We start from the raw sequence: 225080 nt of genomic DNA, 5'->3' as shown, positions 1-225080 counted from the left end.
CTCGTCACCGACCTGGAGCCCAACCTGGACACCATCATCAGGCTGCGCAGGGAGTTCTTCACGGAGCCCTACCCCGCCGACACCCTGATCCAGGTCTCCCGGCTGGCCCAGGCCGACTGGCAGATCGAGGTCGACGCGACCGCGGTGGCGCGTTCATGAGGATCCAGATCTGGTCCGACTACGTCTGCCCGTTCTGCCTGCTGGCCAAGGGGCCGATCCAGGAGGCCGTCGCCGGACGTGACGTCGAGGTCGAGTGGATGCCGTTCGAGCTGCGCCCCGAACCCGTTCCGACGCTGGAACCCGAGGGCGCCTACCTCCAGGACATCTGGAAGCGGACGATCTACCCGATGGCGGAGCGGATGGGCGTCGACATCCACCTGCCGGACGTCTCGCCCCAGCCGTACACACGACTGGCCTTCGAGGGCTACCAGTACGCCAGGGAGCACGGCGACGCCGAGTCCTACAACGACCGGCTGCTGCGGGCCTTCTTCGAGGACGGCCTCGACATCGGCGACCTGGACGTGCTCACGGACCTGGCCGCCGGGCTGGGCCTCGACGCGGCGGAGTTCCGCGCCGCCCTCCTCGACGGCCGCTACGGCGAGACGCACCAGGCCGCGCTCCGGCAGGCGCACGAACTGCGGATCCGTTCGGTCCCGACGATCATCATCGACGGCGCCCACCGGATCGAGGGCGTCCCTCAGGCCGGCGCGCTCCGCGAGGTCCTCGACAAGCTCGCGGAGCCCGTGCAGACCTCATGCGGCGTGGAGGGCTGCTGAGGGAGGGGGCGGAACGCGCACGCCTCCTCGCCGCCGTGCGCGATCCGCAACAGACCTTCGACGCATCAAGGGAGTACATCCATGACGAACCACCACACGCTGCGGCCCGTCCGGGTCGGCGGCCTCGACCTGCCCAACCGGTTCGCCGTCGCGCCGATGACCCGGGTGTCCGCCGCCCCCGACGGCACGCCGACCCAGGAGATGGCCGAATACTACGAGCGGTACGCGGAGGGCGGATTCGGGCTGGTGATCACGGAAGGCACCTATACCGACACCGTCAACAGTCAGGGTTACCTCAATCAGCCGGGCATCGTCTCCGCCACCCACGTGTCGGCCTGGCGTGAGATCACCGGCAAGGTGCGGGCCGCCGGGAGCCGTATCGTGCTCCAGCTCATGCACGCCGGCGCGCTGTCGCAGGGGAACCCGTATCGCGCCGACACGGTCGGGCCGTCCGCCGTGCGGCCGCGTGCGGAGATGTTGCCCGAGTACGGTGGGTCCGGAAGCTGGCCCACGCCCCGGGAGATGACCGGCGCCGACATCGAGGCGGCGATCGGCGGCTTCGTGGCCTCGGCCGTCCGGGCTCGGGAGGCCGGCTTCGACGGGGTCGAACTTCATGGAGCCAATGGCTACCTGCTGGACCAGTTCCTCACCGACTACACCAACCGCCGCGCCGACTCCTACGGCGGCCCGGTCGCGAACCGGATCCGGCTGACGGCCGAGGTGGTGGCCGCGATCCGGGCCGAGCTCGGCGCCGGCTTCTGCGTCGGCGTGCGGCTGTCGCAGGGCAAGGTCAACGACTTCGGCCACCGCTGGCCCGGCGGCGCGGCCGACGCCCGGATCATCTTCGCCGCGCTGGCGGCGGCGGGTGCCACGTACCTGCACATCGCCAGCGAGGGACGCGACTGGATCGAGACCGCCCGGCTGGACGGCGGCGTCACGATCACGAGTCTGGCTCGCCAGGTGAGCGGTCTTCCGGTCATCGCCAACGGCGGCATGCACGATCTCTCGCAGGCGGCCCAGGTTCTGTCCGGCGGCCATGCCGACCTGCTGTCCATCGGCCGGGGCGCGCTGGCCAACCCCGATCTTCCCCGTCGCGTGTCGCGGAGCCTGCCGCTGGAGACGTACGACCGTCGCATCCTGGAACCCATGGCGACGCTGAGCAACGCGCGACAGCGGCTCCAGGGCATGCGCCGCGTTCGTCATCCCGCCTAGGATCGCCGCTGTGCCGCCCGGTTCATCCCGCAGTGGTCAGGGCCCGGCCACCTCTTGGGCGGTCGTGGCGTTGTGGCGCTGGTAGTGGCGCGCGGCCCGGGCGCGGTTACCGCATGACGGCTTGCACCACTCCTGCCGCCCGTGGCTCTTGACGAAGTAGCGTACGCAGCGCGGCGCGTTGCAGGCCCGCAACTGCTCACGCTGCGGACCGCTCAGGAACTCGATGGCGGCCCGCGCCAGCGCTGCGATCAACTGGACGCCTGCATCGCGCTCGGTCGACAACACTTCCGTACGGGGTGTTCCGCTCGCGGGCCAGTCGAGTTGCGGGACGATCGCCTCACGGGCGGCAGCGGCGTTGAGGTGCGCCAGCGCCTGCTCGACCGGCATCAGCCGGTGGGCGTCGGCCCGGCTCGGAGGCGCCGGGCTGACCGCCTGCGCGAACAGCGCCCGCACGGCCCGGCGGAGCCCGACGATCTCGCTCCTGAGCTCCTCCCCCACCGTGAGCTCAGCTACGTCGGCGCGGCCGGCCAGCAGCTCGGCCTGCTGATGGGTCCAGCGGGTCGTGCTCTGCGCCGTCGCCAGGTCGTCGGCGACACCGCCGTCGCCGTCGTGGCGGATCGTGCTCGCCAGTTCCAGTGCCGGCCAGCGCTCCACTCCAACCTCCCGGTTGCTCACGTCCTCTTCCGTACTCTATGGTCCCTAACGCTAAATCCCATTTAACCATTAGACAGCTTGGGGATCGCACGATGACGTTGCTCCTGGCCCAGATCAGCGACCTGCACCTGGACGGCACCGACCGGGCGACCCGGCGCGCCACCCAGGTCATGGACCACCTCAGGGCGCTGCCCCGCCCGGTCGACGCCCTGCTGGTCACCGGTGACATCGCCGATCACGGCGCGGAGGCCGAGTACGAGCAGGCCGCCCAGCTCCTGGCCGCCCCCTTCCCGGTGCTCACCTGCCCCGGCAACCACGACGTCCGCCCGGCCTACCGCAAGGCGCTGCTGCGACGGCCACCCGCGCCCGGCCCCGTCAACCAGGTGCACCACGTCGCCGGCACCGCCATCCTGATGTGCGACTCCACCATTCCCGGGCGCGACGAGGGCCGGCTCGACGCCGAAACCCTCGCCTGGATGCACGCCACCCTCGACGGGCTCGCCCCGGACACGCCCGCGCTGATCGCCTTCCATCAGCCGCCCGTCGTCCTCCACCACCCGTTGCCCGATTCCGGGCGGCTGGAGGCGCCCGGCGACCTGGCCGCGCTGCTCGACGCGCATCCGCAGGTCGTCGCCGTGCTCACCGGCCACGCTCACACCGCGGCCGCTTCCACTTTCGCCGGTCGTCCCTTGATCGTCGCGCCGGCCGTCACCTGGACCCTGCGCCTGCCGTGGGAGGGCGACCGGCCCGCCGACCGCGACCAACCGCCCGGCCTCGCCTTCCACGTCCTGGACGACGACCACCGCCTCACCACCCACTTCCGCGTCGTGCTCCAGGCATGACCCACACCTACGCGGTCACCGCGTTCCTCCTGGCGATCCTGCCCGTCATCGCCACTCCAGGCGCCAGCCTGACCCTGCTCGTCCAGCACGTCACGGCCGGTGGTCACCGGCGGGCCCTCCCGATCATCCTCGGCACGGTCAGCGGCCTGTACGCCCACGCGACCCTGGCCATCGCCGGGCTGTCGGCCCTGGTCATGCACTCCAGCCAGGCCTTCACCGTCGTCAAGCTCCTCGGGGCGGCCTACCTCATCGGCCTCGGCCTGTGGACCTGGCGGTCCACCACCCTGCCCCCGCCTCCCGAGCTCACGGATCGGCCGAGACGTACCGGCTCCGTCTACACCCAGGCCCTGCTGGCGAACGTGCTCAACCCCAAGGCGGCCTCCATCTACCTGACCCTGGTCCCCCAGTTCATCCTGCCCGGCCGTCCCCTCAACGGGCAGATCCTCACCCTGGCCACCGCCCATGCCCTGCTGATGGCGGTGTGGCTGCTGACCTGGACGGTCCTGGTTCGCCGAGGGGCGCACATCCTGCACAAGGCCCGCTTCAAGCGCGCAGTCGCCAGGGTGACGGCGGTGGTGCTCGTCGTCCTCGGCGTCCGGGCCGCCACGACATAGGCGCTGTCACGGTCGGCGGCGTCAGCGCTCCCGGGGGCGCGCGGCCGGCTGCCGGCTGCCGGCCGTCAGCGCGCCCTCGGTCAGTTCGTCGGCGTGACGGAGCCGCCACTGGACCGCGCGCCGGTTGAACCAGACGCGGCCGCCGTTGCCGGCCAGTTGAGTCAGTGTGAGGGTGGGCAGTGCCAGCTGCAGACCGTACAGGGCGGTGAGCGCGATCAGCATCAACCCGCCGCCACCCACGCCACCCACGCCACCCACGCCACCCACGCCGCCCACCGACGACAGCCAGGCCAGAGCGAAGGCCAGCAGTGACGCGGTCATCAGCACGGGGATGAGGCCGGTGGACGACTCAAGAGCCGACGCGCTCAGTCGTGAGATCCCACCGGGCAGATGCTGGACGAACAGGACAACTGTCGGGCACACCGGAAGGCCTCTCCGGCTCCCACGCTCGCGGGAACCACGACCTCCAGGCTTTTGCCCTTCAGTTGACCGGTGGCCGCCGAAGCCGCCGGCGGTGTCGCTCGGACCAGGCCCACCGGACCTGCATGAAACGGGCCGGGCGGCGGAACCCCAGACACTCACCCGGCACCGTACCCTCTGGCGGGGTTCTCACAAAGTGCCGGTCCAGATGGGGGCAGGACCGCCGTCATAGTCGCGCTTCCTCTTCGCCCCCACGACCCGACCAGCCAGGACGCGCGACGCGGCGAGCAACCCCATGGACGACGGCTCGGCGCCCCACCCGACGCCCGCCCGGAACACCGAGCCCCCACCGGAACCCACGCCCGAGCCGTCGCAGCAGCCCACCCAGGCGCCCGCCCAGCCGCAGCCGCCGTCCCCGATGGAGAACCCGTTCACCTGCATCCCGTCGATGTGCTGAGCCCCGGCCATCCCGCGATGAGATTCGCGGAATCTACGGCGCCGTCACGCATTGACCTGCGGAGAAGAGCAAGGAGATCACCGGGCAGGGCACGCTGGATGCCTTCGTGCGGACCACCAAGGTGCACCCACCGGCATCCACTTCCCCCGGACGGCCGGTCTCGCAGCGCGTCGACCGACCTGACCAAGAGCCCGTGGAGCTGAGGGCTTCGTCGGCCTGGTGAGCGCGGCTCAGGATGGCGCGCTGACAGTGGCGGCCAGGCCCTGCGCCGACACCGGCACGACCCGGCACCGGCACCGGCACCGGCAAGAAACCGAATGCGCCGAACCGGCCGGGTGGTGTTGCATACCAACGTGACCGGCCGGCCCTCGCACTTCTCCATCAGCAGTCGACCGTACGCAGGTGCCGACGCAACCCCGGCCGCCCACCGGACGTACCTTGCAACGGCGTCCCGACCGGCGACGCCCGCCACTTCGGCCCCTTCGCGCTGCCGCGCCCTTCCGAGCAGGCCGACGCGCTCACGCCCATCCTCACCGCGGCCGGCCACCGGCTCTGCGGCGACGGCTCCAGCATGGCGCTGCTTCGGGGTGATCCGGACGTGAGCGCTCTCCTTGACCGGCCCCTGACGGCCCGGGACGACCATGGCCTCGGGGCCGCCATGCCCGGCCGCGCCGAGCTGGTCACGACGTAAAGGACGCTCGGCCAGGCCACGGGCCTGCCCCGCACACATCGACTCCAGCAGGGAGAGGCACCGAACACGTGAAGGACACCGAGATCCCGCGGGCGGTGGCCGCGGCCGTCGACACGGCCGCCGAGTACGGCCTGGGCGCCGACGACGCCGCTGTGCTGCACAACTCGAACCGGATCGCCGTCCGGCTGCGGCCCAGCGGCATCCTCGCCCGGGTCGCGCCCCTCGCGAACCGCCCCGACTTCGAGGTCGAGCTCACCCGGCGCCTCGCCGGGACCGGCAGCCCGGTGGGGGGGCTCGATCCGAGGGCCGAGCCGCGCGTCCATCTCCGCGACGGCTTCGCCGTCACCCTCTGGACCTACTACGAGCCCACCGCCGCACCCCAGGACCACCCGCCCGCCGCCTACGCCGACGCCTTGGCCCGGCTGCACGCCGGCCTGCGCCGCATCGACCTCGCCGCCCCGCACTTCACCGCCCCGCACTTCACCGACCGCGTCGCCGACGCCCTCAGGGTGGTCGAGGACCCCGCCGTCAGCCCGGACCTCGGCGCCGCGGAACGCGCCCTGCTGACCGACACCCTCCACGGAATCAGCCGCGCGATCCTGGACCGCGGCCCGCGGCAACAGCTCCTGCACGGCGAACCGCACCCCGGCAACCTGCTCGCCACTGCGGACGGACCGCTCTTCATCGACCTGGAGACCGCCTGCCGCGGCCCCGTCGAGTTCGACCTCGCCCATGCTCCCGAGGACGTCGCCGCGCACTACCCAGGCGCCGACTCCGGACTGCTCGCCGACTGCCGGATCCTCAGCCTCGCCCTCGCGGTCTCCTGGCGTTGGGACCGCGACGACCAGCTCCCCGACGGGCGCAGAAGGGGCCGGGAATGGCTCGCCCAGCTGCGGGCCGACCTCGACCGCCGCGGGCACGCCGCCGGTGGCGGCCACTGAGCGGCGGCTCCGCCGTCCCGCGGCCCGTTTCTGCCGTGTACTGGCGGCACCCGGCACACGGGCGTGCGGGGAGGTCGGCGGCGGAGCATCTTCGCTGCAACATGGCGTCCATGCGAAGACATCGCCCGGGTCAACTTCGGCCGGACTTCCCGCGTCGTACCTGATGTGGATCTTGCCAGGCGCCGGGGGTTGCGTGTCGCGGCCGCGGCCATCACCCTGTTGTTCACCCTCGGCGTCTTCGACCAATTGAAGACACCTGCCCTGCCGATGCCGGCACGAGCCGCCGCCTCGGTCGAGGAGATCGCCGACCGGCTGCACGAGTACCTCGACGACGACGTCACCTACGCTCCCTACGTCACCCTCCCGAGCACCCCCTTTCTGGCGTGGTGCTGGCCGGAGAGGATCGAGACTCGGATGCCGCCGGAGGGCGTGCCCGCCTACAGCGGCAGGCTGCTGCTCCCGGAACTGGACGAGCCGCTGGAGGTGCGGTTCTGGATCACCTCCCCCGAGGCCGCGATCCGCGCGGCCGCGACGGCCCGCCGTGGCACCGCCGAGTGCGGCCGCTCCGGCGATGACGTGCTCAAGGACGTGACCGGCTTCAACCAGTGGGGGTGGCGTGGCGTGCAGGCCCTGGTCACCACGGATGCCTGGACGGAGCACGGCGACCCGGGTGCCCAGGCGACGATCGTGGCCGCTCGGCGCGGGCTGCTGGCGGAGGTGACATGGGCCTGGCCGTTCGAGATGGACGGCGAGCCTGACCCGCAGGTACTGCTCCAGGGCACTGCGTCGGCCACGTCCGTGCTGGCAGCCGTCGGCGGCGCCCCTGCCAGGTCCGCACCCGCCCCCGCCACGCGGTCGGCCTCGGCCGCGATGGCGGCGGCCCTGCCTCCTGCCTCCGCATACGGCAAGGACATGGTGTCGTGGCCGGTCCCAGGGAGCGCGCCAGGCTCGCATGAGCTGGTCTGCGCGGACCCCTTTCATGAGCAGAACGCCTACGACGGAGCGCCCGCCGTTACCCGTCGCCTGATCGGCGAGGTATCAGTCCGCGAGGACGTGCTGTTCCTGCCCGATGAGCAGAGCGCCGAACAGGCACGTACCGAGCTGCTCAGATGGGATGGCTCATGCCTCTCCGACGAGGGTGACCAGTCCTACAGCATCGATCCCCGACTCGAACCCTTCACCAGTGGCCCCTGGACGGGCGAGATCAGGACCTTCGCCGTGCAGGACGCCGACCCGTCGCATCGCCCCAAGGGCACCGACCGCCACTCGATCGCCCATGTCGCCGTGGGCGTGCGCCACGGCACCACCATGGTCTACCTCCGCTGGCAGGGACCGGCAGGAACCGACCCGGCCGCTGCCCTGCGCACCGGCCACGCCGCGATCATGCACACACTCGGCCGGCTGCCCGTGGGCGGTTGAGCTTCTCGATCATGACGCTCACACCGCGTCGACGCATCGTGATCTTGTCGAGAATCGCACGATGTCCGACATGATCGTCCGTACGCCTGAACGTCACATGCTTCTTGGGGACCGGTCGGGCTGGTCTTCAGACTGCCTGGCAGGCGACCGTGGTGCTCGAACAGGGCGACGACGGCTGTCGCATCAAGTCTGCGGAAACGCGGAACCCTGACCTCAACCCTGCTCTCGCGGGAGGCCTCACTCCGGGACGCAGTGCACGCGGGAGTAGACGTTGAGCAGCCGGTCCGTGGGATTCTTGGCCCTGACCTCGTAGCTGCGGGGTTTGCCGTCGGCGTCGAACACCAGGGCCGCCTTGGACACGATGACGTCCGGCACGGCCGCCTCGTTGTACAAGTCGGTGATCTCGTAGCCGCCGCTCACCGCGATCTGCCCGCGCAGGCACTTGCCGATGTAGGACCCCGCGGTGCGCGGATGCAGCAACGCGCTCAGCGTGCCCTGGAATTGGCCGTCGAACGGGTTCGGCCCCTCAGGACCCGTGGGTCCGGCAGGGCCCGCAGGACCGGTGGGGCCCGCGGGACCCTGCTGGTTCCATGTGATGACCCGCTCCCCGGCCGCGCAAACCTCCGGACCCGGCTCGCCGGCGGGCGCCAGTTCCGTCTGCGTCGTCGGGGTGGGCGACGGGTTGGCCGTGGGCTGCGCGGTGCCGGGAACGCGCAGCGTGCCGCTTGACGTGACGCACGCTGTGATCACACCGTCGGAGGCCACCACCCCGGCGACCGCCACCCCCGAGCCTCCCACGATCAGCCCCGCCACCGCTCCGACCGCCAGCATGGTCTTCCTGCCGCTCATCGTGCCCCTTCCTGCCGTATGACGACCCCACGCCGTCGGGATGACGTCCACCGTTGTGCATGGCACTGGTATCTGGCTTGGAAGTCATTGTGATCTCCAGGGCGTCCGAGCGATCACCCGAAAGACCCCGAGCCGGTCGAGGCATGCTTCGCGGGCGAGGAACAACGGGACAGCGATCAGTGCTACGGGCTGTTCGAGCAGGTCAAGGCGGTGCACGAAGAACCGTGTCGAGTCGGCTCTTCGCCCCGAACGAGGTGGGAACGACGGCTTGCTCCGCCGGGGAGCGACTATCGGGCCCGGCGGGCGATCAGCGCCTCGATGCCGTCCAGCAGGAGGTCGAGGCCGAACCGGAAGTCGGCGTCCTCCGTCCAGCCGGTGGAGTCCCTGAGCAGGCCGGAGCGCATCATGGCCGACAGTGCCGGGTACGTCGCGGGGTCCAGGACCTCGGTGAGCACCTCGCCGTACTCGGCGGCTCCCTCGGCCCTGGCCGCGGGGGCCTTGCCGCCGGCGCCGAGCGAGTGCGTGAGTGTGGCGTCGGTGAGGGCGTAGCCGCTCAGCACCGTGGCGGCGTTGAACTTCTGGCCGTCGTCCAGCCCGGTGTCGGACAGCGCGTCCAGGGCCCGGTCGAGCCAGAGCAGCCGCCGCGGGCCCATGGGCGGGGTGCTCTGGCGCAGATCCAGCAGCCAGGGCCGGGACAGCAGGAGGTCGCGGGTGAGCCGGGTCCAGGTGGCGAGGTAGTCGCGCCAGGCCAGGTTCCCGCGTTCGGGCGGTGGGGGCACGGCGCTGTCGGCCATGACGGTCAGCAGTTCGTCCTTGTTGCCGACGTAGCGGTAGAGCGCCATCGGAGCGAGGCCCACCTGGGCGGCGACGTTGCTCATGGAGACGGCGGCCAGCCCCTCGGCGTCGGCGATCTCGATGGCGGCGGTCGTGATCGTGGCCAGGTCCAGGCGCGGTCTCGGGCCTCTGCGCGTGGTGGGTTCGCGGCCCCACATCCGCGCCACGACGGGTGGCAGCTCTGCCATCGGACATCCTCTCGCGCGGCCGGAATCTGTGTACGTCATATAGCCTCATAATCGTGTATGACGTACAGAGTAGACCGTACACCATGAGGGAGGCGTCATGGAGATCCGTACGTTCGCACCGAGCGACCGCGCCGAGCTGCGCGAGCTGTTCGAGCGCGTGGGCGAGGGCGCTCCCACGGCAGCTCTGTGGGGGCACATGGACTCGGAGGCGGCCGTCTACCTGGACCCCTACATGGAGCTGGAGCCGGACTCGCTCTTCGTCGCCGTCGCCGGGGCCGCCCTGGTGGGCTACCTGACGGGATGCCTCGACAGTGCGCGGTTCCCCGGCGAGGGCGAGCGCATGGAGCAGGCGATGCGGACCTACCGGCTGGTGTTCCGGCCCAGGCCCGCGGCCTTCTTCGCGCGCAGCCTGGCCGATCTGGCGTGGGCCGCGATCCGCGGGCAGCCCGGCGCCGGCGAGCTCGCCGACGCCAGGTGGCCCGCGCACCTGCACATCAACGTGGCGCCCGAGGCGCGAGGGACCGGCGCCGCCGACGGGCTGATGACCCGATGGCTCGACCGGCTCAGGACGGCCGGATCCCCCGGCTGCCACCTGCAGACCCTGGTCGAGAACACCCGGGCGGTGCGGTTCTTCGAGCGCATGGGATTCGCCGAGCACGGCCCGGCGCCACTGGTTCCCGGCCTCCGCCACGACGGCCGGCGGGTCCACCAACGGACGATGGTCTGGAGCGCCGACCGCGCCGCCGAGGAGGCCGGAACGCGGACGTCCGCCAAGCGCCGATGATCCCGGGCCGCACCGCCGCCCAGCCGCGGCCACGACAGGGCGCGACCGACTGGAACCACGTCGTTGCGGCCGGACGTTCGCGCTCTCGGCGAAAGGTATGGGTTCGAGGTCCCTGCCACACATCGCCGCCCCGCGCCTCGGCTCTGAATCGCGCGGCGCGCCGATGGCGTGGATGGTCAGCAGGTTGGTGGCGGCGTCGAGCGTGGTGGGTGCCCGGCTGATGGCCAAGCAGGGATCCGACCTCCTGAGCCGCTTCTAAATCCAGTGGCCGTCCCCGAGGTGGACAGCGAGAATACGATCATGACTAGAGGCACGGTGAAGTTCTTCCTGCCCGAGAAGGGGTGGGGAGCGATCTCCTCCCCCGACCTTCCGGCAGATCGTGATGCGTTTGTGCACTTCAGCGATATCTCGGCGAGCGGGTATCGCGTTCTGGAGGCAGGTGACGAGGTCGAATTCGACTGCGTCGAACGGTCACAGGACAGCTTCGATTACGTGGCCGAGAACGTCCGCGTGCTGTAGAGGAGGACAAGAGGAGACGGCCGGCGCCGGCGGCGGCCGTACCTTCATGACGACGGCGGCGTAGGCACCATTGGGCAGCAGCCGTGACCATCGACCTCGGCCCGAGCAACGTGGTGCTCCCCTTGGCGAACTGGCCTCGGACCGCCGGGACCCCCCGCCCGGGCAGCCGCCCGCCCGGCCCCCCGGATCCCGCTGTGACGGCCAGTGCTGCGGTGACGCGCGTGAGCTGCTCCTCCGGGGACGTCACGGAAGCCAGGTCTCGTGCAGGTGCAGCCACGTGGCGGCCTGGAGGACCACGGTGGACTGCCGGGTGCGATCCGGCTGGACCTCCTGGTAGGTGGCCGCCACGAGCGCGCCGTCGGAGGCGACGATCCGTACGTCGCGGATCTCGATGGTCAGCTCTGGCGCCCTGCCGTGGAGTGCCTCGACCTCGGCGAGGACCTGGTCGCGGGTGAGCGTCCGGCCGTCGGGGGTGACGAGCGTGAAGCCGGGGGCGTGGGCGTCGGCGAAGCAGGCGAACTCCTCCCGCGCGGCGGCGCCGGTCAGCCAGCGTGCGATGACCTCGTGGTGACGGACGATCTCCGCCTCGACGCCGTTCACCGGTTCGCCCAGGGCTGGGCGGCGATCCAGGTGCGCAGCGGCGTCAGCCGGAGGCCCAGCAGCTCGGCCACCGCGGGGTCGGCCGCGAACAGGTCGCGGTCGGCGGCGGCCCAGCGGTAGGTGGCGGCCACCGCGGCGGCCGTCGGCGCGCCCAGCGCCATCGTCAGGCCCGACTCGAACTCGGCCGGATCCTGAGCGGCGTAACGGGCGCCGAAGGCGGCCGCCAGCTCGTCGCCGGTCACCACGTCGGGCCCGCCGAGCCTCAGCACGGCTCCCTCCAGATCGTCACGCACGAGCGCGGCGTGCGCGGCGGCGGCCAGGTCGTCGTGCGACAGCCAGGGCACCGGCAGGTCGGCGGGCAGCGGGTAGCGCAGCACGCCCTCGGCCGCCAGCGGGCCCGTCACCCACGGCGCGGCCAGGTTGTCCAGATAGACCGGCGGGCACAGCACCACGACGGGCAGCCCGGCCGACCGCAGCGTCCGCACCGCCCACCGGCGCGTCTCGAAGGCCGCCACCTGCGTGGCGGCCTCGGGCAGCCGGTTGGCGGTGTTGAACACCAGCCGCCGCACCCCGGCCGCCAGCGCGGCGTCGCGCACATGATGGACGTGGGCGGCCACCGTGTCCGGCTCGTAGACCATGGGCAGCGTCACCGAGGCGTGCGTCACCCCGGCGAAGGCCGCCTTCACCGCCTCGGCGTCGCCGAGGTCGCCGGCGACCGGCTCCACTCCGTGCGGCACGCGGCCGCTCCTGGTCAGGCCGCGTACCGTGTGCCCCTCGGCGACGAGCCGCCGCGCGACCGCGCCGCCCTGGGCGCCTGCCGCGCCGATCACAAGAAAGGTCATGCCGGACAGGCTCCACCGAGTCGGCGATACGCTCTATAAAGCGAAATATCAGTTTGTTTAAGGATCGTCCGGTGGATGGTGACCTGCTGAGCGCTCTGCTGGCCCCGCTGCGGCTGGAGGGCGTCTTCCACAGCCGCTGGCAGGCCGGGTCCCCCTGGGGCGTCGCGGGTGAGGCCGAGGACTGCGCGCTGCTGCACTACGTGCACGAGGGCACGTGTGCCGTCGAGTTGCCCGGCGCCGAGCCCGTCCTGCTGCGCGCCGGGGACCTGGCCGTCTTCCCGCACGGCAGCGCCCACCGGCTGGGCGACCGGCCGGGGCGTCCCGCCGTGCCGCTCGCGGCTGTGCTGCCCGAGCGGCCGCAGGGCGGCGTGCGCACCGTCGAGCTGGGCGGGCCCGGCGAGCGGACCGTCCTGCTCTGCGGCGGGCTCCACTACGACCGGGCCGCCGGCTCGCCGATCTACCGGGCGCTGCCGCCCGTCCTGGTGCTCGACCGGGCCACGGTGGAAGGTCACGGGCTGCTCGGCGGCACCCTCGGACGGCTGGCCGGCGAATGGGACCTGGCCGAGCCCGGCGCGACGCTGGTCGCGCTGCGCGCCTTCGAGCTGGTCTTCGTGCTGGCGTTGCGGGCGGCGGTGGGCGAGATGGCCGAGGGCTCGCCGGTCCTGCGGGCGTTGCGTCACCCGGCGATCGGGACGGCGCTGCACGCCGTACAGACGAGGTTCGCCGAGCCCTGGACGGTCGAGTCGCTGGCCGCCCAGGCCGGGATGTCGCGCTCGGCGTTCGCGGCGACCTTCCGCGAGCTGGTCGGCGAGGCGCCGATCCGGCACCTGACCGCCCGCCGCATGCAGGAGGCCGCACGCCTGCTGAGCGAGACCACGCTCCCCCACAGCCGGATCGGCGAACGCGTCGGCTACCGCTCGACGGTCGGCTTCCACCTGGCCTTCCGCCAGCAGTACGGAACCACCCCCGGCGACTACCGCCGCCGCTGGACGCAGGACACCGCACCCGGGACAGCAGACGTGACGCGGAACCCGCCCGGGCCCCCGCCCCGGTGACGGGGATCTTCCGGGGAGTGCCGAGGTCGTCGGTCACCGTGACGTTCGTCTTCCCGGAGTTCGTGGTGGTCCCGACGTCGTACGGCTCCGCCGGAGGCGTCAGATTGACGTGCCCCGAGCCGGACGTCACACCGACCGGGCGTGCGCGGCACCACCCATGCCCTCGGAGGAAAAGGCTCGGTAACGGCGGTGCGGCCTCGTCTCGCCCGTGATGCTCAGGTCCTACGAGGGCATCGAGCCCTTCAACCGAGCACAACTACTGGCGGAGCAGCGGGCCGAGGCGCATCCGGACGACCTTGCTCCGCCGTACATCGCCCATGGCGGACCGTACCGGCTCGTCGCCCCCTACGTCACGGCGCGAGGACGCGCGCTGGCCGCTGCGGTGCTCTCGGGGGCGTACTGGTCCGAGGGGAGACAGGTCAGGTACGACATCGTGCCGGAGGTGCGACGGGTGGCGAACAGTCAAGCGGCGCTGAGCCGCGTGTTCCACGCGGATGAGCTCCAGGACGAGCCCGCCGCCCTTGCGGGATGGATCGACGAGGAGGCCAACCGGGTCGTCGTCGAGACGAACAGCTTCGACCAGGATCTGCGCCACAGACTCGCAGAGCGATACAAAGGGGTCGTCGTGGTGAAGTGGGATCCGTTCGGGCAGCGGGCGCGGCCTCCCGCCGCGCCAGTTTCGCCGGGCAGACCTGACACGGCACTACTTGGCGTCTGGTCGCAGGCCCTTCTCGATGAGGTCGATCAGGTCGTGCACGGCTGGGTCGGCGAGTTCGTCGGGGAGTCCGCGCAGGGGGCCGTCGATGAGCAGGACCGCCAGGCCGTGGACGCACGACCAGACCAGGAACTCGGCTCCTGGACGGCGTTCGGGGGACATCAGGCGATCTCCGTACGCTGGTCCTCAACCGGTACGCGGTCGGGCAGCGCCACCTCACCGCTGGACAACGGAAGCGTGCTGACCCGCTGCGCCGTGGCAGCCATCCGCTGCAGCGGCCGCAGGGACAGCCGCACCCACAGCGCGCCCGCCGTCCCCGCCGCGGCCATCACCACGGCGAACACCACCGACTCAGCCAAGATCAGCCGGTGCACCGTGGCCTCGGCTCCCTCCATCGGGAGCCCGTCGATGAGCACGTCGCCGTCCTTGCCCCGGGTCGCCATGACCCGGTAGTCGTCCAGCTCGGACAGCTCCACGGCATGGCCGCGCCCGTCCACCGGTACGGCGGCCAAGGCGGCGACGTCCTGGGCGGAGAGACTGGGCTCGGCGTCGTCCGCGCTACGGGACCGGACCACGGCCGCGTTGATCACCTGGCCGTTCACCATGCGCACGCCAAGGGTGCCGATCGACTGACCACGGCTGTCGCCGCGCTCGCGCTCCTCCTCCCGGCGGTGCTCGAGTGTGACGGCGAACCGGCCGGCCGCCATGGACAACTGCTGGTCCAGCCGGTCCACCAGGAAGCGCTCCAGCTCGATCGAGGTGCCCACGCCGATCGTGGCGCAGGCCAGCGCGAGCAGGACCAGCACTCCGGCCATCAGCCGGCCGCGGAGGGTATGCGGTCTCATGATGGCTTGAGCACTGGGCCCCTCGGTTCGTCGTGGGCACCGGCTCCCTACGGGGCCGCCGCTCTCCGAAGGTCGGCTCCGCCGGCGCCTGCATCCGCGCCGCTGCAGGCGCGCGTCGTGTCGAGCCACAGGGGCGGCAAGTCCTCGGGCCGGGTGGACGGCTCGCCGACGAGCTGGGTCAGCTGCTCGTCCGCTGGTCCTGCCGTTGATCAGCTTCGTCACGCGCACAGCGCTGGTCCTGCTCCTGGTGGTTGCCGCGTCTCCGGCCTGGCCTGCCACGCGCCCACCTCCGCTCGCCCTGCATCCGTTCGTCGCCCCTGCGCTTCGGCGTCGGGGACGCCAAGTCGCGACGGCAGGCGCGGCGAGCGGGTCGCGTCCAGCGAGCCGGTGTTCGCGGCGTGTGCCATGAGAGGCTTCCACGCCCGCCATGAATCGACTATCGTCGATTTTCGATGAATGAGAAAGAGGGGCCTCTGCCGCGCGCCGAGGCTGAGGAGTATGCGAGCTGGTTCAAGGCCCTGGCCGACGCCACTCGGATTCAGATCGTGTCGCTGCTTGCGCGGAGGCGAGCGCCGATGAGCGTGGGCGAGATCGTGGCCGCCTCCGGGGTAGGCCAGTCCACCGTCTCACACCACCTGAAGATCCTGGCCGACGTGCGGTTCGTACTGGTCGACAAGCAAGGCACGTCCAGCCTGTACCGGATCAACGAAGCCTGCGTGAGCTGTTTCCCCACCGCCGCCGACGTGGTGATGGGCAACCCCGTGCCGGCCGCACCGGTCTGCGACTGAGGAGATCCCATGGCGCACGACGAGATCGCCGACCACCACTCCGCCCTGGCCCGCAACGCGCTCAGCGGGCAGCGCATCGCCCAGCTGCGCGCCGGCGAGACGGTGCTCGACCTTGGATACGGTGACGGCATCGACGCGCTGCTGTCAGCCCGCCGGGTCGGCCCGCACGGCACGGTCTTCGGCCTCGACGCCAGCCCCGCCATGGTGGAACTGGCCCAGCGCAACGCCGAACAGGCGGGTGTCGCCAATGCGCAGTTCCTGCACGGGACGATCGAAGCGGTCCCGCTGCCCGGCCACACGGTTGACGTGGTCATCTCCAACTGCGCGATCAACCTGTCCGACGACAAGGCGGCGGTGTTGGCCGAGGCGTACCGGGTGCTGCGACCGGGGGGCCGGTTCGGGGTCAGCGACGTCGTCACCGCCCAGGCGCTCGACGAGCAGGCGCGACGGCGGGCCGAGCAGCGCATCGGCTGCGCCGCCGGATCGCTCACCGTGCAGGAGTACCGGGACCTGCTCGTCGCGGCCGGCTTCGTCGCCGTCACGATCACGATGACCGCCGACCACGGAGACGGCGTGCGTTCGGCCATCGTCCAGGCCGTCAAGCCCGCCATCGGGCCCGGCCTGGAGATCCGGCCGATGCGCGAGGGCGACGCCGCCGAGGTGCTGGCCATCTACCAGGCCGGCCTGGACACCGGCCAGGCCAGTTTCGAGACCACCGCCCCCAGCTGGGAGGGGTTCACCGCGAGCCGGTTGCCGCATCTGCGGTACGTGGCGACCGACAGCGACTCCGGCGAGGTGCTCGGCTGGGTGGCCGCATCGGCGGTCTCGTCCCGCCCGGTCTACGCCGGAGTGGTCGAGCACAGCATCTACGTCCACCCCGGCTGCCAGGCTCACGGCATCGGCCGGGCGCTGCTGGCGGCGTTCGTCGCCGCCGCCGAAGATGCCGGCGTCTGGACGATCCAGTCCGGCGTCTTCCCCGAGAATGCCGCCAGCCTGGCCCTGCACCAGGGCCTCGGTTTCCGGGTGGTCGGCGCCCGCGAGCGCATCGGCTGTCACCGCGGCCTCTGGCGGGACGTGCTGATGATCGAACGCCGCAGCACCTTGACCGGGGTCTGAGTCGCCGTTCGGAACGGCGGTTCGCGGACTGCCGTTCGGCTGGAGCCACGTCGCGCCCTTCGCCGTACGAGATCTCCCCCAAGCTCCGCCGGGTCCTCCTGGCTTTGATACATGTCAATATAGAGAGGAATCGATTTCGATAACTGTCTATACGGAGAAGACGTGGAACCTCTGGAGCTCTTGGAGTGCAGCCCGCCGCTGATGCGCGAGCCCCTGGACGCCGAGCAGGCGGCCGGGGTGGCGCGGGTGTTCAAGGCGCTGGGCGACCCCGTGCGGCTGCGCATCCTGTCGATCGTGGCCAGCCGGGCCGGCGGCGAGGTGTGCGTGTGCGACATCACCGGCGCGTTCGAGCTGTCCCAGCCGACCATCAGCCACCACCTGAAGGTGCTCAAAGAGGTCGGGCTGCTGACCTCCGAGCGGCGCGCCTCCTGGGTGTACTACCGGCTGGTGCCCGAGACGCTGGGTGAGCTGTCGGCCCTGCTCGACGTGCCCGCGACCGTCTGAGAAGCGCCGCCATGTCCTCTTCGACCGCGCCCGCGCAGGGCGTCATCGCCGGCCTGTCCACACTCGACCGGTTCCTGCCAGTCTGGATCGTCGCGGCCATGGCCGCCGGACTGCTGCTCGGACGGCTCGTCCCGGGCCTGAACACCGCGCTGGAAGCGGTGAGGATCGGCGACATCTCGCTGCCGATCGCGCTCGGACTGCTGCTGATGATGTACCCGGTGCTGGCCAAGGTCCGCTACGACCGTCTGGGCGCCGTCACCGGTGACCGCCGCCTGCTGTTCTCCTCCCTGGTGCTGAACTGGGTGCTCGGCCCGGCCGTCATGTTCGCGCTGGCCTGGATCTTCCTGCCCGACCTGCCCGAGTACCGCACGGGCCTGATCATCGTCGGGCTCGCCCGCTGCATCGCCATGGTGCTCATCTGGAACGACCTGGCCTGTGGCGACCGTGAGGCCGCCGCCGTGCTGGTGGCGCTCAACTCGGTCTTCCAGGTGGTCGCGTTCGGCGCGCTGGGCTGGTTCTACCTGCAGGTGCTGCCCGGCTGGCTCGGCCTCGCGCAGTCCGCGCTGGCGGTCTCGGCCTGGGACATCGCCCAGTACGTGCTCATCTTCCTCGGCATCCCGCTGGCCGCCGGATATCTGTCCCGCCGGCTCGGCGAACGCGCCCGCGGCCGGGACTGGTACGAAAGCCGTTTCCTGCCCCGCGTCGGCCCGCTGGCCCTGTACGGGTTGCTGTTCACCATCGTCATCCTGTTCGCCCTGCAAGGCGGCACGGTCACCGCCCAGCCCGGCGACGTCGCGCGCATCGCGGTGCCGCTGCTGGCCTACTTCGCGCTCATGTGGGGCGGGTCGTTCCTGGCTGGCAAGCTGATCGGCCTGGGCTACGAGCGCTCCACCACCCTGGCCTTCACCGCCGCGGGCAACAACTTCGAGCTGGCCATCGCGGTGGCGGTCGGCGTCTTCGGCGTCACCTCCGGCCAGGCTCTGGCCGGAGTGGTCGGCCCGCTCATCGAGGTTCCCGTCCTGGTCGCCCTGGTCTACGTGAGCCTGGCCGGCCGCCGCCTGTTCGCCAAGGAGCCCGTGCATGTCTGACCAGCCCAGCGTCCTGTTCGTCTGCGTGCACAACGCCGGACGGTCCCAGATGGCCGCCGGCTGGCTCACCCGCCTGGCAGGCGACCGCGTCGAGGTCCGCTCGGCCGGTTCCGCCCCGGCCGAGCGGGTCAATCCGGTCGCTGTCGAGGCCATGGCGGAGGTCGGCATCGACATCACCGCCGCCCGCCCCAAGGTCCTGTCCGTCGACGCGGTCCAAGCCTCCGACGTGGTCATCACGATGGGCTGCGGCGACGCCTGCCCGATCTTCCCCGGCAAGCGGTACGAGGACTGGAAGCTCGACGACCCCGCCGGACAGGGCATCGACGCCGTCCGAGCCATCCGCGACGACATCCGCCTCCGAGTGGAGAAGTTGCTCGGCGAGTTGCTGCCTGGCTGACTCTCCTGCGCTGAACGACGTCGATGGCCGCTTCTCCAGCCGAGTTCCACTTCGATCCGATCCCACGAGATGGATGTGGGCGTGGGCATGCCATGGCTCCGTCGGGGCAGGGGACCTGGGTGAGGTGTCCTCACCCAGAGCCTCAGGACGGCCGGCCTCAAGCGGAGGCGGAGCGACGGAGGTGCGGAGCATGTGGCTGAACAAGATCAGTTACACAGCGATGAGCGCCGTCATGTGCGCAAACCTCGGCTTGGGAGGAGCCGCGTCGGGTGCGGCGATCACGCCACATCAGCAGCCTGCGTGCACTGCGCCACCGCTTCAAGGGCATGTGGTGGATGTGTCCCTCGCGGAGATGGGATCAGGCACGCGGATGAGACTGACGGCCACGCCTTCGAGCGTTCCAGCCGGCAAGGTCTCGCTGCGTGCGTACAACGAGGGGGTTCTCGCCCACGAGGTCGTCGTGCTGCCGCTCCCGGCGGGGCACGCGCCGGGACGGCGGGTGACCGGTTCGGACGGGCGCGTCAGCGAGGCGGGTAGCCTCGGCGAGGCGTCTCGTACGTGCGGGCCGGGCGCCGGGAACGGCATAGCTCCCGGATCCACGAGCTGGACCACGTTGACACTGCGACCGGGCCGATACGAACTGCTGTGCAACTTCCCGGGCCACTACTCGGCCGGCATGTACGCCGAACTCGACGTCACCGGTTAGGCCATGGGCCTGATCAGATCGAGATCCGGGCGGCCAGCAGCCCCACGGTGGCGACCAGCAGCCGGGCCGCCGCCACGAGGGTGCCCGGTTCGACGCGGTCGGGGGTTTCGGCGGGGGTCTGGTAGCCGGGCATGCCCATGCCGATGCCGATCGCGGCCAGGCCGGCGGCGGCGTAGCGGCGGTTGTCGGAGGCCATCGCGCCCGCTCGCAGCGGCACGCCGGTCAGGCGGGCGGCCTGGTCCAGGGTGGCAAGCAGCGCGTGGGCGGGGCCCCCGGCCTCGACCGAGGCGGCCTGGTACAGGTGCGCGGCGCCGTCGAGGTTGATCACCAATGTGTCGGACGGCAGCGCGGGCGCGTGATGGGCCGAGCCCCATGCCCCGGCCTCCTCGGCGTCCAGGAAGACCACCGACAACTCGGCCCGGACGGTCGGGTCCGCCGCCGTCAGGACGCGGGCGGCCTCCAGGACGGCGGCCACGCCGGAGGCGTTGTCGGCGGCCGCGGGCAGCCGCAGGCCGGGGTCGTCGCCGACGCCGTCGTAGTGCGCGGCCAGCAGCACCCGCGGCCCGCTCCCCGCTCCTCCGGCGTGGGGGAAGCGGGCGTGCACGTTGCGGCCGTCCGTGGAGATCTGCCGGAGCGGCATCGACGCGGTCACCCGCACCGGCCCGGCGGCCGGCGCGTCGGCCAGGCGGGCGTGCAGGTCGGGGCGCAGGGCGATGATCGGGACGGCTCGGGTGGCCGGTCCGGCGATCATCTTGGGCATCCACCCCTCGGCGTCGGCGCCGCGCGCGGTCAGCACGCCGGCCGCGCCGTGGGCCTCGGCTCGTTCGCACGCCTGCGTCCAGTCTCCGGCCTCGGCCAGCACCCATCGGCCGCGCAGGTCGGCCTCGGAGGCGGCGGCCAGCGGCGCGGTGCGCGGGTCCGGCAACTCAGCCGAGGCGAGGTGCTCGACGAAGTCCCGCCGGTGCTCCAGGCGCAGCGCCTGGCCGCCTGCGTTCCATTCGAGCACCGGGGTGGCATACAGCTCCCGCACGTCGGTGACGGGGAAGGAGTCGAGTTCGACCTCGGCGCCCAGCTCGCGCAGCCGCTCGGCGAGCCACGCGGCGGCGGCCCTGCCTCCGGGGGTGCCCACGCGCCGCCCGGCGTGGTGGTCGCGGGCCAGCTCGTGCACCGTGGCCTGCATCCGCGCCGCCGACACCCGCTCCACGACGGCGGCCAGGCCGGGCGCCTGAGGGAGGTCCGGCATGGTGGAGGTCATCCGCAGCAGCCGGTGGCGGCTGCCTCGACAGCCGGGGCGGCGGCTGGGGCCTGACCGCAGCAACCGGCCTGAGCGGCTTGCTGGGCGGCGGCAGGAGCTCCACAGCAGCCACCGGCGGCGGGCGGCGCGAAAGCCTCTGCCAGGTCGCCGATGAAGCCGCCGCTGGTCTGGTCCGTCGTCATGGCGGTTTCCCTTCTGCGGGTGTGAGGTCGAGGCCATCAAGACTTCGACCCATGTCGAATCAGGCACGACGATCCCACGCTACTTAGATGTTCGTCAAGATAGATGGGGGTCGAAATAAAGGGCGCCTGGTAGACACATGCCCATGAACGCATCCACCGCCCAGCATCTCAACATCATGTCTCCCGCTTTCGCCGTCGAGCATCTGCCGCACGGAGGGCTGCCCGAGGACGATTGGCTGGTGCTCGTCCGCGCCCCGGAAGGGCTGACCGTGGTCCGTGAGGCCAGAGGGGTGGACGCGGCGGAGCAGTGGATCGGCTTCTACGGAGGCGCCACAGCACATGGCCTGGACATTCCCGGAATGCTGTCCGCGATCGTCAAGCCGCTGGCGGAGGCGGCGATCCCGGTGTTCGTCGCCTCGACTTTCCATGCCGACCTGGTTCTGGTCCCCAAGCCGAGGAAACAACAGGCCATCACCGTCCTTGAGGAAGCGGGGCACCAGGTGACGAGCCAGGGCGCGAGTGCCGTCGGGGATCACGCCGCCGGGGCCGCGCGGCCGTAGCGGGGGCCAGGCGAACCAGGGCGGGACGAAAGCCGATCATGAGCGCGCCCCGGTCGCGAGCCTCACGTACGGGCGCGCAGGTTCGGCGTGGAAGCCCTCAGTTGTCGCCCCTGCGCAACGGTCAGTTCACGGTCGGCCAGAACGGTCACACGGGTCGCCTCAGGCGGCGGACTCGCCGTTTCTCACGACGGGTCCGCGTCGCCCGCGTCAGGACAGTTACGTTCGCGTGCTCGTACGCTGCCCCGCCGAGGCCACCGACGCGATCGTGGCCGCCAAACCGCTCAACCCGCCGGGCTCGCGGACGTTCCGCACACAGCTGGGCGTCGGGATGAGGAACAACCGGGGCTTCGACAAGATGTACCTCTCCTACGACGCGCTCCTCGACCGGCGCCGGGTCACGCTGAAATGCGTGAAGGTCACCATGCTGGAGCACCCGCGCAGGAGAGTGATAGAGCCGGTCAGCCGATCCGACACCTTCGTCTTCGTCCGAAGGTTCGAGCCCGGCAAGTTCTGACCGGCCGCCCTGTGCAAAGCCACCGCCCGGCGCCGGGCCCTGGCCCGCACGTGTCGTGACGGCGTCCGGCGACAGCGATCATTGTGCTCGAAAGGCATCCCCGTCCCCTGCCACAGCGGCATACTCTCGCGCAGGAACCTGATCAGGACGCGTACCGTTGATCATCTCGGAGGAGGGGATCGATGGCACCTGCCGACGACCACGGCTTGCCGGACGACCTGCGTACGGAGATGCGCCAGGGCTTCCGGCGCTGGATGTCCGGCCCTGCCAAGAGCCGGCAACCGGGCCGGGTCAAGCGCTGGAGCGCGAACGCGATGCTGGGCATGCTCGCCGCCGCCACCGCCGCGCCCGTCATCGTGAGCGTGGCGACCGGTCAGGCCGTCCCGGAGCTGATCTCGTCGACGGGTGGCCTGGGCACGAACATCCTCAGCGAGCTGATCGTCCGCCTCGCCGACAGGATGCGCTCGCCCAGCAGGGAGCTGGCCGAGCGCGAACTGCTCGCCGAACTCCGCACGCTGCTGGAAGCCGACGACGAGCGTGCCGCCGCCCTGAGCCGCGAGCTGGCCAGGCTCCTGCGCGGCGTCGGCGCCACCGAGATCATCGCCGAGTCGTCCGGCTGGGCCGAGGCCGCGGAGACGCTGGACCTGCTCGGTTCGAGCTTCTCCGAGCTGGCGTTCCTGCAACTGGAGCTGAACGAGACGGTACGCAGGATCGAGGCCGCCGTACAGCAGCAGAACACGGCGCTCCAGCGGCAGGAGGACCGCCTCGACCGCGTGTCGGAGCTCGCTCGTGATGTGCACTGGCTGCGCTGGAGGACCGAGCCCGAGCCGCAGGCGGACGTCCCGCTCGCCGGGTGCCCGTACATGGGGCTTGAGCCGTACGGGGTGCTGAACCGGCCGTTCTTCTACGGGCGGGAGGAGGAGACGGAGCTGCTGCGCGAGGCGATGGCAGCCAGGGTGCGGGGGCCGGCGCTGCACCTGCTGGCGGGGGCCTCGGGCGCGGGCAAGACGTCGCTGCTGCACGCCGGGGTGCTGCCCAGCCTGTCCTCCGGCCTGCCCGGCCTGCCCGAGGCCGCGCGGTGGCCACGTACGATCATGAATCCGACCCGGGCCCCGCTCGCCCAGCTGAAGGCCCGGCTGGGCGCCGCCTTCGGCTTCGAGTGCCCCGCGCTGGAGCAGCAGCCGCACCGCGCGCACGAGGTCGTCCACGAACTCCTCGTACGGCACGCGGAAGACCGTCCGCCGGGCCGCCTGATCCTCATCGTCGACCAGTTCGAGGAGATTTTCACGCTCGTCCGTTCAGCGGGCGAGGCCGAGGCGTTCCTGGAGGTCCTGCGCGCGATCAGCGAGGAGCCGGTCGGCCCTGACGACGCTCCGGCGGCCGTGGTCGTCCTCGGGGTGCGCGCCGACTTCTGGGGACGGTGCGCCGAGCACGACCTGCTGCGCGCCGCCCAGGACAGCCGGTCGACCACGCTCGGGCCCATGAGCGATTCCGGGCGTCTGCAGGCCGTGGTCGGTCCGGCGGAGAAGGCCGGGCTGAAGGTGGAGAACGCGCTGGTCCAGGTGCTCATGGACGAGCTCAGGGCGCGGCCCAAGGACATGGGCGTGCTCCCGCTGCTCTCCCAGGCCATGCTCATGACCTGGCGCAACCGCGAGGGCGACCGCCTCACCCTGCGAGGCTACGACCGCGCGGGACGGATCGAACAGGCCGTGCGCAACGCCGCCGAGGAGGTCTACGGGGATCTGCCGCCGCACCGGCAGGAGGTGGCGCGCCGGCTCTTCCTCCGGCTGACCCAGGTGGTGCCCGACGGGCACGCCCGCAGGACGCTGTCGCTCGACCAGGTGGACGACGACGGCCGCACGGTCCTGCACGCCTTCGCCGCGATGCGCCTGGTCGTCCTCGGCGAGAAGGCCGCCGAGATCTCCCACGACGTGCTCCTGGACGCCTGGCCCCGGCTGGGCGAGTGGCTGGAGGGCGACCGGCCGGGTCGCCTGCTCGTCGCCAGGATGCAGCAGCAGGCCGAGGACTGGGAGCAGCACGGAAGACGCGCCGAGCTGCTGTACCCGGCGCGCCGGCTCAAGGAGGTCAGGCTCGTCCTGAACCGGTGGGCGGGCGACGACCGCTACCCGGCGGTCGAGCCGGTGGCCGCACGCTTCCTGGAAGCCTCCGCGGTGTCGCTGCGCCGGCGTCGGGTTCGCCGGCTCGCGTTCGGGACGGCGGCGGTGGCGACGGTGACCGTGGCGGGATTGCTGGCGGCGAACTCCGTCCAGGAGGCCGCGGCACGCGACCGGCGCGCGATGTCGGCGGCCGTCGATTTCCGGAGCCGCTCGGTGCGGCTGGACGACCCGTTCCTGGCCGGCCTGCTGTCGGCCACCTCCTTCCGGATCGCGCCCGGCGACGAGAGCCGGCAGGGCATGATCGACTTCCTGGCCACCACGGCACGCGCGGTGCTGCCGAGCGCGGACGTGGCCGATTTCAGCCCCGACGGCGCCAGACTCGCCACGATCGAGACGGGCGGCGTCATCAAGCTGCTGGACACCCGCACCCGCCGGCCGATCCTGACGATCCCGACCGGGCACACCGGCGCCGTCCATCACGTGCGATTCGGTCCCGACGGGAAGACGCTGGCCACCTGCGGGCAGGACCACACCGTACGGCTGTGGGACGCGGCGTCGGGCAGGCCGCTCGCGGCCCCGATCCAGCCGGTCGCCGACACCGGCGACCACAACGGCCGGATCTCCTCGATCGCGTTCGCCCCTGACGGCCGTACTCTCGCCGTCGCCACGACGGGCGGACGCGTCACGTTCTGGAACGGGGACCGCCCGGACGGACGGCAGATCCAGACGGGAGGGCCCGTCGACGCGATGATGTTCGGACCGGACGGCCGGACGTTGAGCGCGATGGTCGACGACAGGCTACGAGTCTGGGACAGATCCACCGGGCGGGCATCATCGGCGATCCCCGGAACGGTGACGCATGCCGATGTGTCCGGCGACCTCCTGGTCACCTCGACCGGCGACGAGGTCCGGCTCTGGAACGCCGCCACCCTCCGGCCCGCCGGCGCGCCGATCCGTACCGGCCCGATCGACGGGCTGGCCCTCAGCGACGACGGCGGCACCCTGGCCGTGATCAGCGGCAGGCGGAACATCCAGTACTGGGACCTCACCACCCGCCGCCGCGTCGGCACGACCGTCACCGGCCACACCGGCGACATCCATGCCGTGCGCTTCGCGGCGGGCGACACCCTCCTCGCCACTCTCGGCGGCGACGCGACGGCGCGGCTCTGGAACGCCAAGGCCATGACCGAGCTCGGCGCCGCCGTCCAGGCCGGTGACTCCGCCACCGTCTCCTTCACTCCTGACGGGCGGGCCCTGGCGATGGCGACGGAAGGCGGCCTGAGGCTGCGGGACCTCGCCACCGGCCGGCTCCAGGCCCTGCCGCCCGGCGCGATCGCCCTGTCCCCCGACGGCCGTACCGTCGCCACCGTGACCGGCGGGAAGCTGACGCTCAAGGACCGCGCGACCGGCCGTCCGACCGGCACGCCGCTGCCCCTGGCGGACGGACGAGTGGCGTTCAGCCCGGACTGGCGTCTGGCCGCGATCGCCGTCGAGAACGACATCCAGGTCTGGAACCTCGCCACCGGCAAACCTGTCGGCCCCGTCATGACCGGCCACGGAGCCGGCCCGCAAAGCTACGACCCGGACGACACCGTGGTGACCGGCCCCGTCGACGGCATCGCCCACATGGCGTTCACCCCCGACGGCAAGCTGCTGGCCTCGGTCGGAGTGGACCTGACCCTGCGGTTCTGGGACGTCGGCACCGGCTCGTCGAGCCGGTTCGTCGAGGACTCGACCGAGTGGGTGGAGATCGACCGGACCGGCCGCCGCGCGGTCACACTGGGGATCTCCGCCGACGAGAAGCACGCCGTCATCCGCGTGTGGGACGTGGCGACCCGGCAGCCGATCGGCGACGCCTGGCAGGCCCACGGCCTCGGCGGCGCCGGGGCCGCCGCGTTCAGCCCCGACGGACGCGTCATCGCCACCGGAGGCCGCGACGGCGAGATCCGGCTCTGGGACGTGGCCACCCGCCGCCCCCTCGGCAACCCGCTCGCCGGACCCCGAGCGGACGTCACATCACTGGCGTTCAGCCCGGACGGCGCCACGCTGGCCGGCGCGAGCGCCGACGGAACCGTACGACGGTGGGCCGTCGCGTTCCCCGAGGATCCACTGGCGGCGGTGTGCGAGGTGGCCGGACGGTCACTGACGCAGGAGGAGTGGCGTCGTAACCTGCCGACGACCACGCCCCCGGAGACCCTGGCCTGCGCGCCCTGAAGGGCGCGAGCACGCCCCCCGCCGGGCCTGCGAGGTCAGCCCCGGCATACGGCGTAGGCCCGGATGATCGTCTGGGTCAGGGCGCCGCGCATCTTCCGGACGATCTCCCAGTTGCTGGGCGAGCAGCCGCTGGTCGCCGACGTGCGGGCCGCGTTGTTCCGGGCGCTGCCCATGATCCAGGGGGTCGCGGTCGCGTACACGGGAACCTGGGAACGCTTCGAGATCATCGTGAGCGCGCAGGACTACCAGTTCTTGGGGACGTACGGCGAGAGCGTCGCCGACCGCACCTTCGACCTTCCTGGCGGCGCGACCCGCACGGTCAAGGCGGGCACTCCTCTGGTGTGGAGCGCACGGATGACGGCCAAGGTCGTCGACAAGGCCGGAGACCAGCCTTAGGAAGGCCCAGAGCAACGCGATCCACGTCCCCCGACGCGGCGAGACCTGATCACGCCGCTCGACCACGACGCGAGCCTCATGATGGGCGCGGCCACCAGGCCGCGCCCATCGTCATTCGCGTCCCAGACTCGGCGCCGCGCCTGGAACCCCCTCCGCCGACTTCAGCGCGAGGCCGCCCTGGCCGACGACAACGCCCTCCGGACATCGCAACCACGACGTGGCCGACCTCAGTGTCCTGGTTTGACGCGTACACTTGCACCTGTAAGACTGAACTAACAGGTGCAAGACAGACCCTCTCCAAGGACGACATGCCGACCAGCGAAGAGTTGCTCCGCCTGCTCGGCGCGGTCGGGCATCCACTCAGGCTGCAGATCCTCGCCGAGCTCGCCGACGGCCGAATCCACGTCAGCGAGCTGGCCCGCCGGATCAAGGTGTCACGTGCGCTGCTCTACATGCATCTGGAGCGGCTGGAGAAGGCGGGGCTGATCGAAGGGCGGCTGGAGCTGTCGGCCGACGGCAAGGCGATGAAGTACATCGAGCTGCTGCCCTTCGAGCTCACCCTGACGATCGACACCGTCCTCGCGGCTCTGCGCGCGGACGACGAGGAAGGACCCCATCAGGTGCAGGAGACCCCGCAGTGATCGACATCGGTTCCATCGTGATCCCCATCGTGGTCGTGCTGATTCTGTTCGGCGCGATCACGGCCTGCATGGCGTTCTACTTCCGGTTCGAACGGCACCGCACCGACGTGCTGACGGCCGAGATGGCTAGATATCGCGAACTGGCCGAGCAGGCCGTGCAGCGGCAGGGTGAGGTGCAGGCCAGGCTGGGCGAGCTGACGGAGAAGGTCGCGGCGATGGAGAGGATCCTGCTCAGCGTCGACTGACGAGCCTGTGACACAGGTCCGGGGGCGAGCGGCAACTCACCCCCGGACGGCGGAACCGCACGACCACGCCTTGACGGCGTGCCTTTGACGCGTACGTGCTGCCACAGAAAGGAGAGCAGCTCATGCTGCTCGAACGCAAATCATCCTGCTGGCGTGCCCTCATGTGCTCGCTGACGGTCGCCGCGCCGCTGCTGGCAGTGAGCGCCCCCGCCGCCGCGACGGCGGCTGATCCGGCACGGTCGGTACGGCAGTTCGCCGACGCCTACGTGCCCCGCCAGCTCGAGGAGCACCACATCCCGGGGGCGGCGATCGCCGTCGTGGCGGGCGGCCGTCAGGTCTTCGCCCAGGGGTACGGCGTCGCCGAGGTGGAGACCGGCCGTCCCGTGGACGCCGAGCGGACGGTCTTCGCCCCCGCGTCGGTGGCCAAGCTGATCACCGCCACCGCCGTCATGCAGCTCGTCGAACGGGGCCGGATCGACCTGAACGCCGACGTCAACCAGTACCTCACCACGTTCAAGATCGACGACGCCTACCCGGGCCGGCCGGTCACCATGGCGAACCTGCTGACCCACACCGCCGGGTTCGCCGGCGGCGACTTCGGCACCGGCGCGGCCACCGCCCGTGATGTGCACCCGCTCGGCGCTCACCTCGCCGACCACCAGCCGCCCCGGATCCGGCCGCCCGGCACCAGGGCCGTCTACTCCAACTACGGGATGGGCCTGGCCGGCTACCTGGTCGAGGTGCGCTCGGGCCTGCCCTTCCACCAGTACGTGCAGGAGAACATCTTCCGGCCGCTCGGCATGACGCACTCCAGCATGGCCCAGCCCGAGCCCGGCCCCGTCGCCCAGGCGCTGGCCCCCGGTTACCGTCTCCAGGACGGCCACCAGGTCCGGGCGGAAGGGGCCAAATACGGGCACATGCCGCCGCACGGAGCCGGCTTCCGCTCCACCGCCACCGACATGGCCGCGTTCATGCTGGCCCAGCTGACCGGCGGCGGGGGGATACTCAGGCCGGACAGCGTGCGGCTCATGCAGAGCCGCCACTTCGGCAACGCCGAGGGCACCGCCGGCATGGGGTACGGCTTCCAGGAGTACACCAGGAACGGCCGGCACCTGCTGGTGCACCGGGGCAACATTCCCGGCTACTTCGCGATCATGGCGCTGATCCCCGACCGAGGCATCGGCGTCTACGCCTCCTACAACGGCATCGGCAAGGGCGGCCCCGACTCCGCCTGGTCCCTGGTCAACGCCTTCTCCGACCGCTTCGCCCCGGCCCCCGCCCCGGCGGACGGCACGCCGGGGCCGCTGCCCGACGTCGCCCAGTACACCGGCACCTACCGTACGGCCCTGGCCGCCGACATGACCGACCTGGGCAAGCTCAGCTCGCTCACCAGCACCGTGACGGTCAGCGCGGCCGGCGACGGCCTCCTGACCACCACCGGCGCGGTCGCGCTCGGCCCCACCGAGAGCCGCCAGTGGACGCAGATCGCCCCCGCCCTGTTCCGCGAGAAGAACGGCTACCGCACCATCCAGTTCCGGCCTGACGGCCTGCTGGCCACGGAGAACCCGGCGGGGCCGCTGGAGCGCCTGACCTGGTACCAGTCCCCCACCTTTCATCTCGGCGTGCTCGGCGTGAGCCTGACCGTGCTGCTGCTGTCGGCTGTGGGCGGACCCCTCGCGCATGCCGTACGCCTCGCGCGGCGCCGCCGCAGGCCCACCGGCTCCGGCCGGTCCACCGGGTCTGCCGGGTCCGGGGATGGATCCGCAGTCGCGGGTGCTTTCGCGGTTGCCGCCGGAGGCGGGCGGACGGCGCGGCGGCGGCCGGTTCGCGGGCCACGCCTGGCCGGGCTGCCCGCGTGGATCACGGCGGTGCTCGTCACGGCCTCCGCCGGATCGCTCGTGGCGATGTTCGCCGACTTCGACGCCAACCAGGCCGAGTTCTTCCTGGGCGGCAGCCCGTTGTTCACGACCATCACCACGCTGCCCGTCCTGGCCGCGGCCGGGGCCGGGGTGACACTGGTCACCGCCGGGCTGGCCTGGGTCAAGGGCTGGTGGACCCTGGCCGGACGGGTTCACTGCACCGTCGTGGTCCTCGCCGCCCTCGCCTACCTGAGTGTGGCCGCCGCCTACAACCTGATCGGCTGAGAGCCTCCGGCGACTCCGCCGCCCGAACGGTTCGCAGGAACGCTACGGCGCGAGTGCCGCGACTACCGTTCATCCAGGCGGGCGGCACCTGCGCAAGGTCCTGCCCGAATACGGGCGCCATTTCAACCAGCATCGCCCGCATCAAGGCCGCCCCCTCCCCACCCCTCACGCGCCCCCAGCCAGGTGATCGACATGACCTCCCCGATCCACCGCCGGAGGACCGTCACAGGGCTGATCACCGAGTACCGCGGAGCAGCCTGATCGCTCCACGAACGCCCAGTTCAGCAGCGGTATTCGTGTTTGAGCACCGCACAGGCCCGCCGGGTTGGGTCAGTCGGCCGACCTGCGCTTGCGGTAGGCGCGTTGCTGGCAGGCCCGCGAGCAGTAGACGCGAGGGCGGCCCGAGGGGGCGGTTTCCAGTGGTGTGCCACACTCGGGGCATCTTTCATCACGACTTTCGTCACGCTCTCGGATCAGCACCTCGACGCCGTCCAGGAGGCGGCGCAGGCCGAAGGCGAAGGAGTCCTCAGGGGCGTCCCAGCCGCCCGTCTCCCACAGGCGCGAGAGGGCGGGAAAGCGGTCGAGGCGTTCGTACAGGGAGTCGCGGGCACCCCACCACTCCTGCTCGGACACGCCGCTGCGGCTTTCCTCGCGCCGGGTCTCGGCCACGAGCAGCGCCTCGGCGTCCACGAACCGGCCGAGCAGGCCGACCACCGCGACCACCTCGGACGGCCGCAGCGCGGTGCCGGTCAGCGCGCCGAGCATGTGGTCGTAGTGGGCGACCGCGTTCGGGCCCGGCAGGTGACGGGAGCCGCGCACCTCGGCCAGCCACGGGTGCCGCATGCGGAGCTCCCACGCCCGCCGGGCCGCCTCCTCCAGCCGCCCCCGCCAACCGCCATCGGCATCCGAGGCGGCGCCCGAAGCGGTGACGAGGGCTTCGCCCAGCACCTCGTCGCGCATCAGGTCCACGAGCTGGTCGCGGCCGGGTACGTGGCGGTAGAGGGACATGGTCGTGAAGCCCAGCCGGTCGGCGACCTTGCGCATGGACAACCCTTCCAGGCCCTCGGCGTCGGCCAGCTCGACCGCGGCCCGCACGATCCGGCCCAGGCTGAGGCCGGGCCGCGGCTCCCGCTCCGCGTCCCGCCACAACAGCTCGACCCCGTGGTCCGGGTCCCCCGCCACACCTCGCGCCATTGGCACCCCCCTCGTTTATGGTGTATTACTCCGTGTACGCCATAAACAGCAAAGGGGAAACCTGTGTTCCACTTCCATGTCGCACCCGGCGGGGACGACTCCTGGCCCGGCTCCCTCGAACGCCCCTTCGCCACCCTCGAACGCGCCCGGGAGGCCGCCAGGGAGTCCGGCGGGGAGGGCGGCGGGGAGTCCGTCGTCCATCTCAGGCGCGGCGTCCACGTGCTGGACGAGCCTCTGGAGCTCACCGAGGCCGACTCGGGCACCGTCTACCAGGCGTACGGCCACGGCACCCCCGACCAGGAGGACGTCGTGCTGAGCGGTGGCCGGACGATCACCGGCTGGCAGGTGCGCGACGGCGTCTGGCTGGCCGACGTCGGCGACCTGGAGACCCGCCAGCTCTACGTGGACGGCCGCCGCGCCGCCCGGGCCGGGATCGAGGGGCTGCCCGGTTCGTCCCCGGCCGCGACCGCCACCGGCTACGTCACCGACAGCGCCGCGCCGCTGGCCTGGACCAGCCCGCGCGACGTGGAGTTCGTCCACCGCGGCGTGTACCCGTGGACCGAGGGCCGCCTGCCCGTCGCGGACGTCGCCCAGGACGGCGACCGGACCGTGATCACCATGGCGACGCCCGCCTTCCGGTGGGCCGCCGAGCTGTACAACTCCACCTGGGAGGGCACCACCTCGGCCGGTCCCGGCCTGCCCACCAGGATCGAGAACGACCCGAGCTTCCTGCGCGAGCCGGGCACGTTCGTGCTCGACCGCTCACGGCCGGGCCACCACGTGCTGCGCTACCTGCCCCGCCCCGGCGAGGACCCGGCCCGTACGCGGGTGGTCGCCCCGGCGCTGGAGACCCTGGTGCGCGGGTCCGGCGCGCGACGGGTGACCTTCCGCGGGCTGACGTTCGCCGAGGCGACCTGGTTGCGTCCGAGCCGCCCCGAGGGCTTTGTGCACTATCACGGCAGCGGCTTCTACGAGGGCGGCGGCGTCGGCGTGGCGGAGCTGGGCGAGGGGGCGTCCGTGACGTATCCCACGGCTTCCGTGACGATTCCCGCCTGCGTCACGTTCGAGGACTGCTCGGACGTGGTGATCGAGGGGTGCCGGTTCACCAGGCTGGGGGCGTCCGGGCTGGGGGTGTCCGGCGGCGAGGGGCACGTCGTGCGCGGCTGTGACTTCGACACGCTCTCGGCGGGGGCCGTCGTGGTGACGGGCAGCCGGGGCACGGTGATCGAGGACAACCTGGTGCGCGGCGTCGGGCTCGAATATCCGGGATCGCCGGGGATCGCGGTGACGGGGGCGTCCAGGTGTGTCGTCGCGCACAACGAGGTCAGGGACGTGCCGCACTGCGGGATCACCGCCGGGCCCGGCGAGGGCACCCGGATCGTGCGCAACCGGACCATCGACACCATGCAGGTGCTGGCCGACGGCGGCGGCGTGTACGTGTCGGGGCCGCAGGGCGGTTCCCATGACGACGGGGCGCTGGTGCTGGGCAACGTCATCGAGGACACCCGCACGCCGTACAACTTCGGGCTCTACACCGACTACGGCGCCTCCTGGGTTCGGGTGGAGGAGAACGTCGTCGCGCGCGCCGACAACACGGCGGTGCTGCACGTGGGCCCGCCGCTGGAGAACGTCGTCTACCGGGGCAATTTCTGGGACGCCGACCCGCTCGGCCACGACGCCCCGCCACCCGGAGTCACGTACGAGGAGAACCGCACCATCAAGGACGAGCAGGAACTGAACGCCGCGACCACCGCCATCCGCGCCCAGGCGGGCCCGCGCCGCACCCTCTGACGAACGGAGACATGTTCCGGTAGAACCCGTGACGGCCCGCCACCGACCCCCATGACATCCCTGGGCCGGGCTCCAGGCATCAGGGGGCCGTTGGCGGCGTCGGTGAGGGTGATGCTCTGGGCGGTGCCGGCGGTGGGGGTGGGCAGGCCCGCGGCTCCGCGGGGGCGTTCGGGGAGGGGTTGTGGGAAGTCCTACTCCGGGAACAGGTCCGATGGCAGGCGTACCAGGGGAATGACGGCGGGGCAGGACTTGGGCGCCCGTCGTGTAGAACGCTTCGGATGCCATGTAGGCACGTCGTTCACCGTGAGGCAGGTGTTTCGCCCGCCTGATTTCTCTTACCAAATCGGTTAGGGCCGTCATCACCGCCCCCTGCCGGCAAGATCCGCCCCGGCACCGTCCCGCTCCATCTGGGCGGCTGTGCCAGATCTTCATCCCGCGCACGGTGCTGCCGGTCAACTACGAGGGGGCCGGCAGCACTTCCGGCAGGGCCGCGACGGCATCGAGCACGGCCTGGCGCGGGCGCCGAAACAGATCAGCAGCCTGTTCCAGCGGCTCCCCCGAAGCGCGGCGGCACAGCTCCAGATCTGACCTCATCCGGTCGAGCAGGGCGGGCTGCTCGGTTTGACCGCTGCTGTAGCCAGGCCCAGCCCACAGTTGCGCCACTTCACCGCCGGAGACGACACCGCAGCGGAAATGTCAGCCTGCTCCGCCAGGGTGCCCCGACCACGAACGCCGATCGCCATCAGGCGGGGAGGGTGTGATGAAGACCTCCACGAATGCGTCATGGCATTGGCATCCCTCCCGCCTCATCGGAATGTAGGTCGGAAAAGTGGCCTGCCCGCGACCGATGACTCGGCCAGCGACATTCAGCAGGCGCACCGACACCCTCATCCGCGAATAATCGGTCGCATCCCCAGGAAGAGCGACACCAAAGACAGGGACCTGAGAACCGCCGTCAGCGCCACGCGTCGGGGTGCCCGTGATGAACTCAGGCTCCACCCACCGCGCTCTCGTACACGGACCGCGTTCCGGACACAGCTCATACGTGTAGCCCGTTCCGGCGATCGCAGCATCTGCGAACAGCTGCACATGACTCCCAGGGCAAGGCCCACAGTTCACAACCGCGCCGCACCCCACCATCCCTGCCATCACGAGTCCGAGCAGCCCACGAAGACCTAATCGAGATGGACCAGACACTCTGCCACTACTCATCGTCATCCAGCTCCTCCGCACCCGATCACCGCATTCTCCGCCAGGCAACTGTCGGGCCGTGCGGTGCGCGACTTGAAAGCGATTGTCGATCACCAGGCGCGCTGACCCCATTCCGACATGATCGCTACTGGGACGCCAGACTGCCTGATCGTGACGGGAATGCCGACGGCCGGGAAGTCGACGGTGACCGGGCTCATCGTCGAGCGCCTGCAGTGCGCCGCCCGGCTCGACGGCGATTTCCTCAGCAGGCTGATAGTCATCGGGCGCGTGGGGGCACTTGGCGAGCCCGCCGACGAGGCAGCGCGACAAGTCGAGCTGTGCAACCGTAACCTGTGCATGCTGGCGAACACCCTTTCCGACGCCGGCTTCACGCCCGTGATCGACTGGGTGATCCCCAGCCGCGAGCAGCTGGACTTCTTCGCCTCTCTCCTCCGAGCTCGGCGATGCCGGCTGGTGGTTCGACACCGCAGCCCTTGCTCCTGAGGAGACCGCTGACCGCATCATCCGGGAAGCTCCTGATCGCGCCCTGGTGAGCTGACCTGCACACCCAGAACGCACCAGCCGCGCTGGGCGCGGCGGGCGCGCCTGACGGCCAGCGGCCGGGCCAGGGTGACTTCCCGGCCGCGCCGAGCACGAGCGAGGCCGGCGTCCCGCCGAGCCGCGCCGCCGCCGGCAGGGCCGGGACGGCGTTCATCGCGACGAGCACGGCCTGCGCCATCATGGAACCGCCGCTCCAGGAAGTCCGGCCGCCGCCGCTAGGCTCCGACGTGTTGGGATGCAGCCGGGAAGGGATCCGATCATCAGCAGTGACTTTGACTCTCCGCCGGAGGACCGGCCACGGCCGGCGCGCCGCCGCGTCACCGAAGCGGCCGTCCTGAGCGCCCACGACCAGAGCCCGGCCGAGATCGCCCAATGGACCTGTCCGCATGGGCGGCATGCCGGCCATGGCTGCGTCGCCTGCTACCACGCCTGTGCCGACGCCGATCCGGCACATCCGCAATGGGAGGTCGCGGCGTGGTTCACCACCGAGCGGCCGATCCCCATCAGGGCGTTGCAGGACGTGCACCGCCACGACCGCGGGCTCACGCTGACCCAGCCGTCGACGCCCCTGGTCTACCTTCTGAGCGCACGGGTGACAGCCGCTCTGGGCGTGGAGGCGGTGGCGGGAGTGGTGGGGTTCCTGGTGCAGAACCGGCACATCGTCGACGCGTTCACCGTGACGGAGATCCGCGCCGTCCACTCCTGAACGCCCCTTGCCGGGCGCGCGTGGTGTTCGTGAACGCCACACGGGCCAGAGCCCCCTGCGTGCTGCTCGACCCGGCACGGGCCGGCCGCGACCTGGATCGCCATGGGCCGCCTGCCACGGGCTGTGCGGCACCCGGCGTTGCGCACCGCGGACCTTGGAAGATCGCTTCCCGCGTCAGGAGTGATCGTTTCCCGAACCGGACTGGGGCGATGGGGCGCTTGGTCCGGCGGGTGGCCTCGGGGGAGGTCACTGCGGCCAGGGCAGTGCTGCTCAGGAACGCCGTCCGGGGCTTCGGCGTAGAACCCGTGGACGGCGCCCTCAAGCAGCGCGGCTGAACCCCACGGCCAGCCGGCGGACGTCCGCACGGATCGAGCGCCGCAGCAACCACCTGAGCACCGGCTCCAGCACCCGCTCGGAGCCGGTGCGCGGGGTGACGCGCACGTGGAAGGTGAAGCGGCACCGTTCCTCACCGAGCGGTTCGACGAGCCTGCCGCCCTCGGCGACGATCCCCGAGGTGGTCCGCCACGCGAACGACCGCCCCGGCTCCACGGCCACGACCTCGCCGCCGTTGCGATAGGTCTTGCCGGCGAACCGCATGACCTCGGCGGTGGTCGTCCCCACCCGCACGAGTCCCTCGGGCGACGGCGCCATCGTCTCGACGCCCTTCCGCCACCGCGGGTCCTGCGCGTAGTCGGCGACCACCGCCCACACCCGCGCGGCGGAGCAGTCGATCACACCGCCCTCTCGAAGCTCGATCATCCCGCCACGATACTGCCGCGGTTCCGCCGCGGTTCGCGGCGTTCCGGCAGGTCGGCGGGATGGCGGGGTGGCGGGATGGCGGGATGGCGGGGTGGCGCAATCCGGGGTGTCGGTAAGGCTTGGGTCATCAGGTGCACGCGTTCGCGTTCCGGCTGGTCGGAGTGCCACCGGCGGACGGCCGGAACGGGCCGGGGTTGAGCGTCAGGTGCCGGGCAGATGTTGGTCAGCTTGCGGCCGACCGCGTTGCGTCAGCGTTCCTGATGGTCAGGGGGGCGATGATGCCTGCGGCGACGAAGAGCAGCGCCAGGACGCCCCAGGTCCAACCGCCCGCCAGTTGGAGCAGGCCGGTGATCAAGATGGGACCGACAACGTAGCGACTGACCGAGCGACCCATGCCGAACGCCGCCAGGTACTCGCCTCTCTGGTCATCCGGGGCGAAGGCGTACGACAACGTCCAGGCCGCGGGGACAGCGATCAGTTCCGCCGCGGTCAGCATCACCAGCGCAGCACAGAAGAGTGCAAGAGGTGTCGACTGGGCCGCGTACCAGAACAACAGACAGGCGGCAGCAGCGAATGCCGCAGCGACGGGCTGACATCGCCGGGCAGCTCTGAGGCTTGTGATGTGGCGTGCAATGAGAGCTTGGAAGACGAGCGCGAGGACGGTGTTGATGGCGTACAGCGCCCCGAGTAAGCCGTCCGGCAATGTGGTCGCCTGGGCGAGCCACAGCGGAAAGGCGAGGTTGAGGATCGGTTGCCAAAGCTGCAGTACGCCATCCACACCGGCCAGCGAGAGCAGTCGCAGGTCGCGCAGCACGCCCAAGCCTCGCCGGACCGGGGCGGGCTCTTCGGTCCGAACCGGTTGGGGCAGGGTGGCGAAGGCCGCGGTGACCAGAAGACAGGCCGCCGCGTTGGCCAGGATGATGGTCCGGAAGAGACCGGTGCCGGCCAGCAGCCCGCCGAGTGGACCGCCGACGCTGATCGCCAGGTTGATCACCGTCCGATACGAGGCCAGCACCTTTACCCGGCTGTTCCCTTCGACGATCTCTGCTACGTACGCCTGGGTCAGCGCAGCCGCGATCTGGTCGGCGACCGTGATGATCGTGACGACTACGAGGTACCCCCACCAATCACCGACGAAGGCGTAGGCGGCGGTTCCGGCAGCGCGTAGGGCATGCACCAGCACCAGTGCCCGCCGGACACCGTAACGGTCGGCCGCCCGGCCCAGCGGTATCGCGGCGGCTATGGCCGCGGCGCCCGCGATGCTCATGCCGAGCCCGACTTGGCCTGCGGCGAGCCCCACCACGCCGGTGAAGTAGACGGCCGAGAAGGCCAGGAAGAGCCCCGCGCCAAGGAAGTCCACGAAGCTGGCGCCGAGCAGCCGCCGCACCGCTCGACGCTCGGTACGACCAGTATCTTGTGTCATAGTCGCACTATTTTGCACCCTAGGGCAGCATTGCGCCATGAACGATCCCGCCGAGGCCGTAGGCCACACCCTCGCCGCGAACCTGCGCGCTGCACGTCAAGACCGAGGCTGGCGGTTGGAAGAGCTGGCCACCCGGTCCGGCGTCAGCCGCGGCATGCTCCAGCAGATCGAGACCATGCGCACCAACCCGAGCATCGCGACGCTCGCCCGGATCAGCGCCACGCTGGGTGTTTCGATCGGCGAGTTGGTGGAGCCCCCGGAGGAGCTTGGCCGCGTTTCCCGTGCCGCCGACGCCGTGGTTCGCTCCGAAGGCCGCGCCAGGCTTCTGATCAACGACAGCCAGCCGCCTTTCACCGAGCTCTGGGAGTTCCGGCTGCCTGCCGGCGACAAGATCTCCACGCCCGCGCATCCGCCCGGCACCCGGGAACTGTTGCAGCTCCACTCGGGCAGCGTCGCGGTCACCGTCGGCGGGGCGCTCTTCCAACTCGCCGCGGGAGACGCGCTCCGCATGCGAGGCGACCGCCCGCACGCCTACAGCAGCCAAGGCCCAGAGCCGGCCCACTTCACGATGGTCGTGGTCTATGCCGGCGCCCGAGACCCTCGCTACGCGAGCCTTGTCCCCGGGTGATTCGGCGGTCTGACGTGCGGCTCCGCCCTACGGCGCTCCGATCCGTCACAACGACCTGCAAAGTACCGGCGACGATGACCGGCCTGTCAGCACTGGCCGGCCACGATACGAGGCCTCCTCCGCACCGGCCGGGTGGGCCGACGGCGTCCACCGTCGGGCCACCCGGCCGGGCCGGGGAAACGTCAGTCGGACGCGCCTCCGACCACGACGACGTGGCCGTCCTCCGCGGGCAAGTGCGCCGGGCCGCCGCTCCACTTGACCGTGTAGGTGTATTCACCGCCCGCCTGTGGGGTGTCGGTGAAGCCGAACGTCGGCTCGCCGTACACCTGGATCGACGGCAGCTGGACAGTCTCGGTGCCGTCGCGACCGGTGACGGTGCGGAAGACCTCGATCAGCACGGACGACGGGAGCCGGCTTGCGGAGGTCAGCGCGCCGCTGAACTGGAGCTCCTTGCCGGCGGGGGCCTTCTTGGGGCCGGAGAGCGTGAGCTCCGCCTGCGCCTTGGCCACCGTGATGCCAAGCGTGGCGGTGGCCTGCCCGTAGAGAGCGCTGCCCGGCCAGCTCACCTCGTACGTGCCCGTCCCGCCGAGCGGCCAGGTGTCGGTGACGGTGAAGGTTCCGTCCGCGGCGGTCGTCACTGCCGGGAGGGTCTCGACCGGACGCGTCGGAAGGCTGCGGGTCACCGTCAACCGTTGCTCACCAGGAGCCGAGCCGTTCGCCAGGGTGAGCCGGCCCGTCAGGGTGAACGGCTGGAGCGCGGTGGCCGAGGACGGCGGCGTCAGGCTGATCGAGGACTTGGCCTTGAGCACGTTGACGGTCGCCGACGCCTTGCTCAACCGGAACGCCGGGCTGCCTTGCCAGAGCACCTCGTACCCGATCGTCCCCGTGACCGAGGGCGTGTCGGTGATGGTGAAGGCGCCGTCGGCGGTGGTCGTCGTCGCCGGGAGGGTCTTGCGGGTGCCGTCCGGCAGCCGGCGGGTCACCACCAGCGGTTGCGCCCCCGGCGCCGAGCCGTCGGAGAGCGTGAGCCGGCCCGTCAGCGTGAGCGGTTCGAGCACGGTTGCCGACGACGGGGCCGTCAGGGTGAGCTCCGACATCGCAAGGGCGACGTCGGGCACTCTCCACAGATAGAGCCGGTCGGAGTCGTCCTTCACCACGCCGAAGACGTCCTTGCCGGTGTGGACGAGGGTCTTGTCGACCAGCCGCACGTCGGGGTTCGCGTAGGTGAAGGTCTTCGCACCCGTGGCCGTGTCGAAGACGCCGACGGACGTCTCGCCCCACCTCCCGCCGACCACGGAGGCGCCGTCGGGACTGAGCGCGACCGCGTTCGACTGGCCGGTGAACGTCGGTTCCACACCGTAGCTGCGGATCAGGGTCAGATCGGTCGTGTCCCAGGCGTCGTACCTGCTGGGAGTGCTGTACGTCGTGAACACCGTCGAACCGTCGGAGCTGATGGCGAGGTCGTGCAGGGCCGAGAAGCCGTGATCGTGGCCGTTGATCTCGCCCCGGAGGGTGGCGCCGGAACCGGACACGTCGTAGACGGCGAAGGAGCCGGGATACAGCCCCTGGCTGCCGACCACCAGGGTCGTCCCCGCGGCGCTCACGATGGGGACGCTGTAGGCCCCCATCACCAGTTGGGTCTGCTCCGGCTGCGGCGCCGCCACGTCGATGCTCACGACGCCGCCGGAGCCGGACTGGGCGTAACACCCGTGGCCGACGTAGAGCCGGCTGCCGGACAGTGACAGGTACCAGGGCGAGGGGCAGGCGAACGCCTTCAGGTCGATGCGCCGGGTGACGGCGAGGGAGGCGGTGTCGATCTCGGCGACCTGGTTCGCCTCGCTCAGCGCCGCATACAGCCGGGCACCGTCGGGTGCCGCGGCGAGGCCGATCACACCGGGCAGGTCGGTGATGACACCGGTGAGCGAGCCCCGCGCGTCGGCGACAACGATCCGGTCGCTGCCGGAGACGAAGACCTTGTCGTTCGCGGTGGCCACGTCGGAGGCCCAGGAGAGGTGCTCGCCGAGGTCGGTCATGAGATCGGTGGCCATGGCCGCGGGGGCCTGGGCCACGAGCGGGCCGGCCGCCAAGGCGACGGCAGCGCCGCAGGTGAGGAGCCGGTGGGTTAATCGGGACAACGTCGCGCGGGTCGACGACGAACGTTCTGACATCACAGCCCTTTTAGGTCACAAGTTCGAATGACAGTAATGATCAATCCATAGATGACCTTTGGCGTCAAGCTGGACAAGGAGTCATCTGATCACGAAACCGGGGGCGCCCTTGTCGAAGTACGTGCGGACGTCGGCGATGACCTGGCCGGCCGTGCCGGTGAGAATCACGGCGGGCCTCCGGGCGAGGCCGGCTGACGATCATGCAGGCGTTTCAACGTCGGCGGACCGAGCTTGGTGCAATTGCACCGCTGGCGGCTCCGACTTCATGTCCCTGCACGAAGCACTCCCGGGTCACGTGATGGAGGGTTGCTGGAACACTGACGTGAAAGCTCCGGAGGTCTGTGAATGGGACTCGCCGAAGACACTCGCCCCCTGGCGCCTGCGCAGATACGCAGGACGGCGACCGTCACCGTAGGGCTGCTCATGGGTGTCTGGGTGATCGACTACGTCGATCGGGTGATGATGGCCGTCGCATTGCCGTTCATCGGCGAGGACTTCGCACTCACCAAAACCGAGCAAGGCTGGCTGATCACCGCCTTTTCCCTGGTCTATCTGCTGTGCCAGATACCGGGCGGCATCCTCGCCGACCGGTTCGGCGCCCGACGCCAGCTCATGGTCTCCCTGCTGCTCTGGTCGGTCTTCACCGCCCTCACCGGCATCGCCTGGGGTCTGGCATCTCTCCTGGTCATCCGTGCCCTCTTCGGCGTCGGCCAGGGCCTGTTCCCCGGCGCGTCCTTCAAGGCCATCGCCGAACGCACCACCCCCGCCGTCCGCGCCACCGCCGCCGGTGCCATGCTCGCCTCCAACCAACTCGGTGCCGGCGTCGCCCCGCTCATCGTCGCGCCGCTCATCCTCGTCCTCGGCTGGCGTCACACCTTCTGGGTCACCGCCGCAGCCGGCGTCGCCATCGGGGTTCTGCTCTGGAAGCTGCTGCCCAAGGCGCTGCCCGCCCACCTCAACGGCTCCGACATCGTTCAGGACAAGGGGTTCGGGCTCGGCGCCGTGATGCGCTCGGCGTCGGTCTGGAAGTTCGCCGCCCTCTTCTGCGCCACCAACATGCTCGGCTACGGCTTGATCACATGGGTGCCGAGTTACCTGCTGGAGGAACGCGGAATCTCCCTCATCAACACCGGCGTCATGTCCGCCATCCCCGGCCTGGTCATGTGCGCGACCGTCTTCCTCGGCGGCTGGCTGTTCGACCGCTTCTTCCATGACAGAGCCCGGCTCTACGTCATCCCCCTGCTGCTGGTCACCGCCGTGCTCCTGGTGCTCATGCTGATGGCCGACTCCGCTGTCGGGTTCACCGTCTACCAGACCCTCGCCATGGGGGTGGCGGGCCTTTCCTCGATGGGCATCCTCGGCATGCCCGTGCGCGCCCTGCCGCCCGCCGTCATCGGATCCGGCATGGGCATCGTCAACGTCGGCGGTCAGATCGCCGGTGTCCTCGCCCCCGTCCTCATGGGTTTCCTGGTCGACAAGTTCTCTTACACCGCCGCTTTCGGCCTGCTCATCGCCACCACTGTCCTCGGCGCGCTGATCGCGTTGATCGTGCCCCAGCGCCCTGAGCAGTTCAGCCTCGCAACGAAGGAGCTCGCGTGACGACATACGATCTGGTCCTGGCCCGCGGCAGGGTCATCGACCCCGAGACCGGTCTGGATGCCGTGCGCGACGTCGGCGTCAACGGCGGGGTCATCCAGGCCGTCTCCGACCAGCCGCTCGACGGCGTCACCCGGGTCGACGCGACCGGCCTGGTCGTCAGCCCAGGCTTCATCGACCTGCACAGCCACAGCACGGACGTCGCCGGCCACCGCCTGCAGGCACTCGACGGCGTCACCACCGTCTTGGAACTCGAAGCCGGCGCCTACCCGGTCGCCGCCGCCTACCGCAGAGCCGAGAGCGAGGGCAGGCCGCTCAACTACGGCTTCGCCACCTCCTGGGCCGTGGCCCGCATGGCCGTCCTCCTCGGCCTCGACACCGACGGCGACCTGACGACCGACTTCCTCGCCAACATCGGTCGTGAGGAATGGCAGCGTGCCGCCCCGCGGCAGACCGTCGACCGCATCACCGGCATGTTGGAGCGTGACCTCGGCGACGGCGCGCTCGGCATCGGCATCCTCGTCGGCTACGCGCCTCGCATCGACCCCTCCGAGTACCTCGCCGTGGCCGCCCTCGCCGCCCGCGCCGGGCTGCCCACGTACACCCACGCCCGCGAACTTGTCGAGATGGACCCCACCACTCCCGTCGACGGCGCTGAAGAGATCGTCCGCGCCGCCGCCGAGACCGGCGCGCACATGCACTACTGCCACGTCAACAGCACCTCCATACGCCATGTCGACCGCGTGCTCGGACTGGTGGAGAAGGTCCGCGCCGAAGGCTCGCGCGTCACCACCGAGGCCTACCCCTACGGCGCGGGCATGACCGGCATCGGCGCGGCCTTCCTCGCCCCGGAACTCCTCCACCGGCGCGGACTGACCCCGCACTCCATCGGCCTGCTCGGCGCCCATGGGCGCATCCCCGACGCCGACGCCCTGCGCCGGGTCCGCGAGAGCGCACCCGGGTCGGCCGCCTTCGTCCACCTGCTCGACGAGGACGACCCCGCCCAGTTCGACTACATCCGGCGGGCCATCACCTTCACCGACGCCGCCGTCGCCACCGACGCCGTCCCCCTCCTGTGGCGCTCTGGAGCGCCTGACCCGCTCTCATGGCCGCTCCGTCCCGACGCCGTCACCCACCCTCGTACCGCCGGCACCTATGGCCGGACGCTACGCAGGCTCGTCCGTGAGGACGGCGTCCTGTCGCTGCCTGAGGCTGTGCGCCGGTGCACACTCGTCCCCGCCGACGTCGTGGGCTCAGGCGTCCCGGCGATGCGGCGCAAAGGTCGCGTTCAGCCGGGCTGCGACGCCGACCTGACCGTTTTCGCCCCCGAGACCGTCAGCGACCAGGCCGACTACACCGAGACGGTCCGGCACTCCTCCGGTTTCGTTCACGTCCTGGTTGGTGGCCAGTTCGTGGTCCGCGAGGAGCAGCTGCTGCCGACCGCCCTGCCCGGGCGCGCCGTCAGAGCCTGAGACCTGCCCAGGGCCGCTTGGTCGTCAAGGCCGACCGCCATCATGGCCGGTCAGCGGGCGGCGACCGTGGCCGACAGGGCCAGGGTGGCGGCGCCGCGGGCGTGGCCGCTGTCGTCCCAGGGGCGGACCATGATCTCCACTCCCGACAGCACGCCGCTCTCCACCGCCGGCCGGAACCCGGGCTCCAGATACGGCCACAGCACGTGGCTCTCGCCGATCACCGCCAGCGCCCGTACGGCCAGGACGTTCACCACGCCCGCGGCCGCCCTCCCGAGCGCCGCCCCCGCCTCGGCCATCAGGTCGCGCACGCCCGGCACGTCCTCGGCGGCCAGCCGGGGCAGCTCGGCCACCGGCACCGGCACCGGCGTCAGCCCGCGCTCGTACGCGCGGGCGGCCAGGGCGTAGTCGGCCGCGTAGGACTCCAGGCAGCCGCGCCGCCCGCACACGCAGGGCGGCCCCTGCGGGTCGATCGGCACGTGCCCGAACTCGCCCGCGACGCCGTCGGGCCCGCGATGGATCCGCCGCCCGAGCACGATGCCCATGCCGATGCCGCCGCCGACGGCCAGCACCAGGAAGTCGTCGTGGTCGCACCCGGCGCCGAACAGCAGCTCGGCGCTGGTGCTGGCGCGGGTGTCGTTGTCGATGAGGACGGGGACCGGCAGGCGTTCGGCCAGCAGGGGCCGCAGCGGCAGGTCCGACCAGCCCAGGTGCGGCGAGATGCGCACGATCCCCCTGGCCTGGTCGATCACGCCGGGGACGGCCAGGCCGATGCCGCGCACCCGGCCGCCGGCGGCGGGGTCGGCCAGCTCGCGGGCGCACACGGCGGCGAGCTGCCCGACGGGGTCGGCGCGGGGGTCGAAGGGCACCGTGAAGCGGCGCGCCTCGCTGCCGTTGAGCCGCATGAGCACGCCGACCACGTGCGTGTGGTGCACCCGCAGGCCGAGCGTGTAGGCGGCGTCCGGCACCAGCTCAAGGGGCACTTTCGGGCGACCACGCCCGGCCGCCTGCGGCGCCAGCTCGCGCACGTAGCCGAGCTGGATGAGGCGCCGGCTGTGCTCGGTCACGGTCGCCGCGCCGAGCCCCAGCCTGAGGGCGAGCTGGGTGCGGTCGAGCGGCCCGGACCCGAGCGTCGTCAGGATCTCCGTCCTGGCCAGGTCCTCGCGCATCCGCGGTCCTCCCTCTTGACGTGTGCTTCGGAACAAGCCTAGGGTTCCGCATCAATAATAAATTCGACCCCGAAAAATATACCCTGACGGAGGTCCCCCCATGAAGGCACTCCTGGCCGCGGGGCTCGTACTCCTCGCCGGCGTCACCGCGTGCGGCGGCGGCGGGGCGGGCACGGCGGGCGGCGCCGAACAGGACGACGGTACGGTCACCCTCGACTGGGAGATGTGGGCGGGCAGCGAGGAGGAGAAGGCCCAGCTCGACCACCTGGCCAAGATGGTCACCCAGCAGGACCCGAAGATCAGGATCAACCTGCGGACCGCGCCCTTCAACGCCTACTTCACCAAGCTGCAGACCGAGTTCGCCGCGGGCGAGCAGCCGTGCCTGGTCTCCATGCAGAGCCTGCGCCTGGGCGCCTACGCCGATCTCCTCGAACCCCTCACCGCTCCCGAAGGCTTCGCCCCCGCGGCGCTGGACGCGCTGAAGATGAACGGCCGGCAACTGGCCCTCCCCTACGACCTGGGCCCGATGCTCCTCTACTACAACAAGGACGCCTTCGCCAAGGCCGGCCTGGCCGAGCCCAAGCCCGGCTGGACCACCGCCGACTTCGAGCAGGCCGCCAGGAAGCTGACCACCGGCGGCAAGTACGGGTTCGGCATGTCCTTCTCCGACCTGCACCTGCTGTCGATGCTGCTGTCCTACAACGGCGCCAAGCCGGTCACCGACGACGTGAAGCTGCAGCTCGACAGCGAGCCCATGGTCGCGGCCACCACCTGGTACGCGGGCCTGGCCGGGAACAAGGCGGCCAGCGTGCCGGCCGGGTCGGCGGAGCTGGGCTGGGGCGAGACGCAGTTCGTCAACGGCAACGCCATGATGGCGGTCGACGGCTCCTGGAACATCGGATCCACGATCAAGAGCGCCAAGTTCCGGGTGGGCATCGCGCAGCTTCCCGCCGGGTCCGGGGGTGCGAAGACGTACGTGGCCAACTCCGGGTTCGGGGTGGCCAAGGGCTGCCCGTACAAGGAGCAGGCGGTCAAGGCGGTCTCCGTGCTCAGCGGCAAGCAGGCGCAGGCGTACCTGGCGGGCGAGGGGCGCGGCTTCCCGGCGATGACCTCCGAGCAGCCGGCGTACGAGAACTTCCTGGTCGGTAAGAACCAGGACAAGGCCGACGACGTGCGGGCGGCGGTGTCGGCGGTCAAGGAGGCGGTGGCCGGCGGCGTGCCGCTGTTCACCACCAAGAACTGGGACGACGTCACCAAGCTCATGGCCCAGCACCTGCTCCAGGTCTACACCGGCGCGAGCGGCGCCAAGGAGGCGCTCGCCACCATCCAGCAGCAGGGGGCGCGCGGGCAGTGAGGTCACGAGAGCAGTGGAGCGCGCTGGGGTTCGCCACGCCCAGCGTGCTCGGCCTCGGGTTGTTCACCCTGTTCCCGGTCGGCATGGCCGTGGTGATGAGCTTCTTCGACTGGCCGATGCTGGGCGGGAGCAGCTTCATCGGCCTGGAGAACTTCCGCTACCTGTTCGGCGAGGACCCGGCCTTCCTGTCCGCGCTGCGCAACACGTTCGTCTTCACCGGCCTGTACGTGCCGCTCAACATCGTCCTGGCGCTGGCGCTGGCGTTCTGGATCAGCAGGTCGCGGTGGCAGAACCTGTGGCGGGTGCTGTTCTTCATCCCGGCGATCACGCCGATGGTGGCCAACGCGGTCATCTGGAAGCTGCTGTTCCAGATGGTCGGCACCGAGCCGAACCTGCTGGCCGACGGGCGCACCGCACTGGTGTCGGTGGTGGCCATGAGCGTCTGGCAGGGGTTCGGGTACAACCTGATCGTCTTCTCCGCGGCGATCAACGAGATGTCGCCGTCGGTCCTGGAGGCGGCCTCGCTCGACGGGGCCACGGGGCTGCGCAAGCTGGTCAGCGTGCAGCTCCCGCTGATCTCGCCGGCGCTGTTCTTCGCCACGACGATGACGGTGATCAACTCGTTGCAGGTGTTCACGCAGCCGTACATCCTCACGGCCGGCGGGCCGGGCAACGCCACGGAGACGCTCGTCATGACCGTCTACCAGGCCGGGTTCCAGTCGCGCGAGCTCGGGCTGGCGGCGGCGGGCGCGTGGGTGCTGTTCGCGATCATCCTGCTCGTGACCGCCGCGCAGTTCCTCGGGCAGAGGCGGTGGGTGCACTATGAGAGTTAGATCCGTCGTCTCCCACGTGCTGCTGGCGGCGGTGACGCTGGCCTTCCTCTATCCGCTGATCTTCGCGGTGGCCACCGCGCTGAAGCCGGCGGGCGAGACGTTCAGCGATCCCGGGTCGCTGGTCGGCTCGCGGATCCGGTGGCAGAACTTCGGCGACGTGTTCACGTACGTGCCGTTCCAGCGCTACATCCTCAACGGCGTGCTGGTGGCGGGCGTGGGCACGCTGGTCGTGCTGGCCGCCTCCGCCCTGTCCGCCTACGCCTTCGCCTCGCTGCGCTGGCGCGGCCGGGACGGCGTCTTCCTGCTGTTCCTGGCCACGCTGATGGTGCCGCAGGAGGTGCTGGTCGTGCCCATGTTCATCCTCATGCAGAAGTTCGGCTGGGTGGACAGCTACCAGTCGCTGATCTTCCCGTGGGCCTTCACCGCGTTCGGGACGTTCCTGCTGCGGCAGTTCTTCCGCTCGGTGCCGCGCGAGATGCAGGAGGCGGCGCGCATCGACAGCGCGAGCGAGGCGCGGATCTTCCTGTCCGTCATGCTGCCGCTGGCCAGGCCCGCGCTCGGGGTGCTGGCCGTGTTCACCTTCATCAACTACTGGAACAGCTTCCTGTGGCCGCTCATCATGGTCAACGACGTGACCGAGCGCGGCACCGTGCCGCTCGGCCTGCAGTTGTTCTTCGGCCAGAACGGCAACCAGTGGCATCTGGTGATGGCCGCCTCCATCGTGTCCATCCTGCCGACGCTGTTGCTCCTCCTCGCCCTTCAGAAGCATCTGGTCAAGGGCATCGCCACCGCCGGTCTCGCCGGCCGCTGAAAGGACCATAGTGCTGTTTTTCGACCGCCGTGTAGGCCCCGATCTGGGCGCCGACTACCCGGCGAGGGACGTGCCCGACTGGTACAGGGACGCCAAGTTCGGCGTCTTCGTCCACTGGGGGCTGTACTCGGTGCCCGCGTGGGCGACCGCCCGCCTGCCCGGCGAGCACGTGCCCGTGGAGCTGGAGTTCAGCCACCACCAGTACGCCGAATGGCACGCCAACACCGTCCGCATCCCCGGCTCGCCCGCCCGCGCCTTCCACGAGCGGGAGTACGGGGTCGGCACCCCGTACGAGGACCTGGCCGACTCCTGGCGGGCGGAGGCGTTCGACCCGGCGGCCTGGATGCGGCTGATCGCGGGGTCCGGCGCGCGCTACGTCGTGCCCACGGCCAAGCACCACGACGGGTTCTGCCTGTGGGACACCGCCACCACGGCCTTCAGCAGCGCGCGCCGCGGCCCCCGCCGCGACCTGATCGCCGAGCTGGACCGCGCCGCCCGGGCGGCGGGCCTGCGGTTCGGCCTGTACTACTCCGGTGCGCTGGACTGGCACGTGTCCGACTTCCCGCCCATCCAGTCGATGACGGACCTGTTCACGCTGCGCCGCAACGACGAGGCGTTCGCGCGCTACTGCTTCGAGCAGGCCATGGAGCTGATCGACCGGCACTCCCCCGACGTGCTGTGGAACGACATCGACTGGCCCGACTCGGGCAAGGCGGCCGGGCCGCACAGCCTGCAGGCGCTGTTCGAGCACTACTACGAGCGGGTGCCCGAGGGCATCGTGAACGATCGCTGGGGCGTGCCGCACCTGGGCTCGCGCACCCGCGAGTACGTCTCCGAGCAGCAGACCTCCCCGTGGGTGTGGGAGGCCACGCGCGGGCTCGGCCAGTCGTTCGGCTTCAACCGGGCCGAGGACGAGCGCCATCTCGTCCGGCCGGACGAGCTCGTCCACCTGCTGGTCGACACCGTCGCCAAGAACGGCAACCTGCTGCTCAACATCGGGCCGCGGGCCGACGGCTCGCTGCCGGAGTCCCAGGTCGAACGGCTGCGCCACCTGGGCGCCTGGCTGGCGGCCCACGGCGAGGCGATCTACGGCACCCGGCCGTGGGTCCGGCACGCCGAGCCCGTCGGCGACCCGGTCCGCTACACCGCCGCCCCCGACGGCGCCCTCCACGTGATCGCCCTGGACCCGGCCGCGGGACGGCTGACGCTCGCCGCCGACCTGGTCGAACGGGCGCGGGCCGGAGCCACCTGGGGTGACGGCCCGGCCGCGGTGGACCGTTCCGGCGGGGTCGTCGTCCCCGAGGCGTTGCGCGGGCTGCCGGCCGCCGTCCTCAGGCTGGCGCCCGGCGTCTGAACGGGGACACGATTTGCCGCGACCGCGCCATCGGCGCGGAAGGCTGACGGGACCGGAGGTAGGGGGGCCGGCGCTCGCCGGGCGGGCCGGTCCACCGCCCCCGTCGCGTCACCGCCGCCTCCCGGCCCTGACGAGATGAGAGCCCTCATGACCGACTCCCCCGCCCACAGGCATGGGCGCGGGTGACCGCGCCGCCGCAGTTCCCGGCGCTGCCCGCCGACCTGGTCGGCATCCTCCAGCCTGCGGCCGGGACGCCGTGCCTGTCAGACTTCGAGCATCGCTGGTCCTACTTGGCTGCGCGAGTCTTCGCGATCTGCACGCCCTGGCGATCAGCGGGCTGCCGTCCGGCGGCCGCCCCGGACGGCGGCGTCTCACAGGATCTCGATGGAGGCTACCTTCGGAGGGCGATTCGGGAAGCTGATCTCGGTCCAGCGATTGATCCTCACCGAGTCGCCGTTGGCGTCGTAGTAGATCAGATCGTTGTTGCCGGTGGAGATCCGGTCGACCCACCATCCGCCGAAGTCCGTCCTGCCCCTGTTGGCGTAGCAGTCAACGCTCTGGCGTCCGCCGGAGTGTGACCAGATCTTCAGGAAGTTCTCGCCGCCCCGGCATTCGACGTGGTCGATGGCGAAGGCGGGGCCCCCGGGGACGGTGACGGCGAGTGCGGCGGCTGCGGCGAATGTGGCCAAGGTGGTCAGTGTGCGTCGCACGATTGTGGTTCCTTCCAGGGGTCCAAGGGGCAGCAAGCGCTGCTCACCCACTATGAGCGGTGAGCACTTGATTGGTTACTGTCCGTAACGAAACGATGTTGTGGCTTACGAGAGCGCGGAGGCTCGGCCGGGCGGCCCGCTGTGCTCATGGACGGCTGCCAGGTCCCGCCGGAGCCGGCGTGCCTGCGCGCGGACGGCGTCGTCGTCCGACCTCGACTCTTCGGGAAGGCACTCAACCTCCGGGCGGGCTCGCGCGTTGGGGAGGGCGAAAGGGGACCTTCACTGATGACAGATGACGACGAGGCTGCCTTCGACGACTTCCTCGCCACGAGAAGCACCTCGTTGCTGCGTACCGCGATCCTGGTGTGCGGGGCGACGCGGCACGACGCCGAGGACCTGGTCCAGCACGCGCTGGAGAAGGTCTACCGGAACTGGCCTCGGATCAGGCACGACAACCCCGAGGCGTACGCGAGGAAGGTCGTCGTGAACGCGGCGATCAGCAGGGCGCGGCGGCGCAGGGTCGTCCAGGAGATCATGTTCGCCCGGCCGCCCGAGACCGCCGCCGACTCTCCCGACCTCGACCTGCGCGACACGCTCATCAGTGAGCTGCGCAGGCTGCCGCCCAGGATGCGCGCCGTGCTCGTCCTGCGCTACTGGGAGGACCAGTCCGAGCAGGCCACCGCGGCCCTGCTCGGCTGCTCGGCCGGGACGGTCAAGAGCCAGGCCGCGCGCGGGCTCGCCAGGATCCGCCAGAACATGGATGTCGCAAGGGAAGTGACGAGATGACGATCGAGGACGACCTCGCCGACGCCATGGCGGCGCACGTAGCCGAGGTTCAGGCCGGGCCCGGACTGGGCAGTGCCGTACGCCGGGGGCACCGCGCCCGCGTGACCAGGCTCCGCGTGGCGGGGGCGGCGATCGTCACGGCGGCCGTGGCCGTGACCGTGCCGGTGTTGCTGAATCCCGGCGAACCCGCTGACAACGGCCCGAACCAGGTCGTGATGCGCGACGACGTGACCGTGCCCGACGTGACGGGCCGGCGCGCCGCCGAGGCGGCGAAGGCGCTCCACGACGCCGGGCTGAAGGTCGCGCTCGCCGGGATGCGGAGCGACAACGGCCTGGTGGGCACGCAGGAACCGGCTGCCGGCAAGGTCGTCGCGCGGGGCAGTACGGTCACGCTCCATGTCCGGTTGCCGCCCGCGCCGACGCCGCAGGCCCTGGGTGACCTCGGCGACGGGCGGAAGTTCGGCGGCATCCAGCTCACTTACCTGCCGGACGGGCTCGAATGGGGCAAATGGTCGAAGGACGACGTGGTCGGCCCCGGCAAGAGCTACACCACCAGCTTCCGGAAGCCGGGCCTCCAGCAGGGCGGCTACGCCGTCCAGGTGATCGTGGCCCACGGCGCGTCCGCGGACGTCCTGTACGACTTCCGGCCGGAACCGCGGACCGAGACGGTGGACCTCGGCGGCAGGCCCGCGCGGCTGTCCAGGGACGGCGACTCGGGGGCCGCCGGCGGCCCGGTCACGCCCTCGGTCACCTGGAAGCTCCGCAAGGACCTGGCCGTCAAGGTGCTCATCGGCCCTGACTACGCCAAGGAGATCGACGCCATGAGTGAGCTGAGGAAGATCGCGAAAGGCGTCCGCCCCGTCCGGTGACGCGCGCCGGCTCCGCGCCCGGAGCCGCGCTCGTCCGATCATGGTGTGCGCGGGACCCGAGGGGCGTCCGTGCTCTCGACCTTGCGCAGCACCACGCCGAGCAGCCGGTCGGCGGTCAGGTAGCCGGTGCGGCGGGAGTCGAGCGAGCGCCGCGGGTTGTCGCCCAGCACGACGAGGTGGCCGTCCGGGACGCGCGTTCCCGGCGCGGCGCGAAGGGCGGGCACGGTCGCGCGGGGAATGGGGTCGCCGGGGACGGCCGCGAGCCGCTTGATCATCCAGCGCGCCTGCCCGACCTCGGCCGCCTCCACGAGCCGGGCCAGGACGACGACCTGGCCGGTGCGCAGCCGTCGCGGCCCGGTCCTGCGCACCAGCACGCGCTCCCCGGGCCGGTAGGTGGGCAGCATGCTCTCCCCCTCCACGGTCACCACCACGTACGCGCGCCGCAGCCAGGCGAGCCCGAGCACGATCGCCCCGAGCCCGGCGACCAGGCCGCTGACGATCATCCGGGCACCTCCACGTCGTCCCGGTAGCCGCTGGCCTGCCGGGTGAACAGCCGGGCGTACGTGCCGTCCAGGGCCATCAGCTCGCCATGCGTGCCCAGCTCGGTGACCACGCCGTCGCCGAGCACCACGATGTCGTCGGCGTCGCGGATCGCGCCGAGCCGGTGGGAGACGACGACGCTGGTCCGTCCGGCCCGCAGGCGGGCGAGCTGCCGGTGGACCTCGTGCTCGGCCTCGGCGTCGAGGCCGGCGCTCGGCTCGTCCAGGATCATCAGGTCGGCGTCGCGCCGCAGGAAGGCCCTGGCCAGCGCCAGCCGCTGCCATTGCCCGCCGGACAGCAGCACGCCGTCCTCCTCCTCGTCCTGCTCCGGCGCGAACTCGCGGCTCAGCATCGTGTCGTAGCCGTGCGGCAGGGCGGAGAGGGCGTCGTGGACGCCGGCCTCGCGGGCGGCGCGCTCCAGGCGGTCGCGATCGCCCTCCGCGGTGAGGTCGCCCACGGCGATGTTGTCGGCCGCGGTCAGCTCGTAGGAGACGAAGTCCTGGAACACCGCCCCCATGCGGGCGCGCAACGTCCCGGGGGCCACGTCCCGGATGTCCACGCCGTCCCACAGGATCGAGCCGCGGGTCGGGTCGTAGAACCGGCACAGCAGCTTGACCAGCGTGCTCTTGCCCGCGCCGTTCCGCCCGACCAGCGCGACCGTGTGCCCGTACGGGATGAACAGGTCGACGCCGCGCAGCACCCACGGATGCTCGTCGCTGTAGCGGAACCACACGTCGCGCAGCTCGACGCCGCGGCGCAGCGCCGGCAGCGGGACGGGCCGCGCGGGCGAGGGCAGCCCCGGGCCCGAGTCCAGGATCGTGACGTGGTGGTGGAAGGTCAGCAACTGCTCGTGGGCCATCGTCCCGGCCGAGACGGTGACGTTCAGCGCCGCCTGCACGCCCGCGACGGCCGCCACGAACATCGCCACGTCGCCCACGCTCAGCCGCCCCTGGCCGGCCGCCAGGATCGCCCACACCATGCCGGCCCCGGCGACCAGCGCCGACGCGCCCGCCAGGCCCGCCTGCATGCCGAACTCGCGCCGGTCCATCGTCCGGCGGGCCCTGATGGCGGTCCACGCCTCGCCCAGCATGCGCAGCCGCAGGAACGACCCGAGGTCGAACAGCCGGATCTCCTTGGCCGCGTCGGTCGTGGACATCAGGTGGGCGTAGAACATCTCCCGGCGCTCGGCCGGCCCGATGCGCCACATCATGTCCACCCGCTGACGGGCCAGCCGCAGCTCGATCAGCAGCGCCGGGACCGCCGACAGCAGCACCAGCCCGGTGAAGGCCGGGCTGATCACCACCAGCGACCCGACGAACCCGGCGACGGTGATCACGCTGCTGGTCGTCGAGAGCGCGGTGTCCACCAGCCTGCCCGGGTTGCTGGCGCTCTGCTGGGCCATGCGCAGCCGGTTCAGGAAGGTCGGGCTCTCGAACCTGGCCAGCCCGGTGAACCCGCACACCGCGGCGAACAGCTCGGCCTTGGCCCGCACCGAAACCTGCCGGTCGACCTCGGCCCGCAGGTACTGGGCCGCCTGCGCGGCGCCGGCTGCCAGCGTCGTGACGGCCGCGACGGCCACCGCCTGCCAGAGCAGCGAGGCGACCCGCCCAGTGGCGACGCCGTCGAGCACCGCCTTGGTCAGCCACGCGAGCACGACCGGGGTGACGCCGCTCACCAGCGTGACCGTGACGTACCCCAGGACGTACAGCGGCGCGGCCCGCCACACCAGCCCGACGCCCCGCGCCGCGCAGGCGGCCAGGACGCGCGGGCCCGGCCCGTCCGTCATGCCGCCGAGCCGGCCGGCAGCTGGGCGACGCCGCGGATGCGCGCCAGGACCCCGCCTCCCGCGGCGACCTGGAAGAAGCTGGGGAAGGAGTCCACCTGGAACGCGCCGGTCACCGGGCCGCCGTCCGGCTCGACGACCACCTGGGCCACCGGCGAGAGCGTGCGGGCCAGCGGCTCGGCGTCCACGACCACGAGCACCCGCGAGCGGTCCTGCCGGGCCGCCCAGGAGGCCAGCTCGGGCAGCTCGGTCCGGCACCGGCCGCAGTCGGAGGACAGGAAGGCGACCACGGCGCCCTCGGGCAGCAGGTCGCGGGCGACGCGGTCGCCGTCGACCGTCCGCACGTCGAACGCGCCGGCCACCTCACCGGCCGCCAGTCCCTTCGCGCCGGGCCCGCCGCGCTGCTCGACGACCTCGTCCAGGGCGTCGAGCAGCTTGCCGTGCTCCTGCAGCCGCCGGGCCAACCCCAGCATCAGCACTAGGCCCGCCAGGCACAACACGCACAACAGACTCGAGACGATCAGCAGTGGGGTCACGGGTTCACCTCCGGTTCGACGTTCACGACGGGTTGCTCCCCGCCCGCTCGGCCCCGCGGCTCCCGGCGGTCTCGGGGAGCCGCGTGACGCTGCGGACGCGGGACAGGACCGTCCCGCCCGCGGCGACGCGGAAGACGGTCGGCACGGTCCGCGCCCCGAAGGCCTCGGCGACGTGCGCGTGGTCGCGCTCCACCACCACCCGCGCCACAGGGGAGAGCGCCGCGACCATCCGGGCGGGGTCCCCGGCGCGGGCGTCCACGACCGCCAGGACCCGCGACCGGTCCTGCCCGGCCGCCCAGGCGGTCAGCTCGGTCAGCTCCGCCCGGCAGCCCTCGCAGTCGGGCGACAGGAAGGCCACCACGCCGCCCTCCGGCAGCGAGTCCCGCGTGACGGGGGCCGCGTCCAGGTCCGTCGCGGAGAAGTCGCCGACCAGGTCGCCCGTGGCGGGGCCGTCGAGGTCGGGGGCGCCGGCGACGACCTCGTACAGGTGGTCGATGCGGGCGGTGTGCCTGCGCAGGCGCCGCAGCATCGCGAGCGCCAGCACCAGGTTCATCAGGAACAGAACGCCGGCGAGAGCCGGCACGGCGATTGCGTAGGACACTGTCCAACTCCCGGAGAGGGGCACGAACGAGGCGCCCGGCCGCCGGACGGCGGCCGGGCACCGGTCGGTCTCAGCACCACTGCTTGGCGCTCGAGTTGGTGATGCAGGAGCCGCAGTGCGAGGTGCCGTTCGGGTAGTAGCAGCAGTACTTCCAGTAGTCCGCCCTGCAACACTGGTAGTCGCAGTCGGTCGCCCGGGCGACGGTGTGCGGGGCGACCATCTCCAGCAGCCGATCGGCCAATTTGGTCATGGCACGCATGAAGCCTTCCTTTCGGTCGGTGGGCTGGTGGCCGCAGCATGCGTCAGCCTCCTGAACGATTTCTCAATGGTTTCTCAACGGCCTCCCATCGGCCCAGGCAGAGCGCCGGTTCTCCGGACGGCGCGGCCCTGCCGGCCGATCGGGGGTGTTGCGCCGGACGGGAATCACCTGCCAACATGCGGGCGGTAAGGGATCAGCCGAAAGAATCCGTCCCACCGGCCTCGGCGAGCCCGGCGCGGGCCGGCGACTCCACGACCGACGTGTCCCGGCCGCACTCCGGCCCGTCATCCCCATTGCCCGATTCGTGAGGTTGCGATCATGCAGTACGTCGACGTGGCGTGCCGGCTGTTGCTGCTCACCACGTTCGCGCTCGCGCTGGCGAGCAAGGTGACCAGCCGCACGGCCTGGAGAGAGTTCGTCGAGTCCGTCAGGGCGATGGGGGTCGCCCGAGGCGCGGCGGCCCGGCCGGTCGCCGTCGCGGCCGCCGTGGCGGAGGCCCTCGTGGTCGTCCTGGCCGCGATCCCGCTGCCGTGGGCGGGGACGGCGGCGTTCGTGCTGGCGGCCGGGTTGCTGGCCTGCCTCACGGTCGCCGTCGTGCGCGTCGTCCGGCGCGGGGCCGCCGTGTCGTGCCGCTGTTTCGGCGCCTCGACCACGCCCATGGGGGTGCAGCACGTGGTGCGCAACCTCGTTCTCCTCGCGGTCGCCCTGCTCGGGCTGGCCGGCGCGTCGGCTCCCCAGCCCGCCGACCTCGCGCTCGCCGCCGTCGTCGGCGTCTTCGGCGCCATCGCCGGACTGCTCATGTCCCGCTGGGACGACCTCACCGCCCTGCTGCGCGGCTGACCGGGGTCAGAGGCGCAGCATGCTCACGAACTCGCCGACGCGGGCCGGACGGACGGCCGCGGAGCGGTCCCGGAAACCGGTCGACCTGCGCGGATCAGCTTGGTTCAGAGCTGGGGACGCGTTCGTGAAGCCGACCTGCAGCTTGCGGACGTCGGCCGGTGGCAGCACACCCGCGAGCGGCCCGGCCGAAGGCCAACGGGGAACATCGGCCAGTTGCAGAAGGTGGCGGCTCAGTGGCGCAGCCGGTGCGGGCACGGGCGCGGACGAGCGGATCCTTCGCGCTGGCTGCCGTAGGGCGTTCTCATCAGGGTTGCCCGGCCCGCCATGTCGGCTGTAGGAGTTGCGCGTACTCATCCGTCGCAGGAGCAGGCGCTGGTGGCGGCGTGGGCACAGGGCCTGACGCGGGTGCTTCGCGCGCGGGCGCACGGGAAGGCGACAGCAGCGATTCACCCCCTTTCAGCCACTAGGCGGGCCGCCGGCCTATCCATATTTTGAGCGACATGAAGCAGCGTGGGCACGAGACACCCAGCACACGCCCCACGACCGAGCAACGCTGCATCGCAGCAGTGTGTCTGATCTTCGCGGCAGCAGTGACCGTCGAGGGACTGCTGATGATCGCTGGAGTGATCCACGGAATCAACGGTGCGGGTGAGGACCTCTCCACCCCTTGGAATGTGCTGATGGGGCTCTTCACCGCGGCCCTCGGAATCTTTGCCACCATCAACCTGGTGGACGACCTCCGGACCGGCAACTGGCAAGAGCCGTCCTCTTCGGGCGAGAACAACGGGGCCGACGAGGGCGACGATCCGGCAACAGACCTCGACGATGTCGACGACGGCTGGTGAACGCCCACAGCGATGAACGCCGAGCCGCCCAGCGGGCCGGCAAGCGGCGCCCGTCATACACCGGCCGCCAACACTGCCTTGGGGAACTGCTTGAGCGGCTCCACCTTCGCCGGCTGCCACCGATCCCCGGCAGTCGGCCCGAACCGACGCGGTCACGCTGTGACGTAAGGTCCGCCCTGAGCAGGCGGCGCGAGGATGGAGTGGGTTTTAGTAGGCCGGGTCAGGCCAGGATCTGGCGGAGTTCGTGGGCGAATGCGGTTGGGTGGGTGACGAAGCCTGAATGCCCACCCGGGACCATGATCGGCTTGACGCCCAGTCGTTCGGCCAGCGCCAGTGCCGCGTCGTGGGGCAGTTGCCCGCGCGACTGCCCACCGACTGCCACCACGACGTGGATCGAGGGGTCCACGACGGGCTTGTACGACATGTACGGCAGTGCCGCATGCCCGAAGAAGAACTCCAGGTTGGTCTGCATCCGGGCGAGCTTGGCCTGCATCTGCGCCATCGCTTCCGGCGACTCCGCGATTCCGCCGGGCGGGTCCGGGTCCCACTTGTCGAGACCGGCGCCGGCCGCGAAGAGCGCCATCGCCGCCTCCACCCCGCCGCTTCGGTACGCCTCGTCCACCTCGTGGCCCAGCTTCCTGCGGGGATCGTCGGCGGGGAGGAGGGAGACGGCGGGCGGTTCGTGGGTGACCACCGTACGTACCAGGTCGGGATGGCGGGCGGCGAGGGCCAGGGCGATCAGGCCGCCGCTGCTGTTGCCGAAGACGTGCGCCGGTCCGCCGCCGGCGGCTTTCAGGACCCAATGAGCGTCCTCCACCTGCGTCTCCATCGACACGTCCGGAAGCGGGCCGTCGGACCGGCTGCGGGAGATCCCGCGGCAGTCGTAGGAGACCACCGTGTAGCTGTCGGACAGCAGCGGCGTCATCCCGGTGAAGTCCCTGGCGTCGTCGGTGCCGCCGGCGATCAGCAGCAGTAACGGGCCCGAGCCCGTCACTTCGTAGTACAACTCCTTGCTCATGCCTCTTCCTCCGGTGATTCGAGGGCGGCCGCGATCGCGCGCCGCCATGGTTCGTCCCAGGTCAGCCGTCCCTGCCGCAGGTCCTCGACCACACCGCGGACCCACTCCAGTTCGGCGGTGAGCACCGCGCGGCGGTACTCCTCCTCCAGCAGGAACAGCCGCGGCACCTCACCGGAGGACTTCAGCGTCGACTCGACCTCCGCCAGGGCACCGGCCAGCGCGTGGGCGCGTGTCTCCAGCTCCTTGCGCGCTGTTTCGGGTGGGAGCCCGACCAGTATCGAAACGGCCGCGACGAACTCCGGGAACTCGCCGCCCGTGGTGCGCAGCATCTCGCGCAGCCAGCGTTCGGCGGTTTCGCGCCCCAGGTCGGTGATGGCGTAGACGGTGCGGTCCGGGTGGCTCTCGGTGCTCTCCCGCTGCAGCACCTCCACCAGGCCGAGGCGGGTCAGCCGGTCGATGGTCTGGTACAGACTCGCCCGGCGCCTGACGTTCACGACACGGTCCTTGCCGTACAGCTCGATGAGCTTCTGCATGCGGTAGACGTGCATGGGTTCCTCGGTGAGCAACCCCAGCACGATGAGTCCAAGGACGGAACGTTGCGCCATAGTCATACTCTAACTAGTCATATTATGGCTAACAGGTGACGGCGTACCGCTTGATGCTGATGGCGGCTGCCATGGTTGGCCTGCCGGATCGGCGGGTGATCGGGCTGGTTCCGGCGCAGTTCTTGCGCGCTTTGGCACTGGCATTGCGGCCGGGGGCGTCCCCGAACTCGGCGAGCACCCGGGCGCCGAGAACGACCCCACGACCGGGCTGGCTGAGGATGACCTCAGCGTCCGGCTGCCAGCCAAAATGCGCCTCGACCTCGTCTGCGAGGGTCTTGATCTCGGTGTTGAGTGTGGTGATGACCGCGACCAGGGCCCGGACCGTCGAGGCGTAGGCGGTGGCGACCAGGCCGGCCTGGCCCAGCTGCTGCGAGCGCAGCACGTTCTGGACGGCCTGGGCCGTCGTCCCCGGCGCCCGCCGCGAGCCCACCGTTGTCGGGGCTGAAGGCCAGGGAGGTTGTTCGGGCGTGCCACTCCCTGAGTCGCCTGCCGCTGGCCACGTCCCAGAGGCGCACCTCTGCCTTCGTCGCCTCGGCGAGCATGGTGCCGTCGGCGCTCACCGCGACCGACGTCGCCGCGTCGAGCGAGGAGATGACGCGCCGCGAAGCCGTCTCGGCCCGCCCGTTCCTGACGGTCCACAGCAGCAGGTCGCCGTCTTCGCGGGCGGTGGTGAGCACGCCGCCGAAGGCGATCGCGGTGATCGCACCGCCCTTGCCTGCGAGGACGGGTTCAGTGGTCTTGCCGTCGGCTGTGTTCCACAGCCGGAGGGACCCGTCCCTGGTCCCGGTGGCGAGCAGGGCGCCGTGTCCGCCGATGCGCCCGTCTCCCTTCACGGCCGCCGGTCTCAGACGGGCGCGGTGACGGAGCGCAGCCAGGCGAGCTTGTCCGCGGTGTCGGTGCAGGGCAGCGGGTTGTACAGCACCATGGTCAGGTCGGGCCTGGCGGGCAGTCTCATCTGGCTGCTCTCGAAGGTCAGCGTGCCCACGACGGGATGGTCGACCTCGTTGATCCAGATTCCTGCCGCCTGGACGTCCTGTCGTGCCCACAGCCGGGCGAACTCGGGACTGGTCGCCTCCAGTGCGCGGACCACGTCGTGGATGTCGTGATCGCGGGGCTGCTCAGCCGCCGTGGCGCGGAAGGCCGCCACCACGGTCGGCGCCAGGTCCTGCCAGGCCCGCTCCCGGCGTCGGTACCGCGGGTCGTGGAAGAAGCCCACCAGGCAGTTGCGCTCGGCCTGCGCCAGGTCCAGCGCGAGCCTGGCCGACTCGTTCCAGGCCACGTGGTTCCAGGAGGCGTCCAGCATGGTCGCCGGCTTGGGGTCCCAGGCTTCGATCAGTCGTTGCAGTCCTTCGCAGTAGGCGTGCGGGTGTCCGGCCGGAGACGGCGGATTGTGCCCGGCCAGTGTGTACAGGTGCCGCCGTTCGACCTCGTCCAGTTGCAGGACCCGCGCCACCGCGTCCAGCACCTGCGCGGAGACGTTGATGTCGCGTCCCTGCTCCAGCCACTGGTACCACCCCGGGCTCACCCCGGCCAGCACCGCGACTTCCTCACGGCGCAGCCCCGGCGTGCGCCGGCGCCCGCCCGCCGGCAGGCCGGCGGAGGCAGGGCTGACGCGGGCACGTCTGCTCACCAGGAAGTCACGCAGGTCCCGGCGACGTTCCTCTCCCGACCTCACCGCGCACCGCTTCGACTGGTGGTGCCACCACCGGTGTCACCACGCTCTCCCCGCGCGGACCGGTGATGGCCGAGCGTGGACGTCATGACGATCGACCCCTTGTCCAGGGACGCCGAGGCCGGTGCCGGAACCTCCTCCGGGGAGCACGGCGCTCGGTTCACCACGCGTGCCAAACTCATCCTTGCCATCCTGTGTGCCGCGCAATTCATTATTTCTTTGGATTTTTCGATTCTAAATGTGGCCTTGCCCGATCTCGGCAGGGAGCTCGGGATGGAACAGGCCGACCTGCAATGGGCGATCACCGCCTTCGCGCTGCCCTCGGGCGGATGCCTGTTGCTGTTCGGCCGCATGGCGGACCTGTACGGCAGGCGCAGGCTCTTCCTGGGCGGCGTCCTGCTGTTCACCGTGGCCTCCGTGGTGGCCGCCCTCGCGTGGAACCCGGGGGTGTTCGTCGCGGGGCGGGTCCTGCAGGGGCTGGGGGCCGCCGCCGTCATTCCCACCGGCATGTCGCTGCTGACGACGACCTTTGCCGAAGGGCCGCAGCGCAACCGGGCGCTCGGCGCCAGCGGGTCGGTGCTCTCGCTCGGATTCACCGTCGGCATGCTGGTCGGCGGCACCATGACCGACACGCTGGGTTGGCGTTCGACGATGGCGCTGCTGGCCGTCGCGGGCGGCGTCCTCGCCGTGGCGGCGCCCGGCCTGCTGAGCGAGAGCCGGGGCGCCCGCTCTCCCCGGCTGGATCTGCCCGGAGCCGCCACAGTCAGCGGCGGCCTGGTCTGCCTCATCTTCGCCCTGTCGGCGGCGGGAGCGGTGAGGGTGGTGGCCATGGCGGCGGCCGTGCTGTTGCTGGGCGGGTTCGTGGTCATCGAGTCGCGAGCCGCGCAGCCGCTGGTTTCGCTGACGATGTTGCGCAGGCCCACGGTCGCCTTCGGCAGCCTGGGCGGCCTGATCACCTTCTCCATGATGAGCTCGTTCATCTTCCTGCTGACTCTCTACCTGCAGGACGTCGTGGCGCTGTCACCCCTGTGGACAGGTCTGTTCTTCGGCGGCCAGGGCGTCGTCCTGGCCGTGACGGGCATGGTCTCCTCCTCGGTGATCCGGGTGCTGGGCGCGGGGCGGACGCTGGTCGCGGGGCTGGCCCTGCAGGGTGTCTGCACCGCCGCGATGACCGTGACCGAGGCTGTCTGGCCGGCCTTGGCCGTGATCTGCCTGGCCTCTGTGGGCCACATGTCGGTCGTGGTCTCCTACGGCGTCACCGTGACGTCCGGGCTGCCCGACACGGCTCAAGGCGTCGCGACCGGGCTGGTGACGAGCGCCCAGCAGATCGGCATCACCGTCGGCACCCCGATCCTCAGCGCCATCTGCATGGCGCAGGTGTCCGCCCTCCAGGCCGCCGGTCAGGCCGCGGCCCCGGCTCTGCTGAGCGGTGTCCGGCTGGCCGCCGCCGTGGACGCCGGCGTGGTGCTGGTCGTCTCGATCCTGATCGGGTACGCCCTGCTCCGCACCACCTCCCGCCGGCCGCGAAGGACGCGCGCGTGAAAGGCCGGCACCCCGCCGGTCACGCCACGCCGGTCACGCCACGCCGGTCACGCCGGGCGACCCTACGGGAGGACGCGGTCGGCGTCGGGGATCCAGTGCCGCCCGTCCGACGGGTCCGGCGGGCGCACGCGTGGGAGCCGGCCGAGCAGCGTACGGAGCAGCGGGTGCGGGTTGCGGCGGTGCCAGACCACCCACCACGGCAGGAGGGGGACCGGGTCCACGATGGGGATGCGGCGCAGCCCGCTCCCCGTCGCGCCGATGCTCCACTCCCCCAGGCCGACGGCGCTCTTCTCGCGCAGGAACTGCTGGACCAGGTGCCCCTGGCCGATGGCGGGCTCGGTGAAGCGCAAGGGGACGCCGAGACGGTCGGCGAGGCGTCTCAGGTAGGCGCGCCATTCGGCGGCGCCCGCCGGGTCGGGCATGGCGATGCCGCCCGCCCGCAGGTCGGCGGGCCGCAGCTCTCTCAGGTGCGCGAGCGCGTGATCCTCCGGGACGAACGCGGCCAGGGGCTCCAGGTGGACCAGCCGCTGGGCCAGCTCTTCCGGCCACGGCAGGTCGCGCGCCCGTCCGAAGGCCGCGTCGATCTCCTGGCGGCGCAGCGCCGGCAGCGCCACCGCGAGCCCCTGCCGCATGCTCACCTCCACGCGCAGCCGCGGGTCGCGCTCGCTCGCCTCCCTGACCATGCGCAGGGGCGTGAAGCGCTCGTCGTAGACGTCCACGCGGACGGGGCTGTCCACCACGCGGACCGCCCCCACGGCCTCGTCGAACGCCGCCACCGCCGCCACGGCCAGGGGCAGGAACCGCCTTCCGGCGGCGGTCAGTTCGATGGACCGGGTGGTCCGATCGAACAGCGGCGTGCCGAGGGCGTCCTCCAGCCTGCGGACGCGTTTCGACAACGCCTGCTGGGTGATGAACATGCGCGCGGCGGCCCTGCCGAAGTGCAGTTCTTCGGCGGTCGCGATGAAGGCGCGGATGCCGGGAACGTCTGCTTCCACGCCCAGACCCTGCATCGACAACCATCGGTTGTCAATCCGCGGTCCCATGGATGTTGGACAGTGCCATGAGCGGACCGGTTACCTGTTCCCTGACATCAGTGCTGATGAGAGGGGGTCCCGCGATGGAGGTCGTGGAGGTCGACCGGCGCCTGCACCTGCTGCGGCTGACGTTCGGGCAGGCGTACCTGTGGAACGACGACGGTGTGCTCACCCTGGTGGACACGGGCATCGCCACCTCGGCCGGGGAGATCGCCGAGGCGATCGGCCGGCTCGGGCTGCGCACCGACGCCGTACGGCGGGTCGTCCTCACCCACTACCACGAGGACCACTGCGGCAGTGCGGCGGACGTGACGGCGTGGGGCGAGGTCACGGTGATGGCCCATCGCCTGGAGGCCCCGGTGATCCGAGGGGACGCGCCCGCCCCGCCGCCGAACTTCACCGACGAGGAGCGGGCCCTGCATCGCAGTCTGGGCGCCCACCTGCTGCCGCCCGCGCCGCCGTGCCGGGTGGACCGCGAGCTTGAGGACGGCGACGTGATCGCCTTCGGGGGCGGGGCCCGCGTGATCGCCACCCCCGGGCACACCGCCGGCAGCATCGCCCTCCACCTGCCGGAGCACGGAGTCCTCTTCACGGGCGACACCGTGGCGCACGTGTCCGGGCTGGTCATGCCCGGAGTGTTCAACATGGTCCGTGACGAGATGCTCCGCTCGTTCCGGCGGCTGGCCGAACTGGACGTCCGGACGGCCTGCGTGGGCCACGGCGACCCCGTCACGGACGCCGGCGACGCCCTCCGGAAGGCAGCCGCCGACATCCCCGCCTGACCCGCCGCCGGCGCGGCGGCCATGCCCTCGGAGCCGCTACGCCGCCGGTGACCACTCAAAGTGACCACCATGGGCAGCGCAGGCTCATCGTGGACACCGACCCGCAGGCAGCGACCGCGATCTCGGCGGTCACCGTTCCCCCGTCGTGTCGGTCCAGTCGAAGCAGAGGGCTCCGGGCGGTGCGCCGCCGTCCCGCAGGCGTGCGTAGGTGGATTCCGCGTCCATGGGAGACACCCGTTCGGAGATCATTCCGGCGGTACGGAACGCGCCGGAGGCCGCGATGCCCTCGCATGACGGCAGGACCACCTCCCCCACCAGCGCGGACACCTTCCGGATCCTCGCCGGCAGCAAGCATCCCGCCGCGGCCTTCGAATTCCTGAAGTACCTGGTCGGCCCGGCCTCGCAGGAACTGCTCTCCGCGTACGGCGCGATGCCCGCCCGTACCGCCGACCAGGAGGCCTTCTTCGCCGAGCCGGCCGGGCAGTTCACCAACAAGGTCGACTGGCAGGTCGTCAAGAGGGCCCGAGCTCCAGCCGCTGCAGGTAGGTCTGGCCGTCTTCAACGGCCTGTACTCGACGAAACCGGCCTACATCCAGGCCGGGGCCATGATGACGATCGCCGTACCAGTGATCCTTTTCGGCTGTTTCCAGCGCGCATTCGTGCGCGGCATCATGAGCACCGGGGTGGAGAAATGACACCGGCCGCCGTGCTCGCCGTCTCAAGAAGAGGCGTCGCGGCTGCTTCCGCCGGTCCAGGCGCGGGAGTGTGACGCTCCGAGGCCGTCCGGCGGGATCGACCGGAGTTGCGGGATCCAGGCCGCGCCCTCGCGCAGGGCCTGGCCGAGGTCCCCTACGACGCACGTCAGGACGGGGACAGGCGCTGAACACTGGCCCTGCGTCAGCATCACCGTGGCGATGGCGGGGTCGAAGTCACGGTTGCGCGGGTCCGTGCCGGAGGGGCCTTGTTGACGCGCGTTCTCCCGGTTCACGGCGGCGCTCGCCGGCCGTCCCGGGCCGGCATCCGCCGATCGGGCTCGCCGGAGCGGGCCGGGCGGCGAGGGCTACGGGCGCTCGGGCGTCCCCAGCAGGCCGCGGTTGTACGCCTCCGCCACCGCGGACGCGCGGTCGTTGACGTCGAGTTTCGCGTAGATGTTGAGCAGGTGCGTCTTGACCGTGGCCTCGGTGATGAACAGCCGGACGGCGGCCTTGCGGTTGCTGTGGCCGGCCGCGACCAGCCGTAGCACCTCCAGTTCGCGCCGGCTCAACGGCCCGGTCGAGGGGGCCGGGGTGCGGAGCCGGCTCACCAGGCGGGCGGCCACCGACGGCGAGAGCGCGACCTCGCCGCGCGCGGCCGAGCGTACGGCACGGACGAGCTCCTCGCGCGGCGCGTCCTTGAGCAGGTAACCGGTGGCGCCCGCCTCGATCGCGGGCAGCACATGGCTGTCGGTGTCGTACGTCGTCAGCACCAGCACCCGGGCCGGCACGCCGCGCCTGGCCAGCTCGCCGATCGCGGTGACGCCGTCCATGCCCGCCATCCGCAGGTCCATCAGGATCACGTCCGGCGCGAGGGCCTCGGCCAGCCGGACCGCCTCGGCTCCGTCCGACGCCTCCCCCACCACGATGAACTCGGGATCGCGGGCGAACATGCTGCTGAGCCCGTCACGCACGACGGGGTGGTCGTCCACCACGAGCAGCCTGATGGCGTCACTCATGTGCCTGCCTCCGGCGTGTCCGCGGGCAGACAGGCCGAGATCCCGGTCCCGCCGCCCACCTCTGATTCGATTCGCAACGCGCCCGACAGCGCCTCGATCCGCTGCCGCATCGCCACCAGCCCGAAGCCCCCGTCGTGACCGGCGCGCACGTCCGGATCGAAGCCGGGGCCGTCGTCGCGGACGTCGAGCACCACCTGCCGATCCATGTAGGAGAGGGTGAGGCCGACGCGGGTGGCGGTGGACGCGTGCTTGAAGACGTTGGCCAGCGCCTCCTGCGCGACCCGTAACAGGGCGACCTCGGCCTGCGGGGGCATCGTCCGGGTCTCGCCGGTGACGGCCACCTGGACCGGAAGGCCGTGGCGTGCCGACCACTTGGCCGCGACCTCGCTGACGGCGTCGGCCAGACGGCCGGACTCCAGGGGTTCGGGGCGCAGCTCGTCCACCGAGCGCCGCGCCTCGGTGAGGCTCTCCCTGGCCAGCGCGGTCGCCGCCGCGTGGTGCCGCCGCCACGCGGCCGGGTCGTCGGCCGCCTGCTCGGCCGCCTGCAACTGCGTGACGATGCCGGTCAGGCCCTGGGCCAGGATGTCGTGGATCTCCCGCGCCATCCGGGCCCGCTCGTCCAGGACGCCGGTCTCGTGAGCCTGCTCGACCAGCCGTTCCTGGAGTGCCGCGTTCTCGGCCAGGGCCGCGGCCAGCCGGGCGTTGGCCTCCCTGCTCTCGCGCAGCGCCGTCTCCCGTGCCGCGTAGTAGCGTGCGCCGACCTCGCTGAGCCAGGCCATCAGGCACATCGGCACGACGTTGACGGCCAGCACCCCCAGATACTCCAGCAGGCCCATCCAGGTGCCGACGTCCAGGCCGGCCGACTGCGCCGTGCCCGCCACCACCGCGACGCCCGCGATGAAGTACAGCTCACGCGGCCAGCCGATGATCCGGAAGGCGTAGAAGTACAGCGCGGGCGTGTAGACGCCGAACCACGGATCGCGTACGACCATGACCAGCCCGAACAGGATCAGGCCCGCGATGAACACGCTCATCACGCCGACTCGCCCGCGCCACTGCGGGTGCAGCGTGAAGAGCACGAGCTTCCACACCGCGGCTGCCGCGCAGAGCGCGAGGTCGAGGGCGAGCGAGCCCGGCTGGTCGTGCTTGACGACGATCGTCAGGGCGGCCATGACGGCCAGCAGCACGTACGGAACCACGGTGATCATGGGAAGGAGCCGTCGCTCCCAGCCCGCCGGCGCGGCCATCCGCCAATTGTCCATCGCTCACCTGCTCCCAGAACAATCTAGCCGCCGCCGTCGAGACCCCCGCGCCGCTGGAAGCGCCGTCCGCCGCCGTCGAGACTCCCGCGCCGCTGGAAGCGCCGTCCGGCGCCCTCGGGTCGGCGCGCTCCTGCGCCGCCTCGTCGATCGACGCGCTCAGCGCCGGTCCGCCGGCCGCCGGTTGAGCTGGACGACCACGGGCAGCAGGAGCAGGCCGCAGACACCCTGCTCCAGCTTGAACCAGAGCGGGAACAGACCGGGCAACGCGATGATCACCACGATCGCGACGAGCATGATCGAGGTGACGATCCGCAGCCGCAGCAGCATCTTCCGCTCGCCCCTGGCCGCCCGTACCGCGAACAACCATGTGACCAGCGAAGCGACGGCGACGAGCGTGCCGCGGATCCACACCGAGTCGGGGACCATCGCCGCGTCGTTCCGGAACACGACCATCGTGACCAGCGTCAGCACGCTGACCAGGACGTACCCTCTGACCAGCCACACCACATTGCGCATCTCGACCGTCTCCGTCCTCGGTGCTCACCGACGGGATCCAGCCTCGCAACGCAGGCGCCCCGCGCGGATCGCCCGATCCTCCGAGTGGGCGGTGGATTCGGGTGACCCTTCAGGCGGTGGAGCCGATCAACCGATCGGTGGAGCACGCCCGCACTGAGCGTCCCGGCCCGGGCCGGGACGGCCGCCCCGGCCTGCGGCTGAGTCATTCCAGGCACGGCCGGCAGCAGCGCCGGCCGAGTCCTTCAACGCTCGTCTGAAACGCGAGACGCTGCAGGGCGCCCTGCTGGCCCGAAGCCCGCACCACCCGCCTGGCCGTGTTCGGCTGGACCACCCGCTACACCCCGGTCCGACGGCACTCCCGCCCCCCTCTCGCCGGCGGGGCAGGAGGCGGGTGGCGGTGGCCCGGTGACGCGCGGGAGATGCGACGTCAGCTGAACTGCCACCAGTTCATGTTGAACAGGTAGCCGCTTCCGCCGGTGAACTTCAGGTACAGGTCGCGGGTGCCGGTCGCGCCGCTGACCGGACAGGACACGGTGGTCCAGGTCTGCCAGCCGCCCGTGCCCGGCACGGTGCAGGTCCCGGCCGACGGGCCGTTGACGCCGTCCAGGCGGAGTTCGAGCCTGCCGCCGCCGGCCGCCGAGGCGACCCGCGCGGTGAAGGTCCTGGCGCCGGCGCCGAACGCGACGCCCTTGACCTTGATGTAGTCGCCGTTCTCGATCCAGCCGACGTTCATCCCGCCTTCGCTGGAGGGCTCGGTCTCGACCCCGGACTCCCAGGCGATCGTCTCGGCCTCCTGGCGGACGTACGGGTTGAGGGTGCCCACCTGGGGCGCCCCGGACGCGGTCATGTTGATCGTCGGGATCGTGCCGCCGGAGCCGTAGGCGAACTTCTCCACGGCCACCGAACGGGTGAAGCCGCCGCCGCCCGGCAGTGCGCCGTTGTGGTAGAAGAAGTACGAGCCGCCCTGGTAGTCGACGATGCCCGCGTGGTTGGTGAAGCTGCCGCCCTGGGTGGGCATGATCGTCCCTCGGTAGGTCCAGGGCCCGGTGGGGCCGGGGGCCGTGGAGTAGGCGATGAACTCCGAGCAGCACTTGGCCGCGAACACGAGGTAGTACAGGCCGTTCCGCTTGTAGACCCAGGGCCCCTCCTCGAACAGCGTCGGGCGGTTGGCGTCACCCGTCCTGGTACCGAATCCCGCCGTGGTGAGCGGGATCTGCGTCGCGCTTCCCGAGTACGAGGTCATGTCGGCGTTCAGCTTCACGTACCAGAGGTGCGGATTGCCCCAGTAGAGGTAGGCCTGCCCGTCGTCGTCGATGAAGACCGTCGGGTCGATCTCGCCGTTCTCGATCAGCGGCCGTCCGAGTGCGTCCCTGAACGGCCCGGTCGGACTGTCGGAGACGGCCACCCCGATGGCCATCCGGCCGGTCGCCCGGTTGGTCGTGGGCACGTACCAGTAGAACAGGCCGTTCCGGTAGATGGTCTGTCCCGCCCAGGCGTCGGACTTCGCCCAGCTGAAGGTGGTCAGGCTCAGCGGGGATCCGTGGTCGGTCCAGTTCACCATGTCGGCGGAGGACCAGACCCGCCACTCCTTCATGGTGAACCAGGTCGAGCCGTCCTCGTCATGGCCGGTGTAGAGGTACACCCGTCCGTTGTGCACCAGCGGCGCCGGGTCCGCGGTGTAGACGGTCTGGATGATCGGATTGTCCGCCCTGGCCGGGTGGGCGGGCAGGAACGCCACGAGGCCGAGCAGGACCAGCACCCCTACGATTCCGCGTCCGGCTCTTGTGGTGGCCGGCAACCGTAATGCCATTCTCACGATCGCTCCCGGATGACGGGTCAGTTACGGGTCCAGCGCTGGTTGGCGCCGCCGTTGCACGGCCAGATGGTCAGCTTGGTGCCGTTGGCGGTGGCGTTGTTCGGCACGTCCAGGCACTTGTTCGCACCGACGGCGGTGATGGTGCCGTCGGCGTTGAAGCGCCACTGCTGATTGCTCTGGCCGTTGCAGTCCCAGATGATGACGTTGGTGCCGTCGGTGGTTCCACCGTCGTACACGTCCAGGCACTTGCCGCCGTAGACGCGCAGTTCGCCGCTCGCGGTGGGCGTCCACTGCTGGTTGGCCTGGCCGTGGCAGTCCCAGATCTGCGCCTGGGAGCCGTTGGCCTGCGAGGCGCCGGCGACGTCGAGGCACCTTCCCGAGCCCACTCCCTTGATCGCGACCGCGGTGGGCGGGACGATGCCGCCTCCCGTCACGACGTACATGGCCGCCCCGTGCCCGGGGACCTGCGCGCTGATCGTCCCCGGCGAGGAGGACGTCGCGTGCGCCCACAGGTCACGCACGGAGTAGGAGGACGCCGAGCCCAGCCCCAGGGCCGCGGCGGTGGTGGAGACGGTCGCGGTCGAGGTGCCCCGGTTGAGCAGGACGACCGCGACCGAGCCGTTCTTCATCGGCTTGCGCCAGACCTCCAGGTTGCCGTTGTCGCTGATCTTGTGGCCCTGCCGGCCACCCCAGTCCTGGTTGACCGCGATGACCTCGGTGTTGATGAGGATGGTGCGCGTGTCGGCGCTCATCGTGCGCAGGTCGTTGCCGGCGATGAGGGGCGCGTTCAGCAGTGACCACAGGCTGAAGTGCGCGCGCCCCTCGGTGCCCGTCACCGAACCGACGCCGACCTCCAGCATGTCCGGGTCGTTCCAGCCCCCCGGGCCCGAGTACGACTCCAGCCCGACCTGCTGGTCCAGGATGCCCATGATGGAGCTCCAGTTGGCCGCGATGTCGCCGGTGTCACGCCAGGAGTTGCCCACCGGCGCCCCCCAGGTCCACACGTTCTCCTGACCCCAGTTGCACAGGCTGTACACGATCGGGCGGCCGGTGGCGGCCAGCGCGTCCCGCATGGCCGTGTACCGCTGCTGCCCGTTCATGCCACGGTGGTCGCCGCAGTTGTCGTATTTCAGATAGTCGATCCCCCACGACGCCCACAGGGCCGCGTCCCGCCGCTCGTAGCCCAGGCTGGCCGGGTAGCCCGCGCACGTCGTGGTGCCCGCCGAGGAGTAGATGCCGAGCTTGAGCCCCTTGGAGTGCACGTAGTCGGCCAGGGCCTTGATGCCGTTGGGGAACTTCTGCGGATCCGGCACCAGGTCTCCGCTCGCGTTCCGGCTCTTGGTGGACCAGCAGTCGTCGATGTTGACGTAGGTGTAGCCCGCCGCCGCCATGCCGCTGGAGACCATGGCGTCGGCCGTCTGGCGGATGAGTCCGTCGTTGACGTTGCAGCCGAAACTGTTCCAGTCGTTCCAGCCCATCTGCGGGGTACGGGCGAGGCCGTTCTCCAGCGCGACGGCCGGGGACGTCGCACCGCCGATCGCGACGAGGGAGCCGGCCGCCAGCAACGCGGCCGTCGTCAGGCCCAGAATTCTACGCATTTCGCTTCTCCACCTCCTGGGTGTCGTCATGAGCCGGCGCGGGCCCAGCGCTGGTTGGCGGCGCCGCTGCAGGACCAGATCTGCAGCTTGACGCCGTTGGCGGTGCTGTTGCTCGGCACGTCCAGGCACTTGTTCGCACCGACGGCGGTGATGGAGCCGTCGGCGTTGAAGCGCCACTGCTGATTGCTCTGGCCGCCGCAGTCCCAGATGATCACGCCGCTGCCGTCGGCGGTGGCGCGGTTGGCGACGTCCAGGCACTTGCCGCCGTACACGCGCAGCTCACCGGAGGCGGTGGACGTCCACTGCTGGTTGGGCTGCCCGTGGCAGTCCCAGATCTGCGCCTGGGCGCCGTTGGTCTGGGAGGCGCCCGCGACGTCGAGACACCTGCCCGACCCCGCGTTCTTGACCTGACCGCCGGGCGCCGGGCCAGGCGAGGTGCCGTCGAGCCCGAGGAAGGAGAGGGCGTGGGGGAACATGCCCGTCAACGGCAGGGAGTGGCCGTCCCCCGCGAAGCTGAGCCCCTCGACCCGCGGCTGGGCACCGGTGCCGCCGTACCGGGTGCGGGTGACGCCCGAGCGCGGGCTGTCGGTGTACGCAGGGGTCTGGCTCACCCCGTTCAGGCCGGACCACTGCTTGATCTCCTCGCCGAAGTTGGCGTAGGCCAGTGTGGTGTCGACGGTGCCGTGCCAGAGCTGCATGCGCGGGTAGGCGCCGGTGTAGCCGGGGAACATGGCGCGGGCCTGGTCGCCCCACTGCTGGGCGGTCTTGACGATCCGGCCGCCGGAGCACTCGCTGTTCCACAAGGACCCGTTGGCGGTGGCGAAGCATCCGGCCGGGACGCCGGAGAACGCCGCGGCGGCCGAGAACATGTCGGGGTACTGCGCGGCGAGTACGTTGGTCATCATCGCGCCCGAGGAGAAGCCGCTGACCACGATCTTGGCGGGGTCCACATTGTGGCGCTGCCGGGCATAGCCGACCATCGACATGATCCCGGTGGAGTCCCCGCCGCCGTCACGTCTCAGCGCGGCCGGAGTGGACACGTCGAAGCACTGGCCGCTGCGGGTGGCCTCCGGGACCACGATGATGTATCCGTACCGGTCGGCGGCGGTGACGTAGTCGTGCCCGACGCCGTTGAACACCCCGGCGGCCGAGCCGGTGCAGTAGTGCACCATGACCAGCAGCGCCGGCCTCGCCGCCACCCGATCCGGGACATAGATGTACATGTTCAGGTTGGTCGGGTTGTTGCCGAAGCCGGTCACCCGGGTCAGCGACGCGGCCGCGGCGGGGCTGACGCCCAGCAGCACGGCGGCGGCCATCAGGAGGACGGCGGCGGTCGCGAGTGCGGCACGCGATGCCCGGGTCGTCGCGGGGCCGCGGTCGGCGCGGCGGGCCAGGGGCATCACGTCCAGGTCCACTTCTGGTTGGTGCCGCCATGACAGGTGTAGAGCTGGAGCCCGGTGCCGTTGCCGGTGCCTGCGCCGACGGCGTCGAGGCACAGCCCGGACTGGACGCCGGTGACGGTGCCGTCGGAGTTGACGCGCCACTTCTGGTTGTCGCCGCCCCAGCAGGAGTAGATCTGGATCCTGGCGCCGTTTCCGGTGCCTCCGGCGTCCAGGCATCTGTCGCCGTACACCCTCAGCTCTCCGGCCGAGGTCCGCGTCCACTGCTGGTTGGTGCGGCCGTTGCAGTCCCACAGCTGTACGGCGGTGCCGTCGGCGGTGGCGGAGCCCGGGACGTCCACGCAGCGGCCGGAGGCCACTCCCCTGATCTGACCTGCGGGTGGCGGGGTCGGCGTCGTGGTGGACGAGCCGCCGTCCAGGCCGAAGAAGTGGATGGCGTACGCCGCCATCCCCGGGTGGGGCAGGTCGTGTCCGGCGCCGGTGACGGTGTACGCCTCGACCTGCCCGGAGCCGAACACCCGCCGGGTCCAGCCGGGCTGCGGGCTGTCGGTGGAGGCGGGGGTCTGGCTCAGGCCGTGCACGTCGGTCCACTGGTCGACCTCCTCCTGCAACATGGTGTACGGCAGGACGGAGTCGGCGGTGCCGTGCCAGGCCATCACGCGCGGCCGGGGCCCGGTGTAGCCGGGGTAGGCGTTCCTGGCCAGGTCGCCCCACTGCCGCGGCGTCTTGTCCCCGCATCCGGCGGGCCCGAGGCAGCCGTAGGGGACGCCCGAGAACGGCGCTCCCGCCTTGAACACGTCGGGGTAGGTGGCGAGCAGGTTGCCGGTCTCCATCGCCCCGGAGGAGAAACCGGTCGCGAACACCCGCTGCGGGTCGCCGCCGTAGCGTTGCAGCACGTAGTCGGTCATGGAGACGATCGACACCGGGTCGCTGCCGCCGCCGTGCCGCAGGGCCTCGTTCGACCAGACGTCGAAGCAGTTCGACAGGCCGTTGGCGCTCTTGTTCGCCTGCGGGTAGATGACGATGAAGCCGTACCGGTCGGCCAGCGAGGCGAACTCGGTGCCCTGGTGGAAGCCGGGAGCCCAGCCGTTGCAGCCGTGCATCGCCACCAGGACGCCCGGCCTGGCCGCCACCCTGTCGGGGACGTAGAGGTACATCCGCAGCCCGCCCGGGTTGGCCCCGAAGTTCGTCACCTCGGTCAGGACCGCGGCCGACGCCTGCGGCGCGCCCACCAGCAGCATGGACAGACCGGTGACCGCCGCCGTGATCACAGCCGCCAGAGCGGCTCCGATGCCCGCGCGCCTTGTGCTGCGCGATTCGCCTGGCTTCATGCATCCACCTCTCATATGTTAGCGCTAACAAAGCGCTCACCGGTCGAGCTCTTCCGGGCCGATGGAAGGGACGGAGGGAGCAAATACGAGCCGTAAAGGCGCTGTCAAGAGCGCCGTGGCGCGCGGCGGCCGGAGGAGGCGGCCGCCGAGCGCGCTCACCTTGACTTATCGAGGCGGGCCGGCGAGAGCGTCGCCGTGAAACTTTCATCAGCCTCCCGCGACAGCAGCTGACGAAACTCTCCGGACGCCAAGGTGCACGTTGCACCTGCGGAATCGAGACGAACGGCACGGGTGCGGGGCCGGAGGCGTCCTGGCCGGCGCTGTCAGGCGCAGTTCACGGGCGGTGACGAGGGCAGGGAGATCGGCTGCTGCCGCCGGTACGCCTCCAGGTCGACGAGGTTCCCGTTGATCGCGTTGCGTCTTTGGAGCTCCGCCCAGTACGCCGGATCGAGGAAGATCGCGGGGTTCCACAGCGGCTGCGTCAGGTCCTTCAGCTGCCCCAGGTACAGGACGGCGTCGGCCAGCTTCCCCAGCGGGAAGCCGCACAGCCGGGGCGCGTCCATGAACTGTCCCGCGTCGGCCGACTCCAGCCAGTTGCCGGAGCACGCGATCACCGTACGCCGTGGGCAGGCCGCCAGGCGGGGATGGCTGCCGGCCACGATCACGTACACGCGCCGGCCGGTCTGCTCCTCGATCAGCGGGACCGCGTGGTCGGCGTTCTGGCCCCGCTCCGGCGAGTGCGTCACGTGCCCGCTGCCGTAGCAGATCAGCGCCCGGCGGTTCCTGGCGAGCACCTCCCGCCGCACCAGGGACGCCATGTGGGTGTCACGCTGGGCGAGGAAGCCGTCCACCTGGTCCTGGGTGGTGATGCGTGACCAGTCGATGGGCGGGTCCCCGAGGAGCACCCGGATCCTCCGCGCGGCGGGCAGCGTCCAGTTGACGGCGCGGACCGTACGGAAGAACTGCTCACGGATCGGCTGGTCGCCGGTGCCCCCGGGCGACTGCGTGGTGTTCCGCCAGACCTGCCGCAACACGTGGTCCTCGACCGCCGCGCCGGCGACGAACCGGTCGATGACCGGCTGGTAGAGCGCGTTGCCGAATTCGACGACGATGTCGTCGACCACGTCCGGCAGCCGCGGGTCCGTGAGCAGCATCTGCTGCGCGTCACCGTGTTCCTGCTGCCCGTGCGACTCGCCGACGGCGACGAGCCGGTGGCGTTCGAAGGCCGACAGGACGGCCTGGGTGAGGCCCCGCGCGGACACCTCGCCCGTGCCCCTCGGGCGGGCCTTCAAGCCGGCCGTCGAGCCGGCCGTCAGCAGTCCGCCGGCTGCCGTACCGGCCCCGGTGACGGCGAGGAACCTGCGCCGGGTCAACCGCGGATCTGTCACGTCTCGTCCTTTCGAAGGGGAATCACGGACGGTTGTACGGCACGGCCGGTGTCGGCCGGGTGTCAGCCGCTGACACCCGCCCGACACCCGATCCCTGGCATCGTGTCCGGTGACGGACGCGGTGGACGGAACGGCGCCACCACCGGGGTGAGGAGGACGGTCGTGCGAGTGCTGGTCGTCGAGGACTTCGAGGTTCTGGCGCGGGCGATCGGGACCGGGTTGCGGCGCGAGGGCATGGCGGTGGACGTCGTCCTCGACGGCGACGACGCTCTGGCCCGCCTGGCCGCCACCCGGTACGACGTGGTGGTGCTGGACCGCGATCTGCCGGGCACGCCCGGCGACGAGGTGTGCCGCGAGATCGCCGCCGGTGACGCGGGGTCGCGGGTGCTGATGCTCACCGCCGCGGGCACCGTACGGGACAGGGTCGAGGGTCTGGGTCTGGGCGCGGACGACTACCTGCCCAAGCCGTTCGACTTCGCCGAACTCGTGGCCCGCGTGCGCGCGCTGGGACGCCGCTCGGCGCCCGCCGTGCCGCCGATCCTCCGGGCGGAGGACCTGATCCTGGACCCGAGCAGGCGGGTGGCCCTTCGCGGCGCGCGGCGCCTGGAGCTGACCCCGAAGGAGTTCGCCCTGCTGGAGTGCCTGCTCGCCGCCGGTGACCGGGTCGTGTCCACGGAGGAGCTGCTGGAACGGGTCTGGGACGAGGCCGCCGACCCGTTCACCACGGCCGTCAAGACGACCGTGCGCCGGTTACGGGCCAAACTCGGCGAACCACCGGTGATCGGCACCGTCCGTGAGGGCGGCTACCGCATCGGGGTCCCGCGATGAACCTGACGGTGACCGGCCGCGCTCGGCGCCACTTGCGACGGCCGTCCCTGCGCGCGCAGCTCACGACGCTGTACGCCGGACTGGTTCTGGCCGTCGTCGTCCCGATGATGCTGGTCGCCGGATTCCTGTTCGGCAGGGACCAGGTCCGCCTCCGGGCGGGGGACGCCGCTCCACCGCCCGACAGCTCCGCCCAGCAGGTGGACGCCGTGCTCACGGTCACCGGGATCGTCGTCGTGGTCCTGACCGTGCCGGCCGCGTGGTGGCTGGCCGGACGCTTCCTCCGCCCGCTGCGCGCGATGACCGTGACCGCCCGGGAGATCTCGGCCACCAACCTCAACCGTCGGCTCGGCCTGCGCGGCCCGGACGACGAGCTCACGAGGCTGGGGCGCACCCTCGACGACCTGTTCGAGCGGCTGGACTCCTCGTTCGCGGCGCAGCGCCACTTCGTGGCCAACGCCTCCCACGAGCTGCGCACCCCGCTGGCCGGTCAGCGCGCCGTGCTCCAGGTCGCGCTCGCCGACCCCGAGGCGGGTGAGGCGAGCCTGCGGGCCGCGTGTGAGGAGGCACTCGCTCTCGGAGCGCGGCAGGAACGCCTGATCGGCGCTCTCCTCACGCTGGCCGAAGGAGAGAAGGGCATCGAGCACCGGGAGCCGGTCGACCTGGCCGAGGTCACCGAGCAGGTGGTGTCGTCGCGCCGCTCGGAGGCCGCCGGGCGAACGGTCACGGTTCGTACGTCGCTGGACCCCGCGCCCGTCAGCGGTGACCCCGACCTGATCGCCAGCATGATCGGCAATCTGGTCGACAACGCGCTCCACCACAACGTTCCCGACGGACACGTCACCATCGCCACCGGCCTCACCGGCGAGGGCGCCCGCCTGACGATCGGCAACACCGGCCCGCCCATCCGGCCGCAGGACCTGCGGCGGCTCTTCCAGCCGTTCCAGCGGCTCGGCGCCCCACGCACCCACACGACCGACGGTCACGGACTGGGCCTGGCGATCGTCCGGGCCGTCGCCCAGGCGCACGGCGCACGGCTGACGGCCCTTCCACGCGCCGATGGCGGCTTGGACGTGACGATCCTGTTCGGCTGATCCCGGTTCGGGGCGGACGAGGTCCAGGCCGACCACGCCGGCCGCCGCTTGGCGGCGGGTGGGCGTTGGGAGCAGGTCCACGCTGACCCTGCACAGTGCGCCGGCGTACCGGCGGCCCCGCCAGGTCCAGGGCCTGGCACAGATCTCGCGCTCGTGGAGTTCGGCGACCGAACGATCCGCGAGACGGCGTCTTACCGGTCGGCACTGGTCGCGGCGGAAATTCTCCCGATTGCGTATTCTCGATCACGCTACGATGGCCCCATGGCATTGCTCTACCAGGCAACGCTTCGGCCTACGAAGCTTGAGCTGCTGAGCGACTGGTTGCCCGGCCGCCCCTGGTACACCGGGTCAGCCGGCGAGACGCAGCAGACGGCCTCCTTCCGGTTCGATGACCCGGCCGGCGCGGTCGGGATGGAGACGATCCTGGTACGGGCCGGTGACGGCCCGGTTCATCAGATGCCGCTCACCTACCGGGAGGCGCCGTTGCCCGGTGGCGACGCGTGGCTGCTGGGCACCGCCGAGCACTCGGTGCTGGGGACGCGCTGGGTTTATGACGCGGTCGGTGATCCTGTCTACGCTGCGGCACTGGCGAGGGCGATCATCTGCGGCACGGGCCAGGCCGAGAAACTGGTGCAGGTCGATGGCCGTTTGGTGCGTCGCGAGCCTGACATGAGCGTCCTCGGTGGCGGAGGCGAGGCAGCGGTGATGCCGGCCGTGGGAGAGATCGAGCGCGTCACCGAGGACGACCCGACGGTGATCGTGACAGACACGGTCGAGCTGGTCGTCGTCCGCCGGCTCGACGTCGGCGTCGAGCTCGCGGACGTGGTGCTACATGGCGCCTGGCCAGGTCAGGAGACGCCGGTGCCACTGGCGTCCGCGAGACTTCGCTGACGTCTACGAGACCACCGGCTCAGGTCGCGATGCGAGCTCGGCCGAGCGGACAGGCCGTCGCGTATGTGCTCGTCACGCCGCATCGTCCTGGTTCACGCTGGCACCCTGATTGAGGCTGGCGTTCTCGATGGCCGGCACCTTGCCCGATTGCTTGACGATCAGCCGGGCTCGCGGCGGGAAAGGAGCACGGGAGAACGCCTCCTGGGGCTACCGGCGCGTCCACGGTCTGGGGAATCCTCGAAGCACACGGCATCGACCCGGCCCCCGAACGGCTCGGCACGTGCTCCCGCGAAGGCGGCCACGCTGCCTCGCCGCCTTCGGGATGGCGTCGGCCGATCGAATGCCGACCTGCGCTCCATCCGCCTTCGCCATCGCAGTCACCGGACATTCGCGCCCCACAGGCAGCCGATGCCGTACGCGGGGAAGGCGGTCAGCCCTTGACGGTGAGGAGCGGGCGCAGCTCGGCCACTGGGTCCGCCACACCTCCCGCGTGCAGGCTCGACACCACGGGCCCGATGTCCTTGTACGCCCACGGAGCTTCCTGCTTGAGGTCGCGCCGCCAGGCCGCCATCACGTCCGCGCGGCGCGCCACGGTCGGATCGCGGTGGTCCAGCGGCGTGACCACGCGGAACTCCCGGAGGAACGCGTCGAGGTCGCGGTCGCCGGCCCGTGCGGTGGCGCCGCGCGGGACTCGCCGTCCGGCGCCGTGGCAGGCGCTGGCCAACGTGCGGGCGTTGCCGTGGCCCCGCAGCAGGTAGCTGGACGCCCCCATCGACCCGGGCACGATCACGGGCTCACCCCAGATCGCGTACGGGCCGCCGGTCATCTGCTCGTGACCACCCGCCGGCGTCGCGCCCTTGCGGTGGACGACGCGGTCCTCCTCCTGCCAGAACAGGTTGTGCGGCGCGTCGTAGACCAGGCGGGCCGTCATCCGACCGCATTCGGCGGCGAGCCCGGCACGCATGGTGAGGGCGAGGAAGAACCGGTTGCCCGAGGCGAAGTTGGCGGCGTTGCCGAAGGCGTCCAGGTAGCGGCGTCGGGCGGCGGCCGTGCGCTCGTTCAGCAGGAACGGCAGGATCTGGTTGCGGGGTCGCGACAACCCCGGCGGCCAGGTCTGGCGCAGCCGGTCCAGCGCCGTGGCGTTGGCCTGGTGTCCCAGCGCCAGTGAGCCGCTGTGCACCATCAGGACGACCGCGCCCGCCGTCAGGCCCCACGCGTACGCGGCGGCGGGATCGTGGACCCGTGCCACGTACTGCAGTTCGGCGAAGTGGTTGCCGCCGCCGATGCTGCCGATGAGGCTGTCGTGGCTGGCTGTCTCGGCGCCGCCCGCGCTGGTGATCCAGTCGGCGAACGCCTCGGCGGTACCGGTCGGGTGCGCCGGAGCGTGCATGCGATCCAGGCAGTCCTCGGTGTCGGTCGGCTGGTGACCTTGCCAGGGGGCGTCGCCGGTGTGCAGGAGCCCCGGGAGCCCGTCGCGCAGGAGTGCCTCGCGCTGGGCGGGAGTGAGGGCGATGCGGCGGCCGCCCTCGAAGAACAGGTGCCGCAGCCGCCGTTCCAGGGCGTCCAGGCGCGGCCGTACCTGCTCCACGGTGAGTGAGGTCACCTCCAGCCGCATGCCGCAGTTGACGTCGTTGCCGACCGCCTGCGGGAGCAGCGCGCCCTCGGTCTCGATGACCGTGCCGATCGGGATGCCCGCGCCCTTGTGGAAGTCAGGGGTGAGGACGAGGCGGACCAGGCGGGGCAGCGGACCGTCGTGGCCGGGTACGGCCTCGGCGAGGCGGTCGAGGGTGTCGGCGGTCTCCAGGACGGACAGCACTTCGTCGACGGCGGCCGGTTCGAGAGGCACACGTTCGTCGGCGCAGATGTCGACGGGGATGTCCCAAGGGTTCGGGAGGGTGAGCCACTGCTCGTCGCGGCGCAGGAGACGGCGGTCCTGACGGATGCGCATGATGGTGAAGTCCTTCGGGCTGCTGAAAAGCGATGCAAGGGGCGGGCGCGACCGAAAGCGCGCCGAAGAAGGCGACGGACCGGAGCCGCCGCCGCGGGCCTCGTGGTTCAGCAGCCGCGAGGTGAAGGCGTGCCCGACTGTAGTACGGCGCGCGCCGCCCACACCACGGATTTACGCCTCCGCCGAGGAGGCGATGCCGGCGCGCCGGCGCGCCGGCGTCGTCCACCCGCCATCAAGTCCACGAGGGAAGGCCCGGAAGACGGGAGCACGTCAACCTGAAGTGGGTCCTCTCCAACAACGCCTCTGATCGCGGAGACGTCACATCGTGTGGGTCGAAGGGATGGGTGGCAACGAGCTGGCCCGGCGCCGGCGCTGCCGCCACCGGGTCACGCGAGCTTGAGCAGCAGTTCGGTGAGCTCGGCCGGCATGGTGATCATGCAGTCGTGGCCCGTCGGCAGTTCCCACACCTGTGCGGGGCTGCCGTTGGGCTGCGTCGCCGGAACGGGCCGCCGCGTGACGCCCTCCGGCACGCCCGCGACGCAGTGGATGTGCGTCCGCGGGATCGCGTGCGTGGCGGGGTTGTCCAGCCGGACCGGCTGCTGGAGGCAGAGCGCCGGCTGGTCCGACAGCATCGCCCGCAGCCAGGCCACGTCCGCCGGGTCGGTGACCCCGAACAGGCCCAGGGGCGGCGGCAGCTCGGGCATCGGCGGGATCCGCCAGCCGGTCCCGGACTGCGCGGCGCGGTCGATGAGGGCCTGGGTGACGGGTTGCACGTCCGCCGCGCTCTCGCCGTCCTCCGGGACCATCGCGTCGAGGTAGACCAGGTGGGCGATGCGTTCCGGGACGCGGTTGGCGGCGGAGGAGATGACCAGCCCGGCGTAGCTGTGGCCGACCAGGATCACGTCGGTGAGGTCGTTCGCGGTGATCAGCTCGACGATGTCGCCGGCGTGGGTGTCCAGTCCCACCTCGGGGCCGAGCAGATGGGCCTTGTCGCCGTGGCCGGTCAGCGACGGCGCGGCCGCCTGATGCCCGGCCGAGGTCAGGAGCGGGACCACGCGCTCCCAGCATCGTCCGCTGTGCCAGGCCCCGTGTACCAGCACGTACGTTGACATGTGCGGCTCCTTGCTCATCAAAGGGGTGTTCGTTCCCGAGTGAGGTTTCCGCTCGTCCGCCGGCGCAGCCAGAGCCCTCGCGATCCTGGGGGTGAGGGGGCCAGGCACGCGCCGAGGTGCGCCATTACCGTGGGGCGCATGAGCGGCGAATCCAACCTTCTGGGCGAATACGTACGCGCCCGCCGGGAGCTCGTCACTCCTGAGCAGGCCGGCATCCCCTCCGTGGGCGTACGGCGGGTGCCGGGCCTGCGCCGGGAGGAGGTCGCGATGCTCGCCGGCATCAGCGCCGACTACTACCTGCGCCTGGAGCAGGGCCGCGACCGCAACCCGTCCGCGCAGGTGCTGGTGTCCCTCGCGCGCGTGCTGCGGCTCGACGACGACGCGACGGCCTATCTGCTGCGCCTCGGAGCGGGCGATCCCCGGCGGCGACGGCGGCGGCCCCGCAAGGAGAGCGTTCCCGCGGGCATCGCCAAGCTCGTCGCCGCGCTCGCGCTGCCCGCGTACGTGGAGGGCCGCTCCTTCGACGTCCTGGCCGCCAACGCCCCGGCGACCGCCCTGTCGCCGCGGCTCGTGGCGGGCCGCAACCGCCTGCGGGACGTGTTCCTCGACCCCGCCGAGCAGGCTCTCTACCCGGACTGGGAGAACGCCGCGCAGGGCATGGTCGCCGGCTTCCGCAAGTCCGTCGGCGCCGACATCGACGACCCCCGGTTCGTCGAACTCGTCGGCGAGCTCTCCCTCGCCAGCCCGCTGTTCAGCAGGCTCTGGGCCCGCCACGACGTGAACACGTGCGAGGGCGCGCCCAAGCGCCTCGACCATCCCCAGGTCGGTGAGCTGTGGCTGAACCGGGAGAGGCTGGGCGTGAGCGGCGCGGCGGGCCAGACGCTCATCGTCCTGCACCCGGACCCCGGCACCGGCAGCGCCGAGAAGCTGGCGCTCCTCACCTCCGTCACGCTTTCCTCGTGAATCACCCAGGGGCTCGCCGACCGGCTCGGGCGCGCCTGTCGTGACTCAGGCGGAGGGGCGCAGGCGGCGCTCGGCCGGTGGGATCAGCAGCACCTCCAGCGCGCGGGCGCAGGCCCGCGCGTGCGCGGCGAACCAGTCGATCCGCGCGTCGCTGATGACCAGCGGCGTGGAGCGCACGGCCAGCGCGTAGCGGACGTGGTTGTGCCGGTCGAGCACCGGCACCGCGACGGTGCGGACGCCGTCGCCCGACTCCCCGTCGTTGAGCGCGTACCCGGACTCGCGCACGCGGACCAGCTCCTCGCGCAGTTCGGCGTGGTCCACGATGGTGCGGCCGGTCAGCGCCGGCAGCGGGCCGAGCACCGCCAGGTCGGCGCTGCCCTCCGGGTCCCAGGCCAGCAGCACCTTGCCCAGCGCCGTGGAGTGCAGGGGGCGGCGCAGCCCGGCGCCGCTGTCGGGGTTGAGCGAGCCGCCGCTCAGGATGACCGCGTGCCGGTCGTTGCGGACGGCCAGGTCCACGGTGGCGGAGGTGACGCGGGCCAGTTCGGCCAGTTCGGGGGCGATGCGGTGCAGGCCGCGCCGGTGGAAGGAGAGCTGCCCCAGCTCCGTGATGGACGGCCCCAGCCGGTAGCGGCCGGTGCGCGCCTCCTGCTCCAGGAAGCCCGTGGCGGCCAGCGTCCTGGCCAGGCGGTGGGTGGTCGAGGTGGACAGCCCCATCCTGCGCGCCAGGTCGGACAGGCCGAGCGAGGCGTCACCGCCCCCGAAGCAGCCGAGCAGGCCGATCGCCCTGCGCACCGACTGGACGTTGTCGTCTGCTGCCATGCGGGAAACTCCGTCTTCCGAGTAGGGAGATCGGGGACCAGGTAGGAGCCGGCCCGGCCGAGAACGCTTCCCGCATCGCGGGACAATCTTTGCATTCCCTACCAATTTACAAGCAAACTCTGCCCATGACCACAGCCGCACTCGACGCCATCTGGTTCACCCGCTGTCCCGTCCCCACCGCCACAGGCATCGCGGCCGACCAGGGCTGGCTGGAGGGAGAGTTCGCCGGCGACGGGATCGAGGTCCGCTCGCTGCAGGACGACGACCCCGGCGTGCCCCGCGAGACCCACTACACCCACGCTCTGACCGGCCTGTTCCGCGAGGGCGGCAACGTGCCGGCGCTGTGGGCGCGCTCGCGCGGCGAGGCGACCAGGCTCATCGGGCTCACCTGGATCGAGGAGCGGCAGGTCGTGCTGGTGCGCGGCGGCACCGCCCTGGAAAGCCCCGAGCAGCTCAAGGGCCTGCGGCTGGCGGCGCCCCGGCATCGCATCGCCATCGACTTCTGGCGGGCCATGGCCCTGCGCGGCTTCCACGGCGCGCTCTCCCTGGCCGGGCTCGGGCTCGGTGACGCCGAACTGGTGGACGTCGAGGCCGAGCCGGGCGGCGGCCAGTGGGAGGCGGAGCTGGCCGCGCTGGCCGCCGGCCGGGTGGACGCGGTCTACGTCAAGGGCGCGCTCGCCGTCGAGGCCGCCCTGCGCCACGGCGCGGAGGTGGGCATCGACCTGGACGCCGTGCCGGACCGGCGCGCGCGGATCAACAACGGCACCCCCCGCCCGATCACCGTCCACCAGCGCCTGCTGGACGAGCATCCGCAGGTGGTCACGCGCTTCCTGGCCGTCCTGCTGCGCGCCGCGGACTGGGCCGCCGCGCACCCGTCCGAGGTGGCCAGGATCCTGGGCGCGGAGACCGGCGCCGGCGCGACCGGCGTGGCCGCGGCCTACCGCCCCGGCGCCTCGCTCCACCTCGACCTGTCCGCCGAACGCCTCGACCTGCTGGCCGAGCAGGAGCGCTTCCTGCGCGGCCACGGCTTCCTCGAATCACCCGTGGACGTCGCCGCCTGGGCCGACCACACCCCGCTCCAAGGAGTCACCCATGCGTAAGCTGCTGCTCGCCCTTCCGCTCGCCCTCCTGGCCACGGCCTGCGGCGGCCCGGACACCACCACCACCGCCGCCGGCCAGGAGCAGGTCGTCGTGCGCATCTCCGACCCCGGCAACAGCGGCTTCCTGGCCGTCGCCAAGAAGGACGGCAGCCTGGACGCGGCCCTGGCCAAGGTCAACGCCAAGGTCAAGTGGGCCGGTGACTTCTCCGTGTTCGCCCCGGCCGCCCAGGCCATCAACGCGGGCTCGCTCGACATCGCCACCGGCTCGATCACCTCCGGCGTCACCGCGCTGGCCGTCAAGCCCAGTTTCAAGATCTTCGCCACCGTCCCGCCCGACCTGGCCGGGGAGGGCATCGTGGTGAAGAAGGACTCGCCGATCAGGTCCGTGGCCGATCTGGCCGGGCGCAGCGTGGCCGTCGGGCACGGCGGCACCAGCGAGTACCTGCTGCTCAAGGCGTTGCAGACGTTCGACGTGCCGGTCGAGAAGGTCAAGCGGGTCTATCTGCCGCCGCCGCAGACCGCGCCGGTCTTCGGCTCGGGCGAGGTGGACGCCTGGTCCACCTTCTCCACCTTCCTCATCCCCGCCGTCACCGAGCTGGGCGCGCGCGTCCTGGCCGACGGCGAGGCGATCAAGTCGGACAACTACGTGATCTACGTGGCCGCCAACAAGCTGCTGCAGGAGCATCCCGAGGTGGTCAAGGCGCTGTTCGCGTTCATCAAGGAGGGCAGCGCCAAGGAGATCGCCGATCCGGCGGCGTACCTGAACGTCTTCACCCAGACCGGCCCGCAGGCCGTGCAGGGCGAGCAGAAGGAGCTCGTGGCCGGCATCCAGAAGAAGGGCAGGCCCGTCCAGGCGGTCACCGCCGCCGAAATCGCGAAATATCAAGACGTGGCGAGGTTCTTTCTCGACCAGAAGGTGCTCACCGCGCCGCTGGACGTCTCCCAGCACGTCGTGGACGTGAACACGCTCGGGAGCGCGCGGTCATGAGCGTGGCCACTCACGCGGAGGCCGGCGTCGAGGGGCTCGTCGCGCCCCAGCCGCCGCGCTCGTCCGGCCGCCACCCGGCCGTCACGCTCGCGCTGCGCGCCACCGGCCCGGTCCTGCTGCTCGCCGCCTGGTACGCGGCCACCGCCACCGGCGCCCTCACCCAGGACGTGCTCGCCGGCCCCCAGGACGTCGTCAACACCTTCGGCGAGCTGTGGGCCGACGGCCAGCTGCCCGAGGCGCTGCGCGTGTCGGTCACCAGGGCCGGGCTCGGCCTGCTGCTGGGCGCCTCCACGGGGCTGGCGCTGGGCGTCGTCTCCGGCTTCACCCGGCTCGGCGAGGAGCTCGTCGACTCCTCGATGCAAGCCCTGCGGGCCATCCCGTTCCTGGCGCTGACCTCGCTGTTCATCGTCTGGTTCGGGATCGAGGAGGCGTCCAAGATCCTGCTGATCGGGGTGGCCTGCACGTTCCCCATGTACATCAACGTCTCCAGCGGGGTGCGCAACGTGGACCGCAAGGTCGTCGAGGCGGCCCGCTCGTTCGGACTGGGCCGGCTGGCCGTCGCCCGCGAGGTCGTGCTGCCGGGCGCGCTGCCGTCGATCTTCGCCGGGCTGCGGTTGTCCACCACGCTCAGCGTGATCGCGCTCATCGCCGCCGAGGAGATCAACGTGACGGCCGGGCTCGGCTACCTCATGGCCCGGGCCACCGACTACCTGCGCACCGACATCCTCGCGCTGTGCGTGCTGCTGTACGCGGTGATCGGGCTCGCCGCCGACCTGGCCCTGCGGCTGGCCGAGCGGGTCACGATGCCCTGGCGCAGGGCGGTGACGATCCGATGAGCCTCGCCGTACGCACCCGGGGGCTGCGCAAGGTCTTCGGCGAGCGGGCCGTCCTCGACGGGGTGGACCTGGACGTGCGGCGCGGCGAGTTCCTGGCGCTGCTCGGCGCGAGCGGCACCGGCAAGACCACGCTCCTGCGCATCCTGGCCGGGCTGGACGCGGCCGGCGGCGGGAGTGTGCTGGTGCCGCCGGTGCGCACCGTCGTCTTCCAGGAGCCGCGGCTCGTCCCGTCCAAGCGCGCCCTCGCCAACGTGATCATCGGGCAGGGCCGCGCCGCCCGCGCCAAGGGCCTGGCGGCCCTGGCCGAGGTGGGGCTGAGCAGCCATGCCGACGCCTGGCCCGCGACGCTGTCCGGCGGCGAGGCCCAGCGGGTCGCGCTGGCCAGGGCCCTGGTACGCGAGCCGGAGCTGCTGCTGCTCGACGAGCCGTTCGCCGCGCTGGACGCCCTGACCCGGCTGCACATGCAGGACCTGATCGCCGAGCTGTGCGCCCGGCACCGCCCGGCCGTGGTGCTGGTCACGCATGACGTGGAGGAGGCGATCCTGCTCGCCGACCGGATCGCGGTGCTGCGCGCGGGCACGTTCGTCACGGATGTGCGGGTCGAGCTCGACCGGCCGCGCGACCGCACCGACCCCGACTTCGTCGAGCTGCGCCGCCGGCTCCTCGCCGACCTCGGCGTGGACGCCCACGCGGGAGCGTCGCCATGACGGCGCCCGGGAGCAATGCCGTGAGCAGGGCCATGACGGCGGCGGGCTGGATCGCCGAGAACGCCGCCGCGCTGACCGGGCTCGCCGACCGGATCTGGGCCTACGCCGAGCCGTCGCTGCGCGAATGGCGCTCGGCCCTGGCCACCGCCGCGCTCCTGCGCGCGCACGGCTTCACGATCGCGTGGGGCACGGCCGGCCTGCCTGCCGCGTTCGTCGCCACCCACGGCGACCGCGGGCCGGTGCTGGGCTTCAACGTCGAGTACGACGCCCTGCCCGGCCTGTCCCAGCGGGCCGGCGCGGCCCGGCACGAACCGGTCGCGTTCGAGGGCGACGAGTACGCCCCCGCCTACGGCCCCGGCCACGGCTGCGGCCACAACGCCCTGGCGGCGGCGTCGGCAGGCGCGGCCATCGCCGCCGCCACGGCACTGGGGAGCCGGGCCACGATCAAGGTGTTCGCGTCCACCGGCGAGGAGCACCTGGTCGGCAAGGCGTACGCGGTGCGCGACGGCGCCTACGACGGGCTGGACGCCTTCCTCGACTGGCACCCCGCCCCCGTCACCGGCACCGGCTGGGACGTCACCAGCGCCCTGTACTCGGCCACGTTCTCCTTCCTCGGCTCGCCCGGCCACGGCTCGAACCCGCTGGGCACCCGCAGCGGCCTGGACGGCGCGCTGCTGCTGACGGAGATGGTCGAGCGCCTGCGCGCCGGCCACGTCTCCCCCTCCGGCCGCGTCAGCTACACGATCAGCGGCGGCGGCGCCCCCAACGTCACCCCCGACCTGCAGACGGTCTGGGTCTACGTCCGCGAGTCCACGGCCGCCGCCGCCAGGACCCTCTACGACCAGGTCGTGACCTGCGCCCACGCCGCCGCCGCCGGCAGCGGGACCCGGCTGGAGCACCGCCTGGTCACCGCCATCAGGCAGGGGCTCGGCAACCGGGCGGGCGCCGAGCTGCTGCACCACACGATGAGCGAGCTGGGGCCGCCGGCGTTCACCGACGCCGACCAGGCGTTCGCGCGGCGGCTGCAGGCGGCGATCGGCCGCCCGCCCGCCGGCCTGGCCGGCGAGGTGCTGCCGCTGCGCCCGCCCGCCGGTCCCGACCTCGGCGGCCCGTCCAGCGACACCTCCGAGGTGAGCTGGACGGCGCCGCACCTCAGCCTGGTCGCGGCCGTGGTGCCGCTCGGGGTGCCCCTGCACTCGTGGGCGGCCACCGCGGCGACCGGCACCCCGATCGCCCACGCCGGGCTGCTGGCCGCCGCCCGCTACCTGGCCACGGCGGCGGTCACGCTGGTCGAGCAGCCCGAGACGCTGGCGGCGGTCGGCGCGGAGTTCGACTCCCGCGAACGGGAGCCCGCGCTCCTGCCGGCCGCCGCCGAGCCGCCGTACCACCTGCCGCCGCCCGGCTTCCTCGACGAGACGGGCCAGTCGCCGCGGCCGACCCGGACGCCGCCCGTTTCCGCTGAACCCCTAGGAAAGATCTGACATGTCCGTCCTGCTCATCTCCGGCAGCCCATCGGCCGCCTCGCGCACCGTACGCCTGCTCGACCACCTGGCCGGGCGGCTGGGCCGGCCCGCCACCGTGCTGCGCCTTCGTGACCTGCCCGCCGAGGCCCTGCTGCGCGGCGACACCGCCCGTCCCGAGCTGGCCCGCGCCACCGCGCAGGTGGCCGCGGCCGACACGATCGTCGTCGCCACCCCGATCTACAAGGCGTCCTACACCGGGCTGCTGAAGGCGTTCCTGGACGTCCTGCCGCAGGGCGCGTTCGCCGGCAAGACCGTGGTGCCGATCGCCACCGGCGGCACCCCGGCCCACCTGCTGGCCGTGGACTACGCCCTGCGCCCGGTGCTGAGCGTGCTCGGCGCGCGGCACGTCACGCGCGGCCTGTTCGTGCTGGACAGCCAGATCGAGCCGCTGGCCGGGGAGCTGCTCCCGCGCATCGACGCCCTGCTGGAAGAGGTCCCGCTGGGGGCGGCGGCATGACGGCGCACCGCACCGGCCGCTTCCACCTGGCCCTGCCCACCCGGAGCCCCGACCCCGCCCCGTTGCCGGGCTTCGTCACCGACCTGCGGCCGGCGCTCACCGACCCCGCCGGGCGGGCCGCCGTGGCCGCGGACCTGTCCGGGTGGGCGGGCGCCCTTTCGCCCTTCGACCCCGCCGGCCAGGAATCTCTCGCCGTAGCCGCCAACGCCCTGCGCCGCACCCGCCACCTGCGGGTCGTGGCCGAGTTCCACCCGGCCGTGGCCACCCCCGTCTACGCGGCCAAGCTCTCGGCGTCCCTGCAGCGTTTCTCCGCCGGACGGCTCGGCTGGCGGCTCGCGGTGGATCTGGACCCGGCCGTGGCCAGGGCGCAGGGCGACTTCCTGACCGGCGCCGCCCGGTTCGCCCGCGCCGACGAGTTCCTCACCGTGGCCAAGGGCGTCTGGGGCGGCGGCCCGTTCGACTTCGCCGGGGACTTCTACGAGGTGGTCAAGGGCGGCTTCGGCACGCCGCTGTCGTCCCCGCCCTTCCCCGAGGTGCACCTGTCAGGCGCCTCGCCCGAGGCCCTGGAGCTGTCGCGCCGCCACGCCGACGTGCACGTCTTCGCCGCCGGTGACGACCTGGCGGCCCTCATCCCCGAGCTGCCCGGCCTGCGCTACGGCGTGCACCTGCCCTCGATCGAGGCCGCCGACGAGTACGCCGCGCTCGGCGTCACCGAGTTCTTCCTCCAGACCGAGGACGTCTACCGCCTCGGCGAGCACATGAAGGAGCGGTCTGTTGACCGTTGACATCTACTGGCGCATTCACATGGAGGGCGACCAGCCCTCGCTGCGCCGCCGCGTCCGCAGCCGAGGCGGTTTCGCCCCCGGCGGCACCGCCCCCGGCACCAGGGACGGCCGGGACGACGGCTACAGCCACGCCGACTACATGGCCGAGGTCGCCAGGGCCGCCGAGGACAGCGGCTTCACCGGCGGGCTGCTGCCGAACTTCCCGCACACCGACGACCCGTGGGCGGCCGCCGCGACGCTGGCCCGCGAGACCACGTCGTACCGCTTCATGGTGGCCTTCCAGCCCGGCTTCCTGCACCCCGTCCAGGCCGCCCGGATGACGGCCACGCTGCAACGGGCCACCGGCGGCCGGATCGTCTACAACGTCATCTCCGGCGGCGGCGGCCCGGCGCAGCTGTGGTGGGGCGACAAGGTGGACCACGACGACCGCTACGCGCGCACCTCGGAGTTCCTGGACGTGCTCAAGGGCGTCTGGCAGGGCGGGCACACCCACCGGGGCCGCTTCTACCAGGTGGAGAACGCCGGACTGCCGGAGGAGCTGGCCGGGCAGCCGTTCCCCGAGATCTTCTTCTCCGGCTCCTCCCCCGCCGCCATCGACGCCGCCGGCCGGCACGCCGACTACTACCTGTCCTGGCTGGAGCCGTTCGAGGCGCTGGAGGAGAAGTTCGACGCCGTGCGCGCGCACAGTGCCACGCCGCCCCGGTTCGCCGTGCGGGTGGACCTGCTGGCCCGGGAGAGCGAGGAGGAGGCGTGGGCGGAGATCGAGGCCGGCTGGCGGGCCCGGCCGCGCGAGAGCGACGCCGGCGAGGGCGACTCCGTCGGGGTGCGACGCAGCCGCGCCTTCCTCGCCGGAGCCGGTGACGACCCCCGCGCCCTGGAGGTCGCCCCCCACGTGTGGGGCGGGTTCAGCCAACTGCGCGACGGCCCGGCCTTCGGCCTGGTCGGCGACTACCACCAGGTCGCCGACCGCCTCGACCGGCTGCTGGATCTCGGGGTGGACGCCCTCATCCTGGCCGGGATCCCCCATCTCGAAGAGGCCCACCGCGTGGGCCGTCACGTTCTGCCGCTACTGAAAGGACGCTCCTGATGACCACCAAGGTCGGCTTCTTCCCGCAGAACAACACGCTCTGGGTGGCCCGCCACCGCGACCTGCTGCCCGGCGTCGAATGGGTGGACCTGAACGCCCTCGGCCGGGACGGGCGCGTCGATCCCACCCGGGCCCTGCCGTCCGCCCACGGCGACCATCTGTTCGACGGCGGATACGACTTCATCGGCACCGGCTCCACGCCCCCGGTCACCGCCCAGGCCAAGGGGCACGACATCGTGTACGTGGCGATCTCCGGGCCGCGGGTCGAGAACGGCCGCCTGGTGGTGCGGGACGACTCCCCGATCGGCTCGGTGGCGGAGCTGAAGGGCAGGCGGGTGGCGCTCGGGCACGGCTCCTGGCAGACCACCCTGCTGCTGCTGGCGCTGGAGCGGGCCGGGCTCGGGTGGGGCGACATCGTCCCGGTGGACGCCTACGGCAACGCCGCCGAGCTGCTGGTGAACGGCGACGTGGACGCCTGGGTGGGCTCCTACCCGTACCTGACGCCGGTCGAGTCGCGCACCCGGACGCTGGTGGAGACCGAAGGTCTGTTCAGCCACCGCTCGCTCTGGTTCACCCGCCGCGACTTCGCCCAGGACCGGCCGGAGGAGCTGGCCAGGATCGTCACCGCGCTGCAGCGGGCGGACAGCTGGACGGAGGAGCACCCGCGCGAGGCCGCGGCCCTGTTCGACGGCGACCTCGACGCGTGGGAGCACGCGCTGCGCACCCGCCCGTGGGGGCTGCACCCGGTCAGCCCGGAGTTCGTCGCCGAGCAGCAGCACGCCGCCGACCTGTTCCACGCCAACGGGCTCATCGAGCGGAAGATCACGGTCGCGGACGCCGTCCTCCCCGAGATCGGCGAGCTGGTGACGCGGACCCGGTGACTCCCGTCCTCTCCGCCGCCCACGCGGCGGCGGAGAGGACGACTTCGATCACGGCGGCACGCCCGCGCGGGCCGCCCCGATCGCCAAGCCGGACGTGGACGAGAAGCGGATCGATCAGCTGCGTGCTTCGGGCGGCACGTAGGCGAAGGTGGGACCGGCGCCGCCGGGCAGCGCCATCAGGGCCTGCGCCTGGGCCCTGAGCGCGAACATGGTGCGGGTGGCGTCCGTGAGCCGCTTCGGGTCGCCGTTGAACGCCTGTTCCAGCAGGTTCAGCAGGATGCTGTAGGTGGTGTCGAACAGATCCTGCGCCGCCCGTACGGCACTGCCCGGCTCGGCGGGCCGCGGGTTGGGTGTCATCGGCAGCACGCCGTCCGGGTCGACGCCGACCTTCTCGCCGGTCGGGCCGGTCTTCGGGGTGTCGCCCCGCTGGTAGCGGCGGCCGAGCTTGAGCTCCTGAAAACGGTAGTAGTGGGCGACCTCTTTCCGCTCGGGGTGGAGGACGTCCTGGTCACCGTCCCAGACCTCGCCGCGGGCGTTGCCCTCCCCCTGCTCGACGATCTCCTTCAGCGCGCCGAGCGCGGACTCCAGATCCTCGACGGCGAACAGCGATCCGGCAGTGTGCCGGAAGTGGGCGCCGCTCACCTGCCGGGCCGGGTCTCCGCAGAACACCTCCTCCTCGCCGAGCGTTTCGCACAGATGGCGCAACCCCTGCTCGATCGCGGCGTAGAACTGCCCGATCGTCTCGTAGTCGTCGTCCTCCGGCGGCGCGCCGGACGGCGCCGGCCGTTCCAGGCGCAGGAACATCTCCAGCGCCTGCGCGCCGAACGGCACCAGCGACACCTCCAGATCGCCATGAGGCAGCTTGCGCGGATACGGCGGCAGCATCCCCGGCACGTCCAGACGCGGCGTGCCACCGACCGCGTTGAGCAGGTTCGCCGCCAGCGCCAGATGCAGCATCTCCTCCACGAAGACGCCGCTCACCACCTCCACAGCCACCGGATTGCGCTCCGGATCCAACGAGTACAGCGCCGTCAAGTACGGCGGCAGCGTCGCGTGCTCCAGCTCGATCGCCCACTGCAGATGCTCACGCAGGCTGCCGAGCGTGCCGATCCGGACCGGTCGTTCGTGGTTCATTCGTGTCATACCTCGGGTTGTCGGCATGGCGGATCGGACCGCCGGCCGATGGGCCGGCGGCCTGGTTCGATCCTGGGATCAGGCAGCGATGACGGCAGCCGGTGCCGTCACGCTGCGGATACCTCGCCGGGGTTCAGGAGGGGCGTGGCGCGCGGCGGTCCTTGCGCCGGGCCAGCTCGGCCTCTTCCACCAGCGTGAACATCGGCTTGCCCGGCTCGCACAGCATGGTGACCGTGAACCGTACCGGGACATCGTCGCGATTGTTGCCGTCCTGGTAGTGGATGACGTCGCCACCCGGCTCCCAGAACGCCTCGCCGGCGCGGATCACCCGCTCCGGCTCTCCTTCCAGTTCCATCAGCATCTCGCCCTCGAGGACGACGCCGAAGGCGGGACCCGGGTGGCGATGCGGCGGCGCGCCCGGGTCTCCGGGCGGGTACTCGATGACCACGGTCATCGCGTGCGCGCCCTCGGGGATGAACGGAGGCTGCGCCTCCTGCAGCACGGTCAGCGCCGTCTGCCACGCGGTCGATCGCGGCTTGTCCATCGCCCCGCCCTACTTCGCGTCGGACTGGCCGAGCCAGTCCTTGTAGGTGACGGTGCCGAGCTGCGCGCCGTCGGCGGGCACCAGCGACCGTTCGCCGAGCACGCTGCCGAAGTAGCGCGCCTGCGGGTCGGTGACGACCTCGCGGGTGTCGCCCCAGGCGGCCAACGCCTTGCGGAAGAACTCGTCCATCTTGTACCGGGTCGGTCCGGCGATCTCGATCCGGCCGTTCAGCGGCGTCCCCACCGCGGTCCTGCCGACCGCCTGGGCCACGTCGTCGCCCGCGATCGGCTGGAACAGCACCGGCGCGATGTGCACCTTGCCGTCGACGGTGCCCTCGTCGGCGATGCCGCGGGCGAACTCGAAGAACTGGGTGGAGTGCACCAGCGAGAACGGGACGCCGGACTTCTCGATCAGCTCCTCCTGGGCGATCTTCGCCGCGAAGTAGCCGTTCTCCGGCATCCGCTCGGTCCCCACGATCGACACCGCCACGTGATGGCCCACCCCGGCGGCCGCCTCGGCCGCCAGCAGGTTGCCGGTGGAGGTCTGGAAGAACTTCATGACGGCCTCGCGCTCGAACGAGGGCGAGTTCGACACGTCGATCACGACCTCGGCGCCCTTCAGCACCTCGGCCAGGCCCTCCCCGGTCAGCGTGTCGACGCCGGTGTTCGGCGACGCGGCCACGGCCTCGTGGCCGTGCTCGCCCAGCTTCCTCACCAGCTTCGACCCGATGAGCCCGGTCCCGCCGATCACCACGATTTTCATTGCTGGCACCCTTCTGGCTTTCCGGGCGCTGTGGTGCGCCCTTGTCGTCAGCTAAGACAAGGCAGCCCCCCTCGGTTGTGACAGGCGGCCTCGTGTTCGAGGAGAAGCGTGCTGATCCCGCCCCCTGGACCAGGGCGAGAGCACGCAGACCATGCTCGACTCGAAGAAGTACCCGGCGAGATCTGCTCGTGCACCGGTATGCCCTTCAGCGCCAACGCTGGAGTTTGTCGGGGTTCAGGATGATCCACACCGCCGTGACCTCGGCTCCGGCCACGCTCACGCTGACCACCGCCACGGCCTTGCCCGCCCGCCGCAGCACGAGCCCCGTCCTGCCGTTCACCGATCCGATGGCCGGCTCGGTTCCTGGCTGGTCGATCAGCAACGCCGTGACGACCCGCGCGACCGCGTCCGCACCGTGGGTCGGCCGTACGGCGACGCGCACCTTGCCGCCGCCATCGCTGACGACGATCGCGTCGGCGGCCAGGACCTCCCGCAGCGCCTCGGTGTCGCCCGCCTGGCAGGCCGCGGCGAACCGGCGGGCCACCCGCTCGTGCCCGGCGCGCATCTCCGGGCCGTACCCGGCCTGGTGCGAGGCCGGGTACGGCACGGGCTGGGCCCGCGTCACCCGGCCGCCGGGCACGTGGTCAGGGTCGGGGTCGGGGGCGGGGTCGGCGACGAGCTCCAGGCAGATGCTTCCCGCTGTCCGCGTCAGCCAGGCGCGCGGCACCGCGATGGCGGCGCGCTCCTCCTCGTCGAGGGCGTACCAGCGGCGATAGGTCTCCTGGACGACGTGGTCGGCCGTGGTGTCCGAGCCGAACATGGACAGAGCGATCCCGAGCAGGTGCTGCCGTTCGTCGAGCATCTCCGCCAGCGACTCGGCGCCCGCCTCGGTCATGGTCTGCCGCCTCCTTCATCGTTGGCAGATAAGACCGGACAGCCCGTTACGTTGTGACAGAGCGGCTGCGAGACCGCTCGAAGGCCTCGATCTTGGCCGGGTTGAGGATCCACAACAGGTGGTGGATCCCCTCCTTGGAGGCCTCCATGGCCAGCAGGGCGACGCCGGCGCCGTCCCGGGTGACGAGCACGCCTGGCAGCCCGTTCATCTCGACCCACGTGACGGCGGTGCCCGGCCAGAACCGCGGCGAGAACGCGGCCACGAACCTGGCCACCCGCTCGTTGCCCAGCACGGGGAACTTGGACGATCCCCTGATGCCGTCGCCGTCGGAGGAGCTGACGACGTCGGCGGCGAAGAGCTTCTCCAGGGCGCCGACATTTCCCGTCCGGGCGGCGTCGAGGAACGTCTCCAGGAGGCGCCGGTGCTGGAGCCTGTCGACGGGCTCGTGGCGGACGGCGGTCACGCGCCTGCGGGCGCGGCTCACGATCTGCCGGACGTTGACCGGGGTGAGCCGCAAGATCTCCGCTATCTGCGGATAGGGATAGTCGAAGGCCTCCCGCAGGACGTAGGCGGCGCGCTCGGTGGGATTGAGCCTCTCCAGCAGGAGCAGAAGGGCCAGCTCCAGCGCTTCGCCGCGTTCGGCGCCGACCGTGGGGTCAAGACTGGTGTCCACGGGCTCCGGCAGCCAGGGGCCGATGTAGGACTCCCGCCGCACGCGCGCCGACTGCGCCAGGTTGATGGCCAGCCGGGTGGTGACCAGCGCCAGGAAGGCCGGCGGGTTCTCGATGGTCTCGCGGTCGGTGTCCTGCCAGCGCAGCCACACCTCCTGGACGATGTCCTCGGCCTCGGCCGCGCTGCCCAGCATCCGGTAGGCGATGCCGAACAGCCGCGGGCGCAGCTCGATGAAGGCGGACGCCGCCCGATCGAGAGCGTCCGCCTGTTCCAGGGATTCCGTGTTCATGTGCCCCACATCGATTCGCCCGTCGGCCTGAACAGGGGTTCGTCAGCCTCGCGCGTGGTCCGCGGCGTCGAGGATAGTCGCTGTCACGGCGTCGGGCTGCGAGGCCGCGAGCGCGTGGGAGGCGCCGGCGACCTCGCGGGTGCCGCGCGAGTCCGCGCGCCCGCGCAGCGGGTTGGCCACGGCGACCGTGGTGAGCTCGTTGCCACGCAGGCGCCGGATGACGCGGTTCCAACTGGCCGACTCGGCGAAGGCGCCGTGGACGAGGAGAACGACTGGTTGGTTCATGGGATTGCCTCTCCGGTTGTTCACTCGTGAAAGCCGATCTCGCGATGGGTGCCGTCGCAGAGCGGTCTGTTGCCGGAGTGACCGCAACGGCACAGCGTCATCCGGTTCCTGGTCTCCAGCGGCAGGCCGTCCGATCGGGTGACGGGGATTCCACCGGTCACCCACAGCGCGCCGGCGAGGCCGTCCTCCTCCTCCAGCACCGAGACGGCGCGCGGGAGGTCGGCCTCGATCGTCTCGCCGCCGCGTTCGAGGGCATAGCTGTAGGAGCCGGAGGGGCAGTGATCGATGCGGCCCATGACGTCCGAGCGCACGTCGCTGTCGGCGGTGTCGTCGAGCATCTTGGCGATGGGCCTGGTCCGGCCGATGCAGAAGGCGGCGTGCACGCACAGCTCGCCCACCCGCCGCGCGGAGATGCCGACGCCGTCGTGCACGTGCTGCAACTCCTGGTAGGGCCGCATCGGCGCGGCCTCCGTGCCGTCGAAGCCGATCACGGCGTGAGTCCCGTCGCAGAACGGCTTGGCGCCCGAACGGCCGCAGCGGCACAGCGCGTAGGTTTCCTCGGTCTCCAGCGGCTCGCCGGTCTTCCAGGTGAGCGCGTTCTTCTGCTCGGCGGAGACGATCTTCCGCTTGCGCCGCAGGGGGACGCGACCGTACACGACGTACGGCCCGTCCCGGAGCACGACGATCCGCTGGTGGTCGCCCGCGCTCCAGCGGCGCAGCTCAGGCGGGACGTACTCGAAGGTGAGGCCGCCCCGCCGCATCAGGTCCTGCGCCTGGGCCTTGAGCGCGTACATCTCCCCGGTGGCGACGGCGAGCATCCTCGGGCTGCCGTTGAAGGCCAGCTCCAGCAGATGGAGGATCGCGCAGTAGGTCTGGTCGAACTCCTCCTGCGCGGCGCGGTCGGCAGGGCCGGGCGTCATGGGGAACACCCCGGTGAAATCCACCGAGAGCTTTTCACCGGTGGGCCCGGACTCAGGGGTGTCCCCGCGCCGGTAGCGGCGGCCGAGCTTCAGCTCCATGAAGCGGTAGTAGTGGGCGACCTCGTCCTGGTCACCGTCCCAGACCTCGCCGCGGGCGCTGCCCTCCCCCTGCTCGACGATCTCCTCAAGCGCGTCCAGCGCGGAGGCCAGATCGGTGACGGCGACGAGCCTGCCGCCGGTGTGCCGGAAGTGGGCGCCGCTCACCTGCCGGGCCGGGTCGCCGCAGAACACCTCCTCCTCGCCGAGCGTTTCGCACAGATGGCGCAACCCCTGCTCGATCGCGGCGTAGAACTGCCCGATCGTCTCGTAGTCGTCGTCCTCCGGCGGCGCGCCGGGCGGCGCCGGCCGTTCCAGGCGCAGGAACATCTCCAGCGCCTGCGCGCCGAACGGCACCAGCGACACCTCCAGATCGCCATGAGGCAGCTTGCGCGGATACGGCGGCAGCATCCCCGGCACGTCCAGACGCGGCGTGCCACCGACCGCGTTGAGCAGGTTCGCCGCCAGCGCCAGATGCAGCATCTCCTCCACGAAGACGCCGCTCACCACCTCCACAGCCACCGGATTGCGCTCCGGATCCAACGAGTACAGCGCCGTCAAGTACGGCGGCAACGTCGCGTGCTCCAGCTCGATCGCCCACTGCAGATGCTCACGCAGGCCGCCGAGCGTGCCGATCCGCGGCTCAGGCAACGTCGTCACCCGGCCGCCAGCCGTCCTCCAGCACCTCGACCGCGTCGCGCAGCCCCCGCAGAGCGATCTTCTCGCGCTCGACGTCCGTCGGGTCGTACAGCCACTCGGTGACCGGCTGCCCCACCTCCTCCTCCGGGCGGCTGGCCTCGGCGATGATCAGCTCCTCCTCGATCTCGACGTGGAGCTCGTACAGGAACTCGTTCTCACCGTTCGGGGTGCTCATGTCTCCTCCAAGCGATCTGCAGTCGGCCGGCGATCTGGCCTCAGCCCGCCGACTCCCGCGCCCATGTGGTCCGATCGCCAGCTAAGACAGGGCAGCCTCGGCATTTGTGACAAGATCCGGCTATTCGGCGAGCTTTCCCACGGTTGAGACGTCGCGCATGAGCGCCGCGATCTCGGCGGGAATCGGCGGGATGCTCTCCCGCTCCACCGATCCGGGGCCGGACCACACGAGGTTGACCTGCAATGCGGGGTCGAGTTCCGGGTAGTCGGAGCGGTTGTGGCAGCCGCGGGTCTCGCGGCGCTCGATCGCGGTTTCGATGGTCGCGCGCGCGGCGAGCGCGGCGGACTTCAGGTCGAAGGCGTGGGCCAGGTCCTGGAAGCCGGCGATGTCCGGGTGCACGCCCATCCCGCTGATGCGCGCCTCGACCGCGGCCAGTTCGGCGAGGCCCTTGCGCAGGCCGCCCTCGTCGCGTACCACTCCGGCGTGCTCCGTCATGATGTCGCGCAGCGCTCGCTGCAACGACCGCACGTTCTCCGGGCCGTCGGCGGACAGGAGCTCGTCCACTTCCTGCCGCGCCGCGGCGAGCGCCTCGGCGGAGCGGCGCTGCGCGCCGAGACCCGCGGAGTACTCCGCCGCCGCCCGGCCGACGACGCGGCCGAGGACGAGGAGCTCGATGAGGGAGTTGCCGCCCAGGCGGTTGGCGCCGTGCAGGCCGCTGGCCGCCTCCCCGATCGCGTACAGGCCGGCGACGTCCGTGCCGTGGTCCTCGGGGCGCACCCGGACGCCGCCCATCGAGTAGTGCGCGGTCGGCGCGACCTCGATCGGCTCCTTGGTGATGTCGAGCATCTGCAGTTCCAGGAGCGTCCGATAGACGCGAGGCAGCCGCGTCATGATCGTCTCGCGCGGCAGATGCGACACGTCCAGCCACACGCCGCCGTCCGGGGTGCCGCGACCTTCCTTGATCTCTGTGTACGCGGCCAGCGCGACCCGATCGCGCGTGGACAACTCCATCCGCTCCGGGTCATACCGGGACATGAACCGCTCGCCGAGCCTGTTGCGCAGGACCCCGCCCTCCCCCCGTGCCGCCTCGGAGACGAGCGTGCCCGCCGCGTTCTCCGGCGCGATGAGACCGGAGGGGTGGAACTGCACCAGCTCGGGGTCGCGGAGGCGGCAGCCGGCCAGGACGGCCAGGCGGAAGGAGTCGCCGGTGTTCTCGTCGCGCCGGGAGGAGGTGCGCCGCCAGATCCTGGTGTGGCCGCCCGCGGCCAGGATCACCGCATCGGCATGGATGACGTAGCGGCTGCCGTCGGTCAGGTCGAACCCGTACGCGCCGAAGACCGCGTTGTCGCGCACGAGAATCCGCGTGATGTACACCGTGTCGAGGACGCGGACGTCGAGCTGGGCCGCCCGGTTGATCAGCGTGCGCTGGATCTCCAGTCCGGTGTAGTCCCCCGCGTACGAGGTGCGCCGGAAGGTGTGGGCGCCGAAGAAGCGCTGGGAGATCCGCCCGTCCCGCTCGCGTGCGAACGGCATGCCGTACCGCACGAGGTCCTCGATGCCACGCGCGGCCCCCTCGGTGACGATGCGCACCGTCTCGGGGTTGGCCAGCAGGTAGCTCTCCTTGAGAGTGTCGGCCGCGTGCTGCTGCCAGGTGTCCTCGGGGTCCATCGTGGCGAGGGCCGCGTTGATGCCGCCTGCCGCGAGCGCGGTGTGTGCGTCCGCCTTCGGCCGTTTGCCGACCGCGAGGACGTCCACCCCGCGCTCGGCGAGTTCGACGGCCGCCCGCAGCCCGGCCCCTCCGGTCCCGATGACCAGGACGGACGTGGCGATTCTGTTCTCTGACGCGTACATGATGCTCCTTCAGCTACGTGCCGCCCAGATGGCGACGGCGACCAGCGCGACGCAGGCGGCCGCGATCAGCGCGACCACGGCGGCCACCCCGATCCACGGCGCCGCGAGCGGCGACGACACGACGGCGCCGACGCACCCCGCCACGGCGGCGCGGGGGACGACGGAGTCCGCGTCGACCAGCGCATGCACCGCCCGGAGCAGGATGAGATACACCCCGACCGGGACGGCGACCGCGTAGCCGATCGCCGTCGGCGATGCCAGCACCTGGCGCCCGCTCTGCTCCACCGCGACCTCGAGCCCGGCGCCGAGGGCCGCCAGCGCGGCGAAGACGCCGAAGTGGCCGTACCCCCACCAGTACGACCGGTGACGCCGCTCGCTGAGCCCCTCCCCCGCCTCGACCAGGAAGTACAGCCACCACAGGGCGAACAGCAGGACGAGACCGGATCCGGCGATGACGACGAGGGGAGCCGCTTCGAGCGCCCCTTCAACCCCTCTGCTCGCGGCCAGGACGCTCTCGCCCAGCAAAATGATCGTGAACAGGCCGTAGCGCTCGGCGATGTGCCGCGGGTGCCAGGTGGTCGCCCTGGCCCGCTCCGCCCACCACGGCACCGCCAGCTCCAGGGCGACCAGGCAGGCGAAGAACGGCAGCTGGAGCGACGCCGGCAGGAGGCCGGCGTCCAGGAGGGCGAGCCGGAGCAACCAGCCCAGCTCGACCAGACCTATGCCGGCGGCGTAGCGGAGCCCCGTACGGCGGCTCGCCGGGTCTTCGAAGGCGGCCCTGAGCCATTGGGCGACGAGCCCGATCCTCATGATGAGGTAGCCCAGGGTGATGATCCCGTAGTCGGAATGGCCGGCCGCGGCGGGCACGCCGACGGCCAGGACCAGCACCCCCGCCATCTGCACCATGGTCAGCAGCCGGTAGGGAACGTCGTCGGTGTCGTAGGACGAGGCGAACCAGGTGAAGTTCATCCACGCCCACCAGATGGCGAAGAACACCTGGAGGAACGGGACCAGCCCGGTCAGGCCATGACCTTCGGCGATGACGTGCGCGAACTGCGCCGTGACGGCCGCGACCGCGACCACGAAGGTGAGATCGAAGAGCAGCTCGAGCTGGCTCGACGCGCGATGCGGCTCGTCGACGGGCCGGGAGCTCATCCTGACCCGGATCCGGATGGTGGTCATGGTCGAGGGCACGCTCACGCTCCTGTCGCTCTTTCGGTGTCCGATTCACCGGAAAGACCGGACGGCGTCGTGATCTGTGACAGATCGCCGCACCAGCGATCGAACTCAGCGGACGATGTCGGCGGTGAGCACGTCTTCCAGCGCGGCGAGGTCGCCGGACTGGGCGGCGGCGACGAACGTCCGCACGAGGCGCCGGTGCGCGGCGGTGCTCACCTGGTGGCGTCGCTCGGTGGCGAGGTGGTTGCGCGCGCGTCGCAGGAGTTGCCGCGCGTGGTCTTCGCCGAGGTGGAGGAGCTCGGAGATCTGGCGGTAGGGGTAGTCGAAGGCCGTGCGCAGGAGATAGACGGCTCGTTCGGCGGGTGTCAGCCTCTCCAGCAGCAGCCGGATCGCCGTGTCGACCGCCTCTCGTCGTTCGGCTGCCGTCTCGGGCCCGGCGGCGAGGTCCGCCGTCTCGGGGAGCCAGGAGCCGGCGGAGGTCTCTCGGCGCCTGCGGGCGGACCGGGCGACGTTGATGGCGAGCCTCGCGGTGGTCAGCGCGAGGAACGCCGGCGGGCTGATGACGACCGACCGATCGGCACGAGCCCAACGCAGCCACGTCTCCTGCACCACGTCCTCGGCTTCGCCCACGTCCTGCAGGACGCGCAGACCGATCGTGAGAAGCCGGGGCGCGGCGCTGACGAACGCCGGATCGTCTCCGTCCCCATGGGTGATCGACCGGTCATGGGTCTGCTCCGCGTGGTCTTCGTACGACTCCAACAGGCTCATGGTCACGATGGCGGCTCCGTTCGACAGCTGGCATCCGGTGATGCCACTGCGATCACGGTCGCTGCCCGCGCTGCTCCATCGCGCCCCGGGAACACCGTGGTCGGTACCCTGGCCCGCACCGTGGCGGGCGTCGGGGCAGCGGAGGCGCCTCGGGCAGTGGGACGCTCCGCGACCACCCGGCTCACCCTGCGGCCGGTGTCACCAGCAGATTGCTGGGCTTGACGGGAGAACGGTAGGTTACGTCTCCATCTAGGATGTAGCGCCGGTTTCTCCCCATGTTCAGCGGTCATGGGGCAACGCACAGATGATCGTCGGGGGCAGTGCCATGGCAAGCGGAGGTCCCGGGTCGCGACTTCTCGGGCGGCAGCTGGAGTGCGAGACGCTGGATCAGCTCGTGGCGACGGTGCAGGACGGCCACAGCTCGGTCCTGGTTCTGCGCGGCGAGGCCGGCATCGGCAAGACGGCGCTGCTGGAGTACGCGCGAGACAGCGCGTCCGGCTGCCGGATCATCAAGGCGACCGGCGTGGAATCCGAGATGGAGCTGGCCTTCGGCGGGCTGCATCAGCTGTGCTCCCCGTTGCTGGAGCATCTGGGTCGCCTGCCGGGCCCGCAACGCGACGCGCTCGGGACGGCGTTCGGCCTGAGCGCGGGAACTCCTCCGGACCGCTTCCTGGTCGGGCTCGCGGTGCTCAGCCTGCTCGCCGACGTGGCCGAGAAAGGGCCGCTGGTCTGCCTGGTCGATGACGCGCAGTGGCTCGACCAGGTCTCCGCGCAGACCCTCGCCTTCGTCGCGCGGCGCCTGCTCGCCGAGCCGATCGGGCTGGTGTTCGCGGTGCGCGAGCACCACCTCGGACCGGAGCTGAAGGGGCTGCCCCAGCTCGACGTGGGACGGCTGAGCGACAGCGACGCCCGCGCCCTGCTGGACTCCGTGACTCCTGGACGACTCGACGAGCAGGTCCGGGACCGGATCGTCGTCGAGACACAGGGAAACCCGCTGGCCCTGCTCGAACTGCCCCGGGGGCTGGCGCCGGCGGAGCTGGCGGGTGGATTCGGGCGGCCCGACGCGCGACCGCTGGCCGGCCAGATCGAACAGGGCTTCCTGCGGCGGGTCCGGTCGTTGCCGGCCGAGACACAGCGGCTGCTGCTCATCGCGGCGGCCGAGCCGGTCGGGGACGTGACCCTGCTGACTCGCGCGGCGGAGTTGCTGGGCATCGAGGTGTCCGCCGCGTCGCCGGCCGAGGCGGCGGGGCTGATCGCCATCGGTACGCGGGTGCGTTTCCGTCATCCCCTCATGCGATCGGCGGCCTACCGCGTCGCGTCCCCGCAGGACCGGCAGGACGTCCACCGGGCGCTGGCCGACGCGACCGATCCCCGGGCGGACCCCGATCGCCGGGCGTGGCACCTCGCCAACGCGACGGCCGGCCCCGACGAGACGGTGGCCGCCGAGTTGGCGCGCTCGGCCGATCGGGCGCAGGCGCGCGGCGGAGTCGCCGCGGCGGCGGCGTTCCACGAGCGGGCAGCCGAGCTGACCCCCGACCCCGCGCGCCGCGGCGCCAGAGCCTTGGCGGCGGCACGGGCCAAGTACCAGGCCGGCGGGTACGACGCCGCGCTCGAACTGCTGGACGCAGCCGAGCTCAGCACTCTGGACGAACGCGAACGCGCCCAGGCCGACCTGCTGCGCGGTCAGATCGCGTTCGCCTCCAGGAGCGCAGGTTCCGCCTTCCCGCTGCTGCTCAGAGCCGGTGAGCGCCTGGCGCCGCTGGACGCCGGGCTGGCCCGCGAGACCTACCGCGACACGTTGAACGCGGCCATGAACGCGGGCCGGCTGCCGAGCGGCGCCCAGGTGGCGGACATCGCCGAGGCGCTGCTCGCCGCACCGCCGGGGCCGCCGCCGGAGCGCAACGACCTGCTCCTGAACGGCGTGGGCGTGGCGCTCACCGAGGGTTCCGCCGCAGGCGTGCCGATGGTGCTGCGGGCCCTGGAGTCCTTTCGCGCCGAAGGGGTCTCCAGGGAACAGGGCCTTGGCTGGCTGCCGTTCGCGTCCCGGATGGCCCATAACGTCTGGGACTTCGACAGTTGGTCGGTGCTCTCCGCGAGGCTGGTCGATCTGGCACGCGAGGCGGGCGCACTGTCGGTGCTGCCCTCAGCCCTCCACATGCTCGTGTCGAACAGGGTCCTCGCCGGTGAGTTCGCCCTGGCCGACGCGCTGGTCGCCGAGGCGGTGACGATCGGCGAGGTGACGGGCAGCCGCTACCTGGCCCAGTACGCGGCCCTGATCCTCGAACCGTGGAGAGGACGAGAGGCCGCGACCCGTCAGGTGAGCGCAGCGATCACGCGGGACCCGGCCCTTCAGGGGGAAGGCAAGGTGGTGACCGCCACCCAATGGGCGAGCGCGGTGCTCTGCAACGGCCTCGGCCGGTACGAGGAGGCGTACGTCGCCGCCGAGCGAGCCTTCGAGCACCCGCAGGAGCTCGGCGGGACGGCCATCAGGTCCACGGTCGAACTCGTCGAGGCCGCCGTCCGGAGCGGAAGGCCCGCCCGGGCGGCCGAGGTCGCCTGGCGACTCGACGAGATGGCCCGAGCCAGCGGCACCGACTGGGCCCTCGGGACCTCGGCGTGCGTACGGGCCCAGGTGAGCGACGGAGCGGACGCCGACGTTCTCTACCGCGAGGCGATCGAGCGGCTCGGCCGCACCGAGGTCCGGACGACGCTCGCCCGCACCCGGCTGCTCTACGGCGAGTGGCTGCGCCGGGAGAACCGCCGCCTCGACGCGCGCGAGCAGCTGGGCATCGCATACGAGCTGCTCGGCGACATGGGGGCCGAGGCGTTCGCGGAACGCGCCCGGCGCGAGCTCCAGGCCACCGGTGAGACGGTACGCAGGCGCACCGTCGAGGCACGCGCGACTCTCACCGCCCAGGAGGCGCAGATAGCGCGCCTGGCCGGCGACGGGCTGACGAACCCCGAGATCGGCGCTCAGCTCTTCATCAGCCCGCACACCGTCGAATGGCACCTGCGCAAGGTCTTCGCGAAGCTCGGCATCTCCTCACGCAAGCAGATCCGCACCACGCTGCTCGAAGGCGCGGCGCTCACGGCCTGAGGATCCGCGGGCCCGCCGTCGTCCGCGAGCGGGACGGTGATGTGACGAGCGTCATGTCACGGGCGGCCTCCCGCATTTTGTCTCTGTAACGACGGTCCATGAGTCACCGCCGGGCCAACGGCGTGATGGTCGTCGATTCGAGAGACGATGCGGGAGAAGAGATGTTCGTCAAGAAGAGGTTGTTCATCGCGGCCGTGTCGCTGATCGCCTCCGCCGGTGGACTGACGGCGCCGGCCTCGGCCGACGACGGCGGCGCCTCGATCAGCTCCTGGGGCTTCCCCGGTGAGGGGTCCGACTGGCAGCCGGTGACCTACGCCGGCGGGCAGATCACCAGCAGGTCCACTCCTGGAGAGGCGCGCGACGACCGCGGCAACATCCTGCACGCCTGGCGCGGCGCGGACAACGACTCCATCTGGATCTCGTTGAACAACGGGCCCGCGTACTCGCTGCCCAACGCCCAGACCTGGACGCCGCCGCGGGTGATCTGGACGGACGACGGGGGCCGCGGCAACTTCCGGATCTTCCACACCGGCACCGAGGGCCACGTCTACCAGCACCGCGTCCAGCTCAGCCCGAGCTACCAGCTACCCGCCACCCTGCCCAGCTGGACCAGGATCCCCAACGACACGCGCACCACCGACACCGAGCCCGTGGCGGCTGCCGCGCTCCCCGGCAACTCCTTCATGCTCGCCTGGAACAGCCAGTCCACCGACGACATCTGGACGATGTACTACAACGGCGACACCGGCACCTACAGCTCGCCCAGCGTGGTGCCGGGCGCGCGGAGCAAGGACGCGCCGGGGCTGGCCGCCCAGGTGGGCGCCAACGGCGACCCCGCTCCCTGGAACCAGGTCGTGCTCGCCTTCACGGGCACCGACAACTACGTGTACATGTCGCGGCAGCGGTACGGGACCGGCAACTGGACGAATCCGTTCCGGGTCTACGCGACAGGCACCCCGGGCTACACGAGGAACGGCCCGTCCGTCGCGCTCTCCCGAAGCGGCTACGGCGTCATCACCATCACCGAGGACCGTGACAACACCATCGGCAGTTACATGATCTCGCGCGACGGCGGGTGGAGCGGCTACTACGAGGAGAACAGCTTCGCGCTCTCCCCCGGCAGAACCCCGCTGGCCGTGGTGGCCGGAACCGATCTCTACTACGTCGTCAACGGTTCGGCCGGCGGCAGGAGCGGCGTTCTGTGGAAGAAGGTCTACGACTTCGCGGCGATGCCCACGCCGTCGGCCCCGCAGTGGTGAAGCCGGCGAACACGCAGCCGGACGACGTCATCGTCACCGACGCCGGCTCCCGGCGTCCGCGTCCTTCTCGGAGAGATCACGTGAGAATGGTCCGACCAGCGGCGGCCATGATGTCCGTCCTGCTGCTCTCGTTGTCGTCGCCGGGCAGCACCCCGGCGGCGTGGGGGGCGTCCGCCTCCCCGACGTCCGTGACCGCACCCGCCACGGCGGAGGACCCGCCGTGGGCCGGGCCTGGAGCGTCCGGCCCTGACCTGAGTCACGGCAACCGCACAACCCCGCCGGCCGGACTGCCGGACTGGTCCCGCGCCGGATACCGAGGCGGCCAGGAGCTGCCTGAGGGCGATGCGGATCTGACCGACGACGCCTCCTGCCGCATCTCGCCGGAAGAGCTCGCCTCCTCCTACCGGGTGACGGCGGACGACGGGACCGACGACACCGCCGGACTGCAGAAGGCGATCGACCACATCAAGGACGACTGCTCGCCGAACGCCAACTTCAACCGGCTCTCGCTCATCGAGCTACCGGCAGGCCGGATCGACATCACCCAGCAGATCTACGTGGATGCCGGATTTCTGATCGTACGGGGCAAGGGCTCCGGCGACGGCGGCACCCGGCTGGTGTTCAGGCCCGGCCTCCAGACCCGCTACGACCAGGTGATCAACGGCCGGTGGGACCAGGAGAGCATGATCACCGGCACCGCCCCCGACGTCGGCAACGGCGGCTGGATCTGGCCCGGGCGTGGCATGTTCCGCGTCCAGACCCGGGAGGTGGCGACCCGGTACAAGGACGACTGGGAGCTGGCCTCCAGCCTGCCCATGCGCAAGGACCTGTACGAGGGCAGCGTCAACCAGCACTGGGCCGCCGGCTTCAAGGTGGCCGCCGCGGCCGATGACCCGGGCTTCTCGGCACGAGCGGGAGGCACGGTCGTGCGGCTGGACGCGAAGGCCGACATGACCAGGTTCAGGCCCGGCGGCTATGTCTGGGTGGGCGCGGCCAACAGCAGGAAGTTCTACGCGCAGCAGGGCATCACCGAGCAGAGCATGATCGAGGCGCTCCACATGCGGCAGGAGATGTTCCGGCTCAGCCGCATGGACGCCACGGCCAGAACGATCACGCTGGACCGGCCGCTGAGGTGGGACCTGCCGGTGAACTCCGAATCGGACGGCTCCGAACCGCTGAACGGCGGCGGCCCGTACGCCAGCAAGGTCACGCCGCTGAAGGTGGTCGAGGGCGTCGGGTTCGAGGACTTCTCCTTCACCCAGGACATGAACGGCCTGCCGAAGATCGGCGGCCAGGAGACGTACGCGCTCACTCCCGAGCAGGCCGTGCACAACTACGGCAACCTGGCGCCCGAGTACGCCATGCACGGCATCGTGTTCAAGTGGGCGGCGAACAGCTGGGCGCGCGGGCTCAAGGCCACGATGACCGGCTCACACCCGATCGTCACCGAGGTGGCGCGCAACCTGCAGATCGAGCGCAACACCTTCGACGGCGCCTGGAACAAGGGCAAGGGCGGCAACGGCTACCTGCGTGGCAGCCGCGTGTGGGACTCGTTGTGGGCGCACAACCTCAGCCGCGACCTGCGCCACTTCACCTTCCAGTGGTCGGCGGGCGGCAACGTCGCCTTCCGCAACGACCTCGACTCCGACCTGAACCTGCACGGCGGCTGGGAGCACGACAACCTGTTCGAGCAGAACACGGTGCGAGTCCCCTACGAGCACCGCTCGGCCAGTTGCTCCGCCAACTGCGGTGGCGAGGGCGGTGAGATGGACGCGGGCACCTGGTATCCGATCTGGTGGGCGGCCGGGCCCAAGGCGGGCAAGTGGGCCGGCTCCTCCGGGCCGCAGAACGTCTTCTTCGACAACACGCTGAGCAAGCAGAGCACCGCCGGCGGGCCGTTCGAGCCGTACCGGCCGTACGGCGCCCAGGCCGGCACCGCCTTCCAGTTCGGCTCGGACGGCTCGGACCCACGCGCGTTCCTGCCCCTGAGCCAGAACGGGCAGGCGATCACGGACTGGACCGGACGGGAGACCCTGAACTACCAGGGCAACGGAGTGGCCGCCCTCGACGTGGGACACCGGCAGTCGCTGTTCCTCCGCGACACCGGCGGCGAGCTTCCCCCGCGCGACCCGAAGCTCGTCGAGATCAAGGCGGCCACCTGGAACATGGCCGGCGCGTCCTCGCCGCAACAGGGCGACAGGTACGCGACCGCGCTGCCCGCTCTGCACACCCGGGAGAGTCCTCCCAGGGAGAACGACCTCCTGGCCCTGCAGGAGACCGGCTATCCCGCCGACCGGCACTTTTGGGGCAAGGACACGATCGCGCAGACCGACTACGTCAAGAGGATGCGCGACGGCAGCACGAACGCGCCTCCCGTCGAGGAGATCTGGCTCAGCCGAACCAGTGGAGGCCGCGGCGGAGGTTACCTCTACTGGCTGAACACGAACGTCGACACCGGTTCCGGCAACCCGGAGAAGATCAATCTGGCCGTCTGGACGCGGCGAAGTGTCCGGAGGGACGAGATATTCGTCGTCCCCGGAGCGACCCGGAACGGCGTTCACGAGGGCAAGTCCCGTCCCGCGCTCGGCGTCAACTATTGCGGGGTCGTCTACTTCACCTGGCACGGGGCCGCGGCAGGCGGCACGGACAACGTCACGATGCTGCGGAACATCAGGAGTCATATGCAGACCGCCGGCCCGAACGGGCAACCGCTGCCCTGGGTGGTCCTCGGCGACTTCAATATGGAGGCTTATGGGCAGACAGGATTGTTGACCGCCCTCGGCGACGACTCCCGTCAGTTCGACGTACTGCCCTCCAGCGGACCAACCCGGCCTGTCACGGGACGCACCATCGACTACGCCGTCACCCAGAACGGCGTCACCCCGGCGCTCTACAGGGGGTACGGGTTCGGGACGCCGATGACCGACTTCGAGATGTCGGACCACCTTCCCGTCGAATACGACTTCTCCTATCTCACCGAGGACCAGCGGTGCACGACGTCCCAACCGGCGCGGCAGGCGAAGGCCGTTCCGCGAACGACGCAGAATCTCCGAAGCGCCTCCAGCACCCGCTCCCCCTACCCTTCGGGTGCGGGGACGCGGCCCGGCAGCAGCCGCCTCAAGACCAGGACGTTAGCCCGATCCGAGCAGAGCGCGCACAATTTCCGGTTCCTGGCCGCCGGTGACGACCCGGGACACTATCGCGTGCTGCACAGCTTCACGCGTACCTATCTGGGCCAGGAATCCGGACTCGCCGACGCGCCGGTGATTCTCCAGGGCTCCGACGACGGCGACTCCCAGCTGTGGCGATTGCTCGACATGGGAGACGGCACCTGGATATTGCTGAACAAGGCCACCGGCCAGGCGTTGACCGCCCTGGATCGCGCTGACGGCGAAGAACTGGTGGGTCGTGACCTCGCCGACGAATTCGATCCCGACCAGCGCTGGTTCCTCCAGGACGCCGAGAACGAGGCGCTGGACGTCGATGAGATCGTCACCGGCGCGGGATCGGCCATGACCGTACAGGACTCCGACCCGGAACCGGGCACGCCGGTGGCGCTCGAACCCGACAGCGACGATTCCGCGGAAGAATTCATGCCCGTATACGCCGACAAGACCGAGGGTTATTACTGCTACTACCTGGTCCACAAGGGACTGTATGTCAATTCAACGGCCACCAACCCCGCGGTGGGCGACGGCAACCTGCTCACGCTGAACGAATTCCGTCCCAATGACGGCGGCTACATGTTCTGCACCCCGCCGGCCGACAGGCATGCCTCGCAACTGACGGCGGTGGGCCAGTACGACGCGCGGGGCCGCTTCCTCAACCTCGGCACCGCCGGCCCGGGTCTGCTGGCGCTGAGCGCGTCCTACGGGCTCACCTGGAACTGGAAAGCCATCGCAGGCTGACCGCCGGCGGCGTTCCGCCGGCGGCCTCGTGGCTGCCGGCGGGAGCGTGATCACAACGAGCAGTCCCGCTCCCGGTGCTCGTCGAGCGCGCGGAGCACGTCGGCGCACGCCTGCGCGAAACCGGCCAGCCGCTCGGGGCCGAGCACGTCGATGAACAGGGCGTGCACCAGCTCGGTGTGCTCGGGGACGGCCTTGTCGATCGCCGCGGAGCCCTTGTCGGTGAGCCGCACGTCGGGATAGCGGCGGTCGTCGGCGTCCACCCGCTCGACCAGCCCGCGCTGCGCCATCCGGGTGAGCTGGTGGGACAGGCGGCTCTTCTCCCACTGGGTCGCGGCGGCCACCTCCGCGACGGGCATCACCCGCCGCTCCGACTCCGCGAGCCGGACCAGGACCTCGAAGTCGGCCGCGGACAGGTCGCACTCGCGCTGCAGGTGCTGCTGCAGGTGTGAGCCGAGGTGCTTGGCCATTTCGATGTACGTGCGCCACATCCGGTCGGCCTCGCCGATGTCCTGCTCCCATCCCATGACGCCCACTCTACCGGTTGCTTGACGTATCAACCTGGCACTGTATGGTGGACCGGGTTGATACATCAACCTGAACACATGAGGGGACCGTTTCCGTGAGCGAGCAGCAGATCATCGCCGTGGTGGGCGCGACCGGGGCGCAAGGAGGCGGGCTGGTCCGCGCGATCCTCGACGATCGCGGCGGGCGGTTCGCCGCGCGAGCCCTGACCCGGGACCCGGGTTCGGCGCGGGCCAGGGAGCTGGCCGCCCTGGGGGCCGAGGTCGTGGAGGCCGATCTCGACGACGCGGGCAGCCTGCGCAGGGCCTTCGACGGCGCGCACGGCGCCTTCGTGGTGACGAACTTCTGGGAGCCGCGCACGCCCGAGGAGGAGCGGGCACGGCCCGCGACCACCAAGGAGCGGGAGCAGGCCGGCAACGCCGCGCGGGCGGGCCGGGAGGCCGGCGTCCGGCATTTCGTCTGGTCCACGCTGTCCGACACCCGCGGCTACTTCCGTCCGGACGACGGGACGCCGAGCTTCGGGGGCACGTACAAGGTGCCGCACGCCGACGGCAAGGCCGAGGCCGACCGGTTCTTCGTGGAGTCGGGCGTGCCCACCACCTTCCTGCAGGCGAACGTCTACTACGAGGCTTTCCGGGACATGTTCGCGCCCCGGCGTGACGAGACGGGCGCACTGGTGCTGCCGCTCGGGTTCGGCGAAGCGGGGGTGGCCGCGCAGGCCGCGGAGGATGTCGGCAGGACCGCGCTGGGGATCTTCCGCCAGGGGAACGGGATGGCCGGCAGGCGGGTGAGCGTCGCCGGGGCCGTGCTCACCGGCGCGCAGTACGCCGCCGCGCTGAGCCACGCGCTCGGCGAGCCCGTCACGTACCAGGCGGTCAGCCCCGACATGATCCGGGCCGCGGGCTTCCCGGGCGCGGGCGAGGTCGGCAACATGCTCCAGTACCTGGTCGCGGCCGCCCCCGACATCGCCGAGCTCATCGACTTCGAGCTGCTGCGTGCACTCAATCCGCGGCTGCAGACGTTCGACGCGTGGCTGGCCACCCACCGGGACACCATCCCGCGCTGACCGGCACCCGCCCCGCCCCGCACGCGGCCGCCCCGGCTCACATGCAGGCATTCCGCCGAACCCACAGCCTTTCCATGGCGACGGTTCTCGCGGGCACGCTCCTCACGGCCGCCTCACCCGCCGGTGCCACGGCGACCAGTTCCCCGTGCGGACCGGACCCGGGCCCGAGTGGCACGCTCCCGCCATCAATCGAGCCGGCTTCGTCCCAGCCCATGCGCTCGCCGGCGGCGCGTGCCCGGCCCCGGTCGATCTCCTTGGTCATCCGATCGACCAGGTCGGCACGACGAGACGCTGCCGAGTCAGCCAGGAGTCATCGGCCGACACCTGTCGTGGTCCTTCGGACTCCGTGGTCAGTGCGCCTGGTCGGCGAGGTCGGCCAGGTCCGCGTCGGTCAGCTGCAGGGACGTGGCGGCGACGTTCTCCTCCAGGTGGGCGAGCGAGCCGGTGCCGGGGATGAGCAGGATGTTCGGCGACCGGGCCAGCAGCCAGGCCAACGCCACCTGCGGCACGGTCGCGCCGTGGCGGGCGGCGACGGCGTCCAGGCGCTCGGCCGTGAGCGGCCGGAACCCACCGACCGGGAAGAACGGCACGTACGCGATGCCCGCCTCGGCGCAGGCGTCCACCAGCGGGTCGTCCTCGCGCCTGGCCAGATTGTAGAGGTTCTGGACGCAGACGATCGGCGCGATCTTCTGGGCCTCGGCGAACTCGGCGGGTGTCACGTTCGAGACGCCGAGGTGGCGGATCAGCCCCTCCTCGCGCAGCGCGAGCAACGTCTCCAGCGGACCGGCGAGCGGCGTCCCGGCGCGGTCGAGGTCGCCCATGCGCAGATTGACGACATCGAGGCGGTCCACGCCGAGCGAGCGCAGGTTCGCCTCGACGCCGCGGCGCAGGCCGTCGGGGGTGAGGCCGGTCTTGCCCTCGGCGGGCAAGGCGAGGTCAGAGCCCTCGACCAGCGCGCCCACCTTCGTCACGATCACCAGGTCGTCCGGGTAGGGATGCAGCGCCTCCCGGATCAGCTCGTTGGCCGCCACGCCGTCGCGAGCGTAGTAGTGCGAGGTGTCGATGTGGTTCACGCCCAGGTCGACGGCCCGGCGCAGGACGGCGAGCGCGGTGTCCCTGCTGGGACGGTCGCCTTTCGGCCAGCCGGTCAGCTTCATCGCGCCGTACCCGACCCTGGCGACGCTCAGGTCGCCGCCCAACGCCCATCGTCCAGTCGTCATGATCACCCACTCTAGCGGTGATCAGTGTCCGGGGCCGGGGGCCCGCCGCAAACCTGGGCCCCGAACGAGCCCAGCACCCGGATGAAGACCATGATCCGCACATCTTTCGTGGACGTTCCAAATCGCTTCCAAATGCCTTCCAAACACCCAGGAGCAGCCTGAACACATCGCAACCGATGAAGGAGCGGAACAGATGAGCGTCGACACCCAGGACATGGAGATCGTCCACCGCGTGCTCCGCCGTGAGTCGCGGCTGCTGGTGGAGCTCGTCGCGGCCGTCGCCCCCGGTGACACCGCTCGCGCCAGGGTGATCGCCGGCCACTTCCGCGTCTACCGGCTGGGCCTGCACAACCATCACGAGGGCGAGGACGAGCTGCTGTGGCCGCCCTTGCTGTCCCGGGTGGATCTGGAGGCCGACGTCGTCCTGCGCATGCAGGCCCAGCACGAACGCGTCGCGGCCACCCTGACCAGGCTGGACGCCGCGTTCCCCGCCTGGGAGGCGACCGCGGGCGCCGACGAACGCGACACCCTGGCGGCCGCCCTCTGCGAGCACCGCGCGGTCCTGCTGGAACACCTTCATGACGAGGAGGCCACCCTCCTCCCGCTCGCCGCCAAGCACATCACCCGACAGGAGTGGGCCTCCCTGGGCGACCACCTGGTGCACAACACGCCCAAGCTCACCCTGTTCACGCTCTTCGGCGCCGTCCTGGAGGACGCGAACCCGGCCGAGCGCGCCCTCGTCCTCAGCGGGCTGCCCGCCCCGGTCCGCGTCATCTGGCACGTCATCGGCCGCCCCCGCTACGCCCGCCACATCCGCCGTGTCCGCGGCTGAACCCTGCCCGTCCGTACATACAAGGAGAACGACCATGTCGCTGAAGAAGCTCAACACCGTCCTGGCCACCGCTGTCGTCCTGTTCACCCTCTACCTCGGGTTGTCCTTCGTCCTGCCCCTCGAGCCGTCCTTCCCGGGCCTGCCGAACTGGCCTTCTGGCGACAGCGGCTTCCCCATCGTGAAGAGCAGCCGCGAGATCGCGATGGGCCTGGCCATGGGCGTCCTGCTGGTGACGGGCCACCGCCGCCCGTTGGGCTGGGTCCTGCTGATGGTGGCCATCGCCCCGTTCGGCGACATGGTCAACGTCCTGGCCCACCACGGATCCACGGCCGCCGCGCTCGGCGTCCACGGCCTGACCGCGGCGCTGATCGCGATCACGGGGTTGCTGATCCTCCGCGAGGCCGGCGCCACCCCGGCGACCACCCCGGCGACCGCCGCGCAGTCCGCCTGACGTCCGCATTTTCTGACAACTCGACAAGGGAGACGACAATGACGACCAACGATTTGCGCGGTGTCCTGAAGGGGCGCGTGCTCCTGCCCGGTGACGACGGCTTCGAACAGGCGGCCACCGCGTGGAATCTGACCGTCAGGCAGCCGGTGGCGGCCGTGGCGGAGGCCGCGGACGCCGATGACGTGGCGGCGCTCGTGCGTTACGCGCGGCGGGCGGGCATGACGGTGACCGCGCAGCCGAGCGGGCATGGCGCCTCGGGTGATGTGGACGGCCTGATCCTGTTGCGTACCGGCCTGCTGAACGACGTGGAGGTACGCCCGCGGGAGCGCGTGGTCCGGGTGGGCGCGGGCGCGAAGTGGGGGCAGGTGCTGGCGGCGGCCGGTCCACTGGGGCTGACCGGCCTGTCCGGCAGCGCGCCGGGGGTCAGCGTGACCGGTTACACCCTGGGCGGCGGCGTCGGCTGGTTCAGCCGCAAGCACGGCTTGGCCTCCGACAGCGTGCGGGCCATCGACATCGTGGACGCCGACGGCGAGCCGGGCCGGGTGACCGCCGAGTCCGACCCCGACCTGTTCTGGGCGCTGCGCGGCGGTGGCGGGGACTTCGCGGTGGTGACCGCACTCGAACTCGACCTGTATCCCGCTCCGGTCCTGTACGGCGGGCGCGTGATCTGGCCGGAGCACCGGACCCGGGAGGTGTACGACGCGTTCCTGGAGATCACCGCCGAGGCGCCGCGTGAGCTCAGTGTCTGGATCAACCGGCTCCAGCCCCCCGGCGCGCCGCCGATGGTGACGCTGGACCTGGCCTACCTGGGTGAGGCGGCGCAGGGGGCGGACCTGCTGGCACGAATCGACAAGATCGAGGGCGCGATCTCCGACAGCCGCGGCGTCGTCCCGATCGCTGAACTGGGCAGGATCGCCGCCGAGCCCACCGATCCGGTCCCGTCCATCGCTCGTGCGGAGCTGCTCACCGGCCTGAACGCGGACACGGTGGAGCTCCTGCTGGCCAAGCCGATCGAACCGCTCATCAACGTGCAGATCAGGCACCTGGGCGGGGCGCTCGCCGAGCCGGGCGGCGGGGCCGGTGCGAGCGGCGCGGTGGCTGAGCCGTACCTGCTCGGACTGGTGGGTCTCGGCCTGCCGCACGCGGCCGACGCGACGCGCGCCAAGCAGGCCGAGGTCGTGGCCGACCTGGAGGCGTACATCAGCGGCCGCAAGCCGTACACCCTGCTGTCCCCCGGTGACACGGCGGCGCAGTCCTTCTCCGGCAGCGCGCTCACGCGGCTGCGAAAGATCAAGCGGGCCCGTGACCCGCACAACGTGTTCCGCGCGAACTACCCGGTGCTCGGATAGATCGGTTCCCAGCGGCTGATGGCCCCTCCGCCCACCACGGCGGCGGGGCCGCACCACACCCGCGTGACAGATGTCGCCCTACGGCGACTGGACCGGCCCCGTCTCGTGCCCCGTTCGCAGACGGAGCTCCAGGACGTCCTCCCGGCCGAAGACCTGCCCGGTGGGAACGAACCCGGCAGAGGTGTAGAGCGCCCTGGCCGCGATGTTGTCGCCACGCACTCCCAACCGCAGCACCGGTGCGTCGAACGCGTCCCGCACATGGGCGATGACCTGTTGGAGGGCCGCTCGGCCCAGCCCCTTCCCCTGGTGATCCTTGTCGATCATCAAGCGATAGAGCCAGATCTGGCCGTCATCGGGATCGGGGCCGTACATCGCGAAGCCCACGGCGCGCTCATCGTGCATCACCGCACGGGTCACGAAGCCCGGCAAGAACCGGCTCTCCGCAATCGAGTACAGGTTCGACGCGATGAGATCAGCCTGGTCGTCAGCCACCCTCAGCTCGGCCACCGCTTCCCAGGTCTCCTGGCACAGGTCGTCAAGGTGCACACGAATCGACATGGATCCTCTCTATCGGATCATTGCGCAGACCGTCCTGCGAATATCACCGCGATCAAGCGCGGGTGACCATTGCGCGAATCGCCGCACGTCACGCACGGATGCCGGACAGACCGACCTTGGAGACGCCGGGGAGCCCTGGCAGCGCGGAGGCGCCCCGGACAGCGCCGCAGATGGCTCGCCGGAGCCTTCCGCCGTTCGGCAAGAAGTCGCCCAGCATTCGCTTTCTCCCCACGCAAGCCGTCATGCTCCTCTGCGAGCGTGACCAAGGGCCGCAGGTTCACCTGCTCCGCCCCACTTCGTGCGCAAGCTCATGGGCCACCCGAGAACGACGCACCAGGTATTCCAGATGAAAGGTATGTCCCATGTGCCGCACCCATGCACACTCCCACAGCGCACCGGAAGGAACGGCCGCGTTCGCCGACCTGTCCGTCTCAGAGACCGAACTGTCGCCCGCCGACCTCGGCAGGCGCCGCTTTCTGCTGAACAGCGGGCTGCTCGGCATCAGCAGTCTCGGCGTCACCGCTCTGGGAGGGCTGACCACGCGTCCCGCCGCCGCAACCAGCGGAGGCTCCCGCGCGCTCCACTGGCTGGCCGGCGACCATCACGTTCATACGCAGTACAGCTACGACGGCATGTACACCATTGAGCAGCAGGCTGCGGGCGCTCTCAAGCACGGCCTGGACTGGCTGGTCATCACCGACCACGGGCACGCCGCGCACGAGAAGTTCGCGGTCGAGTCCACCTATGCCGACATCGTCACCTCCCGGGCCAAGCACCCTGAGCTGCTGTTGTGGCAGGGGCTGGAATGGAACGTTCCCGGGGGCGAGCACGCCACGGTGTTCTTCGACGGTGCTCGCGATGAGATCCAACTGCTGCGCGCGTTCGAGCGGCTCTTCGACTCCAGGATCAACGGCACCGGCGCCGGCAGCCCGGCGAACGAGGCCAAGGCGCTGGAGGCGCTCGCCTGGCTGGAGACCGCGCTGCGCACGGGTTCGGCGAGTTCCGCGCTGTTCCTGATCAATCACGTGATGCGGCGCGGCAGGTACTCCCCGCGTGACCTGCGCACCTATCGCGACAAGGCGCCGAACATCGCAGTCGGCATGGAGGGCGCGCCTGGCGCCCAGAACGAGCCCAGGGCCCGCGGCGACTTCAACAACACCGCCGACGCCGACTCCTGGGCCGGCTGGCGGCCGGAACACTACCCGACGTACGGCGGCTTCGACTCCATGACCGGCATCCTGGGCGGCATGTGGGACTCGATGCTCGCCGAGGGCAAGGGCTGGTGGATCACTGCCAACTCCGACGGCCACTTCTACAACGGTGACACGACCGTCGAGCCCTCCCGACCTGCTGACTGGTACGACCAGCACGGTAGATACCCCGATCCCGTCGACGGCGGCGTCCCGCTGCGGCACGCCGACTTCTGGCCCGGTCAGTTCAGCCGCACGGTCGTGGGGGCGACCTCACGCAGCTACGGCGCGGTCATGGAGGCGATCAAGGCCGGGCGATCCTGGGTGTCGATGGGCGGCCTCATCGACGGGCTGCACGTCGACGCGCACGCCCCCGGCAACGCCCCGGCCACATTCGGCGGACGGCTGTCGGTGCGGCGCGGCGACGACGTCACCATCACCATTTCCGTCGATCTCGCCGGCCGTCCCAACGCCAATGAAGAGATCCCCCGGCTCGCCCGCCTGGATCTGATCCGCGGTGCGATCACCGGGCCGGCCGCCGACCCCGACGTCTTCACCGCACCGGACGTGAGCGTGGTCGAGTCGTTCATGCCGAAGGGCAAGGGCCGGGTCGCCCAGTTCCACTACAAGTTCCGCGACGTGCGCGAGCCGTTCTACTTCCGGCTGCGTGGCACCGACGGCAGGCGCAGCGCTCCCGGCGGGATGGAGCCGGCGGCGGACACGGGCCGCAACGAGAACCCCTGGCACGACCTCTGGTGCTACACCAATCCCACCTTCGTAGAACTGAGATAGGACGGTGCTCATCTCGGCGCCCACGGGCGGCGTACCCATGCCGGAGCGCCCGCGTCCGGAAGGGCCCGCTAACATCGGGGTCTCCCGGTCCCGCCTCGCGGATGCCCCACTGCGACGGACGCCCGGCCGACCCGCCACGGAGCCCGCGTGCCCACGATCGACCCCCGACGCCTCCTCATCCTCCGTGCCTTCGTGCTGTCCGACTCTGTCACCGCGACCGCGGCGGCGCTGCACCTGACGCCGTCCGCGGTGTCGCAGCAGCTCGCGGCGCTCGAGCGCGAGGTCGGTCACGCACTCGTCATACGCTCGGGGCGCAAGCTGGTGCTCACGCCGGCCGGGCGCATCCTCGCCGGCCACGCCGAGGAGATCAGCTCCCGGCTGAAGATCGCCGAGGCCGACCTGGCCGCGCACGCCGGCGGTGTCCTCGGGCAGCTCCGGATCGGCGCCTTCCCCACGGCGATCAGCTGGCTGGTGGCACCCGCCATCGTCGAGCTGCGCCGCCAGGCCCCGGGCGTCGACGTCACCGTCGTCGACGCGGAGGCGCACATGAGCCACCGCATGCTGATGCGCGGCGACATCGACGTGACCGTCAGCATGGAGTACGAGTCCGACCCCGAGCGCGACTCCCCCGACATCGTGAAGTTCCCGCTCTACATCGAGCGGTTCAGGGTCGTCCTCCCCCAGGCGCACCCGCTGGCCGGCGAGGAGGGCATCGGGCTCACCCAGCTCACCGAGGAGGGCTGGATCATGCCCTCCCCCGGTAATCCGTGCCGCACGATGGTGCTGCAGGCGTGCGCGGAGCTCGGCTTCCACCCGCCGATCAGCCACGTCTCGGACGACTACCGCGCCGCGCTGGCGCTGGTCGCCGCCGAGGCGGGGATCTGCCTGGTGCCGGAGTCCGCGCTCTCCGCCCGCGACGCCGAGTGGGTGACGATCCTGCCGACGCGCGGCATCGCGCCGCTGCGCAAGGTGATCATGACGACGCGGCGCGACAACCAGGGCCACCCCGTCGTACGCGCGGGGCTGGAGGCGATGCGGGCCGCTGTGTCCGAGCCGGACTCGGAGGTCTACGGCCCGCTCGCGCGGTCCGACACCTTCAGCGTCGAGTGATGGCTCCGGCCGGCGGCGCGTTCTCGCGGAGGAAGGCGTCGACGTGCCGGTGGTACTCCTCCGGCTTGTCGCGGCGCACGCAGTGGTGTGCGCCCTCGATCACGACGACGTCGAAGCCGGGCGCGACGGCCGTGAGCCGCTCGCGGGAGTGCTTGTCGACGATGACGTCGCCGGTGCCGGTGACGAGCAGCGCCGGCACGCCGGCCGGGCCGACCGTGATCTGCCGCGCGGTCGGCGTCCAGATCCGGCGCTTCTCGTGGACCCGCTGCTGCATGTAGTCGATGTCGACGGCCTTCATCGCCTCGGCGAGCGGGCGCAGCTCCTGCTCCGCCCAGTGGGGGTTGAGCTCGCGCTGCATGTCCACGAGTTCCTCGACCGACGCCGTGTCGGCGTAGTCGAAGGGGTCCTTGGTGGTTTGCTCGACGCTGAGCCACGGGTTGGGACCGGCCTCCGGCACCCACCACGGCGGGTCCTCCAGCACGACGCCGGCCACGAGGTGCGGGGCGTCGGCGGCGACGAAGGCGGCGATCCGCGCGCCCATGGAGTGCCCGACGACGAGCGTCTTGCGCCCGGTCCCGTCGAGCATGTCCTTGAGGATGTCGATCGCGTCCTGCACCATCACGTCGGTGGACGGAACGCCCTCGTGCTCGGGCAGACGGCCGGGCGACTCCCCGTGGCCCCGTGCGTCCGGCGCCACGATGTGGTAGTCGCCGCCCCAGCGGTCGACGGCGTCACCGTAGCATGCGCCGGACTCCACGGCGCCGTGGAGGATGAGGATGGCAGGCGCATCTGCTGCGTCCCGCCCATACTCTCGGACGAACAGGTCTGTTCCCACGTGTCCTCATTCACTGCTCTGTCGCGCCGGCCCCCGGCCGGCTCACGACGGGGTTGTCGTTCGGTGGATCATGGTCATGATCGTGGCACGCCTCTTCGGCGTCGCGCAACGCTCCCGCAGGTCAGGTCCGCAGCTCCGCCTCCGGTGTCGCCTCGACCAGCGCGCGCGTGCAGGGGTGCTGCGGGGAGCGGAAGATCTCGTCGGACGAGCCGGTCTCGACGATACGGCCGCGCTGCATGACGGCGACACGGTCGCTGTAGAGCCGGATCACCGCCAGGTCGTGGCTGACGTGGAGGAACGAGATCCCCTGGTCGCGCTGCAGGTCGGCCAGCAGGTTGAGGATCTGGGCACGCACTGACACGTCGAGCGCCGAGGTCGGCTCGTCCGCGATGATCAGATCCGGCTTGAGGGCGAGCGCTCGTGCCACGGCGACGCGCTGGAGCTGCCCGCCGGACGCCTCGTGCGGGTAGCGCCCCAGGTAGTCGGCGCCGAGGCCGACCGACTCCAGCAGGGCGACCAGTTCGGCGGTCGACGTCGTCTCGCCGTGCGCGCGGAAGACGTTCTCCAGCGTCTGCCGCACGGTCTGCAGCGGGTTCAGCGACGCCAGCGGGTCCTGGAAGACCATGGCGACGTTGCGCCGCAGCCGCCGCAGTCCTCGCCGGCCGAGGCGGGCGACGTCCTGCCCGTCCGTACGGACGGTGCCGGACGTCGGCACCACCAGGCCGTTGGCCATCCGCGCCAGCGTGGACTTGCCCGAGCCGGACTCGCCGACCAGGCCGAGCGCCTCGCCCCGCTCGACATGGAGCGAGACGCCGTCCACGGCGAGGAGGCCCTTGCGGCTGCGGCCGAAGCCACCGGCGATGCGGTAGCGCTTGCTGACGTCGGTCATCTCCAGGATCGGCTGGCTCACCGGGTGACCTCCTGCGGTTCGGGGAGACGATCGAGGTGGCAGGCCGCAAGGTGCACGCCGCCGCCCTCGCCGGCCGGGCGGACGGTGGGCAGCGGCACGTCCACGACACAGCGTTCGCCGACCTGGTCGGCGAAGCCGCAGCGCGGCGCGAAGGCGCAACCCGGTCCTGCGTCGCGCAGCGACGTGGGCGTGCCGGGGATGGCGCGCAGCCGCGTCCGCTCCCCACCGATGTCGAGCCGGGCGTCCAGCCGCGGCGTGGCCGCGCGGAGTCCGGCGGTGTACGGGTGGGCGGGCTGATCGAAGATGTCGCGGAGGCTGCCGTACTCCGCCTGGCGGCCGGCGTACAGCACGAGGACGTCGTCCGCCGCGCTCGCCACCACCCCGAAGTCGTGGCTGATCAGGAGCATCGCCATGCCGTACTCCTGCTGGAGCCCGCGGAGCAGGGCCAGGATCTGCGCCTGCACCGTCACGTCGAGCGCGGTGGTCGGCTCGTCGGCGATGAGCAGCGCCGGCCGGTTCACCAGGGCCATCGCGATCACCGCGCGTTGCCGCATGCCGCCCGAGAACTCGTGCGGGAAGCGGCGTACGGCGTCCGCGGGCTCGGGGATGCCCACCCGGTCGAGCATCTCGACCGCACGGGCCCGCGCAGCGCGACGGGTGACCGACGGGTCGTGCAGGCGGACCGCCTGGGCGATGTGCGCGCCGATGTCGAGGTACGGGCTGAGCGCGGACATCGAGTCCTGGAACACCATGGCCACGTCGGAGCCGCGGGCCCGGCGCAGCTCGCGCTCGTCGGCGGAGAGCATCTCCCGCCCGGCGACGACGATCCGGCCCCGGGCGCTCGCCCCGCGCGGCAGGAGCCGCATGATCGCCCGGCCGGTGATCGTCTTGCCCGACCCCGACTCGCCGACCACGGCGAGTGTGCGGCCGCCGTCCAGCCTCACGGAGAGGTCCCGCACGACATCGGCGGTGACGCCGCCGCCGGTGAACGAGACGCACAGGTCCTCGACCTGGAGTACGGGGTCAGGCACGGCGGATCCTCGGGTCGAGAAGCGGCATCAGCAGGTCGGCGATCAGATTGCCGACGATGATGAGGAAGGCGGAGAAGAGCGTCACCCCGACGACGATGCTCAGGTCGGACTCGTTCACGCCGGACAGCAGCAGGTCGCCGAGCCCGTGCAGGCTGAACACCTTCTCCGCGATCACCGAGCCGCCCAGGAGCGCGGTGACGTCGAGCGCGAACATCGCCACGACCGGCACCATCACGCCGCGGACGGCGTGCCGGTTCACCCGCCGGGTCGACGCGCCGCGCGCGGTCATCGCGACGAGGTGGTCGGCCGAGAGTTCGTTGAGCAGCTGCGTGCGGGTGACCCGGATGTAGCCGGCGGCGAGGATGAACGACAGCACCATCCACGGGCCGATCAGGTGCCAGGCCCAATCCGCCGGTGACTCCGAGAACGGCACGAAGCCGGAGTACGGCAGCGCGTTGAGCATGAAGCCGAAGACCTGGACGACGAGCAGGCCGACGAGGAAGGTCGGGACCGACAGCCCGAACATCGCGAAGCCGATCGAGAACCGGTCGACGATCCCGCCCTTGCGTATCGCCGACAACGCGCCGAGGCCGATGCCCACGACGAGGCACAGGACGGCCGCGCCCAACGCGAGCGACAACGTGACGGGCAGCCGCTCGGCGATGAGCGTCGTGACGTCGCTGCGGTTCGGGAACGAGTAGCCGAAGCAGGGCGCCTGGCAGTGCACCTGCTGGGCGCCCTCGCCGTACGTGCGGCCGGTGAACAGGCCCTTCACGAACTGGGCGTACTGCCACACCGGGCTCTGGTCGGTCTGCATGTAGGCGCCGACCTTGGCCCGGGTCTCGGGCGGACACGGCTTGCCGCACATGGCGCGGGCCGGGTCCTTCGAGGCCCCGAAGAAGAGGGCTATCGTCACGAAGGCGATCGCGAGGAGCATGAACACCGCGGTGGCCATGCGGCGGGCAATGTAGACGATCATGCGGAATCCTCCATGCGCACGTCGAGGACGTCGCGGAGCGCGTCACCGGCGAGCGTGGCGCCGAATACGATCAGGAACACCACGGCGCCCGGGAAGAGCATGTACCAGACGTCCGCGCCGCTGTAGATCCACGGCAGCGAGTCCGAAAGCAGTTTGCCGAGGTCGGGAACGTCGCCACGCAGGCCGACCCCGAGGAACGACAGTCCCGCGACCACGCTGACGTTGCCGGGCAGTGACATCGCGAACAGGACGACGACCAGGCCGAAGAGGTGCGGCAGCATCTCCCGGCGGATGATCTGCCAGGGCGCGGCACCGGTCGCCCGCGCCGCCTCGACGAAGGCGCGGGCGTTGACGGCGCCGGCCTGGGCGCCGATGATCCGGGCCGGGACGGTCCAGCCGAAGAAGGCCAGCACGAGCACGAGGACCAGGCCCCGCGGCATCTCCGGCGGCACGATCGCCATGATCGCGATGACGAACATCAGGCCCGGGAAGCCGAACATGAAGTCGATCACCCGCCCCGCGACGGCGTCGAGCCAGCCGCCGAAGTACCCGATCGCCGTACCGAGGACGGCGGCGAAGGCGATCGACAGGATGCTCGCCCCGAAGGCGATGAACAGCGACGAGCGGATGCCGTAGACGATCTGGGCGAACAGGTCGACACCCGTCACCGGGACGACACCGAGCCAGTGGTCGGCGCTGACGCCACCGAAGGCGCCCAGCGGACGGCCGCCGTCCGGGTCGAGCACGTCGGTGTGCAAGGTGTTCGGATCCTGTCCCTCCATCCACACGAGCAGCGGGGCGCAGAGCCCCGCGACGAGCGGCACCACCAGCATGACCAGGCCGGCGACGCCGGACCGCTTCCGGAGGAAGCGGCCGAGGACCGAGGTGCCCCGGCCCTCCGCCTGCTGGATCTCAGCGATCGACACCGACGACCAACTCGTTCGCGAACGGCGGGTAGGCGGGGACGAAGTAGTTCATGATCTTCGAACCGGCCAGGGCCTGCGTGCGCTGCACGAGGATCGGCACGACCGGGGCGTCCTCCATGATCTGCTTGTCGATCGCGGCCCACATCTCGGCGGCCTTGTCGAGGTCCGGCTCCGCGATCGCGGCGTCGATCGCGGAGTCCACCTTGGGGTTGGAGAACTTCGAGGCGTTTCCGCCGCCGTTGCCGATCTCGCTCGACGCGAACAGCGGCTGGATGGTGCTCATGCCGCTCGGGAAGTCCGCTCCCCAGCCGTTCGTCGTCATGTCGTAGTCGCCGTCGGCGGACGAGATGAGCTCGGACCAGGTGTTGGCATCCAGGCCCTTGAGCTCGACCTTGACGCCGACCCGCGCCAGCGAGTTCTTGATGCTCTGGGCTTCCTTCTCCTCGATCGCGCTCACGTCGGTCGGATAGGTCAGCGTGAGCTTCAGGTCGGAGACGCCGGCGGCGGCGAGCAGTTCCTTCGCCTTGTCGACGTCGCCGGTGTCACCGCCGTCGTACAGGTTGTACTCGGTGTAGCCGGGGATGCCGGGCGTCATGATGGTCGAGGCGATCTGGCCGCCGAACTTCGGGCCGCCGTACACGCTCTGCACCTCGGCCTTGTTGATCGCGTAGTTGATCGCCTGCCGCACGCGGACGTCGGACAGGCCCGGGCGCTTGACGTTCATGGCGAGGTAGCGGAAGTAGCCCGAGGGGCTGTTGGCCATGCGGCCGGAGATCGACGGGTCGGACTCGATCCGCTGGAACTGCGACGGCGAGATGAGCGCGTTGCTGATCGCGGTCCGGTCCTCGCCCTTGTCGTCGATGAGGCGCTGCACGATCGTGTCGTTGTTCAGGCCCATGTCCAGGACGATCTTGTCCGGGCCGGCGAACCGCACCTGGTCGCTGTCGGCCGTCCAGTTCGGGTTGCGGTCCAGCACCGCCTGCGCCCCCTTGCGGAAGCTCGTCACCTGGTACGGGCCGCTGGCGACCGGGTGCTCGCCGTAGGTCTCCGGCTTGGTGTCGGCGGCGGCCGGCACCGGCGCGAAGGCCGGCATGCTGACGATCCACGGCCAGTTGCCGAACGGACGCTTCAGCCGGAAGACGATCTTGTGGTCACCGGTGACCTCGATGGAGTCGAGCTCCTTGCCGTCGTACGGGCCGTCATAGTCGGTGCCGCCGACCAGCAGCGTCTTGTGGTAGCCAAGGCCACCCTGGAACATCGGCGCGAACGACCGCTCGATGCCGTACTTCACGTCCTGCGCGGTGATCGGGCTGCCGTCGGAGAACTTCAAGCCCTCCTTCAACGTGAAGGTCCACGTCTTGCCGCCGTCGTCCGTCTTTCCGGTGTCGGTGGCGAGGTCCGGCACGAGGACCGTGTCCTTGTCGGGGAGCGTCCGCCACGACGTCAGCCCGCGGTGCACCCACCGCAGCCGGCTGGTCGGCACCATCTGCGCGTTGGCGGTCTCGAAGGACTCGGTCGCGCGCCGCGAGAGGTAGTGCAGGGTCCCGCCCTTGGGCACGGACTCCAGCGGCGCCGCGTTCTTGCCCTTCGTCGGCTCGGTGGACTGCGAGGTGGACTGCGAGTTCGCGTTGCAGCCCGCCGTCACGAGGGCCAGGACGAGCGCGAGCCCTGCGGGCACCACTCTCCGGGATCGATTCGCCATAGATCGCGCTTCCTGTGAAGCGGCCCCGATCGGTCGGGTCCGCTGCTGGATCTCAGGAAGGGAGTCTGTTGGCGAGCGAGAGCACGCGTCCATCGAGGAGTTCTGCACCGGATCTTGCAGAAAATCTTAAAGATCGCGGGGATCCGCGCGCGCGGCGTCCATGATAGTCCGGCGGTCCGGGTGGCCGGAAGACCGGACCTACCCGAACCGGAGGACGGGACGACCTGCGACCGAACCGGTGGTGCCGGGCATCAGGTGCGGTCTCCGGCTCCAGGGACGATCAAGCCGGTCTCGTATGCGATGACCACGGCTTGGGCGCGGCTGGACAGCTTGAGCTTGGTCATGAGACGGCCCAGGTGGGACTTGACGGTGGCCTCGGCGATGTTCAGGCGGGTGGCGATCTGCTGGTTGGTCAGGCCCTGGCCGACCAGGTGGAGCACGGCGGTTTCCTGGCTGGTGAGCCGGGCGAGTTCCTCGGGCCGGCGCCGGTCGGGTTCGGGCGCGGAGACGAAATGGTGGACCAGGCGCCGGGTGACGCTGGGCGCCAGCAGCACCTCGCCGCGGGCGACCGTGGCGATCGCGGCCAGCATCTGGTCGGCGGGGGTGTCCTTGAGCAGAAATCCCGAGGCGCCGGCGCGCAGGGCGGCGAAGACGTGTTCGTCCAGGTCGAAGGTGGTCAGGATGAGGATCTTCGGTGCCGGGCCGGCGGCGTGGGCGAGGATGTGGCGCGTGGCGGCGACCCCGTCCAGGTCGGGCATGCGGATGTCCATCAAGATGACGTCCGGGGCGGTCGCCGCGGCCTGGGCGATGGCTTCGTGGCCGTCGGCGGCCTCGCCGACGACCGCGAGAGCGGCGTCGGTGCGCAGGAGGGCGACCAGGCCCGCGCGGACCAGGGCCTGGTCGTCGACGACCAGGACGCGGATGGTCCCGCGGCCGGTGTCGGGGCCGGTCATCGGGGTGCCCCGGGTCGTGGTGCGCTCTGCCACGGGTGGGCCGTGGCGAGAGCGGGCTCGGTGAGTGGGGAGGCGGGCGGGTGGGCCGTGGCGAGAGCGGGGTCGGTGAGTGGGGAGGCGGGCAGGTGCGCGGTCACGGTGAAGCCGCCGTCCGTACGTGGGCCGGCGGTGAGGGTGCCGCCGTAGAGGGTGGCTCGTTCGCGCATGCCGATCAGGCCGTGCCCGTCGGCGCTGTGCCCGGTGGTGGCCGAGCCGCTGTTGCCGACCTGCAGCGTGACCGCGGCGGGCTGGTAGGTCAGGGTGAGGGTCACGTCGGCGTGTGGGGCGTGTTTGAGCACGTTGGTCAATGATTCCTGGGTGATGCGGTACAGGCACCGGTCCACGCCGGGCGGCAGCGGGCGTGCCTGACCGGAGGTTTCCCGCCGGATCGACAGGCCGGACAGGCGGGAGCGTTCCAGCAGCGTGTCCAGCTGGGCCAGCCCCGGCTGCGGGGCGTAGGAGTCCTCGCCGGTGTCGGACGTGAGGCGCAGGACCGACAGCATGTTCCGGAGTTCGGCCAGCGCCTCGCGGGTGGTGGCGGCGATCGCGGTGAATGCTTCGCGTGCGGCGTCGGGCTCGGCGTCGATCAGGCGGCCGCCGGCGCCGGACTGGATCGAGACGACCGACAGGTGGTGGGCGACCACGTCGTGCAGTTCCCTGGCGATGCGCACGCGTTCTTCGGCGACCGCTCGCAGGGCTTTCTCCTCGCGTTCGATCTCCAGGTGGCGGGCGTGCTCGATGAGGTCCTGGTGGCGCAGCCGGCGGCTGCGCACCCCCTCCCCGATGGCCCAGGCCGCGCCGAGCTGAATGGCGTTCTCGACCAGGCTTTTGACGATCGCGAAGGTCAGCCCGGACCTGATGAGGTCGGGAACGAGGATGCCCGCCATCAACACCAGGGCCAGGACGCCGTCGCGGTGGCCCTCCCGGCGGTAGGCCGCGACGGTGTAGAGGCTGACCAGCACCGGCGGGGCCTGGAATCCGTTGGGGTAGCCGGCCAGGCCGCAGCCGATCAGGCCCGCCGTGATCACCGCGAGGACGGCGATGGGGTGGCGCCTGCGCAGCACCAGCGGCGCGCTGGTGAGCACCGCCAGCAGGTACGCCAGCACGACCGGGTCATGGGCGGACAAGGCGGCCTGCGTCACCGCCAGCGCGGTCGACACACCGGCCAGCAGGCTGTCGGCGACCATCACCGGCAAGCCGCGCCACCAGCGGCCCCATCGTCGCACCACGTTCATGAGACGAAGGTAGCCGCCAGCATGACCCGCTTTGTCCTCCTTTGGGAGGAGTCGTCGTTAGGGCAGCGGTTGCAGAGAAGCGGGCGGTTGGTGTGCCGGTGGCAGGGCCCGGATCGACCTTCCGCACGATGTCCAGGGGCTGCTCAGGCCCCTAGTTTTGGATACGGCCGGTGATCAGTGATCAACAGGGGGCACCCCTGAGACCGGACACCTCACTACCGGAGCGTCGAAACCCGACGCGCGCCGGATCCGCAGGAAACAACCCCCTTCACCAAGGAACGACGCATGCTCCTCAGCAAGAGTGGAACGGCTGCCGCAGTGGCACTCACGGCCGGAATCGGATTGGGCGCCGCCGGACCGGCGCAGGCGGCCACCCCCCTGGACCGCTTCCACCATCAGACGATCACCTGGCGCGCCTGCGCAACCGGACCCGGCGATCAGATGGGCGCACAAATGGACGCCGCCGGTGCTCGATGCGCCACCGTTCTGGTCCCGATGGACTACCGCAACCCACAGGGGCGGACCCTTACCATCGCGATCTCCCGGACCAAGGCCACCGATTCCTCCCGGCGCCGCGGCGTCTTGCTGCTCAACCCCGGCGGGCCGGGAGGCTCCGGCCTCCCGATGACGCTGCTGGGCAAGGAGATGCCCGAGGTCGCGGCCCGTTACGACCTGGTGGGCATGGACCCCCGATTCGTCGGCCGCAGCACACCGATCAGCTGCCGGTGGCAGACCGACACGTTCCTCCGCTCCGCGGGACCCGACCGGCGTGCCTTCGACGAGGGGGTGCGCCTGGCCGAACAGTTGGCGGCGGGCTGCGCCAAGGGCAATCTCCAGACCCTGCCGTACGCCACGACCAGGAACACCGCACGCGACATGGACGTGATCCGGGCCGCGCTCGGCGAGCAGAAGCTGTCCTACCTCGGCTATTCCTACGGCACCTACCTGGGTGCGACCTACCTGCAGATGTTCGGCTCGCGGGCCGACCGGGTGGTGCTCGACAGCGCCGTCGACCCGCGGGTGTACGGCCCGCGCATGTTCTCCCGCGCCGCCCCCGCGATGGACGCCGCGCTGCGCCGCTGGGCGTCCTGGGCCGCGTCACATGACAAGGAGTACGGGCTGGGCGGGACCCGTGACGCCGTCCTGGCGACCGTGGAGAAGATCAACCGGCATCCCGTGAAGATCGGCGCATACCGCGTCGATGCCCATGTCGTGCCGTACTGGCTGTTCGCACGCCTCTACAGCGACGGCCCGCAGTCCTATGCCGTCCTCGCCGAGGAGGCGCGGGCGCTGAACCGCGGCGGCGAGACACCGCCGCCCGCCTCGCTGAAGGAATTCCTCGACGGCCTGTTCACCGGTTCCGGAGCGGCCTCGGACCGGGCGGGCACGGCGATCCTGTGCGGTGACCGGGCCGCACCCCGCGACCCGGCGACCTACTACCGCGACATCCAGCGGCACCGCACCGCCGAACCACTGTTCGGGCCGCTCGTCCGCAACATCTCCCCGTGCGCGTTCTGGCCGGTCAAGCCGCTCGAAGCGCCCACGAGGGTCGGCAACTCCGCACCGGCGTTGATCGTCGGCGCGGCCGGCGACCCCGCGACGCCCCATCCGGGCCAGCAGGCCATGCACCGGGCGCTGACCGGCTCCCGCATGATCACCTTGAACGACGCCTTCCGCCACGGCGTCTACCTCGCGGCGGGCAACGCCTGCGTCGACACCAAGGTCACCAGCTACCTGGTCGACGGTGTCCTGCCCGGTAAGGACGTCACCTGCGGCCGCCCGGCCGTCTGACACGTTCGCGCCCCACCCCCAGCCGCCCCGGCCGGAACCGGGCCTCATCGTCCTCAACGACCTGTTCCGGCGAGCCGCGGCCCTTCCAGGAGCGGCAGGCCCGCCGCGTACCGCCGGAAGAAGCCGGCGGTCGGGGTGTTCGCGGTCGCGACGGCGTCCGGGGTGCCCTCCGCGACCACCGCGCCCCCGTCCGGACCGGCTCCCGGCCCCAGGTCGATCACCCAGTCCGCGGACGCGGCGACGGGGATGTCATGTTCGGCCACGACGACGGTGTTGCCCGAGTCGAGCAACACGTCGAACGCGTCCACCACCCGCTGGACGTCAGAGGGGTGCAGGCCCGAGACGGGTTCGTCGAGAACGACAAGACCGGCCTTGCGGCCCGCGGCGCCGCGCTGGATGGCGGAGGCCAGCTTCAGCCGCTGCGCCTCCCCGCCGGACAACTCCGTGGCGCTCTGGCCGAGCTGCAGATAGCCGAGCCCGACCTGGTTCAGGGCTCCCAGGGTTTCGGCGAGTTGCCGAGGTTCGGAGAACTGCTCCACCCGCCTCGGCGACGGTCAGCTCCAGCACCTGATCGATGGCCAGTCCCTGGTACTTGATCTCCAGGGCCTCCGGCGTGTAGCGCCGCCCCTGGCATGCGTCGCAGACCACCCACACATCCGGCAGGAAGTGCATGTCGACCAGCTTGCGGCCATAGCCGGTGCAGGGTTCGCAGCGGCCACCGCCCGCGGTGTTGAAGCTGAACCAGGACGCGTTGACCCCACGTGCGCGGGCCATGTCGGTACCGGCGAACAGCTTACGGACGACGTCGAACGCCTTGCTGTAGGTGGCCGGGTTGGATCGCGGCGTGCGCCCGAGCGGTTCTTGATCGACGACGGCGACCCATTCGAACCCCTCCAGGCCGGTCACCTGTCGCACGGTGTCGATCGTCGTCCCGTTCAAAGCGGCCTCCACGCTCGCCGCGAGCGCGCCGAGCAGGCTGCTCTTGCCGCTGCCGCTCACCCCGGTCAGGCAGGTGAGCCGGCCGGAGGGGAAACGCACCACGTCTGCGGTCACGTTGTGCGCACGCAGGCCGTGCAGCTCCACCCAGCCGGTGTCATCCCCGGCCGGACGGCGGGTCCGGCGCAGCCGTGGCCCCTCACCGGCCAGGTAGCGTCCGGTCAGTGACGTGGGGTGGGCGGCCGCGTCGGCGGGAAGCCCCGACACCAGGATCTCACCGCCGAGGCGGCCCGCGCCGGGCCCCAGGTCGATCACCCAGTCGGCCCTGGCGATCAGTTCGGGGTCGTGCTCGACCAGGAGCACGGTGTTGCCGGCCTCGCGCAGCTCCAGGGCGATGTCGAGCAGGTGCGCCTTGTCCGCCGGATGCAGCCCGGTCCCGGGCTCGTCCAGGACGAAGACGATGCCGCTCAGCTCGGTGCTGAGCTGCGCGGCGAGCCGGGTTCGCTGCAACTCGCCCCCGGACAGTGTCGCCGCGCTCCGGGACAGCTGGAGGTGGGCCAGGCCGAGGCGGTCGAGGATCCCGAGTCTGCGGCCCAGGTCCTGCAGCAGCGGCTCACCCACCTCGCGCTGCCGGGCGTCCAGGTCGCCGGCCACCCGCTCGGCCCAGCCGCGTACCTCCCGTACGTCCACCTGGAGCAGGTCGGGAAAGGTCAGCCCGCCGAGCCGCACGGACCGGGCCACCTGGTCGTACCCGCTGCCGCCGCAGGTGCCGCACGGCTGCTTGCGCATGTACGGCAGGTAGCGCTGCTTGGCGCTGGCGGTCTGGGCGTTCAGGAACACCCGCTCCACCTCGGCCAGCGCACCCCGCAGCGGCTGGCTGGAGGTGTAGGTCACCGAGACCGTCTCCTTCTTGCTGGTCATGTCGACGGTCGCCTCGACCTTCTCCTCACCTGTGCCGTACAGCACGCAGTGGCGGAACTCCTCCGGCAGCGACCGCCACGGCAGGCCGAGGTCCACGCCGCGCTTGTCGGCGAGCGCCGGCACGAACGCGTGCTCCCCCGACCGCCACCTGGCGTACCAGGGCGAGGCCCCCTCGAAGAGGGGAAGCTCCGGACGGGTGATGATGAGGTCCTCCTGCGCCTGCCAGCGCCCGCCCACGCCGTGACAGTCCGCGCAGCTGCCTTCCGGGGTGTTACGGTCGAAGTGAGCGGTCGTCAGATGCCCGTTGACGCTCTGCGCCGCCGGGTCCGCGCCGATCCCCGGAAGGCGCGAGTACAGCAGTCCCAGATGCCCGTCGATGCCGGTGATCGTCGCGACCGTGGACCGGGGGTTGCGGTTCAGGCGGCGCTGGTCGACTGCGAGCGTCGCGCCGAGTCCCAGGATGCGGTCGACCTTCGGCCGATTGCGCTGGGTGATGTACTGCCGTACGAACGGCGAAAGCCCCTCCAGGTAGCGCAGCTGGGCCTCGTTGTGCAGGGTGTCGATGGCCAGCGAGGTCTTGCCGCTGCCGCTCACCCCGGTGAAGGCGGTGAGCCACCCCTTGGGGATGCTCACCGACACGTCCCGCAGATTGTTGGTACGAGCCCCCACCACCTCGATGGCCTCTCGCCCCAAACTGGCGACGTCCCGTACGAACGCAGTCAACCTTGATCCACCCTCTCGCAACACAGCAGAACACCGGCGGACGGACTCCCGCCCATGTCGAACAAGTCGATTCCGCCACTACGCGGCCGTTTGATCAGCCCCCTCGGCGCCTGGCCGGTCCAGATTCGGCCCATGCCGCAGATCAAGCCCGGGACACCCCGGCGAGCTTGTCGATGCCTGAGTACGCGAGCAGGTACGGCCAGTCCGCCGCCGGCTCCCCGTCCTCGGGGTTGCGGATCTCCACTGTGCCGTGCGTGGACACGCCCAGATCCTCACCGCGCAGGTGTGCGGCGCCGCGGCGGGACGGGCGGCCGGGTGACGGGCCTTGGCGGCGCTGCGCGCCGTGCCGATTCGGGTGATCTGCTCCGCGGTCAGGGTGTTCGCGGTGACGATCGGGCGGAGGTGCGAGGTGGAGCGGGACAGGGAGGCTTCGAGGAGAGTCTGAAGCTCCTTGAGCTCCTTGAGCTCCTTGAGCTCCTTGGGCGTTTCGCGCATTGAGGTCCTTGTCTATCCATGAGGCCCCCGGTCCGCACCCACATCGGCGCCGACCGGTGCATTGAGGATCACCCGGAAACCCGACGCCTTGTGTCATGTTTTCATCCCTGTCCTGACCCGGGACATGGTGCTGACGGGCGGAGGTGGAGGTGGTGACCGGCGTCGGCGACCACTCGCGCTTCTGTGTGATCGCCACGGCGGTGGTGCGGGCCACCGGCCGTGCTGTCTGCCTGGCCTTCGTCGAGGCGTTGCGGGGGTTCGGGGCGCCGGGCGAGGTGCTGACCGACAACGGCTCCTGCTACCGCACCCTGCTGGAGGAACGGGCCCACGCCCGGCCCTGCGCCTCAGAGATCGAACGCCGCCAAGTCCTGCCGTACTGGCTGCACACCTGCAATCACCACCGCGGTCACTCCGCACTGGCAGATGTGCCACCAGCCGGCCGCGTACTCGACCTCACGGGACAGAACGGCTAGACGTCGTCGTCCGGGCGTAGGGCGTTCAGGACCGCAGAAGTGTCCAGGTAGAACGGGTGTATCTCGGTGATGCGATCATCCTTGATCGTCATCAGCTGCATCACCGAGGTCTCCAAGGCCCGGCCGGTGGCGCGGGCGCGCAGGATGCCGCGGTTCCAGACCACGACACTGTCGCCGTCGACCACATACTTCTGCTCCAGGAACTCCAGGGACTGCCATGCCTCGCTCATGGCGGCCATGAACTGCTCGATGCCGCTCGGTCCGTGCCAGGTCCCCCCGTAGGGCAGGGAGTCCGCCTGGTACATCACGACCTCTGGGTCCAGGCACTCGGCAAGCTCACCGAAATCGGCCTTGCCGAAGCCCCCTGCGGCGATATAGGCGACTTCCGCCCGATAGAACCTCTCCAGCACTGCCAGTGAGCTCCTGCCCTCGTCGCCCCCCGAAGCCGGACCGTCATTCGTCATTGCTTCTGCCATCATGCGCTCATCATGTCCGCCCCCGACAGGATGCATCCGGCGGAAATCGGACCTGTAGGCGGCAAGCCCGCCACCGACGACCGGCCCGCACCACTGGACGCGGCGTCCTCCCTCCGGGCGGGGACATAACGCCTGCCGATGACTACATCCGCCCAGGTCACGGCCATCTGGAGGCTTCGCGTCGCGGGACGAGCTCCAACCGCCGGGAGAGGGCGAACGCATACGGCATGATCGGCCGTGCTCCTTCGTCTGGCCGTCATCGAGCACACCAGCAGACGGATCCGCGTGCCGCTCGTCCGCGACCGTTCGAAGGAGTAACGCATGAATCCCGCGCGCATCGGCGATCTCCCGGCCCCGGCGGAACAGGTAGGCGGCCAGCGGTGTGCTGCCCCGCCCAGCGCACGCGCCGGGGCGCGCCTGGGATCAGGCGGCGAGGCCGAGGGCTTGGGCCACGGCCGAGGTGGCCGAACTGGTTTCCGTCGCGGTGTAGCCGCCGCGCAGGGAGGCGTCCTGGTCTTTCAGGCCGTTGCCGCTCAGCGTGATCACGATCCGCTGGCCCGGCGCGAGGTTGCCCCGGGCGTGCTGGTCGAGGAGGCCGGCGATCCCGGCGGCCGAGGCGGGCTCGGCGAAGACGCCGTCGCGCCTCGCGACCAGCTCGTACGCCTCGAAGATCTGCGCGTCGGTCACCGCGGCGATCAGCCCGCCGGACCGGTCGCGGGCTTCGAGCGCGCCGTCCCAGGTGGCCGGGCTGCCGATGCGGATCGCGCTCGCCGCGGTCTCGGGATCGGCGACCGGCGTGCCGTGGACGAGCGGCGCGGCCCCCGCCGCCTGGAAGCCCCACATGCGCGGCGACCGGCCGGACAGTCCCTCCTGCTCGTAGGCGCGGTAGCCGCCCCAGGTGGCGGTGATGTTGCCGCCGTTCCCGACGGGCAGGCAGTGGATGTCGGGCGCGTCGCCGAGCGCGTCCACGATCTCGTAGGCGACCGTGCGCTGCCCCGCCAGGCGCAGCTCGTTGCCGACCGAGTTGACCAGCGCGATCGGGTGGTGGGCGGCGAGTTCGCGGGCGACGCGCAGGCAGTCGTCGAACGTGCCGTCGATCTCGACGATCCGCGCGCCGTAACGGACCGCCTGCCCCAGCTTGGCGAGCGCGACCCGCCCCTTCGGCACGAGCACGGCGGCCGTCAGCCCGGCGCGCGCGGCGTAGGCGGCGGCCGAGGCGCTGGTGTTGCCGGTGGAGGCGCACACGGCAAGCTCGGCGCCGGCCTCGGCGGCCCTGCTGATCGCCACGGTCATCCCACGGTCCTTGAACGACCCCGTGGGGTTGGCGCCCTCGACCTTCAGCCAGACCTCGCAGCCGGTCACCGCGGACAGGTGCGCCGAGCGCAGCAGCGGGGTGTTGCCCTCGTTGAGCGAGACGGCGGGCGTGTCGATGGTGACCGGGAGCCAGCGCCGGTAGCCGCTGTCGATCAGTCCGTTCCAGGTACTCATACCGGCGACCGTAACATTCGTTTCATTGACTCCGCCACGTGTAACATTTGTCAGCATGGATGAGGATCCGGTGACGAGCCGGCTCAGCGCGGTCTACCCCGAGCTGCCACCGGGCGAGCGGGCCGTCGTGCGGGCGCTGCTCGACGACCACCCCTTCGCCGCGCTCGGCTCGCTGCGCGCGCTCGCCGAGCGTGCCGGGGTCAGCCCGCCGACCGCCTCCCGGCTGTTCGACCGGCTCGGGTACGCGGGATTCGCCGGGTTCCAGGCGGCCGTGCGCGACGGCGTCCGCGACCGGTCGCGCCTACGCGAGTTCGTCGCCCGTCCGCCCGGCACCCAGCGGGCCGCCGAAGACCTGCGTGCCGGGCTCGACAGCACCCTCGCCGTCGTCACCGAGCCCCTGCTCGACGCCGTCGGCGACCTGCTGGCCGGAGCCGCGTCGGTCTGGGCGCTCGGCGGGCCGCTCAGCGAGCTGGCCGCCGAATACCTGATCAGGCAGCTCGCCGGCCTGCGTCCGGGGGCGCATCGGGTGCCCGACCCGGCGTCCGCGCGTGCCCGTACGCTGCTCGACCTGGGCGGTTCTGCGGCCGTGGTCGCGTACGACTTCCAGCGCTACTCCCCCGCGACGGCCCGCTTCACCGAGGCCGCGTGCGCCCGCGGGGCGCGGCTGGCGCTGATCACCGACGCCGGGGAGTCGCCGCTCGCGGCGCGGGCGGAGGTGCTGATCAGGCTGCCGCGCGAGGCCGCCGGGCCGATCGCGCCGCTCGCGCACCAGATCGCCGTCACTGAGCTGCTGCTGGTCGCCGTGGCGGCCCGCCTCGCCCCCGCCGGACGCCTGGCCGACCTCGACGCGCTCACCGAGATGTTGTGAACCGCTACGACGCGGCCAGCAGCAGCCGCGACACCTCCCGGCCTCGCGCCTCGTGGTGGAGGAGCAGCTTGGCGATCTCGCCGCGATGCCGGTCGGAGACGGGTCGACCCAGGCGATGCCGATCCCAGGATGTCGGGTGTCCAGCAGGCGGGCCGCCATGTGCCGATTCGTTCCAGGACCAGGGCCTCCAAGAACGCCTGAAGGGGTTGCGCGAGAGATCGCACCAAGCGCGGTGGATCGACTCCAGCGCTTGCTGACAGCCCTGGAGGGTGAAGCGGCTGCGGCGGACGGCGAGGTCGTTGCGCGGCATGGTTGGTCCCCGAATCCCGCGCCGCCCGGCCGGCGCGGTCCGAAGGGTCGGCGTGACGCACAGGGTCGACACGGGTTGCCTTCACGCGAGGAGGATCGACGTTCCTCTTCCGCCTTCGGTGGCACTTGGCCGGGAAGGCCACAGGCTCGGTGTCCGCGGCACCGTGAGTCCCGCTCCAGGGTTGAGGATCTCTCATCCCTGGAGCAGTTATGGCCGAACACGCCTGCCTTTACCGAGAGGTCAACAGCAAGGACCAAGCGGAGTCTGCCACTTGTGGCGTGACAGATACCCGCCCCGGGGCGTCACCGCGAAGCGTCCAATGGAGAGGATTCGTCGCCGTTGTTGTGGGCGCGTTGAGTGATGGTGCGGTCGAGGCCGTCGAGGAGGGTGAGGAGGCCGAATTCGCGGGTGGTGGTGGTTGAGTGGATGGCCACGGTGGTAGCCAGCAGCGGGAAGCGGCTGGCGTTGAGGAGTAGCAGGTCACGCATGATGGGGGCGGCGCTGCCGTCCGTCCAGGTCTGAGTGCCTTGGGTGGCGGCCGGGTGGGTGGCGCGGATGTGGTGGGACACCATCATGACCACGTCGAGTCGTTCGCGTTCGGTCAGGGGGGTGTCGGTGAGGGCGCTGAGGGCTGTTTCGGTCCATGCGGTCTCACGTGGGCCCATGACGCGGTCGCCCACGGTGACCGACGGCAGCCAGGGGTGGCGCCGCCAGGCGGTGGACAGTCCGCGGGCGTACTCCTCCAGCTTGGCCCGCCAGCCGGCCGCCCCGCTCAGGTCTGGGGGTGTGCCGACCGCCGCCTCGATCATGATGGCCATCAGCTCTGTCTTGCCGTTGACGTAGCGGTACAGGGCCATCTTGGTGAGGCCGAGCTCGGCGGCGATGCGGTGCATGGAGACCGCCTCCAGGCCCTCGGTATCGGCGACCTTGACGGCGGTGTCGGCCAGCCGGGCGAGGTCGAAGGCGGGCCTGGGGCCTCTGTTGCGCGGCCTGCGCAGGCCCCACAACAGTTCGGCCAGTGTCCTCGGATCCTCGTTGACCGCCACGTCGCCTCCCGCTTGCCATCCGCCAAAACTGTCTCTACCGTACACAGTGTTCTGGGGACACAGTTAGTCTCCGGACCCGGGCGCAGGCCGTGGCCGAGAGGCCACGCCGTGAACCAAGGAGTGGGCCATGTCCAAGTCAGTGCTCGACATGTCGATGTCCCTCGACGGGTACATCGCCGATCCCAACGACTTCCTCGGCGGCGACGACGGCGAGCGGCTGCACAAGTGGGCTGACTCGGACCAGCATCCCGGGCCGGTCAAGCAGTTCCAGGACGAATGGAACGGAGCTGGTGCGATCCTCGCGGGACGGCGGACCGCTGAGCTCATGGACCACTGGGGCGGCTCTCACGGCGGTCTGCCGATCTTCGTCCCCAGCCACCGGCCGCCGGGCCCGGCCGCCAGGTGGGGCTATCCGCTGGTGACCTACGTGAACGACGGGATCGAAAGCGCGATGGCGCAGGCGAAGGCCGCCGCCGGGGAACGGGACGTCCAGATTCGTGGTGGCGCGTACACGGTGCAGCAGGCCCTTCAGGCCGGGGTGCTGGATGAAGTGCAGATCCACCACATCCCAGTACTCCTGGGCGCAGGGCGCCGGCTGTTCGACGTCCTGCCGTCGGAGATCGAGTTGGAGATCATTCAGGTGATCGACACCCCAGAGGCCACCCACATCCGCTACCGCGTCCGCCGCTGAGCCGATCGTTCTCCTACCGGCAGTACGCCAACGCGTCAACGAGATCGCCGCCCTCGCCGAGCAGGCCGCAGGCGAGCGCCGGCAGCAGCTCACCGACGAACTCCTCGCCCCGTGGCACGTCCTCGCCGAGGCTCTGCTCAACCGCTACGAATCCGCCATGAGCGAGCACGCTGGACGCCTCGGTAGCCCCGCCCAGGCCGAGGCCCGCCTGAGGAGCGCACTGCGGAGTCACTGACCTGGGAGAACCCGTAATCGCCGAATTCCGTTCCAATCTCTCTGCCCCCCGAAGCCTCCCTGATCGCGGGGTGAAGGAGCCGATCCTTGTATGGTGCCGTCGCCGAGCGGCAGTTTCGCGTGCTGAGGCCCCCACTCGTGTCATTCCGATGGCGCACTGTTCCTTCAGTCCGGAGGGCCGCTCTCGACGCTCCATGAGCGCAGGCGCCTCGAGGAACCCATGGGCTCGTCCGTAGTTTCAGACCGACGCCCATCCGTCAGAGCCACCGACAGGTGCGCGTCTGCATCCGCGCAAGGCTCTGACGCTGGGGGCTTCTTGCCTGCTTGCCTCTACGAGATTAGGTTCACACGGAATGGACCTGCCTCTACTGTGAATGAGGTGGGCGAGGATGTGAACGAGGCGCTTGGTGTGTTGGCGCTCCTCGGGGGTGTGCTGCTGCTTGTCCTGCTGGTGTCCGGTGACTCCGAAGCCAAGCCGGCCGATGACGCAGTCGATCCGGCCGTGAAGCGACGGCGGTGGGAAGTGCGGGTCCAGGGGGCACGCCGCCTCCTGGAGGTCTGCCTCAACAACGCCGCCCACGGGGAGAAGCACTACCAGGAGGCTGAGAGGCGCCTTGCCACTCCTGGTTCGGAGAGCCTCGCGGCCATGGAGATCGAAAAGGCCTGCATCTACAGGCACTGGCGGGCGCTGCTGCACTTGGCGGTGATCCGCGCCATGGAGATGAAGCCCAAAGAGGCGATATATGCGTTCGACAAGGCCGTCCTGATGGTGAATCCTGCGGGGATCGAGCCCGATGACTTCCGGCCCAAGATGGTAGGGATGGCTCTGGTCTGGCTGGAGGTCCGCCCGGGCCTGGCCAAGGTGTGGGAGGACTCTGTAGGCCGGAGACATCCTGGCCTGTCCGGCTCGCAGCTGCGCGCCAAAGCCGTCGAAGAGATCATCGAGACGATCCCGCCCTTGAAACCATGACGCCCTCGCAGGGCTGCCACAGGCCGGGCGGGTTCTTGCCGCTGCCCGGGGCCGCCCACTACGCCGCGTCCAAGGCCGTCCTCGAACAACTCCCCCGCAGCTGGGCGCTGGAACTGGCCGGCGACGGCATCCGCGTCAACGCCCCGGCCCCACCGAGAGCCAGGCTCTGACGCCGCCGGCCTGCCCGACACCGTCGTCAAGAACCGCGGCGTCGGCGGTGCGCTGATGGTGGTTGCGACGGGCTCAAGGGCCTTCCGCAGGCCATCGAGACCGTCTGGCCGCGAACGGTGGTCCAAACATGCGTGGTGCACTTGTTGCGCGCCTCGTTCCCGTATGCCGCCCACCAGCACTGGGACGCCGTCGCAGTGTTCCGGCCTGACAGATGGCACTTGATCATCTTGGCGTATCGCCCAATAATGATCGTTTTCCCGCGTGTTCGGAGAGCGACCATGGAGACCCCGACCGCGGGTGGCAAGGACGCGCAGCGTCGCCGTTCAGTACTGACCGGAGCCACGCTGCTCGCGCTGGGTATCGCTGCGGGCGTCGCCCTGAGCACGGCGGGTCTTGTGCCTGCGGTGCTCTGCCCCAAGCTGGCCGCGCCCACCTCCTCACCCAGCGGCTCACCCCAACCAGCGACCAGTGAGGCGCGCCTGAGCCTGCCCGCCGTTCGTGGCGCCACGGCAATCACGCTTCCTGATCAGCTTGAGGGCATGACGCTGCGTCACATGTTCGACGACACCGTCGAGGACGGCTTCGCCGTCTTCCTCCAGGGCCTGAGGAAGAGAGGCCACGCGGTCAGCAAATCCGTCAGCGGCCTCTACCTTCTCCCCCGCCCCTCGTCCGGACAGCCTCCGCTCACCTCCCCGGTAAGCCTCTTGGCAGCCGAATCCAAGGATTTGAACCCGGACGCGATCTTCAAAGAGTGGTTGATGCCGTCGTTCGGCAAGACCGCCAGGAAGTCGGAGACGCTGAACCCTTGGCCCTACGAGGGACAGACGATGTGCTGGCTCACCACGACGTACTTCTGCGCCCGAGCCGACCGGACATCATTCGGCGTGGTCTCCTTCAACGCGACGGCACTAATGACCACGCGAGCCCATGAGCACTTCGCCGCGATCCGAGCCGCCATCGAGCGACCGGTGCATCCGCAGTGAGCCAGTGAACTACAGCGATCAAAGGCAGACCGCGGTCCGAACCCCGGTCGCCTCACCATACGAACGCGTTCGCCGTACTGCGGTTGCTCTCCGTGGGCCTCGAGGAAGGACACTCCTGCGTCGCCAGATCACCGTCCTCGAACGTCGGCTCGGCGCTGACACCGACGCATCCCCCCGAAGCGCCTGCTCACCCTCGGATGACCATCCCCGCTGGTGCTTCCGAGGGCGCAGCCGTCACCACTGATCGGCGAACGTACCGGAACTCGCCAGGCAGCCGATCACCAACAGCAACCACGCAAGCACCGCGGCACAACCATCGTGCCTGCCGGCAGGCGCCTCAGCCCGAGCTCTGCATGATCACGCAGCCATGCGAAACCAGGTCTGTCCCCACATGGTCCCCGGGAGAACGCGGAATGGCCGTTCCCGATCTCTTGAGAACGGCCTTTGACCTGCGATTTCTGGCACGCCATTCGTCGGCCTGCAGGTCGCGCGGGCGTGAACAGGGCGTGTGGTCCCCAGCGGGTCCCCAGTCCCCATCCGCTCGTACGAGACAGACAGTCATCGACGCCCGCGATCACAGGCGCCGATCCCGACCCTGTTGGGAGTGATCTTGTCAAGACAAGCCGGCCTTCCCACCGGAGGGCTAGCGGATGTTCCCCGCTCCGGCGTGGCCTCCGGTGGCCGCGCCGACCGCGTTCAGGAGCTTCTGGATCTGGCACTGGGGCCCGGGTCAGGAGACCGTGTCAAGGTCGTGGACGTGCCGTCGGGGAAGCCGATGACGACCTCGCGGGCGGAGACGTCCACGGTGACCGCGTCGCGGAGGGCGGCCGGGTGCACGGCGTCGCCGGAGAGCACGACCAGCGAGACGTGCAGGCCGGGCTCGTCGGCGTGCAGGCACGGGACGGCAGAGTGCGGGCCGAACGCGTTGGACTCGACCTCGCGCTCGACGCTCGCCCGCCGCCAGCCGTACAGGGCGACGATGGCGGAGGTGAGGCCGTCCGCGCGGCGCGCCATCGCCCATCCGCGCCCGGTCGCCACGGTCGGCGGCACGTCCCCGGCCACGGCGAACCCACCTTCACGCACGCCGCCCTCACCGCTGCCCTCGCCGCCGCCCTCACCGCCGCCCTCACCGCCGCCCTCGCCGCCGCCCTCACCGCCGCCCTCGCCGCCGGCGATCTCGTGGACGCGGAGCTCCCAGGGGCCGCGGACGACCGAGGTGCTGGTGACGAGCGCGCCGCCCGCGGTCCGATGGGAGGAGGAGGCGGTGGCGTCCGCGCACGTCAGCGGCGTGATCGCGGTACGGCGCGAGGGGGTGCCGCCGGGCGCGACCAGCGCGAGGTGGTTGTCGAGATCGCGGGCCCAGGCGTGCTCGGCTGCCTCGGGGGCGGTGCGGGTGGAGTAGGCGAGCTTGGCGTAGTGCGGGTCGTCGGGCGGCGCGCCGTGGTCGCTGCCGTGGTTGAGCAGGCGGACGATCCCGTCGTGCCGGGTGCCGTGCAGGAGCAGCCCGGCGGCGGGGACGGCCGCGACGACGTCGTGCTCGTCGATGGGCAGCGGCTGCTCGCGCTCGGTCCACACCGGGTGGTCCGGCGGCAGCAGCAGCCCGAGGAACCCCTTCGACGCCCAGTACGGCGACGCGGGCCCCGAGTACGCCTGCGTCACCGGCAGGAACGGCTCGTACCAGCCGAGGGAGAGCAGCCCGTCGGGGCCCGGCACGCCGCGCTCGGCGAAGTGGCGGACCACGGAGGAGGCGAGCTTCCTGGTCTGGCCCGGCGCGAGCGGGGTGGCGCCGGTGAGCGCGCCCAGCCAGACGGGCGCGAGGGCGGCGAAACGGTAGGTGAGCGAGCGGCCGTGATGGACGGGCGCGCCGTCCGCACCGAAGAAATGCTGATATGTCGTGAGGAATTCGTGCAGGCGGCTCGTGTACACGCCGGCCCGCTCCGCGTCGCCCGACATGCGCGTCCACAGCAGCGGGTACAGGTGCAGCGCCCAGCCGCAGTAGTAGTCGAAGTTGCGCGAGCCGCCGTCGGTGTACCAGCCGTCGCCGGCGTACCAGTCCTCGATGCGTTCAAGGCCGCGGTCGATCTCCCGCTGCTCGTACGGCCCGCCCACCGACTTCAGGAACTCCTCCGTCACCGTCTGGAACAACATCCAGTTGTTGTCCCAGGTGCGCTTGCCGACGAAGCCGCCGAGCCAGTGGGCGACCCGGTCCCGTACGCCGTCGTCGAGCCGGTCCCACAGCCACGGCCGGGTCTCGTGCAGCGCGACCGCGATCGAGGCGGCCTCCACCATCTGCTGCGAGCAGTCGGTCAGCTCGGGCCACGCCTCGCCGCTGCCGGGGTCGGTGCCCGCCGCGAGGCCCCTGGCGTACCGCTCGGCGAGGTCGGGGACGTCGCCCGCCGCGCCCGCGAGGCGGAACGCGGCGAGCAGGAACGTGCGCGCGAACCCCTCCAGCCCGTCGAGCGCCACGCCCGACCAGCTCGCCCGGCCCGGAAGCCGGATCTGCGCGAAACCTGGGGAGGCGTACGGCGTCACCGCCCCGAGCAGCCGGTCGGCGAGAGCCTCCCAGTGCGCGCGGGTCCAGCCGGTGCGCGAGGAGAGCACGCGGTCGGTCGGCGGCAGCGACAGGTACGGAGGGATCAACGTTCAGCCTTTCTTGCCGACGGCGAGCACGGCGGTGTGGGACCGGCCGCGGGAGCCGGCCAGATCGACGGTGACGGAGGGCCGCTCGCCCGTCGTGACCGAGACGGTGTCGTCGGCCCTGACCAGGGCGTGCGCGGGATGGGGAAGCACGAGCGTCACCGCCGCCACGGTACGCCCCGGGTCGGAGACCGCCACGGTCGTCCGTCCCGCCGCCCGCCGGACCAGGACCGCGCAGGGAGCCGAGGCCGACACCCCGCCCGCCTCCCCCGCCGCCCAGAACGTGGCCGCGAACAGCTCGCCGCCGCCCGCCGAGCGGCCGTGCGCGCGCACCGCCTGCGCGGTCGCGGTGTTGGCCAGGATCTCGACGCGGTCGAAGTCGCGCGTCCGGTCGGGTGTGGCGCCCGGGAGCAGGACCCAGGCGTAGTCCGCGCCGGACGGGCTGATCCCGTGGTCGAGCCAGAGGGTGGTGTAGTCGCAGGTCACGGTGGCGTCCGTGCCCTGCGTGCTCGCGCCGTCGTTGATCGACCGCCAGGTGTCGGCACGGCGCTCGGTGAGCGAGCGCGGCCGGTGGCCGGAGGGGAAGACGTACCCGGCGACGCCTTCGAGGTGCGCCCAGCCGTCGCCGGTGGTGAGCGGGGCGGAGGTGCGCCGGTTCTCCACGACCGTCTCGATCACGCGGCCGTCGGCGCTGGTGATCCCGGCGCCGAGACAGACGACGGCGTCGTCGAGGCACACCCAGGTCTTGCGGGCGGTGAGCGTGGTCCCTACGGCCATCAGGTCGAGCGCGGCGACGCCGTACCCGTCCGCGGTGGCGCCGCCCGCCCAGGCGTTCTTCGGGCGGAACGTGCCGGTGCCGCCGGAGGAGACGGCCGGGTCGCGCGGGCGGGTGTCGACGGTGGTCCCGGCGAGCCGGTGGGAGTCGACCGTGGGCCAGTAGCCGTCGCTGTAGTGGCCGGCGTCGAGGTGGAGGTACGTCGCGCCGTCGCCCTGGTACCAGGCCCGGTAGTTCTCGCCGTTGCCGCACTCGTACAGGGCGATCCGCCTCGACGACAGGCTGATCGCGTACGACCAGCCGGGGCGGCGGTGCACGACGCGGTCCATGTCGGCGAACACGTGGTGGCCGCTCGGCCGGGGCGCGGCGGCGACCGCGTCGTCGGCGAGCACGGCGACGGCCCTCGCGGTGGCCGCGACGTCCGCGCCCTCCAGGAACCGGCCGCGCGCGATCCACCCCTTGGCCAGCCCGCGGAACCGCGTCGCGTACGGCTCCCCCGCGCCGGCCGCCAGGCGCAGGATCGCGTCCACGGTGTCGCGGCCCGAGTCGTGGTCCCGGTTGAACTGCCGCGACACCGCCCGCCCGCGCACACTGTCCATCATCAGTCCGTCGTGGATCCACGGCGCGTACGTGCGCTCCACCGCGTCCAGCACGACCCGCACCGCCGGGTCGTCCACCTGCCAGGCGCTCCCGCCGAGCAGGCCGAGGATCGCGCTCACCGACTGGAGCAGGACGACGCCGTACGAGCCGGTGTAGGCCACGACGTCGTGCTGGACGAACGAGCCGTCCTCGTAGTAGCCGTCGCCGGAGGTGACGTAGCCGAACAGGGTGTGCTTGCCGGCGTCGCGCCGGTCGGACAGGCCGTCGCGGGCGAGCGCGATCTTGTCCGAGCTCTCGCCGACGATGCCGCGCAGGGCCACGATGAGCGCCTTGTCCGCCCGGTTCGCGCCGGTCTCGGCGAAGTTCGTGAGGTTCGTCCGGCGGTCGGGGTTCGGGCAGAAGCGGTCCACGGCGCGGATCCAGGCTGCCCGCCGTCCCGCGTCGACGGCGTCGTGCATGAGCACGCAGGTGTCCATCAACGCGCGCGGGGCGCCGATCTCCCAGTGCCACCAGTTGCCGGTCTCGCGCTTGCCCTCGTTGTAGGCGCGCTCGTAGAGGAAGTCGAGGCCGCCGATGATCTGCGTGGCCAGGGTCTCGTCGGCGTACAGGGCCGAGCCGCGGCTCGCCCAGGCGGTGGCGAGCGCGCGCAGGCGCTGGTGGCTGGTCGCGATGTCGCCGGACACGCCGGTCAGCGGGAGGTCCGGCCACAGGTGCGTACGTCCGGGAGCCAGGTTCATCGACGTCCGGTACGCCGAGGCGGCCGCGTCCAGGCGGGCCAGCGGCGCGGCGAAGGCCGGGTCGCGGGGGTCGAGGTCGCCGCCCGTGATCAGCTCGGCCGCCTTGGCCCGGAGCCCGGCGAAGTCGGCGGGACCCGCCGGTACGTCCGCCCCCGAGGCCGCTGTGCGGCGGATGGTTCCGGCCCCGGCCGGGGTCGCGGTGAGCAGGGGCGCGGCGGCGACGGCGCCGAGGAAGGCGCGGCGGCTGGTCATCGCTCGCTCAGCCGGGTCAGGTCGGCGTCCGGCGCGGGCAGGCCGAGCGCGGCCAGTTCGGCGTACCCGCTCTCCGGGATCGGGAACGCCCACGCGCGCAGGAACCCGGAGAGGTCGCGTCCGGCGACGCGGCTGAAGTACAGGGCCATCAGCGTGAAGCGCCGCGCCGAGTCCCCCGAGGACGACGGCGGCGTCTCCTCCCTGATCAGCCGGTGCACCCTGGGGTGGAAGTCGTCGCCGAACCCGAGTTCGAGCTGCCGGAACGGCACCAGCTTCTCGAACGCCCCGAGCCCGGCGTAGTCGGCGACCGGCAGCTTGGCGAGCGCCGTCTCGTAGGCGTTGTTGGTCACCAGGTTGGACGGCATGCCGAAGTGCCGCTGCACGGCCAGGCTGTAGATGTTGACCGTGACCTCGGTGAGCTCGCCCGGCCGCCAGGCCATCTGCTGGTGCTGGTGGCCGAGCTCGTGGTAGACGCCCCAGCCGGTGGTCCGCACCTTGTCGGGCAGGAGCAGGCGGGTCGTGGCGTACGCGTCGTAGTAGGCGGTGTAGGCGTGGGTGGCGTACGCGGTGGACTTGGGGCCGTATTCGGGGCGTACGTTGACCAGGTGCCGGCCGAGCGGGGTCGGGGCGTGCAGCGGGGCGGAGCCGTCCAGGCCGGAGATCGCCGCCTCGACGTCCTCGACCTGCTCCAGCAGGGTCATGAGCTGGGCGTGGTCCTGGTCGCGCACCTGGAGGAAGGTCTCGCGCCGGACGGTCACGATCATCTGCGGCGAGACCAGCTCGACGAAGGGCGCCTGGGTGAACGCGTCCACCTGCGCCTGGAACTCGGCCTCCGTGGTGCCCTCGGGCGCGAACACGGGCGCGGCGAAGGCCGGGCGGCCCTGCCACGCCGCCCGTGTCGCCGGCGCCGGGTCGCCGCAGCCGCTGCTCGGCGCCAGCACGTACGTCGGCACCGGGACGCCCTCCGGCCCGAACCGCACGACCGCGTTCGCCCTGCGGTCACCGGTGAACGACAGATACACCATGCCGCCGCCCGCGTCGGTGACCGTGTTGACGCCCTCGGTGAGCGGGTGGGCGCGCGGGTACCGGTAGGCGGTGTCGGGGTTGGTGTCGGGGGCGCCGACGTGCAGGGTGGGCCGGGGGCCGTCGGGGGCGCGTACCTCAAGGGTGAGGGGGCGTCCGGGCGGCAGGTACAGGCCGGTCGGCACGAACTCGGTCGTACGGTAGACGGTCTGCATGCGCAGCCGTTCCGCCTCCGCCGCCGGCCGCCCCCGCAGCACCACGGCCCTGCGCGCTCCGGGCACCGCGACCCGCCGCACCTCGGCGGCCGCGACCCGGGGGGCGCCCGACAACGCCACACCCCCGGCCGCGGCCAACCCCACGACCACCCTCCTGCGAGAAAGCCCCCCATCGGGGAACGGGCCGGAAGCCCGCCCGGGGGCCGCCGGGGCAGGACGGGCGGACGTGCCATCGGGGGTCGCCGGGGCGAGGCGAGCGGGCGTCCCGTCGAGGGACGCAGCGACGGGACCGGCGCAGGCCCGGTCAAGGGGCGCCGGGGCAGGGCGAGCGGAACCCCCGTCGAAGGACGGCGAGGCGGGACGGGCGGAGGTCCCGTCAGGGGGTGTGGGGGTGGGGCGGGCAGGGGGCATGGGGGGCTCCTAGTCGGTGAGCGTCGAGGGGTCGGCGGCGGGGGCCGGGAGGCCGAGGGCGGCGACCCGGGCCAGGTACTCGGCGGTCAGCGGCGCGCCCCAGCGGGTCCAGAAGCCCGACAGGTCGGCCCCCGCGATCCGCGAGGTGTAGATCGCGAGGTTGCCCCACCGCTTGGCGGACTCGGTGTAGTCGGAGGCCGGGCGTTCCTCGCGGACCAGCTGGTGCAGGCGCGGGTGGAAGTCCTCGCCGAAGGCCAGTTCGAGCTGCCGGAACGGCACGAGCTTCTCGTACGCCCCCAGCTTCCGGAAGTCGGCCGCGGGCAGCTTGGCCAGCGCGCTCTGGTACGGCGTGAGCCCCGTCCTGGCGTCGGGCCTGGTGAGGTTGGACGGCTGCGCCAGCGTGCGCTGCGCGGCCAGCGCGTAGACGTTGACCGTCACCTCGGTCAGGTCCTCCGGCTTGTAGGCCATCTGCTGGTGCTGGTGCCCGAGCTCGTGGTAGACGCCCCAGCCCCGGGTGCGCAGCCCGTCCACGGCGATGAGCCGGTCGAGGTAGGTGCGCGGGTAGGCGGTCCAGCCATGGGTGGCGTACGCGCCGGCGCCCGTGGGCATGCGCGGGGCCTCGACGAGGTGGAAGGGCAGCGGGGAACGTTCGGCGGCGGACAGGCCGGAGATCGCGGCGTGCGAGGCGGTGATCGTCTCCAGGAGCCGGAGCAGTTCCCCGTGGTCCTGGTCGCGCCAGGCGAGCATGCCGTCGCGGGTGATCGTGACGATGGCGTGCGGCGAGACCAGCTCGGCCTGCGGTGCGGCGGTCAGCGTGTCGAGCTGGGACTGGAACTCGGCCTCGGTGCTCTCCCCCAGCGTGAACGTCGGCACGCGCACCCCGCCCGACAGGAACTTGACCCTGGCGCGCTGTCCGTCACCGGTCAGCGCCAGGTAGACGAGCCCGCCGCCGGGGTCGGTCACGGTGGTGACGCCCTCGGTGAGCCGGTAGGCGCGCGGGTTCTTGTACGCGACGTCGGCGTGGGTGTCGGGTGCGCCGACGTACAGGGTGGGCAGCACCCCGTCGGGGGCGGTCACCTCGACGGCCATCGGGGTGCCGGCGGGCAGGTGGACGCGGGTGGGGTGGAACTCGGTGGTCCTGAGCGCCTGCTGGAGCCGGAGGCGTTCGCCCTCGGCCGCGGGCCTGGCCCTGAGTGTCACGGTGTGCCGCGCCTCCTGGCCGGCCGTGCGCGCCAGGACCGGGCGCGCCAGGGCCGGGCGGGAGCCGAGCAGGGCCGCGCCCGTCACCGCTCCGGCCGCGCCGATGGAGGTGCCGAGGAAGGTTCTGCGTGTGAGGGGGGTCATGGCAGGGATTGTGTAAGCGCTTACTATGCCGGTCAAGGGCTTACTAGATCTTTCTGCGGCTTTCTATCCCTGCTCCACGCGGCAATCCGGAGCCATGATCAGTAAGCGCTTCCTACGGCAGCGGCGCGACCGAGGCCCTGACCACGATGCTCGTGCCGACCTTGGCCATCGTCTGCACGGGCGAGAGGTAGTCGTCGTCGTCCCCGACGTCGAGGCCGAGGCGTACGGCCTGGCGGCCCAGCTCCTCCAGCGGGATGCGCACGGTCGTCAGCTGCGGCCGCAGCTCCTGCGCGATCGGCACGTCGTCGTAGCCCACCACCGAGACCGCCTCCGGCACCGGCACGCCCGCGAGCTCCAGCCCCTGCATCGCGCCCGCCGCGACCGTGTCGTTGGCGCAGAACAGCGCCGTGAAGTCGAGCTTGTCGGCCAGCAGCGCGCGGATCCTGTCGTAGCCGAACCTGCGGTTGAGCTGCCCGAGGTGGATCAGCCCCTTGTCGTAGGGCAGGCCGCGGAAGGCGAGCGCGCGCCGGTGCCCGGCGAGCCGCGCGACGGTCGTGGACAGGCTCGGCGGCCCGCCCAGGAAGACGATCTTCCGGTGCCCCTGCGTGATGAGGTGGTCCGTGATCGCGAAGGCGCCGCCCTCGTTGTCGTACTCGACGACCCGGGTCGGCACGTCGTCGCCGAGCGACGGCCGGCCGCACAGCACCAGCGTGGAGCCGCTGGCGTGCAGCGCGCGGGCCCGGCGGGCGACCTGGGCGGCGTAGGCGCGGTCCTCGTAGGCGCCGCCGACCAGGATGACGGCGTCGGCCCGCTGCTCGTGCAGCAGGTCGATGAGCGCGAGCTCCTTCTCGTGGCTGCCGTGGGTGCAGCAGACCATGCACAGGCGGCCGTGCCTGGTGGCCTCGCGCTCGACGCCCCGGGCGATATAGGCGTAGAAGGGGTCGATCACGTCGTTGATGATGATCCCGACGGTCCTGTTGGTGGCTCCGGCCAGGGCGCGGGCGTGGGCGTTGGCGACGTAGCCCAGCTCGGCGATGGCCCGCTCGACCCGCTGGCGCGTGACCGCCGAGACCGGGTAGTTGCCGTTGATCACCCGGGACACGGTCGCGCTGGAGACGCCCGCGCGTTTCGCCACGTCGGCCATCGTCGCCAGGCTCGGCTCGGTCACCGGCACCTCCTCGCTGTCGATCATGCCATTCGGTCGAGCTCGCCGCGATCGATCTCGTGCAGCAGCGGCAGCCCGGCGGCGTAACGGGCGATCTCCCCGAGCGTGGACTCGGCCAGCCTGCCGAGCTCGTTGCCCTGCGCGCCCGCCAGATGGGGGGTCACGAACGCGTTGGGCAGGTCGAACAGCGGATGGCCGGCCGGGAGCGGCTCGGGGTCGCTGACGTCAAGTATCGCGTCGAGCCGGCCGCTGCGTACCTCCTTGACCAGCGCGTCGGTGTCGACCAGGCCGCCGCGGGCGGTGTTGACGACGACGGCGCCGTCGCGGAGCATCGACAGCCGCCTGGCGTCGAGCATGCGGCGGGTCTCGCGGGTCTCGGGGGCGTGCAGGCTGACCACGTGCGACCGCCTGACCAGGGTGTCGAGGTCGACGGCCGTGCCGCCGAGCTCGGCGATCCCGGCGGGGTCGGCGTACGGGTCGTAGACCAGCACGTCGGCGTCGAGGCCGCCGAGCAGCCCCATGACGCGCCGGCCGATCCTGGACAGCCCGACCAGGCCGACCGTGACGCCGCGGGTGCCGAGCCAGGGCAGGCCGGAGAAGTCGCGCCGGGTGCCGCGCTCCCGGTAGCGGCGGGCCAGGGTGAAGGCCCGCTTGGCGCCGAAGACGATGGCGGCGAAGGTGAACTCGGCGACGGGCACCGCGTTGGCGTCGGCCGCGCTGCAGACCCGGACGCCGCGTTCGAGGACGGCCGGGTCGAGGAAGGTCTTGACCGTGCCCGCCGCGTGCGCGACGAGGCGCAGGCCGGGGGCGCGATCGAGCAGCCCGGCGTCGATCTTCGGGCAGCCCCAGCCGGTCACCAGGACCTCGGCCCCGGCCAGCGCGCGCAGGGCGTCCGGCGAGCTGACCTCGTGCAGCACCTGGTCGTGGAGCTCGGTCAGCTCACCGAGGCGGCGCAGGGCCTCGTGCCCGAACACCTCCTCGCGCACCCCAGGCGCCATCGCCAGCACGGCGCGCGGTCTCGGCCGGGTGTGCGGAGGTCTCACCGGCGCCTCTTGTCTGCCCACGTCCATCTCCCGATAGTAAGCGCGTTCTACGCACTGCTGCGGCACGCTAGGGCTTCACCTGCGCAAAGGTCAAGGAGCCGAGCCAAGAACGGCACGACTTCCGGCCAGGGGCTTGACGAAGCATGAAAGCGCTTACTAGCTTCCTCGCCAACCGGAAGGACCCAGCGCATGACCGCTACCCTCGACGCCCCCCGTGCCGGGACAGCGTCGCCGTCCGGCGAGAGGCCGCGCAGGCTCTCGCTGTGGCGGCGCCTCCGGCGCGACCGGGTGATGCTCCTGCTGACGCTGCCCGGGCTGATCTATTTCCTGGTCTTCCACTACGGGCCGCTGTTCGGCTACGTGGTCGCGTTCAAGGACTACCAGCCCTACATCGGCTTCATCGACAGCGCCTGGGTGGGGCTGCGGAACTTCGCCACCGTCTTCGGCGACCCCGGCGTCTGGAACGCCCTCGGCAACACCCTCAAGATCACCCTCACCCAGCTCGTGCTCTTCTTCCCCGCACCGATCGCCCTCGCACTGCTGCTCAACAGCGTGGTCAGCGACAGGGTGCGCAGGTTCGTGCAGAGCGTGGTCTACCTGCCGCACTTCATCGGCTGGGTGATCATCGTCTCGGTGTTCCAGCAGATCCTCGGCGGCGCGGGCGCGCTGCCGAACTTCCTGCAGAGCGCCGGCCTGCCGCGCTACGACATGATGACCGACCCCGACGTCTTCCCGCTGCTGGTGACGTTGCAGGTGATCTGGAAGGACGCCGGCTGGGCGACGATCATCTTCCTCGCCGCCCTGCTCGCCATCAACCAGGACCTGTACGAGGCCGCCGCCATGGACGGCGCGGGCCGCTGGCGCCGCCTGTGGCACGTCACGCTGCCCGGCATCACGCCGATCATCATCCTGCTGCTGATACTCAACCTCGGCAGCATCCTGTCCGTCGGCTTCGAGCAGATCCTGCTCCAACGCGACAACGTCGGCCCCGAGGCGGGCGAGGTGCTGGACACGTTCGTCTACTTCAACGGCGTCAAGGACGGCCAGTGGGGGCCCGCGGCCGCGGTCGGCCTGGTCAAGACCATCGTCGGCACCGCGATGGTGCTCGGCGCGAACAAGGTGGCCCACCTGTTCGGCCACGAGGGGGTGTACCGCGGTGGCGACAAGTAGCCGGCCGGCCTGGATGGAGCGGCCCTCCACGCCCGGCCTGATCCTCAAGGGCGCGATCCTCACCGCGGTCGTCCTGCTGGTGGCCTACCCCTTCGTCGGTGTCATCGGCACCAGCCTGTCGGCCGAGTCCGACATCGCGCGGGCGGGCGGGTTCGTGCTGGTCCCGTCCACACCGAGCCTGGCGGCGTACTCGACGATCCTCAGCGGCGGGGTGGTGACGCGGGCGCTGCTGGTCAGCGTGCTGGTGACGGCCGTCGGCACGCTCGCCAGCATGCTCGCCACCATCGGCATGGCGTACGGGCTGAGCCGCCGCGAGGTGACCGGCTCGCGCTGGATCCTGATGGTCGCCCTGCTGACCATGCTCTTCAACCCGGGCCTGATCGCCAACTTCCTGCTGGTCAAGCAGGTCGGCCTGATCGACTCGTTCGGCGCGCTGATCCTGCCGAGCCTGGTGAGCGCGTTCAACCTGGTCGTGCTGCGCTCGTTCTTCATGGGGCTGCCGCGCGAGCTGCTGGAGAGCGCCCGCATCGACGGCGCGGGCGACTTCGGCATCCTCGTCAGGATCGTGCTGCCGCTGTCGAAGGCGGTGCTCGCGGTGATCTCGCTGTTCTACGCCGTCGGCTACTGGAACGCCTTCTTCAACGCCCTGCTCTACCTCGACGACTCCGACAAGTTCCCGCTCCCGCTGATCCTGCGCACGTTCGTCCTGCAGGGCCGTTCGATGGAGACCGTGACGGCCGCCGAGGCGCCGGCGCCCGTGCAGGCGGTCCAGATGGCCGTGCTCGTGGTGGCGATCGTGCCCATCCTGCTCGTCTACCCCTTCCTGCAGCGCTACTTCACCAAGGGCGTGCTCACCGGCGCCGTCAAAGGCTGACCCCCCAACCCCCCAAGGAAGATCCCATGAGAGAAAGCGTCTCGCGCCGAGGTTTCCTCCGGCTCGGCGCCGCCACGGCGGCGGGTGTCGTCGCCTCCTCCGCCCTCGCGGCCTGCGGTGGCGGGTCCGCCGCGCCCGCCGCCAAGGCGCAGGGGCTGACCATCAAGCTGCCGACGTACACGCCGCCGGCCGGCACGCTCACCCCCGACCTGCCCGGCAGCCCGACGGGCGTGCCCGAGGGCTACTTCACCTATCCGGACAAGCTGTTCAAGGCCGTCGCCAAGCCGCCGATGTCGGGCGGGACCGTGAAGATCGCGGTGCAGACGTTCCTGCCGCCGCCGCCCGGCCGCGCGGAGAACCCGGCGTGGCAGGAGGTGGAGAAGCGGCTCGGCGGGACGGCCGACGTGCAGGCGGTCTCGTCCGACGACTGGCCGACGAAGTTCAACACGATGGTCGCGGGCGGCACGTTGCCCGACATGTTCACCTACATCCAGTCGCAGGGGGTGAACAACCTGCCCGCGTTCGCGGCCAGCCAGTGCACCGACCTGACGGCGCTGCTCGGCGGGGACGCGGTCAAGGAGTACCCGAACCTGGCGGCGATCCCGCAGGTGTTCTGGAAGCAGGGCATCGTCGGCGGCAAGCTGTACGGCATCCCCATCCCGCGCAACATGGTCGGCGGGCTCGGCTTCTACCGGGCCGACATGTTCGCGAAGGCGGGCGTCACCGACCTGGCGCAGATCTCCGACATGGACCGCCTGTTCGAGCTGCTCAAGGAGGTGACCAGGCCCAAGGACAACCAGTGGGGCGTGCTCACCATGGTCGGCGGCGGGTACGGCCTGTCGATCTTCTCGCAGCTGTTCGGCGCCCCCAACGCCTGGCGGCTGGAGAACGGCAGGCTCGTCCACGCCATCGAGACCGAGGAGTACAAGGCGGCCGTCGAGTACGTCCGCAAGCTCCGCGAGGCGGGCGTCATCTACCCCGGCTCGGAGGGCTTCGACGGCCTCAAGCGCAAGAACGAGTTCAACTCCGGCCACGCCGCGATGGTCTACGACGGCCTGCCCGCCTACCTCGGGCCCACCGGCTACCTGCAGACGTCCAAGAAGATCGACCCGACGGCCGATCCGCGGCCGCTCACGCCGGTCGGCCCGAAGGCCAAGGCGTTCCTCAACAACATCGTCGTCTCGATCACCATGCTGAAGAAGAGCGACGAGCAGCGGGCCAAGGAGCTGCTGCGGGTGGCCGACTTCTTCGCCTCGCCGTTCGGCAGCGAGGAGTACACGCTGTTCACCTACGGCCTGGAGGGCACCGACCACACGCGCGATGCCAAGGGCGCGCCGGTGCTGACCGAGCAGGGCGGGCGGGACACCGCCGTGCCGTGGAAGTTCGTCGCCGCGCCGACGCAGGCGCTGTTCGACTCCTCCTCGAAGGAGGCCGTGAAGATCATGCACGACGCGATCGGCAAGATGATCGCCGTGGGCGTGGAGGACCCGACGGTCGGGTTGTACTCCCCCGCCAACGAGAACAAGTACGAGTCGCTGTACACCATGCGCACCGACCGCGTGACCTCCATCGTGGCCGGGCGGGCGCCGCTGAGTGACCTGGACAAGCTGGTCAAGGACTGGCGGGCGCAGGGCGGCGACCAGGCACGCGCCGAGTTCGAGGAAGCACTCAAGCAGTCACCGAAGGCGGGCTGACCATGAAGCGGACCGTCATCGCCCTCGTCGCGGCCGCGCTGCTCGGCACCGCCGCCGCCGTACCTCCGTCGCCGGGCTCGCCCGGGGTCGGCGACCCGCTCTTCCCGACGCTCGGCAACGGCGGCTACGACGTGCGCCACTACGACGTCTCCTTCGACTTCACCCCCGTCACCTACGACTTCTCCGGCGTCGTACGGTTCACCGCGACGGCCACCCAGGCCCTGTCGTCCTTCAACCTCGACACCGACGGGCACGTGATCGACGCCGTCACCGTCGACGGCGAGCCCGCCACCTGGGCGCTCTCCCCCGGGCAGAGCGGTCAGGAGCTGACCGTCACGCCCGCCGAGCCGCTGCGCGAGCACGTCCCGTTCGAGGCCGAGGTGCGCTTCCACGGCAACGGCAAGGCGCCGCGCGCGGGCCTGACCGGCTGGCGTTTCGGCCCCGACGGCGGGTTCGCCGCCGCCGCGCAGTCCAGCAGGGCCGACACGTTCTTCCCCGTCAACGACCACCCGTCGGACAAGGCCACCTGGACCTTCCGCGTCACCGCCCCCGAGGGGTACGCCGCCACCGCCAACGGCGAGCTGACCGGCCGCGACGGCGGCACGTGGACGTTCGAGGAGCGCGAGCCGATGGCCTCGGAGCTGATCGGCCTCGCCGTGGTCAAGGGCACGTACGTCTACGGCACCGGCCCGCACGCGCTCCCGCTGCGGCACGTCGTCCCGCAGGGCCAGGAGGCCAGGTACGCGCCGATCGCCGCCGAGACCGGGGCCCAGATCGCCTGGGCGGAGGCCAGGTTCGGCCGGTTCCCGTTCTCCACGTACGGGGTGCACATCTACCCGGGGTACGGCGACGCGCTGGAGAACCAGACGCTGTCGCTGTTCGGCACCGGGTGGTTCGACCGGCCCACGTACTCCAACACGATGGTGCACGAACTCGTCCACCAGTGGTTCGGCGACTCCGTGACCCCCGCCACATGGCAGGACGCCTGGCTGAACGAGGGCCCGGCCGTCTATTACGCGGCCGTGTGGGCGCAGGAGCACGGCGGCCAGCCGCTGGCCGACAAGATGCGCGGCGTGTACGCCAAGCTCGACGAGGTCCGCGCCAAGGACGGCCCGCCCGGCAGGCCGAAGGGCCTCGGCGGCTACAACATCTACGACGGCGGCGCCCTCGTCCTGTACGCCCTGCGCACCGAGGTCGGCGAGGAGACGTTCGACCGGATCATGCGCCGGTGGGTGCAGCGCAACAAGGACGGCAACGCCTCCACCGAGGACTTCATCACCCACGCCGCCGCCACCGCCCACCGTCCCGCCCTGGACGGATTCCTGCGCGCCTGGCTCTTCGGCACCCAGAACCCCCCGCTGGAGGGAATGTGAACACCGCGATCGCCCTCGCCCTGACCCTGGCCCTGCCCCCCGCGACCCCCGCGGCCGCCCCGGCCCCGAAGGTCTTCCACGTCGCCCCGGACGGCCGGTCCGCGGCCTGCAACCAGGTCAACCCGTGCTCCCTGGAGACCGCGCGGGACAAGGTCCGCGAGGCCCTGGCCGGCGGCATGGACCGCGACGTCGAGGTCCGCCTGGCGGGCGGCGTCTACCGGATGGCCGCGCCGCTCGTCCTGGACCGGCGCGACTCCGGCCCCGACGGGCACACGGTGACCTGGACCGCCGCCCCCGGCGCCCGTCCGGTGCTGTCGGGCGGCGTGCCGATCACCGGCTGGCGGCAGGAGGGACGCCTCCAGGTCGCGCCCGTTCCCGAGGGCCTCTCGCCCCGGCAGCTGTTCGTCGGCGGCGTACGCGCGGTCCGGGCACGCGGCGGGTCGTGCCCGGCCGCGACCTGCGACGCGACGAAGACGGGCATGACCGGCGCGGTGAAGAGCGGGGTCGCGGGCTGGGCCGACCCGGCGAACGCCGAGGCGGTCATCAAGGTCAGGTGGCGGAACTACCGCTGCAGGATCGACCGCGTGGACGGCGACGTGATCACCTTCGTCCAGCCGTGCTGGACGAACTCCGCGAGCGGCACCGGCCGCACCGGGCCCGCGTGGGACTCGACGACGGTCGACTCCTCCCGGTACTCCAAGGTGTCCTTCTTCGAGAACGCCGCCGAGCTGCTCGACGAGCCGGGCGAGTTCGTCTTCGACCGGACCGCCCGTACCGTCTCCTACCTGCCCCGGCCGGGCGAGCGACTGGACGACGTGATCGCGCCCGCCACCGAGACATTGCTGCGTATGGAGGGCGCGAGCCGGGTCAGGATCGCCGGGCTGGGCTTCGAGCACGCCGCCTACCGGCAGCCGGACACCGCCGAGGGGTACGCGGGCACGCAGGGCGGCCTCACCCTGACCGGCGCGACCGGCCCCGAGGACCACGCCGGCCGCTTCTACACCAAGCCGGCCGCGGCCGTCGTCGTGCGCGGCGGCCGGGACGTGACCGTCGCCGGCGCCGCGTTCGCGCGCCTCGGCGGCGCCGGCGTGATCCTGGAGGGCGGCACCAAGGACTCGGCCGTCACCGGCTCGGCGTTCACCGACCTGTCGTCGGGCGCGGTCTACGTCGGCGACACCGACCCCAATCCCCCGGCCGAGCTGCGCGGCGAGCGCAACACGGTGGCCCGCAACACCATCACCTGGACCGGCCGCGAGTTCACCGACGCGGTGGGCGTCTGGGCGGGCTACGAGTCCGGGCTGCGCGTGGACCACAACACGCTGGAGAAGCTGCCGTACTCGGGCGTGTCGGTCGGATGGGGCTGGAACCAGCCGGTGGCCCAGAACCCGGACATGCGCGACAACCGGATCACCGGCAACAGGATCGTGGACGCCATGATGGTCGCCGAGGACCAGCACGACGGCGGCGCGATCTACACCCAGGGCCCGCAGCCCGGCACGGTGATCTCCGGCAACTACCTCAACCGGTCGGCGTACGGCAACACCGAGCGCGACGGCAACGGCGTCTACCTCGACGAGCAGAGCTCCCACATCACGGTCGAAGGCAACGTGATCACCCGCGTCGGCTACAAGTGGATCTCCAACTGGGCCGGGTACGGCATCGACAACCTCGCGACCGGCAACTGGACCGACACCACCGCGCCGGAGCTGTCCGGCCGCGGCTCGCGGCAGGTGGACAACCACACCGCCCTGGAACGGCTGCCCGACGCGGCGCTCGCCGTCGCCGCGGCGGCGGGCGCGAGCCCCGGCCCGGTCGAGCAGCTCGAACCCGACCTGGCCAGGACGGGCAGCGCCACCCAGTCCGCCACCGAGGGCGCCGCGGCGGCCGCCGGCGCCCTCGACGGCTCCACGGTGACCGACACCAGGACGACGTCCGCGCCCGGCTCCTGGTGGCAGGTCGACCTGGGCGGCCCGCACCGGATCGGCACGGTGGAGATCTGGAACGACGCCTCCATGACCACGGCCGACGCCGAGCTGCTGGTCTCGGCCACGCCCGACTTCGCGCAGGCCACGCGGGTGCCGCTGTCGGGCCGGGCGCTGCGCCCGTCCGTGGTCGCGGTGGACGCCGAGGGCCGGTACGTGCGGATCCAGCGGACCGGCACCGGCCGGATCGGCCTGTCGGCCGTCATGGTGCACCCATGAGCTGGTTCACGCAGGCCCGGTTCGGCCTGTTCATCCACTGGGGCATCTACGCGGCGGCCGCCCGCCACGAGTGGGTGCAGTCGTACGAGAAGATGGACGACGAGCGCTACCGCCGCTACTTCGACCACTTCGACCCCGACCTCTACGACCCGGCCGCCTGGGCCGACGAGGCCGTCAACGCCGGGATGAAGTACCTGGTCGTGACGAGCAAGCACCACGACGGCTTCTGCCTGTGGGACTCCGGCCTGACCGGGTTCAAGGCCCGCCGCGACCTGCTCGCCCCCATGCTCGACGCCTTCAGGGAGCGCGGCCTGCGTACCGGCCTGTACTACTCCCTGCTCGACTGGCACCACCCCGACTTCCCCAACGACCTCTACCACCCCCGCCGGGAGGAGGACCTCGGCGAACGCGACATCACCACCTACGCCGACTACCTGCACGGCCAGGTCCGCGAGCTGCTGACCCGCTACGGCCGCATCGACACGATGTGGTTCGACTTCTCCTACGCCGGGCGCGGGTTCGGCGCCAAGGGCCCCGACGAGTGGCGTTCGGCCGAGCTGGAGCGGATGGTCCGCGAGCTGCAGCCGGGCATCCTCGTCAACAACCGGCTCGGGCTCGGCGGCGGCGACTTCACCACGCCCGAGCAGGTCATGCCGCCCGGCGGCGTGCCCGGCCACCGGCCGTGGGAGGCGTGCCAGACGCTCAACGGCAGCTGGGGATACCACCGCGACAACCAGGACTGGAAGCCGGTCGAGCTGCTGGTGAAGATGCTGGTCGACACCGTGTCCAAGGGCGGCAACATGCTGCTGAACGTCGGCCCGAACGCCCGGGGCGAGTTCGAGCCGCGCGCCCTGGAACGGCTGCGCGGGATCGGCGCGTGGATGCGCCTGCACGCCCGGTCCATCCACGGGGCGGGGCCCGCGGAGTTCGAGGCCCCGCCCGACTGCCGCTACACCCGACGCGGCGACCGGCTCTACCTGCACCTGCTGTCGTGGCCGATGCAGCACGTGCACCTGCCCGGCCTCGGCGGCCGGGTGGCCTACGCCCAGTTCCTGCACGACGCCTCGGAGGTGCCGTTCGTCGAGATCGACCCGAAGGAGCCGTTCCACCACTACCTGCGCGGCCTGCCGGAGGACACCCTGACCCTGCGGCTGCCGATCACCCGCCCCGACGTGACGATCCCGGTCGTCGAGCTGTTCCTGAGGCCCTAGTGCTGCGTTCCTCAGGGCGTAGGTGAACCGTCGGCGTAGCTGTCGTGGGGGCGGCGGTGTCCACGTGCACGCTTTCGGCTGCCGTTGCGGCGGAGAGTCCGGCGCCCGTCAGGGCTGCGGCAGCGGGATGATCTTGCGGTACTTCCCTCCGGCCGTCTGCTCCGGCGGCTCCTCGGCGCGCTCGATCGTCACGTGACCGGCCTTGTGCTCGGCGAGCAGATGGACGGCCCGGTCGTGGGCGGCCTGCCAGACGCGGTCCGCGTCGGCGCCGCCGGCGGCCCGCAGGCGTACCCGCAGGACGGTGGGCGCGGTCTGGACGAGCTGGAACTGTTCCATGCCGGGAACGGCCAGCGCGGTGCTGAAGGACATGGGCGAGATGCCGACGCGCTCGCCGGACCCGGTGGGAAAGGTGAGCAGATCGGCCGCCCGCCCCTGCACCTGGACGGCCGGGAGCGGATTGCCGCACGGGCAGGGGTCAGGACGCATCAGGACGCTGTCGCCGAGGTCGTAGCGCAGGATCGGCTGGACCCGGTTGGCGAGGTTGCTGATCAGGACGGTGTGTGAAAGCCGCCCTGGCGGCACCGGCCGGTGATCGGCGTCGACCGGCTCCAGGACGACCCAGTCACCGTTGACGTGGTACCAGCCCTCCCGGCAGCCGGCGGTGAGGAAGCCGCACTCGCCACAGGCGTAGGCGGCGCGGACCTTCGCCCCGAACGCGGCGGCCAGGCGTTCCCGGGTCTGCGGGCTCAGCGTCTCGCCGCCGGGGATGACGAGCGCCGGGCGGATGCGCAACCGGCCGGCCTCCTGTTCCCCTGCCAGCAGCGTGAGCAGCCCGACGAAACCGGCGACGCCGGCCGGATCGAACCGGTTGAGCTCGTCGACCATCTCCTCCATCGACTGGTCGGTCGGGATGACTCGCACCAACCGGCCCAGCCACGGCCGCTCCAGGGCCGCCCGTGCCGGCCCGGCGAGGGTGGCGAAGTGGCCCCTGGGGGCCGTGACGATGGCGGTGCGGCCGGCGCGGGCGAGCGTGCGCAGGACGTCGCGGGCCGACAGTCCGGCGCCAGTGCGCAACCCGGTGGCGGTGTGCACGGCCAGGCACCGATCGTCCTGCACGAACAGGCCGCGCTGCCCGCTGGTGCCGGTGGTCGTGGTGACCAGGTAACGGCCCAGGAACCGATGGCCCACCGCATCGGGATCGGCCACGAACTCCTCGACTCGCTCTCGGGTCACCTCACGGTCGGTGACCCAGTCGTCGAAGCGGGCCATCAGTGTCTTCTTGTCGGTGACCGGGAGCAGCTGCGGGTCGTCGGCCCTTTCCGGCAGGTCATGGTAGAGCTCGCGGTAGAAGGGCGAGTGAGCGCGGGCATGGGCCACCAGCTCGGCCAGGCGACCCCGCCGCCGCCGTGCGATCGCCTCCGGGCCTTCCCGTACGGCGCGCCGCATGTCGCGGGCGAGCCGCCGGACGTTTTCCTCCATGATCGTCGCTCCTGTCCGCGGTGATGCGTCAAAGGTTCGGGGTGGACGGCGGCACCGAGCGCAGACCACGCATGGCGATCTCGACGCCGTGCCGGGCGGCCTCCCACAACTCCTCCTGGGACCGGCCGAGCTGGACGCTGGCCAGGCCCGCCTGCTGGACGGCGCCCATCAGGGCCCCGATCATCGCGGCCGCGGTGATCGGGTCGAGGCCGGGGAAAGCCTTCAGCAGCTCCCCGACGACGCGCTGCTGAAGGTCGAGCAGCAGGTAGAGCCCCTTGGCCTGGAGCGCCGGCGTGGTCAGGGCCAGCCGGGTCACGCCGGACAGCTCCGCGGCCTCCTTGGCGGGGATCTTGGGCCGGCGGTGGGCGGCGTACCGCTCGACCGCCCTGGCCAGCACCTCGCCGGGGCCCTCCTCGGGGCGGCGGTCCGCGATGGCGCCGACCAGCACGTCGAAGTCCCGCTCCATGTCGACGAAGAGCACTTCGTCCTTGGTGCGGAAGTAGTTGAAGAACGTCTTGGGATCGACGTCCGCCGCCGCGGCGATCTGCGTCACGGTGGTCTGCTCATAGCCCTGGTCTTCGAACAGGGCCATGGCCGCCGACACGATGCGCTGCCGGGTCTCCCGCTTCTTCCGCTCCCGCCGCGTTTCCTGCATGCGAGCGAATATACTCGTACTAGAATTTTCCAGCAACTGGAAGTTTTTCACCGAGGGGCCGGCGCGTCGTGCTTCTTGCGTGCGCCCGGGGGATCCTCTACCTTAATTCCCACTAAACCAGTCGCTTATTGTGGAATAGAGGCGGAGACGGTGATCCGTGGGATCGGGCTGCGGGTGGCGGGGGTGGTCCTGCTGGCCGCGATCTGGTGGGCGGTCGCGGCCTCCCACCTGTGGCCCGAGGTGTTCGTCCCCAGCCCGGGGTCGGTGTGGGACCAGCTCTTCCTGACCTCCTCCGTGCACGACGGCCGGCGCGGCTACGGCGGCTACCTGCTGTCGGAGCATCTGCTGGCCAGCCTGCGCCGTATCCTGCTCGGCAGCCTGTACGGCATCGCCGGCGGCATCGCGCTGGGCCTGGTCGTCGGCCTGGTGCCCACCGTGCGCGCCCTGCTCAACCCGCTCATCACGTTCGTGCGGACGCTGCCGCCGCTGGCCTACTTCAGCCTGCTGATCATCTGGCTGGGCATCGACGAGCCGCCCAAGGTCTCGTTGTTGTTCGTGGCCGCGCTGCCACCCGTAGCGGTGGCCACCGCCGACGCGGTACGCGGGGTGCACGAGGACTACCTGTACGCGGCCAGGTCGCTGGGGGCCGGGCGGTGGCAGCTTCCGTACCGGATCGTGCTGCCCTCGGCGCTGCCCGAAGTGATCACCGGCGTCCGGGTCGCGGTCGGGGTGGCCTACACCACGGTCGTGGCCGCCGAGACCGTCAACGGAGTGCCGGGCATCGGCGGGATGATCCGCGACGCCCAGCGCTACAACCAGACCGACGTCGTCGTGCTGGGGCTGCTCGTCATCGGCGCGTCCGGCCTGCTCATCGACACCCTCCTCCAACTCACCGAGCGCCTGCTCGTGCCCTGGCGCGGCAAGGCCTGACCCCCTGCGAAGGCATCAGCCATGAAACATCGCCTCATCCCCGCGCTGGCGCTCGCACTGTGCCTGGCGGCCTGCTCCACCGGCACCGGCGCCACCCCCGCCGCCGACGGCAGCCCCAAGGAGCTGCGCATCGGCTACCAGCTCATCCCGAACGGCGACCTCATCGTCAAGGACCAGCGCTGGCTGGAGAGCGCGCTGCCGAACACGAAGATCAGCTGGATCAAGTTCGACTCGGGCGGCGACGTGAACACCGCGATGGTCGCGGGCAGCATCGACATCGGCCTGGCCGGCAGCAGCCCGGTCACCCGCGGCCTGTCCGCGCCGCTGAACATCCCGTACCAGGTGCCGTGGATCTTCGACGTCATCGGCGAGAACGAGGCGCTCGTGGCCCGCCAGGCGGGCTCGGTGACCGAGCTGAAGGGCCGGAAGATCGCGACGCCGTTCTCCTCGACCTCGCACTACAGCCTGCTGGCCGCGCTCCAGGAGGCCGGGCTGAGCGAGTCGGACGTCACCGTCGTCGACCTGGAGCCGCCGGACATCCAGGCCGCCTGGACACGCGGCGACATCGACGCCGCCTACGTCTGGACGCCCGTGCTCGGCGAGCTGCGCAAGGGTGGCAAGGTGCTGGTCACCAGCAAGGAGCTGGCCGCCAAGGGCAGGCTGACGGCCGACCTGGCCGTCGTCCGCACCCAGTTCGCCACCTCCTACCCCCAGGCGCTGCGCACCTGGCTCACGCAGCAGGACCGGGCGGTCAAGCTCGTACGCACCGACAAGCGGGCCGCGGCGGCGGCCGTCGGACGCCAGCTCAACCTGAGCCCCGACGAGGCCGCCGGGCAGATCGACGAGCTGATCCTGCTGGACGCCAAGGAGCAGGCCGGCTCCGCCTACCTGGGCACCCCGGACAAGCCGGGCGCGCTGGCCGAGAACCTGCGCAGCGCCGCCGAGTTCCTCAAGGCCCAGAACAAGCTGCCCGAGGTGCCCGCCCTGGAGGTCTTCCAGAAGGGCCTGGCCACCAAGGACCTGCGCGATGCCTTCACCAGCTGACACGCTCACCGCGGCGGCGGTGCGGCTGGAGGGCGTCTCGCTCACCTACCGGCCGCGCTCCCGCTGGTCGAAGGCGGAGCCGGTGGAGGCGCTGCGCGGGATCGGGGCCGACGTCGGCGCGGGCGAGTTCGTGACGATCGTCGGGCCCTCGGGCTGTGGGAAGAGCACGCTGCTCAGGCTCGTCGCCGGGTTCGCCGCGCCCACCTCCGGGACGGTCACCGTGTGCGGCGAGCCCGTGGCGGGGCCGGGTCCCGACCGGGGCGTGGTGTTCCAGCAGCCGCGGCTGTTCCCCTGGCTGAACGTACGGCGTAACGTCGAGTTCGGACTGCGCATGACAAGGGTGCCGAAGCGGGTCAGGACGGCCAGGGCCGACGAACTGCTCGCGCTCGTGGGGCTGGGCGAGGTGGCGGGGCGGCGTCCGTACGAGTTGTCCGGCGGCATGCAGCAGCGCGCCGCCATCGCCCGTGCGCTCGCGCCCGACCCCGCGATCCTGCTGATGGACGAGCCGTTCGCCGCGCTCGACGCGCTCACCAGGGAGCGGCTCCAGGAAGAGCTGCGACGGCTGTGGCAGGCCACGGGCAAGACCGTGCTGTTCGTCACGCACAGCGTCGACGAGGCCGTCTACCTGGGCACCCGCCTGCTGGTGATGAGCCGCGGGCCGGGCACGATCGTGCTCGACCAGCCCTCGGAGCTGCCGCGCGCGGCAGATCCGCGCACCCATCCCGACTTCCCGTCCGTACGCGAGACCGTGGCCGCAGCCGTCCGGCGGGCCGCTTCGTCCGACCCCGAGGTTTCCTGATGCGATTCCACTGGTTCCTGCCCACGACCGGTGACGGTCACGACGTACGCTCGGCCATCACCACCACCGACGCCTACCGCCCCTCCGCCCGCCCGGCCACCGTCGCGTACCTGACGCAGGTGGCCAGGGCGGCCGAGCAGGCGGGGTTCGAGGCCGCCCTCACCCCCGTCGGCGCGGGCTGCCCCGACCCGTGGATCGTGTGCGCGGCCCTGGCCCAGCACACCGAGCGGCTGCGGCTGCTGGTCGCCTTCCGCACCGGGTACGCGCTGCCCACCCTGCTCGCCCAGCAGGCCCAGTCCTTCCAGGAGATCTCCGGCGGCCGGCTGCTGCTGAACGTCGTGACCGGGGGCGACCCCGTCGAGCAGCGCGCGTACGGAGACTTCCTCGACCACGACGCCCGCTACGCCAGGACCGGCGAGTTCCTGCACGTGCTCCGCCGCGCCTGGGACGGTGCGCCGTTCGACCACCACGGCGAGCACTACCGGGTCGAGAGCGGCGGCCTGCCCGCGCCGCTCGACCCGAGGCCGCCGCTCTACTTCGGCGGCGCGTCACCGGCCGCCGAGCAGGTCGCCGCCCGCCACGCCGACGTCGCGCTCATGTGGGGCGAGCCGCCGCAGGCGGTCGCCGAGCGGGTGGCCAGGTTGCGCACGCTCAGCGCCGCGCACGGCCGCACCCTCGGGTACGGCCTGCGCGTGCACGTCATCGCCCGCGACACGAACGAAGCCGCCTGGGCCGAGGCCGACCGGCTGCTCACGGGCATGGCCCCGGGCCGCATCGCCGAGGCCCAGCGCCGCTTCGCCCGCTACGACTCCGTCGGCCAGCGCCGCATGGTGGACCTGCACGCCGGCGGCACCCGTGAGCTGGAGATCCACCCGGGGCTGTGGGCCGGGGTCGGGCTGGTGCGCGAGGGCGCCGGCACCGCCCTGGTCGGCTCGTACGACGAGGTCGCGGCGCTGTTCCACGAATACGCGGCGGCAGGGGTGGAGGAGTTCGTGCTGTCCGGGTGGCCGCATCTGGAGGAGGCGTACCGGGTCGGCGAGCACGTCCTGCCGCGCGTGCCGCGGACGGCGGCCCTTCCGGCCTGAGCCCCCATGGGAGGCTGGTCAGTCGCCGCGGCGTTCGCCGACGATCTTCGTCAGCATCGCGGTCCTGGGGCTGGGCCGTACGCTGCGTTGAATGTCGAGCAATTGGCCGACGGCTTGCACGACAGACTTCGGACCACTGCCGGATCAGCATCAGGGGTGTCCCCTCATTCCGCTTCTGAGAGGCAGCCATGATCAACGACCGCACGACTGAGCTCCAGGGCGGACCACCCACCGCGGATGGGACATCCCGTCCCCACGCAGAAAGGGCTCAGATCATGAACAGACTTCTCGCCACGCTCGCCGTGGTGGGCAGCGTCGGACTCTCCCTGTACGGAGGGTCCGCCGCAGCTTCCGCTTCCACCGTCTCCACGGCGAGCACAGCCAGTTCCCTCTCGGGGTCCTGCGCAGCCCCCTACGTCGGCTCCGACAACAGGGTGCACGTCTTCTGCACCGGCCCCGGCACCGCCGACCTGCACGTGCAGTGCGCGGGGATCTGGTGGCGGGACGCCCAGACCAACATCACCAACAGCGGCCAAGTAGAGCTCGCCCTGGGGTGCGGCTGGTCACCCATCACCAGCTACTACGCCGAAATCCACTAGGAGGGCCACGATGATCGGCAAGAAGATCATGGTGCTGATGGGCGCGGCCGGCATGCTTCTGCCGGCCGCACCGCCGGCCTTGGCAGCGCCCTCGAACACCGCCGCGACCGTGGCCGCGTCATCCAGCGCGGCGGGCCTCCTCAGCTGGCGGTACTACGGAACCTACGACAACCTGGCCACCTGCCAGGCAGCCGGAATCGTCGCCGTCTTCTGGGACGGCTACGCCGACTACCACTGCGACGGAGACGGCGACGGCAGCTACGAGCTCTGGGTGAGATAGGCGCGAGAGTCCGCGGCCCTCCCCTTCGGCAGGGCCGCGGACGTCCATGTCCTTCCGCAGGACAGTGCCGAACCGGCCTTCAGCCCGAACATGGCGGCGTGGCGTGGCACGAAAGCACGAACCGCAGGGACCGGCGTCGCCCGCAGTGGCGCTATCGCAGCATGATGGCGCCGAAGCGGGCATCCGCGGCGCTCACCCCGGTGGAAATCGCGTGCACGGACTGCGCAGAGGACGAGATCCCGGCGGCGGTGCCGGCAAGCACCGCCAGCATGCCCCTGCCACCGTTCTTGCCGGGCACGCCGACGATCAGTTCGCCCTTGCCGTCAGCCGTGACGTCGATGATGGAGACGGCCTCGCCCATGCGGTCGTCGGCCACGGAGTCCTCGGCGATCGGGTCCGCCGAAGGCGCCGTGTCGGGTGCGGCGATGCCGTCCTGAGTGAGGATCCGGGCAGCGGAGACGTCCGGGCCCGAGGCGGTCCCGGGGATCAGCGCGACGGCACCCGCGGCCGCCTTGCCCGCGATGGTCGCTCGGGGCAGGCCGATGGCGATCTCGCCGCGTCCGTCGCCGTTGATGTCGCCCACGGTGACGGTGATGTCGGTGGACCCGAGCGTGGTCAGCCAGGACAGGTTGCGGGCCGTGAACCCGGGCTGGTACATGCCGGCGCCGTAGTAGGAGCCGTACCAGACGTGCACCGTGCCGGTGCTGGGCGTCACCATGACGACGTCGCGGTAGCCGTCGCCGTTCACGTCGCCGAGGCCGAGCTGGGAGTCCTTCTTGGTGCAGACAGGCTTGGTCGCCTCGGGGGTGTCGCAGGCCGCCGTGTTGCCCATGAGCATGGGGGTGTGGGCCGGATCGCGCAGACTGTCGATGTACCACAGCTCATGGCTGGTCGATCCGTAGGTGGGGGCGAGCAGAACCATCGCCTCCATGATGTCATCGCCGTTCACGGTGCCGATCGCCGTCGACTGCAGCCGAGGGCTGCTCGGGGCGTTGAGCGGCGTCCTTTCGAAAACGCCGCCGTTGTACCAGCCGCCGAAGGAGGCGTTCCAGCCGGTCGCGAACAGTCCCACGACGTCGGGTCGCGAGTCGTTGTCGGCGTTGCCGACGGTCAGCCCCTGGAAGTACGCCGAACTGGAGCTGCCCTGCTGGGTGATGCCGGCCGGTGTCCAGGAGAAGATCTGCCGCTCGCTGAGCCCCACGGTGACCAGGTCGGTCCTGCCGTCGCCGTCGACGTCGCCGGAGGTCAGTCCTTTGCCCCAGCCTCGGCAGACACCCGCTGATTCACCCGAGCAGCCGGTCGTGGGCCGGATGAGCTGTCCGGCGTCGCTGAGGCCGTTCGGGCCGCCGTACAGGACCGCGATCATGCCGCTGTTGTTCGTGCCGAGATAGCCCGGGTACGTGGGCATGCCCACGGCGACGTCGTTGTAGCCGTCGGCGTTGAAGTCGCTCTTGACGGCGATGGCAGGCGCCGCGGCGGCGGGTGCGGCAGGTGTGGTGAGCCCTACGGTCACTGCGAGTATCGCGGCCGACCAGGCGATTTTGTTCACGCGCATGGGGTGAGGATGCCGCTTGGGACTTGTGGCCGGGTTGGGGCTGACTGGCGACGACCGCCGAGCGTATCGGACGCGCCGACCTGCCCGGACCTGGTCGCACGCAGGCACACGGGAACGGGCCTGACCTGCATGGATGGGACCAAGGGCCGGTTCATCGAGCCTGCCGGGTTTCGCAAGACCGATCCAACCCGATCACAAGACAACGCTTCTAGCTTCGTCCGCTGACGGCAACCACGAAGGAGACCGAGCAGCGTGCAGTCAAGGACGAAGATCGCGGGCATCCTCATGGCGGCACTGGCGATGACCTCCGCCGCCACTCCCGTCCGCGCGGCGACCACCTCGAACACACCACAGGACACACCGCAGAGCATTCTGACGGCGGCCGCCGACCAGATCAGGAAGGTTGTGGACGGCGGCGGGTACGCGGGCGTCGAACTCGGCGAGGAAGGGGTGATCCTTTGGTGGAAGGGCAAGGTTCCCGGCCCGATCCGGGCCGCGATCCACCGGGCCGAGAAGATCGCCCCGGTGGAGGTGCGCCCGGCCCGGTACTCGGAGAGCGAACTGAGCGCGGCCTCCGACCGGCTCTGGGCCGCCTCGGGCGCCGAGAAGGGCGGGCGCGTCCACGCCGTCCAGATGCCCTTCGACGGGAGCGGTCTCACCGCCGCCGTCGAAGAGAAAGACGTGGCCCTCGTACGGCAGGCGCTGCCGGACGTCGGGGTCCCGGTCCGTGTGGTCGTGCAGGAGCCGCTGCAGCTCACGTCCCGCTGTGACGACGACCTCCCCTGGTACGGCGGCGTGGCGATCGCCAACGCCACCTTCGGCGGCGCTGCCGGCTGCGGCGGGAGCCCCGCCCTGGGCTACAACTGCACCGGCGGCTTCCCCGTGTACATCGGCTCGACCCGCTACCTGCTGACGGCCGGGCACTGCGGCGCTCCCGGCGACGTGTTCACCGACGGCACCGGCCAGGTCATCGGCGTCGCCGAGCAGGAGAACGTCGCCCACGACCTCCTGCTCATCCGCGTCACCGGCCTCGTCAGCACGGGCAAGGGCAACGGCAGGATGTGGGACGGCACCCCCGGCGTCGGCGACTACACCAAGCCGGTGGTCGGCTGGGGATTCACCTACAAGAACCAGTCCCTGTGCATGTCCGGCGCCGCCACCGGAGCCTCGTGCGGCCGAACCGTGGACTACAAGTACAGCGAGATCTGCGGCAAGGACATCTACGGCAACCAGGAGTGCTACAGCAACCTGGTCTCGGCCAAGCAACGGATCGACAGCTCCAGACACGGTGACAGCGGAGGCCCGGTCTTCGAACTGACCGGCGGCGACGCCCAGGTCCGCGCGATGGGCACGGTCACGGGCAGCATCACCAAGGACTGGATCATCACCAAGGACCAGTGGCTGCTGTTCCAGGAGTTCGCCACCGCCGTCCGCGACTTCCCCGGACTCGAACCGGCACTCGACCTCGGCCCCGATCCCGCATGATCCCCAGTGGTTGGATGCTGGAGGCGCCCAGGGCCGGTAGAGAGGGTCCCGGACGCGCTACTGGGTGAGCACCCGGGGCGGGTGCGCGTGCCGGTGGTCGACGTCGCCGTCTGGCCGTGCTCGCGCAGGCGGGAGGCCAAGATCTCGACCCGTCCGGCCGCGCTTGTCCGTCGTAGAGGCGTGCCTCTGCTGCGTGGCGGCCGAGATCAGCCGGCGTCAGGCGACGGCCACCCACCCCGCGCAGTACGTCGCCCTCCAGTACATCTAAGGCATGGTCACCGGGAAGGCCGAGCTGGACCCGTGCGAGCCGCCGCCGGGTCGCTCTCGAACTCCTCATCCTTCAGCACAGCCTGGTCGTGTCCCCACGCATCGAGCGACAACGCCAAGTCGTCAAGATGGCGGGCGATCGTGTGCTCTCCCTCCCGGCACGAGCCACCGGTGCCGCGCTGGTCATAGCGGCGGACCAGGCGCAGGTCGTCGATGACGCCGGCGACCGGGGCGAGATGGTCGGGAACTCCTGGCCCGCCGTGCACCATGACCACGGGAAACCTCTGCGAAATCGCCGGGCCCGCGGTCCACGTACGTGGCTGTACACCGTCATCCAACCGGATCAAGGCCGCAGTCATGGAGGCGAGCGTGATGCGGTCGGGGCCCGACGAGACGATCGCTCAACAGACACTCGCCGGGTTGCAAGCGAGGAGTTGATTCTCCAGGTCAGAGCCTCTATGGCGGCTGGTGTCGCCCCTTCGGCACGATCAGCGCACACCACCACAGCCCAGGCCAGGCAGCTCGATATGCGAACGGCGCATCATTCAGTCGCTCGGTGGGTGGTGACGGGCGTGGCCGGGAATCACCTGACCTCCCGGTGCCCTGGCAAGCGGACGGGAATCCCATGGATCCGGACGGCGCGCTCCCCAGCTCGATCCGGACAAGGTCGCAAACTGCTTCGATCTGTTCAGAGCCGAGAGCCAGAGCGAAGGCCGGTCGGAGGCGCCCGGCGCCTCGAACGGAGGGGAAACGCAGGGGGGCGGGAGCCGGCCATGAGCACGTCGGTGTGTGTCCGGGGTGTGAATCGGCGGTCATAGGGGTGACCGCCGAGCGCGTGCGATGAGCCGGGCCGGGGTCGATCGGGCCAAGCTCAGGTGGCCCGGAAACGTCCGGCGGTGGTCCTGGTGCGGCGGTTCCGCATGTCTGCGATCTTACGGGCGACTTTGTCCGGGCTCTTTCGTATGCATGGAAACGGAGAGGGCCGTGGCATGAATGTCACAGAACAACGTTGGCATGTCCTGATGGCGTACCGGCCGCGACTGCTGGCCTTGGCGATACGCATGGGGGCGGGGGCGGACGCGGAGGACGTCGTCCAGGACGCGTTGCTGCGTACCGCCACCTTCGCCGGTCTGGAGGAGGAACGGGCGTGGCCCTTCCTCGCCACAGTCACGGCGCGGCTCGTGGTCGACCACCACCGCCGGACGGCTCGCGAACTGGTGTTACGCCGCCACGCGGCACTCATGCCACGTCCCCACGGCTTCGAGGACGCCGTGGCCGACGGGGACGAGGCCAGGCGCGCGGCATCCTTGATCGCACTGCTCGACCCCGAGATCCGCCATGTGGTCCGCCTGCGAATGGAAGGCGCCACCTGGGGACAGATCGGCGTCGCGCGCGGCGAATCGGCCGCCGCCGTCGAGATGCGGTATCGCCGTGCGACGGCTCCCGTGCGACGGGCCATGAACCGCCCGGCCGGAAATCGGCGATGAATTCTGTCGAGCTCGCCGTCCAGGAACGTAATACCGGTGAAAGGTTCGTTCGTTCAGGCCGATATGCGATTCTTGGGAATCGCGGAAAAGGACAGCCATGCGAAGCTTGCGAAGGCGTGTTCCGCCCGTACGGCATGCGTTTGTCGTGCTGCTGGCGGCGGCGCTCGCCTGCTTGATGTTCGCGCCCGCGGCGGGAGCGGAGAGCAGGACGTCCCAGAAGGTCTCGTCGTCTCTTACGGATCCCGACACCGAACTGGCCACCACGGAGAACGGCGAGGAACCGCTGGACTCCATCTCCAGCGAGGATTATCTCGCGAAGCTCGCCCAGAACGATGTCATCGTCTCGGCGGAGGAACGCACGCAGATCATGGCGAGTTCCTGCTGGATCTATACCGGCTACCGGGGCGGCAAGAACCGCGTCGGCCAATGGCTCTGGAAGTATTTCCAGAGAATGGACTACTGCCGCGACGGCTCCCGGATCACCAGCGCCCACTTCCACACCAGGTGGGCCGAGGTCTACATGGTGGGCTGGTCGTTCAAGGGTCACGAGTCGCTCGTGAGCAACGGCGGCCGGGGAGCGGCCCAATGGCGCAAGCGTACCCAGGGCGTCTTCTGTTTGGTCCCGTACGTCTCCTGCATACAGGAATCGCACCCCTGGGTGGACATGACCGTCTACGGTAACGGCGCGAGGTCCTTCAGCGCCGGCGGCTGACACACGAGAGCGCCGGTCCGGGAAGCCCTCGGACCGGTGCTCTGTGCCGTCGGCGGCGAACGGAAGCGTCATGATCTCCTGGCACACCGGCGGCGGCTGAGCCGAAGGTGGCGGCCGAGGCGACCGTGGCGATGCGCGGGCAGCCGAAGGTGGAAGTGCCGAAGGCGGTGATGGTCAGCAGCAGGACGGCAGGCCGGTGGGGTGGGCGCTGCTTGCCGTCCTGCGTGGGGGAGGCCAGGAGGAACGCGTTGCCGGAACGGCCAGGGTCAGGACCGGCAAAGCAGGGGGGCGGCCCCTGATGGGGGGTGGCCACTCCGGCGCCGGTAGCGCTAGGTGACTTCGGCACACACTGTATAAGCTTACTTACCGTACGTGTGCATCTCTTGCTATACCGGACACCGTGGGTCCGGATGACACCTTCGACAGCGTCCGTGCGATCGCCGACGCGATCCTGTACGAGGGGTACCTGCTGTACCCCTACCGCCGCTCCTCCGGCAAGAACCGCGTCCGGTGGCAGTTCGGCGTGCTGCTGCCGCCCGCCTGGGCACGGGCCCGGGGGCTCACCGGCGCGGGCGTGGCGGGCTCGGCCGAATCGTGGTGCCAGCAGACGGAATGCCTGCTCGAAGCGGACGGCGAGGTCACGGTCGAGCTGCGGATCCGCTTCCTGCACCAGCAGCGGCGTCAGGTGCAGCGCCGGGACGCCGACGGCGCCTGGCGGCCGGTCGACTCCCTGGGGGACGGGCCCACGCTGGAACTGAGCTTCGACGAGGCCGTGCCGCGCGAGTTCGACCTGCGTGCCGGCACGACCGAACTGCTCGCGGGCGAGCGGCGGATCACCGTCGGCGTGCCGGCGGGCGAGGAGATCCGGCCGCTGGACGGCGGCCGGATCGTCGTCAGCCGGTCGGCGATCCGGGCGTCGGCCGCCGTCTCGGCCACGCGGTGCGCGACGGCGTCCCCGCTGCTGCGCCTGCGCTGCCGCGTCGAGAACGACGACCCGGCCACCCCCGCCGACGCCGCCCGCGAGGACGCGCTGCGCGCCTCGCTCCTGAGCTGCCATACTCTGCTCGCCACGCGCGGCGGCTCGTTCGTCTCCCTGCTCGACCCGCCGGAATGGGCCGCGGCGGCGGTCCGCGACTGTGTCAACACGGGCACCTTCCCCGTGCTGGCCGGTACGCCCGGCGCGCGGGACGTCGTGCTCTCCTCCCCGATCATCCTGTACGACCACCCGCGCGTGGCCCCCGAAAGCCCCGGCGACCTGCACGACGCCACGGAGATCGACGAGATCCTGTCGCTGCGCACCCTCACGCTCACCGACGCCGAGAAGCGGGAGGCCCGCGCCACCGACGCGCGGGCCGCGGAGATCATCGACCGCGTCGACTCCATGCCGCCCGCCGCTCTGTCACGGCTGCACGGCACGGTCCGCTCCCGCCGGGCCGCGGCGGCGGTGGACGGCGTGACGGTCGCCGGGGTGGAGGTCTCGAAGGGAAGCCGGGTCAGGCTCCGGCCGCGACGGTCGGGCACCGACCCCCAGGACATGTTCCTCGACGGCAGGACCGGCCTGGTCGAGGACGTCCTCCAGGACGTGGACGACACCTGGCACCTGGCCGTCACCGTCGAGGACGACCCGGGCGCCGACCTGAACCGCTGGTACGGGCGCTACCGCTACTTCACCCTCGACGAGGTCGAGCCCCTGGAGGCGGGATGAGCACCGGTGGTTCCCGTAATGTGACCGGGGGTTCCCGTAACGTGCTCGTGGCCGGCATCGGGAACGTGTTCCTGGGCGATGACGGCTTCGGCGTCGAGGTGGTCAGGCGCCTGGACCGGGCGGAGCTGCCCGCGACGGCCGACGTCGCCGACTACGGCATCCGCGGCGTCCACCTCGCCTACGAGCTGCTGGACGGCCGCTACGACACCCTGATCCTGGTCGACGCCGTCCCGCTCGACGGCCCGCCGGGAACGCTGGCCGTCATCGAGGCCGACGACCGGCCGTCCGGGGGCGACGTGGCGATCGACGGGCACGGGCTGCATCCGGACGCCGTGCTCCGGCTGCTGAACCACCTCGGCGGCGGCGTCGAGCGGGTCGTGATCGTGGGCTGCCGGCCCGCGGTCCTGGACGAGGTGATGGAGCTGTCCGAGCCGGTGGCCGCCGCCGTGGAGGGGGCCGTCCGCCTCGTCGCGGAGCTGGCCTGGCAGGAGGCGGCGGGAAAGATCGAGAAGGAGACCACCGATGCATGAACTGGGGCTGTGCGACGCGATCGTGGAGGCCGCGCTGGGACGGGCCGGTGGACGCCGGGTGAACGCGGTGCGCGTCCTCGTCGGCGGGCACCCGGTGGATCCGCGGGTCATCGACACGGGCTTCCGCCTGGCCGCCGCGGGCACGGTCGTGCAGGACGCGACCGTCGAACTCGTCACCGTGCCGTACCTGATGCGCTGCGCGGGATGCGGCGCCGAGCAGGAGGCCCGCACCGCCACGGACCTGCTCGCCTGCCGGAGCTGCGGCGGGATGGACGTGGAGAGCATCACGGACGAGCGCGTCGTGGTGGAGTCGATCACGTTCGAACCGGTTCCCGGAACCGCCTGACAGTCCCGCCGGCACCGGCTGGAGACCAGGCCGCTGACGTGAAGGAGAGACGTGACATGGCCGACCAGAAGAGCGGATTCGACGAGATGCACATCCTGTGGATCTCCGAGGGCATGAGCTGCGACGGCGACACCGTCTCCGTGACGGCCGCGTCCCAGCCCGCCATCGAGGACGTCGTCACCGGCCTCGTGCCGGGGCTGCCGAAGGTGCACCTGCACAACAAGGTCCTGTCCCCGACGTTGGGCGGGGAGGACTTCCTGGCCCCGTTCCGGGCCGCGGCGCGCGGCGAGCTGGAGCCGTTCATCTTCGTGCTGGAGGGGTCCGTCCCCAACGAGAGGATCAACGGAGAGGGCTACTGGACGTCGTTCGGCAACGACCCGGACACGGGCGAGCCGATGACCCTCAACACCTGGATCGACCTGCTCGCCCCCAACGCCTGGGCGGTCGTCGCGATCGGGACCTGCGCCACCTACGGCGGCATCCACGCCATGGCGGGCAACCCGACCGGCTGCATGGGCCTGGCCGACTACCTGGGCTGGGACTTCCGGTCGGCCGGCGGGCTGCCCATCGTGAACGTGCCGGGCTGTCCGGTGCAGCCGGAGAACTTCATGGAGACCCTCACCTGGGTCCTGCAGCACGCGGCCGGTTCGGCGCCGCCGCCGCCGCTGGACGCGCTGCTGCGTCCCCAGTGGCTGTTCGGCAGGACCGTGCACGAGGGCTGCGACCGTGCCGCCTACTACGAGCAGGCCGACTTCGCCAAGGACTACAACTCGCCCAAGTGCCAGGTGAAGGTCGGCTGCTGGGGCCCGGTCGTCAACTGCAACGTGCCCAAACGCGGCTGGATGAACGGGGTGGGCGGCTGCCCGAACGTCGGCGGGATCTGCATCGGCTGCACGATGCCCGGCTTCCCCGACAAGTTCATGCCGTTCATGGACATGCCGCCGGGCAGCAGCCTGTCCTCGATGCTGATCAAGCCCTACGGGGCGTTCATCCGCCGCATGCGCGGCATCACCAACAACACCGCGAACGCCGAGCCGCGGTGGCGGCACAACCGTGACGCGCTGACCAGCGGCTTCGATCCGCGGTGGCGCCCGTAAGGGGCCCGCGACGCCAGAGAGGACACATCAGCACATGGCCATCTCCGAGCAGGAAGCGCCCGACCGGCGACCACCGGGAGAGCTCGTCGAGATGTCGTGGGATCCCATCACACGCATCATCGGCAACCTGGGCGTCTACACGAAGATCGACTTCGCCAACCAGCGGGTCGCCGAGTGCCACAGCACCTCCTCGCTGTTCCGCGGCTACTCGGTGTTCATGAAGGGCAAGGACCCCAGGGACGCGGGCTTCATCACCAGCCGGATCTGCGGCATCTGCGGCGACAACCACACCACCTGCTCGATGTACGCCCAGAACATGGCGTACGGCATCAAGACGCCGCCGATGGCCGAGTGGATCGTCAACCTCGGCGAAGCAGCCGAGTACATGTTCGACCACACGATCTTCCAGGACAACCTGGTCTTCGTGGACTTCTGCGAGGCGATGGTCAAGGAGACCAACCCGACGCTGCTGGCGCGGGCCAGGACCACCGAGGCGCCCGGGGCGGCGATCCACGGCAAGCGCACGATCGCCGACATCATGGAGGCGTTCAACCCGTTCGAGGGCGACATCTACAAGGAGGCGCTGCGGATCAGCCGCGTCACGCGGGAGATGTTCTGCCTGATGGAGGGCCGGCACGTCCACCCGTCGACGGTCTATCCGGGCGGGGTCGGCACGATGCCGGAGCCGACGTTGTTCACCGACTACCTCTCGCGCCTGCTCGGCGTGGTGGACTTCGTCAAGAAGGCCGTCGCGCTGAACAACGACGTGTTCGACTTCTTCTACGAGGCACTGCCCGGCTACGAGGAGGTCGGCCGCCGCCGGATCCTGCTCGGCTGCTGGGGGGCCTTCCAGGACCCGGCCGTGGTCGACTACCGCTACGAGACGATGAACGACTGGGGCAAGGCCATGTTCGTCACCCCGGGCATCGTGGTGGACGGCGAGCTGGTCACCAACAACCTCGTCGACATCAACCTCGGCATCCGCATCCTGCTCGGCAGCTCGTACTACGACGACTGGACCGCCGAGGAGCCGTTCGTCACGCACGACCCGCTCGGCAACCCGATCGACATGCGGCACCCGTGGAACCAGACGACCCTGCCCGCGCCGCAGAAACGCGACTTCGAGGGCAACTACAGCTGGGTCATGAGCCCCCGGTGGCTCGACCCGCGCACCGGCGACCATCTCGCGCTCGACACCGGCGGCGGCGCCTTCGCCCGCCTGTACGTCACCGCCCTGTCGGGCATCGTGGACACCCCGTACGTGAAGGCGACGGGCTCGTCGGTGCAGATCTCGCTGCCGAAGGGTCGCGACCTGCCGGAGACGACCCTGGAGTGGCGCATCCCGCCCTGGTCCAACGCCCTGGAACGCAACCGGGCCCGGGTGTACTTCGTGGCCTACGCCGCGGCCATGGCGGTGTACTTCGTCGAGCAGGCCATGGAGCGCATGCGCGCCGGGGACACCAAGGTGTTCACCGACTTCGCCGTGCCGGAGGAGGCCATCGGCGTCGGGTTCCACGAGGCGGTGCGCGGCGTGCTCTCCCACCACATGGTCATCCGGGACGGCAAGATCGCCAACTACCACCCATACCCGCCCACGCCCTGGAACGGCAGCCCGCGCGACAGCTTCGGCACGCCCGGCCCGTACGAGGACGCCGTCCAGGACATGCCGATCTTCGAGGAGAACGGCCCGGACGACTTCAAGGGCGTCGACATCATGCGCGCGGTGCGCAGCTTCGACCCCTGCCTGCCCTGCGGCGTGCACATGTACGTCGGCAAGGGACGCACGGTGAAGAAGCTGCACTCGCCGATGTTCGGCGCGAGCCATGGCTGAGCCGGACCGCCTGGACGACCAGGCGGTGGCCCGCCTGCTGGAGCGGCTGGAGGAGACCCTGGGGCGGCTGGAGGGCACGCCCGGCCCGACGGCGGAGACGGCGCTCGACGCCGTCGCCATCCTCGCCGAGGTCTACGGCGAGGCCCTGGCCCGGGTCATGGACCGGGCTCCGGCCGGGTCCGCCGTCGCCGCCGCCCTGGCCGACGACGAGCTGCTCGGCCACCTGCTGGTCCTGCACGACATCCATCCCGAGCCGCTCCGGCGGCGGGTCGAGCGCGCGCTCGACGGCCTGGCCGGCGCCCTGCGCGCCCAGGGGGTGGAGGCGCGGCTCGCCGACGTGACGGACGACGTCGCGCGGGTGCGGCTGACGGGCGGCTGCTCGTCCGGGTCGGAGCCCGTACGGCTGGCCGTCGAGCAGGCGGTGCGCGCCGTCGCGCCGGAGGTGGAGACGGTCGAGGTGAGCCGCGCCGCGCCGGTCGCCTTCGTCCCGGCCGACGCGCTGCTGGTCCGGCCCGGCGGCGCCGCGTGAGCACGACCGCGCACGGCCGCCTGCTCAGACGGACCGCGCGCCGCCGGGACGCGGGCGCGCGCTGCGAGCTGTGCGAGGCGCCGGTCCGGGGCGAGCACGGGCACGTCGTGGACACGCGTTCGGCGGAGGTGCTGTGCGCGTGCCGGGCGTGCGCGCTGCTGTTCGAGCCGGACGGCGACGGCCACTTCCTGCGGGTGCCCGAACGGCGGCTGCGGCTGACCGGGGTGCGGCCGGCCGACCTCGGCATCCCCGTGAGCCTGGCGTTCTTCGTCACCGCGCCCGACGGCTCGGCCACCGCGCACTACCCGAGCCCGCTGGGCGGCACCCGCAGCGACCTGGACGCCGCGGCCTGGCAGGCGATCGCCGCCCGCGCCGAGGAGCTGGGCACCATGCGGCCGATGGTCGAGGCGCTGCTCGTCAACGGCGTACGGGGGGCCGGTGAGTGCTGGCTGGTCCCGATCGACGACTGCTACCGGCTGATGGCCCTGGTACGAGGTGAATGGACCGGCATGTCAGGCGGCGATCAGGTATGGGCAAAGATCGCGCAGTATTTCGCCCAGCTCGACGACGCAGGGCATCGCCGGGGGTAGGACCCGCACCATGGCACACATCAAGGTGGGCAAGCCCGACGTCGCACCCGACGCGACGGCGCACGTCAAGGGCGTCGAGCAGGGCAACCGGCCCGGCGCGTACGAGCAGCAGGCGGGACACCACCGGGACGGCACGGCCGACGCCCGGCGCTCGACGGGGATCAGCCCCAAGAAGCACGACCCGATCCTGCCTGTCATGCCCAACCTCCCGCCAGGCTGAGAAAGAAAGAACAGACATGCGGCGACCACGTACGACGCTGCTGGCCGCGCTGGCCGGGGCGGTGCTCCTGGGGATGTTCTGGAAGGAACTCCCGGCGCTGAGGCGCTACATCAAGATCAAGCAGATGTGATCCCGGAACGATGTGTCTTGGCATCCCCGGCGAGATCGTCGAGCTGCTGCCGGACCGGGCCGACCTGGCCACCGTCGAGGTCGCCGGCGTACGCCGCGCGATCAGCGTCGGCCTGCTGGACGGTCCGGTCCGGCCCGGTGACTGGGTCCTGGTCCACGTGGGCTTCGCGATGTCCAGGATCGACGAGAGCGAGGCCGCGGCGACGCTGGCGCTGCTGAACGGCCTCGGCCCCGCCTACACCGACGAGCTCCAGGCGCTCGCGGAATCCGACATCACGTGAAAGGCGCCGGCATGCGCTTCGTCGACGAGTACCGCGACGCCCGGACGGCACGGGCCCTGGCCGCGCGGATCGCGGAGCTGTGCGAGCCCGGCCGCCGCTACACCTTCATGGAGGTGTGCGGCGGGCACACCCACACGATCTACAAGCACGGCGTCGAGGACTACCTGCCGCCGAACGTGAACCTCGTCCACGGGCCCGGCTGTCCCGTCTGCGTGATCCCCATGGGACGCGTCGACGACGCGATCGCCATCGCCGGCGAACCGGACGTGATCATGACCTCGTTCGGCGACATGATGCGGGTGCCCGGCGGCGAGGGCTCCTTCCTGGACGCCAAGGCCGCCGGCGCGGACATCCGCATGGTGTACTCCCCGCTCGACGCGCTGCGGATCGCCCGCCAGAACCCCGCCCGCCGGGTCGTCTTCATGGCGATCGGCTTCGAGACCACCGCGCCGTCCACGGCGATGACCGTGCTGCGGGCCGCGGCCGAAGGGCTCGGCAACTTCTCCGTCTTCTGCAACCACGTCATGATCATTCCTGCGATCAAGGCGATCCTGGACTCGCCGGACCTGCGGCTCGACGGCTTCATCGGGCCGGGCCACGTCTCCACCGTGATCGGCTGCCGGCCGTACGCGTTCATCGCCGAGGAGCACGGCAAGCCGCTCGTCTGCTGCGGGTTCGAGCCGCTGGACGTGCTGCAGTCGATCCACATGCTGCTGCGGCAGCTCGCCGAGGGGCGGGCCGAGGTGGAGAACCAGTACACGCGGGTGGTGCCGTGGGAGGGCAACGGCCGGGCGCTGGAGGCGATCGGGAAGGTGATGGAGCTGCGCCCGTACTTCGAGTGGCGCGGCCTCGGCTTCATCTCCCACTCCGCGCTGCGCCTGCGCGACGCCTACGCGGCCCACGACGCCGAACGGATCTTCCAGGTGCCGGGCGTACGGGTGGCCGACCCGAAGGCGTGCCAGTGCGGCGAGGTGCTCAAGGGCGTGCTCAAGCCGTGGGAGTGCAAGGTGTTCGGAACCGCGTGCACGCCGGAGACGCCGATCGGCACCTGCATGGTGTCCTCCGAGGGCGCCTGCGCCGCGTACTACAACTTCGGCCGGTTCACCCGCACGCGGGCCAAGGAGGCGACCACGGCATGACGACCGAGCGCACCGCCGGATGGGCCGAGCGGGCCGTCCGCGAGGCGGGCGGGCCCGCCGGCCCGGCGACCCGCGAGGAAGAGGTGCTGCTGCGCATCGAGCGCGCCCGGGGACGCCGGGCCCGGGTGCGGGAGGAACGCATCACGCTGGCCCACGGCGCGGGCGGGAGCGCCTCGCACACGCTGGTCGAGGCCGTGTTCGTGGACGCGTTCCGCAACCCGATCCTGGAGCCGCTCGGCGACGGCGCCGTGCTGGGGGTGGCGGGCGGGCGGCTGGCCTTCAGCACCGACTCCTTCGTGGTCTTCCCGCTGTTCTTCCCCGGCGGCGACATCGGCGACCTCGCCGTCAACGGCACGGTCAACGACCTGGCCGTCTGCGGGGCCCGGCCCCTGTACCTGTCGGCCGGCTTCATCCTGGAGGAGGGCTTCCCGGTCGCCGACCTGCGGCGGATCGCCAGCTCGATGGCCGCCGCCGCCGACAGCGCCGGCGTCCAGGTGGTCACCGGGGACACCAAGGTCGTGGAACGCGGCAAGGCGGACGGATGCTACGTCACCACCGCCGGCGTGGGCGTGCTGGAGCGGGAGACGGAGCTGACGCCGTCGGCGATCAGGCCGGGCGACGCCGTCATCGTCTCGGGGCCGATCGGCGAGCACGGCGTCACCATCATGATCTCCCGTGGGGAGCTGGACATCGAGGCCGACCTAGCCTCCGACACCGCGCCGCTCAACGGCGTCGTCGCCGCGCTGCTCGACGCCGTCCCCGGGGTGCGGGTGCTGCGGGACGCCACGCGCGGAGGGGTGGCGACGGTGCTCAACGAGCTGGCCCGCGCCTCGCGGCTCGGCATCGTGGTGGAGGAGTCGGCGGTGCCGGTCCGCCCGGTGGTGAACGGCGCCTGCGAACTGCTCGGCATCGACCCCCTGTACGTCGCCTGCGAGGGCCGGTTCGTCGCCGTGGTCGACGGCGAGCAGGCCGGAAGGGCGCTGGAGGCGCTGCGCGGCCATCCTCTCGGTGCGGAGGCGGCCGTGGTCGGCCGGGTGCGTGCCGAGCCCGCGGGGCTCGTGCTGCTCGACACGGCCTTCGGCGGCACCCGGATCGTCGACATGCTCGTCGGGGACCCGCTGCCGCGCATCTGCTGAGCCGCGGCCGACCGGCGCTTCATCCGGCGCTTCATCTGGCGAGGTTCATCCGGCGAGGTTCATCCGGCGTGGTCGAGAGCGGCGGCGACGGCGGCCTGGCCCAGGCTGAGGCCGCCGTCGTTGGGCGGCACCCGCGAGTGCAGGAGCACCCGCAGGCCCGCCTCCCGCAGCCCTGCCTCCATCCGCTCCAGCAGGACGACGTTCTGGAAGACGCCGCCGGACAGCGCCACCTCGCGCAGCCCCGTCCGTTCGCTCAGGGCCAGCACCGCCCGCAGCAGGACACGGGCCAGGCCGTTGTGGAAGCGCGCGGCCACCAGCGGCGTCGGCACGCCCGCCAGCAGGTCCTCGACCGCGCCGCGCACCAGATCGGTCCCGGACACGACCAGCTCCGGCCCGCCGGACAGCGCCGCCGGGTAGGCGGCCCGCTCGCCAGGCTCGGCGAACTGCTCCAGTTCGATCGCCGCCTGCCCCTCGAAGAGCACCCGGTCGCGCAGCCCGGCGATCGCGGCCACCGCGTCGAACAGCCGGCCCGCGCTCGACGTGAGCGGCGCGTTCGTCCCGGTGCGGGCCAGCGCCGCCACGGCCGCCCACCGGTCCCGGTGCCGCCGGACGAAGGGCAGGTCCGGCGGCGCGTCGCCGTAGATCGCGTCGAGGTAGGACACGCCCATGCGCCACGGCTGCCGTACGGCCGCCGCCCCGCCGGGCATGGGCACCGCCTCCAGGTGCCCCGCCCGCTCGAACCCCCGCAGGTCGGCGACCAGCAGCTCGCCGCCCCACAGGGTGCCGTCGGAGCCCAGGCCCAGGCCGTCCAGGGCGACGCCGATCACCGGGCCCTCCTCGCCGTTGTCGGCCAGGCAGGAGGCGATGTGGGCGTGATGGTGCTGCACGCCGACGAGCTCGACGCCGTCGAGGCCGGAGGCGTACTTGGTGGACAGGTACTCCGGGTGCAGGTCGTGGGCGACGAGCCGGGGCCGGACGCCGAACAGCCGGCTCAATTGGCCGATCCCCTCCGCGTACGAGCGCAGGGTCTCGTAGCCCTCCAGGTCGCCGATGTGCTGCGACAGGACCGCGTGGCGGCCCTTGACCAGGCAGAAGGTGTTCTTCAGCTCGCCGCCGCAGGCCAGCACGTGCCGGGACGGCGGCCGTCGCAGCGTCACGGGAGCGGGCACGTACCCGCGCGAGCGACGGACGGGCAGCTCCCGACCGCGGAACAGGCGCACCACCGAGTCGTCGGCCCGGACGTGGATGCGCCGGTCGTGGACGAGGAAGCCGTCGGCGATGCCGGACAGCCGGTCCAGGGCGTCGTCGTCCCGGTGCGCGATGGGCTCGTCCGACCGGTTTCCGCTGGTCAGGACCGCGGGCCGGCCGAGCCGTACGGCCAGGAGATGGTGCAGCGGCGTCGCGGGCAGCATCACCCCCAGCTCCCGGTTGCCCGGCGCGACCGCCTCGGCGACCGGCGCCCCGCTCCGGCGCGGCAGCAGGACGACGGGCCGCCGCGGTCCGCTCAGGACGCGCTCGGCGGCCGGGGTGAGCAGGACCAGCTCGCGCGCCGCGGCCAGGTCGGCGGCCAGCACCGCGAACGGCTTGCCCTCCCTGCGTTTGCGGGCCCGCAGCGCGGCGACCGCCTGTTCGTCCCCGGCCACGGCCGCGAGGTGGTATCCGCCCACGCCCTTGACCGCCAGGATCCTGCCCCGCGCCAGCCAGAGCGCCGCCCTCCCGACCGGGTCGCCCGGTTGGGGGCGGCCGTCCGCGTCCAGCAGCCGCAGCGACGGCCCGCACGCGGGACAGCACACCGGCTGGGCGTGGAAGCGCCGGTCGCCGGGGTCGCGGTACTCCCGCGCACAGCGGGCGCACATCGCGAAGGGGGCCATCGTGGTGTTGGGCCGGTCGTAGGGCAGGTCGGTGACGATGGTGAAGCGGGGCCCGCAGGCCGTGCAGTTGGTGAAGGCGTAGCCGTGCCGGCGCGCGCCCGGGTCGGCGATCTCGGCCGCGCAGGCGTCGCACGGCGCCGTGTCCGGCGGCACGCACACCTGGCGGGCGCCCTCGCCGCGGCTGGCCACGATCCGGAAACCCGACTCCGCGACGGGCTCGGCGTCCGCCACGGTGACGCTCTCGACCAGCGCGGACGGCGGCGCCCGCCGTTCCAGCTCCGCGACGAAGGCCCGCAGCGCCGACGGCTCACCCTGGGCCTCGATGAACACGCCGCGCGGATCGTTGCCGACGAACCCGGCCAGCTCGTGCCGTCCGGCCAGGCCACTGACGAACGGCCGGAAGCCGACGCCCTGGACCAGCCCCTCGACCCTGATCCGGATCCGGCCGGGCCCCTCAGCCGTCACCGGTCAGCGCCCGCTGCACCAGCTCCCACAGGACGTGGTAGAGGGTCACCTGGGCCTCCTGAATCCGGTGCACCGACGGGGACGGCACGACGAACAGGTGATCGGCCAGGCCGTCGGCCGCCATCCGCCCGCCGTCGCCGCCGGCCAGGCCGACGGTCAGGGCGCCGCGGCGGCGCGCCTCGGCGAAGGCGTGCAGCACGTTCGCCGAGCCGCCGCTCGTCGACAGGCCCACCACGATGTCGCCGGGCCGGGCGAAGGCGGCGACCTGGCGGGCGAAGGCCAGGTCGTAGCCGACGTCGTTGGACAGCGCGGTGACGACGGCGGCGTCGGCGGCCAGGCAGGTCGCCGCGAGCGCCCGCCCGCGCGGCGGGTGGGCGAAGAGCTGGGCCAGCGCCTGCGCGTCCGTGGCGCTGCCGCCGTTGCCGACGGCGAACAGCCTCCCGCCGGACTCGAAGGCCGCCGCCGTCCGCGCCGCGCAGCGCGCCAGCTCCTCCCCGTGCAGCCCGGCGACCGTCTCCCGCAGCGCGACGATCTCGTGCGCCTTGGCCGCGCAGGAGCGGCGCACCTCCTCCAGCAGGGCATCCGGATCGGTGGGCCGGACGTACAGGGACGGGTAGAGGGCCTCGACGCCGGCGCCTTCCGCCGTGCTCATCCGCACTCTCCTCCCACCGCGATGGCCTCACCGGCGTGCACCAGGACGACGTCACCCGGCCCGGCCTCGACCAGGGCCACGCTGATCTCCTGCGGGCCGCCGGCGGCCCCCTGCGCGATGGCCAGGCCGTCTCCGAGCAACTCGACGACGCGCATGGGCAGGGCGAGGTCGGAACAGGTCAGGCACATCCGCTCCCCCGGTTCCTCGGTCATCGGGCCTCCTCCGGCTGGTCGAGGAAGACGTGCACCAACTCCCAGAGCAGGTGGTAGACCGTCATGTGGATCTCCCGCACCACGCACGGGTCGCCGGACCGGACGCCGAGGACGTGGTGCACGGCCGGGCTGCGGCCGACGGCGCCGCCGTCCCCGCCTTCTCCGCCTTCTCCGCCCACGAGCGCGACGGTCAGCAGTCCGAGCGCGTGTGCCGCCTCCAGCCCGCGCAGCACGTCCGCGCAGCCGCCGTCCCAGGAGAACCCGAGCGCCATGTCGTGCTCGGCGGCCAGCAGGCGCACCTGCTCGGCGTAGACCTCCTCGAACCCGCTGGTCGCGGCGACGGCGGTCAGCCGGGCGGCGTCATGACTGAGGGAGAGGGCGGGCAGGGCCCTCTTGCCGACGATGACCGGATGGACGAACTCCACGGCCACGTGCTGGGCGTCCGCCGAGGCGCCGCCGTCGCCGAAGACCAGCAGCCGACCGCCCCACGCGAACCGCCGGGCCATGGCCCGGCACGCCAGGGCGATCGAGGCGGCCTCCCCGGCGAGCGCCCGTCCTGGGGCGACCCGCCGCTCGAAGGCCGGCGACACAGGCGTCATCCCACCTCTCCTTGCCACGAGGCGACGCGGGAGCGGGACGGCCCCGCGTCGTGGGACGGCGGCCGCTGTCCCTCGTCCCACAGAGTCGCGCAGGCGCGCAGGACGTCTCCCAGGTCCCGCAGCCGGATCATCGCGGCCTTCAGGTCGCTCAGGCCCGAAGCGGTGATCTCGTACTTCCGGCGCGGAGGTCCCGTACGCGAGGCGGTCCAGGAGGAGACCAGGCACTGGTCGCGTTCGAGGGCGCGCAGCAGCCGATAGACATGGCCGGGCTCCACCCCCGCCACGCCCAGCTCCCCCAGCCGGTCGATCAGGTCGTAGCCGTGGCTGGGCCGGTTCCAGATCAGGAGAAGCAGGATCGGGGACAACAATCCTCGTCTCTCGCCGCCTTCCATACGAACTCCCCCGTCAGCGGAACGCACCCTCCAAGGGGTAGTAGAACGTCCATGCCGGGCGATTCCCCGGCTCCGCACGCCGTCCTTGCCAACTTCTGGCAGAAGGCAAGCCAAGGGTTAGGTCTCGGGCGATCGGTTGCGTCCCGTACGGCGAGCGCAGCAACGAGCGGACCAACGCCGGGGGGTACCGCAGGCATGGTGCGTACCGCGACGTCGGCCCGGCGAACGTCAAGGTCGGCCGGGTGCGCGAGGGGCCCGGCGACGCCCCGGACAATCCTGCAGGCTGACCCAGGAGAATCGACGGGGAAAGCGCAGACGTCCTGTCGGTGCACCGGCGTAGGCTGCCTTCAGTGGCCGATCCGCTGGCCCGCCACTGACGCGACACGGAGGTCAGCGTTGAACGCCACGCCGATCAACCTCACCAAGGGGCAGCACCAGCTCCTGATGCGCATCCGGGACAACACGGTGATCACTGGCGACGTGAACATCTTGTGGGGCGACCTGACAAAGCGTGCGCTCTTCGCCCGGCTGGCCGAACTGGGGCTGATCCGCGACGAGCGGGACGATCTTGCGAACGGTTACCGCTGGCACATCACCGACGCGGGCCGGGCAGCGCTCGACTGATTCGCCGGAGACCTCTGCGCGTACCAGCCCATGCCCGTACCTACCGCTGTCGACTCCCTTACGGGTCTTACAGTGTGTAAGTGAGGGTGAGCATCTGGAACTCGCGTTCCATCGCCTGGCCACGGATGCCGGCCAGGCCTCCCGTTCCGGAGCCGGGGACGATGCTGCCGTGGCTGCTCTGCTCGTCCCCGTCGGCGACCCCGGCATGCTGGATGACGAACGTGCCCTGCCGACCGTCGAGTGTCCCCTCGATTCGCTCGGACGCCACGTAACCGCCGCCCGAATCCCCTTGAGCGGTCAACACCTCTGCTACACCCATACCGTCGATCACGCCCTGGTAGCGCTTGCGGATCGTGACCCGGGTCATCCTGGGCCCCTCGGAAGGCGTCTCGTACACGTCCTCGTCGAAGTCCGTGATCTCGAACCTGGCCTCGACAACGCGCTGTTCCTGCTGGTCGGTCATGGTGCTGAAGACTAGCCTGCCGTCCCGCCAAGCCCTCCAGGGCCCCTGAAGCCCTGGCCGCGCCGTAGATCTCCACGCCGGAGGTGCGCAGGCTCGACGCGGCGAGGGCGAGCTCGATGCCGGCCGACTCGCCGATCTGCACCATCCGGGTCGGCTTGCCGAACGCGAACGACCGCGGCGCCAACGCGCGCAGCAGGATCTCGCGTTCGGGTCGAGGAATGACGCTGTGCTGATGAGAGCCGTGGGCCGGGGAAGTTCCAGCGTGCCGTTGACGAACTGCTGGAGCCTGCGCGGACAGTCGAGCCATGGCCGGTGCACATGGCGGCGACCGGGCTCGCGCCTCGCCTCGCCCCGGACGTTCAGCTGAGTGACGGACTGGACGGACATGTTCGGCTCCTTCATTGTTGCCCTGCTGTGGAACCACCGCCGCAGGGATGACGGCCAGGTTGTGGCCGCCACCGGAACAGGATGAGTACGGGTTACTCATGACGGCACGCGCGCGGGCGCCGACACTCGGCCCATGCGTATCCGCCGCGTGATCGTGCCGCTCGTCTTGTTCGTCGTCGCCGCCCTGCTCGGCGCCCCCGCGGGGCACGCCGACAGCGCGGTGCACGGTGAGTGCGAGTTCCTCGGGACCTCGCCCCTGTCGCTCGCGGAGGGCGAGCGGCCCCGTGCCCGTATCACCTTCCTCAACGACAGTCAGGAGAGCGGCTGGTTCACCGCCACGGTGGAGGCCGGGTTCCACTACTGGCACGCCACGCCGTTCTACCGGCAGTTGTTATCCGCCGAGACGGGGCTGGTGCAGGGGGAGTTCGACCTGCCGCCGGCGTACGCGGAGGGCCTCGGGGACGCGAGCGGCCTGCGGATCGACATCACCTCCACGCTGTCGGGCGACACGACGATCGGCACCTGCTCCACCACCCTGAAGGTGCACACCGGCCGTGACACCGACCAGGACGGGCTGCTGGACGACTGGGAGATCAACGGCATCGACTACGACCGGGACGGCACGGTCGATCTCGCGCTGAACCAGCCCCCGTACAGCGCCGACCCGAACAAGAAGGACATCTTCGTCGAGCTGGACGCGATGTTCTGCCTGGCGTCGTACTGCCGGCGCTCCAGGGAGTTGGACCCGAACGCCATCAGCCAGGTGGTGACCGCCTTCGCCGCGCACGGCATCACCCTGCACGTCCATACCGGCGAGCGGGCCGGCGAGGCGGAGCGGATCACGTTCGACACCAAGAGCCCCGGCAGCTGGGACGACTTCGACGATGTCAAGTTCGGCGACCCCGCCATCGCCTGCGACGGGAACTTCGGCGACGTGCTCGACCGGATCTCACGCAACTGCGAGAACATCCTGGGCGCCAAGCGGCTGGCGTTCCGCTACGCCGTGTCGGTGCACGGGCTGACCGGCCTCGGCACCACATCGGGCCAGGCCGAGGCGGGCGACGACACCCAGCAGCACGTCGACCTGGCCCACCTGGCCCGCGTCGCCCTGCCGGGCGGCAACGACTTCGTCATCTCGCTCGGCGCGTGGGACAACACGCGGATCACCGCCAACGGCGGCCAGACCGCGGCGGAGGCGGGCACGTTCATGCACGAGCTCGGCCACACGCTCGGGCTGCAGCACGGCGGCCTGGACAGCGTCAACTGCAAGCCGAACTACCTGAGCGTCATGAACTACTCCTACCAGTTCCCCACGGCGTCCACCGCGTCCCGCCCCCTGGACTACCAGCCCCAGGAGCGCGCCCCCATGAACGAGGACCAGGGTCTCGACGAGGTGGGCGACGCCCTGCCGGGGGCGGGTAGCGCGACGGTCGTGTACGGGACGGTGGTGGCCGGGAGACCCGGAGTCGCGCTGACCACGCCGGCCAACAAGCCGGTCGACTGGAATGGCGACGGCACCAGGGCGACAAGCCAGTCCGGGGACGTCAACCACATCATCATGGGCCCCGACACCACGTCCTGCCCCGTCTCCCCCAAGCAGACCCTCACCTCCTGGAACGACTGGGACCACCTGAACCTCAACTTCCGCGAGAGCCCCTGGTTCGAGGACGGCGCGCACAAGGGCGTGCTCGGCCTGGGCAGCGCCGAGATCACCGCCGAGGCCGCCGCGAGTCTCAACCCGCCGATCGACCTCACCGCCGCCAAGACCGTGGACAGGCAGGACGCCTCCCCCGGCGACCGGCTCACCTACACCGTGGCCGTGGGCAACAAGGGACCCGCCACCGCCACGGCGGTGAAGATCGACGACACGATGCCCGGCGGCGACGTCGTCCACCGCACGACGTCCGACGTGCCGGCGGGCGGCTCCGCGCGGGAGACGTTCACCTACGACATCCCCTGTGCGACCACGGACGGGACGGTCCTGACGAACAAGGCGGCCGTGTCGGGGACCAATGAGCGCGGATACGCCGAGACCGGCACCCTGTCCGACAACACCGCCGAGGTGTCCACCACGGTGCACCGGTCGGTGATCGGCGTGGCGGCCACCGCGCCCGCCACCGTCAACGCCGGCGAGGCCGCCGCCTACACCCTGACCTACCGCAACACCGGCGGGGCCGCGGCCTCCGGCGCCACGCTCACCGCCACGCTGCCCGCCGGCCTCTACTACAGCGCCGCGCTCGACCAGGGCGCCGGGCCCCGCCCCGGCTCCGTGAGCAGGAACACCGACGGCACCACCACGCTGCGCTGGGCCATCGGCACGCTGCCCGCCGGCACGGGGACCGGCACGATCGCCTTCACCGCACGGCCGAGCCTGCTGCTCCTGGACGCGGCGACGGTCACCGTGCCGGTCTCGCTGAGCGCCGACGGCTCCGGCCCGTGCCCCACCAGCCCCGCCGCCGCGACGGCGGAAACGCGGATCACGACCGTCTCCCCCAGCCGCGACCCGGGGCTGGTCACGTTCTGGGCGCTGCGGCCCGACCTGCGCACCGCCGAGGCGCTCGCCCGCGTCCAGGCCACCGACGACCGCTTCGACGGCGCCGACGGCTCGGCCGCGAACGGCGCGCTCTCCCTGCGGGAGTCCACCGCCGTCCTCACCCTGCCGCTGACGCAGCCGCGCACACTGCGGGCCGAACTGCTGGCCACCACGCTCAACCTGGCCGGCCGCCGGATCAACGCCGGCACCGCCGTGGACGGCCTCACCGCGCGGGCCCTGGGGGTGCGGACGGTGGGCGAGGCCGTCGGCCACGCCCAGGCCACCCTCGCGCAGCCGCCCACGCTGGACAACCTCGTCCGCTACACGAAGGCGACCCAGGTGCTCGCCGAGATCAACTCAGGTCTGGCGAGCTAGCCATGTGCTTCCGAGGTGGCCGCCCCCGTGGCGGCTCGGTGGCGGCGGGGCGGAGCTGGGCCGCGCGGCTCCGGGACACGTCCAGCTTGCTCGTACGGTCCTGCACGTGGCGGTACATGTGCTGCACCACGGGCGGCCAGTTGATGACCTGGGCGAACGCCCGAAGGGGATGCGGTCACCACTGCCCGAGGCGCGCCGTCAAGGTGCGGCGGTGGGCGCCACCCAGCTGCTGAGAAGCCGGAGCGCCTGCGCGGTCGGGGAGCCCGGCTCGACGTTGTAGACGCACAAGGTCTGGTCGGGGTCGCCCGGAGGCTGGAAGGACTCGTAGTGGAAGTGCAGCTCGCCGACGAGGGGATGGCGATAGTGCTTGGTGCCGTGCGTGCGGCGCAGCACGCGGTGGTCGTTCCACCAGGAGCTGAACTCCGGCGAGCGCAGCGTGAGCTCGCCGACGAGGTCAGCGAGCCGGCGATCCTCGGGATGGCGGCCGGCTTCCAGGCGGAGCATGGCGACGGTTTCCGCGGCGACGCGTTCCCAGTCGCCGGTACGGATTCGGGCTTCGGGGTCGAGCAGGTAGTAGCGGGCCAGGTTGCGCTGAGGCACGGCAAGGGCCTCGAAATCGGTCAGCACCTCGCGGGCCAGGCGGTTGGCGGCCAGGACGTCCGTACGGCGGCCGAGGACGAAGGCGGGCACCTCATGGAGGGTCTGGAGCATCAGGTGGAGGCCGGGCCTGACCCGCTGGGGGCTGACGGGGGCGTGGCGGGTGGGGCGAGCCAGCAGGTCGGTGAGATGCTCGCGTTCGGCGGCGTCGAGCTGAAGGGCCCGCGCGAGCGCCTCGACGACCTCGGGCGAGGGGTGACCGGCGCGGCCCTGTTCGAGCCGGGTGTAGTACTCGGTGCTGACCCCGGCCAGCCTGGCGACCTCGCCGCGGCGCAGGCCGGACACGCGACGCGCGCGGCCGTCGGCGGGCAGCCCGGCCTGGTCCGGGGTGATCCGGGCACGGCGTGAGCGCAGGAAGTCGGCGAGTTCGCGACTGCGGTCCATGTCCTCCAGTGTGCAGGGACGAGCGAGTGGCCAGGTGCACGGAGGTGGCCCTGCCAGTACCTGCCTCGCGGTTACCTGCCCGGGCAGGGCATGTTCGGGCACCCCGGGAAGGGGGTGCGGGCTGGTGTGCTGGTGAGGGACCGCGGCGATGGGCCGCGGACGACTCGGAAGGCTTGCACCATGAACGCAGCAACCCCTCTCGCCGGCCGCGTGGCCGTCGTCACCGGAGCGTCCAGCGGGATCGGCGAGGCCTCGGCCGAGCGACTGGCCGCACTGGGCGCACGTGTGGTCGTCGTGGCGCGGCGCGCGGAACGGCTGGACGACCTCGTCGTCCGGATCGAGAAGGCCGGAGGCCAGGCCCTGGCACTGGCGGCCGACGTCACCGACGCGGCGGCGGCGCGGGCCGCCGCCGACCGGGTCGCGGCCGAGCTGGGCGGCACCGACCTGCTGTTGAACAACGCGGGCGTCATGCTGCCCGCCCCCATCGAGGAGCTGGCCGCCGACCAGTGGCAGCGCCAGATCGACCTCAACATCACGGGCCTGATGAACGTGATCGGCGCGTTCGTCCCCCAGCTCGTCGAGGCCGCGGGTACGCGCGGCGTGGCCGACCTGATCAACACCTCCTCCATCGCGGCGCAGAACATCTTCCCGAACTTCGCCGTCTACTCCGCGACCAAGGCGTACGTCACTCATCTGTCCCGGCACCTGCGGGCCGAGCTGGGAGCCAAGAACGTGCGGGTCTCGGCGATCGAGCCGGGGATCGTCGGCACCGAGCTGCAGAGTCACGTCACCGACGAGGGCGCGCGGGCGTGGCTGGAGGGCTCCAAGGAGACGATGGAGTGGCTCACGCCGCAGGATGTCGCGCAGACCGTCGGGTTCATCGCGAGCCTGCCGCCTCGGGCGAACCTCCAGCAGGTCACCATCATGCCCACCGGCCAGCCCAGCTGACCGCCACCGTGCCCCGTCCGTGCGCGCCACCGCGACGAGGACCACACCCTTCATCGCCAAGCGGCCGACTGCCGGCAAGCCGCTGGCGAAGTCGGGATGGTGCTTGTGCCGGTCGTCCTCGGACAACTCAGTCACTCGTTCGGGCGGGAAGGCGGTTCGCGTCGATGAAGCGCATTCCGAATGATCCGAGGGGCCCGTCATGGACACGGGCCGCGACGAGATCGCCTTCGGCCACGACCAGGCCCAGTTCCGCATGGGCGTGCCACCGACAGGCCGGCCGCGAGCTCCGCGTCGTCGCCCGACACGAGCGGAGCTTGCAGGCCACCGACGATGCGGGCCTGCTCCGCGGCGATGGCCGCGCCCGCGTCGAGACGGAGGGAGGACAGGCAGGCCGCCAGGTCGTTGAGGCGGCGGGCGCCCACCCGCACCGCGAACGCCTGCCACAGCATCCTGATCTCGGGGTCCAGCCCTTCCTCCACCAGTTCGGCCGTGCGCTCGGCGGCCTCGGCCAGCCCCAGCGTGCCGGGCGAGACCTCCACGTCCGTACGTCCCGCCAGCCAGGCCAGCCCGGCGGGCAGCGAACGCCGCAGCGCCTCCTCCGGCGTGACCTGCTCGCGACGGGTGAACCCGTGCCGCATCCGGAACGGCCGCTCCAGGTAGGGGATCAGCTCTCCGCGCCACGCCTCGGCGAAGGCGCCGACCGGCAGGGTGGCGTACGGGTAACCCTGCGGGTCGTGCACGAGCACGGTGTCGCCGGCCACTTCCAGCACCACCAGGTAGTGGTCGGCGCCGACCGCTTCGCCCGACCCGGGCTGGTAGGTCAGCAGGCCGAGCTCAAGCGGGCCGGCCAGCACCGGCCCGTCCTGGCAGGCCCGGCGCAGCCGGTCGAGCGCCGTCGCCGCCGTGCCGCCGTCCGCGCGCTCGCACTCCCAGCCGAGCAGGCCGATCGCGGCGTCGATCCCGATCTCGGGGTCCCAGCCGAACGCGTCGAACAGCGGTATCCGGCCGCCGATGAGCTGCATCCCGTACGGGGAGCCTGTCAGAACCTCGATCCCGGCCGGAGGCGGCGCCTCGCCGCCCAGGACCATCGCGAGGGAGTTGGCGTAGCAGTACGGCCCGGAGCCGACATAGGTGACGGACATGCTCAGGACCTTGCCGCCTGACACGGTGTCATGGTCAAGTCCATCGTCGTCTCGTCGGTGAACTGATCGCCAGTGCGGCGCCCGGGCACCGACTACCTGGACGTCCTGTGGGTGCACATCTGGGATCCCGCCACCCCGATCGAGGAGACGTTACGCGCTCTCGACGACCTGGTACGCGCGGGCAAGGTGCTCTACCTGGGTTTCTCCGACGTGCCCGCCTGGGTGATCGCGCGCGCCAACACCATCGCCGAACTGCGCGGCTGGACGCCGTTCATCGGCCTGCAGCTGTCCTACAGCCTGCTGGAACGCGATATCGAGCGCGAGCTGCTGCCCATGGCCGAAACCCTGGGCTTGTCAGTGGCCGCGTGGGCGCCGCTGGCTCGCGGTGTGCTGTCCGGAAAGCTCACCCGCACCGACGCCGCCGCCGGGTCCAGGATCAGCCGCGACGCCGTACCCGCGCCAGGACTCTCGGCCAGCTCACCGACAACCTCGCCGCCCTCGATCTGCGGTTGCCGTCGGAGGCGGTGGCCCGGCTCGACGAGGCCAGCGCCTTCCCCTCGGGTTCCCGCAGAGCTTCATCCAGATGTCGCGCGAGTTCACGATCCTGCAGGCCGTCGGCACCCACCCCGCCGTGACCGCGACCAAGTCGATGACCGGCCATATGTGCGGCGCGGCCGGAGCGATGGGCGCGGTGGCCGCGATCCTCAGCATGCGCGACGGCCTGATTCCCGCCACCCGCAACCTGGAGGCCCTCGACCCGCGGATCACCCTCGACGTCGTCGCCGGAGGACCCCGCTCCGGCCACTGGACCACGGCACTGGTCAACGCCTTCGGCTTCGGTGGCCACAACACGTCCCTGGTGTTCGCCGCCGCCTGACCGCCGTGCGGCGTGCGGTGGTCAAGGGGTGGAACCGAATACGCGGGAAGGGGACCACGACCGGATCTTGAAGGCATGAACGTGCTGCTCAGACGGCCTACGCGATCGAGGCTCGTTCGGCGTCGTGAGCCTTGAACGTGTTGTGGAGCGCGCGGCGGGAGACCAGACCGTCCGTTCCTCACCGCTCGCGGTCCGGTACGAAGGCGTCGATGTGCGGGCAGCACACTCCCGGGCCTTCGGGAATGATGGGGCATGGCAACAGAGGGATCGGAGAGTCGGGCTTGGGGCACACGGACGAGCCGTTGCGGGCGCAGTCGTCTTCACTGCGGGCCACACGGTGGTTCGCCGACACGCCGGTGCCGACCCACGAGATCGGCCGAGGCTGCTCGACCTGGCCCTGGCCGTGCTGCTGATCCACAACGACCTGCCAGATCGTCCAGCGAGGCTGTTCGACGAGATGGAATGGGCCGCCTTCCGTGATGCCTACCTTGGGCACGTGCGGTTGACGGTCCGAGAGCGGGAACTGTGGCCGACCGCTCTCACCTACATGCTGCTGGAGTGGGGAGTGTGGACGGCCGTCAACGGGGGCGAGGTCGGCGACTGGGACGATCCGCGGCAAGCGGCCTTTCTTGCCGATCTCGTCCTCCGGCGCCTGGACGCTTTTGTGGACCCCCGCGGCGGATCAGCTGGTCGGTCAGGTAGCCGAACCAGCGCTCGACCTGGTTGATCCAGGAGGAGCCGGTCGGGGTGACGTGCATGTGGAAGCGGGGATGGCGAGCCGGCCACCCCTTGATCGCCGGAGTCTTGTGGGTGCCGTAGTTGCCGCAGACCAGTGGGGGTCAGGCTGCGCCGGGCCGGCGACAGGGGCGTCGGGGCTGCTCGTCATGCGGAGGTGGCGTCGATCGTTCGCAGGAAGTCCTGGATCGCGCCGGTGAAACCCGCCGGGTCCTGGAGGTGCACGAAATGGTCGCCGTGGAGTGTCACCAGCCGGGTGTGCGGCCGCCGCTCGGCCATCTCCCGCGCCTGACCGCGGGTGATCGGGCTGTCCTCACCCACCAGCAGCAGCGCGGGGATGTCGGTCGCCAGCCAGTCGGCCCAGTGGTCCCCCCAGTTGGAGCGTTCCGACTCGATCGTGTCGTGGGGGTGGAACGGCAGGCGCCAGGTGCCGTCCGGCAGTCGCCGCAGACGGTTCGCGAACATCGGGCCCGCTGCGCCGAGCCCGGCGACGAGCTCGTCACGGGTGGCGGCCTCATAAGGACTGGGCAGCAGGAAATCCAGGCGACTCGGACCTGAGACGACGGCGCCGATCTCCTCGACGACCATGGCAAGGACCAAGGGCGGGTGACGGGCGGCGAGCTGATAGGCGTTCAGGCCGCCCAGAGAGTGCCCCAGAACCACGACCGGGCCGAGGTCCAGGTGCTCCAGCAGGGCCGCCAGATCGGCCACGTATCCCTCTCGGGAATAGTCCGCGGCTCGGTCCGACTCGCCGTGCCCTCGCTGGTCGGGCGCGATGACCCGCCAGTGCGGGCTCAGCTCGGCCGCCAGGCCGCTCCACATCATGCCCTGGTCGAGATGTCCGTGCAGGGCCAGCAGCGGCCTGCCGGGGCCACCGAAGTCGAGGTAGGACAGGTGGCGTCCGTCCAGTTCCAGTGTTGCGCGTACCGGGGTGGAAATCGTGCCGGGCATGTCGGTGCTCCGATCGTCTCGGTCTCTGACCAGGCGGTTCCGTGCCGAATGTATGCACCGTAGACTGGCGTGCCACATGGAGCCAAGCGTGCACTAGTACTCCTGGTACAACTGGGAGAGCGCGGCTGGAGCAACGGCCGGCTTGAGCTCTGTGCACTAGTGCGGCCTGCTGGAGGAAGTCCTGTGATGAGCCATGCCGACCCCTCCTCGGATCCGCCCTTCCTGCGCATCACCGCCGAGTTGCGCCGGCGCGTCGAGAGCGGTGAGCTCCGCCCTGGGGATCTGCTGCCCTCCACGCGGCAGATCGTCCGGGAGTTCGGCGTGGCCATGGCCACCGCCACCAAGGTGCTGACCGCCTTGCGACAAGCCGGTCTGGCCCGGCCGGTTCCCGGAATCGGTACGGCCGTCGACACCCCAGGCACCCGCCCGAGGACTCCGCACGATCGCAGACGTCCGGCGACGTCCTTGGACCGGGGCCGAATCGTCGGCGCCGGGTTGGCCGTCGCCGACGTCGAGGGGCTGGCCGCGCTGTCCATGCGCCGTCTCGCCGCCGATCTGGACGTCACCACCATGGCGCTCTACCGCCACGTATCCAGCAGAGAGCACCTGATCCTGCTCATGGCCGACACCGTCTTCGGCGAATTCCCGCTCCCGGAGCCCTTGCCGCCCGGATGGCGCCGCTGCCTTGAGGTGGCGGCCAGGCAGCAGTGGGCCATGTACCAGCGTCACCCGTGGCTGGCGCGGGCCGTCTCCTTCACCCGGCCCCTGCCTTCCTCCCGCGCGATGGCCCACAGCGAATGGATGATGCGCGCCCTGGACGGGCTCGGCCTGGACGCAGCCACGAGGCTGCACATCCATGTCTGCGTGGCCGCGTACGTCCGAGGGGTGGCCACGAGCCTGGAAGCCGAAGCCGAGGCAGCGGCCCACTCGGGGATCACCGACGAGCAGTGGATGGACACCCGGGGCACACCGGCCCTGATGGGGCTCTCGAAGAACCCGGCGTTCCCGAACCTGGCACTCGTCCCACCCCGCTCGCTCGACCTGGACACCCTGTTCGAGTTCGGGCTCCAGCGCCTGTTGGAGGGCATCGTGACGCTGATCGACGAGCCCGTGCGCCAAGCCGGCCGCGAGCCCTGGCGGGCGTGACGCGGACGAGAGCGTGAGTCAGGTGCTGGAGCGCCGTACACACGGCATGGGGCCGCCGCCGCCATGCAGGATGAGCCCTGGGCTCAGATCCCGGCGAGCAACAAGATCGCCGCGACGGCTACTCCGGCCTCGGTGACCAGCACGAGGGCCCGGGCGTGCATCCGGGCGACGGTTCTTCGGCCCAGCCATGCTCCGGCGAGGACGGCCGGGGCGAGGGCCGAGCCGAGTTGGAGCACGTGCACCGAGAGCAGGCTGCCCGCGCCATAGGCGACGATCTTGGTCAGCTGAACGATCAGGGACGCGGCGGCTTCAGTACCGATGTACGCGCCGCCGATGAAGCCCTTGACGATGAAGAACGGGGCCGCGACCGGTCCGGCCGCCCCGAACAGCGCCGAGGCGAGACCGCAACCGGCGCCGACGGCGGCGAACGTCTTGTCGGCCGGCACCGCTCGCGGCGGCCGGAATCGCCGCCGGAAGACGGTGGCGATGAGGAACGCACCGAGAACGCGCTTGAGCGGCTCGACCGGCACGTAGGGCAGCAGGAGCCCGCCGGTCAGCAGCGTGGGGAGGAGGGCGGTGGACGGCTCAAGAGCCGACCTGCTCTGTCGTGAGATCTCACTGGGCAGGTGCTGGACGAACAGCACGAAGGTCGGGCACACCAGGAGGCCTTTCCGGCTCCCACACTCGCGGGAACCACGACCTCGTCATGGCTGCGCTTCTCGCGGACCCGCGGCGAGAGGAAGGCGGCCACGTTCGCGTCGCTCGAATGGGCGGGACGGCCGCCCTGATCACCCTGCCCCCGCGCCTGCGTGCCCCGCTCGGCGGAATCACCCCGATGGCCCAGCGGAATCGGCGCCCTCCACCGTCACGACACGGCTATCCCTGTCCGGAGACAGTCGCGCGCAAAATTTCGGTCCACCAGTCGAGCAGACGGTCCCGGGCGGTGTCGTCCAGTCCGACGCTCCGGCGGAACTCGTCGCCGAACAGCGGCTCCGTCGCGACTGCCTGGTGCAGGGCGCACACGGTCAGCTGGATCGCCTCGCGGGACGGCGGCGTCCGCCCGCTCGCCGTGCAGTGCTGCCGCGCCTGGGCGTGCAGCCGGTCCACCACCTCATCCAGCATTCCGCTGCCGGTGTCCCGCCAGCCGGATCGGTGCAGCGCGAGCGCCAGTTCGGCGTAACCACCGGCGTACAGCGCGGCCAGCGTGCGCACCAGCTCGGCGGGATCGATCGGGGCCTCAGCCCATGTGCCCAGCACAGTGCGCAGTTCGGCCTTCAGTTTGGCCCCGCCGAATCGCAACAGCGACTCCAGCAGTCGGTCACGCGTGCCGAAGTGGTGGTTGACCGCGGCGTCGGACACACCGACCTCCGCGGCGACCGCGCGCACCTGCACGGCGGCAGGACCGCCCGCGGCGAGCAACCTGCTCGCCGCCTCCAGGATCAGCCGCTTGGCATCCTCAGGCTGACGTCGTACTCGGGTGGCCACGCAGCCACCTTACCTTGACCAGCCAAGGCAACACCCCTTACCTTGATTGCTCAAGGTAAGGGGGTGGCGCATGCAGGGACAGTTCACGATTCCGGCGATGACCGAGCTGGCGGCGGCACTGGGTGTCACGATCGACGATCCGGCCCCGCCCCGCGAGATCCACTTCTCCCGCGCGGGCTGCCGGTTGCACGGATTCGACTGGGGCGGCACAGGACCGCCGGTGCTGCTGTTGCACGGCGGCGCATTGACCGCGCACACGTGGGACTTCGTCTGCCTCGGCCTGCGCGGCGCCGCCCGGCTGATCGCGCTGGATCTGCGAGGTCACGGCGAGAGCGGCTGGTCCGGCGACTACCGCGTCGGCGCCCTTGCGGCCGACGTCGTCGCCGCGGCCGACCATCTCGGCTTCGACCGGGTCCAGCTGGTCGGCATGTCGCTGGGCGGCGTCGTCGCGGCCCACGTCGCCGATGAGCGTCCCGGGCGGGTGGAGCGGCTGGCGCTCATCGATGTCGCGCCCGGCGTGGACTTCGACAGCACCTGGCGGGTGCGGACGTTCATCAGCGGGCTCGGTCCGGTGCGGGATCTGGAGACGGTGGTGGAGGCCGCGATGCGGGTCAATCCACGCGCCCACCGGCCCAGTGTCGCCTACCGCATGAGCACGCTGTTCCGCCGGGCACCCGGCGGCGGCTGGGTGCCGAAGGGCGATCCACGGCCTCCGGACTTCCCCGCCATCCTGGCGGCCATCGACAGGCTGCCCGCCCAGCTGAGCAGGACGCCGGTACTGCTCGTGCGCGGCGGACGCAGCAGGGTGCTCCCCCAGGCCGCCGCCGAACGCCTGGTCGCGCACGTCCCGGACGGCGAGCTCGTGGTCGTGCCGGACGCCGGGCACAACGTCCAGGAGGACAATCCGGCCGCCCTGATCACCGCGTTACATGCCTTCCTGACACGCCGACCGTCACACCGCTGGATCAGCAATCACGCCCCTGACACCGGTCCCGAATCGCGAAAGGAGAACCAGCGCATGTCCGCACGAACGCTCGAGCTCACCACGATCCCTTCGGTGGAGGTCGGCATGCTCATCCGCCGCCCCGCCCGCGAGGTGTTCCAGGCCATCGTGGACCCCGCTGTCACGAGCAAGATCTGGTACACCAGAAGCAGCGGGAAGATGGTTCCCGGCGCCGAACTGACCTGGGAATGGGAAATGTACGGGGCGTCGACTCGGGCCTCGGTCGACGAGGTGGAGGAGAACCGGCGGATCCGTTTCACCTGGGGCAACTACACTCCCGACGCCCCCACCACAGTCGAGTTCCGCTTCATCCCCATGCCTGACGACACCACCTACGTCCAGGTCACCGAGAGCGGGTTCACCGGCACCGGCGACGAGCTCGTCCGCTACGTGACCGACTCCACCGGTGGCTTCACCTTCCTGATCAGCGCCCTCAAGGCGCTGCTGGAGCACGACGTCGTCCTCGGCCTCGTCGCCGACGCCCACCCAGGCGGCCTGCCGGGCTGAGAGAAGTCAGCACGCCTTCGGCGTGTGTGCCGGTGATCGCGACCGGTGGATCCGTCAGTCCCTTTTGTCCTGTCCGTTCATGTGTTCCAGGAGGCCGAGTGGATCAGCTGGTGGAGGACGATCCCCGCAGGCTGGGGCCGTACGAGCTCGTCGCCCGGCTCGGCGAGGGCGGCCAGGGCGTCGTCTATCTGGGACGCGACCCCTCCGGCCGCCAGGTGGCCGTCAAGCTGCTGCACCACCGCCCGCTGACCGATCCCGGCGCGCGCGCCGGGTTCCTGCGCGAGGTGGAGATCGCCCGGCGAGTGGCCAGGTTCTCCACCGCGCCCGTGCTCCACGCCGACCTGGCGGGCCGGCGACCCTACATCGTCAGCGAGTACGTGCCAGGCCCCTCGCTGCGCGACCTGGTCGCCACCGAGGGACCACGCCAGGGGGCCGCGCTGGAGCGACTGGCGATCAGCACCGCCGCCGCGCTGGCCGCCATCCACCGGGCCGGGGTACTCCACCGCGACTTCAAGCCGGCCAACATCCTCATGGGACCCGAGGGCCCGGTCGTGATCGACTTCGGCATCGCCCGGGCCCTGGACGCGCCGGGCAACACCTCGACAGGCCCGCTGATGGGCACGCCGTCCTATCTGGCGCCCGAGCAGATCGGCGGCAGGCAGGTGACGGCCGCGGCCGACGTCTTCGCCTGGGCCGTGACCATGGTGTTCGCCGCCTCCGGGCGGCCCGCGTTCGGCGCCGACTCCACCCCCGCCGTGATCAACCGCATCCTGAACGACCAGCCGGCCGTCTCCGGACTGGACGGCGTCCTGCTCCGGCTCGTCACCGCCGGCCTGTCGAAGGACCCGGCCGCGCGGCCGAGCGCCGACGACCTGGTCACCGGGCTGACCTCGCACGAGCTCGTACCGGCACCGGCCGCCGGGCCGTCCCCGCCGCCGGAGCATCCGGCCGGTCGGGCGCGGCGGCGCGCGCTGCCTGCGGCGGCCGCCGCCGCGACGGCGGCGCTGCTCGTCACGGGCGGCCTGCTGATCACCGCGGACGGCCCGCCCCCGCCACCCCCGGCCACGATCGGCTCGGCCGCTCCCCCACCGTCCGGCACCACCACCCCGGCCCCGGCCGCGGCCACCGCCTCGCCGCAGCAGGTCAGAAGCACCCCGCGGCGGACGTCGTCCCCGCCGGCCACGCCGCGGGCCCGGCCCAGGACCTCGGCCCCCACGACCCGACCGGCCAGGACGCGCGACGCGGCGAGCAGCTCCATCGACGACGGCTCGGCCTCCCACCCGACGCCCGCCCGGAACACCGAGCCCCCACCGGAGCCCACGCGCGAACCGTCGCAGCAGCCCACCCAGGCGCCCGCCCAGCCGCAGCCGCCGTCCCCGATGGAGAACCCGTTCACCTGCATCCCGTCGATGTGCTGAGCCCCGGCCCTCGGCAGCACGGCCACAACGGCCACGACGCCGTGACGCCGAAGACCGCGGCGAGCGCTCTCGGGTGACTTCGTGCTCACCTGTTCGCCGGACGCCGATGAACCACCGATCTGCTGAGGGAGAAAGGCGTCGCGGTCTACGTGGAGGAGGCGACAGCCGCCGTCCGCGGTACAACGCGCTCGCCGAGACAACTGCGGTCGGCGGCACCTCTTTCCACTCCACCTGCCGACAGCGCTCATCCCAGACTCACGCGCACAGCCCTTCCGAAAGCGTCCCGCAACGCCTTGTGCGCCGATCCGAGCAACATGCTCACAGGCATCGGCCCCCCGAGCACTTGAGGGCCGCTCTTACCGAGGTGAATCACACCGCCGGCTTCAATCGATCCGCTGAAGTAGTCGAGGATGGACTCCACCCGGTTGAGATCCCGATGGCAGGACTCGTCGCACAGGGCCAATAACGCCGGCAGGTACTGCCGGGCCTTATCCACATTCGACCTTATCTCCCTGGCTCTGGCCGCGTCCGCGTCGGTGAACCCACCCTGCGGGTCGAGCTCGGCCATGTATTCCTGAAACTTGGCCTCGGCCTCCTGCACGAGCGCGATGGCAGTCATGTAGAGGTCAATCTGCTGGTCCAGGCGCCGGCGGTCTCGTTCGAGGTCACGTTCATGAGTCCGAGTTCGCCCGGCACGAGCGTTGTCCTCTGCGATCCTGTCTCGCTCGATCCCCAGCTGGCGCTGCCATTGAATCGTGTCGCGTTCTCGCTGCTCATTCCACCGCAGTCTTTCGTGCTTCCACTGCAGGCGCGTGATGAGTACGGAGCCGAGCAGGGAACTGACGGACCCCACAATTACCCCGAGAAACGCCATCCAGGCAGCCGTCATGCGGGCCAGTCTAAATTGGGCTGTTCGTCGTCATGCTGTATGCGTGAATATGATGCCAAGATCCAGTGACGCCTGGGGCAAAAGTAATGGCACCGACGCCCTCCGAGTGGCGTGCCAGTTCGTGTTCGAGGAGGTCGGCATGCGCCGCGTCACCTGTGGGTGGCCGCCGAGAACACCGCCGCCGTCCGCCCCCGCGAGCGCGTGGGCTTCGTCCAGGAGGGCCGCCTTCCGGACCGAGGGAAAGTCGTACGACTACCTGATGATGGGGCTGCCGGCGAGCGAGCTCACCGGCTGAGGGCCGCCCGGAGGCAGCCTTCGGCAACTCCGCGCCCTCGGCGCGGTCCTGCTGGGACTGCTGGAGGGTGTCTGACAATTCGGCTTGCCGGAGCCAGAGCATGAGTGAGGCAATGGTGACGCCGGCCAGGTAGCTGCTGGCCAGGATGTCGAAGCGGGTGGCGATGGCGCGCCATTGCTTGAGCTTGCCGATGCAGCGTTCGAGCAAGTTGCGGTGCTTGTAGATGAGTGGGATTGCCTGGTGTCGATTGTCTCGCCGTCGTCCTCTTTTTACGGGCGCCGGCGGCGTGCTGGTGAGCACGGGCGATGGTGGAGTCGAAGCTGACGGTGAACTCGACCTGGCCGACCGATCTCGTGACCACGCAAGGCGATGGCGGTTACTCAGCGTTACTTTGCGGCTGGGGGCACGGGCCCGAGTGGGGCCCCGCCTACGCCGGGCTCGGACTCATCAACGCCGTCTCGACCCGCCGGTTCAGCGCCCTCCCTCGGTCGCAACAACCGAATGCGTCCGTATGGGCCGAGTCCCGCTGACGCCAGATGGCGCGAGCGCAAAGCAGCGCTTGACCTTGACGCCAATGTCAAGGAATAGCCTCGCTGGCTGCCGTGGAAGTTCGAACCAGCGGCAGACCGCTTGGCCGGTGATCGAGAAAGGGCACTCGTGACTCATCTGACACATGAGCAGTACTGCGATGCGGTCGAAGCCGCAGACGTGCGCCTGGTCGACCTGCCGGCGGCGGGTTCCCACATGCGGACACCGGTGCCCACGTGTCCCGGTTGGACGCTCGCCGACTTGACCAGGCATCACGGCACCACGCCCCGATGGATGGAGCACCTGGTGCGTCATCGTGCGACCGAGCGTGCCTGGTTCCTGGACACACCGCTCGACCTGCCCCAGGACATGACGCCATACCCAGCCTGGCTGCACACGCCGCCGGCAGGGTCGAGGATTCCTTGAGACTCAGCCGTATTTCGCGTGGATCGCTGAACCCGTGAGCCGGCTGGATGGCGGCGGTGAGCCGCTGGCGTTGTCGGCCACCGACACCGATGACGCATGGCTGATCACGCTCGCGGACAACTGCGTCCGGGAAAGGGCTCGCGGGGATGGCCCTGCGGCGGTGGCCGTACGCGGGTCATACGGCGATCTGCCGGTGACCCACGGCCGGCTCTCATACGGCGACACCGCGCGCTTCAACATGGCTGGGGACGGCGAGTTGCTCACTGCGTGGCTGGAGGCCACGGCGTGGTGAGATCAACGCCGGCACCGCGCCTGGCCATCAACCACTGCATCAGCCGGCACGACATCCGTAGGGAGACACCATCGTGAGTGAAGTACCGTCCGACGCCGAGCTGGCGAGCTCGCTCGAGGGTGGGTTCATCAGCAGGCACGCCGACGTCAACGGGACCCGCCTGCATTATGTGACGGGCGGGCGCGGCAGGCCCCTGATCCTGCTGGGCGGATGGCCGCAGACCTGGTGGGAGTTCCACAAGATCATGCCGCCGCTCGCCCAACAGCACCAGGTGATCGCCGTCGACCTGCGCGGCATGGGCGGCTCGGCCAAGCCCGCCTCCGGGTACGACAAGAAGACGATGGCCGCCGACATCGCCGCGCTCGTCCGCCACCTGGGCCACGAGCGGGCCGACATCGCCGGCCACGACATCGGCGGCATGGTCGCCTACGCCTTGGCCGCCAACCACCCCGCCCGCACCCGCCGCATCGCCCTGCTGGACATCGCGCACCCTGACGAGCGCTTCTTCAACCACTCCCTGCTTCCCCGTCCCGGCCGCCATCAGACAGACGGCGACATCCACGCCGGGCCGGGCCGCTTCCTGTGGTGGTTCGCCTTCAACCAGGTACCCGGCCTGCCGGAACGCCTGCTCGCCGGCCGGTCCCGCGAGCTCATCGACTGGATGTGCGACTACCTGATCGAAGATCCCGCCTCCATCAGCGACCGCGACATCTACGCCCACGCCTACTCGACCCCGGACGCCATCCGGGCGGGAAACTCCTGGTACCGGGCCTTCGCGCAGGACATCGCCGACGAGAAGACCTACGGCAAGGTCACCGCCCCGATCCTGGGCCTGGGCGGCGGGGAGAACGGTCACCTGCTCCTCCAGGCGGTGCTGCCGGGCAAGGGCACCGAGGTCGAGGTGGTGCTCGTGCCCGGCAGCGGCCACTACATCCCCGAGGAACAGCCCGAGATCGTCACCGCGCACCTGACGCGTTTCTTCGCCTGACGCCGGGCACCCGATCAGCCGCCTTGGCTCTGTGGGACAGCCAACCGGGCGAGCGGGTCGGCTGGTCGTTCACGCGGCGGCACTGGGCTCGAGGTCCTGGAAACCGGCGGTCGATTGCCCTACGAGACGGTCAAGCGAGCGCAGGCCAACGGGGCCGAACGACCCGAAGGTGCACGACAGCGAGGCCACGACGGCCGGCTCTCCCGCTGGGCCGGAAGTGACGCGGCACCTGCATGGCGCCCTTCTCTATGCGTCGCAGACGTCCGCGGCTCTGGGCAGCGCGACTGCGGGGGTCCAGCAGGGACGTCCCTTTTGTCGATGACCGGGGAACCATCCCATGCACTTCACGTCCGCCTGAGCAGGGCGCTGATCGCCTCGGCGACAGCGTCGGGTTGAGTCTCCGGCAGGAAGTGCCCACCCGGCAGCATCAAGGTGCGGACGTCCGGCGCCCAGCGGTGCCATATCGCCGAGGGGTCGAATGGCAGCACCATGTCGCCCGGGTCCTGCCAGATCGCCAAGGTGGGGGCCTTGATGCGCCGACCGACCCGCCGATCCTCGCCGTCGTGGGCAGCGTCGACGAAGGCGCTGGCACGGTAGTCCTGACAGATGGCGTGGATCGTTTCCGGATTACGCGTCGCGGCCAGGTATGCCTCACGGACCTCGGCGTCGAACGTGCCGGCCGCGGCCCAGGAATCGAGGAAGTGGCCGAAGAACGCGTCGGGGTCGGCGCCGATCATCCGCTCGGGCAGGTCGTTGAGCTGCGCGAGGAAATACAGATGGAAGCCGAAGACCCCACCCACACCTGCCAGTGACTCCCACATGTCCACGGTGGGAATGACGTCGATCACGCCGAGGTGAGCGACGGCGTCGGGGTGATCCAACGCTGCCCGGAATGCGACCAGCGCTCCACGGTCATGGCCGACCAGGCTGAAACGCTCGTGGCCGAGCTGCCGCATCAGCGCCACCACGGTCGCCGCGGTCACACGCTTGGCATAGTGCTCGTGGCCGCCTTCTGGCTTGGCGCTGGCTCCGTAGCCGGGCAGGTCGGGGCATATGACGCGGAAGCGGTGTGCCAGCGCCGGAGCGACATCTCGCCAGGTCAAATGCGTCTGCGGGAATCCGTGAAGCAACAGCAGTGGAGGTCCCTCTCCTCCGGAAGCGACATGAAGGTCAAGGCCGTCCACCTTGATCAGGTGTTCATCGAAGCCTGGGATCGTTACCGACATTTCAGCCTTTCATCTGTCAATGCGGGCTCAACCGCATCGTGAACACTTCCGCCCCGGGCGCCGGGCAAGTGATGGCGCCAGGCATGCCAGGACGCCGCACGTGACAGTTCGCCTTCGCGCCCGGCCGGCCCGCGAGCCGATCGGGGATCCTTCCGCCGGCGTCTCCATACCCCCTCCGCCCCCGCAAGCTGTCACACCACGCGGCTCGATCGGGCCGCCCAGCCCCAAGGGATGATCTTCGTGGGAGTGATCTTGATGATCTCCCGTGAGAAGTACGGCACGGGGGGCTCATGCTCGGTCAGGGCCAGCGCCGAGCCGCGGATCTCGATGCCGCGCACCACCCACGGATGCACCGAAGCCAGGTCATCGACGACGAACGACACAGCGCTACCGCGCTGGACATTCCTGAACTTCTTGGACGCCCCCAGCGCGTGCCCGCCAATGATGATCGTGCCCGAGTCGGCGTCCACAAAGAAGTTCACAGTGTTGTTCTGGACTTGACCGGTCGCGGAGACAGTGGCCAGGCGGCCGAGGCGCTGCCCGGTCAGGTAGTCGAGTTCCGCATTCGTGAAGACCACGCGACAACCATGCAACCTTGACGCTGACGTCAATCAAACCTGCCAGTGAGCGTGAGAACCGGTGGCCCCGGTCGACCTGTTGGCAGCGCGGGATCGTTGGCTGTAGCGCCGCATGCGCGAAGAGCAGCTGCCGACTTGACCGCGCCACGTCGTTCGCCATGGGTCTGCCGACCGAAAGGGTCACGCTACGCCGACCAGGCTCGCGGGAAGCCCGGCGAGGGCCCGGATCAGCGCGACGAACAGGCTGTCGTCGAGCATGCACCGGGGTCTTGACGATCTTCGTGACATGGGCCGTTTCAGTCCCAGCACATATCGATGCGCCGGGCGAAGTTTTCGTATCCGGCACGCTCGAAGGCCTGGGCCATCGGCTCGTTCCCCAGGTCGGTGTCCGCCGTGATGCGTTCGGCGCCCTGGGCGGCCAGCAGGCGAGTTCCTTCATCGAGCAGGTCGTTGACGAAGCCCTGACCACGATGCCCTTCGGCAACCCCCAGGTAGGCGATCACGAAGCCGTTCGGGCTTTGCGCCGGGACGACCATCCCTACCGGTTCGCCGTTTTGGTGGACGCCGACCCGCCACCATTCGCTCGGGCTGGGATAGCTCAGCAGTTCGTCGTGGTACTGCACGTGGGCGTAGTCCTGGATGGAGGAGCGTGCGATGTCGGCCCGGCTGTAGGCGTCGAGCGTGCCTGGAAGGATGCCGCTCAGGAGTACGATCGCTTCCTCCTCGTTCCTGATCGGACGGAAGGCGAGTCGGCCTCGGGGTGCGGGCAACGGTGTATCGGATGTCCATCGGTAGCGGAGCCTCTCGACGAACACCTTGCCGCCGGTGCGCCGCACCACCTCCATCCGGTCCCTGATCCGGCTGCCGGTCTTGGGGTCGTCCCTCCAGTCCGCCGGGACGGGTTGGAGAACGTACTCAGGTGGACGGGTGCCCGCCGGGAAGAGCTCGGCCAAGGCGGTGCGCAGGAGATGCTCGCCGATGTCGATCCGAAGCGGGTCGTCGCAAGTGTCTTCGATGTCGAGGGTTTCCATGACTTCCGGTCCAGTGCCGCTCCGAGACCACCAGCCGACCCGTGCCACCGGCCGACCGTTGCGCAGGGCCATCCACATCCAGTCGGCCTTGGAGTGTCCGTTGCGGAGATCGTCGGCAAGGCTGTCGTTGTAAGGGCCGGCCAGTGTGTTGAAGAGGTCGATCTCCTCTGGTCCGGTGATGGGGCGGAAGATCAGGCGAGAGGTCATGAAGTAAGACTCCACAGGCTTCGTCGGTGAACCGGACGCGTACTCGGAGCTGTGTAACCGGCTCAACGGAGTAGGTGTTCCGGTGAGCATGAGCCCGGTGAAGGCTGCGGGGGGTGGCGGTAGAAGATCGATCGGATCGCTCCGGTTGATCACCGTGAGGGCGGCCGTCACGGTGATCGTGTTCCGAGCGACCTGAGTCACCTGGCGACTGGAGAGCTTTGCTGCCCTCACACGTTCGCAACCAGCAGGCCGCGGTGGCATGAGAAGTGCACAAGGTGCGATCGGACGTCACCGGTAGGGCCTCGTGCGTGATCACCGGCAGGTTTGGAGGTGATGCATCGCTGGAACGTGTTCGGGCGAAGTAGGACGACTCGCCGTCAGATGGTGTACCCGCCGTCCACTGCCAGGGTGGCGCCGGTGACGTAACGGCCGCTGGGACCCGCCAGGTAGGCCACCGCGGCGGCGATGTCCGCGGCCTCGCCGTACCGGCCCAGGGCGGTGAGGGAGCGCTGGAAATCGGCAGTCTCGCCGTCGGCCGGGTTCATGTCGGTGTCGATCGGGCCAGGGTCCACGATGGTGGCGGTGATCCCGCGCGGCCCCAGCTCCCGGGCAAGTCCCTTGGTCAGCCCGGTGAGCGCGGATTTGGCCATCGCCTGCAGGACGAAGTTCGAACCGGGAACGCGGCCGTTGAAGCACGATCCGATGCTGATGATGCGCCCGCCCTCGCCCATGTGCCGGGCGGCGGCCTGTGCGGCCAGGAACACCGACCGGACGTCCACGGCAAGCACCCGATCCAGGTCCGCAGCGGACACCTCGGCCAGCGGGCCGTAGGAAAGGAAACCTGCGTTGTTCACCAAGATGTCGATGCGGCCCAGCTGTCGTACTGTCTGCTCCACCGCCTCGGCCGCGGCGTTCGGCTGGGCAAGGTCGGCCCGGACGACCGCAGCCCTGCCACCATCGGCCTCAACCTGCTGGGCGACCTCGCGCGCCTGGTCTGCTGCCTGGATGTAGGTCAACGCGATCGCCGCCCCCGCGTCGGCCAGCCGTTTGGCTATCGCCGCGCCGATTCCGCGGCTGCCGCCGGTCACCAGCGCCACTTTGCCGGTCAGGTCACTCATCGACGCCTCCATCGTAGGTATGTGTTCGTCGTGCCGGCATGGTAGAAGTTGACATCAGTGTCAGATTCAAGTCCTCGGGCGAGGTGCGGAATGCGGATCGGCGAGCTGGCCCGGCGCAGCGGGGTGAGCGAGCGTTCCCTGCGCTACTACGAGGCGCAAGGACTGCTCCGCGCCGAGCGCACCCCCGGTGGACACCGGGACTACGGCGAGTGGGCGGTCGACCGCGTCGTACGCATCCAGACGCTCTATGCCGCGGGCCTGAGCAGCAAGAAGATCGCACAACTGCTGCCCTGCATGAGAGATGCCGACGGCCGCCCGACCGAGATCGCGACCCCGAGGCTGGTCCGCGAGCTCACCGCGCAACGCGACCGCATCGACCACATGATCACCGACCTGATCCGCTCCCGCGAGGTCCTGGACGAAGTGATCGATACAGCGTCGGAGGGCTCGACCGCCGGCCCGGCTCCACTCACGCGTCGACGGTGAGCGCCGGGCCGGCTCGACCTGAACCGGCTGGAGCACGACTTCGCCGCCGGCGCGCGGTCGGCACTGGCCGTTGGTCGGGTGCCGGTCGCGGCGGATCTCCCGGCTGAGCCATTGAGCTCAAGGGTGACCGTCCCTGTCGCCTGACGGCGTTACGGCTCCATGCGTCGCCACCCCTCGTCGAGTCGAGCGGTGGTCTTGTCGTGATCAGCCCGAGGGCATCGGCGCGACCACGGGCGCGGCGTCGGGTGGACGGCCGGGAGCGTACGGTGTCTCAGCCGGCTGTGCGCCGGCTGCTGGGGGCTCTGTTGCTCAACCCTCGCGGGCGGGCCGCGACCGCAGAAGCCCGCTCATGACAGGCTTCACGGCCCGCAACCACCTGCGCACACTGACCGCGCTCAAGGGCCCAAGGTGCTCGGCCCGATCACTGAGCCGGGTCGGCCTCGTCGGCTGATCCGGCCTGCCCGTCGCAGAACACCGCCCTGAGGAGGTTGTCCAGCGCCTTCGGGAATACCGCCAGGTCGGGTGCGGTGTCCCCGTAGGTGATCGAGGCGGTCAGGGTCGTTCTCCCGTCGAGCGTGCTGAGCATCGCCGTCGCGTAGCCCGCCGTGGCGCTCCCGTTGTGGTTGAGGACGGTGCCGCAGCCCGGACCCAGGTCCTGCACGTACACCCCGAGGCCGTAGCTGCCGAAGAGGCCGGCGCTGTCGGGGTGCGGCTTGCGCATCTCGGCCAGCAGTCGGGCCGGCAGGAGCTTGCCGGTGTTGAGCGCGGAGAAGAACGTGTGGAGATCCTTGGTGGTCGAGATCATGTCACCGGCGCCGGCCAGCATGGAGGGGTTCTGGCGGGTGACGTCGACCACCTTCCACTGGCCGGCGTCCTGGTAGCGGTAGTAGCCGTGGGCGTGCGGTCCGCGAAGGTCCGTGGTGCCCGGGATCACGGTGGCTCGCAGTTTGAGCGGCCCCAGGATCCGCCGCTTCATCTCCTCGGCGATCGGGTGGCCGGTGACCTTCTCGATCAGCAGCTGGCCAGCGTGTAGTTGGTGTTGGAGTAGCTCCAGCTCGTCCCCGGTTCGAACCGCGCCGGCCTGGACAACGCGAACCGCACGAGCTCCTCCGGCTGATAGGTCTTGAACCGGTTGTCCACCCATTCCCTGCCCGCCGCGGGGATCCCCGGCTCGACCGACCCGTCCGGACGGAACTCGCCGGTGTAGGCGTACAACCCGCTGGTGTGCTGCAGCAACATCCGCACCGTGATCCGCCGGTCCAGCTCGAACGCGGGCAGGTAGTCGGCCACCGGGGCATCCAGTCCGATCTTGCCGTGGGCCACCAGTTGCAGTACCACGGTCGCGATGAAGGGCTTGGTGCTGCTGCCCAGCCGGAACCGGCCGTTCGTCGGCGGCTTCGCGCTCGCGCCCAGCTTGCGCCGCCCGACGCTGCCGACCCACTCGCCCCGCTCGTCGTTCACGCGCATCTGCACCCCGAGGAAGCCGGCATCGACGAACGCCTGGATGGCCTTCTGCAGCTCCGGGCGGTCATGTCCGGCAGCGGCCTTCCCGTCCGTGGTGGCCAGAGCCGGTGTAGCCGCCGCGGCCAGCAGCGCGGCCGCCAGCGCCGCGACCGTCACTCGCCGGAACACTTGCGGCGTCCTGGCCCTGTCGTTCTCGGCGGTACGGAGGAGTTCTCTCATGACTGGCCCCTGTTCGCGATAGTACGTGTTTCGCTCGATTCGAAAGCTATGTTGCATTCGAAATTACGTCAATCGCAAAAAAGCGTCGTTCCAGGTAGTCCACCATAAATTGGAGCAATGACACTGCGCTCGAATGCAATACGACGTTGCAATGAGTGTCGACGAAGACAACACTGGAGGCATGCCAGGACGACGATTGACCCAGCAGGACCGCGAGCGCATCGCGTCCGGGCTCGCCGACAAACTCTCCTACGGCGAGATCGCCAGGCGGCTCGACAGACCGACCTCGACGATCACGCGGGAGATCGCACGCAACGGCGGCCCCACCGGCTACCGGCCCCAGCAAGCACACCAAGCCACGATCCAGCGGGCCCGGCGCGGCTCCCCTGCACCTCCACACGCGGCCACGCCGCCGGTCGCCACGCTGGAGCAGGAGATCATCGAGATGACGGTCAGCGGGGGGATGCCAAGGACAGCCGCGCGCGTGCACCACGACCTGATGCTGTCCGAGGACGGCAGGCGCACCGCGTCCGAGCTGGCCCGCAGGTTGAAGGTCAGCCCGTCGTCCGTTTCCGTGGCCGTGAATTTCCTCCTCCAGCAGGGATTCGTCCGTCGGGAGCGCGACCCACGGCGGCGTCGCGACATCTACGTGATCGACGACGACGCCTGGTACCAGGCGGTCATGACCAGCGAGCGGCAGACACTCCAGACGGCGCGGGCCACCATGGCGGCGGCCGAAACCTACGGGCTCGACAGCTCCGTAGGGCGACGGCTGGCCAAGACGGCGGCGTACCTGGAACACGTCAGCCTGGACATCATGAAGTCAGCCGGTCGCTGGCGCGCCCTCCTGAAGTGACAGGCCCCAACCGAACCACCTGGCGAGCCGGCTGACCAGTTCCTGCCCCCACCCCGACGCTCGTGACACCACGAGCGCGGCGTGTCGCGGACGCCGTCCGCGACCTGGAGAACCTCCCCGCGGCCGAATGGTTTCGCTTGATCTCACTGGAGTCCGGATGAGAGACACCACGAAGACATACCGCTTCTCGCCGTACTACACCTGTCACGATGACGGCGTCGATCTCTGTTTCTACAGCGTCCAGCGAACCAAGGGAACCACGCTGCGCGGCCTCTGCGCCGAGATGGCGCGGGGACTGATCCAGACGTGCGACTCGACCGGTACCTTCTCACGCACCCTCCTGTCGGACACTCTGCCGGGACTTCCGCCCGACCGCTGGGACAACTTCATCGAAGAGTTGGCGCGAAGAGGGATCCTCATCCCAGCCACAGCCGCTGATCAGGACGACGCCGAGGACGATGCGACGGTCATCCTGACCGGCACGCACGGCTCCGAGCAACTGCATACCGACCTGCACTCCGTGTTGAAGGGATTCGGCCTGGCCGTGCACCCGGCCGAGATCGACGACCTGACCACGATTGCCCTCGGCGGCAGGACGCTCGTGATCTTCGCCGACGACGGCTACGACGTCGCCGCGCAAGCCGATCGGCCTTTCGCAACCGTCGGGACGACAGGATCTGAACCTGCGACCCCTTGACCCCCAGAACATGGGTGTACGCGTTTCCGCACGTCAAACGCACTCTCACGGTGAGCGCACCGTTCGCCGACCTGAGGGTTGCGCAAGTGCGAGCATGGCGTGTGGTTCCCAGCGGGTCCCCAACCCCATCCGTTGGCGCCGTGGAGACACTGATATACAACCGCGCGATGCGAAGTTCTTGGTCTTGCGGGTGCCGAATATTCATCCGTGCAGGTCATGGAGGTGACGCACTCCGTCGCGTGCCGCGCACGGCATGATGGTCGATCATGTCCATTGCGCTTGGCCTACCTCACGGTCACGACCACCTTCTCCTTCCTGGGGCTGCTCCCCCGAACCGATCGTGACAAGGAAATCGAAATCCTGGTGTCGCGGCACCAGCTGATGGTGACGCAGCGGCAGGTGACCACGCCCGCGTTCACGCCGACCGATCGGTTCCTTCTCGCTGGGCTGCTTCACCGCCTGCCGACGAAGAGACTCCGGCATCTTGGGTTGCTGGTCCGCCCGGACACCGTCCTGCGCTGGCACCGCGGTCTGCTGCGGTGCCGTCGCGCCGCGGCCGGCGCGCCTCGCGGGCGTGGTGTGGGAGATCCGCAAAGCGCGCGACATTGATCCGTCTCCCGAGCGGACCGCCGCCGCCTGGGCCGCGTTCCTGCGCAGCCAAGCAGGCGCTCTGCTGGCGTGCGACTGCTTCGAAGTCCGCCCCCTGCCCGCCGGCCGCTTGAACGTTCTGACGGTCCCAGAACCTTCTGCACGCGCTGCGCGAGTTCGAAGCCTTCTACAACTTGGGCGCATCCTGAAGGAGCATCGGCATGCGGCTTCACCTGGCCGGATGATTGATCGGCACCCGCACGGTCAGGTGTCCGGCCAGGGGGTTCGCGGGCGGACGGAAGTCGGCGATGATCAGCCGGAGCCGAGCCCGGCATCCCGCGCCCGGACAACCGCCGCCGAACGGTCGGAGACGTGCAGCTTGGCGAAGATGTTGGACACGTGGTTGCGCACGGTCTTCTCGCTCAGCACGAGCCGCCGCGCGATCGCCTGGTTGTTCAGACCGACCGCGACCAGGTCGAGGATCTCCACCTCGCGGTCGGTCAGCTCGGGCAGCGGGCGCGGGCGTGCCGCGGTCGTGGCGAGCACCGACAGCAGGCGTTCGCCCGTAGAGGCGCCGAACACCACCTGCCCGGCCGCGACCGCCCGCACCGAGCGCACGATGTCCTCGCCGGTCGACTCCTTCAGCAGGTAGCCGCGGGCCCCGGCTCGGATCGCGGCGAGCACGCTCTCGTCGTCGGTGAGCATCGTCAGCGCCAGCACGACCGTCTCCGGCCGGTCGGCGAGGATGCGGGCGGTCGCCTCCACGCCGGTGATGCCCGGCAGGTGCAGGTCCATGAGCACCACCTCCGGCGCGACCCGTCCGGCGAGGTCGACGGCGGCCTCGCCGGTGCTCGCGACGCCCACGACGTCGATCTCCGCGTCGCCGAGGAGCGCGACCAGGCCCTCGGCGAACACCGGGTGGTCCTCCACCACCATGACCTTGATCATCAGGCCGCCAGCGGGAGTCTGACGAGCAGGAGCGTGCCCGGTCCCGAGCCGGTGACCAGCTCGAACGTGCCGTTCAGCTCCTCGGACCTGCGCCGCATCGAGGCCAGGCCGAACCCGCGCCGGACGGGCGCGCCGACGCCCACGCCGTCGTCCTGCACGCGCAGCTCCAGGGTGTCGGTGGCGCGCAGCGTGACCGTGCAGCGGGAGGCCATGGCATGCCGTACGGCGTTCGTCAGCGCCTCGGCGGCGATCCGGTAAGCGGCGAGCTCGACCGGCGGCGGCAGCACGGGCAGGTCGGGCGGCACCTCCACGTCGACCGCGAGGTCGCCGGCGAAGCCCCTGCCGAGCTCGGCCAGCGCGCCGGCCAGGCCCAGGTCGTCCAGGGGCGGCGGCCGCAGGTCGTTGACGATCGTGCGGACGTCCTCGACGGTGGCGCGGATGCGCCTGGACAGCTCGTCCATCACCCCCTTGGCCTTGGCGGGGTCGGTGTCCACGAGGCGGCGGGCGCGGTCGGTCTGGAGCGCGAGCGCGGCCAGGTTGGGGCCGAGGCCGTCGTGCAGCTCGTACAGCAGCCGGTCGCGTTCCTCCTGGCGGGCGGCGAGCATACGGCCGTGCGAGCGCTCCAGGTCGGCGCCGAGGCGGTGGGCGTGCACGGCCACCGCGACGTGCGGGGCGAGCTCGCCCACCAGCTTGTGGTCCTTCGGGCGCAGCCGTTCGCCGAGCAGCAACGCGCCGACCGGCTCGCCCCGGTGCAGCAGCGGCACGCTCTCGGCGACCTCGCCCGGACGGCCCCAGGAGGCGACGACCGCGCCGGACTCCTCGACCGCGACGTAGTGGACGCGCAACACCCTGCCGACCTCCGCGGCCATCTGGTCGAGCAACTCGCCCGGCACGCCGGCGCCGGACAGGCGGGTGCCGAGCATGCGCAGCGCGCGGGCCGGGTTCTCGCGGTCGCCGTACACCAGGCGGTTGGCGGCGGCGAGGACCCGGGCGTACAGGGGATGCACGACGAACGCCACGAGCACCGCCGACACGCCCGCGCCGACGATGCCACCGAGGGTGAACGCGACCAGCGCGTACATGATCAGCAGCCCGACGCTGAGCGCGCCGAAGGCGAGCGCTCGCGACAGCAGGAGGTCCAGGTCCCACAGGCGGTGGGCGACGATCGCGACCGAGACCGCCACCGGCAGTGGCACCGCCGCCAGCACGAGCGCGCCCGCTCCCCAAGACGCGACGAGCGCCACCCCGGCCAGCGCGACCGTGATCAGCGCGGCGGCCACCACCCACTGGAGCCGCCTGCGCACCTCCTCGCCCGACGACCGGTACCGGACGGCGAGCGAGGCCACCGCGGCGGCCACGGCCCCCGCCGTGCACGCGACGACCGGCCCGTCCAGCACGTCGGGCAGGCCGCGCAGACCGGCCAGCACCCCCGCGTACCCGTCGGGGAACAGGCCAGGCACGTTCTCGTACGGCACCGGCCGCAGCATCCAGTCGAGCGTGTTGGCCCCGATCGCGACGAGCGCCGCCACCAGCGCGGGCCGCCAGCGGCGCGAGGGCAGCCGCCCGTCCGGGAAGATCAGCAGGAAGACCGTCGGCACGACGAGGTAAGCCGGCATCCACAACCAGTTGGACGCCCACATCGCCCAGTCGTCACCCGGCAGCCGCCCGCCCCCGACGCCGCCCCCGACGCCCTGGTTGATGCCGAGCAGCCCGTACGTGCCGAGCGCCAGCCCCACCGCCTGGGCCGCCCCGGTGAACACCATCACCCAGCCCACCCGGCCCGCCGGTCCGACCGGCCGCTGCGACACCACGAAGAGCCCCGGCACGCCGAACGACAGCGCCGCCACGCCGCGGAAGGCGTCGAACCGCTCGACGATCCCCGTGACGCCGAGCGCCCGCAGCCGCGGCTCGACCGCCAGCGAGCCGACCACGAGGGCGACGAGCACCCCGCCGACCAGCGAGGCTCGCCGTACCGATCTGTCCTTCATGGAGTGAATCGTGCCACCCGGTTGTCCCGCCGTCACGGGACGAGAAGTCCCCTCCGGGTCGGGACATGAGGCTCATGACGCCCGGCGGCCGCCGCGCACATCCTTGAGGCCGTTCCCTACGACCTCAGGAGAAGAACATGTCCGTCTCCACCACGACCACCACCGACCGGCCGCTGAAGGTCTCGCTGCTCGCCGGGGTCGGGCTGCTGCTCGCCCTGGACCTGGCCGGCGCGGTCATCTCGCTGTCGGCCGGCCTGAACGCCACGTTCCTGGACGCGCTCGGCTCCCAGGCGCGCCTGTCGGCGCCGATCCCGATGATGGTCGCGCAGGTCATCCTGGTCGCGGGGGCAACCAGCCGCCGCCGGGCGCTCGCCGCGCCCGCCGCCGGGCTGCTGGTCGTGGCGGGGGTGCTGGCGTTCATGTCCGGCTTCTACGACGGAGGCTACGCGGCCGACCTCACCGGCGGCCAGCGGATCTTCCAGATCGTCCTGGTGTGCGCGCATCTGGGGGTGGGCGTGCTGGCCGCGATCCGGCTGGTCGGGCTGCTGCGCCACCGTAAGCCACTTCCGTGAGCAGGAGAACGTCGATCGCCGGAGCCGGCGGCGCGAGGTAGGCCACCAGCCTGGCGTGCGCAGCGCCACGACGGCGGCCGCCATGGCGGTTCGCAGCATTGGCCGCCATGGCGGTTCGCAGCATTCTGCCGCTGAGCTTGGGACGCCGGACCGCTGCGCATCTCCGGGGCCGCCTACCGGTTGCGACACCGAGAGCTCCCATGGCTGACGCGCCCGGACCAGACGCATCCATGAGGTCCCCAAATGGAGGCCGGCCACTCCCGGTCAGCGGCAACCGCGTCCGGGTCGCCAGGATCCTCAAGAGCACGCTGACCTGAGACATGCCTGGCCGACGAGCTCGCCCCAGGCCGGGAGCGCGGGTTGACCAGTTCCTGGACGACCTTCTCAGGCTCCCGTGTCCCTACAAAAGGCGGGTGACGGAGCTCGTGGCGGGCCAGAACCCTCCGCCTGGAGACCTCTTCCGGCTCTGTCAGCCCGCGCCCGGAAACGTCGAACACCGCGCCGGCTGGAACAGCCTGCCGCCCATCTCTCCGCCTCTTCCCGGGCTGACCCGGAGCTGCGGCAGGCTGCCCCACCACTGGAAGACCAGCCCCGCGGTCCGGCCGAGCCGGTCCGCCAGCGGGCCGACGGCCATACTGCCCAGCACCCCACCGACGCCCCAGGCCCCGCGTCGGCGAGGACCGGCGCGAGGTAGTGGCAGTGATCGTCACGGCCGGTCGGCCTGCTGGGGCGAGCTGTTCTCGGCCGCCGCCAAGGGCCGGGGCGCGGCCGGGGTGGTCTGCGACGGGTACGTCCGTGACCGCGCCAAGATCCTGGACCTGGACTTCCCCGTCTTCGCCCTGGGCACGCGGCCGGTCGACTACCGCGCCAGGATGCGGGTGGCCGCCGTCCAGGAGCCGGTGACCTGCGGCGGGGTGCTGATCACGCCGGGCGACCCGGTGCCGGCCGAGGACGACGGGGTCGTGGCCGTGCCCCGGGCCCGCGATCGGCACCAACGGCCACGTCAGCATGTGAGGCGCGATCACGAACGTCTGCCCACCGAAGGACGCCTGAGCCCACCGCATCGGCCCGCCGCTCCCAAGCATGTCCCTGGCCCCAAGGCGACCCGGTCAGCCGTGATCCCGGTGGACGGCCAGCACGATCTTGGGCTTGTTGCCGGACACATCTCTGCGACAAGTAATCAAGATTTCCTGGAAGAGTCGCATGCTTGAGGGCAAACAAGAATGTGATCACTGCTCCTGACGTCTTCGAAGCTGTTTTCGAAGCCCATTACGTGGAGATCCGGCGCTACATCGGGCGCAGGCTCGACCCCGATGTGGCCGAGGATCTCGCCGCGGAGACGTTCCTCATCGCCTTCAGGCAACGCGAACACTTCGACTCGGCCATGGGTGGGGTCAGGCCGTGGCTGTACGGCATCGCGACCAACCTCATCGGCCGCCACCGGCGCGCCGAGGTGCGCAGGTACCGCGCCATGGCCAGGACGGGGCCGCCACCTGACGACGAGGGACATGACCAGCGGATCGTGGACAGGCTCAGTGCGGGCGTGACGGTTGGTCGGCTGGCCGGGGCGCTGGCGCGGCTGTCGAAGGGGGAACGCGACGTGGTGCTCCTCATCGCGTACGGCGGGTTGAGATACGACGAGGTGGCGGCGGCGCTCAGCATCGCCTCGGGGACGGTCGCGTCCCGGTTGAGCAGGGCCAGGACCAAGCTGCGTGAGGTGTTGGGATGAACGAGTTCCAGGTCATCGACTCGGTGATGCCCGATGTGCCACCCCCGTCGGCCGACCAGCTGGCTGCGGCACGGGAGCGGGTACTCGCAGCCACACAGGCACCCGCCGGGTCCGTGGTACGGGCGGGCAGGAGGTCGTGGACGGGGATGGCGCTCGTCGCGGCGGCCGTCGCGCTCATCGTCGGCGCGGTGGTGATCCTCGTACCCCGACCTGCATCGGACCCGGTCGCGGTCACCCCCATGCAGAAACTGGAAGCTGCGGCCGCCAGGCTGGCGGCGACACCGGAGGCGAAGGGCCGCTTCTGGCGACGCGACACCGAGCATGTCATGAGGACGAAGAACGCCTATGGCTACAAGGTTGAGGAACGCGCCATGGAGGTCCTCACCTTCGGCCCCAACCGCGAGGTCTACGGCTGGCACGAGCCGATCTCGTCGAAGCCGTACACGGCCGAGGGCCTGGAAGCGTGGCGACAGGACGGCTCCCCCAGGCTGTGCCCCGCGCGGGGGTGCGACAAGAACATGCCCGCATACGGCTCGGCGGACCTGGACTTGGGGCTGGAGCTCGCCGATGGGCTGAAGCCGACGCTGGCGGAGTTGCGGAGCCTCCCCAAGGAGCCGGCGGCGCTCAGGGCACGGCTGCTGGAACGCTACGACCCTCAGGTGGCCGCCGAGCGCGAGCCATGGCTGGAGGGGGCCGTCTCTCGGCTCATCAACTCGCCGGCGACGCCTGGCACCAGGGCTGCCGCCTACCTTCTCCTGGCCAAGGCGCCGGGCATCAAGGTGGTCGACGACGTTCCCGGGACGTTCGGGCTCGACGGGCTGGCCCTCCAATTCCAGTGGGGGCAGATCGTGATCGACCGCATGACTGGCCGATTGCTCGGGAGGCAACGGCTCACTCCCGAGGGCGTCGCCTGGGGCGCCGAGATCGTCAGGAAGGCGGGCTGGAGCGATGTGCGGCCCGTGCCGCCTTCCAGATGCGTCCGCTGTACGGCCCGGCTCTAGAACACGCGTACTGGATTGCGTTGCGACGGCGACCATCAGCAGGCACGTCCTCGGCCTGATGCCCAGCGCGGTTCAGCACCTGGCAGGCGGGTAACGCTGCGGTCCGTGCGCCGCGCCCCGCCCACCTCCTTGCGGGTGACCTGCTCGTCCGTGGGCAACGTTCTCACGGACGGGCAGGCGCAACGATCAGATGCCGAGCTCGGCCGAGGCCAGCTCGGTGCCCTCCAGCCGGGCCCGGATCTTGGCGAACGCCGTCTCCCGTGAGGTGGAGGTGTCGTCGGCGAACGGCGCGAACCCGCAGTCGTCACAGGTGCCCAGCCGGTCGGCGGGCAGGTGGCGGGCGGCCCTCAGGACGCGGTCGCGGACCTCCTCGGCGGTCTCGACACGCGGGTCCACCGGGTCGATCACGCCGACGAAGATCCGCGCGTCGGCGGGCAGGTGTTCGGCGGCGACCGCCAGGACCTTGTCCGGGTCGGGCTCGCTGGCCAGTTGGAGGTAGAAGTTGCCCGCCTTGAGCCGGAACAGCTGGGGCAGCAGGGCCGCATAGTCGACGTCGAGGCTGTGGGTGGAGTCCTGGTCGCCGCCGGGGCAGGTGTGCACCCCGATGCGCGCGCGTTCTGCGTCGGTGAAGCGCTCCAGGACGCTGTTGTTGAACGCGACGAAGTCGTCCAGCACCCCGCCGCTCGGGTCGAGCTTGAGCGAGAGCCGGCCTTCGGTGAAGTCGAGTTGCACCACGTGCGCCCCGGCCTCCAGGCAGCCGCGGATGTCGGCCTCGGCCTGGTCGGCCAGGTCGGCCAGGAACGCCTCGCGCGGGTAGCCGTCGATGCCCTCGGCCGGGTAGAGCAGGCTCAGCGCCGACGGCGCGATGACGGCCTGCTTGACCGGCACGCTCGCGTGGCGCTGGGCGGCGCGCAGGTAGTGCTCGGCGTGGACCTGGTAGCGGAACGGTCCGGCCGTCAGCCGGGGCAACTGCCGCTGGTGCCCGTCGGCGAAGGGGATCACCACGCCGTCCGGGACGAGTCCGTCGAGCCCGGCGAGCGGGTAGGTGGCGAAGCTGGGCTTGGCCTGCTCTCCGTCGGTGACCACCGGCGAACCCAGCTCCTGGAGACGGTGGACGGTGTCGCGGACGGCCTGTTCCTGCGCCTCGGCCAATGCGGACGCCCCCTCGGCCGGGTCGGAGGCTGCGATGGCCAGCAGGGCAGGCGGGCGGGGGATGCTGCCGATCGGCTCGGTGGGGAGTGGCATGATGACAGCGTAGATAACGAGGCGTATCTGATCAATCGCTTCCCGTGCGCGTGGTCGCCCGCTTCGCGGACCACGGGTTGAGGAACCGACGGACAGCCGTTGGCGCAGAGGATGCCGACGGCCAGGCGCAGCAGTTCAGGCTCGGGGCACTCCTCGGCGCGATCGGCCTTCGGGAAGGATCGGAGCGCCGGTGCTGACCCATGAGTAGGGATCTCCGGGACCCTACGGCGCTCTACGCGAGCATGAACAGTTCTACGACCAACACCGCGCCCACCAAGCCCTGACCCAAGGAGCCCGGCTGCGGCCCGTCCCGGCCCCGATCACAGAACCCGAGCGAATCACCGACCTGAACATACGCAGACGAGGTCGGCTTGGCGACGTCCTCTCCGAATACTCACATGCGGCTTGAACTGCACGGATGGAGTTTTCGCCAGGCGCAATGTTGGCCAGCTGCTGCTCTCGGAGACTGTCGGGGCTCACGTTGGCCGCAGCTCAATGACCTTCTCCACCTGGTCGCCTGGAGTTGGGGCTCCCGATCCCGGCCCACCTCAACACGTCCTCAACACGTCCTCAACACCGCCCGCCGCACGATGAGGATCACCAGTCGATCACACGGCAAGGGGGCAACAGGCGGTGAAGAACCAGCACGTTGGGGGCGCCAGCGGCGGGTGGCGCGGTCAGCTCGCACACGCTGCCCGCTGGACGGTGCTGAGTAGTACGAAACTTGGCGATCAGCCGCGAAGACTCGATTCACGAAAATCTGCCCACGTGAGGTGAAGGTGAAAAGGAAAAAGCAGGCCGTCATCATCGCTTTCAGTATCGTGCTCGGCGGCGGGGCATCGCTCGTCACCGCCCCCTCGGCCCTTGCCGACCCAGGAACCTGCGCTCGAGTAGGGGAAGGAAGCCCGGCCTACGAGGGGATGGTCTTCCCGGTGTACAACCGGTGCGGCCACACCATCAAGGTCAGGGTCAACGACGGGGCCGGCAGAACAAGTTCGTGTGGCAAGATCGCGCCGAAGGCGACGAAATCGTTCCTGGTATCGACCGGGAAGTTCTGGGCCTACGCCCAGAACTGCTGAAAGGGGATCGGCGTATGCTCATCACTGCGAAACGTGCTCTGCGTTTCAAGATAGTCGTCACGAGCGCTGCCATGGTCGTTTCCACCACGGCACTCACCGGTACGGCATCGGCGGATCCCGGATTCTGCGGTGTCCGCGTTTCGGGGCCCGACATGATTGTCGGCGGCTCGCAAGCTGGCTATGTCGTTCGTAACAAATGTACCGCAACGCACAAGTTCAAGGTCGTCCTGAACGGGAAGTCCAGCATCGGCTGCTGGACAGTCGCCGGAGGAGGCCGCCGAACCTACTCCTCGGCGATTTGGACGACCAACTGGGTTGTTCGCAACTGCTAATCCCAGGGAATAGTCAGGGAGTTGGAGGGCGTGGCGGTCTTGCTGCTGATGCAGCTTATGTGCTGCCGAACCGCGACCACCAGAGGGCTATTCCGGTAGGAAAATCCCGCAGTCGAGGTCTCTTGTCGTCGTCGCAAGCATCCGGTTGTTCGTCTCTGCCGAGGCAGCCGCGCCCTTGATGACAAGTAGCAGCTCCGAACTGGTACCGGCTGTAACGGTCGGCTGGTTGCGTTCCGTCACACCGTGGCGTGACGGAGGTATTTCCGCCGCCCAACTCGTTACGGTCCATGGTGCCTGTGCGGCGCCGAAACTCGTCCATGGCGTCCGACCGTCCGACAAACGGCCAGCTCAACAGCAGTGTCCGCGCTTTGGCAACACACAGGCACCACCTGGTGAATTACCCGCACAATTAGCTAGGTTGCCCTCACCTCGTCCGATTCTCACAGGGAAAGTGGCAGCCATGCGGCAACAGCACAAGACCTTCCAGGCGATCGAGGTCGGCGACGGCGGCGACGAGGTGTGGGCCGCCCACGCCCGGGCCCTGTGGCAGGACATGGAGGGCCTGCTGACCGAGGAGGGCCGGACTCCGGAGGGCGCGGATCGTGTTCGAGCGCTGTTCCGTGCGCACCTGCCGGAACTGGTCCCGGTTCTGGACCGCCTGGCCGGCCAACTCGACCGGCCCGAGGCGGAAGTCTTCCTCACCCACGCGGCACTGCGGCCGTTCTCCCAGTCCTGCACCCAGATCGGCCAGAACGGCACTCTGCTGCGCAACTATGACCTGCGGCCCGATCAGTGCGAGGGGACCATCGTCTCCTCCTGCTTCCTGCGCCCCGTGATCGGGATGCAGGACATGCTGTGGGGCTTGCTGGACGGGATGAACGACGCCGGTCTCGCGATCTCGCTCACCTGGGGCGGACGTTCTGTCTACGGACATGGCTTCGCCATTCTCATCCTCGTGCGCTACCTGCTGGAGACGTGCGACACCGTCGATGAGGCGGTCGACAGGCTGCGGTCCCTGCCGGTCGCCGTCCCCCAGAACCTCACCCTTGTCGATCCCAAGAAGGCGATGACGGTGTTCGTGGGACCGGACATGCCGCCGACGGTGGCACCGGAGGCCTGCGCCTCCAATCACCAGCACCTGCCGGTGACCGACGAGCAGGAGCGGACCATGCGGACGCAGGAGCGGCTGCGAGCCATCCGCGCCGCAGGCGCGGACGTGGCGGCGATGCTCAAGCCGCCGCTGTATCGATCCGTCGACGAGCAGGGGACGGTAACGCTCTACACCGCCCACTACCGGCCCGCCGAGGGCCTTGTGACGTACTACTGGCCCGGTGAGTCCTGGCAACAGTCCTTCGGCGACTTCACCCCCGGAACCCGCACCGTGACCTTGGGCCGGGCCAGCTGAAAAGCTTTCCGGACTCCTGCTCACGACCTGCACGAAGATCTTGCGAGAACATGATTTCACCCACCGCAGACAAGCCCTCCCTCGGCTGGCCCTGACACGTGGCAATCCCCCTGAACGGTCAGCGCCCGGGCTGCCTACGCGGGAAGCGATCATTCTCTTCCCGGGAAGCGATCTTCTCAACCCCTCTTGCGCCCCAGGCCCGCCCTGTTCGTGAACACCCCGGACGGCAGATGCCTGGCGCTGCCACTGGTCCTGACCTGTCTGTAGCAACGCCACACCTCGCATCCAGAGTTGGCCGCGCCCGCCGTACACCCGCTCGGCTTCCTCCGGGCTGGCAAACCACAGGGACTTGGGGCCGGGCCGCTCCTTGGCGAGTGCCATCGTGCACTCGGTGCGGGGCCCAGAGCACGTTCGCCGTGTTCGGGCCGACGGGGTTCGGCCTGCGCTGCCACTCCGGCAAGGACGCCTCGTAGGCGGCGTTCTCCTCTTCCATGATCATGGTCGTCCTTTCTTCAAGTACCGGTCGCGCTGCCAGAGGGTGGCGGGCCGCCACGTCACGCCGATCGCGTGGTTGCCCTCGTCGACGGGCCCCACCGGCCCAGTCGCACGCGTCGCAGGCATCGCTGATCTGCCACAGCGCGCCGCAGGGGCACCGCCACAGGTCGCCGAGGCGGCCGTCGGGCGGGCCGCGAGTGGACCACCGAGGAACTTCGCGACGACTACCGCGAGCCTGCCGGTCGCGCACCCTGGCCGGCTGGTCGGCCGGCGCCGCGCGCGTCAGCGTGTGGGCAGCCATCCCAGGTGGATGTCGGCCCGTGCTCCTGGCAGCCGCCGTCGTGATCGAACCGGCATGGGCTGCTGTCGGAGAGCTCGCGGATCAGGTCACGCAGTTCGTCGCGCTGCCGGACAGCCTCGGCGAGCGTCGAGCTGGTCCCGTTCGGCCTCGGCCCGCTGCCGGGCCTCGTGTGGGGTGAGTCGGCCGACACGCTGCACGATGAGCGCGTAGCGGTCGTACGTCCCGGCCGGGCTGATTTCCATCGACACCTTCGGCATCTCGACCGGCGTCTCGGAGTAGTTCGGGCATCGCCGAGCATGCCGATGGCGCAATGCACCCAGACAGCGGCGATATCGCGGGGCGGGATCAGGTCGAGGTTGATGCTGCCGCCCTCGACAGTGAGGCTGCGCAGCAGGGTCTGGTCGGCGAGGGCCTCCGCGTCCGCGGTGATGCGGCGCTCCAGCTCGGCGCGAAGTTCGGCGACCTCTGCGTGGGCCTGCTCGGCTGAGCTTGGGCCAACAGGGCGAAGCACAACGGCGGGGAAGCCGAGCGCTGAAGCTTCGAGCGCGAGACCGAACACGCAGCCGAGCTCTCACTCAACTTCTCCTGGCTCAGGTGATGCTCGCACAAGACCATGTCGACGAAGCGTGTGCACGGGCAAAGGAGGCGGTGGAGGACACTCGGTCATTGAGCTCGTTCGTCATCGCTCAGCAACTGGCCGATCTGCGCGGGGAGTTGCAAGTCCATAAGAAGCACGCCTCAGTGCCGGACACACTCCGAATCCTCGATGGCGCCCTTCGCGAGCGTTACTGGTTGTATCAGTGAGGCTTTTCCAAGCTGATCGGGCTGATCAGCAGGAGAGAACCTGGACGGGTTGGCATGAGAAGAGGCTCTTGGCACCTCGTAGGCCCGGGTCTGACCCCATGAAGACCAATAGGCTCCTGGTTGCCAGATGTGCCGGTTGAGCGGTCTTTTGACGGCTCGGATCATGTGTGGAGGGATCTCGGTGATGATGATCAGCCAGCTCGTGATCGCCGGACTGTTGTTACCGAACCTGTCCGTACAGGCACAGCCACCTCTCCTCCACGTGATGACGTGGAACGTCTGTGCGGGCACCAACGCCGGGTGCGCGCTCTTCCGCCGCTCGAACGCCGAGCTGGCCTGGCACGTGGCCGCGCTGGCGACCGAGGCGGACGTGGTCTTCCTTCAGGAGTTCTGCACGGGCGCCGACGCCGACCTGGAACACGAGCTCGAACGCCGTACCGGCCGGAATTGGAGCGTCCGGTCGGCGGGGCTGATGTATTCGGACGGTTCCCCGTACCAGTGCCTGCCCGACAGAAACGGCAGGCCACGCGGGGTGCTGAGCGTCACCCTGGCCGTGGCCGGAACGGACACCGGCCTCGTCGTGCACGCGCTGACCTCGCCGCCGTGGGGAGCCCGCAGGTACGCCGTCTGCACGGCCGACCGGACGTTCTGCACCGCGCACTTCTCGTCGGGATCGAGCTACGACGACAGGCAGAAGGGCAGGCCCTACCGGCACATCCAGTTGCGCGAGCTGTTCAAACTCGGCCGGGGTGTGATCGGCGGCGACCTCAACCTGGTGCCGCGCGACGCCGCCGCGGCCTACAAGGGCCGCGACGAATGCGACCCGCGCCGGCGCTGGACCTACGTGACCGGCAGGCGGAAGATTGATTACGTGTTCGCCGGCGAGGGCCGCGTACGGAGATGCTTCGTCGATTACGCCCGGAGCACGTGGTCTGATCACGTCCCGCTGCACGCCTGGGTGAAAGCAGGCTCAACGCCGCCTGCACCACGTTGAGCCGGCCCAGCACCGGGTTGTTCGTCCTGCCCTACCAGCGAAACGCGGATTTTGCGCATCCGTCTTACCGGCCAGGGACGAATTGGGATGCGCCCTGACTGAGGCCTTTCATCCGTGGGTGAGCTCGTAGTTTTGCAGGACGGCGAGGTCGCGTCCATGGATGTGGCGTATGAGTCGATCTTCGCGTGATCCTGTATCTGCAGGTTAAGCGGTCAGTGTCTGCGGGATCGGGGCCGGGGTGGATGTGTCGCCGGGGACGCATCGCAGGCGGGCTTTGGCCAGCACGTCCAATCCCGTGTAGCGGCGAGCTTCGACCCACTCGTCGGTCTGCTCGGCCAGGACGGCGCCGACCAGGCGGATGATCGCGGCCCGGTCGGGGAAGATGCCGACCACGTCGGTGCGGCGGCGGATCTCCTTGTTCAGCCGCTCCTGCGGGTT

The 225080-nt window shown here is 71.0% G+C and carries 218 protein-coding genes and 4 pseudogenes (1 of these 222 running past the window's edge); 123 read left to right on the top strand and 99 right to left on the bottom strand.

The genetic code is table 11. The features are described 5' to 3' along the window. The 3 genes from ACIBQ6_RS01110 to ACIBQ6_RS01100 all read left to right on the top strand — a co-directional run. Nucleotides 1-159, top strand: the 3' portion of a protein-coding gene (locus ACIBQ6_RS01110) for a RidA family protein (RefSeq protein ID WP_397209588.1). It extends 231 nt beyond the left edge of the window; only the last 159 of its 390 coding nucleotides appear in the window; the start codon falls outside the window, past its left edge; its stop codon occupies nt 157-159. After that, on the top strand, nt 156-776 hold the full coding sequence (locus ACIBQ6_RS01105; RefSeq protein ID WP_397209587.1) for a DsbA family protein: 621 nt from the start codon (nt 156-158) through the stop codon (nt 774-776). Before ACIBQ6_RS01110 ends, ACIBQ6_RS01105 begins: the two co-directional genes overlap by 4 nt. An 81-nt stretch (nt 777-857) precedes the next feature. After that, nucleotides 858-1988: a tRNA-dihydrouridine synthase gene (locus tag ACIBQ6_RS01100; RefSeq protein WP_397209586.1), complete on the top strand. Its 1131-nt coding sequence runs from the start codon at nt 858-860 to the stop codon at nt 1986-1988. 36 nt (nt 1989-2024) lie between these two features. Here ACIBQ6_RS01100 and ACIBQ6_RS01095 read toward each other — a convergent pair whose 3' ends face one another. Continuing rightward, nucleotides 2025-2663 carry a CGNR zinc finger domain-containing protein gene (locus ACIBQ6_RS01095; RefSeq protein ID WP_397209585.1) on the bottom strand — a complete coding sequence of 213 codons (639 nt, stop codon included), beginning with the start codon at nt 2661-2663 and terminating at the stop codon, nt 2025-2027. Between the two features lie 71 nt (nt 2664-2734). Here ACIBQ6_RS01095 and ACIBQ6_RS01090 point away from each other — a divergent pair, with 71 nt between their 5' ends. Together ACIBQ6_RS01090 and ACIBQ6_RS01085 are read left to right on the top strand one after the other, a co-directional pair. Beyond that, nucleotides 2735-3484 carry a metallophosphoesterase gene (locus ACIBQ6_RS01090; RefSeq protein WP_358298107.1) on the top strand — a complete coding sequence of 250 codons (750 nt, stop codon included), beginning with the start codon at nt 2735-2737 and terminating at the stop codon, nt 3482-3484. Continuing rightward, nucleotides 3481-4098: a LysE family translocator gene (locus tag ACIBQ6_RS01085; protein WP_397209584.1), complete on the top strand. Its 618-nt coding sequence runs from the start codon at nt 3481-3483 to the stop codon at nt 4096-4098. Before ACIBQ6_RS01090 ends, ACIBQ6_RS01085 begins: the two co-directional genes overlap by 4 nt. A gap of 21 nt (nt 4099-4119) precedes the next feature. Here the strand turns inward: ACIBQ6_RS01085 and ACIBQ6_RS01080 are convergent, their stop codons facing one another. Next, entirely contained in the window at nt 4120-4425 is a 306-nt protein-coding gene (locus tag ACIBQ6_RS01080) for a hypothetical protein (RefSeq protein ID WP_397209583.1), read from the bottom strand. 282 nt (nt 4426-4707) lie between these two features. Then, nucleotides 4708-4986: a hypothetical protein gene (locus ACIBQ6_RS01075; RefSeq protein ID WP_358298111.1), complete on the bottom strand. Its 279-nt coding sequence runs from the start codon at nt 4984-4986 to the stop codon at nt 4708-4710. Between the two features lie 748 nt (nt 4987-5734). Between ACIBQ6_RS01075 and ACIBQ6_RS01070 the strand changes: the two genes are divergently transcribed. Both ACIBQ6_RS01070 and ACIBQ6_RS01065 read left to right on the top strand, forming a co-directional pair. Beyond that, nucleotides 5735-6607 (top strand): phosphotransferase, encoded by an 873-nt coding sequence (locus ACIBQ6_RS01070; protein WP_397209582.1) that lies wholly within the window; start codon nt 5735-5737, stop codon nt 6605-6607. Nucleotides 6608-6772: 165 nt separating this feature from the next. Next, nucleotides 6773-8026 (top strand): hypothetical protein, encoded by a 1254-nt coding sequence (locus tag ACIBQ6_RS01065; protein WP_397209581.1) that lies wholly within the window; start codon nt 6773-6775, stop codon nt 8024-8026. 237 nt (nt 8027-8263) lie between these two features. Here the strand turns inward: ACIBQ6_RS01065 and ACIBQ6_RS01060 are convergent, their stop codons facing one another. Then, nucleotides 8264-8875: a hypothetical protein gene (locus ACIBQ6_RS01060; RefSeq protein WP_397209580.1), complete on the bottom strand. Its 612-nt coding sequence runs from the start codon at nt 8873-8875 to the stop codon at nt 8264-8266. A gap of 287 nt (nt 8876-9162) precedes the next feature. Continuing rightward, nucleotides 9163-9897, bottom strand: coding sequence for a TetR/AcrR family transcriptional regulator (locus ACIBQ6_RS01055; protein ID WP_397209579.1), 735 nt, complete (start codon nt 9895-9897; stop codon nt 9163-9165). A gap of 97 nt (nt 9898-9994) precedes the next feature. Here ACIBQ6_RS01055 and ACIBQ6_RS01050 point away from each other — a divergent pair, with 97 nt between their 5' ends. Continuing rightward, nucleotides 9995-10681 carry a GNAT family N-acetyltransferase gene (locus tag ACIBQ6_RS01050; protein WP_397209578.1) on the top strand — a complete coding sequence of 229 codons (687 nt, stop codon included), beginning with the start codon at nt 9995-9997 and terminating at the stop codon, nt 10679-10681. Nucleotides 10682-10981: 300 nt separating this feature from the next. Continuing rightward, a complete protein-coding gene (locus ACIBQ6_RS01045; protein ID WP_358296283.1) occupies nt 10982-11200 on the top strand; it encodes a cold shock domain-containing protein in 219 nt (72 codons plus the stop codon). A gap of 243 nt (nt 11201-11443) precedes the next feature. Here ACIBQ6_RS01045 and ACIBQ6_RS01040 read toward each other — a convergent pair whose 3' ends face one another. Together ACIBQ6_RS01040 and ACIBQ6_RS01035 are read right to left on the bottom strand one after the other, a co-directional pair. Then, complete coding sequence (locus ACIBQ6_RS01040; RefSeq protein ID WP_358296280.1) at nt 11444-11800, bottom strand: DUF4440 domain-containing protein; 357 nt, start codon at nt 11798-11800, stop codon at nt 11444-11446. Further along, nucleotides 11797-12642, bottom strand: coding sequence for an SDR family oxidoreductase (locus ACIBQ6_RS01035; RefSeq protein WP_397209577.1), 846 nt, complete (start codon nt 12640-12642; stop codon nt 11797-11799). The genes ACIBQ6_RS01040 and ACIBQ6_RS01035 overlap by 4 nt, the downstream gene beginning before the upstream one ends. Before the next feature lie 71 nt (nt 12643-12713). Here ACIBQ6_RS01035 and ACIBQ6_RS01030 point away from each other — a divergent pair, with 71 nt between their 5' ends. Then, complete coding sequence (locus ACIBQ6_RS01030) at nt 12714-13697, top strand: AraC family transcriptional regulator (RefSeq protein ID WP_397209576.1); 984 nt, start codon at nt 12714-12716, stop codon at nt 13695-13697. Between the two features lie 703 nt (nt 13698-14400). On the opposite strand, the gene ACIBQ6_RS01025 is transcribed toward ACIBQ6_RS01030, so the two are convergent. Together ACIBQ6_RS01025 and ACIBQ6_RS01020 are read right to left on the bottom strand one after the other, a co-directional pair. Then, nucleotides 14401-14574 (bottom strand): TetR-like C-terminal domain-containing protein, encoded by a 174-nt coding sequence (locus ACIBQ6_RS01025; protein WP_397209575.1) that lies wholly within the window; start codon nt 14572-14574, stop codon nt 14401-14403. Beyond that, nucleotides 14574-15257 carry a hypothetical protein gene (locus tag ACIBQ6_RS01020; RefSeq protein WP_397209574.1) on the bottom strand — a complete coding sequence of 228 codons (684 nt, stop codon included), beginning with the start codon at nt 15255-15257 and terminating at the stop codon, nt 14574-14576. The genes ACIBQ6_RS01025 and ACIBQ6_RS01020 overlap by 1 nt, the downstream gene beginning before the upstream one ends. A gap of 452 nt (nt 15258-15709) precedes the next feature. Between ACIBQ6_RS01020 and ACIBQ6_RS01015 the strand changes: the two genes are divergently transcribed. The 6 genes from ACIBQ6_RS01015 (at nt 15710) to ACIBQ6_RS00990 (ending at nt 19856) form a co-directional block, all read left to right on the top strand. Beyond that, nucleotides 15710-16045 (top strand): ArsR/SmtB family transcription factor, encoded by a 336-nt coding sequence (locus ACIBQ6_RS01015; protein ID WP_397209573.1) that lies wholly within the window; start codon nt 15710-15712, stop codon nt 16043-16045. A gap of 9 nt (nt 16046-16054) precedes the next feature. Continuing rightward, entirely contained in the window at nt 16055-17161 is a 1107-nt protein-coding gene (locus tag ACIBQ6_RS01010) for a GNAT family N-acetyltransferase (protein WP_397209572.1), read from the top strand. A 162-nt stretch (nt 17162-17323) separates the two neighbouring features. After that, the gene (locus ACIBQ6_RS01005) at nt 17324-17665 is read left to right on the top strand and encodes a helix-turn-helix transcriptional regulator (RefSeq protein ID WP_229824702.1); all 342 of its coding nucleotides are present in this window, start codon (nt 17324-17326) and stop codon (nt 17663-17665) included. Nucleotides 17666-17676: 11 nt separating this feature from the next. Beyond that, a complete protein-coding gene (gene arsB, locus ACIBQ6_RS01000; protein WP_397209571.1) occupies nt 17677-18753 on the top strand; it encodes an ACR3 family arsenite efflux transporter in 1077 nt (358 codons plus the stop codon). Then, nucleotides 18746-19150: an arsenate reductase ArsC gene (locus tag ACIBQ6_RS00995; RefSeq protein ID WP_397209570.1), complete on the top strand. Its 405-nt coding sequence runs from the start codon at nt 18746-18748 to the stop codon at nt 19148-19150. Before arsB ends, ACIBQ6_RS00995 begins: the two co-directional genes overlap by 8 nt. A gap of 370 nt (nt 19151-19520) precedes the next feature. Then, a complete protein-coding gene (locus ACIBQ6_RS00990; protein WP_358296251.1) occupies nt 19521-19856 on the top strand; it encodes a sulfocyanin-like copper-binding protein in 336 nt (111 codons plus the stop codon). 13 nt (nt 19857-19869) lie between these two features. Here ACIBQ6_RS00990 and ACIBQ6_RS00985 read toward each other — a convergent pair whose 3' ends face one another. Continuing rightward, on the bottom strand, nt 19870-21099 hold the full coding sequence (locus ACIBQ6_RS00985; protein ID WP_397209569.1) for a M28 family metallopeptidase: 1230 nt from the start codon (nt 21097-21099) through the stop codon (nt 19870-19872). A gap of 337 nt (nt 21100-21436) precedes the next feature. On the opposite strand from ACIBQ6_RS00985, the gene ACIBQ6_RS00980 reads away from it, so the two are divergent. The 7 genes from ACIBQ6_RS00980 to ACIBQ6_RS00950 all read left to right on the top strand — a co-directional run bounded on the left by ACIBQ6_RS00980 (nt 21437) and on the right by ACIBQ6_RS00950 (nt 30124). Then, nucleotides 21437-21853: an ACT domain-containing protein gene (locus tag ACIBQ6_RS00980; RefSeq protein WP_397209568.1), complete on the top strand. Its 417-nt coding sequence runs from the start codon at nt 21437-21439 to the stop codon at nt 21851-21853. 226 nt (nt 21854-22079) lie between these two features. Beyond that, nucleotides 22080-22367, top strand: coding sequence for a hypothetical protein (locus tag ACIBQ6_RS00975; RefSeq protein WP_397209567.1), 288 nt, complete (start codon nt 22080-22082; stop codon nt 22365-22367). A 182-nt stretch (nt 22368-22549) separates the two neighbouring features. Then, complete coding sequence (locus tag ACIBQ6_RS00970) at nt 22550-26698, top strand: AAA family ATPase (RefSeq protein ID WP_397209566.1); 4149 nt, start codon at nt 22550-22552, stop codon at nt 26696-26698. A 63-nt stretch (nt 26699-26761) separates the two neighbouring features. Then, on the top strand, nt 26762-27094 hold the full coding sequence (locus tag ACIBQ6_RS00965) for a hypothetical protein (protein ID WP_397209565.1): 333 nt from the start codon (nt 26762-26764) through the stop codon (nt 27092-27094). 308 nt (nt 27095-27402) lie between these two features. Continuing rightward, nucleotides 27403-27735, top strand: a complete 333-nt coding sequence (locus ACIBQ6_RS00960; protein ID WP_358296223.1) for a winged helix-turn-helix domain-containing protein — start codon at nt 27403-27405, stop codon at nt 27733-27735. Further along, nucleotides 27732-27980: a hypothetical protein gene (locus ACIBQ6_RS00955; protein ID WP_352326865.1), complete on the top strand. Its 249-nt coding sequence runs from the start codon at nt 27732-27734 to the stop codon at nt 27978-27980. Before ACIBQ6_RS00960 ends, ACIBQ6_RS00955 begins: the two co-directional genes overlap by 4 nt. 122 nt (nt 27981-28102) lie before the next feature. Further along, nucleotides 28103-30124, top strand: a complete 2022-nt coding sequence (locus ACIBQ6_RS00950; RefSeq protein WP_397209564.1) for a serine hydrolase domain-containing protein — start codon at nt 28103-28105, stop codon at nt 30122-30124. Nucleotides 30125-30454: 330 nt separating this feature from the next. Here ACIBQ6_RS00950 and ACIBQ6_RS00945 read toward each other — a convergent pair whose 3' ends face one another. Then, nucleotides 30455-31318 (bottom strand): TetR/AcrR family transcriptional regulator, encoded by an 864-nt coding sequence (locus ACIBQ6_RS00945; protein WP_397209563.1) that lies wholly within the window; start codon nt 31316-31318, stop codon nt 30455-30457. A 63-nt stretch (nt 31319-31381) separates the two neighbouring features. Between ACIBQ6_RS00945 and ACIBQ6_RS00940 the strand changes: the two genes are divergently transcribed. The 4 genes from ACIBQ6_RS00940 to ACIBQ6_RS00925 all read left to right on the top strand — a co-directional run bounded on the left by ACIBQ6_RS00940 (nt 31382) and on the right by ACIBQ6_RS00925 (nt 35902). Next, nucleotides 31382-33109, top strand: coding sequence for a right-handed parallel beta-helix repeat-containing protein (locus tag ACIBQ6_RS00940; protein WP_397209562.1), 1728 nt, complete (start codon nt 31382-31384; stop codon nt 33107-33109). A gap of 1362 nt (nt 33110-34471) precedes the next feature. Further along, nucleotides 34472-34804 carry a hypothetical protein gene (locus ACIBQ6_RS00935; RefSeq protein ID WP_397209561.1) on the top strand — a complete coding sequence of 111 codons (333 nt, stop codon included), beginning with the start codon at nt 34472-34474 and terminating at the stop codon, nt 34802-34804. A 292-nt stretch (nt 34805-35096) separates the two neighbouring features. Further along, nucleotides 35097-35567, top strand: coding sequence for a hypothetical protein (locus ACIBQ6_RS00930; RefSeq protein ID WP_397159428.1), 471 nt, complete (start codon nt 35097-35099; stop codon nt 35565-35567). Nucleotides 35568-35776: 209 nt separating this feature from the next. Further along, complete coding sequence (locus ACIBQ6_RS00925) at nt 35777-35902, top strand: hypothetical protein (RefSeq protein WP_397209560.1); 126 nt, start codon at nt 35777-35779, stop codon at nt 35900-35902. Here the strand turns inward: ACIBQ6_RS00925 and ACIBQ6_RS00920 are convergent. Then, complete coding sequence (locus tag ACIBQ6_RS00920) at nt 35886-36326, bottom strand: SRPBCC family protein (RefSeq protein ID WP_358296206.1); 441 nt, start codon at nt 36324-36326, stop codon at nt 35886-35888. The genes ACIBQ6_RS00925 and ACIBQ6_RS00920 overlap by 17 nt on opposite strands. A gap of 223 nt (nt 36327-36549) precedes the next feature. Next, nucleotides 36550-37713: an MFS transporter gene (locus tag ACIBQ6_RS00915; protein WP_397209559.1), complete on the bottom strand. Its 1164-nt coding sequence runs from the start codon at nt 37711-37713 to the stop codon at nt 36550-36552. 73 nt (nt 37714-37786) lie between these two features. Here ACIBQ6_RS00915 and ACIBQ6_RS00910 point away from each other — a divergent pair, with 73 nt between their 5' ends. Next, nucleotides 37787-38377 (top strand): XRE family transcriptional regulator, encoded by a 591-nt coding sequence (locus ACIBQ6_RS00910; protein WP_358296200.1) that lies wholly within the window; start codon nt 37787-37789, stop codon nt 38375-38377. 182 nt (nt 38378-38559) lie between these two features. On the opposite strand, the gene ACIBQ6_RS00905 is transcribed toward ACIBQ6_RS00910, so the two are convergent. Then, nucleotides 38560-40545, bottom strand: a complete 1986-nt coding sequence (locus ACIBQ6_RS00905) for a hypothetical protein (protein ID WP_397209558.1) — start codon at nt 40543-40545, stop codon at nt 38560-38562. 435 nt (nt 40546-40980) lie between these two features. Between ACIBQ6_RS00905 and ACIBQ6_RS00900 the strand changes: the two genes are divergently transcribed. Both ACIBQ6_RS00900 and ACIBQ6_RS00895 read left to right on the top strand, forming a co-directional pair. Beyond that, nucleotides 40981-42144, top strand: a complete 1164-nt coding sequence (locus tag ACIBQ6_RS00900) for an MFS transporter (RefSeq protein WP_397209556.1) — start codon at nt 40981-40983, stop codon at nt 42142-42144. Continuing rightward, on the top strand, nt 42141-43613 hold the full coding sequence (locus ACIBQ6_RS00895; RefSeq protein WP_397209555.1) for an amidohydrolase family protein: 1473 nt from the start codon (nt 42141-42143) through the stop codon (nt 43611-43613). Before ACIBQ6_RS00900 ends, ACIBQ6_RS00895 begins: the two co-directional genes overlap by 4 nt. Nucleotides 43614-43663: 50 nt before the next feature. On the opposite strand, the gene ACIBQ6_RS00890 is transcribed toward ACIBQ6_RS00895, so the two are convergent. Continuing rightward, a complete protein-coding gene (locus ACIBQ6_RS00890) occupies nt 43664-44779 on the bottom strand; it encodes an ROK family transcriptional regulator (protein WP_358296186.1) in 1116 nt (371 codons plus the stop codon). Between the two features lie 100 nt (nt 44780-44879). Between ACIBQ6_RS00890 and ACIBQ6_RS00885 the strand changes: the two genes are divergently transcribed. The 4 genes from ACIBQ6_RS00885 to ACIBQ6_RS00870 are packed head-to-tail and all read left to right on the top strand — an operon-like array spanning nt 44880 to nt 49131. Further along, nucleotides 44880-46133 (top strand): sugar ABC transporter substrate-binding protein, encoded by a 1254-nt coding sequence (locus ACIBQ6_RS00885; protein ID WP_358296183.1) that lies wholly within the window; start codon nt 44880-44882, stop codon nt 46131-46133. After that, nucleotides 46130-46966 carry a sugar ABC transporter permease gene (locus ACIBQ6_RS00880; protein ID WP_357980176.1) on the top strand — a complete coding sequence of 279 codons (837 nt, stop codon included), beginning with the start codon at nt 46130-46132 and terminating at the stop codon, nt 46964-46966. The genes ACIBQ6_RS00885 and ACIBQ6_RS00880 overlap by 4 nt, the downstream gene beginning before the upstream one ends. Beyond that, nucleotides 46956-47777, top strand: coding sequence for a carbohydrate ABC transporter permease (locus ACIBQ6_RS00875; protein ID WP_397209554.1), 822 nt, complete (start codon nt 46956-46958; stop codon nt 47775-47777). Before ACIBQ6_RS00880 ends, ACIBQ6_RS00875 begins: the two co-directional genes overlap by 11 nt. Nucleotides 47778-47787: 10 nt before the next feature. After that, nucleotides 47788-49131: an alpha-L-fucosidase gene (locus tag ACIBQ6_RS00870; protein ID WP_397209553.1), complete on the top strand. Its 1344-nt coding sequence runs from the start codon at nt 47788-47790 to the stop codon at nt 49129-49131. A gap of 371 nt (nt 49132-49502) precedes the next feature. On the opposite strand, the gene ACIBQ6_RS00865 is transcribed toward ACIBQ6_RS00870, so the two are convergent. Further along, a complete protein-coding gene (locus tag ACIBQ6_RS00865; protein ID WP_397209552.1) occupies nt 49503-49841 on the bottom strand; it encodes a beta/gamma crystallin domain-containing protein in 339 nt (112 codons plus the stop codon). Nucleotides 49842-50126: 285 nt separating this feature from the next. Here ACIBQ6_RS00865 and ACIBQ6_RS00860 point away from each other — a divergent pair, with 285 nt between their 5' ends. Then, a complete protein-coding gene (locus ACIBQ6_RS00860; protein WP_397209551.1) occupies nt 50127-50627 on the top strand; it encodes a SigE family RNA polymerase sigma factor in 501 nt (166 codons plus the stop codon). Further along, nucleotides 50624-51496, top strand: a complete 873-nt coding sequence (locus tag ACIBQ6_RS00855; protein ID WP_397209550.1) for a PASTA domain-containing protein — start codon at nt 50624-50626, stop codon at nt 51494-51496. The genes ACIBQ6_RS00860 and ACIBQ6_RS00855 overlap by 4 nt, the downstream gene beginning before the upstream one ends. Nucleotides 51497-51534: 38 nt before the next feature. On the opposite strand, the gene ACIBQ6_RS00850 is transcribed toward ACIBQ6_RS00855, so the two are convergent. The 5 genes from ACIBQ6_RS00850 to ACIBQ6_RS00830 form a co-directional block, all read right to left on the bottom strand. After that, entirely contained in the window at nt 51535-51999 is a 465-nt protein-coding gene (locus ACIBQ6_RS00850) for a S26 family signal peptidase (RefSeq protein WP_397209549.1), read from the bottom strand. Continuing rightward, nucleotides 51996-53822, bottom strand: coding sequence for an ABC transporter ATP-binding protein (locus tag ACIBQ6_RS00845; protein ID WP_397209548.1), 1827 nt, complete (start codon nt 53820-53822; stop codon nt 51996-51998). Before ACIBQ6_RS00845 ends, ACIBQ6_RS00850 begins: the two co-directional genes overlap by 4 nt. Further along, nucleotides 53819-54355 carry a TlpA family protein disulfide reductase gene (locus tag ACIBQ6_RS00840; RefSeq protein WP_397209547.1) on the bottom strand — a complete coding sequence of 179 codons (537 nt, stop codon included), beginning with the start codon at nt 54353-54355 and terminating at the stop codon, nt 53819-53821. The genes ACIBQ6_RS00845 and ACIBQ6_RS00840 overlap by 4 nt, the downstream gene beginning before the upstream one ends. A 22-nt stretch (nt 54356-54377) precedes the next feature. After that, nucleotides 54378-54956, bottom strand: a complete 579-nt coding sequence (locus ACIBQ6_RS00835) for a TlpA family protein disulfide reductase (RefSeq protein WP_397209546.1) — start codon at nt 54954-54956, stop codon at nt 54378-54380. Between the two features lie 70 nt (nt 54957-55026). Further along, nucleotides 55027-55215, bottom strand: a complete 189-nt coding sequence (locus ACIBQ6_RS00830) for a hypothetical protein (RefSeq protein ID WP_358296152.1) — start codon at nt 55213-55215, stop codon at nt 55027-55029. A 318-nt stretch (nt 55216-55533) separates the two neighbouring features. On the opposite strand from ACIBQ6_RS00830, the gene ACIBQ6_RS00825 reads away from it, so the two are divergent. Beyond that, entirely contained in the window at nt 55534-56055 is a 522-nt protein-coding gene (locus tag ACIBQ6_RS00825; RefSeq protein ID WP_397209545.1) for a MauE/DoxX family redox-associated membrane protein, read from the top strand. A 500-nt stretch (nt 56056-56555) separates the two neighbouring features. Then, complete coding sequence (locus ACIBQ6_RS00820) at nt 56556-56900, top strand: hypothetical protein (RefSeq protein ID WP_397209544.1); 345 nt, start codon at nt 56556-56558, stop codon at nt 56898-56900. A 220-nt stretch (nt 56901-57120) separates the two neighbouring features. Here ACIBQ6_RS00820 and ACIBQ6_RS00815 read toward each other — a convergent pair whose 3' ends face one another. The 4 genes from ACIBQ6_RS00815 to ACIBQ6_RS00800 form a co-directional block, all read right to left on the bottom strand. Next, on the bottom strand, nt 57121-57918 hold the full coding sequence (locus ACIBQ6_RS00815; protein WP_397209543.1) for an alpha/beta fold hydrolase: 798 nt from the start codon (nt 57916-57918) through the stop codon (nt 57121-57123). Further along, complete coding sequence (locus tag ACIBQ6_RS00810; protein WP_397209542.1) at nt 57915-58523, bottom strand: PadR family transcriptional regulator; 609 nt, start codon at nt 58521-58523, stop codon at nt 57915-57917. Before ACIBQ6_RS00810 ends, ACIBQ6_RS00815 begins: the two co-directional genes overlap by 4 nt. Nucleotides 58524-58551: 28 nt before the next feature. Next, complete coding sequence (locus tag ACIBQ6_RS00805; protein WP_397209541.1) at nt 58552-58905, bottom strand: transposase; 354 nt, start codon at nt 58903-58905, stop codon at nt 58552-58554. Between the two features lie 462 nt (nt 58906-59367). After that, complete coding sequence (locus ACIBQ6_RS00800; protein WP_358296131.1) at nt 59368-60198, bottom strand: helix-turn-helix transcriptional regulator; 831 nt, start codon at nt 60196-60198, stop codon at nt 59368-59370. Nucleotides 60199-60282: 84 nt separating this feature from the next. Between ACIBQ6_RS00800 and ACIBQ6_RS00795 the strand changes: the two genes are divergently transcribed. Next, nucleotides 60283-61737: an MFS transporter gene (locus ACIBQ6_RS00795; protein WP_397209540.1), complete on the top strand. Its 1455-nt coding sequence runs from the start codon at nt 60283-60285 to the stop codon at nt 61735-61737. A gap of 62 nt (nt 61738-61799) precedes the next feature. Here ACIBQ6_RS00795 and ACIBQ6_RS00790 read toward each other — a convergent pair whose 3' ends face one another. Further along, nucleotides 61800-62732 (bottom strand): LysR family transcriptional regulator, encoded by a 933-nt coding sequence (locus ACIBQ6_RS00790; RefSeq protein ID WP_397209539.1) that lies wholly within the window; start codon nt 62730-62732, stop codon nt 61800-61802. A gap of 122 nt (nt 62733-62854) precedes the next feature. On the opposite strand from ACIBQ6_RS00790, the gene ACIBQ6_RS00785 reads away from it, so the two are divergent. Together ACIBQ6_RS00785 and ACIBQ6_RS00780 are read left to right on the top strand one after the other, a co-directional pair. Then, nucleotides 62855-63553 carry an MBL fold metallo-hydrolase gene (locus ACIBQ6_RS00785; protein ID WP_397209538.1) on the top strand — a complete coding sequence of 233 codons (699 nt, stop codon included), beginning with the start codon at nt 62855-62857 and terminating at the stop codon, nt 63551-63553. Between the two features lie 223 nt (nt 63554-63776). Then, entirely contained in the window at nt 63777-64322 is a 546-nt protein-coding gene (locus ACIBQ6_RS00780) for a hypothetical protein (RefSeq protein WP_397209537.1), read from the top strand. Nucleotides 64323-64613: 291 nt separating this feature from the next. Here the strand turns inward: ACIBQ6_RS00780 and ACIBQ6_RS00775 are convergent, their stop codons facing one another. From ACIBQ6_RS00775 to ACIBQ6_RS00740, 8 genes are all read right to left on the bottom strand, one after another. After that, a complete protein-coding gene (locus tag ACIBQ6_RS00775; protein ID WP_358296115.1) occupies nt 64614-65264 on the bottom strand; it encodes a response regulator transcription factor in 651 nt (216 codons plus the stop codon). After that, nucleotides 65261-66472, bottom strand: a complete 1212-nt coding sequence (locus ACIBQ6_RS00770; protein ID WP_397209536.1) for a sensor histidine kinase — start codon at nt 66470-66472, stop codon at nt 65261-65263. Before ACIBQ6_RS00770 ends, ACIBQ6_RS00775 begins: the two co-directional genes overlap by 4 nt. A gap of 210 nt (nt 66473-66682) precedes the next feature. After that, nucleotides 66683-67042, bottom strand: a complete 360-nt coding sequence (locus ACIBQ6_RS00765) for a hypothetical protein (RefSeq protein ID WP_352362397.1) — start codon at nt 67040-67042, stop codon at nt 66683-66685. Between the two features lie 427 nt (nt 67043-67469). Beyond that, nucleotides 67470-68801 carry a glycoside hydrolase family 43 protein gene (locus ACIBQ6_RS00760; RefSeq protein WP_358296106.1) on the bottom strand — a complete coding sequence of 444 codons (1332 nt, stop codon included), beginning with the start codon at nt 68799-68801 and terminating at the stop codon, nt 67470-67472. A gap of 77 nt (nt 68802-68878) precedes the next feature. Further along, a complete protein-coding gene (locus tag ACIBQ6_RS00755) occupies nt 68879-70456 on the bottom strand; it encodes a lectin (RefSeq protein ID WP_397209535.1) in 1578 nt (525 codons plus the stop codon). Nucleotides 70457-70482: 26 nt separating this feature from the next. Beyond that, nucleotides 70483-71871: a PHB depolymerase family esterase gene (locus tag ACIBQ6_RS00750; protein ID WP_397209534.1), complete on the bottom strand. Its 1389-nt coding sequence runs from the start codon at nt 71869-71871 to the stop codon at nt 70483-70485. Then, on the bottom strand, nt 71856-73187 hold the full coding sequence (locus tag ACIBQ6_RS00745; protein WP_397209533.1) for a PHB depolymerase family esterase: 1332 nt from the start codon (nt 73185-73187) through the stop codon (nt 71856-71858). The genes ACIBQ6_RS00750 and ACIBQ6_RS00745 overlap by 16 nt, the downstream gene beginning before the upstream one ends. A 323-nt stretch (nt 73188-73510) precedes the next feature. Further along, on the bottom strand, nt 73511-74575 hold the full coding sequence (locus tag ACIBQ6_RS00740) for a hypothetical protein (protein WP_397209532.1): 1065 nt from the start codon (nt 74573-74575) through the stop codon (nt 73511-73513). 162 nt (nt 74576-74737) lie between these two features. Here ACIBQ6_RS00740 and ACIBQ6_RS00735 point away from each other — a divergent pair, with 162 nt between their 5' ends. The 3 genes from ACIBQ6_RS00735 (at nt 74738) to ACIBQ6_RS00725 (ending at nt 77385) form a co-directional block, all read left to right on the top strand. After that, on the top strand, nt 74738-75403 hold the full coding sequence (locus ACIBQ6_RS00735; RefSeq protein WP_397209531.1) for a response regulator transcription factor: 666 nt from the start codon (nt 74738-74740) through the stop codon (nt 75401-75403). Continuing rightward, nucleotides 75400-76494, top strand: coding sequence for a sensor histidine kinase (locus tag ACIBQ6_RS00730; RefSeq protein ID WP_397209530.1), 1095 nt, complete (start codon nt 75400-75402; stop codon nt 76492-76494). The genes ACIBQ6_RS00735 and ACIBQ6_RS00730 overlap by 4 nt, the downstream gene beginning before the upstream one ends. Nucleotides 76495-76755: 261 nt before the next feature. Next, nucleotides 76756-77385 carry a hypothetical protein gene (locus tag ACIBQ6_RS00725; RefSeq protein ID WP_397209529.1) on the top strand — a complete coding sequence of 210 codons (630 nt, stop codon included), beginning with the start codon at nt 76756-76758 and terminating at the stop codon, nt 77383-77385. A 430-nt stretch (nt 77386-77815) separates the two neighbouring features. On the opposite strand, the gene ACIBQ6_RS00720 is transcribed toward ACIBQ6_RS00725, so the two are convergent. Then, complete coding sequence (locus ACIBQ6_RS00720; RefSeq protein WP_397209528.1) at nt 77816-79333, bottom strand: RtcB family protein; 1518 nt, start codon at nt 79331-79333, stop codon at nt 77816-77818. A 386-nt stretch (nt 79334-79719) separates the two neighbouring features. Continuing rightward, nucleotides 79720-80445 carry an alpha/beta hydrolase gene (locus ACIBQ6_RS00715; RefSeq protein WP_358296079.1) on the bottom strand — a complete coding sequence of 242 codons (726 nt, stop codon included), beginning with the start codon at nt 80443-80445 and terminating at the stop codon, nt 79720-79722. 138 nt (nt 80446-80583) lie between these two features. On the opposite strand from ACIBQ6_RS00715, the gene ACIBQ6_RS00710 reads away from it, so the two are divergent. Next, the gene (locus ACIBQ6_RS00710) at nt 80584-81408 is read left to right on the top strand and encodes a helix-turn-helix domain-containing protein (RefSeq protein ID WP_397209527.1); all 825 of its coding nucleotides are present in this window, start codon (nt 80584-80586) and stop codon (nt 81406-81408) included. Between the two features lie 45 nt (nt 81409-81453). Here the strand turns inward: ACIBQ6_RS00710 and ACIBQ6_RS00705 are convergent, their stop codons facing one another. Continuing rightward, nucleotides 81454-82227, bottom strand: coding sequence for an IclR family transcriptional regulator (locus ACIBQ6_RS00705; protein ID WP_397209526.1), 774 nt, complete (start codon nt 82225-82227; stop codon nt 81454-81456). 125 nt (nt 82228-82352) lie between these two features. Here ACIBQ6_RS00705 and ACIBQ6_RS00700 point away from each other — a divergent pair, with 125 nt between their 5' ends. From ACIBQ6_RS00700 to ACIBQ6_RS00660, 9 genes are read left to right on the top strand one after another with little or no spacing between them, the layout of a single operon-like run. Further along, on the top strand, nt 82353-83327 hold the full coding sequence (locus ACIBQ6_RS00700; protein WP_397209525.1) for an ABC transporter substrate-binding protein: 975 nt from the start codon (nt 82353-82355) through the stop codon (nt 83325-83327). Next, nucleotides 83320-84315: an ABC transporter substrate-binding protein gene (locus ACIBQ6_RS00695; RefSeq protein ID WP_397209524.1), complete on the top strand. Its 996-nt coding sequence runs from the start codon at nt 83320-83322 to the stop codon at nt 84313-84315. The genes ACIBQ6_RS00700 and ACIBQ6_RS00695 overlap by 8 nt, the downstream gene beginning before the upstream one ends. Next, on the top strand, nt 84312-85151 hold the full coding sequence (locus ACIBQ6_RS00690; protein WP_358296064.1) for an ABC transporter permease subunit: 840 nt from the start codon (nt 84312-84314) through the stop codon (nt 85149-85151). The genes ACIBQ6_RS00695 and ACIBQ6_RS00690 overlap by 4 nt, the downstream gene beginning before the upstream one ends. Further along, nucleotides 85148-85858: an ABC transporter ATP-binding protein gene (locus tag ACIBQ6_RS00685; protein WP_397209523.1), complete on the top strand. Its 711-nt coding sequence runs from the start codon at nt 85148-85150 to the stop codon at nt 85856-85858. Before ACIBQ6_RS00690 ends, ACIBQ6_RS00685 begins: the two co-directional genes overlap by 4 nt. A gap of 20 nt (nt 85859-85878) precedes the next feature. Beyond that, nucleotides 85879-87339 carry a hypothetical protein gene (locus ACIBQ6_RS00680; protein WP_397209522.1) on the top strand — a complete coding sequence of 487 codons (1461 nt, stop codon included), beginning with the start codon at nt 85879-85881 and terminating at the stop codon, nt 87337-87339. 1 nt (nt 87340) lies between these two features. After that, nucleotides 87341-87838 carry an NADPH-dependent FMN reductase gene (gene ssuE, locus ACIBQ6_RS00675; RefSeq protein ID WP_397209521.1) on the top strand — a complete coding sequence of 166 codons (498 nt, stop codon included), beginning with the start codon at nt 87341-87343 and terminating at the stop codon, nt 87836-87838. Then, nucleotides 87835-88623: an LLM class flavin-dependent oxidoreductase gene (locus ACIBQ6_RS00670; protein WP_397209520.1), complete on the top strand. Its 789-nt coding sequence runs from the start codon at nt 87835-87837 to the stop codon at nt 88621-88623. The genes ssuE and ACIBQ6_RS00670 overlap by 4 nt, the downstream gene beginning before the upstream one ends. Continuing rightward, nucleotides 88613-89710 carry an LLM class flavin-dependent oxidoreductase gene (locus tag ACIBQ6_RS00665; protein WP_397209519.1) on the top strand — a complete coding sequence of 366 codons (1098 nt, stop codon included), beginning with the start codon at nt 88613-88615 and terminating at the stop codon, nt 89708-89710. The genes ACIBQ6_RS00670 and ACIBQ6_RS00665 overlap by 11 nt, the downstream gene beginning before the upstream one ends. Beyond that, nucleotides 89710-90591 (top strand): ABC transporter substrate-binding protein, encoded by an 882-nt coding sequence (locus ACIBQ6_RS00660; protein ID WP_397209518.1) that lies wholly within the window; start codon nt 89710-89712, stop codon nt 90589-90591. The genes ACIBQ6_RS00665 and ACIBQ6_RS00660 overlap by 1 nt, the downstream gene beginning before the upstream one ends. Before the next feature lie 114 nt (nt 90592-90705). Here ACIBQ6_RS00660 and ACIBQ6_RS00655 read toward each other — a convergent pair whose 3' ends face one another. The 11 genes from ACIBQ6_RS00655 to ACIBQ6_RS00605 form a co-directional block, all read right to left on the bottom strand. Beyond that, nucleotides 90706-91725 carry a ferritin-like protein gene (locus ACIBQ6_RS00655; RefSeq protein ID WP_397209517.1) on the bottom strand — a complete coding sequence of 340 codons (1020 nt, stop codon included), beginning with the start codon at nt 91723-91725 and terminating at the stop codon, nt 90706-90708. 133 nt (nt 91726-91858) lie between these two features. After that, nucleotides 91859-92269: a cupin domain-containing protein gene (locus ACIBQ6_RS00650; RefSeq protein ID WP_358296042.1), complete on the bottom strand. Its 411-nt coding sequence runs from the start codon at nt 92267-92269 to the stop codon at nt 91859-91861. Between the two features lie 9 nt (nt 92270-92278). Next, the gene (locus ACIBQ6_RS00645; RefSeq protein WP_397209516.1) at nt 92279-93031 is read right to left on the bottom strand and encodes an SDR family oxidoreductase; all 753 of its coding nucleotides are present in this window, start codon (nt 93029-93031) and stop codon (nt 92279-92281) included. Nucleotides 93032-93236: 205 nt separating this feature from the next. Continuing rightward, complete coding sequence (locus ACIBQ6_RS00640) at nt 93237-93926, bottom strand: sigma factor (RefSeq protein ID WP_397209515.1); 690 nt, start codon at nt 93924-93926, stop codon at nt 93237-93239. 46 nt (nt 93927-93972) lie between these two features. Further along, nucleotides 93973-94887: an RNA polymerase sigma-70 factor gene (locus ACIBQ6_RS00635; protein WP_397209514.1), complete on the bottom strand. Its 915-nt coding sequence runs from the start codon at nt 94885-94887 to the stop codon at nt 93973-93975. Nucleotides 94888-94929: 42 nt separating this feature from the next. Next, nucleotides 94930-95172: a hypothetical protein gene (locus ACIBQ6_RS00630; RefSeq protein WP_397209513.1), complete on the bottom strand. Its 243-nt coding sequence runs from the start codon at nt 95170-95172 to the stop codon at nt 94930-94932. Between the two features lie 20 nt (nt 95173-95192). After that, complete coding sequence (locus ACIBQ6_RS00625; RefSeq protein ID WP_397209512.1) at nt 95193-96848, bottom strand: ferritin-like domain-containing protein; 1656 nt, start codon at nt 96846-96848, stop codon at nt 95193-95195. Further along, on the bottom strand, nt 96832-97062 hold the full coding sequence (locus ACIBQ6_RS00620) for a hypothetical protein (RefSeq protein WP_397209511.1): 231 nt from the start codon (nt 97060-97062) through the stop codon (nt 96832-96834). Before ACIBQ6_RS00620 ends, ACIBQ6_RS00625 begins: the two co-directional genes overlap by 17 nt. A gap of 120 nt (nt 97063-97182) precedes the next feature. Beyond that, nucleotides 97183-98913, bottom strand: coding sequence for an L-aspartate oxidase (locus tag ACIBQ6_RS00615; RefSeq protein WP_397209510.1), 1731 nt, complete (start codon nt 98911-98913; stop codon nt 97183-97185). Nucleotides 98914-98922: 9 nt separating this feature from the next. Next, nucleotides 98923-100107, bottom strand: coding sequence for a low temperature requirement protein A (locus ACIBQ6_RS00610; RefSeq protein WP_397209509.1), 1185 nt, complete (start codon nt 100105-100107; stop codon nt 98923-98925). A 93-nt stretch (nt 100108-100200) separates the two neighbouring features. Continuing rightward, a complete protein-coding gene (locus tag ACIBQ6_RS00605) occupies nt 100201-100860 on the bottom strand; it encodes a sigma-70 family RNA polymerase sigma factor (protein ID WP_397209508.1) in 660 nt (219 codons plus the stop codon). Between the two features lie 304 nt (nt 100861-101164). On the opposite strand from ACIBQ6_RS00605, the gene ACIBQ6_RS00600 reads away from it, so the two are divergent. From ACIBQ6_RS00600 to ACIBQ6_RS00590, 3 genes are all read left to right on the top strand, one after another. After that, nucleotides 101165-103957, top strand: coding sequence for an ATP-binding protein (locus tag ACIBQ6_RS00600; protein WP_397209507.1), 2793 nt, complete (start codon nt 101165-101167; stop codon nt 103955-103957). 161 nt (nt 103958-104118) lie between these two features. Next, nucleotides 104119-105216, top strand: a complete 1098-nt coding sequence (locus ACIBQ6_RS00595) for a hypothetical protein (RefSeq protein ID WP_397209506.1) — start codon at nt 104119-104121, stop codon at nt 105214-105216. Nucleotides 105217-105302: 86 nt separating this feature from the next. Continuing rightward, nucleotides 105303-109124 carry an RICIN domain-containing protein gene (locus ACIBQ6_RS00590; RefSeq protein ID WP_397209505.1) on the top strand — a complete coding sequence of 1274 codons (3822 nt, stop codon included), beginning with the start codon at nt 105303-105305 and terminating at the stop codon, nt 109122-109124. A 50-nt stretch (nt 109125-109174) separates the two neighbouring features. Here ACIBQ6_RS00590 and ACIBQ6_RS00585 read toward each other — a convergent pair whose 3' ends face one another. Continuing rightward, nucleotides 109175-109648, bottom strand: a complete 474-nt coding sequence (locus tag ACIBQ6_RS00585) for a MarR family winged helix-turn-helix transcriptional regulator (protein WP_397209504.1) — start codon at nt 109646-109648, stop codon at nt 109175-109177. A 95-nt stretch (nt 109649-109743) separates the two neighbouring features. On the opposite strand from ACIBQ6_RS00585, the gene ACIBQ6_RS00580 reads away from it, so the two are divergent. After that, a complete protein-coding gene (locus ACIBQ6_RS00580; RefSeq protein ID WP_397209503.1) occupies nt 109744-110712 on the top strand; it encodes an NmrA/HSCARG family protein in 969 nt (322 codons plus the stop codon). A 350-nt stretch (nt 110713-111062) separates the two neighbouring features. On the opposite strand, the gene ACIBQ6_RS00575 is transcribed toward ACIBQ6_RS00580, so the two are convergent. Then, nucleotides 111063-111932 (bottom strand): oxidoreductase, encoded by an 870-nt coding sequence (locus ACIBQ6_RS00575; RefSeq protein ID WP_397209502.1) that lies wholly within the window; start codon nt 111930-111932, stop codon nt 111063-111065. Nucleotides 111933-112125: 193 nt separating this feature from the next. Between ACIBQ6_RS00575 and ACIBQ6_RS00570 the strand changes: the two genes are divergently transcribed. The 3 genes from ACIBQ6_RS00570 to ACIBQ6_RS00560 are packed head-to-tail and all read left to right on the top strand — an operon-like array spanning nt 112126 to nt 114564. Continuing rightward, nucleotides 112126-112764: a hemerythrin domain-containing protein gene (locus ACIBQ6_RS00570; RefSeq protein WP_397209501.1), complete on the top strand. Its 639-nt coding sequence runs from the start codon at nt 112126-112128 to the stop codon at nt 112762-112764. A 34-nt stretch (nt 112765-112798) separates the two neighbouring features. Next, nucleotides 112799-113215, top strand: a complete 417-nt coding sequence (locus ACIBQ6_RS00565; RefSeq protein ID WP_397209500.1) for a DUF4267 domain-containing protein — start codon at nt 112799-112801, stop codon at nt 113213-113215. A 38-nt stretch (nt 113216-113253) separates the two neighbouring features. Next, nucleotides 113254-114564 (top strand): FAD-binding oxidoreductase, encoded by a 1311-nt coding sequence (locus tag ACIBQ6_RS00560; protein WP_397209499.1) that lies wholly within the window; start codon nt 113254-113256, stop codon nt 114562-114564. Nucleotides 114565-114642: 78 nt separating this feature from the next. Here the strand turns inward: ACIBQ6_RS00560 and ACIBQ6_RS00555 are convergent, their stop codons facing one another. Further along, nucleotides 114643-115122 (bottom strand): GNAT family N-acetyltransferase, encoded by a 480-nt coding sequence (locus ACIBQ6_RS00555; protein ID WP_397209498.1) that lies wholly within the window; start codon nt 115120-115122, stop codon nt 114643-114645. Nucleotides 115123-115484: 362 nt separating this feature from the next. On the opposite strand from ACIBQ6_RS00555, the gene ACIBQ6_RS00550 reads away from it, so the two are divergent. Continuing rightward, a complete protein-coding gene (locus ACIBQ6_RS00550) occupies nt 115485-117104 on the top strand; it encodes a PHP domain-containing protein (protein ID WP_397209497.1) in 1620 nt (539 codons plus the stop codon). Between the two features lie 147 nt (nt 117105-117251). Then, nucleotides 117252-118214, top strand: coding sequence for a LysR family transcriptional regulator (locus ACIBQ6_RS00545; protein ID WP_397209496.1), 963 nt, complete (start codon nt 117252-117254; stop codon nt 118212-118214). Here ACIBQ6_RS00545 and ACIBQ6_RS00540 read toward each other — a convergent pair. The 8 genes from ACIBQ6_RS00540 to ACIBQ6_RS00505 all read right to left on the bottom strand — a co-directional run bounded on the left by ACIBQ6_RS00540 (nt 118201) and on the right by ACIBQ6_RS00505 (nt 126824). Further along, nucleotides 118201-119049 (bottom strand): alpha/beta fold hydrolase, encoded by an 849-nt coding sequence (locus ACIBQ6_RS00540; RefSeq protein ID WP_358295981.1) that lies wholly within the window; start codon nt 119047-119049, stop codon nt 118201-118203. The two genes, ACIBQ6_RS00545 and ACIBQ6_RS00540, sit on opposite strands and share 14 nt — an antisense overlap. A gap of 121 nt (nt 119050-119170) precedes the next feature. Beyond that, nucleotides 119171-119959, bottom strand: a complete 789-nt coding sequence (locus ACIBQ6_RS00535) for an ATP-binding cassette domain-containing protein (protein WP_358295979.1) — start codon at nt 119957-119959, stop codon at nt 119171-119173. Next, a complete protein-coding gene (locus ACIBQ6_RS00530; protein WP_358295975.1) occupies nt 119956-120990 on the bottom strand; it encodes an ABC transporter ATP-binding protein in 1035 nt (344 codons plus the stop codon). Before ACIBQ6_RS00530 ends, ACIBQ6_RS00535 begins: the two co-directional genes overlap by 4 nt. Next, the gene (locus ACIBQ6_RS00525; RefSeq protein ID WP_397209495.1) at nt 120983-121969 is read right to left on the bottom strand and encodes an ABC transporter permease; all 987 of its coding nucleotides are present in this window, start codon (nt 121967-121969) and stop codon (nt 120983-120985) included. The genes ACIBQ6_RS00530 and ACIBQ6_RS00525 overlap by 8 nt, the downstream gene beginning before the upstream one ends. After that, nucleotides 121966-122895 carry an ABC transporter permease gene (locus ACIBQ6_RS00520; protein WP_397209494.1) on the bottom strand — a complete coding sequence of 310 codons (930 nt, stop codon included), beginning with the start codon at nt 122893-122895 and terminating at the stop codon, nt 121966-121968. The genes ACIBQ6_RS00525 and ACIBQ6_RS00520 overlap by 4 nt, the downstream gene beginning before the upstream one ends. Beyond that, nucleotides 122882-124573, bottom strand: a complete 1692-nt coding sequence (locus tag ACIBQ6_RS00515; protein ID WP_397209493.1) for an ABC transporter substrate-binding protein — start codon at nt 124571-124573, stop codon at nt 122882-122884. The genes ACIBQ6_RS00520 and ACIBQ6_RS00515 overlap by 14 nt, the downstream gene beginning before the upstream one ends. A 275-nt stretch (nt 124574-124848) precedes the next feature. Beyond that, nucleotides 124849-125583 (bottom strand): response regulator, encoded by a 735-nt coding sequence (locus ACIBQ6_RS00510; RefSeq protein ID WP_397209492.1) that lies wholly within the window; start codon nt 125581-125583, stop codon nt 124849-124851. Beyond that, nucleotides 125547-126824 (bottom strand): sensor histidine kinase, encoded by a 1278-nt coding sequence (locus ACIBQ6_RS00505; protein WP_397209491.1) that lies wholly within the window; start codon nt 126822-126824, stop codon nt 125547-125549. Before ACIBQ6_RS00505 ends, ACIBQ6_RS00510 begins: the two co-directional genes overlap by 37 nt. A 495-nt stretch (nt 126825-127319) precedes the next feature. Here ACIBQ6_RS00505 and ACIBQ6_RS00500 point away from each other — a divergent pair, with 495 nt between their 5' ends. Further along, nucleotides 127320-128615, top strand: a complete 1296-nt coding sequence (locus ACIBQ6_RS00500) for an alpha/beta hydrolase (protein WP_397209490.1) — start codon at nt 127320-127322, stop codon at nt 128613-128615. Between the two features lie 53 nt (nt 128616-128668). On the opposite strand, the gene ACIBQ6_RS00495 is transcribed toward ACIBQ6_RS00500, so the two are convergent. Beyond that, nucleotides 128669-128926, bottom strand: a complete 258-nt coding sequence (locus tag ACIBQ6_RS00495; RefSeq protein ID WP_397209489.1) for a hypothetical protein — start codon at nt 128924-128926, stop codon at nt 128669-128671. 10 nt (nt 128927-128936) lie between these two features. Continuing rightward, nucleotides 128937-131111 (bottom strand): excinuclease ABC subunit UvrA, encoded by a 2175-nt coding sequence (locus tag ACIBQ6_RS00490; RefSeq protein WP_397209488.1) that lies wholly within the window; start codon nt 131109-131111, stop codon nt 128937-128939. Nucleotides 131112-131830: 719 nt separating this feature from the next. Here ACIBQ6_RS00490 and ACIBQ6_RS00485 point away from each other — a divergent pair. Both ACIBQ6_RS00485 and ACIBQ6_RS00480 read left to right on the top strand, forming a co-directional pair. Further along, nucleotides 131831-131983 (top strand): annotated as a pseudogene (locus ACIBQ6_RS00485) (IS481 family transposase); the annotation flags it as partial. Beyond that, nucleotides 131963-132163 (top strand): annotated as a pseudogene (locus ACIBQ6_RS00480) (IS481 family transposase); the annotation flags it as partial. The pseudogenes ACIBQ6_RS00485 and ACIBQ6_RS00480, both read left to right, overlap by 21 nt. Here the strand turns inward: ACIBQ6_RS00480 and ACIBQ6_RS00475 are convergent. Then, entirely contained in the window at nt 132160-132642 is a 483-nt protein-coding gene (locus ACIBQ6_RS00475; protein ID WP_358295948.1) for a nuclear transport factor 2 family protein, read from the bottom strand. The pseudogene ACIBQ6_RS00480 and the gene ACIBQ6_RS00475 overlap by 4 nt on opposite strands. Before the next feature lie 420 nt (nt 132643-133062). After that, nucleotides 133063-134127, bottom strand: coding sequence for a threonine synthase (gene thrC / locus ACIBQ6_RS00470; protein ID WP_397209487.1), 1065 nt, complete (start codon nt 134125-134127; stop codon nt 133063-133065). Between the two features lie 55 nt (nt 134128-134182). Between thrC and ACIBQ6_RS00465 the strand changes: the two genes are divergently transcribed. Beyond that, complete coding sequence (locus ACIBQ6_RS00465; RefSeq protein ID WP_358295942.1) at nt 134183-134995, top strand: MurR/RpiR family transcriptional regulator; 813 nt, start codon at nt 134183-134185, stop codon at nt 134993-134995. Nucleotides 134996-134999: 4 nt separating this feature from the next. Here ACIBQ6_RS00465 and ACIBQ6_RS00460 read toward each other — a convergent pair whose 3' ends face one another. Both ACIBQ6_RS00460 and ACIBQ6_RS00455 read right to left on the bottom strand, forming a co-directional pair. After that, nucleotides 135000-135305 (bottom strand): hypothetical protein, encoded by a 306-nt coding sequence (locus ACIBQ6_RS00460; RefSeq protein WP_397209486.1) that lies wholly within the window; start codon nt 135303-135305, stop codon nt 135000-135002. Nucleotides 135306-135607: 302 nt separating this feature from the next. Further along, on the bottom strand, nt 135608-136351 hold the full coding sequence (locus ACIBQ6_RS00455; RefSeq protein WP_358295937.1) for a TetR/AcrR family transcriptional regulator: 744 nt from the start codon (nt 136349-136351) through the stop codon (nt 135608-135610). A 127-nt stretch (nt 136352-136478) separates the two neighbouring features. Here ACIBQ6_RS00455 and ACIBQ6_RS00450 point away from each other — a divergent pair, with 127 nt between their 5' ends. The 5 genes and pseudogenes from ACIBQ6_RS00450 to ACIBQ6_RS00430 all read left to right on the top strand — a co-directional run bounded on the left by ACIBQ6_RS00450 (nt 136479) and on the right by ACIBQ6_RS00430 (nt 139400). After that, on the top strand, nt 136479-137042 hold the full coding sequence (locus tag ACIBQ6_RS00450) for a dihydrofolate reductase family protein (RefSeq protein WP_192783973.1): 564 nt from the start codon (nt 136479-136481) through the stop codon (nt 137040-137042). Nucleotides 137043-137655: 613 nt separating this feature from the next. Further along, nucleotides 137656-138246, top strand: a complete 591-nt coding sequence (locus tag ACIBQ6_RS00445) for a hypothetical protein (protein WP_397209485.1) — start codon at nt 137656-137658, stop codon at nt 138244-138246. Continuing rightward, complete coding sequence (locus ACIBQ6_RS00440; RefSeq protein WP_397209484.1) at nt 138243-138416, top strand: SDR family oxidoreductase; 174 nt, start codon at nt 138243-138245, stop codon at nt 138414-138416. The genes ACIBQ6_RS00445 and ACIBQ6_RS00440 overlap by 4 nt, the downstream gene beginning before the upstream one ends. Before the next feature lie 31 nt (nt 138417-138447). Beyond that, nucleotides 138448-138611 (top strand): annotated as a pseudogene (locus ACIBQ6_RS00435) (transposase); the annotation flags it as partial. Nucleotides 138612-138695: 84 nt separating this feature from the next. Then, nucleotides 138696-139400 carry a hypothetical protein gene (locus ACIBQ6_RS00430; RefSeq protein ID WP_397209483.1) on the top strand — a complete coding sequence of 235 codons (705 nt, stop codon included), beginning with the start codon at nt 138696-138698 and terminating at the stop codon, nt 139398-139400. A 696-nt stretch (nt 139401-140096) separates the two neighbouring features. Here the strand turns inward: ACIBQ6_RS00430 and ACIBQ6_RS00425 are convergent. The 6 genes from ACIBQ6_RS00425 to ACIBQ6_RS00400 form a co-directional block, all read right to left on the bottom strand. After that, the gene (locus ACIBQ6_RS00425; RefSeq protein ID WP_397209482.1) at nt 140097-142040 is read right to left on the bottom strand and encodes a DUF2264 domain-containing protein; all 1944 of its coding nucleotides are present in this window, start codon (nt 142038-142040) and stop codon (nt 140097-140099) included. Between the two features lie 3 nt (nt 142041-142043). After that, on the bottom strand, nt 142044-144401 hold the full coding sequence (locus tag ACIBQ6_RS00420) for a polysaccharide lyase 8 family protein (RefSeq protein WP_397209481.1): 2358 nt from the start codon (nt 144399-144401) through the stop codon (nt 142044-142046). Further along, complete coding sequence (locus tag ACIBQ6_RS00415) at nt 144398-145783, bottom strand: M60 family metallopeptidase (RefSeq protein ID WP_397209480.1); 1386 nt, start codon at nt 145781-145783, stop codon at nt 144398-144400. The genes ACIBQ6_RS00420 and ACIBQ6_RS00415 overlap by 4 nt, the downstream gene beginning before the upstream one ends. A 276-nt stretch (nt 145784-146059) precedes the next feature. Further along, complete coding sequence (locus ACIBQ6_RS00410) at nt 146060-147394, bottom strand: M60 family metallopeptidase (RefSeq protein ID WP_397209479.1); 1335 nt, start codon at nt 147392-147394, stop codon at nt 146060-146062. A gap of 112 nt (nt 147395-147506) precedes the next feature. Then, complete coding sequence (locus ACIBQ6_RS00405) at nt 147507-148586, bottom strand: LacI family DNA-binding transcriptional regulator (protein ID WP_358295918.1); 1080 nt, start codon at nt 148584-148586, stop codon at nt 147507-147509. Next, nucleotides 148583-149629 (bottom strand): hydroxyacid dehydrogenase, encoded by a 1047-nt coding sequence (locus tag ACIBQ6_RS00400; protein WP_397209478.1) that lies wholly within the window; start codon nt 149627-149629, stop codon nt 148583-148585. Before ACIBQ6_RS00400 ends, ACIBQ6_RS00405 begins: the two co-directional genes overlap by 4 nt. A 162-nt stretch (nt 149630-149791) precedes the next feature. On the opposite strand from ACIBQ6_RS00400, the gene ACIBQ6_RS00395 reads away from it, so the two are divergent. The 6 genes from ACIBQ6_RS00395 to ACIBQ6_RS00370 are packed head-to-tail and all read left to right on the top strand — an operon-like array spanning nt 149792 to nt 158125. Further along, nucleotides 149792-150772: an ABC transporter permease subunit gene (locus ACIBQ6_RS00395; protein ID WP_358295912.1), complete on the top strand. Its 981-nt coding sequence runs from the start codon at nt 149792-149794 to the stop codon at nt 150770-150772. Next, entirely contained in the window at nt 150759-151646 is an 888-nt protein-coding gene (locus ACIBQ6_RS00390) for a carbohydrate ABC transporter permease (protein WP_397209477.1), read from the top strand. Before ACIBQ6_RS00395 ends, ACIBQ6_RS00390 begins: the two co-directional genes overlap by 14 nt. A 26-nt stretch (nt 151647-151672) precedes the next feature. Next, nucleotides 151673-153340, top strand: a complete 1668-nt coding sequence (locus ACIBQ6_RS00385; protein WP_397209475.1) for an extracellular solute-binding protein — start codon at nt 151673-151675, stop codon at nt 153338-153340. Between the two features lie 2 nt (nt 153341-153342). Further along, a complete protein-coding gene (locus ACIBQ6_RS00380) occupies nt 153343-154713 on the top strand; it encodes a M1 family metallopeptidase (protein ID WP_397209474.1) in 1371 nt (456 codons plus the stop codon). Next, a complete protein-coding gene (locus ACIBQ6_RS00375) occupies nt 154710-156914 on the top strand; it encodes a right-handed parallel beta-helix repeat-containing protein (protein ID WP_397209473.1) in 2205 nt (734 codons plus the stop codon). Before ACIBQ6_RS00380 ends, ACIBQ6_RS00375 begins: the two co-directional genes overlap by 4 nt. Continuing rightward, nucleotides 156911-158125, top strand: a complete 1215-nt coding sequence (locus ACIBQ6_RS00370) for an alpha-L-fucosidase (RefSeq protein WP_364338875.1) — start codon at nt 156911-156913, stop codon at nt 158123-158125. The genes ACIBQ6_RS00375 and ACIBQ6_RS00370 overlap by 4 nt, the downstream gene beginning before the upstream one ends. Nucleotides 158126-158233: 108 nt before the next feature. Here the strand turns inward: ACIBQ6_RS00370 and ACIBQ6_RS00365 are convergent, their stop codons facing one another. After that, nucleotides 158234-159604, bottom strand: coding sequence for a hypothetical protein (locus ACIBQ6_RS00365; protein WP_397209472.1), 1371 nt, complete (start codon nt 159602-159604; stop codon nt 158234-158236). A gap of 28 nt (nt 159605-159632) precedes the next feature. Further along, complete coding sequence (locus ACIBQ6_RS00360) at nt 159633-160259, bottom strand: TetR/AcrR family transcriptional regulator (protein WP_397209471.1); 627 nt, start codon at nt 160257-160259, stop codon at nt 159633-159635. A gap of 150 nt (nt 160260-160409) precedes the next feature. On the opposite strand from ACIBQ6_RS00360, the gene ACIBQ6_RS00355 reads away from it, so the two are divergent. The 6 genes from ACIBQ6_RS00355 to ACIBQ6_RS00330 all read left to right on the top strand — a co-directional run bounded on the left by ACIBQ6_RS00355 (nt 160410) and on the right by ACIBQ6_RS00330 (nt 164996). Then, nucleotides 160410-161189: an ABC transporter permease gene (locus ACIBQ6_RS00355; protein ID WP_397209470.1), complete on the top strand. Its 780-nt coding sequence runs from the start codon at nt 160410-160412 to the stop codon at nt 161187-161189. Between the two features lie 21 nt (nt 161190-161210). Then, nucleotides 161211-162233 carry a glycine betaine ABC transporter substrate-binding protein gene (locus tag ACIBQ6_RS00350; protein WP_358295888.1) on the top strand — a complete coding sequence of 341 codons (1023 nt, stop codon included), beginning with the start codon at nt 161211-161213 and terminating at the stop codon, nt 162231-162233. Next, nucleotides 162217-163032, top strand: a complete 816-nt coding sequence (locus tag ACIBQ6_RS00345) for an ABC transporter ATP-binding protein (protein WP_397209469.1) — start codon at nt 162217-162219, stop codon at nt 163030-163032. The genes ACIBQ6_RS00350 and ACIBQ6_RS00345 overlap by 17 nt, the downstream gene beginning before the upstream one ends. Then, the gene (locus ACIBQ6_RS00340) at nt 163032-164117 is read left to right on the top strand and encodes an LLM class flavin-dependent oxidoreductase (RefSeq protein ID WP_397209468.1); all 1086 of its coding nucleotides are present in this window, start codon (nt 163032-163034) and stop codon (nt 164115-164117) included. Before ACIBQ6_RS00345 ends, ACIBQ6_RS00340 begins: the two co-directional genes overlap by 1 nt. Nucleotides 164118-164392: 275 nt before the next feature. Next, entirely contained in the window at nt 164393-164716 is a 324-nt protein-coding gene (locus tag ACIBQ6_RS00335) for a hypothetical protein (RefSeq protein WP_397209467.1), read from the top strand. A gap of 10 nt (nt 164717-164726) precedes the next feature. After that, a complete protein-coding gene (locus tag ACIBQ6_RS00330) occupies nt 164727-164996 on the top strand; it encodes a hypothetical protein (RefSeq protein ID WP_397209466.1) in 270 nt (89 codons plus the stop codon). A gap of 151 nt (nt 164997-165147) precedes the next feature. Here the strand turns inward: ACIBQ6_RS00330 and ACIBQ6_RS00325 are convergent, their stop codons facing one another. Further along, the gene (locus ACIBQ6_RS00325) at nt 165148-166551 is read right to left on the bottom strand and encodes an FG-GAP repeat domain-containing protein (RefSeq protein ID WP_397209465.1); all 1404 of its coding nucleotides are present in this window, start codon (nt 166549-166551) and stop codon (nt 165148-165150) included. Between the two features lie 252 nt (nt 166552-166803). On the opposite strand from ACIBQ6_RS00325, the gene ACIBQ6_RS00320 reads away from it, so the two are divergent. After that, entirely contained in the window at nt 166804-168036 is a 1233-nt protein-coding gene (locus tag ACIBQ6_RS00320; RefSeq protein ID WP_397209464.1) for a hypothetical protein, read from the top strand. A 275-nt stretch (nt 168037-168311) separates the two neighbouring features. On the opposite strand, the gene ACIBQ6_RS00315 is transcribed toward ACIBQ6_RS00320, so the two are convergent. Next, the gene (locus ACIBQ6_RS00315; RefSeq protein WP_397209463.1) at nt 168312-168662 is read right to left on the bottom strand and encodes an alpha/beta fold hydrolase; all 351 of its coding nucleotides are present in this window, start codon (nt 168660-168662) and stop codon (nt 168312-168314) included. A 630-nt stretch (nt 168663-169292) separates the two neighbouring features. Between ACIBQ6_RS00315 and ACIBQ6_RS00310 the strand changes: the two genes are divergently transcribed. From ACIBQ6_RS00310 to hypE, 14 genes are all read left to right on the top strand, one after another. Continuing rightward, nucleotides 169293-169790 (top strand): RNA polymerase sigma factor, encoded by a 498-nt coding sequence (locus ACIBQ6_RS00310; RefSeq protein WP_397209462.1) that lies wholly within the window; start codon nt 169293-169295, stop codon nt 169788-169790. 145 nt (nt 169791-169935) lie between these two features. Further along, a complete protein-coding gene (locus ACIBQ6_RS00305) occupies nt 169936-170502 on the top strand; it encodes a hypothetical protein (RefSeq protein ID WP_358295863.1) in 567 nt (188 codons plus the stop codon). Nucleotides 170503-170902: 400 nt separating this feature from the next. Beyond that, nucleotides 170903-172207 (top strand): hypothetical protein, encoded by a 1305-nt coding sequence (locus tag ACIBQ6_RS00300; RefSeq protein WP_397209461.1) that lies wholly within the window; start codon nt 170903-170905, stop codon nt 172205-172207. Nucleotides 172208-172227: 20 nt separating this feature from the next. Then, complete coding sequence (locus ACIBQ6_RS00295) at nt 172228-172737, top strand: hydrogenase maturation protease (RefSeq protein WP_358295858.1); 510 nt, start codon at nt 172228-172230, stop codon at nt 172735-172737. Beyond that, on the top strand, nt 172730-173083 hold the full coding sequence (locus ACIBQ6_RS00290) for a hydrogenase maturation nickel metallochaperone HypA (RefSeq protein ID WP_358295855.1): 354 nt from the start codon (nt 172730-172732) through the stop codon (nt 173081-173083). The genes ACIBQ6_RS00295 and ACIBQ6_RS00290 overlap by 8 nt, the downstream gene beginning before the upstream one ends. 56 nt (nt 173084-173139) lie before the next feature. After that, entirely contained in the window at nt 173140-174180 is a 1041-nt protein-coding gene (locus tag ACIBQ6_RS00285; RefSeq protein WP_358295853.1) for a hydrogenase expression protein HypE, read from the top strand. Nucleotides 174181-174214: 34 nt separating this feature from the next. Then, the gene (locus ACIBQ6_RS00280) at nt 174215-176011 is read left to right on the top strand and encodes a nickel-dependent hydrogenase large subunit (protein ID WP_397209460.1); all 1797 of its coding nucleotides are present in this window, start codon (nt 174215-174217) and stop codon (nt 176009-176011) included. Further along, the gene (locus tag ACIBQ6_RS00275) at nt 176004-176540 is read left to right on the top strand and encodes a NifU family protein (RefSeq protein WP_357988347.1); all 537 of its coding nucleotides are present in this window, start codon (nt 176004-176006) and stop codon (nt 176538-176540) included. The genes ACIBQ6_RS00280 and ACIBQ6_RS00275 overlap by 8 nt, the downstream gene beginning before the upstream one ends. Beyond that, entirely contained in the window at nt 176537-177130 is a 594-nt protein-coding gene (locus tag ACIBQ6_RS00270) for a DUF5947 family protein (RefSeq protein WP_397209459.1), read from the top strand. The genes ACIBQ6_RS00275 and ACIBQ6_RS00270 overlap by 4 nt, the downstream gene beginning before the upstream one ends. A 10-nt stretch (nt 177131-177140) precedes the next feature. Further along, complete coding sequence (locus ACIBQ6_RS00265) at nt 177141-177350, top strand: hypothetical protein (protein WP_357707651.1); 210 nt, start codon at nt 177141-177143, stop codon at nt 177348-177350. 16 nt (nt 177351-177366) lie between these two features. Beyond that, on the top strand, nt 177367-177480 hold the full coding sequence (locus ACIBQ6_RS00260) for a DUF6893 family small protein (protein WP_397209457.1): 114 nt from the start codon (nt 177367-177369) through the stop codon (nt 177478-177480). Nucleotides 177481-177490: 10 nt separating this feature from the next. Further along, complete coding sequence (locus tag ACIBQ6_RS00255; protein WP_357707649.1) at nt 177491-177760, top strand: HypC/HybG/HupF family hydrogenase formation chaperone; 270 nt, start codon at nt 177491-177493, stop codon at nt 177758-177760. Between the two features lie 11 nt (nt 177761-177771). Further along, nucleotides 177772-178899 (top strand): hydrogenase formation protein HypD, encoded by a 1128-nt coding sequence (gene hypD, locus ACIBQ6_RS00250; protein WP_358295840.1) that lies wholly within the window; start codon nt 177772-177774, stop codon nt 178897-178899. Next, a complete protein-coding gene (gene hypE / locus ACIBQ6_RS00245) occupies nt 178896-180035 on the top strand; it encodes a hydrogenase expression/formation protein HypE (RefSeq protein ID WP_397209456.1) in 1140 nt (379 codons plus the stop codon). The genes hypD and hypE overlap by 4 nt, the downstream gene beginning before the upstream one ends. A 59-nt stretch (nt 180036-180094) precedes the next feature. Here hypE and hypF read toward each other — a convergent pair whose 3' ends face one another. Genes hypF through ACIBQ6_RS00220 form a run of 5 tightly spaced genes read right to left on the bottom strand, consistent with a single transcriptional unit; the run spans nt 180095 to nt 184199 of the window. Next, nucleotides 180095-182371: a carbamoyltransferase HypF gene (gene hypF, locus ACIBQ6_RS00240; protein WP_397209455.1), complete on the bottom strand. Its 2277-nt coding sequence runs from the start codon at nt 182369-182371 to the stop codon at nt 180095-180097. Next, a complete protein-coding gene (locus tag ACIBQ6_RS00235; RefSeq protein ID WP_397159175.1) occupies nt 182361-183023 on the bottom strand; it encodes an SIS domain-containing protein in 663 nt (220 codons plus the stop codon). Before ACIBQ6_RS00235 ends, hypF begins: the two co-directional genes overlap by 11 nt. Further along, the gene (locus ACIBQ6_RS00230) at nt 183020-183235 is read right to left on the bottom strand and encodes a HypC/HybG/HupF family hydrogenase formation chaperone (protein ID WP_397209454.1); all 216 of its coding nucleotides are present in this window, start codon (nt 183233-183235) and stop codon (nt 183020-183022) included. The genes ACIBQ6_RS00235 and ACIBQ6_RS00230 overlap by 4 nt, the downstream gene beginning before the upstream one ends. Next, a complete protein-coding gene (locus ACIBQ6_RS00225; RefSeq protein ID WP_397209453.1) occupies nt 183232-183834 on the bottom strand; it encodes an SIS domain-containing protein in 603 nt (200 codons plus the stop codon). Before ACIBQ6_RS00225 ends, ACIBQ6_RS00230 begins: the two co-directional genes overlap by 4 nt. After that, a complete protein-coding gene (locus tag ACIBQ6_RS00220) occupies nt 183831-184199 on the bottom strand; it encodes a PadR family transcriptional regulator (protein WP_397209452.1) in 369 nt (122 codons plus the stop codon). Before ACIBQ6_RS00220 ends, ACIBQ6_RS00225 begins: the two co-directional genes overlap by 4 nt. Nucleotides 184200-184622: 423 nt before the next feature. On the opposite strand from ACIBQ6_RS00220, the gene ACIBQ6_RS00215 reads away from it, so the two are divergent. Continuing rightward, on the top strand, nt 184623-184850 hold the full coding sequence (locus tag ACIBQ6_RS00215; RefSeq protein ID WP_397209451.1) for a hypothetical protein: 228 nt from the start codon (nt 184623-184625) through the stop codon (nt 184848-184850). 67 nt (nt 184851-184917) lie between these two features. Here ACIBQ6_RS00215 and ACIBQ6_RS00210 read toward each other — a convergent pair whose 3' ends face one another. Continuing rightward, nucleotides 184918-185313: a DUF3224 domain-containing protein gene (locus ACIBQ6_RS00210; protein ID WP_358295819.1), complete on the bottom strand. Its 396-nt coding sequence runs from the start codon at nt 185311-185313 to the stop codon at nt 184918-184920. 520 nt (nt 185314-185833) lie between these two features. Between ACIBQ6_RS00210 and ACIBQ6_RS00205 the strand changes: the two genes are divergently transcribed. After that, complete coding sequence (locus tag ACIBQ6_RS00205; RefSeq protein ID WP_397209450.1) at nt 185834-188608, top strand: hypothetical protein; 2775 nt, start codon at nt 185834-185836, stop codon at nt 188606-188608. 198 nt (nt 188609-188806) lie between these two features. On the opposite strand, the gene ACIBQ6_RS00200 is transcribed toward ACIBQ6_RS00205, so the two are convergent. After that, nucleotides 188807-189649 (bottom strand): helix-turn-helix transcriptional regulator, encoded by an 843-nt coding sequence (locus ACIBQ6_RS00200; protein ID WP_397209449.1) that lies wholly within the window; start codon nt 189647-189649, stop codon nt 188807-188809. A gap of 180 nt (nt 189650-189829) precedes the next feature. Between ACIBQ6_RS00200 and ACIBQ6_RS00195 the strand changes: the two genes are divergently transcribed. Further along, the gene (locus ACIBQ6_RS00195; protein WP_397209448.1) at nt 189830-190597 is read left to right on the top strand and encodes an SDR family oxidoreductase; all 768 of its coding nucleotides are present in this window, start codon (nt 189830-189832) and stop codon (nt 190595-190597) included. Between the two features lie 197 nt (nt 190598-190794). Here the strand turns inward: ACIBQ6_RS00195 and ACIBQ6_RS00190 are convergent, their stop codons facing one another. Then, nucleotides 190795-191739, bottom strand: a complete 945-nt coding sequence (locus ACIBQ6_RS00190) for a hypothetical protein (protein ID WP_397209446.1) — start codon at nt 191737-191739, stop codon at nt 190795-190797. Nucleotides 191740-191811: 72 nt separating this feature from the next. Here ACIBQ6_RS00190 and ACIBQ6_RS00185 point away from each other — a divergent pair. Continuing rightward, nucleotides 191812-192102 (top strand): annotated as a pseudogene (locus ACIBQ6_RS00185) (aldo/keto reductase); the annotation flags it as partial. 220 nt (nt 192103-192322) lie between these two features. After that, complete coding sequence (locus ACIBQ6_RS00180; protein WP_397209445.1) at nt 192323-192616, top strand: hypothetical protein; 294 nt, start codon at nt 192323-192325, stop codon at nt 192614-192616. Nucleotides 192617-192794: 178 nt separating this feature from the next. Here ACIBQ6_RS00180 and ACIBQ6_RS00175 read toward each other — a convergent pair whose 3' ends face one another. Then, entirely contained in the window at nt 192795-193112 is a 318-nt protein-coding gene (locus ACIBQ6_RS00175; RefSeq protein WP_397209444.1) for a hypothetical protein, read from the bottom strand. A 386-nt stretch (nt 193113-193498) separates the two neighbouring features. Beyond that, nucleotides 193499-194302: an alpha/beta fold hydrolase gene (locus ACIBQ6_RS00170; protein ID WP_397209443.1), complete on the bottom strand. Its 804-nt coding sequence runs from the start codon at nt 194300-194302 to the stop codon at nt 193499-193501. 186 nt (nt 194303-194488) lie between these two features. Between ACIBQ6_RS00170 and ACIBQ6_RS00165 the strand changes: the two genes are divergently transcribed. Next, complete coding sequence (locus tag ACIBQ6_RS00165) at nt 194489-195448, top strand: TetR/AcrR family transcriptional regulator C-terminal domain-containing protein (protein ID WP_397209442.1); 960 nt, start codon at nt 194489-194491, stop codon at nt 195446-195448. Between the two features lie 83 nt (nt 195449-195531). Here the strand turns inward: ACIBQ6_RS00165 and ACIBQ6_RS00160 are convergent, their stop codons facing one another. Next, nucleotides 195532-196107 carry a TSUP family transporter gene (locus ACIBQ6_RS00160; protein ID WP_397209441.1) on the bottom strand — a complete coding sequence of 192 codons (576 nt, stop codon included), beginning with the start codon at nt 196105-196107 and terminating at the stop codon, nt 195532-195534. Between the two features lie 217 nt (nt 196108-196324). After that, entirely contained in the window at nt 196325-196933 is a 609-nt protein-coding gene (locus tag ACIBQ6_RS00155; RefSeq protein WP_397209440.1) for a TetR family transcriptional regulator, read from the bottom strand. Nucleotides 196934-197003: 70 nt separating this feature from the next. Here ACIBQ6_RS00155 and ACIBQ6_RS00150 point away from each other — a divergent pair, with 70 nt between their 5' ends. Together ACIBQ6_RS00150 and ACIBQ6_RS00145 are read left to right on the top strand one after the other, a co-directional pair. Beyond that, a complete protein-coding gene (locus ACIBQ6_RS00150) occupies nt 197004-198443 on the top strand; it encodes an alpha/beta fold hydrolase (RefSeq protein ID WP_397209439.1) in 1440 nt (479 codons plus the stop codon). Between the two features lie 98 nt (nt 198444-198541). Continuing rightward, nucleotides 198542-199861 carry a serine/threonine-protein kinase gene (locus ACIBQ6_RS00145; RefSeq protein WP_397209438.1) on the top strand — a complete coding sequence of 440 codons (1320 nt, stop codon included), beginning with the start codon at nt 198542-198544 and terminating at the stop codon, nt 199859-199861. Nucleotides 199862-200105: 244 nt separating this feature from the next. Here ACIBQ6_RS00145 and ACIBQ6_RS00140 read toward each other — a convergent pair whose 3' ends face one another. Further along, a complete protein-coding gene (locus ACIBQ6_RS00140) occupies nt 200106-200750 on the bottom strand; it encodes a hypothetical protein (RefSeq protein ID WP_397209437.1) in 645 nt (214 codons plus the stop codon). Between the two features lie 952 nt (nt 200751-201702). On the opposite strand from ACIBQ6_RS00140, the gene ACIBQ6_RS00135 reads away from it, so the two are divergent. The 3 genes from ACIBQ6_RS00135 (at nt 201703) to ACIBQ6_RS00125 (ending at nt 203279) form a co-directional block, all read left to right on the top strand. Beyond that, nucleotides 201703-201999, top strand: coding sequence for a maleylpyruvate isomerase N-terminal domain-containing protein (locus ACIBQ6_RS00135; protein WP_397209436.1), 297 nt, complete (start codon nt 201703-201705; stop codon nt 201997-201999). A gap of 34 nt (nt 202000-202033) precedes the next feature. Then, the gene (locus ACIBQ6_RS00130) at nt 202034-202291 is read left to right on the top strand and encodes a hypothetical protein (protein WP_397209435.1); all 258 of its coding nucleotides are present in this window, start codon (nt 202034-202036) and stop codon (nt 202289-202291) included. 73 nt (nt 202292-202364) lie between these two features. Beyond that, the gene (locus ACIBQ6_RS00125) at nt 202365-203279 is read left to right on the top strand and encodes an alpha/beta fold hydrolase (RefSeq protein WP_397209434.1); all 915 of its coding nucleotides are present in this window, start codon (nt 202365-202367) and stop codon (nt 203277-203279) included. Between the two features lie 344 nt (nt 203280-203623). On the opposite strand, the gene ACIBQ6_RS00120 is transcribed toward ACIBQ6_RS00125, so the two are convergent. The 4 genes from ACIBQ6_RS00120 to ACIBQ6_RS00105 all read right to left on the bottom strand — a co-directional run bounded on the left by ACIBQ6_RS00120 (nt 203624) and on the right by ACIBQ6_RS00105 (nt 207439). After that, nucleotides 203624-204505, bottom strand: coding sequence for an alpha/beta fold hydrolase (locus tag ACIBQ6_RS00120; RefSeq protein WP_397209433.1), 882 nt, complete (start codon nt 204503-204505; stop codon nt 203624-203626). A 191-nt stretch (nt 204506-204696) separates the two neighbouring features. Further along, complete coding sequence (locus ACIBQ6_RS00115) at nt 204697-205083, bottom strand: PPOX class F420-dependent oxidoreductase (RefSeq protein ID WP_397209432.1); 387 nt, start codon at nt 205081-205083, stop codon at nt 204697-204699. 296 nt (nt 205084-205379) lie between these two features. Further along, nucleotides 205380-206522 carry a GNAT family N-acetyltransferase gene (locus tag ACIBQ6_RS00110; protein WP_397209431.1) on the bottom strand — a complete coding sequence of 381 codons (1143 nt, stop codon included), beginning with the start codon at nt 206520-206522 and terminating at the stop codon, nt 205380-205382. A gap of 176 nt (nt 206523-206698) precedes the next feature. After that, a complete protein-coding gene (locus ACIBQ6_RS00105) occupies nt 206699-207439 on the bottom strand; it encodes an SDR family oxidoreductase (protein ID WP_358295768.1) in 741 nt (246 codons plus the stop codon). Between the two features lie 90 nt (nt 207440-207529). Between ACIBQ6_RS00105 and ACIBQ6_RS00100 the strand changes: the two genes are divergently transcribed. Next, nucleotides 207530-207925 (top strand): MerR family transcriptional regulator, encoded by a 396-nt coding sequence (locus ACIBQ6_RS00100; protein WP_397209430.1) that lies wholly within the window; start codon nt 207530-207532, stop codon nt 207923-207925. 421 nt (nt 207926-208346) lie between these two features. Here ACIBQ6_RS00100 and ACIBQ6_RS00095 read toward each other — a convergent pair whose 3' ends face one another. Both ACIBQ6_RS00095 and ACIBQ6_RS00090 read right to left on the bottom strand, forming a co-directional pair. Beyond that, a complete protein-coding gene (locus ACIBQ6_RS00095) occupies nt 208347-208901 on the bottom strand; it encodes a serine hydrolase (RefSeq protein ID WP_397209429.1) in 555 nt (184 codons plus the stop codon). 35 nt (nt 208902-208936) lie between these two features. Continuing rightward, nucleotides 208937-209608, bottom strand: coding sequence for a serine hydrolase domain-containing protein (locus ACIBQ6_RS00090; RefSeq protein ID WP_397209428.1), 672 nt, complete (start codon nt 209606-209608; stop codon nt 208937-208939). 133 nt (nt 209609-209741) lie between these two features. On the opposite strand from ACIBQ6_RS00090, the gene ACIBQ6_RS00085 reads away from it, so the two are divergent. The 3 genes from ACIBQ6_RS00085 to ACIBQ6_RS00075 all read left to right on the top strand — a co-directional run bounded on the left by ACIBQ6_RS00085 (nt 209742) and on the right by ACIBQ6_RS00075 (nt 211770). After that, the gene (locus tag ACIBQ6_RS00085; RefSeq protein WP_397209427.1) at nt 209742-210464 is read left to right on the top strand and encodes a helix-turn-helix domain-containing protein; all 723 of its coding nucleotides are present in this window, start codon (nt 209742-209744) and stop codon (nt 210462-210464) included. 157 nt (nt 210465-210621) lie between these two features. Further along, nucleotides 210622-211161, top strand: a complete 540-nt coding sequence (locus ACIBQ6_RS00080; RefSeq protein ID WP_358295757.1) for a hypothetical protein — start codon at nt 210622-210624, stop codon at nt 211159-211161. A 207-nt stretch (nt 211162-211368) separates the two neighbouring features. Next, nucleotides 211369-211770, top strand: coding sequence for a hypothetical protein (locus ACIBQ6_RS00075; protein ID WP_358295754.1), 402 nt, complete (start codon nt 211369-211371; stop codon nt 211768-211770). A gap of 291 nt (nt 211771-212061) precedes the next feature. Here the strand turns inward: ACIBQ6_RS00075 and ACIBQ6_RS00070 are convergent, their stop codons facing one another. Both ACIBQ6_RS00070 and ACIBQ6_RS00065 read right to left on the bottom strand, forming a co-directional pair. Beyond that, complete coding sequence (locus ACIBQ6_RS00070) at nt 212062-212697, bottom strand: response regulator (RefSeq protein WP_397209425.1); 636 nt, start codon at nt 212695-212697, stop codon at nt 212062-212064. Then, complete coding sequence (locus ACIBQ6_RS00065; protein ID WP_397209424.1) at nt 212697-214685, bottom strand: sensor histidine kinase; 1989 nt, start codon at nt 214683-214685, stop codon at nt 212697-212699. The genes ACIBQ6_RS00070 and ACIBQ6_RS00065 overlap by 1 nt, the downstream gene beginning before the upstream one ends. Before the next feature lie 137 nt (nt 214686-214822). Between ACIBQ6_RS00065 and ACIBQ6_RS00060 the strand changes: the two genes are divergently transcribed. Beyond that, nucleotides 214823-215257 (top strand): hypothetical protein, encoded by a 435-nt coding sequence (locus ACIBQ6_RS00060; protein WP_397209423.1) that lies wholly within the window; start codon nt 214823-214825, stop codon nt 215255-215257. A 469-nt stretch (nt 215258-215726) separates the two neighbouring features. Here ACIBQ6_RS00060 and ACIBQ6_RS00055 read toward each other — a convergent pair whose 3' ends face one another. Continuing rightward, the gene (locus ACIBQ6_RS00055) at nt 215727-215903 is read right to left on the bottom strand and encodes a hypothetical protein (protein ID WP_397210364.1); all 177 of its coding nucleotides are present in this window, start codon (nt 215901-215903) and stop codon (nt 215727-215729) included. Here ACIBQ6_RS00055 and ACIBQ6_RS00050 point away from each other — a divergent pair. The 3 genes from ACIBQ6_RS00050 to ACIBQ6_RS00040 all read left to right on the top strand — a co-directional run bounded on the left by ACIBQ6_RS00050 (nt 215824) and on the right by ACIBQ6_RS00040 (nt 217987). After that, a complete protein-coding gene (locus ACIBQ6_RS00050) occupies nt 215824-216468 on the top strand; it encodes a hypothetical protein (RefSeq protein ID WP_397210355.1) in 645 nt (214 codons plus the stop codon). The genes ACIBQ6_RS00055 and ACIBQ6_RS00050 overlap by 80 nt on opposite strands. 62 nt (nt 216469-216530) lie before the next feature. Next, entirely contained in the window at nt 216531-216986 is a 456-nt protein-coding gene (locus ACIBQ6_RS00045) for an RNA polymerase sigma factor (RefSeq protein WP_397209422.1), read from the top strand. After that, the gene (locus ACIBQ6_RS00040; protein WP_397209421.1) at nt 216983-217987 is read left to right on the top strand and encodes a hypothetical protein; all 1005 of its coding nucleotides are present in this window, start codon (nt 216983-216985) and stop codon (nt 217985-217987) included. The genes ACIBQ6_RS00045 and ACIBQ6_RS00040 overlap by 4 nt, the downstream gene beginning before the upstream one ends. 186 nt (nt 217988-218173) lie before the next feature. On the opposite strand, the gene ACIBQ6_RS00035 is transcribed toward ACIBQ6_RS00040, so the two are convergent. After that, complete coding sequence (locus tag ACIBQ6_RS00035; RefSeq protein WP_397209420.1) at nt 218174-219232, bottom strand: cobalamin-independent methionine synthase II family protein; 1059 nt, start codon at nt 219230-219232, stop codon at nt 218174-218176. A 773-nt stretch (nt 219233-220005) separates the two neighbouring features. Here ACIBQ6_RS00035 and ACIBQ6_RS00030 point away from each other — a divergent pair. The 5 genes from ACIBQ6_RS00030 (at nt 220006) to ACIBQ6_RS00010 (ending at nt 224642) form a co-directional block, all read left to right on the top strand. Then, nucleotides 220006-220311 carry a hypothetical protein gene (locus ACIBQ6_RS00030; protein ID WP_397209419.1) on the top strand — a complete coding sequence of 102 codons (306 nt, stop codon included), beginning with the start codon at nt 220006-220008 and terminating at the stop codon, nt 220309-220311. Nucleotides 220312-220325: 14 nt separating this feature from the next. Further along, nucleotides 220326-220643, top strand: coding sequence for a hypothetical protein (locus ACIBQ6_RS00025; RefSeq protein ID WP_397209418.1), 318 nt, complete (start codon nt 220326-220328; stop codon nt 220641-220643). A 460-nt stretch (nt 220644-221103) separates the two neighbouring features. Continuing rightward, a complete protein-coding gene (locus ACIBQ6_RS00020; RefSeq protein WP_397209417.1) occupies nt 221104-222048 on the top strand; it encodes a C45 family autoproteolytic acyltransferase/hydolase in 945 nt (314 codons plus the stop codon). Nucleotides 222049-223154: 1106 nt separating this feature from the next. Continuing rightward, nucleotides 223155-223331 (top strand): hypothetical protein, encoded by a 177-nt coding sequence (locus ACIBQ6_RS00015; protein ID WP_397209416.1) that lies wholly within the window; start codon nt 223155-223157, stop codon nt 223329-223331. A 582-nt stretch (nt 223332-223913) separates the two neighbouring features. Then, nucleotides 223914-224642 carry an endonuclease/exonuclease/phosphatase family protein gene (locus ACIBQ6_RS00010; protein ID WP_397209415.1) on the top strand — a complete coding sequence of 243 codons (729 nt, stop codon included), beginning with the start codon at nt 223914-223916 and terminating at the stop codon, nt 224640-224642. A 204-nt stretch (nt 224643-224846) separates the two neighbouring features. Here ACIBQ6_RS00010 and ACIBQ6_RS00005 read toward each other — a convergent pair. Then, on the bottom strand, nt 224847-225080 hold a 234-nt coding region (locus ACIBQ6_RS00005), incomplete at its 5' end, for a transposase (protein ID WP_397209414.1).

It is taken from the genome of Nonomuraea sp. NPDC049655 (assembly GCF_044465465.1).
In the GTDB taxonomy this organism is placed as follows: domain Bacteria; phylum Actinomycetota; class Actinomycetes; order Streptosporangiales; family Streptosporangiaceae; genus Nonomuraea.
This window is presented reverse-complemented; position numbering and strand designations above follow the sequence as displayed.

Coding starts and splice junctions, on each gene's coding strand:
- ACIBQ6_RS01105 (WP_397209587.1), top strand. CDS start 156: ATGAGGATCCAGATCTGGTCCGACTACGTCTGCCCGTTCTGCCTGCTG.
- ACIBQ6_RS01100 (WP_397209586.1), top strand. CDS start 858: ATGACGAACCACCACACGCTGCGGCCCGTCCGGGTCGGCGGCCTCGAC.
- ACIBQ6_RS01090 (WP_358298107.1), top strand. CDS start 2,735: ATGACGTTGCTCCTGGCCCAGATCAGCGACCTGCACCTGGACGGCACC.
- ACIBQ6_RS01085 (WP_397209584.1), top strand. CDS start 3,481: ATGACCCACACCTACGCGGTCACCGCGTTCCTCCTGGCGATCCTGCCC.
- ACIBQ6_RS01075 (WP_358298111.1), bottom strand. CDS start 4,986: ATGGCCGGGGCTCAGCACATCGACGGGATGCAGGTGAACGGGTTCTCC.
- ACIBQ6_RS01060 (WP_397209580.1), bottom strand. CDS start 8,875: ATGAGCGGCAGGAAGACCATGCTGGCGGTCGGAGCGGTGGCGGGGCTG.
- ACIBQ6_RS01055 (WP_397209579.1), bottom strand. CDS start 9,897: ATGGCAGAGCTGCCACCCGTCGTGGCGCGGATGTGGGGCCGCGAACCC.
- ACIBQ6_RS01050 (WP_397209578.1), top strand. CDS start 9,995: ATGGAGATCCGTACGTTCGCACCGAGCGACCGCGCCGAGCTGCGCGAG.
- ACIBQ6_RS01045 (WP_358296283.1), top strand. CDS start 10,982: ATGACTAGAGGCACGGTGAAGTTCTTCCTGCCCGAGAAGGGGTGGGGA.
- ACIBQ6_RS01035 (WP_397209577.1), bottom strand. CDS start 12,642: ATGACCTTTCTTGTGATCGGCGCGGCAGGCGCCCAGGGCGGCGCGGTC.
- ACIBQ6_RS01025 (WP_397209575.1), bottom strand. CDS start 14,574: ATGTCCCCCGAACGCCGTCCAGGAGCCGAGTTCCTGGTCTGGTCGTGC.
- ACIBQ6_RS01020 (WP_397209574.1), bottom strand. CDS start 15,257: ATGAGACCGCATACCCTCCGCGGCCGGCTGATGGCCGGAGTGCTGGTC.
- ACIBQ6_RS01015 (WP_397209573.1), top strand. CDS start 15,710: ATGAATGAGAAAGAGGGGCCTCTGCCGCGCGCCGAGGCTGAGGAGTAT.
- ACIBQ6_RS01010 (WP_397209572.1), top strand. CDS start 16,055: ATGGCGCACGACGAGATCGCCGACCACCACTCCGCCCTGGCCCGCAAC.
- arsB (WP_397209571.1), top strand. CDS start 17,677: ATGTCCTCTTCGACCGCGCCCGCGCAGGGCGTCATCGCCGGCCTGTCC.
- ACIBQ6_RS00995 (WP_397209570.1), top strand. CDS start 18,746: ATGTCTGACCAGCCCAGCGTCCTGTTCGTCTGCGTGCACAACGCCGGA.
- ACIBQ6_RS00990 (WP_358296251.1), top strand. CDS start 19,521: ATGAGACTGACGGCCACGCCTTCGAGCGTTCCAGCCGGCAAGGTCTCG.
- ACIBQ6_RS00985 (WP_397209569.1), bottom strand. CDS start 21,099: ATGCCGGACCTCCCTCAGGCGCCCGGCCTGGCCGCCGTCGTGGAGCGG.
- ACIBQ6_RS00980 (WP_397209568.1), top strand. CDS start 21,437: ATGAACGCATCCACCGCCCAGCATCTCAACATCATGTCTCCCGCTTTC.
- ACIBQ6_RS00970 (WP_397209566.1), top strand. CDS start 22,550: ATGGCACCTGCCGACGACCACGGCTTGCCGGACGACCTGCGTACGGAG.
- ACIBQ6_RS00965 (WP_397209565.1), top strand. CDS start 26,762: ATGATCGTCTGGGTCAGGGCGCCGCGCATCTTCCGGACGATCTCCCAG.
- ACIBQ6_RS00960 (WP_358296223.1), top strand. CDS start 27,403: ATGCCGACCAGCGAAGAGTTGCTCCGCCTGCTCGGCGCGGTCGGGCAT.
- ACIBQ6_RS00950 (WP_397209564.1), top strand. CDS start 28,103: ATGCTGCTCGAACGCAAATCATCCTGCTGGCGTGCCCTCATGTGCTCG.
- ACIBQ6_RS00945 (WP_397209563.1), bottom strand. CDS start 31,318: ATGGCGCGAGGTGTGGCGGGGGACCCGGACCACGGGGTCGAGCTGTTG.
- ACIBQ6_RS00930 (WP_397159428.1), top strand. CDS start 35,097: ATGCAGCCGGGAAGGGATCCGATCATCAGCAGTGACTTTGACTCTCCG.
- ACIBQ6_RS00925 (WP_397209560.1), top strand. CDS start 35,777: ATGGGGCGCTTGGTCCGGCGGGTGGCCTCGGGGGAGGTCACTGCGGCC.
- ACIBQ6_RS00920 (WP_358296206.1), bottom strand. CDS start 36,326: ATGATCGAGCTTCGAGAGGGCGGTGTGATCGACTGCTCCGCCGCGCGG.
- ACIBQ6_RS00910 (WP_358296200.1), top strand. CDS start 37,787: ATGAACGATCCCGCCGAGGCCGTAGGCCACACCCTCGCCGCGAACCTG.
- ACIBQ6_RS00905 (WP_397209558.1), bottom strand. CDS start 40,545: ATGTCAGAACGTTCGTCGTCGACCCGCGCGACGTTGTCCCGATTAACC.
- ACIBQ6_RS00890 (WP_358296186.1), bottom strand. CDS start 44,779: ATGCGCGAGGACCTGGCCAGGACGGAGATCCTGACGACGCTCGGGTCC.
- ACIBQ6_RS00885 (WP_358296183.1), top strand. CDS start 44,880: ATGAAGGCACTCCTGGCCGCGGGGCTCGTACTCCTCGCCGGCGTCACC.
- ACIBQ6_RS00875 (WP_397209554.1), top strand. CDS start 46,956: ATGAGAGTTAGATCCGTCGTCTCCCACGTGCTGCTGGCGGCGGTGACG.
- ACIBQ6_RS00860 (WP_397209551.1), top strand. CDS start 50,127: ATGACAGATGACGACGAGGCTGCCTTCGACGACTTCCTCGCCACGAGA.
- ACIBQ6_RS00855 (WP_397209550.1), top strand. CDS start 50,624: ATGACGATCGAGGACGACCTCGCCGACGCCATGGCGGCGCACGTAGCC.
- ACIBQ6_RS00850 (WP_397209549.1), bottom strand. CDS start 51,999: ATGATCGTCAGCGGCCTGGTCGCCGGGCTCGGGGCGATCGTGCTCGGG.
- ACIBQ6_RS00845 (WP_397209548.1), bottom strand. CDS start 53,822: ATGACGGACGGGCCGGGCCCGCGCGTCCTGGCCGCCTGCGCGGCGCGG.
- ACIBQ6_RS00830 (WP_358296152.1), bottom strand. CDS start 55,215: ATGCGTGCCATGACCAAATTGGCCGATCGGCTGCTGGAGATGGTCGCC.
- ACIBQ6_RS00825 (WP_397209545.1), top strand. CDS start 55,534: ATGCAGTACGTCGACGTGGCGTGCCGGCTGTTGCTGCTCACCACGTTC.
- ACIBQ6_RS00820 (WP_397209544.1), top strand. CDS start 56,556: ATGAAGCAGCGTGGGCACGAGACACCCAGCACACGCCCCACGACCGAG.
- ACIBQ6_RS00815 (WP_397209543.1), bottom strand. CDS start 57,918: ATGAGCAAGGAGTTGTACTACGAAGTGACGGGCTCGGGCCCGTTACTG.
- ACIBQ6_RS00810 (WP_397209542.1), bottom strand. CDS start 58,523: ATGGCGCAACGTTCCGTCCTTGGACTCATCGTGCTGGGGTTGCTCACC.
- ACIBQ6_RS00795 (WP_397209540.1), top strand. CDS start 60,283: ATGACGATCGACCCCTTGTCCAGGGACGCCGAGGCCGGTGCCGGAACC.
- ACIBQ6_RS00785 (WP_397209538.1), top strand. CDS start 62,855: ATGGAGGTCGTGGAGGTCGACCGGCGCCTGCACCTGCTGCGGCTGACG.
- ACIBQ6_RS00780 (WP_397209537.1), top strand. CDS start 63,777: ATGGGAGACACCCGTTCGGAGATCATTCCGGCGGTACGGAACGCGCCG.
- ACIBQ6_RS00775 (WP_358296115.1), bottom strand. CDS start 65,264: ATGAGTGACGCCATCAGGCTGCTCGTGGTGGACGACCACCCCGTCGTG.
- ACIBQ6_RS00770 (WP_397209536.1), bottom strand. CDS start 66,472: ATGATCACCGTGGTTCCGTACGTGCTGCTGGCCGTCATGGCCGCCCTG.
- ACIBQ6_RS00765 (WP_352362397.1), bottom strand. CDS start 67,042: ATGCGCAATGTGGTGTGGCTGGTCAGAGGGTACGTCCTGGTCAGCGTG.
- ACIBQ6_RS00755 (WP_397209535.1), bottom strand. CDS start 70,456: ATGCGTAGAATTCTGGGCCTGACGACGGCCGCGTTGCTGGCGGCCGGC.
- ACIBQ6_RS00745 (WP_397209533.1), bottom strand. CDS start 73,187: ATGAAGCCAGGCGAATCGCGCAGCACAAGGCGCGCGGGCATCGGAGCC.
- ACIBQ6_RS00730 (WP_397209530.1), top strand. CDS start 75,400: ATGAACCTGACGGTGACCGGCCGCGCTCGGCGCCACTTGCGACGGCCG.
- ACIBQ6_RS00725 (WP_397209529.1), top strand. CDS start 76,756: ATGGCATTGCTCTACCAGGCAACGCTTCGGCCTACGAAGCTTGAGCTG.
- ACIBQ6_RS00720 (WP_397209528.1), bottom strand. CDS start 79,333: ATGCGCATCCGTCAGGACCGCCGTCTCCTGCGCCGCGACGAGCAGTGG.
- ACIBQ6_RS00715 (WP_358296079.1), bottom strand. CDS start 80,445: ATGTCAACGTACGTGCTGGTACACGGGGCCTGGCACAGCGGACGATGC.
- ACIBQ6_RS00710 (WP_397209527.1), top strand. CDS start 80,584: ATGAGCGGCGAATCCAACCTTCTGGGCGAATACGTACGCGCCCGCCGG.
- ACIBQ6_RS00705 (WP_397209526.1), bottom strand. CDS start 82,227: ATGGCAGCAGACGACAACGTCCAGTCGGTGCGCAGGGCGATCGGCCTG.
- ACIBQ6_RS00700 (WP_397209525.1), top strand. CDS start 82,353: ATGACCACAGCCGCACTCGACGCCATCTGGTTCACCCGCTGTCCCGTC.
- ACIBQ6_RS00695 (WP_397209524.1), top strand. CDS start 83,320: ATGCGTAAGCTGCTGCTCGCCCTTCCGCTCGCCCTCCTGGCCACGGCC.
- ACIBQ6_RS00690 (WP_358296064.1), top strand. CDS start 84,312: ATGAGCGTGGCCACTCACGCGGAGGCCGGCGTCGAGGGGCTCGTCGCG.
- ACIBQ6_RS00685 (WP_397209523.1), top strand. CDS start 85,148: ATGAGCCTCGCCGTACGCACCCGGGGGCTGCGCAAGGTCTTCGGCGAG.
- ssuE (WP_397209521.1), top strand. CDS start 87,341: ATGTCCGTCCTGCTCATCTCCGGCAGCCCATCGGCCGCCTCGCGCACC.
- ACIBQ6_RS00670 (WP_397209520.1), top strand. CDS start 87,835: ATGACGGCGCACCGCACCGGCCGCTTCCACCTGGCCCTGCCCACCCGG.
- ACIBQ6_RS00660 (WP_397209518.1), top strand. CDS start 89,710: ATGACCACCAAGGTCGGCTTCTTCCCGCAGAACAACACGCTCTGGGTG.
- ACIBQ6_RS00655 (WP_397209517.1), bottom strand. CDS start 91,725: ATGAACCACGAACGACCGGTCCGGATCGGCACGCTCGGCAGCCTGCGT.
- ACIBQ6_RS00650 (WP_358296042.1), bottom strand. CDS start 92,269: ATGGACAAGCCGCGATCGACCGCGTGGCAGACGGCGCTGACCGTGCTG.
- ACIBQ6_RS00645 (WP_397209516.1), bottom strand. CDS start 93,031: ATGAAAATCGTGGTGATCGGCGGGACCGGGCTCATCGGGTCGAAGCTG.
- ACIBQ6_RS00640 (WP_397209515.1), bottom strand. CDS start 93,926: ATGACCGAGGCGGGCGCCGAGTCGCTGGCGGAGATGCTCGACGAACGG.
- ACIBQ6_RS00635 (WP_397209514.1), bottom strand. CDS start 94,887: ATGAACACGGAATCCCTGGAACAGGCGGACGCTCTCGATCGGGCGGCG.
- ACIBQ6_RS00630 (WP_397209513.1), bottom strand. CDS start 95,172: ATGAACCAACCAGTCGTTCTCCTCGTCCACGGCGCCTTCGCCGAGTCG.
- ACIBQ6_RS00620 (WP_397209511.1), bottom strand. CDS start 97,062: ATGAGCACCCCGAACGGTGAGAACGAGTTCCTGTACGAGCTCCACGTC.
- ACIBQ6_RS00615 (WP_397209510.1), bottom strand. CDS start 98,913: ATGTACGCGTCAGAGAACAGAATCGCCACGTCCGTCCTGGTCATCGGG.
- ACIBQ6_RS00605 (WP_397209508.1), bottom strand. CDS start 100,860: ATGAGCCTGTTGGAGTCGTACGAAGACCACGCGGAGCAGACCCATGAC.
- ACIBQ6_RS00600 (WP_397209507.1), top strand. CDS start 101,165: ATGATCGTCGGGGGCAGTGCCATGGCAAGCGGAGGTCCCGGGTCGCGA.
- ACIBQ6_RS00595 (WP_397209506.1), top strand. CDS start 104,119: ATGTTCGTCAAGAAGAGGTTGTTCATCGCGGCCGTGTCGCTGATCGCC.
- ACIBQ6_RS00590 (WP_397209505.1), top strand. CDS start 105,303: ATGGTCCGACCAGCGGCGGCCATGATGTCCGTCCTGCTGCTCTCGTTG.
- ACIBQ6_RS00585 (WP_397209504.1), bottom strand. CDS start 109,648: ATGGGATGGGAGCAGGACATCGGCGAGGCCGACCGGATGTGGCGCACG.
- ACIBQ6_RS00575 (WP_397209502.1), bottom strand. CDS start 111,932: ATGACGACTGGACGATGGGCGTTGGGCGGCGACCTGAGCGTCGCCAGG.
- ACIBQ6_RS00570 (WP_397209501.1), top strand. CDS start 112,126: ATGAGCGTCGACACCCAGGACATGGAGATCGTCCACCGCGTGCTCCGC.
- ACIBQ6_RS00565 (WP_397209500.1), top strand. CDS start 112,799: ATGTCGCTGAAGAAGCTCAACACCGTCCTGGCCACCGCTGTCGTCCTG.
- ACIBQ6_RS00560 (WP_397209499.1), top strand. CDS start 113,254: ATGACGACCAACGATTTGCGCGGTGTCCTGAAGGGGCGCGTGCTCCTG.
- ACIBQ6_RS00555 (WP_397209498.1), bottom strand. CDS start 115,122: ATGTCGATTCGTGTGCACCTTGACGACCTGTGCCAGGAGACCTGGGAA.
- ACIBQ6_RS00550 (WP_397209497.1), top strand. CDS start 115,485: ATGTGCCGCACCCATGCACACTCCCACAGCGCACCGGAAGGAACGGCC.
- ACIBQ6_RS00525 (WP_397209495.1), bottom strand. CDS start 121,969: ATGATCGTCTACATTGCCCGCCGCATGGCCACCGCGGTGTTCATGCTC.
- ACIBQ6_RS00505 (WP_397209491.1), bottom strand. CDS start 126,824: ATGAACGTGGTGCGACGATGGGGCCGCTGGTGGCGCGGCTTGCCGGTG.
- ACIBQ6_RS00500 (WP_397209490.1), top strand. CDS start 127,320: ATGGACTACCGCAACCCACAGGGGCGGACCCTTACCATCGCGATCTCC.
- ACIBQ6_RS00475 (WP_358295948.1), bottom strand. CDS start 132,642: ATGATGGCAGAAGCAATGACGAATGACGGTCCGGCTTCGGGGGGCGAC.
- thrC (WP_397209487.1), bottom strand. CDS start 134,127: ATGAGTACCTGGAACGGACTGATCGACAGCGGCTACCGGCGCTGGCTC.
- ACIBQ6_RS00465 (WP_358295942.1), top strand. CDS start 134,183: ATGGATGAGGATCCGGTGACGAGCCGGCTCAGCGCGGTCTACCCCGAG.
- ACIBQ6_RS00460 (WP_397209486.1), bottom strand. CDS start 135,305: ATGCCGCGCAACGACCTCGCCGTCCGCCGCAGCCGCTTCACCCTCCAG.
- ACIBQ6_RS00450 (WP_192783973.1), top strand. CDS start 136,479: ATGTCCAAGTCAGTGCTCGACATGTCGATGTCCCTCGACGGGTACATC.
- ACIBQ6_RS00440 (WP_397209484.1), top strand. CDS start 138,243: ATGACGCCCTCGCAGGGCTGCCACAGGCCGGGCGGGTTCTTGCCGCTG.
- ACIBQ6_RS00430 (WP_397209483.1), top strand. CDS start 138,696: ATGGAGACCCCGACCGCGGGTGGCAAGGACGCGCAGCGTCGCCGTTCA.
- ACIBQ6_RS00420 (WP_397209481.1), bottom strand. CDS start 144,401: ATGACCAGCCGCCGCGCCTTCCTCGGCGCCGTCGCCGCCGCGCCCCTG.
- ACIBQ6_RS00410 (WP_397209479.1), bottom strand. CDS start 147,394: ATGACCCCCCTCACACGCAGAACCTTCCTCGGCACCTCCATCGGCGCG.
- ACIBQ6_RS00405 (WP_358295918.1), bottom strand. CDS start 148,586: ATGATCGACAGCGAGGAGGTGCCGGTGACCGAGCCGAGCCTGGCGACG.
- ACIBQ6_RS00400 (WP_397209478.1), bottom strand. CDS start 149,629: ATGGACGTGGGCAGACAAGAGGCGCCGGTGAGACCTCCGCACACCCGG.
- ACIBQ6_RS00395 (WP_358295912.1), top strand. CDS start 149,792: ATGACCGCTACCCTCGACGCCCCCCGTGCCGGGACAGCGTCGCCGTCC.
- ACIBQ6_RS00385 (WP_397209475.1), top strand. CDS start 151,673: ATGAGAGAAAGCGTCTCGCGCCGAGGTTTCCTCCGGCTCGGCGCCGCC.
- ACIBQ6_RS00380 (WP_397209474.1), top strand. CDS start 153,343: ATGAAGCGGACCGTCATCGCCCTCGTCGCGGCCGCGCTGCTCGGCACC.
- ACIBQ6_RS00370 (WP_364338875.1), top strand. CDS start 156,911: ATGAGCTGGTTCACGCAGGCCCGGTTCGGCCTGTTCATCCACTGGGGC.
- ACIBQ6_RS00365 (WP_397209472.1), bottom strand. CDS start 159,604: ATGGAGGAAAACGTCCGGCGGCTCGCCCGCGACATGCGGCGCGCCGTA.
- ACIBQ6_RS00360 (WP_397209471.1), bottom strand. CDS start 160,259: ATGCAGGAAACGCGGCGGGAGCGGAAGAAGCGGGAGACCCGGCAGCGC.
- ACIBQ6_RS00350 (WP_358295888.1), top strand. CDS start 161,211: ATGAAACATCGCCTCATCCCCGCGCTGGCGCTCGCACTGTGCCTGGCG.
- ACIBQ6_RS00345 (WP_397209469.1), top strand. CDS start 162,217: ATGCCTTCACCAGCTGACACGCTCACCGCGGCGGCGGTGCGGCTGGAG.
- ACIBQ6_RS00340 (WP_397209468.1), top strand. CDS start 163,032: ATGCGATTCCACTGGTTCCTGCCCACGACCGGTGACGGTCACGACGTA.
- ACIBQ6_RS00335 (WP_397209467.1), top strand. CDS start 164,393: ATGAACAGACTTCTCGCCACGCTCGCCGTGGTGGGCAGCGTCGGACTC.
- ACIBQ6_RS00330 (WP_397209466.1), top strand. CDS start 164,727: ATGATCGGCAAGAAGATCATGGTGCTGATGGGCGCGGCCGGCATGCTT.
- ACIBQ6_RS00325 (WP_397209465.1), bottom strand. CDS start 166,551: ATGCGCGTGAACAAAATCGCCTGGTCGGCCGCGATACTCGCAGTGACC.
- ACIBQ6_RS00315 (WP_397209463.1), bottom strand. CDS start 168,662: ATGACTGCGGCCTTGATCCGGTTGGATGACGGTGTACAGCCACGTACG.
- ACIBQ6_RS00310 (WP_397209462.1), top strand. CDS start 169,293: ATGAATGTCACAGAACAACGTTGGCATGTCCTGATGGCGTACCGGCCG.
- ACIBQ6_RS00290 (WP_358295855.1), top strand. CDS start 172,730: ATGCATGAACTGGGGCTGTGCGACGCGATCGTGGAGGCCGCGCTGGGA.
- ACIBQ6_RS00285 (WP_358295853.1), top strand. CDS start 173,140: ATGGCCGACCAGAAGAGCGGATTCGACGAGATGCACATCCTGTGGATC.
- ACIBQ6_RS00280 (WP_397209460.1), top strand. CDS start 174,215: ATGGCCATCTCCGAGCAGGAAGCGCCCGACCGGCGACCACCGGGAGAG.
- ACIBQ6_RS00275 (WP_357988347.1), top strand. CDS start 176,004: ATGGCTGAGCCGGACCGCCTGGACGACCAGGCGGTGGCCCGCCTGCTG.
- ACIBQ6_RS00265 (WP_357707651.1), top strand. CDS start 177,141: ATGGCACACATCAAGGTGGGCAAGCCCGACGTCGCACCCGACGCGACG.
- ACIBQ6_RS00260 (WP_397209457.1), top strand. CDS start 177,367: ATGCGGCGACCACGTACGACGCTGCTGGCCGCGCTGGCCGGGGCGGTG.
- ACIBQ6_RS00255 (WP_357707649.1), top strand. CDS start 177,491: ATGTGTCTTGGCATCCCCGGCGAGATCGTCGAGCTGCTGCCGGACCGG.
- hypD (WP_358295840.1), top strand. CDS start 177,772: ATGCGCTTCGTCGACGAGTACCGCGACGCCCGGACGGCACGGGCCCTG.
- hypE (WP_397209456.1), top strand. CDS start 178,896: ATGACGACCGAGCGCACCGCCGGATGGGCCGAGCGGGCCGTCCGCGAG.
- ACIBQ6_RS00235 (WP_397159175.1), bottom strand. CDS start 183,023: ATGAGCACGGCGGAAGGCGCCGGCGTCGAGGCCCTCTACCCGTCCCTG.
- ACIBQ6_RS00230 (WP_397209454.1), bottom strand. CDS start 183,235: ATGACCGAGGAACCGGGGGAGCGGATGTGCCTGACCTGTTCCGACCTC.
- ACIBQ6_RS00225 (WP_397209453.1), bottom strand. CDS start 183,834: ATGACGCCTGTGTCGCCGGCCTTCGAGCGGCGGGTCGCCCCAGGACGG.
- ACIBQ6_RS00210 (WP_358295819.1), bottom strand. CDS start 185,313: ATGACCGACCAGCAGGAACAGCGCGTTGTCGAGGCCAGGTTCGAGATC.
- ACIBQ6_RS00205 (WP_397209450.1), top strand. CDS start 185,834: ATGCGTATCCGCCGCGTGATCGTGCCGCTCGTCTTGTTCGTCGTCGCC.
- ACIBQ6_RS00200 (WP_397209449.1), bottom strand. CDS start 189,649: ATGGACCGCAGTCGCGAACTCGCCGACTTCCTGCGCTCACGCCGTGCC.
- ACIBQ6_RS00195 (WP_397209448.1), top strand. CDS start 189,830: ATGAACGCAGCAACCCCTCTCGCCGGCCGCGTGGCCGTCGTCACCGGA.
- ACIBQ6_RS00190 (WP_397209446.1), bottom strand. CDS start 191,739: ATGTCCGTCACCTATGTCGGCTCCGGGCCGTACTGCTACGCCAACTCC.
- ACIBQ6_RS00180 (WP_397209445.1), top strand. CDS start 192,323: ATGTCGCGCGAGTTCACGATCCTGCAGGCCGTCGGCACCCACCCCGCC.
- ACIBQ6_RS00170 (WP_397209443.1), bottom strand. CDS start 194,302: ATGCCCGGCACGATTTCCACCCCGGTACGCGCAACACTGGAACTGGAC.
- ACIBQ6_RS00165 (WP_397209442.1), top strand. CDS start 194,489: ATGAGCCATGCCGACCCCTCCTCGGATCCGCCCTTCCTGCGCATCACC.
- ACIBQ6_RS00150 (WP_397209439.1), top strand. CDS start 197,004: ATGCAGGGACAGTTCACGATTCCGGCGATGACCGAGCTGGCGGCGGCA.
- ACIBQ6_RS00140 (WP_397209437.1), bottom strand. CDS start 200,750: ATGACGGCTGCCTGGATGGCGTTTCTCGGGGTAATTGTGGGGTCCGTC.
- ACIBQ6_RS00120 (WP_397209433.1), bottom strand. CDS start 204,505: ATGTCGGTAACGATCCCAGGCTTCGATGAACACCTGATCAAGGTGGAC.
- ACIBQ6_RS00105 (WP_358295768.1), bottom strand. CDS start 207,439: ATGAGTGACCTGACCGGCAAAGTGGCGCTGGTGACCGGCGGCAGCCGC.
- ACIBQ6_RS00100 (WP_397209430.1), top strand. CDS start 207,530: ATGCGGATCGGCGAGCTGGCCCGGCGCAGCGGGGTGAGCGAGCGTTCC.
- ACIBQ6_RS00095 (WP_397209429.1), bottom strand. CDS start 208,901: ATGAAGCGGCGGATCCTGGGGCCGCTCAAACTGCGAGCCACCGTGATC.
- ACIBQ6_RS00090 (WP_397209428.1), bottom strand. CDS start 209,608: ATGAGAGAACTCCTCCGTACCGCCGAGAACGACAGGGCCAGGACGCCG.
- ACIBQ6_RS00085 (WP_397209427.1), top strand. CDS start 209,742: ATGCAATACGACGTTGCAATGAGTGTCGACGAAGACAACACTGGAGGC.
- ACIBQ6_RS00080 (WP_358295757.1), top strand. CDS start 210,622: ATGAGAGACACCACGAAGACATACCGCTTCTCGCCGTACTACACCTGT.
- ACIBQ6_RS00070 (WP_397209425.1), bottom strand. CDS start 212,697: ATGATCAAGGTCATGGTGGTGGAGGACCACCCGGTGTTCGCCGAGGGC.
- ACIBQ6_RS00065 (WP_397209424.1), bottom strand. CDS start 214,685: ATGAAGGACAGATCGGTACGGCGAGCCTCGCTGGTCGGCGGGGTGCTC.
- ACIBQ6_RS00060 (WP_397209423.1), top strand. CDS start 214,823: ATGTCCGTCTCCACCACGACCACCACCGACCGGCCGCTGAAGGTCTCG.
- ACIBQ6_RS00040 (WP_397209421.1), top strand. CDS start 216,983: ATGAACGAGTTCCAGGTCATCGACTCGGTGATGCCCGATGTGCCACCC.
- ACIBQ6_RS00035 (WP_397209420.1), bottom strand. CDS start 219,232: ATGCCACTCCCCACCGAGCCGATCGGCAGCATCCCCCGCCCGCCTGCC.
- ACIBQ6_RS00025 (WP_397209418.1), top strand. CDS start 220,326: ATGCTCATCACTGCGAAACGTGCTCTGCGTTTCAAGATAGTCGTCACG.
- ACIBQ6_RS00020 (WP_397209417.1), top strand. CDS start 221,104: ATGCGGCAACAGCACAAGACCTTCCAGGCGATCGAGGTCGGCGACGGC.
- ACIBQ6_RS00015 (WP_397209416.1), top strand. CDS start 223,155: ATGCACCCAGACAGCGGCGATATCGCGGGGCGGGATCAGGTCGAGGTT.
- ACIBQ6_RS00010 (WP_397209415.1), top strand. CDS start 223,914: ATGACGTGGAACGTCTGTGCGGGCACCAACGCCGGGTGCGCGCTCTTC.